221 protein-coding genes, 1 tRNA gene, 2 pseudogenes and 1 riboswitch (2 of these 225 running past the window's edge) are annotated in these 221,676 nt (G+C 67.8%); of the genes and pseudogenes, 101 read left to right on the plus strand and 123 right to left on the minus strand.

Annotation, left to right across the window (positions count from 1 at the left end; all coding sequences use genetic code 11):
- The 5 genes in view from araD1 to R4823_RS27135 are tightly spaced (at most 21 nt apart) and all read left to right on the plus strand, a layout consistent with a single transcriptional unit that may run on beyond the window.
- On the plus strand, positions 1-274 hold the end of the coding sequence (araD1, locus tag R4823_RS27115; RefSeq protein ID WP_338616825.1) for an AraD1 family protein. 716 nt of this gene lie to the left of the window's left edge; the window shows 274 of its 990 coding nt (coding positions 717-990); the start codon falls outside the window, past its left edge; its stop codon occupies positions 272-274.
- Between the two features lie 7 nt (positions 275-281).
- On the plus strand, positions 282-1,724 hold the full coding sequence (locus tag R4823_RS27120; RefSeq protein WP_338616827.1) for an aldehyde dehydrogenase family protein: 1,443 nt from the start codon (positions 282-284) through the stop codon (positions 1,722-1,724).
- A gap of 21 nt (positions 1,725-1,745) precedes the next feature.
- Positions 1,746-2,726: a tripartite tricarboxylate transporter substrate binding protein gene (locus R4823_RS27125; protein ID WP_338616828.1), complete on the plus strand. Its 981-nt coding sequence runs from the start codon at positions 1,746-1,748 to the stop codon at positions 2,724-2,726.
- Positions 2,727-4,175 (plus strand): sulfatase-like hydrolase/transferase, encoded by a 1,449-nt coding sequence (locus tag R4823_RS27130; protein WP_338616829.1) that lies wholly within the window; start codon positions 2,727-2,729, stop codon positions 4,173-4,175. It begins immediately after the preceding gene.
- On the plus strand, positions 4,165-5,013 hold the full coding sequence (locus R4823_RS27135; protein ID WP_254914528.1) for a cytochrome b561 domain-containing protein: 849 nt from the start codon (positions 4,165-4,167) through the stop codon (positions 5,011-5,013). The genes R4823_RS27130 and R4823_RS27135 overlap by 11 nt, the downstream gene beginning before the upstream one ends.
- Here R4823_RS27135 and R4823_RS27140 read toward each other — a convergent pair.
- A complete protein-coding gene (locus R4823_RS27140; RefSeq protein WP_338616832.1) occupies positions 5,010-5,954 on the minus strand; it encodes a VOC family protein in 945 nt (314 codons plus the stop codon). The genes R4823_RS27135 and R4823_RS27140 overlap by 4 nt on opposite strands.
- Positions 5,951-6,823, minus strand: coding sequence for an alpha/beta hydrolase (locus R4823_RS27145; protein ID WP_338616834.1), 873 nt, complete (start codon positions 6,821-6,823; stop codon positions 5,951-5,953). Before R4823_RS27145 ends, R4823_RS27140 begins: the two co-directional genes overlap by 4 nt.
- 221 nt (positions 6,824-7,044) lie before the next feature.
- On the opposite strand from R4823_RS27145, the gene R4823_RS27150 reads away from it, so the two are divergent.
- On the plus strand, positions 7,045-8,163 hold the full coding sequence (locus R4823_RS27150) for an NAD(P)/FAD-dependent oxidoreductase (RefSeq protein WP_338616836.1): 1,119 nt from the start codon (positions 7,045-7,047) through the stop codon (positions 8,161-8,163).
- Between the two features lie 60 nt (positions 8,164-8,223).
- Positions 8,224-9,627 carry an MFS transporter gene (locus R4823_RS27155; protein ID WP_087836563.1) on the plus strand — a complete coding sequence of 468 codons (1,404 nt, stop codon included), beginning with the start codon at positions 8,224-8,226 and terminating at the stop codon, positions 9,625-9,627.
- 6 nt (positions 9,628-9,633) lie between these two features.
- Here the strand turns inward: R4823_RS27155 and R4823_RS27160 are convergent, their stop codons facing one another.
- The 15 genes from R4823_RS27160 to R4823_RS27230 form a co-directional block, all read right to left on the minus strand.
- On the minus strand, positions 9,634-10,128 hold the full coding sequence (locus R4823_RS27160; protein ID WP_087836564.1) for a MarR family winged helix-turn-helix transcriptional regulator: 495 nt from the start codon (positions 10,126-10,128) through the stop codon (positions 9,634-9,636).
- Between the two features lie 62 nt (positions 10,129-10,190).
- Positions 10,191-11,072 (minus strand): alpha/beta hydrolase, encoded by an 882-nt coding sequence (locus tag R4823_RS27165; RefSeq protein ID WP_087836565.1) that lies wholly within the window; start codon positions 11,070-11,072, stop codon positions 10,191-10,193.
- Entirely contained in the window at positions 11,053-11,832 is a 780-nt protein-coding gene (locus R4823_RS27170) for an FCD domain-containing protein (RefSeq protein WP_087836566.1), read from the minus strand. The genes R4823_RS27165 and R4823_RS27170 overlap by 20 nt, the downstream gene beginning before the upstream one ends.
- A 45-nt stretch (positions 11,833-11,877) precedes the next feature.
- Positions 11,878-12,654, minus strand: a complete 777-nt coding sequence (locus R4823_RS27175) for an Asp/Glu racemase (RefSeq protein WP_338616840.1) — start codon at positions 12,652-12,654, stop codon at positions 11,878-11,880.
- A gap of 4 nt (positions 12,655-12,658) precedes the next feature.
- Positions 12,659-13,687, minus strand: a complete 1,029-nt coding sequence (locus tag R4823_RS27180; RefSeq protein ID WP_087836568.1) for a carbon-nitrogen hydrolase family protein — start codon at positions 13,685-13,687, stop codon at positions 12,659-12,661.
- Between the two features lie 20 nt (positions 13,688-13,707).
- Complete coding sequence (locus R4823_RS27185) at positions 13,708-14,406, minus strand: ABC transporter ATP-binding protein (protein ID WP_132980686.1); 699 nt, start codon at positions 14,404-14,406, stop codon at positions 13,708-13,710.
- Entirely contained in the window at positions 14,400-15,167 is a 768-nt protein-coding gene (locus tag R4823_RS27190) for an ABC transporter ATP-binding protein (protein ID WP_243724696.1), read from the minus strand. Before R4823_RS27190 ends, R4823_RS27185 begins: the two co-directional genes overlap by 7 nt.
- Entirely contained in the window at positions 15,160-16,176 is a 1,017-nt protein-coding gene (locus R4823_RS27195; protein WP_132980685.1) for a branched-chain amino acid ABC transporter permease, read from the minus strand. The genes R4823_RS27190 and R4823_RS27195 overlap by 8 nt, the downstream gene beginning before the upstream one ends.
- A 5-nt stretch (positions 16,177-16,181) precedes the next feature.
- On the minus strand, positions 16,182-17,087 hold the full coding sequence (locus R4823_RS27200) for a branched-chain amino acid ABC transporter permease (RefSeq protein ID WP_087836572.1): 906 nt from the start codon (positions 17,085-17,087) through the stop codon (positions 16,182-16,184).
- Between the two features lie 2 nt (positions 17,088-17,089).
- The gene (locus R4823_RS27205) at positions 17,090-18,256 is read right to left on the minus strand and encodes an ABC transporter substrate-binding protein (protein ID WP_338616844.1); all 1,167 of its coding nucleotides are present in this window, start codon (positions 18,254-18,256) and stop codon (positions 17,090-17,092) included.
- Between the two features lie 64 nt (positions 18,257-18,320).
- A complete protein-coding gene (locus tag R4823_RS27210; protein WP_338616845.1) occupies positions 18,321-19,232 on the minus strand; it encodes a fumarylacetoacetate hydrolase family protein in 912 nt (303 codons plus the stop codon).
- 89 nt (positions 19,233-19,321) lie between these two features.
- Positions 19,322-20,455: a cupin domain-containing protein gene (locus R4823_RS27215; RefSeq protein ID WP_338616846.1), complete on the minus strand. Its 1,134-nt coding sequence runs from the start codon at positions 20,453-20,455 to the stop codon at positions 19,322-19,324.
- 106 nt (positions 20,456-20,561) lie between these two features.
- On the minus strand, positions 20,562-21,533 hold the full coding sequence (locus tag R4823_RS27220) for a tripartite tricarboxylate transporter substrate binding protein (RefSeq protein WP_338616847.1): 972 nt from the start codon (positions 21,531-21,533) through the stop codon (positions 20,562-20,564).
- Positions 21,534-21,567: 34 nt separating this feature from the next.
- Complete coding sequence (locus R4823_RS27225; RefSeq protein ID WP_338616849.1) at positions 21,568-22,032, minus strand: porin; 465 nt, start codon at positions 22,030-22,032, stop codon at positions 21,568-21,570.
- Positions 22,029-22,661, minus strand: a complete 633-nt coding sequence (locus R4823_RS27230) for a porin (protein WP_338616850.1) — start codon at positions 22,659-22,661, stop codon at positions 22,029-22,031. The genes R4823_RS27225 and R4823_RS27230 overlap by 4 nt, the downstream gene beginning before the upstream one ends.
- Before the next feature lie 175 nt (positions 22,662-22,836).
- Here R4823_RS27230 and R4823_RS27235 point away from each other — a divergent pair, with 175 nt between their 5' ends.
- Positions 22,837-24,183 (plus strand): sulfatase-like hydrolase/transferase, encoded by a 1,347-nt coding sequence (locus R4823_RS27235; RefSeq protein ID WP_338616851.1) that lies wholly within the window; start codon positions 22,837-22,839, stop codon positions 24,181-24,183.
- Between the two features lie 21 nt (positions 24,184-24,204).
- Entirely contained in the window at positions 24,205-25,170 is a 966-nt protein-coding gene (locus R4823_RS27240) for a tripartite tricarboxylate transporter substrate binding protein (protein ID WP_338616853.1), read from the plus strand.
- A gap of 13 nt (positions 25,171-25,183) precedes the next feature.
- On the opposite strand, the gene R4823_RS27245 is transcribed toward R4823_RS27240, so the two are convergent.
- Genes R4823_RS27245 through R4823_RS27275 form a run of 7 tightly spaced genes read right to left on the minus strand, consistent with a single transcriptional unit; the run spans position 25,184 to position 31,804 of the window.
- Complete coding sequence (locus R4823_RS27245) at positions 25,184-25,666, minus strand: aromatic-ring-hydroxylating dioxygenase subunit beta (protein ID WP_338616855.1); 483 nt, start codon at positions 25,664-25,666, stop codon at positions 25,184-25,186.
- Positions 25,667-25,718: 52 nt separating this feature from the next.
- Positions 25,719-27,029, minus strand: coding sequence for a Rieske 2Fe-2S domain-containing protein (locus tag R4823_RS27250; protein WP_338616856.1), 1,311 nt, complete (start codon positions 27,027-27,029; stop codon positions 25,719-25,721).
- Positions 27,026-27,544, minus strand: a complete 519-nt coding sequence (locus R4823_RS27255; protein WP_338616858.1) for a 4-vinyl reductase — start codon at positions 27,542-27,544, stop codon at positions 27,026-27,028. Before R4823_RS27255 ends, R4823_RS27250 begins: the two co-directional genes overlap by 4 nt.
- 7 nt (positions 27,545-27,551) lie before the next feature.
- Positions 27,552-28,754: a dienelactone hydrolase family protein gene (locus R4823_RS27260; RefSeq protein ID WP_338616860.1), complete on the minus strand. Its 1,203-nt coding sequence runs from the start codon at positions 28,752-28,754 to the stop codon at positions 27,552-27,554.
- A 4-nt stretch (positions 28,755-28,758) separates the two neighbouring features.
- Entirely contained in the window at positions 28,759-29,055 is a 297-nt protein-coding gene (locus R4823_RS27265) for a hypothetical protein (RefSeq protein ID WP_338616861.1), read from the minus strand.
- The gene (locus R4823_RS27270; protein ID WP_338616862.1) at positions 29,052-30,194 is read right to left on the minus strand and encodes a thiolase family protein; all 1,143 of its coding nucleotides are present in this window, start codon (positions 30,192-30,194) and stop codon (positions 29,052-29,054) included. Before R4823_RS27270 ends, R4823_RS27265 begins: the two co-directional genes overlap by 4 nt.
- Positions 30,191-31,804 (minus strand): ATP-dependent acyl-CoA ligase, encoded by a 1,614-nt coding sequence (locus R4823_RS27275; protein WP_338616864.1) that lies wholly within the window; start codon positions 31,802-31,804, stop codon positions 30,191-30,193. Before R4823_RS27275 ends, R4823_RS27270 begins: the two co-directional genes overlap by 4 nt.
- 119 nt (positions 31,805-31,923) lie before the next feature.
- On the opposite strand from R4823_RS27275, the gene R4823_RS27280 reads away from it, so the two are divergent.
- The 5 genes from R4823_RS27280 (at position 31,924) to R4823_RS27300 (ending at position 36,255) form a co-directional block, all read left to right on the plus strand.
- A complete protein-coding gene (locus tag R4823_RS27280; protein WP_338616865.1) occupies positions 31,924-32,571 on the plus strand; it encodes an SDR family NAD(P)-dependent oxidoreductase in 648 nt (215 codons plus the stop codon).
- Between the two features lie 152 nt (positions 32,572-32,723).
- Entirely contained in the window at positions 32,724-33,374 is a 651-nt protein-coding gene (locus R4823_RS27285) for a GntR family transcriptional regulator (RefSeq protein ID WP_338616866.1), read from the plus strand.
- A gap of 218 nt (positions 33,375-33,592) precedes the next feature.
- A complete protein-coding gene (locus R4823_RS27290) occupies positions 33,593-34,597 on the plus strand; it encodes a tripartite tricarboxylate transporter substrate binding protein (RefSeq protein WP_338616867.1) in 1,005 nt (334 codons plus the stop codon).
- A gap of 32 nt (positions 34,598-34,629) precedes the next feature.
- Positions 34,630-35,400, plus strand: coding sequence for an SDR family oxidoreductase (locus R4823_RS27295; protein WP_243724693.1), 771 nt, complete (start codon positions 34,630-34,632; stop codon positions 35,398-35,400).
- Positions 35,401-35,409: 9 nt separating this feature from the next.
- Positions 35,410-36,255, plus strand: coding sequence for an EamA family transporter (locus R4823_RS27300; RefSeq protein ID WP_087836600.1), 846 nt, complete (start codon positions 35,410-35,412; stop codon positions 36,253-36,255).
- Between the two features lie 4 nt (positions 36,256-36,259).
- Here the strand turns inward: R4823_RS27300 and R4823_RS27305 are convergent, their stop codons facing one another.
- On the minus strand, positions 36,260-36,913 hold the full coding sequence (locus R4823_RS27305; RefSeq protein WP_243724692.1) for an alpha/beta fold hydrolase: 654 nt from the start codon (positions 36,911-36,913) through the stop codon (positions 36,260-36,262).
- A gap of 116 nt (positions 36,914-37,029) precedes the next feature.
- Here R4823_RS27305 and R4823_RS27310 point away from each other — a divergent pair, with 116 nt between their 5' ends.
- Together R4823_RS27310 and R4823_RS27315 are read left to right on the plus strand one after the other, a co-directional pair.
- A complete protein-coding gene (locus R4823_RS27310; RefSeq protein ID WP_132980665.1) occupies positions 37,030-38,565 on the plus strand; it encodes a YifB family Mg chelatase-like AAA ATPase in 1,536 nt (511 codons plus the stop codon).
- Positions 38,566-38,735: 170 nt separating this feature from the next.
- Positions 38,736-39,863 (plus strand): GGDEF domain-containing protein, encoded by a 1,128-nt coding sequence (locus tag R4823_RS27315; RefSeq protein WP_338616869.1) that lies wholly within the window; start codon positions 38,736-38,738, stop codon positions 39,861-39,863.
- A gap of 14 nt (positions 39,864-39,877) precedes the next feature.
- On the opposite strand, the gene R4823_RS27320 is transcribed toward R4823_RS27315, so the two are convergent.
- Positions 39,878-41,566 (minus strand): GGDEF domain-containing protein, encoded by a 1,689-nt coding sequence (locus R4823_RS27320; protein ID WP_243724699.1) that lies wholly within the window; start codon positions 41,564-41,566, stop codon positions 39,878-39,880.
- Between the two features lie 271 nt (positions 41,567-41,837).
- On the opposite strand from R4823_RS27320, the gene R4823_RS27325 reads away from it, so the two are divergent.
- The 3 genes from R4823_RS27325 (at position 41,838) to kdgD (ending at position 44,176) form a co-directional block, all read left to right on the plus strand.
- On the plus strand, positions 41,838-42,335 hold the full coding sequence (locus tag R4823_RS27325) for a DinB family protein (RefSeq protein ID WP_087836604.1): 498 nt from the start codon (positions 41,838-41,840) through the stop codon (positions 42,333-42,335).
- 80 nt (positions 42,336-42,415) lie between these two features.
- Positions 42,416-43,153 carry a FadR/GntR family transcriptional regulator gene (locus R4823_RS27330; RefSeq protein WP_087836605.1) on the plus strand — a complete coding sequence of 246 codons (738 nt, stop codon included), beginning with the start codon at positions 42,416-42,418 and terminating at the stop codon, positions 43,151-43,153.
- A gap of 111 nt (positions 43,154-43,264) precedes the next feature.
- Positions 43,265-44,176 (plus strand): 5-dehydro-4-deoxyglucarate dehydratase, encoded by a 912-nt coding sequence (gene kdgD / locus R4823_RS27335; protein WP_338616870.1) that lies wholly within the window; start codon positions 43,265-43,267, stop codon positions 44,174-44,176.
- A 4-nt stretch (positions 44,177-44,180) separates the two neighbouring features.
- Here the strand turns inward: kdgD and R4823_RS27340 are convergent, their stop codons facing one another.
- The 3 genes from R4823_RS27340 to R4823_RS27350 all read right to left on the minus strand — a co-directional run bounded on the left by R4823_RS27340 (position 44,181) and on the right by R4823_RS27350 (position 47,645).
- Complete coding sequence (locus tag R4823_RS27340; protein ID WP_338616871.1) at positions 44,181-45,569, minus strand: APC family permease; 1,389 nt, start codon at positions 45,567-45,569, stop codon at positions 44,181-44,183.
- A gap of 94 nt (positions 45,570-45,663) precedes the next feature.
- Positions 45,664-46,647 (minus strand): tripartite tricarboxylate transporter substrate binding protein, encoded by a 984-nt coding sequence (locus tag R4823_RS27345; protein WP_243724690.1) that lies wholly within the window; start codon positions 46,645-46,647, stop codon positions 45,664-45,666.
- Positions 46,648-46,688: 41 nt separating this feature from the next.
- On the minus strand, positions 46,689-47,645 hold the full coding sequence (locus R4823_RS27350) for a 3-keto-5-aminohexanoate cleavage protein (protein WP_087836608.1): 957 nt from the start codon (positions 47,643-47,645) through the stop codon (positions 46,689-46,691).
- A gap of 180 nt (positions 47,646-47,825) precedes the next feature.
- Here R4823_RS27350 and R4823_RS27355 point away from each other — a divergent pair, with 180 nt between their 5' ends.
- Entirely contained in the window at positions 47,826-48,350 is a 525-nt protein-coding gene (locus R4823_RS27355) for a MarR family winged helix-turn-helix transcriptional regulator (RefSeq protein ID WP_087836609.1), read from the plus strand.
- 167 nt (positions 48,351-48,517) lie between these two features.
- A complete protein-coding gene (locus R4823_RS27360; protein ID WP_087836610.1) occupies positions 48,518-49,423 on the plus strand; it encodes an AEC family transporter in 906 nt (301 codons plus the stop codon).
- Between the two features lie 9 nt (positions 49,424-49,432).
- On the opposite strand, the gene R4823_RS27365 is transcribed toward R4823_RS27360, so the two are convergent.
- Positions 49,433-50,398 (minus strand): helix-turn-helix domain-containing protein, encoded by a 966-nt coding sequence (locus R4823_RS27365; protein WP_338616873.1) that lies wholly within the window; start codon positions 50,396-50,398, stop codon positions 49,433-49,435.
- A gap of 247 nt (positions 50,399-50,645) precedes the next feature.
- On the opposite strand from R4823_RS27365, the gene R4823_RS27370 reads away from it, so the two are divergent.
- The 5 genes from R4823_RS27370 to R4823_RS27390 all read left to right on the plus strand — a co-directional run bounded on the left by R4823_RS27370 (position 50,646) and on the right by R4823_RS27390 (position 54,764).
- Positions 50,646-51,179, plus strand: coding sequence for a 2,4'-dihydroxyacetophenone dioxygenase family protein (locus R4823_RS27370; RefSeq protein WP_087836612.1), 534 nt, complete (start codon positions 50,646-50,648; stop codon positions 51,177-51,179).
- Positions 51,180-51,223: 44 nt separating this feature from the next.
- A complete protein-coding gene (locus tag R4823_RS27375; protein ID WP_338616874.1) occupies positions 51,224-52,435 on the plus strand; it encodes an amino acid ABC transporter substrate-binding protein in 1,212 nt (403 codons plus the stop codon).
- Entirely contained in the window at positions 52,432-53,457 is a 1,026-nt protein-coding gene (locus R4823_RS27380) for an acetamidase/formamidase family protein (RefSeq protein WP_338616876.1), read from the plus strand. The genes R4823_RS27375 and R4823_RS27380 overlap by 4 nt, the downstream gene beginning before the upstream one ends.
- Before the next feature lie 31 nt (positions 53,458-53,488).
- Entirely contained in the window at positions 53,489-54,250 is a 762-nt protein-coding gene (locus tag R4823_RS27385) for an SDR family NAD(P)-dependent oxidoreductase (RefSeq protein ID WP_279819512.1), read from the plus strand.
- Between the two features lie 70 nt (positions 54,251-54,320).
- Positions 54,321-54,764 carry a hypothetical protein gene (locus R4823_RS27390; RefSeq protein WP_132980657.1) on the plus strand — a complete coding sequence of 148 codons (444 nt, stop codon included), beginning with the start codon at positions 54,321-54,323 and terminating at the stop codon, positions 54,762-54,764.
- 42 nt (positions 54,765-54,806) lie between these two features.
- Here the strand turns inward: R4823_RS27390 and R4823_RS27395 are convergent, their stop codons facing one another.
- Positions 54,807-55,820, minus strand: coding sequence for a LysR family transcriptional regulator (locus tag R4823_RS27395; protein WP_338616877.1), 1,014 nt, complete (start codon positions 55,818-55,820; stop codon positions 54,807-54,809).
- A gap of 149 nt (positions 55,821-55,969) precedes the next feature.
- On the opposite strand from R4823_RS27395, the gene R4823_RS27400 reads away from it, so the two are divergent.
- From R4823_RS27400 to R4823_RS27435, 8 genes are all read left to right on the plus strand, one after another.
- A complete protein-coding gene (locus R4823_RS27400; RefSeq protein WP_338616879.1) occupies positions 55,970-56,485 on the plus strand; it encodes a DUF4863 family protein in 516 nt (171 codons plus the stop codon).
- Between the two features lie 108 nt (positions 56,486-56,593).
- Positions 56,594-57,721 carry an ABC transporter substrate-binding protein gene (locus R4823_RS27405; RefSeq protein ID WP_338616880.1) on the plus strand — a complete coding sequence of 376 codons (1,128 nt, stop codon included), beginning with the start codon at positions 56,594-56,596 and terminating at the stop codon, positions 57,719-57,721.
- 20 nt (positions 57,722-57,741) lie between these two features.
- Complete coding sequence (locus tag R4823_RS27410; protein WP_132980655.1) at positions 57,742-58,320, plus strand: NAD(P)H-dependent oxidoreductase; 579 nt, start codon at positions 57,742-57,744, stop codon at positions 58,318-58,320.
- Positions 58,317-59,231 carry a branched-chain amino acid ABC transporter permease gene (locus R4823_RS27415; protein WP_338616881.1) on the plus strand — a complete coding sequence of 305 codons (915 nt, stop codon included), beginning with the start codon at positions 58,317-58,319 and terminating at the stop codon, positions 59,229-59,231. The genes R4823_RS27410 and R4823_RS27415 overlap by 4 nt, the downstream gene beginning before the upstream one ends.
- Positions 59,232-59,233: 2 nt before the next feature.
- A complete protein-coding gene (locus R4823_RS27420) occupies positions 59,234-60,184 on the plus strand; it encodes a branched-chain amino acid ABC transporter permease (protein ID WP_338616882.1) in 951 nt (316 codons plus the stop codon).
- A complete protein-coding gene (locus R4823_RS27425; RefSeq protein WP_338616884.1) occupies positions 60,177-60,935 on the plus strand; it encodes an ABC transporter ATP-binding protein in 759 nt (252 codons plus the stop codon). Before R4823_RS27420 ends, R4823_RS27425 begins: the two co-directional genes overlap by 8 nt.
- 37 nt (positions 60,936-60,972) lie before the next feature.
- A complete protein-coding gene (locus R4823_RS27430; protein WP_338616886.1) occupies positions 60,973-61,683 on the plus strand; it encodes an ABC transporter ATP-binding protein in 711 nt (236 codons plus the stop codon).
- 35 nt (positions 61,684-61,718) lie between these two features.
- Entirely contained in the window at positions 61,719-62,369 is a 651-nt protein-coding gene (locus R4823_RS27435) for a flavin reductase family protein (protein WP_130356124.1), read from the plus strand.
- A gap of 19 nt (positions 62,370-62,388) precedes the next feature.
- Here the strand turns inward: R4823_RS27435 and R4823_RS27440 are convergent, their stop codons facing one another.
- The 12 genes from R4823_RS27440 to R4823_RS27495 all read right to left on the minus strand — a co-directional run bounded on the left by R4823_RS27440 (position 62,389) and on the right by R4823_RS27495 (position 71,948).
- Positions 62,389-63,177 carry a sulfite exporter TauE/SafE family protein gene (locus R4823_RS27440; protein ID WP_338616888.1) on the minus strand — a complete coding sequence of 263 codons (789 nt, stop codon included), beginning with the start codon at positions 63,175-63,177 and terminating at the stop codon, positions 62,389-62,391.
- A gap of 25 nt (positions 63,178-63,202) precedes the next feature.
- Positions 63,203-63,463, minus strand: a complete 261-nt coding sequence (locus R4823_RS27445; protein WP_130356125.1) for a hypothetical protein — start codon at positions 63,461-63,463, stop codon at positions 63,203-63,205.
- Positions 63,460-63,642, minus strand: a complete 183-nt coding sequence (locus tag R4823_RS27450) for a FixH family protein (RefSeq protein WP_130356126.1) — start codon at positions 63,640-63,642, stop codon at positions 63,460-63,462. The genes R4823_RS27445 and R4823_RS27450 overlap by 4 nt, the downstream gene beginning before the upstream one ends.
- 21 nt (positions 63,643-63,663) lie before the next feature.
- Positions 63,664-65,097, minus strand: coding sequence for a cytochrome c oxidase accessory protein CcoG (gene ccoG / locus R4823_RS27455; RefSeq protein ID WP_279816857.1), 1,434 nt, complete (start codon positions 65,095-65,097; stop codon positions 63,664-63,666).
- Positions 65,094-66,023 carry a cytochrome-c oxidase, cbb3-type subunit III gene (ccoP, locus tag R4823_RS27460; protein WP_130356128.1) on the minus strand — a complete coding sequence of 310 codons (930 nt, stop codon included), beginning with the start codon at positions 66,021-66,023 and terminating at the stop codon, positions 65,094-65,096. Before ccoP ends, ccoG begins: the two co-directional genes overlap by 4 nt.
- Positions 66,020-66,196 (minus strand): CcoQ/FixQ family Cbb3-type cytochrome c oxidase assembly chaperone, encoded by a 177-nt coding sequence (locus R4823_RS27465; protein WP_087836548.1) that lies wholly within the window; start codon positions 66,194-66,196, stop codon positions 66,020-66,022. Before R4823_RS27465 ends, ccoP begins: the two co-directional genes overlap by 4 nt.
- Before the next feature lie 5 nt (positions 66,197-66,201).
- Complete coding sequence (gene ccoO / locus R4823_RS27470; protein ID WP_279816862.1) at positions 66,202-66,837, minus strand: cytochrome-c oxidase, cbb3-type subunit II; 636 nt, start codon at positions 66,835-66,837, stop codon at positions 66,202-66,204.
- A gap of 13 nt (positions 66,838-66,850) precedes the next feature.
- Entirely contained in the window at positions 66,851-68,320 is a 1,470-nt protein-coding gene (gene ccoN, locus R4823_RS27475) for a cytochrome-c oxidase, cbb3-type subunit I (protein WP_279816863.1), read from the minus strand.
- Positions 68,321-68,391: 71 nt separating this feature from the next.
- Positions 68,392-68,586, minus strand: coding sequence for a cbb3-type cytochrome oxidase assembly protein CcoS (gene ccoS / locus R4823_RS27480; protein ID WP_176400611.1), 195 nt, complete (start codon positions 68,584-68,586; stop codon positions 68,392-68,394).
- Entirely contained in the window at positions 68,586-71,084 is a 2,499-nt protein-coding gene (locus tag R4823_RS27485; RefSeq protein WP_338616890.1) for a heavy metal translocating P-type ATPase, read from the minus strand. Before R4823_RS27485 ends, ccoS begins: the two co-directional genes overlap by 1 nt.
- A gap of 50 nt (positions 71,085-71,134) precedes the next feature.
- Positions 71,135-71,392, minus strand: a complete 258-nt coding sequence (locus R4823_RS27490; protein WP_087836538.1) for a YkgJ family cysteine cluster protein — start codon at positions 71,390-71,392, stop codon at positions 71,135-71,137.
- A 4-nt stretch (positions 71,393-71,396) separates the two neighbouring features.
- The gene (locus R4823_RS27495; RefSeq protein WP_338616891.1) at positions 71,397-71,948 is read right to left on the minus strand and encodes a hypothetical protein; all 552 of its coding nucleotides are present in this window, start codon (positions 71,946-71,948) and stop codon (positions 71,397-71,399) included.
- A 162-nt stretch (positions 71,949-72,110) separates the two neighbouring features.
- Here R4823_RS27495 and R4823_RS27500 point away from each other — a divergent pair, with 162 nt between their 5' ends.
- The 4 genes from R4823_RS27500 to R4823_RS27515 all read left to right on the plus strand — a co-directional run bounded on the left by R4823_RS27500 (position 72,111) and on the right by R4823_RS27515 (position 76,786).
- Positions 72,111-72,938: a lysophospholipase gene (locus tag R4823_RS27500; RefSeq protein WP_338616892.1), complete on the plus strand. Its 828-nt coding sequence runs from the start codon at positions 72,111-72,113 to the stop codon at positions 72,936-72,938.
- A gap of 273 nt (positions 72,939-73,211) precedes the next feature.
- Positions 73,212-73,625: a nucleoside diphosphate kinase regulator gene (gene rnk, locus R4823_RS27505; RefSeq protein ID WP_087836536.1), complete on the plus strand. Its 414-nt coding sequence runs from the start codon at positions 73,212-73,214 to the stop codon at positions 73,623-73,625.
- A gap of 70 nt (positions 73,626-73,695) precedes the next feature.
- A riboswitch (cobalamin riboswitch) is annotated at positions 73,696-73,937 on the plus strand.
- Positions 73,938-74,016: 79 nt separating this feature from the next.
- Complete coding sequence (locus tag R4823_RS27510; RefSeq protein WP_338616894.1) at positions 74,017-75,867, plus strand: TonB-dependent receptor; 1,851 nt, start codon at positions 74,017-74,019, stop codon at positions 75,865-75,867.
- 22 nt (positions 75,868-75,889) lie between these two features.
- Positions 75,890-76,786, plus strand: coding sequence for a cobalamin-binding protein (locus R4823_RS27515; RefSeq protein WP_338616895.1), 897 nt, complete (start codon positions 75,890-75,892; stop codon positions 76,784-76,786).
- 59 nt (positions 76,787-76,845) lie between these two features.
- On the opposite strand, the gene R4823_RS27520 is transcribed toward R4823_RS27515, so the two are convergent.
- Positions 76,846-76,921, minus strand: a tRNA-Arg gene (locus R4823_RS27520).
- 252 nt (positions 76,922-77,173) lie between these two features.
- Here R4823_RS27520 and R4823_RS27525 point away from each other — a divergent pair.
- The 3 genes and pseudogenes from R4823_RS27525 to R4823_RS27535 all read left to right on the plus strand — a co-directional run.
- On the plus strand, positions 77,174-78,073 hold the full coding sequence (locus R4823_RS27525; RefSeq protein ID WP_338616896.1) for a c-type cytochrome: 900 nt from the start codon (positions 77,174-77,176) through the stop codon (positions 78,071-78,073).
- Positions 78,074-78,194: 121 nt separating this feature from the next.
- Positions 78,195-78,491, plus strand: a pseudogene (locus R4823_RS27530) (type II toxin-antitoxin system RelE/ParE family toxin); the annotation flags it as partial.
- A pseudogene (locus R4823_RS27535) lies at positions 78,492-78,689 on the plus strand (helix-turn-helix domain-containing protein); the annotation flags it as partial.
- A 1-nt stretch (position 78,690) separates the two neighbouring features.
- Here the strand turns inward: R4823_RS27535 and R4823_RS27540 are convergent.
- Entirely contained in the window at positions 78,691-79,920 is a 1,230-nt protein-coding gene (locus R4823_RS27540) for a CaiB/BaiF CoA-transferase family protein (RefSeq protein ID WP_338616897.1), read from the minus strand.
- A gap of 262 nt (positions 79,921-80,182) precedes the next feature.
- Here R4823_RS27540 and R4823_RS27545 point away from each other — a divergent pair, with 262 nt between their 5' ends.
- Together R4823_RS27545 and R4823_RS27550 are read left to right on the plus strand one after the other, a co-directional pair.
- Positions 80,183-81,160, plus strand: a complete 978-nt coding sequence (locus tag R4823_RS27545) for a tripartite tricarboxylate transporter substrate binding protein (protein ID WP_087840307.1) — start codon at positions 80,183-80,185, stop codon at positions 81,158-81,160.
- A gap of 172 nt (positions 81,161-81,332) precedes the next feature.
- On the plus strand, positions 81,333-82,307 hold the full coding sequence (locus tag R4823_RS27550) for a tripartite tricarboxylate transporter substrate binding protein (RefSeq protein WP_087840308.1): 975 nt from the start codon (positions 81,333-81,335) through the stop codon (positions 82,305-82,307).
- Positions 82,308-82,342: 35 nt separating this feature from the next.
- Here R4823_RS27550 and R4823_RS27555 read toward each other — a convergent pair whose 3' ends face one another.
- Positions 82,343-83,116, minus strand: a complete 774-nt coding sequence (locus tag R4823_RS27555; protein ID WP_087840309.1) for a GntR family transcriptional regulator — start codon at positions 83,114-83,116, stop codon at positions 82,343-82,345.
- Between the two features lie 116 nt (positions 83,117-83,232).
- Between R4823_RS27555 and R4823_RS27560 the strand changes: the two genes are divergently transcribed.
- Positions 83,233-83,700 carry a YbaK/EbsC family protein gene (locus R4823_RS27560; RefSeq protein WP_087840310.1) on the plus strand — a complete coding sequence of 156 codons (468 nt, stop codon included), beginning with the start codon at positions 83,233-83,235 and terminating at the stop codon, positions 83,698-83,700.
- 25 nt (positions 83,701-83,725) lie between these two features.
- Here the strand turns inward: R4823_RS27560 and R4823_RS27565 are convergent, their stop codons facing one another.
- From R4823_RS27565 to R4823_RS27625, 13 genes are all read right to left on the minus strand, one after another.
- Positions 83,726-84,499, minus strand: a complete 774-nt coding sequence (locus R4823_RS27565; RefSeq protein WP_165963235.1) for a GntR family transcriptional regulator — start codon at positions 84,497-84,499, stop codon at positions 83,726-83,728.
- A gap of 98 nt (positions 84,500-84,597) precedes the next feature.
- Positions 84,598-84,993: a RidA family protein gene (locus tag R4823_RS27570; protein ID WP_279816889.1), complete on the minus strand. Its 396-nt coding sequence runs from the start codon at positions 84,991-84,993 to the stop codon at positions 84,598-84,600.
- Entirely contained in the window at positions 84,986-85,849 is an 864-nt protein-coding gene (locus tag R4823_RS27575; RefSeq protein ID WP_087840313.1) for an alpha/beta hydrolase, read from the minus strand. The genes R4823_RS27570 and R4823_RS27575 overlap by 8 nt, the downstream gene beginning before the upstream one ends.
- A 54-nt stretch (positions 85,850-85,903) precedes the next feature.
- Positions 85,904-87,043 carry a hypothetical protein gene (locus tag R4823_RS27580; RefSeq protein WP_338616899.1) on the minus strand — a complete coding sequence of 380 codons (1,140 nt, stop codon included), beginning with the start codon at positions 87,041-87,043 and terminating at the stop codon, positions 85,904-85,906.
- Entirely contained in the window at positions 87,043-87,804 is a 762-nt protein-coding gene (locus tag R4823_RS27585) for a dienelactone hydrolase family protein (protein ID WP_338616901.1), read from the minus strand. Before R4823_RS27585 ends, R4823_RS27580 begins: the two co-directional genes overlap by 1 nt.
- An 11-nt stretch (positions 87,805-87,815) precedes the next feature.
- Entirely contained in the window at positions 87,816-90,002 is a 2,187-nt protein-coding gene (locus R4823_RS27590; protein ID WP_338616903.1) for a hydantoinase B/oxoprolinase family protein, read from the minus strand.
- Positions 90,003-90,018: 16 nt separating this feature from the next.
- On the minus strand, positions 90,019-92,112 hold the full coding sequence (locus tag R4823_RS27595) for a hydantoinase/oxoprolinase family protein (protein WP_338616905.1): 2,094 nt from the start codon (positions 92,110-92,112) through the stop codon (positions 90,019-90,021).
- A gap of 189 nt (positions 92,113-92,301) precedes the next feature.
- Positions 92,302-94,326, minus strand: a complete 2,025-nt coding sequence (locus tag R4823_RS27600; protein ID WP_132980258.1) for a UvrD-helicase domain-containing protein — start codon at positions 94,324-94,326, stop codon at positions 92,302-92,304.
- Between the two features lie 199 nt (positions 94,327-94,525).
- Positions 94,526-96,736 carry a primosomal protein N' gene (locus R4823_RS27605; protein ID WP_243724605.1) on the minus strand — a complete coding sequence of 737 codons (2,211 nt, stop codon included), beginning with the start codon at positions 96,734-96,736 and terminating at the stop codon, positions 94,526-94,528.
- Positions 96,737-97,140: 404 nt separating this feature from the next.
- Complete coding sequence (gene hemE, locus R4823_RS27610) at positions 97,141-98,214, minus strand: uroporphyrinogen decarboxylase (RefSeq protein WP_087840320.1); 1,074 nt, start codon at positions 98,212-98,214, stop codon at positions 97,141-97,143.
- Positions 98,215-98,267: 53 nt separating this feature from the next.
- A complete protein-coding gene (mdtI, locus tag R4823_RS27615) occupies positions 98,268-98,600 on the minus strand; it encodes a multidrug/spermidine efflux SMR transporter subunit MdtI (protein ID WP_087840321.1) in 333 nt (110 codons plus the stop codon).
- Between the two features lie 9 nt (positions 98,601-98,609).
- Complete coding sequence (locus tag R4823_RS27620; RefSeq protein ID WP_132980125.1) at positions 98,610-98,975, minus strand: SMR family transporter; 366 nt, start codon at positions 98,973-98,975, stop codon at positions 98,610-98,612.
- 36 nt (positions 98,976-99,011) lie between these two features.
- On the minus strand, positions 99,012-99,167 hold the full coding sequence (locus tag R4823_RS27625; protein WP_165963236.1) for a hypothetical protein: 156 nt from the start codon (positions 99,165-99,167) through the stop codon (positions 99,012-99,014).
- 396 nt (positions 99,168-99,563) lie between these two features.
- Here R4823_RS27625 and R4823_RS27630 point away from each other — a divergent pair, with 396 nt between their 5' ends.
- Positions 99,564-100,463 (plus strand): LysR family transcriptional regulator, encoded by a 900-nt coding sequence (locus tag R4823_RS27630; RefSeq protein ID WP_132980126.1) that lies wholly within the window; start codon positions 99,564-99,566, stop codon positions 100,461-100,463.
- Positions 100,464-100,480: 17 nt separating this feature from the next.
- Here the strand turns inward: R4823_RS27630 and R4823_RS27635 are convergent, their stop codons facing one another.
- The 3 genes from R4823_RS27635 to R4823_RS27645 form a co-directional block, all read right to left on the minus strand.
- Positions 100,481-101,461 carry a tripartite tricarboxylate transporter substrate binding protein gene (locus R4823_RS27635; protein WP_132980127.1) on the minus strand — a complete coding sequence of 327 codons (981 nt, stop codon included), beginning with the start codon at positions 101,459-101,461 and terminating at the stop codon, positions 100,481-100,483.
- Between the two features lie 166 nt (positions 101,462-101,627).
- Positions 101,628-102,371, minus strand: coding sequence for an IclR family transcriptional regulator C-terminal domain-containing protein (locus R4823_RS27640; protein WP_132980128.1), 744 nt, complete (start codon positions 102,369-102,371; stop codon positions 101,628-101,630).
- Positions 102,372-102,407: 36 nt separating this feature from the next.
- Positions 102,408-103,373 carry a VOC family protein gene (locus tag R4823_RS27645; RefSeq protein WP_087840328.1) on the minus strand — a complete coding sequence of 322 codons (966 nt, stop codon included), beginning with the start codon at positions 103,371-103,373 and terminating at the stop codon, positions 102,408-102,410.
- A 124-nt stretch (positions 103,374-103,497) separates the two neighbouring features.
- Here R4823_RS27645 and R4823_RS27650 point away from each other — a divergent pair, with 124 nt between their 5' ends.
- From R4823_RS27650 to R4823_RS27685, 8 genes are read left to right on the plus strand one after another with little or no spacing between them, the layout of a single operon-like run.
- On the plus strand, positions 103,498-104,343 hold the full coding sequence (locus R4823_RS27650) for an alpha/beta hydrolase (RefSeq protein WP_087840330.1): 846 nt from the start codon (positions 103,498-103,500) through the stop codon (positions 104,341-104,343).
- Between the two features lie 11 nt (positions 104,344-104,354).
- A complete protein-coding gene (locus R4823_RS27655; protein WP_087840331.1) occupies positions 104,355-104,795 on the plus strand; it encodes a lipocalin-like domain-containing protein in 441 nt (146 codons plus the stop codon).
- 10 nt (positions 104,796-104,805) lie between these two features.
- Positions 104,806-106,053, plus strand: a complete 1,248-nt coding sequence (locus tag R4823_RS27660) for an aromatic ring-hydroxylating dioxygenase subunit alpha (RefSeq protein WP_087840332.1) — start codon at positions 104,806-104,808, stop codon at positions 106,051-106,053.
- A gap of 11 nt (positions 106,054-106,064) precedes the next feature.
- Complete coding sequence (locus tag R4823_RS27665) at positions 106,065-106,571, plus strand: aromatic-ring-hydroxylating dioxygenase subunit beta (protein WP_087840334.1); 507 nt, start codon at positions 106,065-106,067, stop codon at positions 106,569-106,571.
- A gap of 2 nt (positions 106,572-106,573) precedes the next feature.
- Complete coding sequence (locus tag R4823_RS27670) at positions 106,574-107,749, plus strand: sterol carrier protein (protein WP_087840335.1); 1,176 nt, start codon at positions 106,574-106,576, stop codon at positions 107,747-107,749.
- A gap of 8 nt (positions 107,750-107,757) precedes the next feature.
- Complete coding sequence (locus tag R4823_RS27675) at positions 107,758-108,141, plus strand: OB-fold domain-containing protein (protein ID WP_087840337.1); 384 nt, start codon at positions 107,758-107,760, stop codon at positions 108,139-108,141.
- A 26-nt stretch (positions 108,142-108,167) separates the two neighbouring features.
- On the plus strand, positions 108,168-109,415 hold the full coding sequence (locus R4823_RS27680) for a CoA transferase (RefSeq protein ID WP_087840479.1): 1,248 nt from the start codon (positions 108,168-108,170) through the stop codon (positions 109,413-109,415).
- 22 nt (positions 109,416-109,437) lie between these two features.
- Positions 109,438-109,782 (plus strand): non-heme iron oxygenase ferredoxin subunit, encoded by a 345-nt coding sequence (locus R4823_RS27685; RefSeq protein WP_165963237.1) that lies wholly within the window; start codon positions 109,438-109,440, stop codon positions 109,780-109,782.
- Positions 109,783-109,789: 7 nt separating this feature from the next.
- On the opposite strand, the gene R4823_RS27690 is transcribed toward R4823_RS27685, so the two are convergent.
- The 4 genes from R4823_RS27690 to R4823_RS27705 all read right to left on the minus strand — a co-directional run bounded on the left by R4823_RS27690 (position 109,790) and on the right by R4823_RS27705 (position 114,311).
- Positions 109,790-110,518 carry a hypothetical protein gene (locus R4823_RS27690; protein ID WP_140416889.1) on the minus strand — a complete coding sequence of 243 codons (729 nt, stop codon included), beginning with the start codon at positions 110,516-110,518 and terminating at the stop codon, positions 109,790-109,792.
- Between the two features lie 128 nt (positions 110,519-110,646).
- On the minus strand, positions 110,647-112,920 hold the full coding sequence (locus R4823_RS27695; protein ID WP_087840343.1) for a penicillin acylase family protein: 2,274 nt from the start codon (positions 112,918-112,920) through the stop codon (positions 110,647-110,649).
- A complete protein-coding gene (locus R4823_RS27700) occupies positions 112,917-113,297 on the minus strand; it encodes a RidA family protein (protein WP_087840344.1) in 381 nt (126 codons plus the stop codon). Before R4823_RS27700 ends, R4823_RS27695 begins: the two co-directional genes overlap by 4 nt.
- A 30-nt stretch (positions 113,298-113,327) precedes the next feature.
- Positions 113,328-114,311: a tripartite tricarboxylate transporter substrate binding protein gene (locus tag R4823_RS27705; RefSeq protein ID WP_132980132.1), complete on the minus strand. Its 984-nt coding sequence runs from the start codon at positions 114,309-114,311 to the stop codon at positions 113,328-113,330.
- A gap of 56 nt (positions 114,312-114,367) precedes the next feature.
- Here R4823_RS27705 and R4823_RS27710 point away from each other — a divergent pair, with 56 nt between their 5' ends.
- Together R4823_RS27710 and R4823_RS27715 are read left to right on the plus strand one after the other, a co-directional pair.
- Entirely contained in the window at positions 114,368-115,426 is a 1,059-nt protein-coding gene (locus tag R4823_RS27710) for an AraC family transcriptional regulator (RefSeq protein ID WP_087840346.1), read from the plus strand.
- Positions 115,427-115,532: 106 nt separating this feature from the next.
- Positions 115,533-115,850 (plus strand): hypothetical protein, encoded by a 318-nt coding sequence (locus tag R4823_RS27715; protein WP_132980134.1) that lies wholly within the window; start codon positions 115,533-115,535, stop codon positions 115,848-115,850.
- Positions 115,851-115,872: 22 nt separating this feature from the next.
- Here R4823_RS27715 and R4823_RS27720 read toward each other — a convergent pair whose 3' ends face one another.
- The 3 genes from R4823_RS27720 to R4823_RS27730 all read right to left on the minus strand — a co-directional run bounded on the left by R4823_RS27720 (position 115,873) and on the right by R4823_RS27730 (position 119,190).
- Entirely contained in the window at positions 115,873-116,853 is a 981-nt protein-coding gene (locus R4823_RS27720) for a fumarylacetoacetate hydrolase family protein (protein WP_087840349.1), read from the minus strand.
- Between the two features lie 61 nt (positions 116,854-116,914).
- On the minus strand, positions 116,915-118,219 hold the full coding sequence (gene hmgA, locus R4823_RS27725) for a homogentisate 1,2-dioxygenase (protein ID WP_087840350.1): 1,305 nt from the start codon (positions 118,217-118,219) through the stop codon (positions 116,915-116,917).
- A 17-nt stretch (positions 118,220-118,236) separates the two neighbouring features.
- Positions 118,237-119,190, minus strand: coding sequence for a tripartite tricarboxylate transporter substrate binding protein (locus R4823_RS27730; RefSeq protein WP_087840351.1), 954 nt, complete (start codon positions 119,188-119,190; stop codon positions 118,237-118,239).
- A gap of 127 nt (positions 119,191-119,317) precedes the next feature.
- Between R4823_RS27730 and R4823_RS27735 the strand changes: the two genes are divergently transcribed.
- Positions 119,318-120,100 (plus strand): IclR family transcriptional regulator, encoded by a 783-nt coding sequence (locus R4823_RS27735; RefSeq protein WP_087840353.1) that lies wholly within the window; start codon positions 119,318-119,320, stop codon positions 120,098-120,100.
- A gap of 18 nt (positions 120,101-120,118) precedes the next feature.
- On the opposite strand, the gene R4823_RS27740 is transcribed toward R4823_RS27735, so the two are convergent.
- Together R4823_RS27740 and R4823_RS27745 are read right to left on the minus strand one after the other, a co-directional pair.
- Complete coding sequence (locus R4823_RS27740) at positions 120,119-121,219, minus strand: mechanosensitive ion channel domain-containing protein (protein WP_087840354.1); 1,101 nt, start codon at positions 121,217-121,219, stop codon at positions 120,119-120,121.
- A gap of 91 nt (positions 121,220-121,310) precedes the next feature.
- Positions 121,311-122,552 (minus strand): MFS transporter, encoded by a 1,242-nt coding sequence (locus tag R4823_RS27745; protein ID WP_087840355.1) that lies wholly within the window; start codon positions 122,550-122,552, stop codon positions 121,311-121,313.
- Positions 122,553-122,640: 88 nt separating this feature from the next.
- On the opposite strand from R4823_RS27745, the gene R4823_RS27750 reads away from it, so the two are divergent.
- Positions 122,641-123,237, plus strand: a complete 597-nt coding sequence (locus tag R4823_RS27750; RefSeq protein ID WP_132980137.1) for a TetR/AcrR family transcriptional regulator — start codon at positions 122,641-122,643, stop codon at positions 123,235-123,237.
- Between the two features lie 144 nt (positions 123,238-123,381).
- On the opposite strand, the gene R4823_RS27755 is transcribed toward R4823_RS27750, so the two are convergent.
- The 13 genes from R4823_RS27755 to R4823_RS27815 form a co-directional block, all read right to left on the minus strand.
- Positions 123,382-123,804 (minus strand): F0F1 ATP synthase subunit epsilon, encoded by a 423-nt coding sequence (locus R4823_RS27755; protein WP_338616917.1) that lies wholly within the window; start codon positions 123,802-123,804, stop codon positions 123,382-123,384.
- A 143-nt stretch (positions 123,805-123,947) separates the two neighbouring features.
- Positions 123,948-125,366 (minus strand): F0F1 ATP synthase subunit beta, encoded by a 1,419-nt coding sequence (atpD, locus tag R4823_RS27760; protein WP_087840363.1) that lies wholly within the window; start codon positions 125,364-125,366, stop codon positions 123,948-123,950.
- Between the two features lie 42 nt (positions 125,367-125,408).
- Positions 125,409-126,287 (minus strand): F0F1 ATP synthase subunit gamma, encoded by an 879-nt coding sequence (atpG, locus tag R4823_RS27765; RefSeq protein WP_087840365.1) that lies wholly within the window; start codon positions 126,285-126,287, stop codon positions 125,409-125,411.
- 59 nt (positions 126,288-126,346) lie between these two features.
- Positions 126,347-127,888, minus strand: coding sequence for a F0F1 ATP synthase subunit alpha (gene atpA, locus R4823_RS27770; RefSeq protein WP_279816946.1), 1,542 nt, complete (start codon positions 127,886-127,888; stop codon positions 126,347-126,349).
- A 53-nt stretch (positions 127,889-127,941) separates the two neighbouring features.
- Positions 127,942-128,481, minus strand: a complete 540-nt coding sequence (locus tag R4823_RS27775; protein ID WP_087840369.1) for a F0F1 ATP synthase subunit delta — start codon at positions 128,479-128,481, stop codon at positions 127,942-127,944.
- Positions 128,482-128,571: 90 nt separating this feature from the next.
- Positions 128,572-129,042: a F0F1 ATP synthase subunit B gene (locus R4823_RS27780; RefSeq protein ID WP_087840371.1), complete on the minus strand. Its 471-nt coding sequence runs from the start codon at positions 129,040-129,042 to the stop codon at positions 128,572-128,574.
- A gap of 82 nt (positions 129,043-129,124) precedes the next feature.
- On the minus strand, positions 129,125-129,367 hold the full coding sequence (gene atpE, locus R4823_RS27785; RefSeq protein ID WP_087782618.1) for a F0F1 ATP synthase subunit C: 243 nt from the start codon (positions 129,365-129,367) through the stop codon (positions 129,125-129,127).
- Positions 129,368-129,491: 124 nt separating this feature from the next.
- Complete coding sequence (gene atpB / locus R4823_RS27790) at positions 129,492-130,358, minus strand: F0F1 ATP synthase subunit A (RefSeq protein WP_087840373.1); 867 nt, start codon at positions 130,356-130,358, stop codon at positions 129,492-129,494.
- Between the two features lie 78 nt (positions 130,359-130,436).
- A complete protein-coding gene (locus tag R4823_RS27795) occupies positions 130,437-131,036 on the minus strand; it encodes an ATP synthase subunit I (protein ID WP_132980139.1) in 600 nt (199 codons plus the stop codon).
- 161 nt (positions 131,037-131,197) lie between these two features.
- Complete coding sequence (locus R4823_RS27800; protein WP_132980140.1) at positions 131,198-131,959, minus strand: class II aldolase/adducin family protein; 762 nt, start codon at positions 131,957-131,959, stop codon at positions 131,198-131,200.
- A gap of 43 nt (positions 131,960-132,002) precedes the next feature.
- A complete protein-coding gene (locus R4823_RS27805; protein ID WP_165963238.1) occupies positions 132,003-132,977 on the minus strand; it encodes a tripartite tricarboxylate transporter substrate binding protein in 975 nt (324 codons plus the stop codon).
- A 43-nt stretch (positions 132,978-133,020) separates the two neighbouring features.
- Complete coding sequence (locus R4823_RS27810; protein WP_165963239.1) at positions 133,021-133,584, minus strand: cupin domain-containing protein; 564 nt, start codon at positions 133,582-133,584, stop codon at positions 133,021-133,023.
- A 122-nt stretch (positions 133,585-133,706) separates the two neighbouring features.
- Positions 133,707-134,654 carry a LysR family transcriptional regulator gene (locus tag R4823_RS27815; protein ID WP_130356200.1) on the minus strand — a complete coding sequence of 316 codons (948 nt, stop codon included), beginning with the start codon at positions 134,652-134,654 and terminating at the stop codon, positions 133,707-133,709.
- On the opposite strand from R4823_RS27815, the gene R4823_RS27820 reads away from it, so the two are divergent.
- From R4823_RS27820 to R4823_RS27835, 4 genes are all read left to right on the plus strand, one after another.
- Positions 134,653-135,732, plus strand: a complete 1,080-nt coding sequence (locus R4823_RS27820) for an alpha/beta hydrolase (protein WP_165963240.1) — start codon at positions 134,653-134,655, stop codon at positions 135,730-135,732. The two genes, R4823_RS27815 and R4823_RS27820, sit on opposite strands and share 2 nt — an antisense overlap.
- Before the next feature lie 67 nt (positions 135,733-135,799).
- Entirely contained in the window at positions 135,800-136,711 is a 912-nt protein-coding gene (locus R4823_RS27825) for a LysR family transcriptional regulator (RefSeq protein WP_132980143.1), read from the plus strand.
- A 240-nt stretch (positions 136,712-136,951) separates the two neighbouring features.
- Positions 136,952-137,926, plus strand: coding sequence for a tripartite tricarboxylate transporter substrate binding protein (locus R4823_RS27830; RefSeq protein WP_279816968.1), 975 nt, complete (start codon positions 136,952-136,954; stop codon positions 137,924-137,926).
- A 31-nt stretch (positions 137,927-137,957) separates the two neighbouring features.
- The gene (locus R4823_RS27835) at positions 137,958-138,950 is read left to right on the plus strand and encodes a 4,5-dihydroxyphthalate decarboxylase (protein ID WP_087840384.1); all 993 of its coding nucleotides are present in this window, start codon (positions 137,958-137,960) and stop codon (positions 138,948-138,950) included.
- 45 nt (positions 138,951-138,995) lie between these two features.
- Here R4823_RS27835 and R4823_RS27840 read toward each other — a convergent pair whose 3' ends face one another.
- Positions 138,996-140,045, minus strand: coding sequence for an NADP(H)-dependent aldo-keto reductase (locus tag R4823_RS27840; protein ID WP_087840386.1), 1,050 nt, complete (start codon positions 140,043-140,045; stop codon positions 138,996-138,998).
- A 126-nt stretch (positions 140,046-140,171) separates the two neighbouring features.
- On the opposite strand from R4823_RS27840, the gene R4823_RS27845 reads away from it, so the two are divergent.
- Positions 140,172-140,513: a DUF202 domain-containing protein gene (locus tag R4823_RS27845; RefSeq protein ID WP_087840387.1), complete on the plus strand. Its 342-nt coding sequence runs from the start codon at positions 140,172-140,174 to the stop codon at positions 140,511-140,513.
- A complete protein-coding gene (locus R4823_RS27850) occupies positions 140,510-140,818 on the plus strand; it encodes a DUF202 domain-containing protein (protein ID WP_087840388.1) in 309 nt (102 codons plus the stop codon). The genes R4823_RS27845 and R4823_RS27850 overlap by 4 nt, the downstream gene beginning before the upstream one ends.
- Before the next feature lies 1 nt (position 140,819).
- Here R4823_RS27850 and R4823_RS27855 read toward each other — a convergent pair whose 3' ends face one another.
- Positions 140,820-141,464 carry an isochorismatase family cysteine hydrolase gene (locus R4823_RS27855; protein WP_087840389.1) on the minus strand — a complete coding sequence of 215 codons (645 nt, stop codon included), beginning with the start codon at positions 141,462-141,464 and terminating at the stop codon, positions 140,820-140,822.
- Positions 141,465-141,563: 99 nt separating this feature from the next.
- Between R4823_RS27855 and R4823_RS27860 the strand changes: the two genes are divergently transcribed.
- Entirely contained in the window at positions 141,564-142,058 is a 495-nt protein-coding gene (locus R4823_RS27860) for a MarR family winged helix-turn-helix transcriptional regulator (protein ID WP_087840391.1), read from the plus strand.
- A gap of 12 nt (positions 142,059-142,070) precedes the next feature.
- Here the strand turns inward: R4823_RS27860 and R4823_RS27865 are convergent, their stop codons facing one another.
- The 4 genes from R4823_RS27865 to R4823_RS27880 all read right to left on the minus strand — a co-directional run bounded on the left by R4823_RS27865 (position 142,071) and on the right by R4823_RS27880 (position 146,997).
- Positions 142,071-143,048 (minus strand): tripartite tricarboxylate transporter substrate binding protein, encoded by a 978-nt coding sequence (locus R4823_RS27865; RefSeq protein ID WP_165963242.1) that lies wholly within the window; start codon positions 143,046-143,048, stop codon positions 142,071-142,073.
- Between the two features lie 20 nt (positions 143,049-143,068).
- A complete protein-coding gene (locus R4823_RS27870; protein ID WP_132980146.1) occupies positions 143,069-144,415 on the minus strand; it encodes a Rieske 2Fe-2S domain-containing protein in 1,347 nt (448 codons plus the stop codon).
- Positions 144,416-144,583: 168 nt separating this feature from the next.
- Complete coding sequence (locus R4823_RS27875) at positions 144,584-145,693, minus strand: zinc-binding dehydrogenase (RefSeq protein WP_132980147.1); 1,110 nt, start codon at positions 145,691-145,693, stop codon at positions 144,584-144,586.
- A 5-nt stretch (positions 145,694-145,698) separates the two neighbouring features.
- Positions 145,699-146,997 carry a Rieske 2Fe-2S domain-containing protein gene (locus R4823_RS27880; protein ID WP_087840399.1) on the minus strand — a complete coding sequence of 433 codons (1,299 nt, stop codon included), beginning with the start codon at positions 146,995-146,997 and terminating at the stop codon, positions 145,699-145,701.
- Positions 146,998-147,140: 143 nt separating this feature from the next.
- On the opposite strand from R4823_RS27880, the gene R4823_RS27885 reads away from it, so the two are divergent.
- The 3 genes from R4823_RS27885 (at position 147,141) to R4823_RS27895 (ending at position 150,135) form a co-directional block, all read left to right on the plus strand.
- On the plus strand, positions 147,141-148,118 hold the full coding sequence (locus R4823_RS27885) for a tripartite tricarboxylate transporter substrate binding protein (protein WP_087840401.1): 978 nt from the start codon (positions 147,141-147,143) through the stop codon (positions 148,116-148,118).
- Between the two features lie 189 nt (positions 148,119-148,307).
- Positions 148,308-149,087 (plus strand): IclR family transcriptional regulator, encoded by a 780-nt coding sequence (locus tag R4823_RS27890; protein ID WP_087840482.1) that lies wholly within the window; start codon positions 148,308-148,310, stop codon positions 149,085-149,087.
- A gap of 13 nt (positions 149,088-149,100) precedes the next feature.
- Positions 149,101-150,135, plus strand: coding sequence for a GTP-binding protein (locus R4823_RS27895; RefSeq protein WP_132980148.1), 1,035 nt, complete (start codon positions 149,101-149,103; stop codon positions 150,133-150,135).
- 20 nt (positions 150,136-150,155) lie between these two features.
- Here the strand turns inward: R4823_RS27895 and R4823_RS27900 are convergent, their stop codons facing one another.
- The 7 genes from R4823_RS27900 to R4823_RS27930 form a co-directional block, all read right to left on the minus strand.
- Entirely contained in the window at positions 150,156-151,016 is an 861-nt protein-coding gene (locus tag R4823_RS27900; RefSeq protein WP_254914648.1) for a ParB/RepB/Spo0J family partition protein, read from the minus strand.
- 98 nt (positions 151,017-151,114) lie between these two features.
- A complete protein-coding gene (locus R4823_RS27905) occupies positions 151,115-151,984 on the minus strand; it encodes an AAA family ATPase (RefSeq protein WP_279816985.1) in 870 nt (289 codons plus the stop codon).
- Positions 151,985-152,041: 57 nt separating this feature from the next.
- Complete coding sequence (gene rsmG, locus R4823_RS27910) at positions 152,042-152,728, minus strand: 16S rRNA (guanine(527)-N(7))-methyltransferase RsmG (RefSeq protein WP_087840407.1); 687 nt, start codon at positions 152,726-152,728, stop codon at positions 152,042-152,044.
- Positions 152,729-152,912: 184 nt separating this feature from the next.
- On the minus strand, positions 152,913-154,853 hold the full coding sequence (gene mnmG / locus R4823_RS27915) for a tRNA uridine-5-carboxymethylaminomethyl(34) synthesis enzyme MnmG (protein ID WP_338616922.1): 1,941 nt from the start codon (positions 154,851-154,853) through the stop codon (positions 152,913-152,915).
- A 655-nt stretch (positions 154,854-155,508) separates the two neighbouring features.
- Positions 155,509-156,042, minus strand: coding sequence for a hypothetical protein (locus tag R4823_RS27920; protein WP_338616923.1), 534 nt, complete (start codon positions 156,040-156,042; stop codon positions 155,509-155,511).
- Positions 156,043-156,219: 177 nt separating this feature from the next.
- A complete protein-coding gene (locus tag R4823_RS27925; RefSeq protein WP_087840412.1) occupies positions 156,220-156,690 on the minus strand; it encodes a fasciclin domain-containing protein in 471 nt (156 codons plus the stop codon).
- 225 nt (positions 156,691-156,915) lie between these two features.
- Complete coding sequence (locus tag R4823_RS27930) at positions 156,916-158,781, minus strand: phosphoenolpyruvate carboxykinase (GTP) (RefSeq protein ID WP_087840414.1); 1,866 nt, start codon at positions 158,779-158,781, stop codon at positions 156,916-156,918.
- 202 nt (positions 158,782-158,983) lie between these two features.
- On the opposite strand from R4823_RS27930, the gene R4823_RS27935 reads away from it, so the two are divergent.
- On the plus strand, positions 158,984-159,970 hold the full coding sequence (locus R4823_RS27935; RefSeq protein WP_087840416.1) for a D-2-hydroxyacid dehydrogenase family protein: 987 nt from the start codon (positions 158,984-158,986) through the stop codon (positions 159,968-159,970).
- Positions 159,971-160,301: 331 nt separating this feature from the next.
- On the opposite strand, the gene R4823_RS27940 is transcribed toward R4823_RS27935, so the two are convergent.
- Together R4823_RS27940 and R4823_RS27945 are read right to left on the minus strand one after the other, a co-directional pair.
- Entirely contained in the window at positions 160,302-160,508 is a 207-nt protein-coding gene (locus R4823_RS27940; RefSeq protein ID WP_087840420.1) for a cold-shock protein, read from the minus strand.
- A gap of 240 nt (positions 160,509-160,748) precedes the next feature.
- A complete protein-coding gene (locus tag R4823_RS27945) occupies positions 160,749-161,786 on the minus strand; it encodes an AbrB family transcriptional regulator (RefSeq protein ID WP_087840421.1) in 1,038 nt (345 codons plus the stop codon).
- 96 nt (positions 161,787-161,882) lie between these two features.
- Here R4823_RS27945 and R4823_RS27950 point away from each other — a divergent pair, with 96 nt between their 5' ends.
- On the plus strand, positions 161,883-163,049 hold the full coding sequence (locus R4823_RS27950) for a methionine aminotransferase (RefSeq protein ID WP_132980152.1): 1,167 nt from the start codon (positions 161,883-161,885) through the stop codon (positions 163,047-163,049).
- A 38-nt stretch (positions 163,050-163,087) separates the two neighbouring features.
- Here R4823_RS27950 and R4823_RS27955 read toward each other — a convergent pair whose 3' ends face one another.
- The 5 genes from R4823_RS27955 to R4823_RS27975 all read right to left on the minus strand — a co-directional run bounded on the left by R4823_RS27955 (position 163,088) and on the right by R4823_RS27975 (position 168,306).
- Positions 163,088-164,623 carry a tripartite tricarboxylate transporter permease gene (locus R4823_RS27955; RefSeq protein ID WP_087840423.1) on the minus strand — a complete coding sequence of 512 codons (1,536 nt, stop codon included), beginning with the start codon at positions 164,621-164,623 and terminating at the stop codon, positions 163,088-163,090.
- A complete protein-coding gene (locus R4823_RS27960) occupies positions 164,620-165,057 on the minus strand; it encodes a tripartite tricarboxylate transporter TctB family protein (protein ID WP_087840488.1) in 438 nt (145 codons plus the stop codon). The genes R4823_RS27955 and R4823_RS27960 overlap by 4 nt, the downstream gene beginning before the upstream one ends.
- A 17-nt stretch (positions 165,058-165,074) precedes the next feature.
- Positions 165,075-166,070: a tripartite tricarboxylate transporter substrate binding protein gene (locus R4823_RS27965; RefSeq protein WP_087840425.1), complete on the minus strand. Its 996-nt coding sequence runs from the start codon at positions 166,068-166,070 to the stop codon at positions 165,075-165,077.
- A gap of 119 nt (positions 166,071-166,189) precedes the next feature.
- The gene (locus R4823_RS27970; protein WP_338619234.1) at positions 166,190-167,563 is read right to left on the minus strand and encodes a sensor histidine kinase N-terminal domain-containing protein; all 1,374 of its coding nucleotides are present in this window, start codon (positions 167,561-167,563) and stop codon (positions 166,190-166,192) included.
- A 74-nt stretch (positions 167,564-167,637) separates the two neighbouring features.
- Positions 167,638-168,306 carry a response regulator gene (locus R4823_RS27975; protein ID WP_132980153.1) on the minus strand — a complete coding sequence of 223 codons (669 nt, stop codon included), beginning with the start codon at positions 168,304-168,306 and terminating at the stop codon, positions 167,638-167,640.
- A gap of 433 nt (positions 168,307-168,739) precedes the next feature.
- Here R4823_RS27975 and R4823_RS27980 point away from each other — a divergent pair, with 433 nt between their 5' ends.
- Positions 168,740-169,576 carry an NAD-dependent protein deacetylase gene (locus R4823_RS27980; protein ID WP_087840429.1) on the plus strand — a complete coding sequence of 279 codons (837 nt, stop codon included), beginning with the start codon at positions 168,740-168,742 and terminating at the stop codon, positions 169,574-169,576.
- 13 nt (positions 169,577-169,589) lie between these two features.
- On the opposite strand, the gene alr is transcribed toward R4823_RS27980, so the two are convergent.
- Both alr and R4823_RS27990 read right to left on the minus strand, forming a co-directional pair.
- Positions 169,590-170,657, minus strand: a complete 1,068-nt coding sequence (gene alr, locus R4823_RS27985; RefSeq protein ID WP_338616924.1) for an alanine racemase — start codon at positions 170,655-170,657, stop codon at positions 169,590-169,592.
- Entirely contained in the window at positions 170,654-171,958 is a 1,305-nt protein-coding gene (locus tag R4823_RS27990; RefSeq protein WP_338616925.1) for a D-amino acid dehydrogenase, read from the minus strand. The genes alr and R4823_RS27990 overlap by 4 nt, the downstream gene beginning before the upstream one ends.
- Before the next feature lie 132 nt (positions 171,959-172,090).
- Here R4823_RS27990 and R4823_RS27995 point away from each other — a divergent pair, with 132 nt between their 5' ends.
- Positions 172,091-172,558, plus strand: coding sequence for a winged helix-turn-helix transcriptional regulator (locus R4823_RS27995; RefSeq protein ID WP_087840433.1), 468 nt, complete (start codon positions 172,091-172,093; stop codon positions 172,556-172,558).
- Positions 172,559-172,569: 11 nt separating this feature from the next.
- Here the strand turns inward: R4823_RS27995 and R4823_RS28000 are convergent, their stop codons facing one another.
- Positions 172,570-173,505: a LysR family transcriptional regulator gene (locus R4823_RS28000; protein WP_087840435.1), complete on the minus strand. Its 936-nt coding sequence runs from the start codon at positions 173,503-173,505 to the stop codon at positions 172,570-172,572.
- Positions 173,506-173,622: 117 nt separating this feature from the next.
- Here R4823_RS28000 and R4823_RS28005 point away from each other — a divergent pair, with 117 nt between their 5' ends.
- Entirely contained in the window at positions 173,623-175,131 is a 1,509-nt protein-coding gene (locus R4823_RS28005; protein ID WP_338616927.1) for a CoA-acylating methylmalonate-semialdehyde dehydrogenase, read from the plus strand.
- Between the two features lie 95 nt (positions 175,132-175,226).
- Here R4823_RS28005 and R4823_RS28010 read toward each other — a convergent pair whose 3' ends face one another.
- Genes R4823_RS28010 through leuC form a run of 3 tightly spaced genes read right to left on the minus strand, consistent with a single transcriptional unit; the run spans position 175,227 to position 178,254 of the window.
- A complete protein-coding gene (locus R4823_RS28010) occupies positions 175,227-176,126 on the minus strand; it encodes a LysR substrate-binding domain-containing protein (protein WP_132980156.1) in 900 nt (299 codons plus the stop codon).
- 60 nt (positions 176,127-176,186) lie between these two features.
- Positions 176,187-176,843, minus strand: a complete 657-nt coding sequence (leuD, locus tag R4823_RS28015) for a 3-isopropylmalate dehydratase small subunit (RefSeq protein WP_338616928.1) — start codon at positions 176,841-176,843, stop codon at positions 176,187-176,189.
- A 10-nt stretch (positions 176,844-176,853) separates the two neighbouring features.
- The gene (gene leuC / locus R4823_RS28020) at positions 176,854-178,254 is read right to left on the minus strand and encodes a 3-isopropylmalate dehydratase large subunit (protein ID WP_279817144.1); all 1,401 of its coding nucleotides are present in this window, start codon (positions 178,252-178,254) and stop codon (positions 176,854-176,856) included.
- Between the two features lie 193 nt (positions 178,255-178,447).
- Here leuC and R4823_RS28025 point away from each other — a divergent pair, with 193 nt between their 5' ends.
- Entirely contained in the window at positions 178,448-180,376 is a 1,929-nt protein-coding gene (locus R4823_RS28025; protein ID WP_087840440.1) for an aconitase family protein, read from the plus strand.
- Between the two features lie 10 nt (positions 180,377-180,386).
- Here the strand turns inward: R4823_RS28025 and R4823_RS28030 are convergent, their stop codons facing one another.
- The 3 genes from R4823_RS28030 to R4823_RS28040 form a co-directional block, all read right to left on the minus strand.
- The gene (locus R4823_RS28030; protein WP_338616930.1) at positions 180,387-180,653 is read right to left on the minus strand and encodes a pentapeptide MXKDX repeat protein; all 267 of its coding nucleotides are present in this window, start codon (positions 180,651-180,653) and stop codon (positions 180,387-180,389) included.
- 65 nt (positions 180,654-180,718) lie between these two features.
- Complete coding sequence (locus tag R4823_RS28035) at positions 180,719-181,504, minus strand: molybdopterin-dependent oxidoreductase (protein ID WP_338616932.1); 786 nt, start codon at positions 181,502-181,504, stop codon at positions 180,719-180,721.
- A gap of 9 nt (positions 181,505-181,513) precedes the next feature.
- Positions 181,514-182,143, minus strand: coding sequence for a cytochrome b/b6 domain-containing protein (locus R4823_RS28040; protein WP_279817013.1), 630 nt, complete (start codon positions 182,141-182,143; stop codon positions 181,514-181,516).
- A 139-nt stretch (positions 182,144-182,282) separates the two neighbouring features.
- Here R4823_RS28040 and R4823_RS28045 point away from each other — a divergent pair, with 139 nt between their 5' ends.
- The 7 genes from R4823_RS28045 (at position 182,283) to nudC (ending at position 188,216) form a co-directional block, all read left to right on the plus strand.
- The gene (locus R4823_RS28045) at positions 182,283-183,011 is read left to right on the plus strand and encodes a response regulator transcription factor (RefSeq protein ID WP_338616934.1); all 729 of its coding nucleotides are present in this window, start codon (positions 182,283-182,285) and stop codon (positions 183,009-183,011) included.
- Positions 183,008-184,471 (plus strand): HAMP domain-containing sensor histidine kinase, encoded by a 1,464-nt coding sequence (locus tag R4823_RS28050; protein ID WP_338616935.1) that lies wholly within the window; start codon positions 183,008-183,010, stop codon positions 184,469-184,471. Before R4823_RS28045 ends, R4823_RS28050 begins: the two co-directional genes overlap by 4 nt.
- A gap of 80 nt (positions 184,472-184,551) precedes the next feature.
- The gene (locus R4823_RS28055; protein ID WP_087840449.1) at positions 184,552-184,911 is read left to right on the plus strand and encodes a LysR family transcriptional regulator; all 360 of its coding nucleotides are present in this window, start codon (positions 184,552-184,554) and stop codon (positions 184,909-184,911) included.
- Positions 184,912-184,982: 71 nt separating this feature from the next.
- Positions 184,983-185,660, plus strand: coding sequence for a molybdate ABC transporter permease subunit (gene modB / locus R4823_RS28060; protein ID WP_338616938.1), 678 nt, complete (start codon positions 184,983-184,985; stop codon positions 185,658-185,660).
- A 9-nt stretch (positions 185,661-185,669) separates the two neighbouring features.
- Complete coding sequence (gene modA, locus R4823_RS28065) at positions 185,670-186,419, plus strand: molybdate ABC transporter substrate-binding protein (RefSeq protein ID WP_338616939.1); 750 nt, start codon at positions 185,670-185,672, stop codon at positions 186,417-186,419.
- Positions 186,416-187,198: an ATP-binding cassette domain-containing protein gene (locus R4823_RS28070; protein WP_338616940.1), complete on the plus strand. Its 783-nt coding sequence runs from the start codon at positions 186,416-186,418 to the stop codon at positions 187,196-187,198. Before modA ends, R4823_RS28070 begins: the two co-directional genes overlap by 4 nt.
- A 70-nt stretch (positions 187,199-187,268) precedes the next feature.
- Positions 187,269-188,216 (plus strand): NAD(+) diphosphatase, encoded by a 948-nt coding sequence (gene nudC / locus R4823_RS28075; protein WP_087840453.1) that lies wholly within the window; start codon positions 187,269-187,271, stop codon positions 188,214-188,216.
- A 114-nt stretch (positions 188,217-188,330) separates the two neighbouring features.
- Here nudC and R4823_RS28080 read toward each other — a convergent pair whose 3' ends face one another.
- Both R4823_RS28080 and R4823_RS28085 read right to left on the minus strand, forming a co-directional pair.
- Complete coding sequence (locus tag R4823_RS28080) at positions 188,331-188,717, minus strand: tripartite tricarboxylate transporter substrate-binding protein (protein ID WP_279817024.1); 387 nt, start codon at positions 188,715-188,717, stop codon at positions 188,331-188,333.
- Positions 188,714-189,985, minus strand: coding sequence for an amidohydrolase family protein (locus R4823_RS28085; protein WP_338616941.1), 1,272 nt, complete (start codon positions 189,983-189,985; stop codon positions 188,714-188,716). Before R4823_RS28085 ends, R4823_RS28080 begins: the two co-directional genes overlap by 4 nt.
- 174 nt (positions 189,986-190,159) lie before the next feature.
- Between R4823_RS28085 and R4823_RS28090 the strand changes: the two genes are divergently transcribed.
- The gene (locus tag R4823_RS28090) at positions 190,160-191,080 is read left to right on the plus strand and encodes a LysR family transcriptional regulator (RefSeq protein WP_087840458.1); all 921 of its coding nucleotides are present in this window, start codon (positions 190,160-190,162) and stop codon (positions 191,078-191,080) included.
- On the opposite strand, the gene R4823_RS28095 is transcribed toward R4823_RS28090, so the two are convergent.
- The 3 genes from R4823_RS28095 to R4823_RS28105 form a co-directional block, all read right to left on the minus strand.
- Complete coding sequence (locus R4823_RS28095; RefSeq protein ID WP_338616942.1) at positions 191,077-191,754, minus strand: sensor histidine kinase; 678 nt, start codon at positions 191,752-191,754, stop codon at positions 191,077-191,079. The genes R4823_RS28090 and R4823_RS28095 overlap by 4 nt on opposite strands.
- Positions 191,755-192,043: 289 nt before the next feature.
- Positions 192,044-193,555 (minus strand): helix-turn-helix transcriptional regulator, encoded by a 1,512-nt coding sequence (locus tag R4823_RS28100; protein WP_338616943.1) that lies wholly within the window; start codon positions 193,553-193,555, stop codon positions 192,044-192,046.
- 55 nt (positions 193,556-193,610) lie between these two features.
- Positions 193,611-194,576, minus strand: a complete 966-nt coding sequence (locus R4823_RS28105) for a LysR family transcriptional regulator (protein ID WP_338616945.1) — start codon at positions 194,574-194,576, stop codon at positions 193,611-193,613.
- Between the two features lie 129 nt (positions 194,577-194,705).
- Here R4823_RS28105 and R4823_RS28110 point away from each other — a divergent pair, with 129 nt between their 5' ends.
- The 6 genes from R4823_RS28110 to R4823_RS28135 all read left to right on the plus strand — a co-directional run bounded on the left by R4823_RS28110 (position 194,706) and on the right by R4823_RS28135 (position 202,915).
- On the plus strand, positions 194,706-196,799 hold the full coding sequence (locus R4823_RS28110) for a hydantoinase/oxoprolinase family protein (RefSeq protein ID WP_087840464.1): 2,094 nt from the start codon (positions 194,706-194,708) through the stop codon (positions 196,797-196,799).
- Complete coding sequence (locus tag R4823_RS28115; RefSeq protein ID WP_338616946.1) at positions 196,799-198,550, plus strand: hydantoinase B/oxoprolinase family protein; 1,752 nt, start codon at positions 196,799-196,801, stop codon at positions 198,548-198,550. Before R4823_RS28110 ends, R4823_RS28115 begins: the two co-directional genes overlap by 1 nt.
- Positions 198,540-198,920, plus strand: coding sequence for a hypothetical protein (locus tag R4823_RS28120; RefSeq protein WP_087840468.1), 381 nt, complete (start codon positions 198,540-198,542; stop codon positions 198,918-198,920). The genes R4823_RS28115 and R4823_RS28120 overlap by 11 nt, the downstream gene beginning before the upstream one ends.
- Positions 198,917-199,966 carry a GTP-binding protein gene (locus R4823_RS28125; RefSeq protein ID WP_279817034.1) on the plus strand — a complete coding sequence of 350 codons (1,050 nt, stop codon included), beginning with the start codon at positions 198,917-198,919 and terminating at the stop codon, positions 199,964-199,966. Before R4823_RS28120 ends, R4823_RS28125 begins: the two co-directional genes overlap by 4 nt.
- A gap of 32 nt (positions 199,967-199,998) precedes the next feature.
- On the plus strand, positions 199,999-200,964 hold the full coding sequence (locus R4823_RS28130; RefSeq protein WP_338616947.1) for a tripartite tricarboxylate transporter substrate binding protein: 966 nt from the start codon (positions 199,999-200,001) through the stop codon (positions 200,962-200,964).
- 808 nt (positions 200,965-201,772) lie between these two features.
- Positions 201,773-202,915, plus strand: a complete 1,143-nt coding sequence (locus tag R4823_RS28135; protein WP_132980181.1) for a hypothetical protein — start codon at positions 201,773-201,775, stop codon at positions 202,913-202,915.
- 28 nt (positions 202,916-202,943) lie between these two features.
- Here the strand turns inward: R4823_RS28135 and R4823_RS28140 are convergent, their stop codons facing one another.
- Positions 202,944-203,885, minus strand: coding sequence for a LysR family transcriptional regulator (locus R4823_RS28140; protein WP_338616949.1), 942 nt, complete (start codon positions 203,883-203,885; stop codon positions 202,944-202,946).
- 98 nt (positions 203,886-203,983) lie between these two features.
- Between R4823_RS28140 and R4823_RS28145 the strand changes: the two genes are divergently transcribed.
- The 7 genes from R4823_RS28145 (at position 203,984) to R4823_RS28175 (ending at position 211,657) form a co-directional block, all read left to right on the plus strand.
- On the plus strand, positions 203,984-205,201 hold the full coding sequence (locus tag R4823_RS28145; protein WP_132980182.1) for an MFS transporter: 1,218 nt from the start codon (positions 203,984-203,986) through the stop codon (positions 205,199-205,201).
- Positions 205,202-205,331: 130 nt separating this feature from the next.
- Positions 205,332-205,844: a MarR family transcriptional regulator gene (locus tag R4823_RS28150; protein WP_087839084.1), complete on the plus strand. Its 513-nt coding sequence runs from the start codon at positions 205,332-205,334 to the stop codon at positions 205,842-205,844.
- A gap of 55 nt (positions 205,845-205,899) precedes the next feature.
- On the plus strand, positions 205,900-206,829 hold the full coding sequence (locus tag R4823_RS28155) for a branched-chain amino acid transaminase (RefSeq protein WP_338616952.1): 930 nt from the start codon (positions 205,900-205,902) through the stop codon (positions 206,827-206,829).
- Positions 206,830-206,834: 5 nt separating this feature from the next.
- The gene (locus R4823_RS28160) at positions 206,835-208,424 is read left to right on the plus strand and encodes a gamma-glutamyltransferase family protein (protein ID WP_338616953.1); all 1,590 of its coding nucleotides are present in this window, start codon (positions 206,835-206,837) and stop codon (positions 208,422-208,424) included.
- Positions 208,425-208,478: 54 nt separating this feature from the next.
- Positions 208,479-209,621, plus strand: a complete 1,143-nt coding sequence (locus tag R4823_RS28165) for a Xaa-Pro peptidase family protein (protein ID WP_132980185.1) — start codon at positions 208,479-208,481, stop codon at positions 209,619-209,621.
- A gap of 29 nt (positions 209,622-209,650) precedes the next feature.
- On the plus strand, positions 209,651-210,637 hold the full coding sequence (locus R4823_RS28170) for a hypothetical protein (protein ID WP_338616954.1): 987 nt from the start codon (positions 209,651-209,653) through the stop codon (positions 210,635-210,637).
- A 42-nt stretch (positions 210,638-210,679) separates the two neighbouring features.
- Positions 210,680-211,657, plus strand: coding sequence for a tripartite tricarboxylate transporter substrate binding protein (locus tag R4823_RS28175; RefSeq protein WP_087839079.1), 978 nt, complete (start codon positions 210,680-210,682; stop codon positions 211,655-211,657).
- Positions 211,658-211,696: 39 nt separating this feature from the next.
- Here R4823_RS28175 and R4823_RS28180 read toward each other — a convergent pair whose 3' ends face one another.
- Positions 211,697-212,239, minus strand: a complete 543-nt coding sequence (locus tag R4823_RS28180) for a MarR family winged helix-turn-helix transcriptional regulator (protein ID WP_087839078.1) — start codon at positions 212,237-212,239, stop codon at positions 211,697-211,699.
- 187 nt (positions 212,240-212,426) lie between these two features.
- Between R4823_RS28180 and R4823_RS28185 the strand changes: the two genes are divergently transcribed.
- Genes R4823_RS28185 through R4823_RS28195 form a run of 3 tightly spaced genes read left to right on the plus strand, consistent with a single transcriptional unit; the run spans position 212,427 to position 215,354 of the window.
- A complete protein-coding gene (locus R4823_RS28185) occupies positions 212,427-213,557 on the plus strand; it encodes a Rieske 2Fe-2S domain-containing protein (RefSeq protein ID WP_338616955.1) in 1,131 nt (376 codons plus the stop codon).
- Positions 213,558-213,565: 8 nt separating this feature from the next.
- Positions 213,566-214,345, plus strand: coding sequence for an SDR family oxidoreductase (locus tag R4823_RS28190; protein ID WP_087839076.1), 780 nt, complete (start codon positions 213,566-213,568; stop codon positions 214,343-214,345).
- 34 nt (positions 214,346-214,379) lie between these two features.
- Complete coding sequence (locus tag R4823_RS28195) at positions 214,380-215,354, plus strand: tripartite tricarboxylate transporter substrate binding protein (RefSeq protein WP_176400750.1); 975 nt, start codon at positions 214,380-214,382, stop codon at positions 215,352-215,354.
- Between the two features lie 10 nt (positions 215,355-215,364).
- On the opposite strand, the gene R4823_RS28200 is transcribed toward R4823_RS28195, so the two are convergent.
- Both R4823_RS28200 and R4823_RS28205 read right to left on the minus strand, forming a co-directional pair.
- Positions 215,365-216,333 carry a hypothetical protein gene (locus R4823_RS28200; RefSeq protein ID WP_338616957.1) on the minus strand — a complete coding sequence of 323 codons (969 nt, stop codon included), beginning with the start codon at positions 216,331-216,333 and terminating at the stop codon, positions 215,365-215,367.
- 26 nt (positions 216,334-216,359) lie between these two features.
- Positions 216,360-217,352, minus strand: a complete 993-nt coding sequence (locus R4823_RS28205; RefSeq protein WP_176400749.1) for a tripartite tricarboxylate transporter substrate binding protein — start codon at positions 217,350-217,352, stop codon at positions 216,360-216,362.
- A gap of 290 nt (positions 217,353-217,642) precedes the next feature.
- Here R4823_RS28205 and R4823_RS28210 point away from each other — a divergent pair, with 290 nt between their 5' ends.
- Together R4823_RS28210 and R4823_RS28215 are read left to right on the plus strand one after the other, a co-directional pair.
- Complete coding sequence (locus R4823_RS28210; RefSeq protein ID WP_087839072.1) at positions 217,643-218,626, plus strand: tripartite tricarboxylate transporter substrate binding protein; 984 nt, start codon at positions 217,643-217,645, stop codon at positions 218,624-218,626.
- A gap of 22 nt (positions 218,627-218,648) precedes the next feature.
- Positions 218,649-219,875, plus strand: coding sequence for an FAD-dependent monooxygenase (locus R4823_RS28215; protein WP_087839071.1), 1,227 nt, complete (start codon positions 218,649-218,651; stop codon positions 219,873-219,875).
- A gap of 12 nt (positions 219,876-219,887) precedes the next feature.
- Here the strand turns inward: R4823_RS28215 and R4823_RS28220 are convergent, their stop codons facing one another.
- On the minus strand, positions 219,888-220,652 hold the full coding sequence (locus R4823_RS28220) for an IclR family transcriptional regulator C-terminal domain-containing protein (RefSeq protein ID WP_087839070.1): 765 nt from the start codon (positions 220,650-220,652) through the stop codon (positions 219,888-219,890).
- A 127-nt stretch (positions 220,653-220,779) separates the two neighbouring features.
- Between R4823_RS28220 and R4823_RS28225 the strand changes: the two genes are divergently transcribed.
- Positions 220,780-221,256 (plus strand): MaoC family dehydratase, encoded by a 477-nt coding sequence (locus tag R4823_RS28225; protein WP_087839069.1) that lies wholly within the window; start codon positions 220,780-220,782, stop codon positions 221,254-221,256.
- 9 nt (positions 221,257-221,265) lie between these two features.
- Positions 221,266-221,676 carry the 5' portion of a MaoC family dehydratase gene (locus R4823_RS28230; protein WP_087839068.1) on the plus strand. 39 nt of this gene lie beyond the right edge of the window, so only the first 411 of its 450 coding nucleotides appear in the window; its start codon is at positions 221,266-221,268; its stop codon lies beyond the right edge, outside the window.

Genomic DNA, 221,676 nt, shown 5'->3' on the forward strand with positions numbered 1-221,676 from the left:
GGTCTTGTGGGAGAAGCCCTTCGTCACCGGCGAGGCCAACATGAGCCACACCCTGGCCAACCTGGAACACCACCATTTCAAGTATTCGCAGTTCCGCCGCCCCGGCGACGTGCACGTGCACTACTTCGGCACGGCCACGCTGAGCTTCTCCGACCAGGTCCGCACCGTGAACGGCGACCGCTTCGAGATCTCGCTGGACGGCTTCGGCCGCCCCCTGCGCAACGCCGTCCGCTTCGCACCCGTCCAGGCCGTGATCGGCGTCACGGCACTGTAGAACCGACATGAACACACCGGAATACCATCTTTACATTGCCGGCGAGTGGGTGCCGGGCGTATCCGCCCGCCCTAACGTCAACCCCTCGGACACGAGCGACGTGATCGGCCTGTACGCCCAGGCCGACGCCGAACTGGCCCGCCGCGCCATCGCCGCGGCGGCACGGGCCCGGCCGGCCTGGGCCGCCTCCACGCCCCAGCAGCGTTTCGACGTGCTGGACGCGGTCGGCAACGAGCTGCTGGCGCGCAAGGAAGAGATCGGCCGCATGCTGTCGCGCGAGGAAGGCAAGACCCTGCCCGAGGGCATGGGCGAGGTCGCGCGCGCCGCCATGATCTTCAAGTTCTTCGCCGGCGAGGCCCTGCGTACGCCCGGCGACCTGCTGCCGTCGGTCCGCCCCAATGTCGGCGTGGAAGTGTTCCGCCAGCCGGTGGGCACGGTCGGCCTGATCACGCCATGGAACTTCCCCATTGCCATCCCGGCGTGGAAGATCGCGCCGGCGCTGGCCTACGGCAACACCGTGGTCTTCAAGCCCGCCGAGCTGGTGCCGGGTTCGGCCTGGCTGCTGGCCGAGATCCTGTCGCGCACCGCGCTGCCCAAGGGCGCGTTCAACCTCGTCATGGGCGCCGGCTCGGCGGTCGGCCAGGCCTTCGTCGATTCCCCCGAGGTTCAGGCCATCAGTTTCACCGGTTCGGTGGCCACCGGCCGCCGCATCATCGCTGGCGCCACCGCGCGCGGCGCCAAGGTGCAATGCGAGATGGGCGGCAAGAACCCGCTGGTGGTGCTGGACGACGCCAACCTGGAGCAGGCCGTGGAAACCGCGGTGCAGGGCTCGTATTTTTCCACCGGCCAGCGGTGCACGGCATCGAGCAAGCTGATCGTGGCCGCCGGCATCCATGACCGCTTCGTACAGGCGATGCGGGAGCGCATGGCCAGGCTGAACGTCGGCCACGCGCTGCGTGCCGGCGTAGACATCGGGCCGGTGGTGGACGAGCGCCAGCTCGCGCAGAACCTGTCCTACCTCGACATCGCCCGGCGCGAGGGCGCGCAGGCCATCATCGGCGGCGAGACGCTGGAGCGCGACACCGTCGGCTATTTCCAGGCGCCCGCGCTGGTAACAGGCACCGAGCCCGGCATGCGCATCAACCGCGAGGAAGTCTTCGGCCCCGTCGCCAGCGTGTTGCGCGCCCGCGACTACGACGAGGCCCTGCACCTGGCCAACGACACCGAGTTCGGCCTGGCGTCCGGCATCTGCACGACCTCGCTGAAGTACGCCACGCATTTCCGGCAGCACGCCCAGGCGGGCATGGTAATGGTGAACCTGCCCACGGCCGGCGTCGACTACCACGTTCCCTTCGGCGGCACCAAGGCTTCGTCCTACGGCCCGCGCGAGCAAGGCCGCCACGCGGCCGAGTTCTACACCACGGTCAAGACCGCCTACATCGCAAGCTGAAAAACCATCCAGGAGACGAACATGCACTTTCCCACCCGCCGCGGGCTGGCCCTGGCCGCCGCCTGCACGCTGCTTGCCCCGCCCGCCGCGCAGGCCCAGGGCAACTTTCCCAGCCAGCCGGTCAGGATCATCGTCGGCTCGGAAGCCGGCAGCGCGCCGGACGTACTGGCCCGTGTGCTGGGCAAGGAACTGTCCGCGGGGCTGGGGCAGGCCGTCATCGTCGAGAACCGCGCCGGCGCCACCGGCACCATAGGCGCCAACGCGGTGGCCTCGGCCGCGCCCGACGGCTACACCCTGCTGATGGGCACGGTGTCCAACATCGCGCTGGCCCCGTCCTTCTACCCCATCAAGTACAAGCCCACCGAGAGCTTCACTCCCATCAGCATGGTCGCCTCGGTGCCGCTGGTGCTGGTGGCATCCCCGGCCACCGGCATCGCCAGCGTCGAGCAACTGCGCACCAAGCTGAAACAGGCGGCCAAGGGCTCGTACAGCTATTCCTCGCCCGGCGTAGGCGGTCCCCAGCACCTGGCCGGCGTGCTGCTGGGCAAGCAGATGGGCACGGAACTACTGCACGTTCCGTACAAGAGCGGCGGCGCGGCGCTGACCGCGGTGGCGGGCGGCGAGACCCAGATCGGCTTCGCCGGCATCGCCGCTGCAATCGGCCTGGTGCAAGCCAGGCGCGTGACGCCCCTGTTCGTGACCGCCGACAAGCGCTTCCCGCAGTTCCCCGACGTGCCGTCCGCGCCGGAGGCCGGACTGCCCGAGCTGGACGTGGACAACTGGCACGCGCTGTTCGCGCCGGCCGGCCTGCCCGCTCCCGTGCGCGCCACGCTGGAAGCGGCGGTGAACAAGGCCCTACAGTCTCCCGAAGTGAAGAAGCAGTTCGAAGCGCTGGGCGCCGCGCCCACGGGCAGCACCGGCAAGGAACTGGCCGAAAAAGTCACCGCGGAAACCGCGCGCTGGATGAAAATCGTCGACGACAACGGCATCAAGGCACAGTAGATGAAACCCTCCAACCTGCTGATCATCATGGACGACGAGCACAACAAGAAAGTGCTCGGCTACAACGGCCATCCCATGGTCCGCACCCCCAACCTGGACCGGCTGGCGGCGCGCAGCACCTCGTTCGAGGCCGCCTATTCCAGCTCGCCCATCTGCGTGCCGGCACGGGCGGCCTTCGCCACCGGCCGCCACGTGCACGAGACGGGCTACTGGGACAACGCCATCGCCTACGACGGACGCGTCCCCAGCTGGGCCCACGCGCTGCGCGACGCCGGGCGGCTGGCGGTGTCCATCGGCAAGCTGCACTACACCGGCGACGACATCGACGGCGGCTTCACCGAGCAGATTATCCCCATGCACATCGAGGCCGGGGTCGGCGACCTGTACGGCCTGATACGCGACCCGCTGCCCATCCGCCACCAGTCGGCCGACCTGGCCAAGAGCATCGGCCCCGGCGAAAGCAGCTACACCCGCTACGACCGCGACATCACCGACAAGACGGTCGAGTGGCTGCATGCCCGCGGCCGCCAGCGCCAGGACCAGCCGTGGGCGCTGTTCACCTCCTACATCGCCCCCCATTCGCCGCTGATCGCTCCACCCGAGTTCTACGCGATGTACGACCCCAAGGCCATCCCCCTGCCCAAGCGGGCATCGGGCCCGCTACATCCGTGGATACAGGCCTGGAACGACTGCTACCGTTTCGACTCGCACTTCGAAAGCGACGAGCAGCGGCGCATCGCCATCGCCTCGTACTTCGGACTGTGCTCGTTCCTGGACCACAACGTCGGACGCGTCCTGCATGCGCTGGAGACCAGCGGGCTGGCGCAGGACACCCGCGTCATCTTCCTGTCCGACCACGGCGACAACCTGGGCTCGCGCTCGCTGTGGGGCAAGTCGACCATGTACGAGGAATCCGCCGGCATCCCCATGCTGGCCAGCGGCCCCGGCTTCGCGGCCGGCCGCAAGGTGCGCACGCCGGTCTCGCACGTGGACATGTATCCCACCGTCATGCAGGCGGCCGGCCTGGAGTGCCCCACGGGGCTGCCCGGCAAGTCGCTGCTGGAGATCGCCGCCGGGCCGGACGACGGCCAGCGCACCATCCTGAGCGAGTACCACGCGGCCGGATCGGTCAGCGCCGCCTACATGCTACGCCGCGGCCATCACAAATATATTCACTACACCGGCTACGCGCCCGAGCTGTTCGACCTGCAGCAGGACCCCGAGGAATTGCACGACCTGGCGGGCAAGCCCGAGAGCACGCCGCTGCTGGCCGGATTCGAGGCGCACCTGCGCGCCCTGCTGGATCCCGAGGCGGTGGACCGGCAGGCCAAGCGGGGCCAGGCCGCGCTGATCGCCCAGCATGGCGGCGCCGAGCGCATCCTCAAGCGGGGCGGCAGCAGCTACACCCCCATCCCGGGCGAAGAGGTCAAGCTGCTCAATGAACAATGACCCGCTCGGACGCGGCCCGCTGCTGCCCGGCCCCGGCGTGCTGGCCGGCGCCGGCGCGGCGATTCTGGTGGCGCTGGCCGTGCTGGCCTGGGTAGCCGGCGCCGACGCGCTGGCATGGCTGCAACAGTCGATGGTGGACGGCCGGCCGCACCGCATCGACATGGCCCAGGCCTGGCATGCGCGCGCGATGGTGCTGGCCTGGGCGGTCATGATCCCGCTGGGCATCCTCGCGGCGCGTTTCTTCAAGGTCATGCCACGGCAGGCGTGGCCGGCGGCGCTGGACAACAAGTGTTGGTGGCACGCGCACCTCGCGCTCCAGATCGGGGGGGTGCTGGCGACCACGGGGGCGGTGGCGCTGGTCTGGCAAACGTCGGGGTCGGACACGGGGCTGGCCCGCGTGCATCGCGCCTCGGCCTGGGCGACCTGTGCGCTGGCCGCGTTGCAGGTGCTGGGCGGCATGCTGCGCGGTTCGAAGGGAAATCCGGACGAACCGGGCGACCATTACGACATGACCGGCCGGCGCGTCGTGTTCGAGGCTGCGCACAAGCTGGCGGGCTATCTGGCGCTGGCCGTGGCGGCCGTGGCGATCGTTACCGGACTGCTGTACGTCAACGCGCCGCGCTGGATGCCGGTGCTGATCGGCGCCTGGAGCCTGGCATGGGCCGGCGCGTTCGCGTGGCTGCAATGCCGCGGCTGGTGCATCGATACCTACCAGGCGATCTGGGGCGCCGACCCGCGCCACCCCGGCAATCGCCGGCCGCCCATCGGGCCGGGCATCCGGCAACTGCGCGCTTCCGGCGTGCGCTCGAGCCAGGTCGGAACACCACCCGCCGCCTAGGCCGCGCTCAACGCATCTTCCAGCCTGGCCAGGTCGGCCTCGCCGGCCTGGGCGAACTCCACCAGGAAGCCATCGGGATCGACGGCCGTCAGGCTGCGCGCCGCTGGCGCGCCCGTCAGGCATCCCAGCGACCGCAGCCGCCCGGCGGCCGCGTCCAGGTCCGTGGCGCCAGCTACGTCGAAGCTGTAGTGGTGCATGCCGGCCACGTCGCCCTGGATGATCGCCAACTGATAGGCGGTCGGGTGCCCCGAGGCGCGCAGCAGGATGCCGCGTTCAGATCGCGCCACCATCTCCAGCCCCGCCACTTCGGTATAGAACGCCTCCATGGGCGCCAGCGACGTCGTCGTCAGCACGACGTGCGACAGCCGCAAGGGTTGCATGACCGCGCCGGGCACGGGCCGGCGATCTGGCTCGGCGCTCCAGCGCCGGTCGGTCGCGGGCGCCTCGCTGCCCGGCTTCCAGGTCGATGTGATCAATTCGACGTCGCCGTGCAGAACGGCGCGCCAGTCCTTGATGGTGTCGGCGTAGAACTCGTTGGTGTTGCCGTCGGGGTCCTTCAGGTAGACGCTGTGGGCGATCTGGTGGTCGAGCGTGCGCGGCACCGCGATGCCGGCGGCGCGCGCGCGCTCGTAGGCGCGCACCAGCTCGGCTTCGGTGTCCATCTCCCAGGCGATGTGGTTCAGTTTGATCGCCCGCGCCGTGCCCTTGGCGATCTGCGTGTGGCCGTCGCGGCCCTGGCGGGCCTCGCTCGTGCGCTCCATCATGCCGACGTCGTGAGGCGTATGGCCGGTGCCCATGAAGGCGGCGCGCAGCCCGCTTTCGGTGAACTCCAGGTTCAGGCCGCAGACGTCGCGATAGAAGTCGATGGACCGCTGCAGATCGGCCACGACGAGGTTCACGTGCCCCAGGCGGCGGGGTTGGAAGATGGCTCCCTGGTTCATTGTGGTTTTCCTGTGGTGAGGGTCGAAAGTAGAAGGCCGGCCGCGCGCGACCATTCGCTGGCCGGGTCGGCGCAGGCTTCGTGCGAGGTGAAGTGGTCGCCAGGCAGCACCTGCCAGCTCACGCGGGCGCCGGTCTGCGCGGCCAGCGCGCGCGCGAACGCCTGGTTCTGTTCGCGGGTGCGCGCAAAATCGTGTTCGCCCCAGGCCAGGTGGAAGGGCACCGCGTTGCCCGCCACATGCCGCGCGGGGCTCCAGGCGTCCAGGCCGCCGCCCAGCGCTTCCCGCATCCTGCGATCGGCCTCGGCCGCGGGCCGTTGCAGGAAATCCAGGTCCAGCGGCGCGCTGGAAGGCAGGCAGGCCTTGACCACGTCGCCAGGCAGCCCGGCGTCGCGGCACAGGTCCGGACGCAAGGCCAGCACCGCCGCAAGATGCCCGCCGGCCGAATGCCCGCCTACCGCGATCCGGCCCGGGTCGCCGCCCAGCGCGGCACAGTGCTGGTGGACCCAGCGCAGCGCGGCCACGCAGTCGTCCACGATCTCGCTCATGCCCACGGACGGGGCCAGCCGGTACGAAGCGGAGACGAACACGGCCGGCATGGCCAGCACCGGCGGCGCCAGGTAGCCCATCCATTCCTTGTAGCCGTTCATCCAGGCGCCGCCATGGAAATACAGCAGCACCGGCAGCGGACCCGGCGGCGCATCGGGCAGGTAGACGTCGACCTTCTGCCAGTAGTCGCCGCCATAGGGCTGGTCGGCCAGGACGCGATGCCGGCCCATGGCGTCGGCGGTCGCCGCCAGCGCGCGGCGGGCATAGTCGGCCGCGCCGGCGTGCAGCATGGGAGGTAATGCCGGAAGATCGTCGAATGCCATGGATGCTCCGCAGACAGGCCGGACGATGCCGGCCGCGATGGGGACAAGGTAGCTCACGCAGCTTATATATGCAACTACATTTAAATTGAAGATTACTTCCACACCAAATCTACTTGGTGTTTATCCTAGTCATAAAATCATTTAAATGTAATTGCATATATAAAGCAAAGAGTCTAACTTAGCCGACATGGCGAGAACCGCTCGCCCCCAGGAGTCAGCAGATGGCAAGGCGTCACGCAGAAATCTCCGGAGCCGGCTTCGCCGGCCTGACCGCGGCGGCCGCGCTGGCGCAGCGCGGCTGGTCGGTGCGCGTGCATGAGCGGGCGGGCAGCCTGCGCACCGCGGGCGCCGGCATCTTCATCTTCGAGAACGGCCTGAAGGTGCTGCGCGCCATCGGCGCCTACGACGAAGCCGTGGCGGGCGGGCACCAGGCGCCGGCGCGCGAGACCCGCGACGCCCGGGGCAGGCTGCTGGCGCGTCTGAACACCAGCCAGGACGGCAGGGTCTACACCGTGGTGCGGCAGCAGTTGCTGGAAGCGGTGGCCCAGGCGGCGCGGCGCGCCGGCGCCGAGATCGTCATGAATTCCGAGGTGGTGTCGGCCACGCCGCGCGGCGAACTGACGCTGGCCAGCGGCGAGCGCGCCACCGCCGACCTCATCGTGGCGGCCGATGGCGTGAATTCGCGCATCCGCGATGCGCTGGGCCTGCTCAAGTCGCGCGTCACCATGGGCGACGGCGCGATCCGCGTGCTGATGCCCCGGCGCGGCGACGCCGTCGATTCCGCCGACGAGATCGTCGAGCACTGGTCCGGCAAGCGCCGGCTGCTGTACGTGCCCTGCGGCAAGCCATGGCTGTACCTGGCGTTGACGACGCTGCTGGACGACACCGCCGGCCAAGCCCTGCCGCTGGATGCGCGCACCTGGGGCGCCTCGTTCCCCCACCTGCGGCCCTTGCTCGAACGCATCGGCACGCTGGGACGCTGGGATCCGTTCGAGACCATCCACCTGCGCACGTGGTCGTCGGGCCGGGTGGCGGTGGTGGGCGACGCCGCCCATGCGCAGGCCCCCAACCTGGGCCAGGGCGGCGGCTGCGCCATGATGAACGCGCTGGGCCTGGCCGTGGCGGTGGACCAGGACCCCGACCTGGGCAGCGCGCTGCGGCGCTGGGAGGCGCGCGAACGGCCGCTGACCGAACACACGCAGCGCGTCTCGCGCCTCTACGGCGCGGTGGGCAGGTGGCCGGAACGGCTGCGGTCGTTCACGTTCAACCTGGCCGGCCGCTCGCACTGGCTGCTGGAGCAGCGCATGCGCACCGCCCACCACTCCCCCACCGGAACCTGAGACCCGGCCCCGCGCCGCCTGCCTTCCTGCCATTCACGATCAACCCGACGGGGGATACTCATGGGTGTTTCCGATCTTTCCCTGGGCGCCGAGGCCGACGGCCGGCGCGCGCCGCTCCTGACCAGCGGCACCATCATCGCGCGCATCGAACGCCTGACCGCGAGCGGCATGCAGATACGCGCCCGGCTGCTGGTGGGCATGGCCACCTTCTTCGACGGCTTCGACGCCATCGCGATCGCCACCACGCTGCCGCTGCTGATCAGGCAATGGGGCCTGAGTTCCACGCAGATCGGCCTGCTGATCGCGGCGGCGGCGGTCGGCCAACTGATCGGCACCTTCCTCTTTCCCCTGTACGCACAGCGCCACGGCCGGGTGCGCGCCATCGCCTACAGCTCGGGCATCATCGGCATCACCAGCATCGCCTGCGGCTTCGCGCCTTCGTTCGAGATCTTCCTGCTGCTGCGGGTGATACAAGGCATAGGCCTGGGCGGCGAACTGCCGGTGGCCGCCACCTACATCAACGAGATCACGCGCGCCGGCAACCGCGGCCGCTTCGTCTTGCTGTACGAGATCATCTACCCCATCGGCCTGCTGGCCTCGGCCGCCCTGGGCGCGTGGCTGGTGCCGCGCCACGGCTGGGAGATCATGTACTACCTCGGCGGCGTGCCTGTCGTCCTGATGTTCCTGCTGCCGCGCGTGATTCCCGAGTCGCCCCGCTGGCTGGCCGAGAAGGGCCGGCTGGCCGATGCCGATACCGCGCTGGCGCGCTTCGAGTCCAGCGCGCGCGTGGCGTTGGCCGAGCCGCAGGACGCGCACCGCTACGACGCCATGCTCGCGTCGCATCCCCGCCGCACGGTGCGCGACCTGTTCAGCCGGGCCTACCTGAGCCGCAACGTCGTCGTGGCGCTGCTATGGTCCTCGTGCGGCTTCATCCAGTATGGCCTGTCGACCTGGCTGCCCACCATCTACCAGACGGTGTACAAGGTGCCGCTGCAACAGGCGTTGAACCTGTCGCTGGGCGCATCCGCACTGGGCGTGGCGGGCTCTTTGGTGGCGGCGCTGACCGTGGACAGGTTCGGCCGCAAGCCCGTCATCGTCGCCGCCTTCCTGCTGTGCGCCATCACGCTGGGCCTGGCCGGCGCGCTGTCCGGGCAGAGCATCTATGTCGTGGCGACGCTGTGCTCGCTGGCCTGGGGCTTCCTGGCCTGCGGTTTCATCATTTCCTACGTCTACACGCCCGAGATGTATCCCACCAGCATCCGCGCGCTGGGATGCGGACTGGGCGGGACCTGGGTGAAGCTCTCGGCCATGATCGCGCCCATGATCGTGGCCGCGCTGATGGCCAAGGGCAGCATGGACCTGGCGTTCTACGTGCTGGGCGCGGTGCCGCTGCTGACGGCGCTGGCGGTGGCCTGGCTGGGTATCGAGACGCGCGGCAAGGTGCTCGAGCAGTTGCACGCCTGACGGCGGTCAGGCCTGCTCGCCGTCGTCCTGCTCCAGCTTCTGCACCTGCTCGAACAACCGGCCCAGCAGGCCATGCAGCTGCCGCTGCTCGGCCGGGTCCAGCACCGAGGTCGTGGCTTCGACGATCTTGCGCGCCTGCGGATCGAGCGCGTCATACACCGCCACGCCCACCGCCGTGAGCTTGACCTCGACCACCCGGCCGCTGGCGGCGCTGCGGCTGCGCGAGGCGAAGCCGCGCTGCTGGAGCTGGTCGACGATGCGGCTGACCACCGATTGCTCGATGACGGTGCCCTTGCAGATCTCGCTGATCGAGGCCACGTCCACCCAGCGCAGGAACTGCATCACGCGGAATTGCTGGATGGTCAGGTCGGTGGGCCGCAGGGCCTTCATCAGGCGCGCGTTCAGCCCGTTCATGAGCCGGCTCAGGGCGTGCGGCAGGTAGCCTTCGGCCTGGGCCGGCGTGGCGAGCGGCGAACGGGACGAAGGGGAGGACTGGTTCATGGTGGCTCGGGCCCGGAAGCGGCTGATTATATAAGCGCCCCCCGCGCCACGGAACCCTGGGGTCAGGTGCCGCGCCCGATCATCTCCAGCGTCGCGCGCGTAAGCGGGCTGTCCGCCTTCGCCAGCTCGCACAACAGGTTGAAGTGGTTGCAGTGGGCCGCCTCCACCCGCGTGACCTCCACCCCGGCTTCGCGGCACGCGTCCTCGTAGGCGGCGGTCTGGTGCTTGAAGCCGTCGGTCTCCAGCCCGCCCACCGCGGTGACCACCGGCAGCCCGCGGCGCGGCAGCGAGAACATCGGGCTCAGGCGCTCGGCCTGGTCGGGATACAGCCGCAGCCATTCATTGACGTTGATGTCGCACAGCGGCCGCAGGTCGAACAGGCCGCTCAGCGCCAGCACGCCCTTGATCACGTCGTCGGGCACGCGGTATTTGTCCTGCCAGCCGGTGGCGGCCAGCATGCCGGCCAGGTGCCCGCCCGCCGAGCTGCCGCCCACGTAAATGCGATCGCGGTCCAGTCCGTAGCGGTCGGCATGATGGTAGATCCAGGCCACGGCCGAACGCACCTCGCGCACCGTCTCGGCCAGCGTGCCCTCGGGCAGCAGCGTGTATTCGACCGGCACCACGGCCACGCCGGCGGCGTTGAACACGGGCGCCATGATGGGTGCGTCTTCCTTGGTCTGCGAACGCCAGTAGCCGCCATGGATGAACACGAACACGGGCGCCGGCCGGTGCGCCGCAGCCGGCAGGAAGATGTCCAGGCGTTCGGCCGCGCCCATGCCATAGTGCAGGTCGCATACCGCGGCGCAGCGGTCGCGCGCCGCCTCGGCCAGCTCGGCGTACTCGCGCACGCAGGCGTCGAAGTCGGGCACCGAGGCGCGGGCGTTGTACTGCACGGCGCGCTGCGCCAGGTCGGCGAACAGCAGGTCAGGCTTCCTGGGAGTCATGCGAGGCGATGTCCTTGAAGGGAGTGAAGCGTTCGATCAGCGCCACCGTCTTGCGGTAGTGCTCGGCCAGCAGCGCGACGGCGCGCTTGCTGTCGCGCGCCAGCGCGGCATCCATCAGGTCCTGGTGCTCGCGGCCGACGTCGCGGCCCACGTCGCCCCATCCGGAGCGGCCGCGCAGCGTGGGGCGCCGGTAGCGTTCGGTTTGCGTGTACATCTGCAGCGACAGCTCCATCAACCAGCGCGAGCCACAGGCCGCGATCAGCGCGCGGTGGAAATCCAGGTGGCGCTGTTCCAGCATCTCGCTGGCCTCGTCGTCGGGCGCCGGCATGTCGTGGACCCGCCGGGCAGCCAGATTGAGCGCGTGGTAGGCCGCCACCAGGCGGGTTTCCCAGACATCGTCGCCGTTCTTGAGCGACCGGCGCATGGCCTCGCAGTCGATCAGGATGCGGGTCTCGGCCGCGTCCCACATTTCCTCGCGCGAGAACGGGGCGACCCGGAAGCCGCGCGAGGCGGTCGATACGACCATGCGTTCGCTCTGCAGGCGGTTCAGCGCCTCGCGGATGGGCGAGAAGCTGATGCCGTAGCGCTGTTTCAGGAACTCCAGGCGCAGGGATTGCCCAGGCTCGATGTCCCCCGAGATGAGATCGCGCCGCAGCGAGCGGTAGACCTGCTCGGCCAGGGTGATCTCCTCGACCTCGCCGTCCGGCGCATCGTAAGGCACGCCGGACTCCTGCCGGGCCGCCTTCACTCGTGGTTTCAACTCGCTTCTCCTGGGCAAGGCCCGCCCCGCGCGGGGGCGGCGGATTCAGAACTTCCCAGATAATAATTCGCCGCAGCCGGGCACGCTCGTGGACAGTCCCAGTTTGCGCATCATCTGCCACGAAGTGGCCACCGCCGCCGAGACCGTGGGGATGCCCGATTCGTCCTGCACCTTCTGGATCGAGGGCAGCGATTGCATCTGCACGCAGGCCGACAGCACCAGGGCGTCGATGTTGCCCCGGTCCAGGCGCTTGTAGATCTCGACCAGGCGCGCCGGGTCCTGGGCCGCCACCTGCAGGTTGTCCGGGATCTCCAGCGCGACGTAGTCCTTGACCTCGATGCCCTCGCTTTCGATGTATTCCACGACCAGCTTCGTGAGCGGCTTCATGTAGGGGCAGACCACCGATACGCGTTTCGCGCCCATGGCGTGCAGGCCGTCGACCAGCGCGCCGGCGCTGGTCACCACCGGCGCCGGCGCGCCGTTCTCTTCGGTGCGGCGGGTCAGGCGCTCCTCGGACACGCGGTGGTAGCCCTTGCCCATGCTCATGATGGCCACCAGGCAGGCGTAGCCCAGCACGTCCACGCGCGCGTCCGACAGCTCGATCGCGCAGCGGTCGCTGTCGCGGTCCATGACCTCCAGCTCTTCCTTGGTCACTTTCTTCATGCGCATGCGGCTGGAATGGAAGGTGAAGCGTTCGGGCGCCACGGCTTCGCGGGCGCGGAACATGGCGGGAATCTCGGTTTCCATCGTGGTGTTGGACGACGGAACGATCTGGCCGATCTTGATGGGCGCGCCGGCGGCGCGGGTCGGAATGGCGGTCATGGGGTCAGGCCTCGGGGGAAGTCGGGGATGGCGGCGCGGCGTCGACGGACTGGTCCGGCAGCGGATCGGGATCGTCCAGGAACTGCGCGGGCTGCTGGGTGCGCCGGTTCACGCGCAGGTCGAATACGTCGAAACGGTTGTAGTGGCCGATGATGTCGTGCATCTGGCGCGGCTGGATGCAGCGCGACAGGTCCACGTCGGCGTAGACGATGCCTTCGCGGTCGATCAGCGGTTCGCCGATGACGCGGCCGTCCGGGCCCAGGATGCCGGAGAACGCGCTGTTCGAGCGGCGCAGGAGGTCGCGCGTGTGCGGATGGGAGGCCGCCATGGCCTCGACGATCTCTTCCGAGATGGTGGAGCACGACACCACCGTGTAGACCTTGCCTTCGAAGCTGTGGGCGGCCGCGCGCACGCGTATGGCCTCGGCCATGTCGTAGTCGGCCGGCGCCACCGGCAGCGAGATGTAGCTGGCCACGTGCACCAGTTCGCCTTGCGCCAGCAGCGAGAAACGCGCCAGCGTGTTGGTGTTCTCGCCGCAGGCCAGCGCGCCCAGCCGGCCGATGGCCGTGTCGTGCACGCGCAGGGAGGAGCCGTCGCCATTGGCCCAGGTCAGCTTCTCGGCCCAGGTCGGCACCAGCTTGCGGTGGCGGCCCAGCAGCTTGCCGTCGGGGCCGATGGTGACCAGCGTGTTGTAGATCGTGCCCAGGCCGTGCGCGGCCCGCTCGTTCACGCCCACCACCACGTGCACCTTGCATGCCTGCGCGGCGGCGGCGATGCGCCGGATCTCGGGACCGGGGATCTCGATGGCGCTGCGGCACAGCTTCTCGAACCACGGGCTGCCCTCGATGGGCGTCATGATCCAGTTCCAGTATGGATAGCCTGCCACGAACACCTCGGGAAAGGCCACCAGCGAGGCGCCGTTGCCGGCGGCCTCCTCGATCAGCGCGCACACCTTTTCCACGGTGGCGTCGGTGTCCAGGAAGACCGGAGCGGCCTGCACGGCCGCGGCCTTGAAACGGGGGAGATTCAACATGATGTTCCTTGCGTCCTCGATCAGAGTCCCAGATAGCGCTGGGCCAGTTCAGGCTGGCCCGACAGTTCGTCCGGCGTGCCCGCCCATACCACCCGCCCCTTCTCGACGATATGGTGGCGGTCGACCAGCGTGCGCATCTCGGCCAGGTTCTTGTCTATCACCACGATGGTCAGCCCTTCGCGCTTGAGCACGTCCAGGCAGCGCCAGATCTCCTGGCGAATGATGGGCGCCAGCCCCTCGGTGGCCTCGTCCAGCACCAGCAGCAGCGGGTTGGTCATCAGCGCGCGGCCGATGGCCAGCATCTGCTGCTCGCCGCCCGACAGCGTGCGCGACGACTGGCGGCGCCGCTCGCCCAGCCGGGGAAAGAGCTGGTAGATGCGAGGCAGGTCCCAGCCCGAGGCGCCGCGGCCGGCGCGGCGCGTGGCCACCAGGTTTTCCTCCACCGTGAGCGAGCCGAACACCCGCCGCCCCTCGGGCACCAGGCCCACGCCCAGCCGCGCCACCGTGTGCGGCGCCTGGTTGGCGAGGTCCCGGCCCTGTATGGCGACGCGGCCGGCACGCGCGGGCAGCATGCCCATCAGCGTGCGCACGGTGGTGGTCTTGCCCATGCCGTTGCGGCCGATCAGGGACACGACCTCGCCCTGCCTGGCCTCGAACGACAGGCCGAACAGCACCTCGCTCGATCCGTATCCCGCCCGGATGCCGTCCACGCTCAGCATGCCGCGTCTCCCAGATAGGCGCTGCGCACCTCGGGATGCTGGCGCACCTCGTCGCAGCTGCCGGTGAATATGAGCTTGCCGTAGACCAGCACGCTGATGCGGTCGGCCAGGGCGAACACCGCGTCCATGTCGTGCTCCACCAGCAGGATGCCATAACGCTCGCGCATGCCGGCCAGCAGCCGCGTCATCCGCGCCGATTCCTCGGGCCCCATGCCGGCCATGGGCTCGTCCAGCAGCAGCAGGCGCGGCTCGCGCGCCAGCGCCACCGCCAGTTCCAGCTGGCGCCGCTCGCCATGGGCCATGTCGGCCGCCGGCACGTCGGCACGGTCGGCCAGCCCCACCCGCTCCAGCCACGATTGCGCGCGCTCGGCCAGCCTGGCATCGCGCCGGGGATCGGACCAGATCGAAAAGATCGTGCGCGGCCCCACGGTCAGCGACAGCATGACGTTCTCGATGGCCGTGTACTCCAGGCACAGCTGGGTGATCTGGAACGACCGCCCCAGGCCGCGCCGCGCCCGCTCGTAGGCCGGCATCGCCGTCACGTCGCGCCCGACCAGGTGGATCCGGCCCGCGTCGGGCCGGATCTCGCCGCAGATCTGCGTGATCAGCGTGGACTTGCCCGCGCCGTTGGGACCGATCAGCGCGTGGATCTCGCCCGCGCGCACGGTCAGGTCCACGTTCTGCGTGGCCGCCACCGCGCCGAAGGACTTGCGCAGGCCGCGCACGTCCAGCAGGACTTCTTCCATGACCGCGCTATCCATGGCGCTTCCCTAGCCAGTGGCCGAATAGCCCATGCTTGCCGGCCAGCACCACCAGCACCAGGATGGGTCCCATGATGAACATCCAGTGCTCGGTCCAGGCGGACAGCGCCTGCTCCAGGCCCAGGAACACCCCGGCGCCCGCGATAGGCCCCAGCAGCGTGCCCACGCCGCCCAGGATGACGATGGCCATCAATTCGCCCGACTTGGTCCACGCCGCCATGTCGGGCGTGACCAGCTCGGCGTAGTTGGCCCACAGGATGCCGGCCATGCCGGTGCCCACGGCCGAGATCACGAAGGCGCTGAGCCGGTACGGCATGGGCGCCACGCCCAGGTTGACCGCGCGCCGCTCGCTCTGGCGCAGCGCCTGCAGCACCATGCCGTAGCGCGAGTTGACCAGCTTCACGCAGAAGACGGTCCACAGCGCCAGCACGGCCAGGCTGAAGTAATAGAAGCTGACCGGGTCCGCCAGGTCGATGCCCGGCAGCCGGCTGCGCTGCGACATCATCAGGCCGTCGTCGCCGCCGTACACCTGCAGCGACACCAGGATGAAATACATCATCTGCCCGAAGGCCAGCGTGATCATGATGAACTGCACCCCGCTGGTCCGCAGCGCCAGGTAGCCCACCACCCAGCCCAGCAGCGCGCAGCATGCCAGCGCGATGGGCCAGACGACCAGCGCCTGCGTGCTGCCGGCCCAGCCGAACAGCGGCCCGGCCTCTACCGCATGGAAGGTGATGATGGCCACCACGTAGCCGCCCAGGCCGAAGAACATGGCGTGGCCGAAACTGATCAGCGCGCCGTAGCCCAGCACCAGGTCCAGGCTGACCGCCGCCAGCCCGTAGATGACGAAACGCGTCATCGCGTTGATCAGATAGGGCGTATCGGTGGCGTGCGAAGCCACCGGCACGAGGGCCAGCAGCAACAGGCCCACCCAGCCGAACACGGCCCGGCGATTCCATTGCGTGAACAGGCCCGCCGTGCCGCGCCCGGGTACCGCGATTCCACTCATCCGGTTCATCCCAGGAGTCCCTTCGGTCGGAAGATAAGCACCAGCGCCATCAGCACGTAGACACTGGCCGACACCAGCCCGGCCGCCAGCATGTCGGCCACCTCGGGCGACAGCATCGCGCCCAGCAGTTGCGGGAAATAGGCGCGGCCCAGGCTGTCCACCATGCCGACCAGCAGCGCACCGGCCATCGCCCCGCGCACCGATCCCACGCCACCGATCACGATGACCACGAAGGTGGTGATCAGCACGCGCTCGCCCATGCCGATTTCCACCGCCAGCAGCGGCGCCGCCATCACCCCGGCCAGGCCGCACAACAGCGCACCCAGCCCGAATACCACGCTGTAGAGCTTCTGGATGTCGATGCCCAGCGCGTCCACCATCTCGCGGTCGTCGGCTCCGGCGCGCACCAGCATGCCCACGCGCGTCCGGTTGATCAGGAACCACAGCCCCAGCGCCACCAGCGCGCCCACCACGATGAAGGCCAGGCGCATCAGCGGGTAGCGGAAGCCCGGCGCCAGCGGCACCGTGCCGTCCAGGAAGGCGGGGATCTCGACCATGGGCGGCTGGCGCCCGAAGATCATGCTGACCGCCTCGTTGGTGAACAGGATCAGCCCGAAGGTCGCCAGCACCTGGTACAGGTGGTCGCGTTTGTACAGGCGCCGGATCACCGCGAACTCCACCAGCAGCCCGTACAGCGCGGCGCCGGCCAGGGCGGCCACCACGCCGGCGGCGAACGAGTTGGTGTGCCCGAGCGCGAACGCGCCGCAATAGGCTCCGACCATGTAGAACGACCCGTGGGTCAGGTTGATGACCCCCATGATGCCGAAGATCAGGGTCAGGCCCGACGCCAGCATGAAGAGCATGGCGCCGAACTGCAGGCCGTTCAACAGTTGTTCGAAGAGCAGGGCCATGGTCAGAGCTTGCACTGGCCGGCGTAGGCGTCCTGGTCGTCGCTGACTACCTTGCGCACGACCTTCGGCACGAACTCGTTGCCGCTGCGTTCGATCCGCATCAAGTAGTAGTCCTGGATGGGATGCTGGTTGTGGTTGAAGCGGAACTTGCCCCGCAGCGACTGGAAGTCCGCCTTGAGCAGCGCGGCGCGGAAGGCATCGCCCTTGGACAGGTCGCCATTGACCGCCTTGAGCGCCGAGCCGATCAGCAGCGCCGTGTCATAGGCCTGCATGCCGTAGTCGGTGGGCTTGCGGCCGTAGGTCTCGGTAAAGGCTTTCACGAAGGCGCGGCTTTGCGGATTGTCCATCTCGGTCGACCACATCCCCACGGTATAGAAGCCTTCGGCCGAGGCGCCCGAGGCCGCCAGCATGCGGCCATCCATCGAGAAGGCCGGCATCAGCATCGGCACGGTCTTGTTCAGGCCCGAGTTGGCGTATTGCTTGGCGAAATTGATGCCCGCGCCGCCCGGGTGGAACTGGTAGACCGCATCCGGCGCCAGCGACCGCACGCGCGCCATTTCCACCGAGAAGTCCGACTGGTCGAGCTTGGTATAGATCTCGGCCACCACTTCGCCCTTGTAGGTGCGCTTGAAACCGGCCAGCGCGTCGCGGCCCGCCTGGTAGTTGGGCGCCAGCAGCACCACGCGCTTGTAGCCCAGCTCGTTCGCGGCATGGCCACCCGCCGAGTGATAGGCATCGTTCTGGTACGAGGCGACAAAATAGTTCTTGTCGCACTTCTCGCCGGCAAAGGTCGAAGGGCCGGGGTTCAGGCTCACGTAATAGGCGCCGTCGCGCAGCACGCCCGGCGCCACGGCCGCCAGCACGTTCGAGAAATTCACGCCGGTGAACAGCTTGATGCCCGATTGCAGCATGCGGTCCGCGGCCTGCTTGGCATTGGCCGGCTTCAAGGCGTCGTCCTCGACCACCAGCTCCACCGGCACGCCGCCCAGCTTGCCGCCGCCCTGCTTGATCGCCAGGTTGAAGCCATCGCGCTCGTCCTCGCCGATGTAGCCGGCGGGCGTCGACAGCGTGGTGATGAAGCCGATCTTCACCGGCGCCTGGGCTTGCGCCGCGCCGGCACCCGCGAGAAGGAGCGCGCACAGTCCGCCCCGGATCATGTTCCTGACCATTGTTGTTCCCTATGGATGTACTGCAACAGCTGGAATGAACCCGCGCGGGCGCGGGGCTTGGACCCTAGACGGCCACCACCGGATGGCGCAGCGAGCCGATCTTCTCGACGTGGGCCTCGACCACGTCGCCCGGCCACAGCCACTCCTGCGGCGTGCGGCCGGCGCCCACGCCCTCGGGCGTGCCGGTGGCGATGATGTCGCCCGCCTCCATGGTCATGGCGGCGCTGATGTCGGCGATCAGGTGCGGCACCTTGAACAGCATGTGGCGGGTGTTCGAGCTTTGCTTGGTCACGCCGTTGACGGTCAGCGACAGGTCCAGCACGTGCGGATCGGGGATTTCATCGGCGGTCACGATGCAGGGGCCGAAGGGACCGTAGGTGTCCTGGCCCTTGGAATAGATCCACTGCCCGGCGCGGCGGCAGTCGCGCGCGCTGATGTCGATCATCACGCTGTAGCCGAACACGTAGTCCAGCGCGTCGGCCTCGGCCACTCGGTGCGTGCGCCGCCCCATGATCACCGCCAGCTCCACCTCCCAATCGAGCTGCTGGGTGATGTTGCCGTTGTGCTCGATGGCTTCGCCCGGACCGATCACGCTGGTGGGCGGCTTCGAGAAGATGACCGGCTTGGTGGGCAGGTCCTTCGAGGTGTCCAGCGTGCGGCTGGACTCTTCCACGTGCTCGACATAGTTCAGACCGATGCCGAAGATGTTCTTGCGCGGCCGCGGGATGGGCGCCAGCAGGCGGGCGTTCCCGGCCGGGATCGCCGTGCCCACCGGCCACTTGCCTTCGTGGGCCTTCAACAGCTCGGTGGCCGACCGTACCGCGTCCGGACCGAGGTCGATGAAGGCCAGCATGTCGTCGGGCAGCGGCACGCCGGCCACGGCCCCCAGACGGGCCAGGTCCACCACGCGGTCGCCCACCACCGCCCCCAGGCGGGCTTGTTCGGCAACGGTGGTGCGGTAGGTCACAAGACGCATTTCTGTTCTCCATAGGGTCGCGCGAGGCGACAAGAATCCCGCCGCGGGCCGGACCCGCGGTGTATGACAAGCATCGAATCAGGTGGGGACTAGCCGATCAGCGGTTGGTGGCCATCGTTTTCCGCCAGCGCTTCCTCGCGGTAGAGCTTGAGCGCATGCATGACCGGCAGGTCGTTGAAGCAGAACAGGCAGGCGTCGTCGCTGTCCGACGCGTTGGCGTGCTCGTGGAAAGCCCAGGACGGCACGCAGAAAATGTCGCGCTCCTGCCAGTCGTAGCGGCGGCCGTTGATGATGGAATAGCCCTTGCCCTTGGCCACCTGGTAGAGGAAGCTGCCCGTGTGCCGGTGGGCCTTGGTCTTTTCGCCGGGCCGCAGCATCTGCATGCTGGCGCCCATGGTCGCCATGACCGGACCACCGGTGGCGGGGTTGGTGTAGTTCATCAGCACGCCGTCGTACGGGCTGCCGTCGGTGGTCGCGGCGTAGCGCCGCAAGGCCTCGTAAGTCGGTTCCCACTCGTACTTGAACAGCGGCGAATACGGCTTGCTCCAGGTCTCGCCATAGGGCCGCAGCGCCACGCCGCCCCAGGCGGCGGTGGAATCGTCCACCGGATGGGTCACCGCCTGGTTCAGGTCGGGATGGACGGCGTAGAAGCCGGCTTCCAGCGCATTGACCAGCGGGATGTCCAGGCCGTCCTGCCAGATGCAGGGCGTGCCGTCTTCGCTCACGCCGTGCTCGTGCCAGGTGCCGTTGGGCGTGAGCACGAAATCGTTCGCGCCCAGCGTCATCTTGTGGCCGTCGACGATGGTGTAGGCGCCCCGCCCTTCCATGATGAAGCGCAGCGCGCTGGAGGAATGGCAATGGGCGGAGGCGACTTCGCCCGGGTGCATGACCTGCAGGCCCGAATACAGCCAGCCCACGGCCGCCGACACCTCGCGCCGGCCGGGGTTGTTCAGGTAGATGACGCGGCGGCCGGCCTGCTCCGGCGTGACCAGGTCCACCGAGCGCAGTACGTGCTCGCGCAGGTCGCGGTAGCGCCAGACCACCGGCACCGATTCCGACTTGGGTTGCCACGGCTCGATCTTGTTGGCCACGGTCCACAGCGCGCCGGTCTCGTACTTGGCGAGTTCCTCGTAGTACGCGACCAGCTCGGGCGTATCACCCACGTTGGCCCTGCCGATTACCTCTTCCCGATACGCATCGTGTCGCGCCATGGCGGACTCCATTTTTTATAAAAGATTTTACCTTTTCGAAATACTACCCTCCTTCCTCTATCTCTCACAAGAGATAGGTCATTAGGGTTTACCTGGAGAAGCACCCGATCCAGCGCCGTCATTCGACCGATGCTCCCGACTCGATGATGATGGGCCGAAAGCGGTCGATCTCCGTCTTGACGAATTGACCGAAGTCTTCGCGGGACATGTGGAAGCGGTCGTAGCCCTGCTCGGTGAACTTCGACAGCACACCGGGGTCGTCCATGGCCTTGTTGAAGGCGTTCGCCAGTTTCGCCACGACGGCAGGCGGCGTACCCCGTTTCACCTCGACCCCCACCCAGATATCCATCACGACACCGGGCTGGCCCAGCTCCGCCATGGTCGGAACATCGGGAAAGAACGGGCTGCGCTTGTCGGCGGCGATCCCTAGCGGAACGACCTTGCTGGCACGATACAGGTTCAGCACTGTCGGGACGGCATCGAAATTGATGTCCACTTCATTGCTCAAGACCGCCATCGTTGCTGCCGGAGCGCCTTTGTATGGGATATGGGTCAGGCGTGCGCGCGGATTGTTTCTGGAAAGCAGGTGTCCCAGGATGTGCGGACCCGTGCCGGGTCCCATCGACGCATAGTTGACATCGGTACTGCCCGCCAGGGCGCTGCGCAGTGTCTGCTCCGAACGGATCTTCCCTGCAGGGTTGCCATACAGCACGAGGGGCGCCTTGAGCAAGGCCGCCACAGGTTCGAAGTCGGTCGCCGGGTTGTACGAAATGTTCTTATAGAGCGTGGGATTGATCGCCAGCGCTCCCATTTCTCCGGCAAACACGGTATATCCATCCGCCGGCGACTGCTTGATCGCCGACGCGGCGATCTGGGCGCCGCCGCCCGGCCTGTTGTCCACGATGACCGGTTGGCCAAGTTCCCTGGCCAGGCCTGGCCCGATCGAGCGGATGATCGTATCGACCACGCCTCCGGGCGGAAAGGGGATCACCACCCGTATGGGCTTGGAAGGAAAGTCGCTCGCGGCCGCGTTGGCCGAAAGGACTAGCGCGCATGCTGCAAGCAGGGATTTCGGAAGCAGTGCTTTCATGATGTGACTCGAAGACGGATGGAGGACGAAGACACTAGAACTTGTGGCGCAGGCCCAGCGCGAGCGCCGACTGCGAATGGCTGCCGGAAACGGGTACCGTGAACAGGACGGCCTTGTTGTCGCCCGAGTTGCGTTGATGAAGCGCAAGGATGTAGACGTCGGTACGCTTGGAAAGGTAGTAGTTGACCGCTCCCATCACCATGTTGCGGTTCATCCCATCAGTTCTCTCGTGCGTATAGCCGACTGTCCCGACGAGGCCGCTGGCGAGCGGAAACGTACCGGCCACATGGTAGTTCCGTAATTTCTGCGAAGCGCCTTGCGCGACGAAGTTCGTCTGGGTGTACAAGCCCATGAGCTTGACGCCACCGAGGTCGTAGCTGACTCCCAGCCCGACGTTCAGGACATGATCGGTCGCGAACTGGATGGCTCCGCCACCGGGCGCCACCGTGGCGGCCTCCAGGAACCGGCTGATCCCGAGCGCGGAGTACGGAGCGATCACGCGGTTATTGACTCGCGTAAACGCCGCCCCAACGAAAGGGCGCCCTCCTTGTACTTGGCTTCGCCGCTGAAGGCGCGACGCGTGGTGACATCGCCGGCGGCTTCGCCGAATGCCGTCATCAAGGCGGCTGACAGCGGTCCACGCTTGAAGCTGTACTTGACCGAGTTGTCGAGCCGTTCTCCCGCGACGCGATCCAGACCACCTGTAGCCCAGCCGAGGCCACCGACGCCATAAGGGGTGGCGTAAAACTCGGAAAGGCTGAACATGGCATCGTACTGGCGGCCCAGCGACAGCGTGTGGGTTCCATTACCCAGGCCGACATAGGACTGCCGGCCGAACAGGATACCTCCCTGTCCCGACATGCCGGTATCGATCCCGAAACCCGCCTCCAGCACAAAGTTTGCTTTCAGTCCGTTGCCCAGATCTTCGACTCCCCTGAAGCCGAGCCTATTGGGCATCTGGTCTCCCGCGGTCAGGGCCAATTGCGATTTACCCCCGACGTCATCGATATAGCGAACCGAGGCGTCGACCACGCCGTACATCTCGACCTGTCCCCACGCGGCGGCCGGAGCCACCAGGGTGGGAACCAACGCGGCAACCGCCGCCTGCGCGTTCTTCTTCAGGTCCATCGCCTTCCCTTTTCAATATTTAGTATTCTGTATACTAAATATCAATTTAGAACAGAAATATAGGGGTAAGCCCGGACTTGCACCACCACAAACGATATACTGTATATTGAATACTTTTATGTCAAAACGAGACCGGAAGCGTGGCCACGGCCACATGCCGGCGGGAGCGAGCGACATGGGTTCAGCGGACGGCCAGCGTCCCAACTTCGTCTACATCCTTGCAGACGATCTAGGTTATGCCGACCTGGGTTGTACGGGCGCCGTCGATGCGCAGGGAAGTCCGGTCGACGTCTCCCCTCGCCTGGATGGACTGGCCCGGGAAGGCATCCGGTTCACGCGGGGGTACGCAAACTCTCCCGTGTGCTCTCCTACGCGGCTGGCACTGATTACCGGCCGCTGGCAGTATCGGCTTCGGGCCGGAGCCGAAGAGCCGCTGACCGCCGGAGCATCCGGAGACAAGATCTTCGGGCTTCCGCCTTCGCATCCGACTCTACCCTCCCTGTTGGGCGGGGCAGGCTATCGCACGGCGCTCGTGGGCAAGTGGCACCTCGGCTATCCGCCGCAGTTCGGGCCGCGGCTTTCGGGTTACGGCGAGTTCTACGGCTTTCATGCGGGAGGCTCCGGCTACTTCTCGCATTGCGACTCGCGAGGCAAGGCCGATCTATGGCTGAATGAAGAGCCGCTCAGTGAAGAAGGCTACCTGACCGATCTGCTGAGCAAACGCGCCGTCTCCTTCATCCAGCGGCAGACCCCCGCGCAGCCGTTCCTGCTCAGCCTGCATTACAGCGCGCCCCACTGGCCCTGGCTGTCCCGCGACGACGAGAGCGAATCCCGGCGCATCGGCCGCAATCTGAAGCATACGGACGGCGGATCGCTGCAAACCTACCAGCGGATGATCTCGCACATGGACGAAGGCATAGGCTGGGTGCTGGATGCGCTCGACCGTCAGGGGCTGGCAGACAACACGCTGGTCGTCTTCACCTCGGACAACGGGGGAGAACGCTTCTCCAATAACTGGCCTCTGACAGGACGTAAGATGGACCTGCTCGAGGGCGGGATCCGCGTGCCATTGATCGCCAGATGGCCCGCCCGCTGGGCGGGCGGAAAGGTGTGCGACCTGCCGAACCAGACGATGGACTGGACCGCGACCATGCTGGACGCCGCCCGGGTGCCGCCCCACTCCGGCTTTCCGCTCGACGGCGTCAGCCTGCTGCCGGCACTGTCCGCCTCCCCTTCTCCGGCCCCGTTCAACCGCGACCTGTTCTGGCGCATGAAGCACCGGGAACAAGCCGCGACGGTCCGGGGCAAATGGAAATACCTCCGCGTGGACGGCCACGAGTACTTATTCGACCTGGAAGCCGACCCCGCAGAACGCGCGAACATGGCATCGCGAGAGCCCGGGTATCTCGCGGACTTGCGCCACGCCTGGAATGTCTGGAACGAGGCCATCCCCCCCATTCCCGACGATGCCGGTGTCTCGCTGGTATTCGGCCCCGGCGACCTGCCTGTCGCCACCTTCTGACCCCCTTGTTTTCGAGCCGCCATGAAACGCATCCTGCCCCTGCTTCTGCTCCCCGCCTGCCTCTGGTCGCCGTCCTCCCATGCGGGCGGGTATCCGGACAGATACATCAAGATCCTGATCCCGTTCACGGCGGGCGGCGCGGTGGACAACATCGTGCGCGCGATGAGTCCCGAGCTGTCGGCCGACCTCGGCCAACCCATCGTGGTGGAAAACAAGCCGGGCGGCGGCGCGCAGGTTGCGGCGACTGCGCTCCTGCAGGCGCCGGCGGACGGGTATACGCTGCTTGCCGCGCCTGGCGGCGTCTTTGCCCTGAATCCCCATCTCTACAAGCAACTGGCCTACGATCCCCGCGCCGACTTCGAGGGTATCGCCACGTTGACGACGGCCCCCATGGTGATGTTCTCCAATCCCAAGGGCCGCATACCGCACATATCCGCCTTCAGGACGGCGCTGGCCAACGGCGACTTCATCAAATACGCATCGCCCGGGCAGGGCACCGCCCCGCATCTGTTCGGCCACATGATTGGCGCCGCCTTTCCGAAAGCGAATCTGCTGCACGTCCCGTACCGCGGCGCGCCCCAGGCGATCCAGGCTGTACTGAGCCAAGAAGTGGACCTCATGTTCGACGCCGTGCCGACCGTAGTCGGGCTCGTCCGCAACGGCCAGGTTCGGCCGCTGGCCATCGCGGCCGAGCATCGCCACCCGCTGTTTCCCGAGACACCCACCCTGCGGGAACTGGGAATGCCGCAGATCTCGATGGATTTCTGGGTAGGCGTGGTGGCGCGCAAGGGAACACCCGCAGCCGTCGTCGATCGCTTGCACGCGGCTTTCCAGAAAGCGCTGGACACCCCGGCCATCGCTCGCATGCTGCAAGACCGCGGCTATACCAGGCTGACGATGTCACCCCGGGAGTTCGACGGCCTGATCCGTTCCGAACTCGAGAAATACGGCCCCATCGTCAAGGCCACCGGCGCCACGATCGACTGAGGCCGGCAGGCCGCTACGGGAAGAGCTGAATCGCAGGCAGCGGCGCGTCGCCATTGAGCAGATCGACGCGCTTCAATCGTATCCTGAACGTGTCCTCGTGCGGCACCAGTTCATGCCTGGCGACGGCGGCATAGGTCCATTGCTCGTCGCCTCGGGCTTCGCAGTAGATCATCGGTGTGCGCATGCGGTACATCCGGCCATCGGCCCCCTCCAGTCTCGGGAGCTGCAAGACGTGCAGGCATCGGCTGGCGGGCTGCTGCGAATAGGCTCGCGGCTGCTGCAGGCGGTCTATGCGCAGCTTCAGGAGCAGGCGATCCTCGTACGTAATCGAGGCATGGTCGACCGGATCCTGCTGATCGCAGCCCAGCGGTATCCAATAGACGCCGTCTGAGGTAAACAAGTCCTGCCATTGATCCAGGCGCTTCTCGTCGAGCAGCCGTGCTTCCTCGTAGATGAATTCCGCAAGAGCCTCGCGCGTGGCATTTGATACGTTCATGGGGGTTCGCCGTCGAAAAAGGAAATGAGCGGATTCCGCCGTGTCCGGCCGGTCAGTCCGTAGCCATCAGGGCGCTCCAGGCCCGATAGAAATTGCGCATGGGCAGCTCGCTGTTGCCGCTGGCCTCCGCCGGCAACTCCCGTTCCTCGCCATGATGCTCGCGATGCAGGCTCACCCAAGGGTTGCCGCGGTGGACCAACGCCCGCTGCATGGTTTCGAATACGTGGATGTCGTCGTGCGCCACGATCGAGGCAGGCGAGAAGACCAACCGGTTGTACGTCAACGTACGGCGCAGCAGTTCGGGCGGTGCCCCCACGGGCTCCAGCGCGAAGATCTCCACCAGCGTGCGGCCGACGTCCAGCGGCCGCACGATCCGCAAGGTCTGCGGCGAGCTCTTGAGCGCCAGCGTGGGAAACAGCACGGAGTTCTGTGGCGTGAACGCCAGCACGGCCTTCGTCCGCGCCTCGCCGAGTGCCGCCTGCAGCGATTCCTCATACCCCGGGACTGGCGCGTAGCCGGAATGAATGCTTCCCCGGATCCCCAGGATGCAGTGGCCATGGGCATGCACCCGCGCCCCGGCGTCTCGGTAGAAATCATGGCCCGAGCCGAAAGGCAACAACTGGGCCAATTCGGTTGGAAGAGGTGTTTCGTCCGGCCAGCCTTGGGCGGCATCGCGCGCCGTCTGCCAGGCCGACTCGTGGGTCGATATCGGGTGGACGGCGTCGACGACATTCTCGATGTACATCTTCCAGTTGCATGCAATCACGCTGCGCAGGCTGCCCCCCGCGATCCGAAGCTCGCCCTGCGGCGAGCGGTCGGCCAGATTGTCCAGCACGGAAAGCATGTCGCCGAAATATTCGCGGAATGGCAGCCCCTCCGGCGCAGCGCGCGCGAAGACGAAGCCGCGGTAGGTTTCGCTGGCGAGCCGTTCCAGGCCTTGTGCCGCTTCCGTCTGGAGAAGACGGCTTCCTTCGTAGCCCGCACGCAGCGGAATGCCAAGCGTCGAACCGTCGAGACGGTAGGTCCAGGCGTGATACGGACACCGCAGCAGCTTCCCTGCATTGCCCGAGGGCTGCGAGACGATCATTGCCCCCTTGTGGGCGCAGCGATTGGGCAGTACCTGGATCTGCCCATCCGGCTGCCGGATCATGATCACCGGAAGCCGCGCGATCCAGGTGGTGATGAAGTCGCCGGGATTCGGCACCTGGCTCGCATGTCCCACGTAGACCCAGCCGCGCGCGAACAGACGCTCGCATTCCAGGTCGAACACCTGCGGGTCGAGGTAGACATCCCGATGCACGCGGTCGCCGTCGAATAGCTGGTCGGCAGCCGGCGCCTGGCGGTAAGGAACGGAGTGATTCATCGCAAGTGATCCTGGGTGGTGACGGGTGCCGGCGTGGCGATGAAGCGGCATGCGGCGTGCCGCCCCATGGCGGCGCACTCCACCTCCTCCACGGCGGCGGGGGCGCCCAGCACGGCGGAGGCCATGGCCTGGAAGACGCCGGCGATAGGCGCGCATACGGGATGGAGGGCAGCGCCATATCCCTGGGCGAAGGGGCTGTTGACCACCGTCAGTTCCACGGATGACGCCTGATGTTCGATCCGCCAGGCGCCCCAGCCCAGATCGGCGGAGGCCTCTTGCATGAAACCGGACAATTCCGCGGCTGGCATGTGGCTGATGTATGCCTGCACGCTCCTGCCGCCATGGCGGGCGGCGGAGGCAGCCATCATCCTCAGCACCCGGAGGCGGGTCAGCTCGTCCAGCTCATGCAGCATGCCCATCAGCACGTCGGGCCGCATGAGCAGGTAGCGCCGGTCCTGGTCGCGGATTTCCCCGGCCACGACATCGAACGTCAGGCGAGAGCGCAGCGTACCCATGGGCTTCCTACCAGGTAGCGATCAATCGGTTGCTTGCCAGGCCGTTGTCCAGGATCTTCTCGGCGGCCTCCGCGCCCAGCACCGGCAACCCCGCCGGGTCGATGAGGCCGACCTGGGCCAGCACGCTCGCCTGGTCCCAGTAGATATGCTCGTGGCAGATCTTGTTGCCCCGGAACTTCACCACGCCGATGAGACCGAACTTGACGAACTTGCCAGTGGGCGCGACCCCGGGCAGCAGCCACTCGATCGCCCGGTCATGGGTGAAGCTCATGATCACTTCGTCGACGATCTGGTTGACCCCGACCGTGCGGGACACGCTGATCTGCTTCATGTCCGCAGGATTGCAGGGAATGAAATACTCGCTGTAGAAGCGATGCAGGTCCGCATAACCTACCCCGCCCGTCATCGTGGGAATGTGGTTGACGTAGGGCGACGGCACCATGGTGGCCATGGTCTTACCGGCGTCCCGCGTCGTGAATTCGAAATCCAGATGCGCCTCCCACAGCGCCTCCAGATCGTAGCGGGGGCCGATGTGCGATTTCAGGAACACGATGGTCCTGTCGTATGCGTTGGATGCGGAGACGGCCTCGAAGTGATCTCCGCCCTGCCGCGCGAACGCGTGATGGCACTCGGGATACAGATGCACCCGTACGGCCGGCGAAGCCCTGCCCGCCTCGACCAGCACGCGCTGGGCGGCGGGAGGACAATACGTATCCTGTCCGGCCACATGCAGCAACGCCTTCTTCCCTGGCGGCAAGGCCTGGCCGATTACCTGCTCCAGCCCGACCCCGTAGTAGGAAGCCGCAACGCGCACCTCGGTATGCAGCAGCGCGAGATAGGCGATGCGTCCGCCCAGACAATAGCCGACGGCGCCGACGTCGCCCTCGCACGCATAGCGGGCCTTCAGGAAGGCTATGCTGCGGCGCAGATCGTCCATGGCCTCGTCGTCGGAAAACCGATCGAGGAGGCCCAAGGCCTGCTCCATGGCGCCGGGCGCCCGCGGCTCCAGCCGGATGCCCGGCCGCTGGCGCCAGAACAGGTCGGGTGCGAAGGCGACGTATCCCTCTTGCGCAAACTCATCGCACACGGACTGGATGTTGTCATTGACTCCGAATATCTCCTGAAGGACCAGGAGGAGCGGGCCGCGTTGCTCCTCGGGAAGCGACAAGTACCCGCCGAAGCGGTCCGATACATCGATGAACGATCCCATGCTGTCACCTTTCGATATGCGCCAAACCCGTTGCGGACAGAAGGACCTTGACCGTCTCGCCGGGAGCGGGAGCAAAGCGGGATACGGCCAGAAAATTGAGGTCCTGCCGCTCCGCCCGGAGTTCGACAAGATAGGGGTAAGGCCATTCGGCCGGACGTCTGTGCGCTTCGGTGTAGCCACACACCTGGGCTTCCAGCAGCGTGCGCGCGTCGAAAGCGCCATGGCCGCACCGGGCGCACAGGCGCCGCCGTGGAAACGTCGCGCGATGACAGTGCGCGCATTCGTAGTAAGTGAAGCTCATTGCGCCCTCTCGAGAATGGCGGCATTGGCACACATACCGTACCGGTACTCGACCATGCCGTAGCCCGACACCAGGGCACGGTCTGCCTTGGACAGCTGGCGCTCGCCGGCACGCCCCAGGAGCTGCAGCGCCGCTTCGGTGAGACCATGCAGGCCGCCGGCCGCGCCGGCCTGGCCGGCGGATAGCTGCCCCCCCGATGTATTCAGTGGAAACCGGCCGGCCAGCACTCTGTCGTTCAGGAACGATCGCAGTTCGCCCGGCGCGACGATGCCCAGATCTTCCAACTGCACGAGCGCCATGACGGGGTAGTCGTCATAGACGGAGACAAGGTCCAGCTCCTCCCGCCGCACGCCGGCGTTCGCGAACAGGCGGTCGGAAATGGCCCTGAGCCCCGTCGTCAGGCCATCCCCCGATTGGTCGTCGAAGTTGTAGTTGCAGTCGATCGCCTTGATCCGGATCGCCGGCGATCCGGCCGGAAGCGCGGAAACGTGGCTGAGGAGTATCGCATTGGCTCCCGCCACGACCGGAACGCAGTCATAGATGCACAGGGGATCGGCGACGCGGGGAGCGGCCAGGTAGTCCTCCAGGGACAACGGGCTGCGGTACACCGCATTCGGATTGGCCGACGCCCAGTTGCGCTGGCCGACCGCCAGCGCGCCATAGTCCGCCCGCTCCAGCCCATGCTTGCGCATGTGGCGCTGCGTCAGCAGGGCGAAAAGCGTGTTGGGGTTGGCGATGCCCAGCGGGGCCAGGTACTGGCGCGTCGTGCCGTTGTAGTTGGCCGCCAGTTCCTTGAAATCGTCGGGGCCGAACACGTCGCCCGCCAGCAGGGCAATATGTCGGGCGTGCCCGCATTCGATCGCGGCGATGGCGTGCCTGAGCATGTTGACGCCCGAGGCGCCGCCATGGCCGTCGTCGAGCGACCAGCGGATGTTCAGGCCCAGGCGCCAGGCCATGTCGATGCAACGGTCGGGTTTGAGCGTGAAGGACGCAACGCCCAGGCCGTCCACATCCCTGGCTTCCAGTCCGCCAGCTTCGAGCAGGGCCTCGAAGGCGCCCGCCAGCAGTTCTTCCGTGGTGGCCGTCGTGCGGCGCACATAGGGAAGCTCCGACGCGGCATGCAGTCGCGCGCTGTTCATCGCTTCACCGCATGGCCTGATGCAGCGAGGTCCCACGTATCGGCCGTGACACCTTCCTGGCGCAGCTTGTACTTCTGCACCTTGCCGTTCTCGGTCTTGGGCAGGTCGTCGACGAAGCGCACGAATCGCGGGACCGCGAAATGCGGCATGCGCGACTCGCACCATCTGACGACGTCCAGGCCGGCAATCCCATGCCCTGCCCTCGGCACGATCGCGCACATGACCTCGTCCTCGGCCAGTTCCGATGGCACGGCATATACCGCGACGTGCTCGACCCCTGGCATGAGCCCGACCACCTGCTCGACCTCGTAGGACGAGATGTTCTCGCCTCGCCGCCGGATGCTGTCCTTCAGCCTGTCGAGGAACTTGAAATACCCCGCCTCGTCCCGGACCACCCGGTCACCGGTGTGCAGCCAGAGGTTGCGCCAAGCCTCGATCGTCTTGTCCGGCATGCCGAAGTAGCCCAGGGCGAAAGCGAATGGCTCGCGCGCCCGGAGCACCAGCTCGCCCGGCGTGCCGTGGGGCACTTCGTTGTCCTGCTCGTCCACGACCCTGGCCTCGAAACCGTCGATGACCTTGCCCATCCATCCCGGCTTGCGGTCTTCCAAGCTGCTGCCGATGACGAAATTCGATTCCGTGGAGCCGAAGCCGTCAATCATCCGAATGCCGGTTCTCGGCTCGAATTCCTGGAAGTACTTTTCCGGCACGCCCGGCGCCAGGGCGACACGCACCCGATGCTGGCGCTCGGACGCATCGGCAGGCCGGGAAAGCAACATGGGCACCATCGCGCCCAGCAGGTACGTCACCGTGGCATCGCTTTCGATCAGGTGCCGGTAGAAGCGCGAGACCGAAAAGCGCTCGCCTATCACCATCCGTCCCCCCGATACCAGTGCCTGGTAGAACGTGTTCAGGGCATTGACGTGGAACAGCGGCAGGCAGGTGTAGAGCACGTCATCCTCGCGGATGCCGATGTTCGCGATCGAGTAGTGACCCCACCAGTAGAGCTGCGCATGCGAACACATCACCCCCTTCGACGGCCCGGAGGTGCCGGACGTATACATGACCAGCGCAGGCTCGGACGCCTCGCCCGGATCGCCTTCCGACAGCGGTGCGGACTTCTTTTCCAGAAGCTGCGCATTCTTCAGCTGTGCGGAGGATGCCGGCGGCGCATCCACGAACCAGATGCGGGCAAGGCCGTTGATGGTGCCGGCGTCGCACTCCAGCGCGCTCATGAGATGAGGCATCTGCCCGGACTCGGTGATCAGCGCCCGGGATGCCGAGTTCTGCAGGTAGTAGGCGAGCTGGTGGCCCTTGGAGGCCGTATTGACGGGCACCAGGAACAGGCCGAGCTGCGCGCAGGCCGTGAAAGCCTCCAGGAACTCCAGCCGGTTGCCAAGCTGGATGGCAACCCGGTCCCCCTTGCGCAGGCCCGCCTCGGCCAGCGTGGCCGCCAGCCTGCCGGAAGTTTCCAGCAGCGCCTCGGCACTGAGCTCCCGGCCGCCGCCCGATACCAGGATCCGCCCCGGGGCGCGGCGGGCGCGCTCGCGCAGCAAATGGATGATGTGCCGCTGGAACGGAGCCGGGACAAGGGGAAACGAGGAAGTCGTCATGGTTACGCCGAAAGCTGCTAATTTGAAAATACAGTATATAGTATACTGTATTGAAATTGGAAGCCTTGAATCGGACCGCAAGCCTGGCCGACTTGGCGACAACCTCGACGGAGATGGGCGTGCGGCAAACGACGGGAATTGCGCTGGAAGAACTGACGGTCCTGGTGACGGGAAGCCAGCGGGGATTGGGGCTGGCGCTCGTCCATGAACTGTCGGCGCGGGGGACCCGTGTCTACGCGGGGCACCGCTCGGCCGGCGTGCCGGCCGAACTAGACCTGCCAGGCGTTACGCCGGTATTCATGGAGCTGGGCGCAACGCCCCTGCCCCGCCTGCCGGACGTCGACTATGTCGTGAACAATGCCGGCATCAACCGGAATACCCCGCTCGACTCTCCCCAGGCCACGCAGGCACTGGACGAAGAGCTGCGCACCAACGTCCTCGGCACGCTAAACCTAATCCATCACTACCTGCCCCGGCTGGCCGGGCGCCCGGCCGCCGGCTTCGTGAACGTCATCAGCGCCCTGGCGATCGCTCCCAACTACTTCTGCGCCACTTACAGCGCCTCGAAGGCGGCCCTGCATTCGTTATGCGTATCGCTGCGCCAGGTTGCCGGCGACAAGGGTTTCCATGTGTTGAACGTCTATCCCACGGCAATCGACACACGCCTGACCGACGGCCTGACCATCCCGAAACTCGCCCCGGCCGAGGTGGCACGCGCCATCGTCGATGCATGGTCGGCGGGAGACTGCGAGCTATTCTTCCAATAGGCGCGCAACGGCCGGGCAGCTAGGCAGCCGCGCCGGAAAGCACGGGGCGTTCATGTACACTCCGGCATACGGGCCCTCCGGCTGTTACCCCGAGACACATGCAGATGAAGCGAGCTCTTCCCGGCTCGCAGGGATTCGTTACGTACAGATAAATGGTCGTCAAGATAAAAATCAAAGATGTCGTCTATGCCGACATCAAGCAGAAGATCCTGTCCGGCGCCTATTCCCCGGACGACCGGATCGTCGACCTGGACGTCGCCGCGACGATGAACGTCTCGCGCATGCCGGTGCGCGAGGCGCTGCTGCAACTGCAGACCGAAGGCTATCTGAACGTCACCACGCGGGGCTTTGCCTTGCGGCAGTTCTCCATGCAGGAGATCAAGGACATCTTCGACATCCGGATGCTCCTCGAGCCCCATGCCGCCAAGTTGGCGGTCCAACAGGTCACTCCCGAGTTCATCCGGACGTTGCGGGCGGACCTGGACGCCGCCAAGCGCGCGCTTGCCGACGACGACACACCCGCGATGATGAAGGCCAACCGAGCCTTCCGTTCCAGTTGGCTGGCGGTGGTTCCCAATGAGCGGCTCGTAGCTACCATCAATCATTTGCAGGACCATGCGGAGACCGTCCGGCTTGCGACGCTGAGGTCCAGACAGGCCAAGGAAGCCTCGTACGAACGGAATCTCCAGTTGCTCGAGGCGTTCGAACAGAAGGACGCCGCCCTGGCCAGGCGCATTGCCAGGCAGAACCTGGTTGACTCGTTCGCGTTCTACAAGGAACTTTCCGAGTCGCGCTCCGCCTGACTCGAGGCTCGCGCAGAGCCTCCCTCCCGTAGCACGGGTTTCCATCCATGCCAACGGCACAACAGCGATCAACTGTTCCTGCATGAACAGCACATTTCCCCGCTTGCGGCCTGCCTAGAATACTGGGGCCCTCCACGGCGTACGCGGCTCCGGCAGGTCAGCAGACCCGGCCCGACGCCTGTGGAATCCCCAACAAGACAGACATCATGGAGACGCTGATGACCCTGAACAATCGCGTTCGGCTGCTCGGCATCGCACTTTCCCTGGGCGCCGCCCCCGCTGCGTTGGCGCAGGCCTATCCCAGCAAGCCGATCAAGTTCATCACGGCCTCGACCGGCAGCCCCCAGGACGTGGTGGGCCGCATCTTCGCCCAGAAGATCACCGAAACCACATCGCATCCGGTGGTGGTCGAGAGCCGCGCCGGGGCGGGGGCGCTGATCTCGATCCAGGCGACGGCCAAGGCGCCGGCCGATGGCTACAACGTCCTGGTCAGCTCCACCGCTTTCGCGGTCACTCCTTATCTCAGCAGCCACATCGCGACGCATCCGCACACCTTCCGCAAGCTGCCCTACGACCCGCGAAAGGACTTCGAACCGATACGGCCGATCCTGAATACCGCGTTCTTCGTCGTGGTCGGCGCGAACAGCCCCTACAAGACGCTGGGGGACATCATCCGGGCCGCCAGGGAGCAACCCGGCCGGGTGACCTATGGATCGTGGTTCGTGGGCAGTCCCGGACACCTGGGCGGACTGCGGCTGCAATCGCTGAAAGGCATCGAGATGCTGCACGTGCCGTTCAAGGACATGGGCCAGTTGATGGCCGCCGTCACCGCCGGGGAAGTCGGGTGGACGCTGGGCAGCGACGCCAGCGCTGGACCGTTGGAGAAGGCGGGCAAGCTGCGCTATCTCGCGATCGCCGCGCCCACGCGCTCGCCCATCCATCCGCAGGTGCCTTCGGTGGACGAAAGCCCGGACACGAAGGGGTACGACGTGCAGGCCTGGGTCGGCCTGTTCGCGCCGCCCGGCACGCCCGAGGCGATCAAGCAGCGCATCAGCGACGACGTCGCCGCCGTCCTGAAGTCGCCGCAGATCGTCGAACGCTACCGGCTGCTGGGCTACGAGAACCCGGACCTCGATCCCGGGCAGTTCGCCGCCCGCATCCAGCGCGACACGGACGCCTGGGGCGCCGTCATCAAGCAGGCCGGCCTGCGGCTGGACGACTGACCGCCACGCGCAACCAGAAGAGGAAGCTTTTCATGCAATCGAAGCCAAGGCCGGGAACGATGGATCGATACCGGGTGCAAGGCCAGCTTGCCGTCGTGACCGGCGGCGCCCACGGCATCGGCCTCGCATGCGCCGGACTGCTGCGCGAAGCGGGAGCCCGAGTGGTGATCGTCGACCGCGACGGCCCCGCCGCCCGGGCCGCCGCGCAGGCGCTGGGCGACGGCGACGCCCGGGAACTGGATGTCCAGGATGCGGGCGGTATCGGCCCCGTGTTCGCTTCCATCCGCGCGCATCACGGCCCCATCGGCATCCTGATCAACAACGCCGGCATCTCGATCCGCAAGGGCGCCCTGGAACTGGAGCTGGAGATGTGGAGGCAGGTCCTGGACGTCAACGTGACCGGCGCCTTCCTGTGCGCGCGGGAAGCGGTGCGCAACATGGGCGCGGCGGGTGGCTGCATCGTCAACACCGCATCCATCATGGGGCTGTCCGGCGGAAGCCTGTATCCCAACGCGGCCTACCATACCGCCAAGGGCGCGGTGGTCAACATGACGCGGTCGCTGGCGATCGAGTGGGCGCCGCGCCGGATTCGGGTCAACGCCGTGGCGCCGACCTGGACCCGCACCTCGTTCATCGGCGAACTCTCGGCCGACGTCCGTACGCGCATCGATGCCCTGACTCCGCTGGGAAGGCTGGCCGAACCCGAGGACGTGGCCGAGGCCATGCTGTTCCTGGCCAGCCCCGCCGCCTCGATGATCACGGGGCACATCCTTCCGGTGGACGGCGGCTACCTCGCCCAGTAGATTCCGTCCATGCCTCCCGTTGCCATTGCCTGCGCCATCCTCGCCCCGCTGATCTGGGGCGCCCAACTCGTCGTCATCAAGATCGGCCTCGCGGCGTTCCCGCCGCTGTTCTTCGTGTCGCTGCGCTTCGCCATCCTCTCGGCCATCCTGCTTCCCTTCGTGCCCCGGCCACGGCGCGACCAGGTGTGGCCTGTCATCCTGATCTCCATCTTCATGGGCGGCCTGAACTTCTCGCTGATCTTCATGGGACTGGGGCAAGGTCAGGCCAGCCTGGCCGGCGTGGCCATCCAGCTGGCGACGCCGTTCACGGTGCTGCTGGCCTGGCCGCTGCTGGGCGAACGTCCGCCGCTGCGCGTCCTGCTGGGCGTGGCCATCGCGTTCGGGGGCGTGGCCCTGGCCACCGTCGATCCCGGCGCGCAGGTCGCGCTGCTGCCCACGCTCATGTTCGTCGGCGCGGCCTTCGGCCTGGCCATGGGCGGCGTGCTGACGAAGCGCTACGGCCCCTTCGATCCGTTCATGCTGGTCGCCTGGATGTCCACCCTCGCACTGCCGCAGATTTTCGTCATGTCGCTGGCGATGGAAACCGGCCAGATCGACGCGCTGCGATCCGCCCCCGGCTCGGCCTGGCTGGCGCTGGCCTACACCGTGCTCCTGGGAGGCATCGCCGGCTTCGGACTCTGGTTCTGGCTGATCGGCCGCTATTCGATGGCGCGGGTCGCGCCGTATGGCCTGCTGCAGACGGCATTCGCCGTCATCACCGCCACCCTCTTCCTGGACGAACCGCTGACCGTCACGCTGGTGGGCGGCATGTTCCTCTGCATCGCGGGGGTGGCCATCACGCAGCGCCGCACCTGACCGCTCAGCCAGCCAGGTGCGCCATCACCAGCGAACGCAGCACCGGCAGCCGCCCCGAGAAGAAATGGTCGGCGCCCGGCACCACGACCACCGGCTGCATGCGAGGCCGCGCCCAGTCGAATACCAGCGGCAAAGGAACACGGTCGTCCAGTTCGCCGTGGACCACCATCGCATCCGGAACGTCCGCGGGCGGATCGTAGCGGCGCCTTCCCGGGATGTCGCCAGCCGGCATCCCGGCCAGGCACACGCGCCAGGCCGGATCGCCGCGATCGGCCAAGGCCCGCGCCACCCGGGCCTGCACGAACGCGCCGAAGGAAAACCCGACCAGCGCCAGCCGCGTGCCGGGACGAGCGTCGCGCAGCGCGTGGCATAGCGCCAGCACGTCGTCGGTCTCGCCCTCGCCTTCGCCATGCGGACCGGTACTGTGTCCCACGCCACGGAAATTGGGCCGGGCGACCAGCCAGCCCGCGTCGCACAGCGCCCGCGCCAGGAACTGGGGAATCTTGTGCCGGGCGTTCCCGCCCTGCAGCGGATGAGGATGAGTGACAACCGCGAGACCGGTCACGGCGCCGCCGGGCAGGTCGAACACGACCTCCAGGTCTCCCGCCGGACCGTCCAGCAACGCGCTGCCGCTCTGGGTCAGATCGAGTGGTTTCATGGTGGGAATCATACGCGGTCATGGCGGGTGGCTTCGCTGGGACACCTTTGTCCCGCCCGGCCGCCGGGCGCGCCGCGTTTGGACGGATACTGCGGCTTTCCTTTCCCCCTGCCGCCATGACTCTTGCCGTCCTTGCCAGCTGCGCCCTGACCGGCATCGACGCGCCGCCGGTGCGCGTCGAGGTCCACCTGGCGCCGGGCCTGCCTTCCTTCACCATGGTCGGCCTGGCCGATACCGAGGTGCGCGAAAGCCGCGAGCGCGTGCGTGCCGCGCTGCTCAGTTCCGGCTTCGACTTCCCGGCGGGCCGGCTGACCGTCAACCTGGCGCCCGCCGACCTGCCCAAGGAATCCGGGCGCTTCGACCTGCCCATCGCGGTGGGCGTGCTGCTGGCATCCGGGCAGATCGCCATGCCCTCGCTGGCCGGCCGCGTTCGCGCGCGGGACGCCGTCCCGCCGCTGGCCCGGCTGGTGCTGGCCGGCGAACTGTCGCTGACCGGCGCGCTGGTGCCCGTCGCGGGTGCCCTGGCCATTGCCCTGTCGTTGTCGCGGCGCCAGCCGGGCGCCGAACTGCTGCTGCCCGCCGGCAGCGCCGGACAGGCGGCGCGGGTGCCGGGACTGCGGGTCTACGGCGCCGCCACGCTGCGCGATGTCGTGGCGCACCTGGAGGAAAAACAGGTGCTGACCGCCACGGCCGGCCACGCCGATGCCGCCGCCGGCCTGCCGCCCTGCCTGTCCGACGTCAAGGGCCAGTACGGCGCACGCCGGGCCCTGGAGGTCGCGGCGGCCGGCGGCCACAACCTGCTGATGCTGGGGCCGCCGGGTTCGGGCAAGAGCATGCTCGCGCAGCGCCTGCCCGGCCTGCTCCCTCCGCTGCGGCATGACGACGCGCTGGAAGCCGCCGCCATCGCCAGTCTTGCGCCCGGCCCCGCGCCCCCCTTCGGCCTGCGGCCGTTCCGCGCGCCGCACCATTCGGTATCGGGTGCCGCGCTGGTGGGCGGAGGCACTCGGCCCCGGCCCGGGGAAATCACCTTCGCCCACCTGGGCGTGCTGTTCCTGGACGAACTGCCCGAGTTCGGCCGGCACGTGCTCGATACCCTGCGCGAACCGCTGGAAACCGGCCGCGTCTCCATCGCACGCGCCCAGCACCGCACCGACTATCCGGCGCGCTTCCAGCTGGTGGCCGCGATGAACCCCTGCCGGTGCGGCTGGCACGGCAGCAACGTGAAGGCCTGCGCCTGCACGCCCGACCAGGTGGCCGCCTACCGGGCACGGCTGTCCGGCCCGCTGCTCGATCGCATCGATCTCCAGGTCGAGGTCCCCGCCGCCGGCGACGACTGGGCCGACCTGCCTCCCGGCGAACCCACCGCCGCCGTGCGCCAGCGAGTCGAGACCGCCCTGGACCTGCAGCATCGCCGGCAGGGCTGCGCCAACGCGGCCCTCGCACCGGGGCAGGTCGACGCCTACTGCCGTCCCGATGCCGCCGCCCGAGCCTTGTGGAAACAGGCCATGAAGCAGTTCGCGTGGTCGGCGCGCACGGCGCACCGGGTATTGAAGGTGGCGCGGACGGTGGCAGACCTGGCGGGCGCGGCCGAGATCGGCAGCCCGCACATGGCCGAGGCGGTGCAGTTCCGACGGCCATTGAGGGAACGATAGGCACGGCCACGCCGGGTCCATCAACAATCGACCATTCCGTATCGACCATCCTCCTCGATGGCCCCTACAATCACGGTCGCTCAAACATGCGCCCGGGTTGCTCATCCCCCTATGACCGCCTGTCCTTCTGCCCGACGAGATCCGATACGCCCCACCCCGACCGGTGCGGCATGAGCGTTGAATTCGTCATCGGGGTGCTGAATACCTCCATGTCGGCGATCTTCGGCGCAAGCTTGCTGGCCCTTTGGTACTACCAGCGCGAACTGGGCTATATCGCCATCCTCGTAGGCTCGTACGCGGTAAGAATCCTGTCCTTCGGCAGCCTGTATGCCGCCTTCGCGCTGGACATGCTGGCACTGCGCATGGCGGCCAATACGCTGATCCTGATAGCAACGATGCTGCTGTCCATCGCGATTTCCAAGCGGCTGCGGATCCGGCCGCACTACGGCAGCCTGACGGCCATGACGGCGATATCGCTGGTGGGCAGAGGCTTCTTTCTGCTGGTACAGGACAACCTGCCGATGCGGGCCGCCATCATCAACCTGGGGCTGGCCTCGATCTGCTTCGTGATGCTGGCCGACCTGGCCACGCGCCGCCAGCGGACACCGGTCGAACAACTGCTGTTCGCCCAGATCGTCATCGCGCTCCTGAGCTTCGCCGTACGGCCCCTGACCTTCCTGATTTCCTGGATCGGCCCCGCGCAGTCCGAAGCCGTCTACTGGATCGTGGTGTCGATCTCCGACACGCTGATCTGCTCGACACTGGCGGCAGCCATTTTCGCGGTCATCGCCGTCGACGTGATGGACCGGTTCAAGGCCGAAGCCCAGATCGACATGCTGTCCGGCCTGTTCAACCGCCGCGGCTTCGAATCGCGCGCCATGCCCCTGCTGGCTCGACAGACCGGCAGCGCGCCCGCCGCCCTCATCCTGACCGACCTGGATCACTTCAAGGCCATCAACGACCGCTTCGGGCACCTGGACGGCGACAAGGTCATCCGGGCCTTTTCCGACATCCTGAAGGACAAGGCGCCGCGCGACGCCGTCGTGGGACGCATAGGCGGCGAGGAATTCGCGGTCCTGCTGCCGCCGGGACTGGCCGCTGCGGCCCACGCCATGGCCGATACCGCCCGGTCCGCGTTCAAGGCCGCGGCACCTGGCATCTTCGCGCACGCCTGCCACCCCACCGCGAGCTTCGGGATCGCCGTCGCTCGTGCGGGCGACAACCTCCTGGCCCTGATGGAGCGTGCCGACCGCTCCCTGTACCAGGCGAAGAACGACGGGCGGGACTGCATTCGATAGGCGCGGCGCCTTCGCTATGCAAGCGTCGCTCGTTCGCCCCGAAGAGTTCCGGACGCGGCTATTGACCTGACGGCAGTCCGGGTTCGATTACGCCCCGCGCTCTTGGCTTCGTAAAGCAGCTTGTCGGCCCGTTCATAGAGCTTCACGAAGCCTTCATCGTCCAAGGCTCTCGCCACGCCCATGCTGGCGGTAACGGGTCGTCCGAGCCCCGGAACCCTATCGGCAACGATTGCGGGGATCGCCTGTCGCCGCCGCTCGGCCTCGATACCGGCATCCTCGCCACGCAGGAAAAGCACGAACTCTTCGCCGCCAAGGCGATAGGCCACAACGTCCGGACCGGCCTCGATGGCGCTGGCCACGGCCTTGAGCACCGCGTCTCCGACCGCATGCCCGTTCAAGTCATTGATCGCCTTGAAATGATCGAGATCGATGACGGCCAGCGTGTCGAAGCCTTCGACTCGAAGCCGCGCGAACTGTCTTTCGATCGCCCGCCGGTTGAACAATCCCGTCAAGGGGTCGGTTTCGGAAAGCCGTTCAAGCAGATAGGCTTCGGTGCGCGCACGATCCCGCTCTCGCTTCATCGTCATGAAGCGGTCCGCCACGCCAAGCGTCGTGAAGAGGACTTCACACAGGCAACCCGCGTAGAACATGAGCATGGCGTCAGCGCTGTGGAACCAGGGCGTCACCCCCGTCACCAGGCGGGTCAGCCCGACGAACACCATGGGCGTGTATCCGACTGTCTGGAACTTCGCGGCACGGCTTCCACGGCGCAGCGCGTCGATCATCGACAGGATGAAAACGATAAGGATCGGCGCGAACGCCGCCGTGTAGGCACTCGATTGCACGGGCCGCGCAACGAACGGGAACGCCGCGTGCAATGCACTCAGGAATATTGCCCACACCGCGCAATACGGCAGCATGCGCCGAAGAACGGGATGCATCAGTCCGGACTCGATGAAGCTGTAGGTGAACATCGTGCCGGAAGCGACGGTTGCTCCGAAGATCACCGTCGTCATCCAGCTCAGCGTCATCGCGGGCGGATCGAACAGCACGACCGAGATGTTCGACGAGACCAGCAGGGTCATCAGCAGCGACAGCGTGAGCGCCGAATGCCAGAGCACGAACGGTTTGCGCAGTACCTGATAGAACGCCGCATTGAAGATCAGCGGCATGACGAGCATGCCCGCAAGCGCGGAAACGATGACCAGGAGCCGCGAGGCACCGGCGCCGTCGCCCGCGGCATCCTCGGACGCCAGATAGGCTTTCTCCAGCGTCATCCGGTGGCTGGGCAGGTCAATGGCGACGACGATCTGCTTCGTCACGCGCGTTACCTCGGGCAGGGAAGCCTTGAAGTACCCGCCGACCATCGAACTGGACAGGGCGGCGGCGGGAATGGTGCTTTGCCGGACCGTACCGTCCTGGTCGATCGCAAGCAGATGCACCGCCTCGAGTGCGCTGCGCCGCGAGAGAAAATACCGGGGAAGGGGGCCGTCCGGGCCAAGATCGAAACGAAGCAGCGCCCGCTCCGCATCGATGGAAAATTCTCGATCGGCACAGGACCATCGCTCGTCCGACCTGGCCATCGCGACGAGGTCATCCGACAATCCGCCGGATGCCCAGCAAGCGCTGCGAATGTCGGCGAAATCGGCCGCGATGGCCGGCACTGCGCCAAGGTACGCCAGTATCGCCATGAGCAGCGACACCGCCAAGACACACTTTCGAAAGCGACCCCACGCCATAACGCCTCGACAGCGCAACAAGATTTCGATGCAGTCAAGCGCGTCCGATATCAGCTTGGCAGAGCAGTCGCCCGATAGGCCGGAAGCAGGGCGGCAGGGCGCTGGGCTGCTAAACGCGGCAGTTTAGCAAACTGCCCGCGCCAGAATGGGCCCGAATCGCCAGGGGAAATAGGGCTAGTTCGCGGTTTCACCTTGATATCCTGCCGTCAGTCAGGAACGTCAAGGAACTCGCGACATGCTCACGACAGAAACGGCCACCATGCTGGCGAACTACGGCAACTGGGCGGACCAGGTACTTTTCAAAGCGATGCGGGCACTGCCCGAAGGCGCGGTCACGCAACGCCGCCAGACGCTGTTCGGATCGATGATCGGGACGTTGAACCACAACTACCAGGTGGACCTGATCTGGCGCGCCCACCTGCTGGGGGAAAAACACGGCTTCTCGACCCGCCGCGATCTGCTGCATCCCGACCTGGACACCCTCGTGGTGGAGCAGTTGAAGGTCAACCAGTGGTACATCGACTGGGCCGCCAGCCAGACCCCGGACAGCCTGGGCGAGCGGTTGAAGTTCAATTTCGTATCGGGACAGGCGGCCGAGATGGCCCGGGGCGGAATGTTCCTGCACATCGTCAACCACAAGACGTACCACCGCGGCTGGGTCTGTGAGATGTTCTTCGATGCCGGCGTCAATCCTCCGGAAACCGATCTGTCGGTCTACCTGACCGAAGGGTGAGCAAACCGGTAGTACCATGCACGCTTGCCGGCCGCCCGCCGCGTCCGGTCCTCAATCCGTGCAGGGAAGATCCACAGCGCATGCGTTCCATAGGCCGCACACGAAGTCTGTCCGAAGAACTCGTGCAGCTCATGTCCGAGAAAATCCACGGCAAGATGTGGAAGCCCGGCGACAAGCTGCCGACGGAAGCCGAGATCATGCAGGAGTACGGCGTCAGCCGCACGGTGGTGCGCGAGGCCATCTCGCGCCTGCAGGCGGCGCGCATGGTCGAGACCCGGCACGGCATCGGCACCTTCCTGCTGGAACCGCCGGTGGCGCCGCTGCGGCTCGATACCAAGGATGCGGTCACGGTGCTGGACGTGATGGCGGTGCTTGAACTGCGCATCACGGTCGAGACCGAGGCCGCCCGCCTGGCCGCGCAGCGGCGCACTGAACAGGACCTGGCGGAGCTGCGGCGCACGCTGGCGGCGTTCGAGGCGCAGATCGAGCCGGGCGGCGACACCGTCACGGCGGACCTGGCCTTCCACCAGCAGGTGGCCATCGCCACCGGCAACCGCTACTTCCACGAGATCCTGGCGCAGATGGGCGCCACCATCATTCCCCGGACGCGCGTCGATACCGCCGAACTGGCGCGCGACGACCGGCGGGCCTACCTGACGCGCGTGCATCGCGAACACCTGGCGATCTACGAAGCCATCGCCCGCCAGGACGGGGACGCCGCGCACGCCGCGATGCGCGCCCATCTGGCCCGGAGCCGGGAAAAGCTGCGGCAGGCCTATGCCGCCGGCCAGGGCGACGAGGCGGCGGCCACCATCTAACGTCCCACGCGGGCGGCAAACCGCGTCGCCGCATCATTGCCTTCTCCCAATTTAAGTTGTACGATGACTGACGACATATCACTTGTCCCCCTTTCACTACCGGATTCCGTCATGACCCCTCAAGAGCTGAAGGCCACGATTTCCCAGGGATTGCTCTCTTTTCCCGTCACCGATTTCGACCGGAACGGCGATTTCGCGCCCAAGGGCTACGCCGCCCGGCTGGAATGGCTGGCCCCCTACGGGGCCAGCGCGCTGTTCGCGGCGGGCGGCACGGGCGAGTTCTTTTCGCTGACGCCGGCCGATTATTCGGCGGTGGTGAAGACGGCGGTGGACGTGTGCGAGAAGCGCGTTCCCATCCTGGCGGGCGCCGGCGGCCCCACCCGCACGGCCATCGCCTATGCGCAGGAAGCGCAGCGCCTGGGCGCCAAGGGCGTCCTCCTGATGCCCCATTACCTGACCGAGGCTAGCGAAGCCGGCATCGAGGCCCACGTGGAAGAGGTCTGCAAGTCGCTGGACATAGGCGTGATCTTCTACAACCGCGCCAACTCGCGGCTGGGGCCGGCGGCGCTGTCGCGCCTGGCGGACCGCTGCCCCAACCTGATCGGCTTCAAGGACGGCATGGGCGACATCGAGGCCATGGTGCGCGTGCGCCGCGGCCTGGGCGACCGCTTCGCCTACCTGGGCGGGCTGCCGACCGCGGAAGTCTACGCGGCGGCCTACAAGGCACTGGGCGTGCCCGTGTATTCGTCGGCCGTCTTCAACTTCATTCCCAAGACCGCGATGGCGTTCTACCAGGCCGTGGCCAAGGACGACGCGCAGACCATCGGCCGCCTGCTGGACGAGTTCTTCCTGCCCTACCTGGAAATCCGCAACCGCCGCGCCGGCTACGCGGTCAGCATCGTCAAGGCCGGTGCCCGCCTGGTCGGCCACGACGCGGGCCCGGTCCGCGCGCCGCTGACCGACCTGGACCAGGACGAGATGCAGCGCCTGGCAGCGCTGATCGAGAAGGTGGGCGGGCAGTAGGCGGTCAGCCCAGGCTTTCCGGATCCAGGCGCGCCGCTTCCCTGCGCCGCGCCAGGTAGGTCACGCCCCACATCACCACGCCCAGCGCCAGCAGCCATCCCGCCACCTCGTACTGGATGGGATCGCGGCCGGTGAAGGGCGTGACCATGAACAGGCACACCACCGCTCCCAGCACGGCCAGCGGCGTCCAGGTGCGGAAATGCGGATGCCCGACGCGGTCGCCGCGCAGCAGCAGCACCGCGACGTTGACGAACGCGAACACGCCCAGCAGCAGCAGGGCCGTGGTGCCGCCCAGCGCGCGGATGGCCTCGGAGTCGCTGGCCGCGGACACCAGCACGATCAACCCCACCGCCAGCACGGTGGTGAACAGGATGGCGGTCCACGGCGTCTGCGTGCGCGCGTGCACGTGCGAAAGAAAGGAAGGCAGCACGCCCTGGCGCGACATGCCGTACAACAGGCGGCTGGCCATCATCATGTTGATCAGCGCCGAGTTGGCGACCGCGAACATGGAGATGACGGGCATGATCACTTCCATAGGCAGGCCGGGCGCGGCGCGCTTGACCACCAGCACCAGCGGCGTAGAGCTGGAGGCCAGCTCGCCCACGGGTATCAACGCCACGGCGCAGATGGACACCAGCACGTAGATGGTGGCCGTCAGCCCCAGCCCGGTCAACAGCACCTTGGGGAAGATGCGGTTGGGGTCGTGGGTTTCCTCGGCCATGTTGACCGAGTCCTCGAAGCCCACCATGGCGTAGAAGGCCAGCGCGGTGGCCGAGGTGATGGCCAGGAAGACACTCTTGTCCTCGGGCGTATCGAAGGCCACCACGCGCGAGAAGTCGGCCTGCCCGCCCGCGATCGCATAGAAACCCAGCAGTATCACCAGCAGCAGGCCGCTCAGTTCGACCAGGGTCAGCACCACGTTGGTCTTGACGCTTTCGGACACGCCGCGCAGGTTGACGCACATGACCAGCAGCATGAAACCCACCGCGCCCAGCGTGGTCAGCGTGGGACTGGCGTCGATGCCCAGGGACACGAACAGGTTGGCGGCGAAGGCCTGCGAAGCGGTCGAGGCCGAGGTCAGGCCCGAGCACATCACGGTGAAGCAGATGATGAAGGTCAGGAAGTGCAGGCCGAAGGCCTTGTGTACGTACAGCGCGGCGCCCGCCGCGCGGGGATACTTCGTGACGAGTTCGAGATACGAGAAGGCGGTAAGCAGCGCGATCAGGAAGGCGGCCAGGAAGGGCGCCCAGGCCGCCCCGCCCACTTCGCCGGCCACCTGGCCGGTCAGGGCATAGACGCCGGTGCCCAGGATGTCCCCCACGATGAACAGTAGCAACAACTTGGGCCCCATCACGCGTTTCAGGGGAGTGCCGCCCTCTTGCGCTGCCGCCATCGTGAGCCTCTTCGCGGGTATGCCGATGGATCGATTCTAGTGGGCACGCATTCCGTGCGTGTGTTGCTCATGCAACCGAATGTCTCGGCCCGGCTCAATCTACCCTGGCGTTGGACCGCCGCACCGCATCTCCCCAGGCTTGCAGTTCCGCTTCTACGTGGGTGCGGAATTCGGCGGGAGACCCACCGGCCGCCTCGACCGCGCGCTCATTCAGCGTCTGCCGAATCTCCGGCGTGGCCAGGGCACGGTTCACCGCTGCGTTCAGGCGATCGACGATGGCGACCGAGGTGCCGGCGGGCGCCCACAGGCCGTCCCAGGCCATGACGCTGAAGTCCGCGACTCCGCTCTCGGCCAGGGTGGGAAGCTCCGGTACCTGGGGCGAACGCACCGGACTGCTGACGGCCAGGCCGCGCAACCGGCCGTTCCTGACCATGGGCAGGGGAATGGGCATGACATCGATCATCAGCGATATTTGTCCGCCCATCAGGTCCTTGAGCGATGCCGCGTTGCCGTTGTACGGCACGTGCACCATCCTGATGCCCGCCTTGGCCGCCAGCATCTCGGCGGCCAAGTGCGACGTGGTGCCATTGCCGCCCGAGCCGTAGACATACTTGCCGGGGTTGTCCTTCAGGAGACGGAGCAGCTCGGGCATGGTGGTGGCGGGGAAATCGGAGCGCACCACGACGATCAGGGGCAGTTTGGTGAATTGCGCGATGGCGGCGAAATCCTTGACCGGATCAAAGCCCGTAGCGGCGCCGTAGAGGGACTTGTTGATAGCGTGGGTGCCGTTGGTGCCATACAGCAAGGTATAGCCGTCGGCTGCCGCACGCGCCACGTACTGCGCGCCGATATTGCCGCCCGCGCCCGGCCGGTTCTCTACCACGACCGTCTGCCCCAGCTCCTTCTGTAGCATGGTTCCCAGCAGGCGCCCCTGCACGTCGCCGCCACTACCGGCCGGGAATGGAACCACGAGATGAATGGGTTTGGCGGGATAAGCTTCCTGCGACAGTGCGAGGCCCGGCGCCGACAGCGCGCACGCCAGGCCGGCGACGGACAGGCTGGACAACATGGTTTTCATGGGATGCCTCCTGGGAGGCGGCCGCCTTGGCCGCCGACTGTTCATGGCTTGGCGGGCAGCCCGACGAGCGCCCGGTATTGGTTGGCGGAAGCCGGCGTGCGGCCCAGCAGTCCCGCGATGTCGCGAGCCATGCCGAACATCTCCAGATTGCTCTTTAGCCGCTCGTCGCGATGCGGGTGTTTCCACGGCGTGTCCTCGGTGCCGACACGGATGTGCAGTCCCATCATCGTGGCCAGCGTGGTCATGTAGAGCGACGCGCGCCCCGCGGCACATACGGTGATGACGCTATCCGGGTCGATCTTGCGGATCTGGTCAACCATCAGGAACAGATGTCGGCTCATGTCCTGCGCGTCGCTTACCCAGGTGCCGGAAATGAGCGTCCTGCCCACGTCGAAGGGCAAGCCGTACAGCACGATCCAGTTGTACGGCTTCTTCAGAATGCCCGTGTCGATCAGCTTGCGCTTGGCCAGCTCGATCTCGCCCGAACTATGAATGGCGATTTCCGGTTTGACGCCATGTTCCTCCAAGGCCTGGACGGCGGGAATCATGAAGGCATCCGGATGTCCCGAGGCGCATGGCGCGACCTCGGCCAACCCCGCGCGGGCCGGACTGACGCATACGTCGAAGGATTCGCCGTTCAGGATGTTCAGATTGGGGACGAAGTCGGTGCCAAAGCGCCGACGCAGCGGATCGAGCACGAGCGAGTAGGCTTCGACCGGTGGAATGTCCCGATCCAACCGCCGGCCCCGCTCGTCCACCACCCACGTAAAGTCCAGATGCACGCCGCAGGCGCCGGCCTCGATGACGTCGGACGCGGCATCGACATAGTGCTGGATGGACGAATGGCCCGCCCCCTCGTCCAGGCGCGCCGCCACCGCGGTGTTGATGGCGATCGTGGCGGGAATATCCCACCGAGGCTGGACACTGGCGTCCGCAACAAAGCGGTACTCCTCCATCTCCCGGCGCGCGGCCTCCCACAACGGCAAACGTTCCTGCATGACAGCCTCCGATCCGTGTCGTGAATTAATTCGTTCTAGATCGAATTAATTCACGACACGGATCAAAAGACAAGGCCCCTAGGGAAAATACCGCCTGTTTCGACAACGGCGTTTTTCATTGCGCCGGGTTTGCAGGCATCATTGCGGCAGACGCCGGCAGCCGGCCAGGAAACCGTTTGCATGAAACCAGCTAGTACGAAGAAGACCGGGACCCGATCGACATCCACGAAGCGCAGAGCCCCCCCGGGACACGAGCATTTCGATGAGCGCGACCGCACGATCGCCTGGGTCATCCGCACACTGCACCGCCTGTACACCGCCAAGGCCCAGGACATCTTGGACGAGGACAAGATCACCATCGCCCACTGGTATTACCTGCGCGTCCTGGCCACGCATGGCCAGCTCACCCAGCTCGAACTGAGCCGCCGCGTGGGCATCGCCTCGAACACCGCCGTACCCGCGCTGGAGAACATGGAAAGAATGGGCCTGGTCACCCGGGCCCGCGACCCCGACGACCGCCGCAAGCACCAGGTCGAATTGACCGAACGGGGCCGGGCACTGGTCGACAAGCTGCTGCCGCGCATGGTCGACATGCTGGAAGAGTCGATCACCGGCGCCACCGTCGACGAGGTCCGGACGTTCTGGAAGGTGCTGCTCCTGGTCGAAGGCAACCTTCGCGACGAGGCCGACGGCGGCTTCGATTGACGCCGGGTGCGGATCCGGAGTTTCGCGCTATCCTTGCGGGGACCCGCGGCCGGCCCCGGCCTCCGCTCTGTTACACCCTTTGCCCGCCGCCCCGTGCCCCCACGCGCCGCAATGCACCGATCCCCGCCGTCATTTCCCGCCATCCCGCTCCCGCAAGGAGCCGCCTGATGGGCGTCTTCCACATCTATTTCTCCATCCTCAGCCTGCTGGCCCCGCTCATGGTGGTCATCGGCGTCGGCACCACCTGGGGGAAGCTGGGACACGCATTCCCCGCCCAGTTCGTCACGGTGCTGGCCACTACCGTCACCACGCCGGCGCTGGTGTTCAACACCCTGGTCACGACCCAGCTCAGCAACGAGATCATGGCCACGGTGGCCGGCGCCACGGTGCTGGCGCTGGGGCTGTGCATGGGCGTCTCGGCGCTGGCGCTCAAGCTGTGCAAGCTGCCGGTGCGCAAGCTGCTCCAGACCACGTCCTTCCCGAACGCCGGCAACCTGGGGCTGCCCATCACGCACCTGGCTTTCGGCGACGCCGGACTGTCGACCTCGATCGCGTTCTTCGCCGTGTGCTCGTTCATCCAGCACACCGTGGGCGTGCGCACGCTGCCCAGCGCGGACGGCATGCCGGCGGCCTGGAAAAGCCCCATCCTGATCGCCTCGGTGCTGGCCGTGGCCTGCCGGGTCTTCAGCTACACGCCGCCGCAGTGGATCATGGAGTCGGCCCAGCTGCTGGGCAGCATGACGGTGCCGCTGATGCTGCTGGGGCTGGGCCACGCCCTGGCGCTGATTCCCGCGGCCGGCCTGAAGCTGGGCGGCATCGTTGGCGCCATCCGGCTCGTGGCGGGCCTGGCCACGGGCGCGGCGGCGGCATGGCTGGTGGGGCTGCCGGCCGACATGATCGGCAACGTGGCCCTGCAGATGGGCATGCCCTGCGCGGTGGTCAGCTATATGTACGCGCGCCGCTATACCGACATGGGCGACACCGCGGCGGGCGCGGTACTGATTTCGACCGTGGTGTTCCTGATCCTGGCGCCTTTCCTGCTATGGCTGCTGGGGTCGCCCGTGGCGGGCTGAACCCGGCGTTCAGGCTTGCCCGGCGCGCCGGTGCTGCATGGGCGTCATGCCGTAGCGGCCACGGAAGGCGCGCGAGAAATGCGCCTGGCTGGCGAAGCCCCAGCGATAGGCGATGTCGCCGATGGACAGCTTGCGGCTGCCCTCGTCCGCCAGTTCCTGGTGCGCGCGTTCGAGCCGCTTGTCCCAGATCCATTGGCTGACGCTGCGGTCCCGGTGTGCGAACAGGCGGTGCAATTGCCGCACGGACAGGCCCAGGGCGCGCGCCACCTTTTCTGCATCCAGCGCGGGATCGTTCAGGTGTTCGGCGATGAAGGCCTCGGCGCGCAGCAGCCGCCATGCGGCCATGTCGTTCAGTTCCCGCGCCGCGCCGGGATCGACCGCCGCGCGCAGCAGGTGCCGGGCCTGGTCGGCCACGCCCGGCACGGCGTCGGCGCGCGGCCGCTCGACGAAATCCACCGCCATGGTGCGCAGCGTGTTGGCCAGCAGCCGGCCGGTGCGCAGCCGGTTGTCCACCTGGATGGGCGCCGCGGGCCGCATCTCGCGCCGGCCCCGGAACAGGCGGTCGGCCTCGACCTCGACGATGATCTGGCGCATGTCGCCGGTAAAGCCGTACAGGTAGGGAATCGCGTTGGAATAGACGATGACGTCGCCGGCGCGCACGGTGTAGCACTGGCCCGACTGGAACAGGAAGGCGTCGCCTTCGAGCAGGATGCAGGCGAAGATCGAATCCTTGGGATGGGTCTTGAGCAGCGAGCGCGTCCGTTCGATGACGTGCTGGTTGCCCCGGATCTCGGTGAAGGCGACGTCGTCCGCGTCGAACACGCGGCCCTGGGCACGCAGGCCGTGCGGGTCGTAGGTCAAACAGGTCAGGCCGATCAGTTGCGAGGCGTTGTACGACTCCCAGAATGCCAGCCGCTGGGAAGACGGCACCTGGTCGGTCGATGCCTGCGCGCGAGGGGACAGGGTCGTGCTCATGGTCGTGCCCGTGGGAGGACCGCCCGGCGACGGGGCGGATGGCGTCCAACATGGCGGCGGCGCCGCGGCTTATGGCGATGCTAGCACGGGCCGCCCGGCCCTCCGGCCCGGGTTGACCGTAGGGTACGGACCGCGCCCGTGGCCGCGGCCATGTCGCGCCCAGTCAAATTCGCCGTCCCGCCGGGTCAAGCGGCCGGACGGCGCGCTCGCTACATTGACACGATCCATCGAAGACCAGGAGGCCCCCATGCTCAAGACCGCCGGCAACGAGTTCTGGCGCGACATCGCACCCATCGCCGACGTGTTCAAGCCCGATGCCAAGCCCGAGGTGCACATCGGCAACGCGCCCACCGACGACAGGAAGTGGTATGTCCCCTTCACCGACACGGTGGCCTCGCGGCCGCTGTGGATCTCGCCTTCCGAGAACCGCTGGTGCGACATCCTGCGCGCCGATGCCGCCGGGCTGGTCAACCGCCACTACCATCCGCACGAGGTGTTCGCCTACACGATCTCGGGCAAGTGGGGGTACCTGGAGCACGACTGGATCGCCACCGCGGGCGACTTCGTCTACGAGACGCCGGGCGAAGGCCACACGCTGGTGGCCTTCGAGCACGAGCAGCCGATGAAGGTCTTCTTCATCGTGAAGGGGCCGCTGATCTGGCTGGACGAGAAGGGCCAGTCCACCGGCCATTTCGACGTGCACGACTACATCGCGATGTGCCGCGCGCACTACGAGAAGATCGGGCTGGGCGCCGCCTACGTGGATACCTTGTTCCGCTGAAACAGGCCCTGCGGGGCCCGATAACGACAACCAGGAGACGACACATGCAACGCAGGCGATTCGCGACCTTGCTCGCGGCGGCGGCCGCCACCGCGCTGGCGGCGCCGGCACTGGGCCAGTCCAAGGCCCCGGCCGAGATCCGCATCGGCTACGCCATTTCCAAGACCGGCGCCTACGCCGGCGGGGCCAGCACCACGGTGCTGCCCAACTACCAGATGTGGGCGGCTGACGTGCAGCAGGCCGGCGGCATCGAGATCGGCGGCAAGCGCGTGCCGGTCAGGTTCTTCGAGTACGACGACCGCAGCAATTCCGAAGAGGCCGTGCGCGCGGTGGAACGGCTCATCAACCAGGACAAGGTGGACTTCATCCTGCCGCCCTGGGGCACAGCCATGAACCTGGCGGTGGCTCCCATCCTGCACAAGCACAACTACCCCCACCTCGCCACCACGATGATCTCGGACCATATTCCGCAATTGCGCGAACGCTGGTCCAATCTGTTCTTCTTCACGCTTACCTCCACGGACTACGCCAACGGCGTGGTGGACGTGCTGACGCGGCTGCGCGAGGAAGGCAAGATCAAGGGCAAGGTCGCCATCGTCAACGTGGCCGACCAGTTCGGCCTGGAGCTGTCCAAGGCCGCGCGCGAGGGCCTGAAGAAGGCGAAGTTCGACATCGTCTACGACCAGAGCTACCCCCTGGGTTCGCAGGAGTTGCAGACCATCCTGAACGAGGTGCGCCGGCGCGAGCCGGAGGCCTTCCTGGCCTTCAGCTATCCACCCGACACCATGGCGCTGAACGACCAGGCCAAGGTCGTGGGCTTCAACCCCAAGGTGTTCTACACCGCGATCGGCACGGTGTTCCCGATGTTCAAGAACCGCTTCGGCGCCAATGCCGACGGCGTCATGGGCCTGGGCGGCGTCAGCGCCGAACTGCCCGTCACCCGCGACTACCGCGAGCGGCACCTTGCCATGTTCAAGCAGGAGGCGGACTACAACGGCAGCGCCGTCACCTACGCCACCCTGCAGATCCTGCAGCAGGCCATCACACGCGCGGGCTCCATCGACCGCAAGGCCGTGTCCGAGCAGATCCGCACCGGCAGCTTCGAGACCGTGCTGGGCCCCGTCAAGCTGACCAACCGCCTGTGGGCCGAGGCGTCCAGCGTGGGGCAATGGCAAGGCGGCGTGTTCCAGCCCATCTCGCCCAAGACCGCCATCGGCGTCAAGCCCGCCGTCTTTCCCAAGCCCGAATGGAAATGACGGCCGGGAACATGGTGGCCGATCATGTGCTGCGCTGCGGTCCCGGCACGGTGGTGTGGGGCTTCCTGGGGCCGGACGTGCCGCCCGCGCTGCGCATACGTCCGGGCGACACGGTACGCATCGACACGGTGAACGCCGTGGGCGTGCCGCTGCCGCCCGACGAGGCGCTGGCCTTCTTCACCCATCATGGCCTGCCCCTGGAGGGGCCGGTGGCCGAGATGCTGGAGATCATGCGCACCGTGCCCAAGGACGTCGGCCCGCACATCCTGACCGGCCCGGTCAGCGTGGAAGGCGCCGAGCCTGGCGACGTGCTGGCGGTGGAGATCCTGGCCGTGGCGCCGCGCGAGCCCGCGTACGGCGTCAACTTCGCCCGCCCCGGCGCGGGCGCGCTGCCGGGACTCCTGAAGGAACCGCGGCTCAAGCTGATGCGCCATGACGTGGCGGGCGGCGTCGCCCGCTTCGACGAACGCATCGCCATCCCGCTGGCACCGTTCATGGGCACCATGGGCGTGGCGCCCACCCGCAAGGTGTCCTCGATCCCGCCCGGCCCCTTCGGCGGCAATCTGGACCTGAAGGATCTGCGGCCGGGGGCGGTGCTGTACCTGCCCGTGCAGGTCGCGGGCGCGGATTTCTTCGTCGGCGACGGGCACGCGGCGCAGGGCCACGGCGAGGTCAACCTGACCGGGCTCGAGACCTCGATGACCGGCGTCTTCCGCTTCGCGCTGCACAAGGCCCGCGGCCTGCGCTGGCCCATGGCCGAGACCGACGAGCACTACATCGCCATGGGGCTGGACGAAGACCTGGACGCCGCCGCCGAGCTGGCTGTCTTACAGGCGGTGGCGGTACTGCGGCATTTCGGTGAATTGCCCGATGCCGATGCCTACGCGCTGGCCAGCCTGGCCGTGGATTTCGAAATCACCCAGCTGGTCGACGGCGTCAAGGGCGTCCACGGCCGCATCCCCAAGCGGCTGCTGGCCGCCTGCCCGCGCGCAACGGGCTGCCGGTGGGGCCCGCTGCCCTGAACGCCTTCCTCCTTTTCACCGGACACGACTCATGAACATGAAAGACCAGGTCTGCATCGTCACCGGCGGTGCCGGCAGCCTCGGGCTGCACAGCGCGCTGGCCATGCTGGAACAGGGTGCGCGCGTCCTGCTGGTGGACCTGCACGCCGACGCGCTGGACGCCGCCCGCGCCCAGGCGGCCGGCCACGGCGATCGGGTGGCGACCTTCGCCGGCGACGTCACCGACCCGGGGCAGGCCCGCGCCTACGTCGACGACGCGCTGCGGCGTTGGGGGCGGCTGGACGTGCTGGTCTGCAATGCCGGCATCAACGGCGCCATCCGGCCCATCGCCGACTACCCCGACGACGTGTTCGACGCGGTCATGGCCGTCAACGTCAAGGGCACCTTTCTGGCTTGCAAGCATGCCCTGCCCCGCATGGCCGACGGCGGCAGCATCGTCATCGTCTCCAGCGTCATGGGCGTGACGGCCGACCCCGGCGTGTGCGCCTACGCCACCTCCAAGCACGCGCTGATCGGCCTGATGCGCGTGGCCGCCAAGGAAGCCGCCGGCCGCGGCATACGCGTCAACGTCGTCGCTCCCGGCCCCATCGCCAACGACTTCCAGGCGGACATCGAACGCCGGCTGGGCGAGGTGCTGGGCCTGGACGCCACCCGGATGCTGGACGAGGCCATTCCGCTGGGCCGCCACGCGCGTGTCGAGGAAATCGCGCAGACGGTGCTGTTCCTGGCTTCGCCGCAAGGCAGCTTTTCCACCGGCAGCGTCTTCATGGCCGACGGCGGCATGCACGTCTGATGCGGTGTTTGCCTCAAGTCCCGGGTAGCGGGGCCGTTAATCCGGCCATGCTCCATCCGAACCCGATGCCATGCCGCCCGTAACTCCCATTTCCGCTTCGTTGTCGATCTCGCACCTGAGGCTGTCGGGCGACATGAATGGTCAGGCGAACGCCCCTGCGGCCGATGCCTCGGCCGTCCTGCGGGGCCTGGGCGCGCCGGCCGGCGAAAAGGCGAAGGCCAAGGCCAAGGCCGCCGAGGCGGACAGCGGCGACAGCAGCGATTCCTTCGCGGTGAAGGCGCTGAAGAAGCGCATCAAGGAGCTGCAGAAGCAACTGGCGCAGGCCCAGGCGGAAATGGAGCGCGTGCGCGCCAGTTCGATGTCGGCCGAAGCCAAGGCTCGGGCCATGGCCTCCGCGCAGTCACGCATCAACAGCCTGGCCGGCGCGCTGCAGACGGCGATGTCCGAGCTGGCCAAGGAACTCGAGCGGTCCGGCTCCGGCGCCGCCGGCTCGCTGGTGGATACGCGGGCCTGAAGCCTAGGGCCTGCTCCCGCTGAAAGGAGGCCCGCACAGGCCCTAACAGCGGTCGGCGCCCCGGCCGGCCGCCTCCACCGACGTCAGCGCGGCGCCGACGGCGCCCTGCCCGTTCCCCGCTGGCGGCAGACCGCCGGCCGGCCCCGGCCATGGCGTCCTGTCGCGCATGGCCGGATCGGCCCTGAGCAGTTCGGCGATGAACTCGATGACGACGCGCGTGCGCAGCGGCAGGTTGCGGCGCGACGGATAGACGATGTAGAGCGGCAGGCGCGCGGGCGGAAACTCCGGCAGCAACGAGACCAGCCGCCCCGAGTGCAGGTCGTCCGCCACCATCAGGTGCGACAGGATGGCGATGCCGTTGCCGCCCAGCACGGCCTGGTGCACGGCCGAGGCATTGTTCGCGCGCAGGCGACACGGCACGTTCACCGAGAACTGCCCCTCGGCGGCCTCGAACCACCAGGTATCGTCCTTGCCCCAGCGGCTGTAGACCACGCATTCGTGATGGCGCAGGTCCTGGGGAGACCGTAGCGCGGGCCGGCCGGCCAGGTAGGACGGCGCGGCCACCAGGAAGGCCGAGGTCATGCCCACCCGCCGCGAAATCAGCGAACTGTCGTCGATGGGCCCCAGGCGCACCTCGAGGTCCAGGCCATCCTCGATCAGGTTGCTGGTGCTGTCGCGCACCACCATGTCCAGGCTCAGGTTGGGATGGCTGTCGAGCAGGCCGCGCACGTGGTTGCAGATGTGCAGGGCCAGCGGCGCGGGCAGGCTGAGCCGGACCTTGCCGGTGGGCCGGGCCTGGTCCGGACTGGCGGACACGCTCAGGCTCTCGGCGGCCTCGACCAGGCTGCGGGCGGCGGGCAGCAGGTTGCGCCCTTCCTCGGTCAGCACCACGCCGGTCGTGCTGCGCTGGACCAGCCGCATGCCGACGTGTTCTTCCAGCGCGCGCACCTGCCGGGAAACGGCGGGCTGGGTGACGCCGCGTTCGTTGGCGACCACCGAGAACGAGCCGGTTTCCGCGACGCGCAGGAAAGCGAGGAGCGAGGAAATCAGGTCCATGGCGAGCTTTCCAGGATACGCCTGCGGCGGGCCGCGCTTCCATACTTTTTCTACGAACGATTATACGGTCGGCGCTCCTAGTGCCGCGGGTCGATAGTGCCTAGCATTCGCTCGACATGAAGGTGGACCCACACGTACAGGTAGCATCGATGAACACGCAATCGGAATTGCCCACCGGCCCCAGCAAGGCCGAGATGATGCAGGCGGTCAGGGAACTGCTGGACTTCATCGGCGGCCGCCCGCTCGGCCCCGAGCTGGAAGCGGCCTTGAACGAGCGCTACGGCGCGCACACCGAAGGCTATGCCCGCCTGCTGGCGCTGCTACGCCGCGGCATAGGCGAAGGCTGGTCCTGCTATGCGGAGATAGACGGTCCGGACTACCGGCGAGGGCGGATCGCGCATGCCTCGCCCGACACGGATGGATTCACGGTGGAAAGCGGCTGCCTGCGCAACGTGCCGGGCCACTACCACCGGCACCCGCTGGGCGAGATCAACATGATCGGCCCGGTGGACGAGACCGGCCGCTTCTGCGGCGCCGGCGCGGGCTGGAAGGTCTTTCCCCCCGACAGCTCGCACTTCCCGACCGTTACGGGCGGCATGGTCACCATGCTGTTCTTCCTGCCCGACGGCCAGATCGAATACAGGAACCCGCCTTCGGCGCCCTGAGCGGCGCTTCTCCTGCAGCACCCCGGTTCCCATCTCAACCTTCCACATCCAGGGGTATCCATCATGCACGTCAAATGGCTCGCATTGCCGCTCGCAATGCTATTGGGAATGTCCGCCCAGGCCGCGGACAAGGTGAAGATAGGTTTCATCAGCACGCTGTCGGGACCGCTGGCCGCGCTGGGGACGGAAATCCGCGACGGGTTCCGGCTCGGCCTGGACGAGACCGGCAACCGGATCGGCGGCCTGCCCGTCGAGGTGGTGGAAGGCGACGACCAGGCCAACCCCGGCGTCGGCAAGCAACTGGCAGACAAGTTCATCAAGCGCGACAAGGTCGATTTCATGACCGGCGTGGTGTATTCGAACGTGATGATGGCGGTGGGCGCGCCGACCTTCGCGGCCCGGACGTTCTACATCAGCGCCGCGGCAGGGCCCGCCTCGCTGGCCGGCGCGCAGTGCAACCCGTACTTCTTCGGGCTGGCCTGGCAGAACGACGGCCAGAGCGAGGCCATGGGCCGCCACATGAGCGACAAGGGCTACCGGCGCGTGGTCATCATGGCGCCCAACTACACGGGCGGCAAGGAAAACCTGGAAGGCTTCAAGCGCACCTTCAAGGGCAGCGTGGCCGACGAGATCTACGTCAAGCTGGGCGAACTGGACTTCGCGTCCGAGATCGCCAGGATCCGCGCCCAGAAACCGGATGCGCTGTTCTTCTTCCTGCCCGGCGGCATGGGCATCAACTTCATCAAGCAGTTCCAGGCCGCGGGGCTGGCGCGCGAGGTGCCTTACTTCGTGCCGGGCTATTCCGCCGACGAGGACACCATCCAGGCGCTGGGCGAGGCGATGGTCGGCCTGCAGAACTCGTCGCACTGGGCCTGGGACCTGGACAACGCCGCCAACCGCAACTTCGTCGCGCGCTTCCAGCAGCGCTACGGCCGGCTGCCGTCGATGTACGCCTTCCAGGGCTACGACGTGGTGCGCCTCTTGGACCGCGCGGTGGCCGACGTGAAGGGAAAGATCGAGGACAAGCGCGCGCTGCACGACGCCATCGCCGCGGCCCGGTTCGAGTCCGTGCGGGGCGCCTTCAAATTCAACACCAACCAGTTCCCGATCAACGACTTCTATCTGCGCATGGTGCAGAAGGACGAGTCCGGCCGCGTCACCAACAAGACGATCGGCAAGATCATGACGGCGCATACCGACAGCTATGCCGGCGCCTGCAAGATGAAGAACCCCTGACAGAATCACGAGGATCAATCATGGCAGCTCCCAAGATACTTGCTTTCGCCGGCAGCTCGCGCGGCGCGTCGCTGAACAAGCTGCTGCTGGCGGTGGCGGCCGACGGCGCCCGCGCGGCCGGCGCCGAGGTCACGCAGATCGACCTGCGCGACTATCCCATGCCGATCTACGACGGCGACGACGAGATGCAGTCCGGCGTGCCCGACAACGCGCTGGTCCTGCGCGGCCTGATCGCCGAGCACGACGCCCTGCTGGTCGCCACGCCCGAGTACAACGGATCGGTCACCGCCCTGCTCAAGAACGCGCTGGACTGGTGCTCGCGCCCGATCAACGGCGAGGACGGCCTGCTGCCCTACCGGGGCAAGATGGTCGCGCTGCTGGCGGCCTCGATGAGCCCGTTCGGCGGCATCCGCGCGGTTACCCACACGCGCGGCATCTTCAACAAGATGGGCGCGATCGTGCTGCCCGACGAAGTGCTGCTGCCGCAGGCCCAGCATGCCTTCGACGCCGGCGGCAACCTGCTGAACGAAACCGCGCGCCAGCTTGCCCGTCAACTGGGGGCGGCGCTGGCCGCGAAGGCGGGGCGAGGCGGCTCATGAGCGCGGTCATCGAGTCCGCGCTGAACGGCATCCAGTTCGGCCTGATGCTGTTCCTGCTGGCCGCCGGCCTGACGCTGGTGTTCGGCATCATGGACATGATCAACCTGGCCCACGGTTCGCTGTACATGTTCGGCGCCTACCTGACCGCCGCGCTGGTCGAGCCCACCGGGTCGTTCCTGCTGGCGATGCTGGTGGCGATGCTGGCCACGGCGGCCATCGGCATGCTGCTGGAGATGACCGTGCTGCGCACGCTGTACCAGCGCGATCACCTGTCGCAGGTGCTGGCGACGTTCGCGCTGATCCTGATCGGCAACGAAGTCGTGCGCATGATCTGGGGCCCGCAGCCGCGCCGGCTGGCGCTGCCCGAACTGTTCTCGGGCCCGGTCGACCTGGGGGCCGGCATCCAGTATCCGTCCTATCGCCTGCTGGTGATAGGCGTGGGCCTGGCGGTGGCCCTGCTGCTGTACCTGGTGGTGGCGCGCACGCGCGTCGGCATGTGGGTGCGGGCGGGTGCCTCCAACCGCGAGATGGCGACCGTCATGGGCGTGGACATCAAGCGCCTGTTCACGCTGGTGTTCGGCCTGGGCGCGCTGCTGTGCGCCGTGGCCGGCGCGTTGCTGGGGCCGCTGCTGTCGGTCCAGGTGGGCATGGGCGAGAGCATCCTGATCCTGGCTTTCGTGGTGGTCGTGATCGGCGGCATCGGTTCGATCCGCGGCGCGCTGGCCGGCTCGCTCATGGTGGGCATGGTCGATACCGTCGGCCGCACGCTGGTGCCCGACGCGCTGGGCACGGTGTTCTCGCCATCGGTGGCCTCGAACCTGGGGCCGACGCTGGCCTCGATCCTGATCTACGTCCTGATGGCGGCCGTGCTGTTCTGGAAGCCGCAGGGCCTGTTTCCTGCACGAGGGTAGACATGGCACCACTGGACCAAATCCTGGGCCGCCGTACCGGCGCCGTCCTGCTGGCGCTGGCCGTGGCCTTTCCGCTGGGCGCCGACTGGCTGGGCCAGGGCTTCTACGTCGACCTGGCCGCGCGCATCATGATCTTCGCGCTGGCGGCATCCAGCCTGAACCTGGTCATGGGCTTCGGCGGCATGGTCTGTTTCGGCCACGCGGCATTCCTGGGCATAGGCGCCTACACGGTGGCCATCCTGATGGACGCCGGCGTGGACGCGGCCTGGATCGCCTGGCCCGCGGCGACGGCTGTGGCCGCGCTGGCGGCCTGGCTGATCGGCGTGATCAGCCTGCGCACGCGCGGGGTGTACTTCATCATGATCACCCTGGCCTTCGCGCAGATGCTGTACTACGTGTTCGTTTCGCTGAACGCCTACGGCGGCGACGACGGCATGCCGCTGGCGGCCCGCTCGGCCCTGCCCTTCGGCCTGGACGCCTCGTCCGACCTGACCTTCTACTACGTCGTGCTGGCCATCCTGGCCCTGGCCATGTGGCTGATGCAGCGCCTGGTCAACGCCCGCTTCGGCCGCGCCTTGCAGGCCATCCGCGAGAACGAGACGCGCATGGAGGCCATCGGCTATCCGGTGTTCCGCATCAAGCTCGCGGCCTTCGTCATCGCCGGCGGCGCGGCCGGCCTGGCGGGCGCGCTGATCGCGAACCAGGCCGGCATGGTCAGCCCCGGCCTGATGTACTGGACCCAGTCGGGCTCGCTGATGATCATGGTCATCCTGGGCGGGGTGGGCTATCTGTACGGCGGCGTCGTGGGCGCCGCGCTGCTGCTGGTGGCGGAAGAATACCTGTCGGGCCTGACGCTGTACTGGCAGTTGCCGCTGGGCATCCTGCTGCTGGCCGCCGTGCTGTACGCCCGCAACGGCGCCTTGAGCCTGACCACGAGGTGGCGCCATGGCTGATTCCTGCAAGCTGCAAGTCTCCGGACTGGTCAAGCGGTTCGGCGGGCTGACCGCCACCGACCAGGCCTGTTTCGAGGTCAGGACCGGCGAGATGCACGCCCTGATCGGCCCCAACGGCGCGGGCAAGACCACGCTGATCCACCAGATCTCGGGCGCGCTGCGGCCGGACGCGGGCCGGATCTCGATGGACGGCGCCGATATCACCCAACTGCCCATGCACCGGCGCGTGCGCCTGGGGCTGGCGCGCTCGTACCAGATCACCAGCGTGTTCAAGGCCTTCAGCGTCCTGGACAACGTGGCGCTGGCGGTGCAGGCCCGCACGGGCGGGGCCGCCGGCTGCTGGCGCCCGGCGCGGCGCGAGGCGGACGTGTATGCGCAGGCCCGGCACGCGCTGGACCGGGTCGGCCTGGCCGCCCGCGTGGACGCCCCGACCCACAGCCTGTCCCATGGCGAGCAGCGCAAGCTGGAGGTGGCCCTGGCGCTGGCCACGTCCCCCAGCCTGCTGCTGCTGGACGAACCCATGGCGGGGATGGGGCCCGAGGAATCCGAGGCGATGGTGGAACTGCTGCTGGGCCTGCGCGGCGAGGTCACCATGCTGCTGGTCGAGCACGACATGCACGCCGTGTTCCGCCTGGCCGACCGCCTCTCGGTCCTGGTCTACGGACGCGTGATCGCCACCGGATCGCCCGAGGCGATCCGCCGCAACGCCGACGTGTGCCGGGCCTACCTGGGCGACGAGGCCAACGTATGAGTGGCATGACGAACCGCATGGAAAATGGAGAAGCGCCATGGAACCGGTACTGGAAGTGAAGGGCTTGCAGGCCGCCTATGGCAGCAGCCAGGTCCTGTTCGACGTCTCGCTGGACATCGGGGCGGGCGCGATGCGCACCCTGCTGGGCCGCAACGGCATGGGCAAGACCACCACGGTGCGGACGCTGCTGGGCCTGACGCCGTCGCGCGGCGGCGAGGTGCGTTTTCTCGGCCAGCGCATCGAGCGCCTGTCGCCGCACCGCATCGGCCGCCTGGGCATCGCGGTCGTCCCGGAGGGCCGGCAGATCTTCCCCAACCTGAGCGTGCGCGAGAACCTGACGGCCTTCGCCGCCAACCGCAGCCGCCAGGCCGAGCCCTGGACGCTGGACCGGATCTACGCCCTGTTTCCGCGCCTGCGCGAACGCGAGCGGAACATGGGCAACCAGTTGTCGGGCGGCGAGCAGCAGATGCTGGCCATCGGCCGCGCCTTGATGACCAACCCGCACCTGCTGATCCTGGACGAAGCCACCGAGGGCCTGGCGCCACTGATCCGGCAGGAGATCTGGGACTGCCTGGCCGCGCTGCGGCGCGCCGGGCAGACGCTGCTGGTGATCGACAAATACGTCGAGCGCCTGATCGGCATCGCGGATCGGCACACTATCATCGAACGCGGACGCGTGGCGTGGGAAGGCAGCTCGGGGGAACTCGGCGCCGACCCGGCCATCTGGCAGCGCTACGTGGGTCTCTGACCCCGCGCTTCGCACATGGCACCTGGAGCAATCGCATGAAACACGTATCGATGGCCGGACTGAGCGAGATGCAGCGCTACTGGCTGATCACCGGCAGCGTCGGGCCCCGCCCCATCGCGCTGGTCACCAGCCTGGATGCGGACGGCCTGTGCAACGCCGCGCCGTTCAGCGCGTTCAACTACATGGGCGAGGATCCGCCGCTGTTCGCCATCGCCGTGGTCGCCTATGGGCAGGAAAGCCACCGGCCGGGCGAGGCCAAGGACACGCTGCGCAACATCCGCGAGCACGAGGAGTTCGTGGTGAACATGGTGGACGAGTCCATCGTCGACCAGGCGGTGCAGTGCGGCAGCGATTTTCCCGCGCACGTCTCGGAGGCCGAGGCGGTGGGCTTCACGCTGGCGCCCTGTACCGCCGTGCGGGTGCCGCGCATCGCCGAGGCGCCGATCTCGTGGGAATGCCGGCTGTTCCGTATCCTGGACATCTCGACCCAGCGGGCCATCGTTTTCGGCGAGATCCTGGCGATGAACTTCCGCGACGACCTGCTGGACGAAAAGGCGCTGCGCGTGGACGTCGGGCGCTTCGCCCCGGTGGGCAGGCTGGGCGGGCCGAACTACTGCCTGACGGGCGAGCGGCGCCGCATCCCGGTGCCGACCTACATGCCGGCCACGGGGCAGCCCCGGGAATGATGCCGGCGCGCGGCCCGCGCTACCAGACGACGCAGAAACCCTGTTCCAGCAGCGCCGACGGCAGGGTGGCGGCGCGCACCAGTCCCACCGCGCCGAAGGCCGCGACCACCACGCCGCCGGCGACGCGCCAGGCCGGCCGCCGCGCGCGGCGGCGCAGCCAGCCGGCGGCGCCGGACAGCGCCACCAGGTTGGGCAACGTGCCCAGGCCGAAGACCGCCATCGTCAGCGCGCCGGCCGCGGCGCTGCCCGCCACCAGCGCCACCGCCAGTACGCCCAGCGACATGCCGCAGGGCATCCAGCCCCATGCAAGGCCGGTCAGGAAACGCTCCAGCAGCGGCCGGCCGGCGATGCGCGCGCGCACGTGGCGGCTGGGGGGCGAGCGGACGATGGCCGCCACCGCGCCGGTCCAGCCGCGCACCAGCGCGGCCCGCCACGCACCGGCCGCCGGGCCGCCCGCCGCCGCGCGGGGCCAGCCCGCGCGCGCCACCAGGGCCAGGCCGTAGACGCACAGCAGCGCCGCCCCGAAGGCCAGCGCGCCGCGCTGAAGCGGCAGCCAGTCCCGGCTCCAGATGTTGCCCCCCAGGCCACCCGCCACCGCGCCCAGCAGCGCATACGAGGCGATGCGCCCGGCATGCATGACCAGGGCCTCCAATCCCAGCCGCCACGGCGCCGCGCGCCGCAGCACCGCCAGGCGTTCGCCGTGCCGGTGCTCGACCGCCATCACCAGTCCGCCGCACATGGCGGCGCAGTGCACGCCGCCCAGCAGGCCGAGCAGGAGCACGCTGGCCAGCGCCGGCCAGCCGCTCACGCCACGCCCCCACGGCCGATCCGCGTCATGGCAGGTCGTCCACGTCGTTGCCGTCCGGACCCGCGCCGCCACCCGCCAGGTACAGCGTGATGGCGCTGGATACCCCGGCGATCGCCCACAGAAGGAAGAAGGCCGCGGTATAGAACGCCTGGCGCGACATCTCGACCGGGCGCCCGACGATGGTCAGGCCGCGCGGATCGAGCAGGGTGAAGACGACCAGCGCGGCGCCGGCGCTGGCCAGGAAGGCCGGCCACAGCACCCACATGCCGACGCGCCGCCATTTCATGGCGCGCGCTCCACCACCAGCCCGCGCTTGACCACCTTATCGACGACCGGGGGATCGTCATGCGCGACCGCCAGCACGATGGTCACGATGCAGCCCAGCATCGCCACGGCCGGCCCCGCCATCAACAGCCAGGGCCAGGGTTCCTTCCACCAGGGTCCGGCATCTTTCTGTTCCTGCATCCCGCACCTCGCTTTGTCCATTCAAGGAACGATGAAACTCGACGTCTCGCGCAGCCCGTCCGCATCGCGGCCGTCGCGCACGATGAACTCGATCCGGTGCGTGCCCGATCGCGCCCCGTCCACGGGCAGCGACACCCGCACCGGCCACAGGCGGTTCGAGGCCGGCGCCAGTTCAATGTCGGTGCCGCCGTCGGCCCCCTGCACGCGCAGTTGCGGCAGGCCCTGCACGTCCAGCCGCACGCGCATGGCGCGCTCGGTCGCGTTCATGAGCTGCAGCTGGTAGACGTTCTCGATCATGCCGCCCTCGACCTCGCGCGCCAGCACCGAACGGTCGCGTATCACGTCCACGCGCAGCGGCTGCCGCGCCGCCAGGAGGCCGACGAACACCGCCGCCAGCGCCAGCCAGATCGCGCCGTACACCAGCACGCGCGGGCGCAGCACGCGGCGCCGCGCCTGTCTGGCATCCAGCCGCAGCTCGATGGCGCGTTCGGACGCATAGCGGATCAGGCCGCGCGGATACTGCATCTTGTCCATGACCTGGTCGCAGGCGTCGATACAGGCGCCGCAGCCTATGCACTCGTATTGCAGGCCATCGCGGATGTCGATGCCGGTTGGGCACACCTGCACGCAGATGCTGCAATTGACGCAATCGCCCAGGCCCGCCTCGCGTGGATCTATCCTGCGCGACCGGCTGCCCCGCGGGTCGCCCCGCACCGAGTCGTAGGTGACCACGTAGGTGTCGGAGTCCACCATCACGCTCTGGAACCGCGCGTAGGGGCACATGTATTTGCAGACCTGTTCTCGCATGAAGCCTGCGTTGCCCCAGGTGGCGAAGCTGTAGAACACCAGCCAGAACCATTGCCAGGGGCCCAGTGCACCCTGCCACGCCAGGCCCGCCAGCTCGCGGATGGGGCTGAAATAGCCGATGAAGGTGAACCCGGTCCAGGTCGCCACCGCCAGCCACAACGCGTGCTTGGCGCCCTTGCGCCCGAGCTTGCGCCAGGACCACGGCGCCGCGTCCAGCCGGATGCGCGCGAACCGGTCGCCTTCGGTCAGGCGCTCGATCCACATGAAGATCTCGGTGTAGACCGTCTGCGGGCACGCATAGCCGCAGAACAGCCGGCCCGCCACCGCGGTGAACAGGAACAGCGCCAGCGCGCTCAGGATCAGCAGCAGCGTCAGGTAGATGATGTCCTGCGGCCACAACACCATCCCGAACAGGTAGAACTTGCGCGCGCCCAGGTCGAACAGCACGGCCTGCCTGCCGTTCCAGGTCAGCCACGGCAGGCCGTAGAACACCGCCTGCGTCAGGAACACCAGCGCCACGCGCCAGTGCGCGAAGACGCCGCTGACCGAACGCGGATAGATCTTGCGCCGGACCTCGTACAGCGCCTGCTCCGAACCTTCCTCGTCGCCGCCGGCGGCCGGGCAGGCGCGCTCGCGCGGGGAACTCATTTCGCCTCTTCGGCGGGCCGGGTCAGGCCCCAGACGTAGGCGGTCAGCAAGCGGATCTGCTGCGGCGTGAACACGTCCTCGTGTGCCGGCATCTGGTTGTTGCGGCCCTTGGTGATGGTCTCGGCGATGACGGCGGCCGAGCTGCCGTACAGCCAGACCTTGTCGGTCAGGTTGGGCGCGCCCAGCAGCGGGTTGCCCTTGCCCTCGACGCCGTGGCAGGCCGCGCAGTTCGCGCGGAAATCGGCCCGGCCGCGAGCGGCCTTGATGGGGTCGGCGGCCAGGCCCGACAGCGAGCGCACGTACTGGGTCACGTCGCCCACCGCGCGCGAGTCCAGTTGTTCGCCGAACGGGGGCATGATGCCGTGCCGCCCCTTCGCGATGGATTCGCGGATGATGTCGGGCGAAGAACCGTACAGCCAGTCGCCGTCGGCCAGATTGGGAAAGCCCTTGCTGCCGCGCGCATCCGACCCATGGCACTGCGCGCAGTTGTTCAGGAACAGCCGCTGCCCGATCTCCCGCGCCTGGGCATCGTCGGCGATGGCCGGGATCTCCATGTCCTCGAAGCGCGCGTACAACGGCTGGACCTGTTCGCGCAACTGGTCCTGCTGCGCGGCCAGCGCGCCCGTGCTGGACCAGCCCAGCCAGCCCTGGACCTTGCCCAGGCCGGGATACAGGACCAGGTAGCCCAGCGCGAAGACACAGGACAGCAGATACATCCACATCCACCAGCGCGGCAGCGGATTGTTCAGCTCGCGCAGATCGCCGTCCCAGACATGGCCGGTATCGTCGACCTGGCCGCCTGGGGCGGCCTTGGAGGATTTCAGGAAGGCCCGCTGCGAGAACAGCAGCCAGACGCACCAGACGATGCCCGCCAGCGCGATCGCGCCGATGTAATAGCCCCAGAAGTCGGTAGTGAAATCGCTCATTGCCCGGCATCCTTGCCTTGCGCCGCGACGGCGCTTTCGTCGGGGAGCGCGAACGGCAGCATGGCCGATTCGCGGTTGGCCTCGACGCGGGCGCGCGACCACGCCCACGCCACGATGGCCAGGAAGGTCGACAGCGCCAGCGCCGTCGCGATCGATGTCATCCAAGCGATCATGTCCATCACCGCCCCTGCTTCTTCATCGCCAGCCCCAGGCCCTGGAGGTAGGCCACCAGGGCATCCTCTTCGGTCTTGCCGGCCAGCTCACCGGCCGCCGCCGCGATCTGTTCGTCGGTATAGGGCACGCCCAGCGTGCGCAGCGCGCGCATGCCCGCCTCGACCTGGTCGCTCGCGACCGGCGTCTGGCGCAGCCATGGATAGGCCGGCATGTTGGACTCGGGCACGACGTCGCGCGGATTGTTCAGGTGGACGCGGTGCCAGTCGTCGCTGTAGCGGCCGCCCACGCGCGCCAGGTCGGGCCCGGTGCGCTTGGAGCCCCAGAGGAAGGGCCGGTCGTACACGCCTTCGCCCGCCTCGGAGTAATGGCCGTAGCGCTGCACCTCGGCCGCCAGCGTGCGGACCTGCTGCGAATGGCAGCCCACGCAGCCTTCGCGGATGTAGACGTCCCGGCCGGCCAGGCGCAGGGCGGTATAGGGCTCCACGCCCTGGACGGGGGTAGTGGTGGAGTGCTGGAAGAACAGGGGCACGATCTGCACCAGTCCCGCGATGCTGACCACCGCGATGGTGGCCAGGATCAGCCAGCCCACGTTCTTTTCCAGCGTCTCGTGGCTGAAGAAGGGAGCGCGCTTCGATTTCATAACGATGCGCTCCTCAGGCCAGCCGCGGCTGGGCCGCCGCGGACACCGGGACCGGCGCCGGCACCGGCGCGTCGAACGGCCGCCGGCCGCGCGCCGTCATGACGAAGTTCCACGCCATCAGCAGCATGCCGCCCAGGAAGCACACCCCGCCCAGCAGGCGCACGAGGTAGAACGGATACGTGGCCTTGACCGATTCGACGAAGGTGTAGGTCAGGGTGCCGTCGGGTTCCACGGCGCGCCACATCAGGCCCTGCATGACGCCGGCGATCCACATCGCGGCGATATAGAGCACCACGCCCAGCGTGGCGATCCAGAAATGGAGTTCTATCATCCTGGTGCTGTACATCTGCTTCTGCCCGAACAGACGCGGGAACAAGTAATAAAGCGAGCCGATCGTGATCATCGCGACCCAGCCCAGCGCGCCGGAATGCACGTGGCCGATGGTCCAGTCCGTGTAGTGCGACAGCGAGTTGACGGTCTTGATGGACATCATCGAGCCCTCGAACGTGGACATGCCGTAGAACGACAGCGCCACCACGAGGAACTTCAGGATGGGATCGGTGCGCAGCTTGTGCCAGGCGCCCGACAGGGTCATGATGCCGTTCAGCATGCCGCCCCACGACGGCGCCAGCAGGATCAGCGAGAACACCATGCCCAGCGATTGCGCCCAGTCGGGCAGCGCCGTGTATTGCAGGTGGTGCGGGCCGGCCCACATATAGGTGAAGCTCAGCGCCCAGAAGTGGACGATGGACAGGCGGTACGAATAGATGGGGCGCTCGGCCTGCTTGGGCACGAAGTAGTACATCATGCCCAGAAAGCTGGTGGTCAGGAAGAAGCCCACCGCATTGTGCCCGTACCACCACTGCACCATCGCGTCCTGCACGCCTGCGTAGGCCGAGTACGACTTCCACATCGTGGCCGGCCATTCCAGGTTGTTGACGATGTGCAGCAGCGCGATCGTCAGGATGTAGGCGCCGAAGAACCAGTTCGCCACGTAGATGTGGCGGGTCCTGCGTTTGACGATGGTGCCGAAGAACACGACGGCGTAGGCCACCCATACCAGCGTGATCAGGATGTCGATGGGCCACTCGAGTTCGGCGTATTCCTTGCTGCTGGTGTAGCCCATCGGCAGCGTGATCGCCGCCGCGACGATGACGGCCTGCCAGCCCCAGAAGGTGAAGGCCGCCAGCGGCGCCGAGAACAGCCGCGCCTGACAGGTACGCTGCACCACGTAGTACGAGGTGGCGAACAGCGCGCTGCCGCCGAACGCGAAGATGACCGCGTTGGTGTGCAGCGGCCGCAGCCGCCCGTAGGTCAGCCACGGCACGTCGAAGTTCAGCGCCGGCCAGATCAATTGCGCGGCAAGCAGCACGCCCACCGCCATGCCCACGATCCCCCACACGACCGTCATGACGGCGAATTGGCGGACGATCTTGTAGTTGAATGTTTCGCCTGAAAGCGCGCCGCTAGCGCTGTCGCCCATGGCTGGTTCCCCTGATTCTGAATTCCCGCGCCCATCATGCGCATGTACAGGGGAACCCGCCTTGATGCAGATCAAGCCTCGCGAGAGGAGCGCGCGGACGGCGGCATTTCATCCACACCGGACGGCCTGTCGTCGTCCATCAGGATGGCGTAGTCGGCGCCTTCCATGTCTTCGAACTGGCCGTCCTGCACCGCCCACCACAGCACGACGACCACCGCCAGCACCAGCATCAGGCTGAGCGGAACCAGGAGATAGAGCGTTTCCATCAGCGGCGCAGCCTCCATGCGTTGCCCACTACCAGCAGCGAGGACAGCGACATGCCCAGCGCCGCCATCCACGCGGTGATCCAGCCCGACGCGGCCAGCGGGATGAAAGACAGGTTGTAGGCCAGGGCCCAGCCCAGGTTCTGGCGCATCACGCGACGCGCACGGCGCGCGGTGCGCAAGGCGTGCGCCACGCCCAGAATGCCGTGGCCGTTCAGGATCACGTCGGCGCTGGCGCGGGCCAGCGGGGTGCCGGCCGCGACGGCCATGGACACCTGGGCCAGGCCGAGCTGCGGCGCATCGTTGATGCCGTCGCCCACCGCCAGCACCACCGCGCCACCGGCCTGCAGGCGGGCGACGTAGTCCTTCTTGCCCTCGGGGCTGACGCCGCCCGCGTGGCTGCCGATGCCGAACTCGGTGGCCCAGGCCGCGACCGTGCGCGCATCGTCCCCCGACACCAGATGCACGCGTTTGCCCATGGCTTGCAGCGCCCGCACCATCTCGTGGCTGCCCTCGCGCGGCGCATCCCGCAGCACGAAGCGCGCGAGCGGCCCGGCATTGCCGGCCAGCCAGACCTGCGTGGCGATGGCGCCGGGCGCCGCATCCCGGCCATCGGCCACCGGCGGCAACGGCGCCGTGTCGCGCGCACCCGCCGCGAAACATTGGCTGCCCAGGCGTATCGCAACCCCGCCGAAGCAGGCTTGCACACCCTGCCCCGGCACATGGCGGACGTCCTGGACGTCCGGCGCGGGCAGGCCCGCCTCGCGCGCCGCCGCGATCAGCGCCAGGCCCGCCGGGTGCGTGCTGCCTTCCTCCATGGCCGCCGCCAGCGCCAGGCACTGTCCCGCGCCCAACGCGCCGAATATCTCCACGCTGGCCACCGTGAACCGGCCCTGGGTCAGCGTCCCGGTCTTGTCCAGCACCACGTCGGTGACCTGCGCCAGCGTTTCCAGCGCATGCCCCTTCACCACCAGCACGCCCTTGCGGGCCAGGGCCGCCGTGGCGGCCGCCAGCGCGGCCGGCGTCGCCAACGACAGCGCGCAGGGGCAGCTGACCACCAGCACCGCGATCATGACGGGCAGCGCACGCGAGGGATCGATCCACCACCAGACCGCGCCGGTGGCCAGTGCCAGCGCGATCAGGGCCAGCACGAATACCACCGCGATGCGGTCGGCCAGCACGGCGATGCGCGGCTTTTCCTCCAGCGCCCGATCCAGGGCCTGGGTGATCCGCGCCAGCCGGGTCTCGACGCCGGCCTGCTCGACCCGCATCCATACCGGACTGCCGCTGTTGTGGCTGCCGGCGACCAGGCCATCGCCCACCGCCTTGGCGATGGGCCGGCTTTCCCCGGTCAGCATGGCCTCGTCGACCTGCGTGGCGCCTTCCAGCACCCGACCGTCGGCCGGCACGGCCTCGCCCGGGCCGATGCGCAGCACGTCGCCGGGGCGCACCTGTTGCAGGGCGATGATGTCGGCCTCGCGGCTGGCCGGATAGTTCCGCAGCCGCACGCAGGTGGCGGGCAATTGCGCGGCCAGCGCGCGGCCGCCGTCCTGCGCCTCGTGGCGCACCACCAGTTCCAGATAGCGCGCCGCCAGCAGCAGGGCCACGAACATTGTGACCGAATCGAAATAGACCTCGCCCCGGTTGGCCACCGTGGCGGCCACGCTGGCGCCGAAGGCGGCCAGGATGCCGATCACCACCGGCAGGTCCATGCCCGGCCAGCCGTGGCGCAACCCGCGCCAGGCGCCCCGCATCAGCGGCCAGGCGCTGTACGCCACCACCGGCAGGGTCAACGCCAGGCTGGCCCAGCGCAGCAACTGCCACTGGTCGGGGGCGATCGAGGCCTCGTGCCGGTACAGCGGCCACGCATACATCATGACCTGCATCATGCACAGCAGCGCCACCGCCATGCGCAGCAGCAGGCCGCGCTTCTCGCGGCGCAGGCCGTCGTTCGCGGCGCCCGGCTGGAAAGGCACGGCGCGGTAGCCGATGGCGGCGAACGCGTCCAGGACGCGGCCCAGCCCGGTCTGCGCCGTCTTCCAGCGCACCCGCGCCCGGCCGGTGGCATGGTTGACGTGCGCCGCCACCACCCCGGGCTGGCGCTCCAGGTGCTGCTCGCACAGCCAGACGCAGGCGGCGCAGCGCAGGCCGTCTATCGTCAGCCAGGCCTCGGCCGTGCCGGCGTCCACGGCGCGCACGTACAGCGACTCGATGTCGGCCCGCCCGAACGCCGCGCGCAGGCCGGCCTGCCCCTCGGCATCGTCCAGCGGCCGGCCCAGGCCGCTGCGGAAACGGTAGAAGCTCTCCAGGCCCGCGCCGTGGATGGTCTGCGCGGCCGCCAGGCAGCCGGCGCAGCAGAACCAGCGCGGGGCGCCGGCAAGGGACGCGCGCAAACCGCCGCCCGCGGGCTGGCCGCAGTGATAGCAGTCCGCGGCGGGGGCGCCGGCGTCCGGCGCGCCCGGGGTGGCGCAAGGCAGCGAAGTCGTGTTCACGCCGCGCATTCTGGCCGCAAGACCGGCCGCGCGCGTTGATCCAGGTCAAGCGGAAGGGTTCAGGCGGGCCGGGTCAGGTCTTCCAGGCGGCCCAGCCAGCGCATGGCATGCTCCCGGCCGTCCCCGCACATGTCGGGCGCGGGCATGAGCGAGGCACAGACGGCGGGGCGCCCGGGCCGGCCGAACAGTCTGCAGCGCTCGTGTTCGTCCAGCTGGACGCAGCGCACGCCGGCCGGCTTGCCGCCGGGCATGCCCGGGATCGGCGTGGTGATGGACGGCGCCGTGCAACAGGCGCCGCAGCCGGGGCGGCACTCCATGCCGTCAATCCGCCCGTACCGACTGCACGAAGGTCTGGGCCGAATCGCGGTCCAGTTCGTCCTCCCGGCCCAGGGCCACGACCTCGATCAACTGGTTGCCCAGCAGGTAGACCCGGCCCAGCAGCCAGGACGGCGTGTTCGCCACGACGCCATGCACCTCCAGTTCCACCGCCCGGCCGAGTTTGCGCGTGTCGGCCGGCGCCTGCCGCAGCGTGATGTCCTTGCGGTAGGTCAGCGTGCCGCGCAGATTGGCCAGCAACACCTGTTCGAAGGCGTCCGCGACCTTGGCCAGTTCAGCCGGATCGGCCAGGATGGCCTCCGGCAGCGTCACCCGGCCGACGGCGAAGATGGAGGTGTCCACCGGCGCGATGTCGAAGGCCAGCGGCAGCGTATGGCCGGCGATGTCGACGTCGCGCTGGTCCGGCTTGGGACGGGCGGGGAAGGTGACGCGTATCGCGCCGTCGGCCGCCGGCATCTCGCGCCAGTTGTACTTGGGCGAGCAGGCGGCCAGCAGGGCCAGGAGCAGGACGAGGCAGGCGCGGATGGGTGAAGACATGGGCATTCCAGCGGCAGTGTGCGGCATCGTCGCCCGCCAGTCCGCGACAAAACGGTACAAGCTGTTACACGAGCCAGCCGGCCCGCTGGAAGTGGCTGAGCGACAATCCGCCTTTGAATCCATACACGATCGATACGGGACAACGAATTGTCGCTGATTTCCATGACGACCGCTCCGGACGGCACGCAGCTCGCGGCGTACCGCTGGGACGTGCCGCCCCGCCCGGAAGGCTACCGGCCGGCCTACCTGCTGCACGGCCTGGGAGAGCACGCCGGTCGCTACGAAGGACTGGTGCGCTGGTTCGCCGCCCGCGGCTGGTCGCTGGCGGCGCACGACCACCGGGGCCACGGTCGTTCCGGCGGCAAGCGGGGCGCCCTGCGCGCCAGCGACGACCTGGTGGTGGATGCCGAACACCGGCTGGCCGAATACGCGCGCGAAACAGGCGCGCCGCCGCTGCTGATCGGCCATAGCCTGGGCGGCCTGGTAGCCGCGCGCGTGGCGCTGCGCGGCAACGTGCCGCTGGCCGGCCTGGTGCTGTCCTCGCCGGCCTTCAGCGTGGAACTGTCCGCCCGCCAGCGCTGGATGCTGGACATGCTGGGCGGCGTCGCCCCCGACCTGCGGGTGGGCACCGGCCTGAAGATCTCCCGGCTGTCGCACGAGCAGGCCGTGATCGACGCCTATGCCAACGATCCGCTGGTGCACGACCGTATCAGCGCGCGGCTGATGCGCTTCATCGCCGAGGCCGGCGCGCAGTCGATCGCCGAGGCCTCCACCCTGAAACCGCGCACGCTGCTGATGGTGGCCGGAGACGATGCCATCGTCTCGCCCTCGGGCAGCCGGCGCTTCGCCGACTCGGGCGCGCCCGGCAAGCTGGCGCTGCGCTGGTACCACCAGGCCTACCACGAGGTCCTGAACGAATCTCAGGCGCTGGCCGCCCCGGTCTATGCCGACATGGAGACCTGGCTGGCCACGCTGGCCGACCCGGTTTGAACCGGCCGGCCAGAATGGGCTATCCTAGTCTCATGGAATCCATCCGGCGTGCCCTGTCGGCACCCGCCTCCTCGCTCCGATCCCGGTCGACGCGCGCCGTTGCGCGTCGCGCGTCGTCGCGCCCGTCCATCCTGTTTCCGCTCATCCCGGCCTTCCACTCCTGAGCCCGGCGATCCCCCTCCCCTCTACCGCTTTCTCGCAATCGATCGCCGGGCTTCCCGAACAAACGTCTTGAACGCCGTTTTCCCGGCACCGTTTCTTCAGGAGACAGGCATGCAAACCAGCAGCCCCCCTTACATTACCGTCAGCGAACTCGACTACGTTCGCCTTACCAGCCTTCTCGGCGACCGCGAGCCCGCGGCCGGCACGGCGCAGGCAGTCCTGGCCGAGGCCCTGGACCAGGCGGATCAGGCCGAGCCGCGCGAGATCCCCGCCGACATCGTCACCATGCATACCCGCGTGGAAGTCGAGGACGAAAGCGGCGTGCGGCTGATCACCCTGTGCTATCCCAAGGAAGCCGATGCCGCCAAGGGCATGGTGTCGGTGTTCTCGCCCATGGGCGCGGCCCTGCTGGGCGCGCGGGTGCCCGGGAAGATCGGCTGGACCCCTCCCGACGGCGAACCGCGCCAGATGCGCGTCGTTCGCATCGACTACCAGCCCGAAGCCAACGGCGACTACACCGCCTGATCCCCTCCTGCCACGCGGCGGCCGGACAACATCCCCGCCCCGTTTCCCGACTTCCGCCACCAGGCCGTGCTAGAGTAGCCGCCGAGTCGGTGCTTCACAGTTAAACGGGAAACAGGAGGGCCCCTTCGGGACCTAACCTGTGCTGCCCCCGCAACGGTAAGCATCCCGTCCCGCGTGGCCACGCCGCGCGCGACACGCCGCATCGAACCCACTGTGCCACGTCCCGCCGCATCCTCCGGCGCCGGCGCGCATGGGAAGGGGATGCGGCCACGGATGCCAGCCCGGATACCGGCCGGCTCGAAGGTCCCCAGGACCGAAAGGGGGAAGCGCAACGCTTCCCGATTCGCAAGCCGACGTGCGGGGATGCGCGTCACCGAAACCGCAGGTATCCATGTCATCCAGTTCCACCTCCTGGCGCCTGGCCGGCGCCACCGGCGCGCTGCTTTGCGCCGCCAACGTGCAGGCCCAGGCTCCTGCCGCCACCACCCTAGATCCGGTCACCGTCACGGCCTCGCGCGTCGAGCAGCCCCTGTCGCGCGCGCTGGGCGATGTCACCGTCATCGACGCCGAGACCATCCAGCGCGCCGGGCAGACCAGCCTGGCCGAGCTGCTGCAGCGCGAACACGCCATCGACATCGGCACCAACGGCGGCCCGCAGACCACGACCAGCGTCTTCATCCGCGGCGCCAACAGCCGCCATACCCTGGTACTGATCGATGGCCTGCGCGTGGGATCGGCCACCTCCGGCACCATGAGCCTGAACGGCATCGACCCGGCCAGCGTCGAACGCATCGAGATCCTGCGCGGCGCGGCCAGCAGCATCCATGGCGCGGACGCCATCGGCGGCGTCATCAACATCATCACCAAGCGCCAGGCCGACCGGCCGCTGGCCATCAGCGGATCGGTGGGCGCGGGCAGCCACGACACCTACAAGGCCCAGGTCAACCTGGACGGCGCGCAGGGCATGTGGACCTACGGCCTGCAGTACGGCAAATCCAAAAGCCGCGGCTTCAACGCCACCCTGCCCGGCAGCTTCGCCTACTACGGCGACCGCGACGGCTACGAGCAGGAAAACGCCGCCGCCCGCCTGGGCCTGGCCTGGACCGCCGGCCACCGCGTCGAGGCCAGCGTCTACAACTCCCGCGTCAACGGCCAGTACGACAACAACGGCATCGCCTACGACTCGCGCGCCGTCACGCGCGTGCAGGCCTACTCGCTGTCCAGCGTGGACCGCATCACCGACGCCTGGACCAGCACGCTGCGCTTCGGGCGCACCGTGGACGACTACCGCGACTACGCCAGCGCCACGGCCCCGCGGGCGCAGGCGCGCACGCGCCAGGACCTGTTCACCTGGCAGAACGACCTGGCGCTGGCCGCCGGGCAGAACCTGTCGCTGATCGCCGAGCACCTGCGCGAAGACGTGCTGAGCACCTCGCTGACCGGCAACTTCCCGACCCGGCGCCGGACCAACTCGGTGGCCGCGATCTACCGCGGCGACTTCGATCGGCACCACGTCCAGCTGAACCTGCGCTACGACAACAACTCCCAGTACGGCGGCAACACCTCTGGCGCGGTGTCATACGCCTACGACTTCGCGCCCGGATGGCAGGCCACGGCCGGCGCCGGCACCGGCTTCCGCTCCCCCACCTACAGCGACCTGTACGGCTTCGGCGGCAACCCCGACCTGAAGGCCGAGAAGTCGCGCAACGTCGAAGCGGGCCTGCGCTATCGCCAGGGCGGCACCACGGCCTCGATCACGGCCTTCCGCAACCGCGTCTCGAACCTGATCGTCTGGGTCGACGATGGCACCGGCAACTGGACCGGCAGCAACGCCAACGTCGACAAGGCCATCCTGAAGGGCGTGAACGTCAGCGTCGCCCAGCAGCTGGGCGCGACCACGCTGCGCGCCAGCGCCGACTGGCAGGACCCGCGCGACGCCCGGACCGGCGAACAACTGGCCCGGCGCGCCCGCGGCAGCCTGAAGCTGGCGGCCGACCACCGCCTGGGCCCCTGGCTGCTGGGCGCCGAGTGGCTGGCGACCACCCCGCGCGTGGACTACGCTGGCGCAGTGGGACGCCTGGGCGGCTACAGCCTGATGAACCTGATGGCGTCCTACGACATCAATCGCAACACGCAGGTGCAGGTACGCTGGAACAATGCGTTCAACAAGCACTATGAGCTGGCGGGCGGCTATGCGACCCCGGGTTCGACGGTCTTCGTCAACCTCAGCTATCGCCCCTGAGCGACGCCGCCCATGGGCGGCCGTGGCCGTGGCCGTGGCCGTGGCGCTGGCCCTGGCCCCGACGGCCGCGCTGGCCCAGGCCATCCACGCGCGCGACGACGCGGGCCGCGACATCACCCTGCCCGCGCCCGTGCGGCGGGTGGTGTCGCTGGCGCCCCATGCCACCGAGCTGCTGTACGCGGCCGGCGCGGGCTCGGCCATCGTGGGCGTGGACCGCTACAGCAACTACCCGCCCGAGGCCGCGAAGCTGCCCCGCGTGGGCGACGGACTGCACCCGAACGCCGAGCGCATCGTGGCGCTGGCGCCCGACCTGGTCGTGCTGTGGGCCTACGGCGACGGGCCGGCGCACGCCGGGCTGCCCGAATCCCTGCTGGCGCGGCTGGGCATCCGGCTTTACTACAGCAATCCCCGCAAGCTGGCAGACATTCCCGACGCGATCGAACGATTGGGCGAACTGACGGGCACCCGGACCACGGCCCGGGCCCATGCGGCGGACCTGCGGCGGCGCCTGGCCGCCCTGGCCGCGCGCCATGCGGGCCAACGGCCCGTGCGCGTGTTCTACCAGGTGGGTTCCCAGCCCATGTACACCGTGAACGATCGCGGCATCATCGGCGATGCCCTGCGAACCTGCGGCGCCGTCAACGTCTTCGGCGGCCTGCCCGCCGCCGCGCCCATGGTGGGCACGGAAGGGGTCCTGAAGGAGAATCCGCAGGCCATCATCGTGGGCCAGGCCGGCCCGGGCGCCGATGCCGCGCTGGCGGCCTGGAAGGCCTTCGGGCCGGCGCTGGCCGCGGCGCCGGACAACCTGTGGGCCATCGACCCCGATGCCATGCACCGGCCCACGCCGCGCATGATCGACGCCACGGAGCGCCTGTGCGGGATGATCGATGCCGCACGGCGGCGGGCGGCCGGACGATAAGCAGTACGGGGAGGAATGACGTGGCAGCGGCTGGCGGCTGCACGGGGGAAGGCGGGAAATGGCGCGCCCGGCTGGGATCGAACCAGCAACCCCTGCCTTCGGAGAGCAGTACTCTATCCATTGAGCTACGGGCGCGTAGCCGCCAATTGTACCCTGCCTGGAAGATTTCGTCTTTTGCCCCGCGCGCGGCCCCCAAAAACACCGATTGAGCCGAGCGGCGGGCCTGCCGCTATAATCAGGCGTTTATGTGCGGGAAAGCAGCCGGCCGGGAGGAGAAAGGCGGCAGCCCATCCGGCGCAATACAAGTATCAAAGCAAGCAGTCAGCAAAATCCCATAAACCGTCACGTGTCGGGCGTGCCCGGCCCATAGACTTGCAGGACTTGGCAATGAGCAACGCGCAGCATAATCACGAAGAAGCCCATGAATCGCCGATCAGGACGCCCCGCCAGCTGATCACGGTGGTCATACTGGCTTTCCTCGTCCCCATCATCACCATCCTGCTGCTCGTGAACTTCGTCGCCAGCGGCAACAAGTCCAACGCGGGCTCCGACGCGCAGACGCCCGAGGCCATCGAGGCCCGCATCAAGCCGGTGGCCGGCTTCGAACTGCGCGACGCCAACGCCCCGCGCGTGTTCCAGACCGGCGAAGCAGTCTACAAGGCGGTCTGCGCCACCTGTCACGCCGCCGGCGTGGCCGGCGCGCCCAAGTTCGGCGACAGCGGCTCGTGGGCCAAGTACCTCTCCACCGGCTTCGACGCCATGCTGCAGGTCGCCCTGCACGGCAAGGGCGCCATGCCGGCCAAGGGCGGCAACCCCGACCTGGACGATTTCGAGGTCGCGCGCGCGGTGGTCTACATGGCCAACAACAGCGGCGCCAACTTCAAGGAGCCGGCCGAACCCGCGCCCGCCGCCCCGGCTGCCACCGCGGAAGCTCCGGCTACCGCACCCGCCGCGCCTGCTGCCCCTGCCGCCGCGGCGCCGGCCGCGCCCGCGCCCCAGGCCGCCGCGCCTGCCCCGCAAGCCGCGGCACCCGCGGCCGCTTCCACCGCCGACGGCAAGAAGCTGTACGACTCCACCTGTTTCGCCTGCCACGGCGCCGGCATCGCCGGCGCGCCCAAGTTCGGCGACAAGGCCGCCTGGGCGAAGTACATCGCCACCGGCGTGGATACGATGGTATCGGTTGCCATGCAAGGCAAGGGCGCGATGCCCCCGAAGGGCGGCGCCGCGAACGCGACCGAGGCCGACATCCGCGCGGCGGTGCAATACATGGTCGACGCGGCCAAGTAAGCCACCTCGTCCGTTTCGATCTGAAAAAACCCGGCCCACCGAAAGGGGGCTGGGTTTTTTATTCAGGCCGCGCCGCCGCATAGCGGCGCATTTTTGTCCTACGTCCCTCCTCTCCAGCCCGATACCTTGCTGGCCTGCGCCCGGATCAAGCGAGAAGCTGCCTGACGCCAGCCTCTGCGGAGCAGTCAAGGAAATGGAAAGCGGCTTGATCGACGCAGACTTGGGTGGCTTTCTCTACAAGAAACGGGTGGCCCGCCTTGGCAGCGGCAAGAGCGGCGGCTACCGCACACTGTTGTCAGCTCGCCTGGGTAGACGCTATGTGTTCCTGCACGGCTTTCCCAAGAGCGACAAGGCGGACATCACGCAGGGCGAAAAAAAGGCGCTGCAATTCGTCGGCAAGGTGTTTCTGGAACTGTCCCCCGTGCGCGAGTTCGAAGCCGCCGACATCAAACACCTGCGGGAAGCCCTGAAGTTCAGTCAGCCAGTGTTCGCGCTCCACCTGCACACTACCGCCTCGACGGTGCGCAAGTGGGAGCAGGGAGAAACCCGACCTGCCGGTCCGGCGCTCAAGCTGCTCAACATCATCGCCGACAAGGGCTTGCAGGCGATCCTCTGATCTACGCGGCGGGCGGCACGAGGCGCTGGATGGCTTCGTCGCTCAGGCCCAGGTAGTCACGCAGCACGGCTTCCGTGTCCTGCCCCAGCAGCGGCGGCGCGTGGCGGTACTGCACCGGCGTGTCGGACAGGCGCAGCGGGCTGGCGACAGACGGCGCCGTGCCCGCCAGCGGATGCGGCAGGTCCAGGCGCAGGCCGCGAGCCCGGACCTGGGGATCGTCGAAAGCCTGGTCGATGGAGTTGATGGGACCGCAAGGCACGCCCACGGCTTCGAGTCGCTGCAGCCAGTAGTCGCGCGGCTTCTTTTCCATGATCCCGGCCAGGATGGGCACGAGCCGGTCGCGGTTGATGACGCGGTTGCTGTTGATGCTGTAGTCGGGATGATCGGCCAGTTGCGGCGCCTCGAGCACGCCGCAATAGGCGCGGAACTGACCGTCGTTGCCCACGGCGACGATCAGGTGGCCGTCGGACGCCGCGAACACCTGATAGGGCACGATGTTCTGGTGGGCGTTGCCGGCCCGCCGGGGCGCGACGCCCGAGGTCAGGTAGTTCAGGGCCTGGTTGCCCAGCATGGCCACCACGGTGTCCAGCAGCGCGACGTCCAGGTGCTGTCCCAGGCCGCTGCGCTGGCGTTCCTGCAGCGCGGCCAGGATGCCCACCGTGGCGTACATGCCGGTCAGGATGTCGGCCACGGCCACGCCGGCCTTCTGCGGGCCGGCTCCCGGCAGGCCGTCGCGCTCGCCGGTGATGCTCATGAAGCCGCCCAATCCCTGGATCATGAAGTCGTAGCCGGGGCGGCTGGCGTACGGGCCGGTCTGGCCGAACCCGGTGACCGAGCAATAGATCAGGCGCGGATTCACTTCCTTCATCGAGGCGTAGTCCAGTCCGTACTTCGCCAGCCCGCCGACCTTGAAGTTTTCGATCAGGATGTCGCTTTGCGCGGCCAGCTCGCGCACCAGCCGCGCGCCTTCGGGCGTGGCGATGTCCAGCGCGACCGAGCGCTTGTTGCGGTTGACGCTGAGATAGTAGGCGGCCTCGGCCGTGTCCCGGCCCTGGCTGTCCTTCAGGAACGGCGGCCCCCAGCTGCGCGTGTCGTCGCCCGATCCCGGCCGCTCGATCTTGATCACCTCGGCGCCCAGGTCGGCCAGGTTCTGGGTACACCAGGGTCCGGCCAGGACGCGAGTCAGGTCGAGAACACGGATGCCGGCCAGGGGGGAAGTGCGTGCTGTCATGCTTTGCTCGAATTCGCGTGAAGGAAGAACAAAACCGCGGGACCGGCCGATGCCGGGCAATCCGTAAGCTTACCCCACGGGCCCGGCGGCTCCCCGAGAATCACCGGCCCGGCCGCCGACGCCCCACGCCTGGCGCGCGCGTCCCGTCACAAGTCGTGAAGCCCCCATTCATGTCCGGTGATTACCGGCACCGGCGGGGTGCCCGTATGCTGGCCCGATGCCGGGGACGTCCGATTCCCCGGACAACCAGAACGGAGGAGCCATGCATCGCCACCCGCTCATGCCGGCCGCGTGGATCGCGGCCGCGTTCGCCTGTGTCCTGCCGCCGCTGGCCTCGGCCCAGGACATTCCAAGAAAGTCGATCACCATGGTCGTCGGCTTCGCACCCGGGGGCGGCGCCGACACCGCGGCCCGCCTGATCGCCAGGAAGCTGGCGGACAACCTGGGCCGTCCGGTCGTGGTCGAGAACAAGGCCGGCGCGGGCGGCAACATCGCCCACGACCTGGTCGCGCGGGCCGAACCCGACGGCTCCACCATCCTGCTCGGTTCGATCGGTCCGCTGGCCATCGCGCCCCACCTGATGAAGCTGCCCTACGACCCGGTCAAGGACCTGGCGCCCATCACCATGGGCGTCAACTTCCCGAACGTGCTGGTGGCCTACGCCGGCCTGGGCGTCAAGACGCTGAACGACTACATCGAGATGGCCAGGAAGCATCCCGAGAAGATGAGCTACGCCTCGACCGGCGCCGGCTCCGCCTCGCACCTGGCGGGCGAACTGCTCAACCAGCGCGCCGGCGTGAACGTCGTCCACGTGCCCTACAAGGGCGGGGCGCCGGCCATGGTGGACCTGCTGTCGGGACGAGTCGCCTCGTACTACTCCACGCCGTCTTCGGCCCAGCCCCATATCGAGACCGGCAAGGTGGTCGCCATCGCCACGACGGGCTTGAAGCGCCCGGCCTTCATGCCCGACGTGCCGACCATCGCCGAGTCCGGCATTCCCGGCTTCAATGCCACCAACTGGTACGCCTTCGTCGCGCCGGGCAGGACGCCCGCCGGCATACTCGACCGCTGGAACGAGGAAATCGTGAAGGTGCTGAAGGATCCCGACGTGTCGGCCCAGTTGATCAAGCACGGACTGACGCCCGATCCGATGAGCCGCGAAGAACTCGCCAGGTTCATCGCCGACGAGTCGGCCACCTGGGGCGCGATCATCAAAGAGCGCCACATCACCGCGCAGTAGTCCTTTCCTCCCGCGCCGGCGGCCCCTCGCCTGCGCGGCACTCCCCGCTTGCCGTCGGCCCGCGCTCGGCTCATAATAGCTAGTAGTATAGTTTACTATCACATTGAACCGAGCGACCGGGCAGGCACCCGGACGCCCGCGCGTCCAGCGACGACGCATCGAGGAGACAAGCTTGAAACCCAGTCTATCGTGTGGCCTGGTTGCGGCGAGCCTGGCGCTTGCCGGCATCCAGGCCGCTTATGCCGACGACTTCCCCACGCGCCCCATCCGCCTCGTCACGCCCTACCCGGCCGGCCTGACGCCGGACGTCGCCACCCGCATCATGGCCGAGAAACTGGGCAAGCTGTGGGGCAAGCCCATCGTCATCGAGGCCAAGCCGGGCGCCAACGGCTTCCTGGCGCTGGGCGCCGCCAAGCAGGCCGCGCCCGACGGCTACACCCTGCTGGTCGTGGGCGACGCGCACATGACCACCAATCCCAAGCTGCTGGCCTCGGTCCCCTACGACCCGCAGAAGGACTACACGCCGGTGTCGCTGTTCTTCCGTGCGCCCTTCCTGTTCTACACGTCCGCCTCGGCGCCCTATGCATCGATGCGCGACCTGATCGAGGCGGCCCGCAAGGATCCGAAGAAAATCACCTACGGTACGCCCTACGTCGGCAGTCCCGCCCATTTCGGCGGTGCCATCCTGGCCCAGGCCACGCGCACCGAGATGATGCCGGTCCACTACAAGGAAGGCGCGCAGATCTACACGGCGGTCGCCAACGGCGACATCAGCTTCAGCGTGGCCACCATCGGCTCGGGGCTGCCGCTGGTCAAGGCCGGCAAGCTGAAGATGCTGGCCACCGCCTCGCCGCAGCGCCTGGCCGACTATCCGCAGGTTCCCACCGTCAAGGAATCCGGCGGTCCCGACCTGGCCATCGAGACCTGGGTGGGCCTGGTGGCGCCGGCGGGCACGCCCCCGGCCGTGGTGCAGAAGCTCAACGCCGGCATCGCGCAGGTGCTGAAGGATCCGGAACTGATCGAGAAGTTCGCGGCGCTGGGGATCGAGCCCCAGGGCAGCACGCCGGCCGAGCTGTCCACGCGCGTGCGCGACGAACTGGCCGAGGTGGAGACACGCATCAAGCGGCTGGGCATCAGCATCGAATAGCCGGACGCGAGCGGCCGGCACGCCAGGCGCCGGCGCTATTTCAGCCGCATGTGTACCCGCACGAAGTCGCTGCGGAACAGGCCCTGGGATTCGTACACCAGGACTTCGTCCTTGTCGAACACCGAGCGGGTGACCACCATGATGGCGGTGTTCACCGGCACGTCCAGCAACTGGGCCACCTCGAAGTCGGCGTTGCTGGCCTGGATGGTCTGCTCGGCCCGGCCGATGCGGTCGCCCGCGTGATTCTGTATCAGCTGCATGGGCACGGGCGAGTTGAACGCCCGCTTGCCGATGGCGCGAAAGATCGTGCGCTCGACGTACGAATCGCCGACGAAGTACGGGATCTGGTTGTGCTTCTGCAGGCGGCGCAGGTGCTGGTAGCCGTCGGACGACAGCGAGCCGCCGTGGTGGTTGATCGATTGGGGCCGCATGACAGTGCTGCTCTCCAGCCATTCGATCTGGATGTCGGGCACGTGGTTGACCAGCGTATCCCAGCTGGTCGGGATATCATAGAACACCCCGCTTTGCGGGCGGCGCAGGACGAAGGTGCCACGGCCGCGGTAACGGCCGATCAGGCCTTCGGACTCCAGGAAGCCGATGGCATGGCGGATGGTGGCGCGCGCCACGCCTTCTTCGCGGGCCAGTTCGTCCAGCGACGGGATCTGCTGGTCCACCGCCCACTCGCCCGTCTCGATGCGCTTCCTGAAGGACATGACCAGCTTGACGTAGATAGGCGTCCCCACCTGGGCCAGGTTCGCGATGGCGGTCGACGGTGTCGTGCGGGTGGCGCGGGGCGGAGGCAAAGTCATGAGGCGCGATGTGCTGGTTGACTAGCCTTTCATTTTATCAGTGGCCTGTCCCGCCATCGGCGGCGCGGACGGTAGGCTATAGTCGGTGCTCTTTCCGCAACACGCGCCGTCTTCGCATGAGCCTCGAATCCGTCCGCCATTTCCTGGCCACCCACGCACCCGACATCGCCATCATCGAACTCGAGCACAGCACCGCCACCGTCGAACTGGCCGCGCAGCACCATGGCGTCGCGCCTGGCCAGATCGCCAAGACGCTGTCGCTGCGGGCGGGCGACCGCGAGGTGCTGGTCGTGACACGCGGCGACGCCAGGCTGGACAACAAGAAGGCCAAGGCCGTGTTCGGCGGCCGCGTGAAAATGCTGCCGGCCGACGAAGTGGTGGCCGTGACCGGACACCCGGTGGGAGGCGTCTGCCCGTTCGGCCTGGCCACGCCGCTGCCCGTGTATTGCGATGTCTCGCTGCGGGCCTACGATGAAGTGCTGCCCGCCGCCGGTTCCACGCACAGCGCGGTGCGCATCGCGCCCCGGCGCCTGGCCGAGCTGGTCGGCGCGCAATGGGTGGATGTCAGCCAGGAAGCGGCCTGAGGCGCGTCTACGGCCTGAGGCGCGTCTATTTCAGGTCGGTGTGGATCTCGACGAAATCGCCGCGGAAGATGCCCAGCGATTCATAGACCAGGACGCCGTCGCGATCCAGCACCGACCGCGTCACCTGGATGACCGGCGCGCCCGAAGTCAGGTCGAGCAGGCGGGCGGTGTCCAGGTCGGCCACGCTGGCGCGCACGGTCTGCTCGGCATGGCCGACGCCGCCCGGCAGGCGAGCGTCCAGGATCTTCAGCGGGATGGGCTTGGCCAGCACGTCGGCGCCGAAGGCGGCGTAGACATTCTTTTCGATGTAGGTATGGCCGATGCCGTAGGGAATGTGGTGGCGCAGCAGGCGCCGCTTGAGGGCCTGATAAGACTCGCCCAGCGCGGCGCCGGCGTGCACCGAGGCGGGCGGCTGCGCGCATTCGTGGCTTTCCAGCCACTCGACCTCGATGTCGGGCTGCGGCCCGGTAAGCTCGTCCCAGTTCATCGGGATGCGATACCAGATGTTGGACTGGGGACGCGCCGTGACGAAGGTGCCGCGGCCGCGGAAGCGGCCGATCAGCCCCTCGGCCTCGAGCATGCCCAGCGCATGCCGCACCGTGACCCGGCCCACGTCGAATTCCTCCATCAGCTCGTCCAGCGACGGAATGCACTCGTTCAGCGGCCAGACGCCGTTCTCGATGCGCTGGCGGAACAGCGCGAAGAGCTGCGCGTACATCGGCAGCCCGCCGCGCGGGCCGGTGTTGCCGGCACGCGCGGAAGTATCGGAAGCGTCGGTCGTGCGTCGTGCGGATGCCATGGAGCGAATCACCTGCGGCGGATGGCCAGTCTCGCGCCCCGGGGCGCAAACGCATATTGTGCCGGGGCGCGGCGGGCGCTGGCAATCGAGCCGGCCGGTCACGGCGCCAGCGCGATCACGTCCAGCGCGTAGTGGGCGTTGCCGCCGGGCGCGCCGTTGGCATCCGCGATGCCCACGGCGATGCGGGCGGGCGGATCCTGCGGAAAGAACTCCATCCATGCCTGGTGGAAGGCCTTGCGCTTGTCCAGGTCGTGCAGATAGAGCGTGACCTTCACCACGTGCCTGAGCGTCGCGCCGGACGCCGCCAGCACCGCCTGGACGTTGCGCAGCGCCTGGCAGGCCTGTTCGTAGGGATCGTCGGGCATGCGGTCGGTGGCCGGGTCGCGGCCGCGTATGGCCGACAGGAACAGGAAGCCTCCGGCCCGCACGCCGGGCACCATGCCCGGCATGCGATCGGGCGCGTCCGGCGACTGCGGCATGCTCGCCCTATCCATGCAGGAACTCCCGGATGATGGCGGCGGCGCGGTCCGGCGCGTCGGTCTGCACCTGGTGGCCGGCTCCGGGCACCCATTCGATGCGCGCGTCGGGCAGCATCTCGGCCAGCGCGCGGCCGGTGGCGGGCACGGCGAAGGTATCTTCCTCGCCCCACAGGATCAGGGTGGGAATGCGGCGCGTCAGCGCGGGCAGCGCTTCCTGCCATTGGGTCTGCAGCTTGAGCACCGGGTCGTTGCGCACGAAGTCTATGCCCTGCGCCATGCGCTGGAAGGCCTCGAACGCGCCGGGCCGCGTGGCGGCGCGCTGGCGATCGTCGATGAGCGCGTCGGTGATGCGCGACTTGTCGATGATAAGGGCCTCCAGCAGGCGCTTCATGCCCGCGCGCGAACCGTCATAGCCCATCAGCGCATGCATGGCCTCGTTCGGCGCCTGCTTGATGCCCATGGAGCCGGCAATGGTGAGCGAAGACACGATGACGAGTTTTTCGACCCGGTCCGGATGCAGCATGGCGTAGTACACGCCCGACCACGCGCCCTGCGAATTGCCCAGCACCGAGAACTTGTCCAGGCACAGCGCGTCGACGAAATCGGCGGTATGGGCTGCGCGGCTGATCAGCCCGTAGGGCGTGGGCGCCTGGGTATCGGTCAATCCGAAGCCGCCGATGGAATCGGGCGCGACCACGCGAAAGTCCTTGCCCAGCAGCGGCAGCACGAGCCCCATGCCCGATGCGCCGGACGAACCCGCGCCGCCGCCGTGCAACGCCACCAGCGTGGGTCCCTGGTCGCCGGCTTCCGCGTAGTGCGTGCGCACGCCGTTGGCCAGTACCCAGCGTGAACGAATTGCCGTGTCATTCATGATCGATGTCTCCAGTCGAAGAGGTGGACCCCGCCGGTCGCGGGGTCCGCTTGCTCAGTTGCCGTGCCGCGGCAGCAGGCCGCGGTCGTGGTAGGCCTGCACGTAGCGCAGTCCCAGGGTGCCGGCGAAATTGCGGATCAACAGCGGATGCACGCCCCACTCGTACAAGGTCGCGAGATCGCGTTCGCGCAGGGCGCGCCGTTCCTCGTCGTCCAGCGCATGGCCATCGAAGGCGTGCTCGGCACCGGCCTTGAGCGCTTCCTGCAGCGCCGGCTCCTTGTCGAAGCGGAACAGGTAGCGCTCCAGCGCGTGCCTGTCGCGGCGCGCCCCGGCGGCCTGCGCAGGCAGGGTTTCACCCGCCTGCCCCGGAGGCAGCAGCAGTTCGGTCACGCCTATCCCGGTCACCCAGGCCTGCACCGGCTCGTAGGCCGCCACGCGCGCGCCCGTGGCCCGGGCCGCGCCGGCGGCCAGCAGCCAGTTGCGGATCTCGGCCGCGCCGTTGCCGGCGCTGCGCACCACCTCGGCCGCGTTCCAGCCGGCGATCTCGTCGAACCGGCCGGCGGCGAAGCCTTCCAGGAAGCGTCGGTCGAAGTCGCGGTTGATGTGTCCGGTCTCGGGCATGCCGACCCAGTGGCTCAGGCCGCCGGTGCCCAGCACCGCCACGCGCGGCGCCAGGTCCTGCGCGCGCAGCGCGTCGCCCAGCGCGCGGCCGAAGGCCAGGCAGCGGTCCAGGCGCGGCAGCGGTTCGATGGTGCAGTTCACGTACACCGGCAGCACCGGCGCGTCCCAGCCGGCCAGCAGCAATTGCAGCGGACACGAGAAGCTGTGGTCCAGCGGCAGGCCGCGCGCGCCGGCCGCGTCGAAGCCGGCGGCCACCATGCCCGCGTGCACCGCTTCGCCCAGGCCCGCCACGCCGGTGTAGTCCCGCCTGGGTACGCCGAACTCCCCATGCCCCGGGAAGGCCGCGCCGGTACCGATGGCGAACACCGGCAGCGCTGCCTGGTCGAAGGTCAGGAAATGGTCGGTGGCGACGACCACGAGCACGTCCGGGCGCGCCTCCTTGAGCGAGACGGACAGGGCCGAGAAGGCCTGGAACACCCGGTCGGCGCGCGCCAGGTCGTCCGGGTCGCCCTTGGGCGCGCGCATCATGGCGCCGGTGTGGGCCGTGGCGGCGGCCCAGACGATCTCGCCCATCAGCTATCCCCGGCGTCCAGATGACGATGCAGGAAGCCCACGAAGCGCTCGTAGGTCAGCGCGGCGGCCTCGGGCGAATAGCGCTCCAGCGTGCTGTCCATGTACGCATGGCGCGCGCCGGGATAGACATGGAAATCGATGGGCGCGGGCGCCCGCGCTTCCAGCGCTTCCTTCAACGCCAGGGTCTGGTCCATGGGAATGGCTTCGTCGGCCTCGCCGAAGTGCAATTGCATGGGCGCCTGGATGCGCGGCGCCAGGGCGATGCGCGAACGGTCCCGGCCGTCGGGCGAATAGGCGGCCGGCACCACCGGCAGCGCGTACAGCACCACCGAGCAGGCCAGGTCGCGCGTGCCGGCCGCCCAGGCCAGCACCGTGCCGCCGCCCAGGCAGTAGCCCAGGGCGCCGACGCACCCCACCCGGGGCTGCGCGCGCAGCCACTCCAGCGCCGCCTGGCAATCGGGCACCACGACCTCGTCGCGCGCGGCGATGAAAGCCTTGCTGCGCCGCTCCTCGGCGGTGGTGTAGTCCTGCGGCGGGCGGCCGCCGATGCGGCTGTACGGATCCACGGTCAGGACGATGAAGCCCTCGGCCGCCAGGCGCCGCGTTTCCTCCTGGCGATGCTCGGTCACCCCCAGGTTCTCGGGCGCGCAGACCACCGCGCCCAGCACGTCGTCGCCGTCGGGCTCGGCCAGGTAGCCCCGCACCTGGTCGGCGCCGCTGGGAAAGGTCACCCAGCGGCCATGGCTGCTTCGCTTGCTCATGGATGCCTCCTTCAGGCCGCGACCTGGATGTCGAACAGGGATGCCTCGCCCTTGCGGCGCACCTCGACGTCGAGCAGCGTGGCGCAATGCGGGCAGGCGTGCTGGACGACCTCGAGGTCGTGGTGGATGCGCACGCGCGGGCCCAGGTCCTCGGGGGTGGCCAGGTGCTGGCGCGCGTAGTCCTTCCAGTTTTCCGCCGCCGGCGCGACGGCGGTGTCGCAGCTGTTGCAGACCAGGTAGGGCGTGCCCGACGCGCGCACGATGCGCGCCACGTCGCCGACGATGGCCACGGGTTCGGCCTGCGCCGTCTGCGGGCGCCCGGCCAGCGTCTTGCCGGCGGGCCATGCCAGCCTGCGCTGGCGGATCGCGGCGCGCGCGGCGGCGGTGGCGGCTTCGTCCAGGGCGCCGCCCTTCGTCACCACGCCGAAGATGCGTTCGGCCACCTGGGCCGAGAAGGCCCCGGCCGCGACATCGGCGGCCACGCTGCCGGCCGGCCGCCCCAGCGGATCGCCCCAGCCGCCGCCGGCGGTGGGATTGCACTCGTACACGTCATCCTTGCCGAACTCGAACTCGGGCGGCTTGGCGTTGAACTCGACCTCCTCGCCCTGCAGCCCGTCCATGCGGTCGGGGAACACGCCGTCGGCCAGCAACTGGCGGATGTTGCTGTGGCGCAGGAAGCGGCGATGATTGCAGCCGCTGGGATAGCCGCCGAACAGGCCACGCGAGGTGGGCGACTGGTAGCCGTGGCAGGCCACCAGCGATTCGACCTCGTCCACGCCGTGCAGCACGAAGGCCGCCCCGGCGGCCTGGCCGCCCACGTTGCGGCCGGCCCCCGAGCTGTCGGTGATGATGCGGCGATACATGTACAGCACCGGCAGCTTCAGTTCCGTGGTCTCGACGTTGGGCGCGCGGCCCGCGGTGATGTTGCGCTGGCCCGAGACGCTCACGCCGTCGCGGTGCGCATAGGCGCCGCCGCCCGACAGCATCACTTCCAGGATGGGCGCGGTGGCCGGTTCGCCGTACTGGTTGCGGCCGTGGATGTGGAACAGGTCCGGTCCGCTGGCCGGCGACGACTGCGCCTCGGCCAGGTAGTCCGGATGCGTGGCCATCAGCTTGGAGATGACCTCGGTGGTGGTGACCTCGACCAGCCACATCGCGCCCAGCGGTCCCTGGCTGCACGGCGCGGGGAACTTGCACGAGACGATGGAACCTTCGGTGGACAGCACCTCCAGCGGCCGCAGGAGGCCCTCGTTCCACGGCAGGTCGTAGGCGATGACCGGCAGGATGCCGGCGTAGACCCCGGCCAGGAGGCCCGTGCGCGTCGCGTTGACGAAGCCCGGCGCCTGCGGGTCGGACCCGGTGTAGTCGAACACGATGCGGTCGCCCTGCTTGCGCAGTTCGACGTGGATCTTGTAGATCTTGTTGTCGAAACCGTCGTGGTCCAGGAAGGCCTGGGCGCGGAACACGCCGTCGGGCAGCTCCTTCAGGCGCTTGCGCATCTTGGTCTCGGACAGGCTCATCATGCCGTCCATGACCGTCAGCACCGTGTCCACGCCGTACTTGGCGATGGTGTCGAGCAGGCTCTTCACGCCGATGTTGTTGGCCGCCATCAGCCCCTTCAGGTCCAGGCTGATGTTGGTGGGCAGGCGCGACATGCCGGTGATGAAATTCAACACGTCGCTGCGCAGCTCGCCGCGATCGATGATCTTGACCGGCGGGATCAGCATGCCTTCCTGGCGGATGTCCTTGGCCATGGAGGCGAAGCTGCCCGGCACCATGCCGCCCACGTCCAGCTGGTGGGCGCAGGCTCCGGTCCAGCCGATGCGCTTGCCGTCGACGAAGATGGGCGCCAGCACGCCCACGTCCGGGCAGTGCAGCGCGCCCTTGTGCGGGTGGTTGACGATGAACATGTCGCCCGGATTGATGCCGACGGTGTCCTCGCAATCCTCGATCACGTGCTTGACCATCAGCGACAGCGAGGCCGCGTGGAAGGTCACCGTCTTGCCCATGGTGACCACTTCGCCGAAGGCGCGGTAGAGGCCGGTGTTGAAATCGGTCGCCTCGTTCACCAGCGCCGATCCCGACACCGAGGCCAGCGTGGCCGCCTGTTCGTCGGTGATCGACAGCAGCCGGTGGCGGATCACCTCGAAGGTGATCGGGTCGACCTCCTTGGCCGTGTATTCGTAGACCTGATGCATGCTCGTCTCGATAGCGTTATTGGTTGCGCGCGATGGAAATCACGAAGTTGCCGTAGGGCTCCATTTCGACCGACTGGTCCGGGCCGACGACGATGGTGGTGTCGGGCCGCTCGATGATGCAGGGGCCCGCGATGGCACGGCCGGGGCCCACGTCCTCGCTGCGGTAGATGTAGGCGCGGATGAAGCCGTGGCCGTAGAAATAGACCTGCCGGTCGGACACCGGCCGGTTCGAACGGCCGGCGCCGTCGACCTGGCGCGCTGCCGGCTTGATGACCGGGGACGTGCCCTCGACCCGCACCACGGTGAACTCCACGCCCGAGCTGCGCAGCGCGGTGTTCTTGCCGTAGATGCGCTCGTACTGCGCCTCGAAGGCATCCACCAGCGCATCCACGTCGGCGGCCTGGAGCTGGCCGGCCGGCACCTCGACGCCGATCTCGTGTACCTGCTGGCGGAAACGCATGCCGATGTAGCGGTGGATGGTGACGTCGTCGCCCAGCGCCTCGCGCGCGCGGGCCTCGATCTGGCCGAAGCCCTCGTTCAGGGCCGCGATGTCGATGTGCTCGGATGCCCGCTTGAAACGCGCCGGCGCGTGCTGGCCCACCGCCAGCGAGAACGAGCGGTGGCGGTCGCCCGTGACCGTGCCGTAGGCCGAATGCGCCGGCCCGGTGTTGGGTACGACCACCTTGCCGATGCCGGCCACCTCGGCGTACTGGTGCGCATGCGTGGCGCCCGCGCCGCCGTAGGCCATCAGCACGAAGTCGCGCGGATCGTAGCCCGCGCGCAGCGTGACCCGGCGCAGCAGGTCCGCCATCTGGTTGTTGGCGACCTCGCGGATGCCCGCGGCGGCCTCTTCCACGCTCATGCCCAGCGGCTCGGCCACGTACTTGCGCACGGCCTGGCGCGCGGCCTCGACGTCCAGCGCCATGCGACCGCCCAGGAAGTAGCGCGGATCGATGATGCCCAGCACCACGTCGGCGTCGGTGATGGTCGGCTCGACCCCGCCGCGGCCGTAGCACGCCGGCCCCGGCGTGGAGCCCGCGCTTTCCGGGCCCACCGTCAGGTGGCCGTCGCGCACGCGGGCGATCGAGCCCCCGCCCGCACCGATGGCCGTGACCTTGATCGACGGCAGCGCCACGTGGAATCGGCCCACTTCGCGCACCGTTTCCAGCAACGGCTGGCCATCCACGATCAGGCCCACGTCGAAGCTGGTGCCGCCCATGTCGGCCGTCAGCACGTTGCGATAGCCCAGCAGGTCGCCCAGCTTCTGCGAGGCCAGCACGCCGCCGGCCGGGCCCGAGGTCAGCAGGTTGGCCGCCTGGAACGCCGCCTCGGCCGCGGGCAGCACGCCGCCACCCGACTCCATGATGGAGATCGGTCCCTGGAAGCCGAAGCGCCGGATCGCCCCTTCCAGCCCGTTGATGTAGCGATGGATGACCGGGCCGAGGTAGGCGTTGATCGACGTGGTCGACGTGCGCTCGTATTCGCCGATGATGGGCACCAACAGCGAGGACGTCGTCACGAACAGCCCCGGCGCCTCTTCTTCCACCAGTTCGGCCAGGCGCCGCTCGTGCGCCGGATTGCGGAACGACCACAGCAGGCTGATGGCGATGGCCTCGACGCCCGCGTCGCGCAGCTCGCGTATGGCCTGGCGCGCCGCCGCCTCGTCCAGCGGCACGATGACCTCGCCCTTGTAGTCCACGCGCTCGACCACGCCCTTGATCAGGTCCTGCGGCACGATGGGCTCGGGCACGCGACGCTTGGAGAAGTGCGAGATCTCGTGCGTGGGCATGCCGATCCAGCCGCCCATGGCGCGCTGGATGCGCAGCGTGTCCTCGAAGCCGCGGGTGGTCAGCAGCCCCGTCTTCGCGCCCTTGCGTTCGATGAACGCGTTGGTCGCGGCGGTGGTGCCGTGCGAGAAGTATTTCAGTTCGGCCACCAGCCGATCGGCCGGGATGCCCAGTTCCTCGGCCGCCAGTTTCATGGCGTCCAGCACGCCGCGCGTGCGGTCGTCGGGCGTCGTCAGCGCCTTGAAGATGCGCACGTCGCCGTCGTCGGACAGAAGAACGAGGTCGGTGAACGTCCCTCCGATATCCGTACCTATGTAAGACACGAGTCTTTCCTCCAGATGCCGCCCCAGCGGGCGATCGTTCCCCGGCACACGGCCGCCGCGCGGCCGCGTCCGAATCTGGCGCTATTAGAACCCGAAAAACATTCTATGTATAGAACTATAGAATGTTAAAAGACTAGGTAATTACCCTTTTAGGGCGGCAAGCTGGCGCCGCTCGACGCCCTCGCCGGCTCAGCCTTTCTTCAGCAGCGACTTCAGCCGGTCCAGCCTTTCCTTGGCGCTGAGCCCGGGCGTGGCATCGGCCACTTCGTCGGTCTCGAGCCCCATTTCCTTGATGAAGCGCGAAGGTTCGCGCGCGATGTCCTCGCGGCCGCGCTTGCGCTTCTTGCACCAGGTGACGGTCAGCGTGCGGCGCGCGCGCGTGATGCCGACATACATCAGCCGGCGCTCTTCCTGCACCCGCGCTTCCAGCGATTCGGCCGCCTTGGCGGGGTCGCCTTCCTCGTCGTCCTTGCCCAGGTGGGGCAGCAGCCCTTCCTCGGTGCCGACCAGGAACACATGTGGATACTCCAGGCCCTTGGAAGCATGCAGCGTGGACATGCGCACCAGGTCGGGGTCCTCGTCGTCGCTTTTCTCGAGCATGGTGATGAGCGCGATGTGCTGGACCAGGTCCATCAGGCTCATCTTGTCTTCCTCGGCCTTGCGCTTGAGCCAGCCCAGGAGGTCCAGCACCGTCTGCCAGCGGTTCTGTGCGCCGCGCTCGTCGAAGTGGTCGTACAGGTAACGCTCGTACTGGATGGCGCGCACCAGGTCGTCCAGGATCTCGGAGGCCGTCTCGCCCGACGGGGCGGCATCGCCCTTGGCGGCGCCGGCGCGCCACTGCATGCGGTTGATGAACTCGCAGAACTCGCGCAGCGGGCCGAGCTGGCGCGGTTGCAGGCGCTGCTCCAGGCCGGTCTCGAACACGGCGGCGAACAGCGGGATCTCGCGTTCGCCCGCGTAGGTGCCCAGCACTTCCAGGGTCGACTGGCCCACGCCGCGCTTGGGCGTGGTGATGGCGCGGATGAAGGCCGGATCGTCCTCGTCGTTGGCGATCAGGCGCAGGTAGGCCATGATGTCGCGCACCTCGGCCTTGTCGAAGAAGCTCTGCCCGCCCGAGACCATGTACGGGATCTTCAGGTTGCGCAGGGCCTGCTCGAATATGCGCGCCTGGTGGTTGCTGCGGTAGAGGATGGCGAAGTCGCGCCAGTCGGCCTTCAGCTCGAAACGCGCGGCGGAGATGCGCATGGCCACGGATTCGGCCTCGGCCTCTTCATCGTCCATGGGAATGACGCCGATCGGATCGCCCACGCCCAGGTCCGACCACAGCTTCTTGTCGAACAGCTTGGGGTTGTGCCCGATGACGTTGTTGGCCGCCGCCAGGATGCGCTGCATGGAACGGTAGTTCTGCTCGAGCTTGATGACGCGCAGGTTGGGATAGTCGGTGGTGAGCTTGGCCAGGTTCTCGATGGTCGCGCCCCGCCACGCATAAATGGCCTGGTCGTCGTCGCCCACCGCGGTCAGCATCGCGCGCGGTCCGGTCAGCAACTGCACCAGCCGGTACTGGCAGGCGTTGGTGTCCTGGTACTCGTCCACCAGCAGGTAGCGGATGCGCGACTGCCAGCGCTCGCGCGCCTCGGCGTCGGATTCCAGCAGCCGGGCCGGCAGGCGGATCAGGTCGTCGAAATCGACGGACTGGTAGGAACGCAGGGTGGCGTTGTAGCTGCGGTAGACGCGCGCGGCATCGCGCTCGCTCTCGGTGGTGGCCAGGCGCTCGGCCTGGTCGGGCTCGACCAGCGCGTTCTTCCAGAGCGAGATGGCGGTCTGCACGGCACGGATCAGGCCCTTGTCGGTGGTGGCGACCAGTTCCTGCACGATGCCCATGGCGTCGTCCGCCGCCAGGATGGAGAACTGCGGCTTGAGCCCCACCTGCTTGGCTTCCTCGCGCAGCATCTTCACGCCCAGCGAGTGGAAGGTACTGATGGTCAGGCCCTTGATGGCATTGGGCGGCGCGACCGACCCGACCCGCTCGGCCATCTCGCGCGCGGCCTTGTTGGTGAAGGTGAGCGCGGCCACGTTGCGCGCCGAATAGCCGCAGTCGCGCAGCAGGTAGGCGATCTTCTGCGTGATGACGCGGGTCTTGCCGCTGCCGGCCCCGGCCAGCACCAGGCAGGGGCCGTCCAGGTAGCGGACGGCCTCGCGCTGCGCCGGGTTCATGCCGGCGTCGAGCGGGGGCAGCGCGGCCGATGCGCGTCCGTCGGGCTTGTTCAGCCGCGAGTCGGCGCGGTCCATGGCACGGGTCGCGGCGGAAGAGGAAGAGGCAGTCATACGCTAGCTTGGAAATCGATGGCGCGCGGCGGACGGCCGCGCGGACGGTACTCGGGGGCGGACATGGACGGCGGCCAGGGATCGCGCATCAGATCTCCAGCGGATCGACCTCGAGGTGCCAGCGCACCCGGGCGGCCGCCGCCAGGCCGGGCAGCACGCCGGCCCACGCGCGCAGGAAACCCTGCAATGCGGGACGGCTGTCGCTTTCCACCAGCAACTGGGCGCGTTCGACATTGGCCACGCGAACCACGCGCAGCGGTACAGGATCATAGAGCGTAATGCGCGACATATCCGCGGCCTGGGACGAATCGGTCCCATCGCCCCCCTCCGTCCAGGCCCGGGCCTGCGCCAGGAAGGCCTGGGCTTGCGCCAGTTCGCGCGCCTCGGCGGTCAGCAGGGCCTGGTAGGCGAAGGGCGGCAATCCCGCCGATTCCCGTTCGCGCAGCGCGTAGCGCGCGAAGCCCGCGTAATCGTGGCGCACCAGGGCCTGGTACAGCGGCTGCTCGGGATAGCCGGTCTGGATGTAGACCTCGGCGGGCGTGCCGGCGCGGCCGGCGCGGCCCGCCACCTGCATCAGTTGCGCGAACAGGCGCTCGGGCGCGCGGAAGTCGTGCGAGAACAGCATGGCGTCGGCATTGAGCACGCCGACGAAGCCCAGGTTCTGGAAGTCGTGCCCCTTGGCCACCATCTGCGTGCCGACCAGAATGTCGATGTCGCCCGCATGCATGCGGGCGAACAGCTCCTGGGCGCTGCCCTTGCGGCGCGTGCTGTCGGCGTCGATGCGCGCGATGCGCGCGCCGGGGAACAGCTCGCCCAGGTGTTCCTCCAGCCGCTGCGTGCCGCGGCCCATGGGCTGCAGGTCCTGGTTGCCGCAATCCGGGCAGGCCATCGGCACCCGCTGCTGCCAGCCGCAATGATGGCAGCGCAGCTCGTGGCGTCCCGGACCGCCCGGCACGCGCGGCGGCTGGCGGTGCAGCACCATGTAGGCCGAACAGCGCGGGCAGCCGCTGACCCAGCCGCATGCGTCGCAATGCAGGACGGGCGCATAGCCGCGCCGGTTCAGGAAGATCAGCGATTGCTCGCCTTTCTCCAGCCGCTGCGCCACGGCTTGCAGCAACGGCGGCGCCAGGCCCTGCTGGAGTTTCACGTTGCGGGTGTCGAGCAGCCGGATGCGCGGCGGTTCGGCCGCCAGGGCCCGCTGCGGCAGGGACAGCAGCAGGTAGCGGCCCGTCTGGGCGTGGTGCCAGGTCTCCAGCGATGGCGTGGCCGACCCCAGGATCACCGGCACGCCGCGGTCGCGGGCGCGCCAGATCGCCAGGTCGCGGGCGGAATAGCGCAGCCCTTCCTGCTGCTTGTAGGAAGGGTCGTGTTCTTCGTCGACCACGATCAGGCCCAGATCGGGCAATGGCGTGAACAGCGACAGCCGCGTTCCCAGCAGCACGCGGGCCTGTCCCCGCACCGCCCGCAGCCAGGCCTCCAGCCGCTCGCCGTCGGCCAGCCCGCTGTGCAGCACGGCCACCCCGCCCGGCCCGGCGATGGCCTCCAGGCGCCGGCGGAAGACCTGTTCCAGCTGCGGCGTCAGGTTGATCTCGGGCACCAGCAGCATCACCTGCCTGCCTTCGCGCAGGACGCGTTCGGCCACGCGCAGGTAGACCTCGGTCTTGCCACTGCCGGTCACGCCATGCAGCAGGACGGGCTTGAAGCCCGACAGGCCCGACAAGGCGTCCACCGCCTCCTGTTGAGCGGCGTTCAGGGCAGGCGGGGAAACCGGCGGCGCGCTGGGCGTTGCTTCCGGGCTGTCAGTCGTAGAAACGCTAAGGTCGGAAGTAAGCGCCCGCTCTTCATCCTCTGCCTGGCTCTTCTTGCGCCGCGTCCGCTTGGGCTTGGCCGCCCGCGCAGCCTTGGCGTCCAGCCGCGCCACCGGCCCGCCACCGGCCCGCAGCCCCTGGTAGGCCGCCGGCTTGCGCAGCGGCCCGGGCAGCGCGGGCAACATGACCTCGCCTAGCGGCCGCTGGTAATAGTCGGCCGCAAAAGCCGCCAACTTCAGCCAATCTTCGGGAAATGGCGGCAGATCGTCCAGCATCTGCACCACGTCCTTGACCTGCTCGACCGCAATCGCCGGCGCCGCGGGGATCTCGATCACGATACCTACCATCTCGCGGCGGCCGAAGGAAACGATCACGCGCTGCCCCACGCGCGCACCGGCCGGCGCTCGGTAGTCGAACAGCCCCGCCAGCGGCACGTCCAGCGCCACGCGTACCCAGGTCGTCCCTTCCTGCCCGCATGACGGCGAGACCAGAGATAGAGGGACGGACGGGGATGTGGACAACTGGTGAACTCCGCTTGAAGACTGCGGCATCCTGGCCGCGGGAACTTAAAGTAAAACCTCTGAATCTTTGCTAACCCCGCCGCTCGACAGGGAATTTTTAATCGGGCCGGAAGCTGTGGATAACTTTGGGGACAACCGGCGCACAATTAAGGTAATAGGACGTAGACGGAAAGTGCTTGCTTTGGGATCTAATGATACAGATCCACAAAAATCCATAAAAATCAAATGCTTACAGCCTACAACCGTGGCCCCGTCGAGCTTGCAAGATACGTTCCCGACAAAAGCCCGAATGTGCATAAGTTGAATCCGGGCTCTGGGCAATACGGGTTAGCACTGCCATTCGCCCCGCTCGGGGACTCGTCCACAAGGAGCGTCTAGGCGCCGGCGCGCTGCCTGCGGCTGTGCTGATGAACGGCCTCCACCAGCACGTCGACCGCCTCGGGCGGCGTGAACTGCGAGATGCCATGTCCCAGGTTGAAGACATGGCCCGGTCCCGGGCCGTAGCTGTCCAGCGTGCGCGCCACTTCGGCCCGGATGCGGTCCGGTCCGCCGAACAAGGTCATCGGGTCCAGGTTCCCCTGCAAGGCGACGCGATCCCCTACCGCGGCCCGCGCCTTGCCCAGGTTGACGGTCCAGTCCAGGCCGACCGCATCGCAGCCGGACGCGGCGATCTCTTCCAGCCACAGCCCTCCGCCCTTGGTGAACACGATGGCCGGCACCTGCCGGCCTTCATGCTGGCGGACCAGCCCGGCCAGGACCTGCCTGGTATAGGCCAGCGAGAACTCCTGGAACAGCCCGTCGGCCAGTACGCCCCCCCAGCTGTCGAAGATCATGACCGCCTGCGCGCCCGCCTCGATCTGGGCGTTCAGATAAACCGCGACCGCCTGGGCGTTCACCGCCAGGATCCGATGCATGAGGTCGGGCCGGCTGTACATCATGGTCTTGACCGTGCGGTAATCGCTGGACCCGGCGCCTTCCACCATGTAACAGGCCAGGGTCCACGGACTGCCGGAAAAGCCGATCAACGGCACGCGGCCGTGCAAATCCCGCCGGATCTGCCTGACGGCGGCGAACACATAATCCAGCTCGGCCATGTCGGGTACGGCCAGGTTGGCCACGTCGGCCTCGGTGCGCAGCGGACGCGCGAAGCGCGGTCCCTCGCCCGCGGCGAAGTCCAGGCCCAGTCCCATGGCGTCGGGCACGGTCAGGATGTCGGAAAACAGGATGGCCGCGTCCAGCGGAAAGCGCGCCAGCGGCTGGAGCGTGACTTCGGTCGCGTAGTCGGGGTTCTTGGCCAGCCCCAGGAAGGAACCGGCGCGCGCCCGGGTGGCGTTGTACTCGGGCAGGTAGCGGCCGGCCTGCCGCATCAGCCAGACCGGCGTGTATTCGGTTTCCTGGCGCGCGAGAGCCCGCAAAAAGACGTCATTCTGGAGTTTGGGCTCGGACACGGCAGACCTCGGCAAAGAGAAGCCTGGGATTTTACCTGGGTGGCGCTCGGGGCCTAGGCGAACTTCATCAGCAGCAGCCCCGCCACCAGCAGCCCCATGCCGGCCCAGCCGGCGGGCCGGATGTGCTGGCCGAACAGGGCCCGCCCGGCCAGCGCGGTCGCCAGGATGCCCAGCGCCCCCCAGGCGGCGTAGGCCACCGACAGCTCGATGCCCTGCACCGCCACGTACAGGCAGGCGAAGGCGCCGAAGACCAGGGCGATGGACAGCGCCCCGTACCGCTTGCGGGTGAAGCCCCGCGACAGTTTCAGGAAGATGTTGGCCGCCACTTCCAGGGCGGCCGCGATCAGCAGCATGGCCCCGTGGAACCAGGTGAAGGAATCCAGCATGACACCCCCTTACCGCGAGGCGGCAAGCGCGGGGACGGCGTCCTCGTCCGGGGCGGGCGTCATGCCACGCTTGATCAGAAGGATGCCGCCCAGCACGGCGGCAATGCCGGCCGCCTTGGCGGGGCCGATGCTTTCACCGAACCAGGCCAGGCTGACCAGCGTGATCGCCACCAGCCCCACGCCTTCCCAGACCGCGTAGGCCAGGCCCACCGGCACGCGTGTCACGGCCAGCGACAACGCGTAGTACGACGCGCCCAGCAGGACGAACATCGCCGCCAGGCCGCCCAGGTGTCCGTGGACGCTGCTCCATTTCATGAAGCTGGTGCCCGCCACCTCGGCAGCGATGGCGATGGCAAGAAAAAACCAATGTCGCATGATGCGCTCCTCGTTTTCATGGTTGTTGCGGAATTGTTACCTTGCGAGCAACAATATTCCGGCCATGATGACGAAGGGCAACAGCACCTTGGCGGCAGCCACCAGAACCTCGGCCGGGCGGAACGCGAACGCGGGGTCCGGCATCGCCGGCGGGATCGGGTGATGGATTCGGGTGGTAATGGGCGTATTCATGATGCGCTTCCTTTGAGTGACGAGCGCGAGCAGCCATGCGGCTGGCGCGGCAGTCGTGGTAATGGCGAGGTCGGGGTGCGGCCGCCGGAGGCAACGATGGAGTGCGCGGCGGCGCGGGCGTCCGGACGACGCTAACGATCCGGTGCGGGCAGGACCGAGGAAGCGCGGAAGACACGGGCAGGATGACTGCGGGATGCCGGCCGCACGCCATGCGCGGCGTGGGCGGGAATTCCGGAATATCCTGCGGCGAACGTGGCAGGGCGCCTTGCGATCGGTCCGCGAAACAGCGGGCAGAACATGGGGTCGCTCCCTATGAAAAAGGATACTTATTGCGTATTCCAGTATAGGGCGTCATTGCTTCGATGCCTTGACCATATTGTTATCTATACTTGAACAATGGACCGCCTGACTCCCATACGCGCCTTCCTGGCCGTGGCCGACACCGGCAGCTTCACCGGCGCCGCGCGCAAGCTCGGCGTCTCGCGCTCGGCCATCACCGGCCACATCCAGGAACTCGAACGGCACCTGGGCACCCAATTGCTCAATCGCACCACGCGGCGCGTCTGGCTGACCCGCGAAGGCCGGCGCTACGCCGAGCGGGCGGGCATGCTGCTGGAAGGGCTGGCCGAGCTGGATGCGGAAATCCAGACGCGCAGCGGCCGCGCCGAAGGCCACCTGCACGTGGAAATGGCCGAATCGGTGGCCAACGCGCGCGTCATCCCGCGCCTGCCGGAATTCGTCCAGGCCTATCCGGACATCTCGCTGCGCATCTCGCTCAACGAAGGCGTGGTCGACCCCACCGTCTCGGGCGCCGACATCGGCCTGCGCGTGGGCCCGCTGCGCGATTCGCCGCTGCGCTTCAAGCTGCTGGGCCGGGGCAACTACATCATGGCGGCCAGCCCCGCCTACCTGAAGCTCTATCACGCGCCGCGGCATCCGGATGAACTTCGCCGGCACCGGCTGATCGAGTTCTGGGATCCGGACACCGGCCGCCCCTACGACTGGCAACTGGTCAAGGGCAAGCAGACCGTCAGCGTGGCCGCCGAGGGCCGCCTGATCGTGGACAACACGCGCGCGGGCCTGACCTGCGCGCTGGCGGGGCTGGGCATCTACGAAGACCTGGACTTCCTGCTGGCGCAATCGCTGGCGGAGAAGCGCCTGGTGCAGGTACTGCCCGACTGGAAGCGCCCAGGGCCGCCCATCGCGGTGCTATACACGGCGCGTCGCCCGGTGCCGCCGCACATCAAGGCCTTCGTGGATTTCCTGGTGTCGGTGTTCGGGCCGGGACGCGGCTGAAGCGCCCGCACGACGGATCACTCCGGCACCAGGCCGATCTTCTGGGCTACCGCCTGCCATTGGACAAGATCGCTGCGCACCGTGGCGCCGAACTCCGTCGGCCCCTCGGGCAGCACCTCGAAGCCGGACGCCACTAGGCCGGAGCGCACACCCGGCTTGTCCAGCGCGCGCCGGATCGAGGCCGCCAGCTTGTCGATCACGGCTGGCGGCGTCCCGGCGGTGGTCATGACTCCGCCCCAGATGGTGGCCGAATAGGTGGGAAAGCCCGACTCCTGCACCGTCGGCACGTCCTTGAGCAGGGACAGGCGCCGGCTTTCGGCGGTAGCGATCACGCGCACCCGTCCGCTCTGGATGAACGGCAGCGCCGAGATGATGGACGCGAACATGATCTGCACCTGACCCGCGATGAGGTCCGTGAGCGCCTGGCTGGCGCCCTTGTAGGGAACGTGGACCATCCGGATGCCGGAGACCTGCTTGAACAGCTCGGCCGCCATGTGGTGGGGTGTGCCGCTGCCCGGCGACGCATAGTTGAGGCGGTCGGGATGCTCGTCCGCGTAGGCCACGAGCTCGCGCATGTTCTTCACCGGCAAGGCGTTGTTGACCACGATGACGATGGGCTGGTTGGCGATGCGCATGACGGGGGCCAGGTCGCGGGCGACGTCGAAGGGGATGCTGCGCAGCACGAACGGATTGATGGTCAGCGTGTTCGTGGCCAGCAGCAGCGTATGGCCGTCCGGCGCGGCCTTGGCCACGAGGTCGGCGCCGATGTTGCCGCCGGCCCCCGGCTTGTTGTCGACGACGATCGGCTGGCCGAGGATGTCCGCCAGCGGCTGTGCGATGTCGCGCGCCAGCACGTCGTTGCCCCCGCCCGCCGTGAACGGCACGACGAAGCGCATCTGCCGGGTGGGATACGCATTGCCCTGCGCCCGGGCACCGCCCGGCATTCCCCATGCCAGCGCGGGCAGCGCGGCCAGGAGGGCACGCCTGTTGTGGTTCATAGCTGTCTCCTCTCGGACGGGACGTTCGTTTTATAGTCCCAATATACGAAATATACTGACACTAAAATCAAATTTTTCCTATTTATTTTTTCGTATTCTGGGATTTTTACGAAACAAGAGACGAAAAACGCCGCCACCCTGGATGCGGGCGGGCCCGCCCGAGAGGTCAGTCCGCCCCGGTCCGGGGGTCCGCGATCTGGCGTATGCCGGCTTTCAGGGATTGCAGCAGGCCGTCCTTGTCCAGCACCTCGTACCGCTCGGTGCGGAACACCATGACGAGGCCGGCGGGCATGTTCAGGGGATCCTGTTCGATGGGGGCCGCCACGCCCACGTTGCCCTGGTCGAGTTCGCTGAAGGACACCGCGTGGCCCGCCCGCTTGACGGCGGCCAGCAAGGCCCGAAACGCTTCCCACGACTCGCCCAGGCCGGCCTGGGCGATGGCCTGCGCGTGTGCGCCATAGAGTCGCTTCTGGCGGGCCGGCGGCAGGCAGGCCAGCAACACCTTGGAGCCCGCGCCTCGGAACAGCGGCATCTCCCGGCCCCGGCCGTAACTCATGACGAGTTCCTGGTCGCCGCTTTCGCGATGCGTGACCACGACCCGGTCCTCGTAGAAGACCGTCAGCAGCACGTCGCATTCGTACCGCTTGCGCAGGGCCTGCATGACCGGCAGGCTGGCCATCAGGACCGGATCCCGCTGCCGGATGCAGTAGTCGAGCTGGATGATGCGCGGCCCCAGCGCATACCCGCCCGCCGCGCGCGTCAGGAAGCCCGCGTCGCACAGTTCCTTCACGTAGCGGTACGCGGTGCCGCGGCTGTAGCCGAGGGTCGACATGATCTCCTCCGCGGTCAGGACGGCATGTTCCGACGAGAAAGCGTCGAAAACGGCGAGCATACGTTTGAGACTGGACATGTCCGCGGATCCGGGGCGGTGGGGGATTGCGGAATGCTACCGCATGCCATCGGCGGCCAGCTGATGATGGCCGGGCAGCACCTGCACCGGCGCGCGCTGCCCCTGGGCCGCCGCGGCCAGGCGCAGGTCCAGCGCCAGCGCGCGCTTGTCGGCGGGCAGCCACTGGCGCTCGTGTCCCCACAGGCTGGCCCCGTGCGTGAGTTCGCACGGTTGCCAGTCCGGATCCACGCTGCGCCCGCCCCAGCCGTATTCGATCATCAGCGGAGACGGCGTGCGGACGTAGAACGAAGTCATGAAGTCGTTGATGTGCCGGCCGAGCGTCACCGCCACGCGGTCCTGCTCGCACGAGGCGATGTCGTAGCCCTGCCCCACGTCGTCCAGTGAACACAGCTCCACCATCAGGTGGTGGATGCCGTCGGTGTCGGCCTCGATCAGCGCCAGGCTGTGATGACGTGAATTCAGGTGGAAGAAGTAGGCCTTGAAGGGCTCGCGCATGTAGTCGCTCAGGCGGAATCCCAGCAGGTCGCGATAAAACGGCACCAATGCGTCGACATGGCGCGCGTTCAACACCACGTGCCCCAGGCCCAGGGGGCCGGTGCGAAAACCCGATATCGCGCGGCCCGGGCGGAACGGTTCACCGCCCCGGGCGGCGCCGTGGAAGACCTCCAGCCGATTGCCCGCGGGGTCGGACAGGGACAGCAGCCCCGTAACCTCCCTGCGCCGCGCCAGCGCTTCCGGTGCACGGACGAACGGCACCCGCGCGTGCTCCAGCCGGGCGCCCAACGCGTCCAGCGCCCCGGCATTGGCGACTTCCCAGCCGAAGAAATGCGGCTGGGCGGCGTCCGCGTCGAGCAGCAGGCGCTGGCGCCAGTCGTCCATGCGCAGCGCCAGGGTGTGTCGGCTCCTGTCGCCGATCTGCATGCCCAGCAGCCGTTGAGCGAAATCTTCCCACTCCGCCAGCCGGGAAGTGCCCAGGCCCACGTATCCCAAAGATTGCAGCATTGCGCCGCTCCGTATCTTTAAAATCCCATAATACGTGAAAAACAAATCAATAAATCGGAAATTTTTTGCTCAAATTAACATCTGTACTGTATATTGAGAAAAAATACGAAACCAGGAGCAACCGATGGAGACACCTTCCGCCCCGGACGCGCGGCCGCCTGAAGTCGGCAGCAGCCTGCCGACCTGCGGCTTCAAGACCAACTATCACGACGCCGGCAACGGGCCTGGCGTCCTGCTGATACACGGATCGGGCCCCGGCGTGACGGCCTGGGCCAACTGGCGCCTGACCATCCCCGTCCTGGCCCGGCAGGCGCGCGTCGTCGCCCCCGACATGGTCGGCTTCGGCTATACGGAATCGCCGCCCGGGGTCCGCTACCACTGGTCCACCTGGGTGGACCAGCTCACCGCGCTGCTGGACGCGCTGCAGCTGGAACGGGTCTCGGTGGTGGGCAACTCGTTCGGCGGCGCACTGGCGCTCAAGCTGGCCGCCCGGCATCCCGGCCGCGTCGACCGCCTGGTGCTGATGGGACCGGTGGGCCTGCGGTTTCCCATCACCGACGGACTGGAGAAGGTGTGGGGGTATCAACCCTCGCCCGCCGCGATGCGCGAACTGCTGGACGTCTTCGTCCACGATCCGTCCTTCATCGACGACGAGCTGGCGGCCATGCGCTACCGGGCCAGCATCCGCGACGACGTGCAGGCCCGGTTCGGCAGCATGTTCCCGCCTCCCCGGCAGCGGATCCTGGACGACATGGCCACGGACGAGGCCGTCCTGCGCACCATCCCGCACGAGACGCTCATCGTCCACGGGCGCGGCGACAAGGTGATCCCGATCGAGGCCTCGCGCCGACTGGCCCAGGCCATGCCGCGCGCGCGCCTGGCCGAGATCGACCGCTGCGGCCACTGGGTGCAGATCGAACAGCCGGCGGCGTTCACCGCGCTGGTCGGGGAATTCCTGGCGCCACGCTGAAAGGAGACACCATGCGCAAACAGGATCTGCTGGGCCGCTGGACCCTCAGACAATGGACGCAGGCCTATGACGACGGCCGCGTGACCCACCCCATGGGGCAGGCGCCCCGGGGCTTCATCCAATATGACGACGACCGCATGTTCTGCATGATCGAGCGGGCGGACCGCCGGGCTTTCGCCACCGGCGGGCAGTGGAACGCCAGCGCCGAGGAAAAGGCGCGGGCCTACGAGAGCTTCATGAGTTATGCCGGCACCTACGAACTGGCCGGGGACGAAGTCCGGCAGCACGTCGACATGAGCCTGTTCCCGAACTGGGAGGGCGGCGTGCAGCGCCGCAAGGCGGCGATCGTCGACGGCCTGCTGCACCTGTCCGCGCGGCTGGAGGACGGCACGCCCGAGGCCCGCACCGCCAGCCTGGTGTGGGAACGCGCCAGCCGCGCCATCACTTCCTGAGGGATGCTTCATGAAAGACATTGCCAGCCTGATCCGCGACGCCTCGGTCCACAGCAGCCTGTACGCCGACCCGGCCATCTTCGACCGAGAGATGGAGACCATCTTCGGCCAGGGATGGGTCTATGTCGGCCACGCCTCCGAGATTCCGCGGCGGGGCGACTATGTACGGCGCACCATGGGACTCGAACCCGTGCTGTTGATCCGCGGCGCCGACGGCATCCACGTCGTGGCCAACCGCTGCGCCCATCGCGGCAACCTGCTCTGCCAGCCCGAGCGCGGCAACCGCCGCACGCTGGCCTGCCAGTACCACGGCTGGATCTTCTCGCCCGACGGCGCGCTGCTCGACATGCCGCTGTCCAGTATCGAGCCGGACGAATCGCTGCACCTGAAGCGCGCGCGCGTCGACAGCTACAACGGCTTCGTCTTCGCGACCTTCAACCCTTCGCCCATCCCCCTGCTGGAGCATCTCGGCCACGCCGCGCGCGCGCTGGACCGGCAGGTGAACCTGTCGCCCGAAGGCGAGATCGAACTGCGCGGCCCGTGGATCAAGCACCTGTTCCGCGCCAACTGGAAGATGCTGTCCGAAAACGAGGCCGACGGCTATCACGTGGGCTTCGTGCACGACTCCTTCACCAAAAGCGTGGGTACCCCCGGCAAGTACGGCAACATCCTGTCCGGCGAAGAGGACCGCATCACGGCGGTGGTCCGCTACCTGGGCAACGGCCACACCGAGCTCGACTACGGCCCGACCTACGACCGGCCCATGACCTGGCTGGGCGTGGACGAGACGCGCTATCCGGACTACACGCGCGACATGGTCGGCCGGCACGGCGAATCGGCCGCGCGGGAAATCATGCGGGCCGGGCCGCCCCACACCTTCATCTTCCCCAACCTGTTCCTGGCCGAAACCTGTCTGGTCATGATCCAGCCCCTGGGCGTGGGCGAGACCGTCAACTGGCACACCCCGCTCTACCTGAAGGGCGCGCCCGAGGAACTGAACCGACGCATCATGCGCCAGGGCGAAGTCGCGTTGGGGCCGTCATCGTTCCTGACGGCCGACGACGCCATCATCGCGGAACGCCAGTGGCGCGCGCTGAAAGGTTCGCCGGCCTGGCTGGACCTGAGCCGCGGCCAGTCCCGCGAAACGACAACCGACGGCGGCGTAGTGGTGTCCCACTACACCGACGAGACTCCCAACCGGGGCTTCTGGCGATGCTACCGGGACACCATGGCGCAAACCGCCCAGCCCACGCTCTAGAAGGACATGCCATGCAGACCCCCTTGTTGCCGATCGACGAACACCGGATGCTGGAGCGCTTCGTCCACGAGGAAGCCCGGTTAGCGGACGAATCGCGCTTCGACGAATGGGAGGCGCTCTGGGACGAGAACGTCCGCTACTGGGTGCCCGTCGTCATCGACGGCGAGGAGCCGGATCCGGACCGCGACGTCTCCATCATCAACGACAACCGCTCCCGGCTGGCGACCCGCCTGCGGCAACTGCGCACCGGCACCCGGCACAGCCAGGCGCCGCGCTCCATCCTGCGCAGGATGCTGTCCAACCTGACGGCCGACAAGGACGGGAACGGCGACTATCGCGTCGCGGCCAACTTCGCCATCTACGAGTACCAGGTGCAGTCAGTCAACCAGTTGAACGTCTGGCCGGGCCGAGTCGAATATGGTCTGCGGCAGGTCGACGGCCAGCTCAGGATGTTCCTGAAGAAGGTATCCCTGGTCCACGCTTCGGGCCCGCTGCCCAGCCTTTCCTTCCTGGTCTGACCATGGCCCGCGCTCCGCTCTCGGCCATCATCGGCCTGGGCTTCAGCCCCCTTTCGCGCGAACCCGTCGGTTCCGTGCGCGCCCTGGCCGCCGCAGCCGTGCGGGCCGCCATGGCCGACGCCGGCGTCGGCCCCGACCTGGTGGACGGTCTGCTGCTCAATCCCAGCGCCCTTGCCGATCCCGGGGTCCTTCCGCCCAAAGTGCAGGACGACATGGGTCTGCGCACGCTGGGAATGCTGACCACCATCGAAGCCAAGGGCTCATCCGTCCTCCAGATGGTGCAATACGCCACGGCCGCCATCCGCGCCGGCATGGCGTCGGTGGTCGCCTGCGTGTTCGCCGATGCGCCCATCGGCCCGGCGCGCGGCGGCGGCGCCTCCTTCAGCAACGAAGGCTCGCTGACCGGCATCGCGGGTTGGGACGCATCGTACGGCCTGTTCGGTCCGGTCGGGTCCTACGCGCTGGCCGCAAGCCGGTACATGGCCCTGCATGGCGCCGGCCCGGATCACCTGGGTGCCTACGTCCTGGCCTGCCGCCAGTGGGCTGCAGGCAATCCGCTCGCCTTCCAGCGCGCGCCGCTCACGCTGGCCCAATACCATGCCTCGCGCATGATCGTCGAACCCTTCCACGTGCTGGACTGCGCCTACCCGGTCAACGGCGCAGCGGCCGTCATCGTGGCCGGCACCGACCGCGCCGCCGACGCCGGCCGGCGGCCCGTGTACGTCCACGGCATGGGCCAGGGCCACGCCAGCGCCGACACGCCGCAGGGGCCGCACGACCTGGCCACCGCCGGACAGCTCGCCGGCCGCAAGGCCTATGCGATGGCGGGCGTCGGGCCGAAGGACGTCTCGATGTGCCAGTTCTACGATGCGTTCTCGTACTGTGCCCTGGCCGCGCTCGAGGACTACGGACTGTGCGGCCGGGGCGAGGCCGCCGGCATGGTGCAGGACGGCGCGACCGCGCCCGGCGGCGCGCTGCCGGTCAACACCGGCGGCGGCCAGTTGGCGAGCTACTACCTGCAAGGCATGACCCCGCTCAGCGAGGCCGTCATCCAGTGCCGCGGCGACGGCGGCGAGCGGCAGTGCGCGGCCAACGATATCGTTCTGGTCAACGGCTCGGGCGGCCGGCTGGAGTATCACGCCGCGCTGATACTGAGCCCTCATCGCTTGCTCGCCTAGGACCCGCCATGCTGCTTGCTTCCGATCACTTCGAACGCCGCTTCCTCGACTTCGTCGCCAAGCGCGAGCTGCGCGTACCGCGCCTGCGCGCCAGCGGCGAGATCCTGGGCTACGCATCGCACGGCTACGGGGCGAACCCGGACGACATCGAATGGATACCCGCCAGCGGCAAGGCGACGCTCCATGCCTATGCCGTCTACCGGCAGCAGTACCACCCGGACTTTCCGCCTCCCTACAACGTGGCGCAGGTCGCGCTCGTCGAAGGCCCACGCCTGGTCAGCCGGATCGTCGCGGACGACGGCATCGCCATCGCGATCGGCATGCCGCTGCGCGCGCGCTTCGACCCGGCCGGAAGCCTGGTGTTCGTCCCCGACTCTCTCCCAGCGGCATGACCGCCCCTTTTCCGGAACCCCTGCTCATGACCGAGCCTGCATCCCACGCCTGCCCGCCTCCTACTCCCCCTACCGGCGCGCTGGACGGCGTGCGCATCCTGGACCTGAGCCGAGTGCTGGGCGGCCCCTACTGCACGATGATCCTGGGCGACCACGGCGCGGAGATCATCAAGGTGGAACCGCCGCAGGGCGACGACACGCGCGGCTGGGGCCCGCCCTTCGCCGGCACGGACGCCGAACGCGGGGACGCCAGCTATTTCATCGGCGTCAACCGCAACAAACGGTCGATGGTGCTGGACCTGTCGCGCGAATCGGGGCGGGCCGTGCTGCTGCGCCTGCTGGAGGAAGCCGACGTCCTGGTCGAGAACTTCAAGCCCGGCACCATGGAAGCATGGGGCCTGGGCTATGAACGGGATCTCGCTCCGCGCTTTCCGCGCCTGATCCATTGCAGGGTGTCCGGCTTCGGCGGCCATGGCCCCCTGGGCAACCTGCCGGGCTACGACGCGGTGCTGCAGGCCATGAGCGGATTGATGAGCGTGAACGGCACGCCCGAGACCGGCCCGCTGCGTATAGGCACGCCCATCGTCGACCTCGCCACCGGCCTCTACGCGACGATAGGCATCCTGATGGCCTTGCACGAACGCCGCCGCTCGGGCCTGGGCCAGTACGTGGACATGGCGCTGTACGACTGCGCCATGTCGCTGCTCCATCCCCACGCGGCCAACTATTTCCTGGACGGCAGCCGCCCGCGCCTGACGGGCAACACGCATCCGAACGTCACGCCCTGCGACAAATTCGCCACCCGCAGCGGCGAGATCTTCGTGGTCATCGGCACCGACCGGCAATTCCGCCGCCTGGTGGAGCTGCTGGGCATCCCGAACCTCGCAGCCGACCCGCGGTTCGCCACCAACAGCGACCGGTCGCGCAACCGTGCCGCGCTCTACCCCCTGCTTGCCGAGGCCTTGTCCCAGCATGACGGCGTGGCTTTGAGCCGGACGCTGCTGGCCGAGGGCCTGCCCATCGGCCCCGTCATGAGCATGGACGAAGCCCTGGGCGCGGACCACACGCACGCCCGCTCCATGGTCTACGAACACCACGGCTACAAGGGCCTGGGCACGCCCATCAAGCTGTCGCGCACGCCCGGCGGCCTGCGCCGAACGCCTCCCAGGCTGGCCGAACATGCGCGGGATATCCTGCGCGAAGCCGGCTTCACGGACGCCGACATGGACGAATTGGAACACATCGGGGCGACGGCGCCCCGGCGCGCGCGCTGAACCCTTTTCCCTGGAGCATCGCATGACCTTACCGGACGACTGGCGCGAGGCCTGTCTTTCCAACGATCTTCCCGAAGCCGGCACGCTGGCCGTGACCCTGGACGGGCAGGTCTTCTGCCTGTACCGGGTCGAAGGCGCTACCTACGCCACCGCCGACCGTTGCAGCCACGGCCGCGGTAGCCTGTCCGAAGGCGTCCTGGAAGCGCACACCATCGAATGCCCGTTCCATCAGGGCTGCTTCGATATCCGCACCGGCGCTCCCACGGCGCTGCCCTGCAACCGGCCCGTCAAGACCTACGCGACCCGCGAGACCGACGGCATCGTCTGGGTGAACACCCGTCCGCGCGACATGGCCGGCCAGCACTAGCACCGCTTCACCGCGCCGGCGGCTGGCATGGCGCCGCACGGTGCCTGCGGCGGTACGGATCCGCCGCGATCTCGTGCTTGCGCATCAACTGCCAGAACGCGCGGCGGTTCTTGTGTGCCGCGCGGGCCGCCTGCGAGATGTTGCCGTGGTAGCGCAGCAGCATGTCGGAAATGTAGTGGCGCTCGAACTCCGTCACGATCCTGGCCTTGGCGGACTGGAACGGTTCGCGCGACACGAGGCCGGAATTGCCGTCCCGGCATCCGTATTCGGCTTCATGCTCGTCTTCCGGCTCGGCCTCGGCCTGTGGCGCGTCGCTCGATGCGCAGGCCTCCTGGGGCTTGCCCGGCCCCGCGAGCAATACCAGGCGTGTCTTGAATTCTTCCCCGCACATCGGGTAGCGCATGAAATCGTCCAGCCCGAGCGACAGCAAATCCTGCAGCCCGGCGGCGCTCATTTCGCGCGCGAGCGCCAGGACGGGCGTCTGCAACGCCTCGCCGGCCACGGCCATCGCGGTGCGTGTCCATCCCAGAGTGGACAGGGTGACCGGCAGCAGGCAGACGTCGTAGCGCTTGAGCGCCAGCGCCTGGCGCCGCAGCGCGTCTGCCGATGGCGCGTCCAGCTGCACGCCATGCAATGCGATGCGTTCGCGCGCATCCTTCCAATCTTCCATCAGTTCGCGCATCCAGCCCGCATGCTCGGGCACCATCAATACGCCGCAATCGATCATTCCCCTCATGTCACTGCCCTCAGGTTGTCCGAGCCGCCAGACTAGGGGCGCGTGGCGAAGGCCTCAATCAGAGAAACCAACAAGCGCGATTTTGCGTATCCAGTTATCACGAGGACGGTCGTTAATGACCGGCCGGACTACTCCGCCAGGCGCAGGCTCTCGACCGTCGCGGCCGCGATCTGCAGGTCGGTGAAGGGCGCATCGACCAGTTGCTTGCGCGAAAACAAACCGACCTGGTCGTCATGATGGGGCGAGGCGGCGTCGGCCGACTGCCCATTGGCCGCCATCACCTTGGCCACGAGCTTGCCGCTCGTCCAGGTCACCGCATGCATGTAGGCCGTTCCCGCGACGATGTCGCCGTAGCCTTCGGCACCGAGCGGCGCGCCTTCCAGCGCATTCAGTATCCCCTGATCTCCCGATCCGCCATGGAGCGGAACGCGGCCGGCGGCGGTGGGGCGCGCCAGCATCCGTCCCCATGCTTCGTCGCCCTTCAGGCCATGGGTGCCGAGGTCGGCAATGGTGGCGGCCAGCGCGGCGCGCACGGCGGCCTGGACCGGCGCGCAGCCGGAAAGCGTGCGCACGCGCAGCGGGTGGGCCGGATCGTACGGCTGGGCGTACAGGTTCTCGACGGCGGCGAGCCGGGGCCAGAGCTCGGCGAACAGCAAGGCGCCACGGCTGTCGGCATTGTTGCGGCGGTCCCAGCGCGACAGTACGCCGCAGGCCGTGGCAGCCCCGCCCGTGGCCGAGACGCACGCGTCCTGGATACCGTCCATGAGGGTTTCGGCTGCGTAGTTGCGGTTGCCGAAGACCACGTCCACGGCCTTGTCCACCGTCACCTTGCCCGCTGCCAGCATCTCGGCCACCAGCCGGTGGGACATCCTGGTCCGGGCATTGGGCTCGGCATCCGGGCTGCCGAACAGGATCGAGTAGCGATCGTGCCGCTCGCCATGGATGGACAGGCTGTAGCTGTCGTTGGCGTTGTAGGCGACCCCGCGCGTGGCCAGGGCGGGAATCCGGTCCGCCGGCGCCAGCCGGGGGCGGCCCTGTTCGTCGCGCAGCAGGCATGCGCCGCGTGATCCGTCCAGCGCGGCGGGCACGCGGCCCGATGGCGTGGCCTCGACGGCACAGGCGGCCAGGCCGGCATCGTCGATGTCCAGGATGGGCCCCGCTTCGATGAACAAGGCATTGCCCGCGCTGTCGCCCGCCACGAGGTGGGCGGCGATGCCGCGTTGTCCGGCCACGGCACGCTGGAAGTCGGCCACGTCACGCGCCTTCGCGGCGTCCAGCATCTGGTCCAGGCCCCTCGCGTCGCCCGCGGCGGCATCGGTGACGGCGTACCAGCCGGCCGGCCTGCCGGGCGCGGCGGGCAACCGGTACAGCGGGCCCAGCGCGGTGTACGGCACCGCGTAGGCTTGGGTGCGCGTGGATCCGTCAGCCTGGCGGACCCCGATTTCCACCACGCGCCGCTCGATGGCGCGGGACACGCCGTCGACCACATAGGCGGGAGTCGCGCCGGCGCGCAGGTCGAGCCGCAGCGGCAGTCCGTAGGTCACCGTGGACGGCGCCTCGATGCTCCATGCGACGGAATCGTTGAAGCCCGACAGCGGCAGCGGCACGCCCAGGAAATCCGCCCCCATGACGTCCAGCTCACCGGGAATGGTCAGGTGCATCTGGTGCATCAACAGCCAGTGGTCCTGCCAGTACGTATGGGGATTGGCCACCACGATGGCGGCGCCCGTACCGGTGGCATCGGCGCCATAGGCCCAGGTATTGCTGGCCATGCCCAGGCGGGGCGGAGCAGGCGCCGCGGCGGCCCGCTCCGGCTGGTCCAGGTCGTCCCACAGCGAAGCCGACGCGAAGGGCGCCGCCAGAAAGGTCCGGTTCAAGGTGCCGATCTGCATGACGGCGCGCAGCACGTCGGTGGCGGCCATCGTCGGCGGACGCAACCCGCCGCACGCGGCCGGCGCCGCGTGGTCGCGGACGTAGCGGTTGAAGCCCGCGGCATAGCCCTCGGCCAGCGCGCGGGCCTGCGGCGACAGCGCCTTCCACGCCGCGTCCACGTCGTCCGCCGACAACTGCATGCGGTAGAAAAGGTCGCTGTCCAGGTTGGGCAGCGGCAAGAAGCCGACCAGCGCCTTGCCATCCGGGCCGAAGTGGGCCGACCGCTCGCCGCGCAGGGTGATGATGCGATCGGCCAGCGCGCATAGCTGGTCGCGCGCTACGGCATAGCCGTAGCCATACCCCAGCCCGCCGTGGTCGCTCGCTCTGACGTGCGGCACGCCGTACGTCGTCCAGCGCACGTGCGCGTCGAAACGCGCCGCCGGTTGCGACGGCGGCGGATCGTCGCCGCCTCCGCATCCGGCGACCAGGCATGCCGCCACCCCGGCCCGCACCCACCGTGCCGGGGTCATGGCCGCCTTTCCTGCTTGCGGGCGATGACCTGCATCTCGACGTGCGCCCCGGGATAGGCGATGCCGGCGATCATGGCCGTGCCCGTGGGCTTGCAGGGCAGATGGTCGGCCAGCACACCGATGACCGGCTGCACGTGCTCCATGGCATCGATGATCAGCGTGTAATTGACGATGTCCTCGAGCCGCGCGCCCGCCGCCTTCAGATAGGAAGCGATGTTGCGCAGCATCAGGCGCGTCTGTTCCTCGACCGTCGGCGCCAGCTTCTGCGCGGTGTAGTCCATGCCTATGGTGCCCGACACGAAGACCCAGTCGTGGTCGAACATGGCGCGGCTATAGGGTGCGCGCGGGAAAGGCAGGGGAAAGTCCGCGATCTGCATGGTGGCTTGCTCCGTGGATGCCGTGATTGTTCAGTCGAGCTTGAAGCCCAGCTTGCGAATGATGGGACCGTAGCGGTCCAGGTCGGTCGAGATCTGCCGGCGCAAGGTCTCGGGATCGTTGCGCGGGGCCGGCTCGAAGCCGAACGCCAGCAGCTTGTCGACCACGTCGGGCTGCCTGACCGCCCACTCCACCGCGCCGGCCACGCGCTGCGCGATGCCGGCCGGCAGGCCCGAGGGTCCGACGATGGCGAACCAGACCGACATATCGATGCCCTTGAATCCCAGTTCATCCAGGGTGGGCACATCGGGCAGTCCCGAGAAGCGCCGCGCCGAACTCACCGCAAGGAAACGCGCGCGCCCGGATTTCACGAACTGCGCGTAGGGCGCGATCCCGTCGAAGGCCGCGTCGACGGTGCCCGCCATCAGCGCCTGAGCCACTTCCGCGCTGCCCTTGAACGGCACGCGCCGGGCCTGCGTGCCGGCCGCGTCGTTGAACGTGTCCACCAGGATCTGCGAGACGATGGCCGCGGCGCCGATGTTCAGGCCGGCGCCGCCCGACTTGCCTCGCTCGACCAGGTCCGCCACGCTGGCCGGGTCCTTGGGCTGGCTGCGCGCCACCACCGCGTTGGGACCGACCACGGCCAGCGAGATCGGCGTGAAATCCTTCTTCGGATCGTAGGGAAGCTTTTCGTACAGCGCCGGATTGAGCACGAAGGTCTGGTCGATGGACCACAGCAGCGTGTAGCCGTCGGGCGGCGCGCGCAGCACTTCCTGCACGCCGATCAGCGTATTGCCGCCCGCCTTGTTCTCGACGATGATGGGCTGCCCCAGCCGTTCCTGCACCTTGAGCGCGATCAGGCGCGCCGCGACGTCCGCGCCGCCGCCGGCCACGAAGGGCACCACCAGCCGCACCGGACGGACCGGCCAATCGGCCGCCGCGGCGGCCGATGCCGCCAGTGCGCACCCCAGCGCGAAGCAGGCCCGCAGCAGGCGGCTGACATGCCGGACGTTCATCATTACACTCCGTCGGAAAGTTGCAGTGATGCTAACGTTCCGGCTCGAGGCCATGTATGCAGATCGAATCGCAAACTGTGCCGATCCCCATCGCGGGGCCGGTGATGCGGGAAGACGACCTCAACGCCATCCTGGCCCCCTCGGCGCCGGAGCCGGCCGGCCTGACCCTGACCGATATCCTGAGCGAATCGCGCCGCAACGTTCCCTGGCCCAGCGGCGGCCACGTCACGCGGCTGCATACGCTGCCGTGGGAAGGCGCCAGCGCCCGGTATTTCGACTTCAGCCTGAACGACCGCCTGCGGGTGCGGCTGGACCCCGACCGGGAGCTGCTGCTGACCTTCTTCCTGGAGGGCCATGTCAGCGGACACGTCGGCGACGAACACGGCCCCGAACTCGACTTCCGCCTGAACCGCATGCTGCTGCGCACGCCCAATCGCAACGGCGGCTACCTCATCGACATCCCCGGGGCCCGCACCCACCGCTTCGTGCAGTTCCGGCTACGCCGCGACCTCTTGCCGCGCTGGCTCAAGGCCCTGGGCGTGCGCCTCCCCGCCGCCCAGCTCGACGAGATGGTCGACCGCGACGATGGCCGCATCCTGTGCAACGCCGCCATCACGCCGCAATTGCAGGGCTGCCTGGAACGCATACGCGGCGAACGCAGCGACCAGCCCGCCTTCGCGCCCCTCTTCCACGCGCGCGCCACCGAGCTGCTGCTGTGCGCGCTGCAAGGATTCGACGACCTGCTGCGCCCTGCCCGCTCGCCCGGCGCCGATGCCGCCGCCGTCCTGGCACGATTGCGCGAAACCATCGCCGAGGCGCCGGCCCATCCATGGACGATCACGGAACTGGCGCGCCGCGTCGGCTGCACGAGCGCGCGCCTGCAGCAGCACGTGCGCGATGCCACCGGCCTTTCGGTCTACAACCTGCTGGTCGCCCAGCGGCTGGAGCTTGCCGCCACGCTGCTGCGCGAGACCCGCCTGGGGGTGCAGGCGATCGCGGCCGAAGCGGGCTGGCAATGCCACTCGCGCTTCGCGGCCGTGTTCCGGGCGCACTACGGCAGCACGCCGCGGGCTTACCGGCTGCGCCACCGCAACTCGGCGACCAGGCTTTCATAGCCGCCCGCCGGCTCATATCCTGCTACAAATTCGTTGTTACTTGGCCGGTCCTGGACCCGATTCTGCGGCAAACTGCATGACCAGCAGTCTGGAGTTGGAGTCCAGCATGACCAAGCCAAGCCTACGTTCCACCGCATCGCTGATCCTCGTGACCACCGCCCTGTCATGGGGGCTTCCGGTGCGCGCCGACGATCTGCGCGAATCCGGCGGCCGCGAGAGTTCCATCGATACGTCGTCCCGCTCCTATGGCGGCAACGGCCTGCGCCTGGGCTCGCGCACGCCGGCGTCCATGGGCCTGGGGGGCAGCGGCCTGCATGCCTCGCTGGATGCGTCGGCCGCGAGCGGCCCGCAGGCCGAGGCCGGCAAGGCCGCCACGCCGCAACCGGCCGCCGGCACCCGCTTGAAGAAGAAGGACGGGCGCTGACCGGCGCCCGCCCGCGGCAGGACTAGACCCGCGGCGCGACGCGCTGCTCGATCGCGCCGAAGACGCTGTTGCCGGAGCGGTCGAAGTGCTCGATGCGCACCATGTCGCCGAATTTCAGGAACGGGGTCCGGGCCGCACCGTGCCGGATGGTCTCCAGCGCGCGGCGTTCACCCAGGCACCCCACGCCCACGGATTCATCCTCGTTCGATACCGTACCCAGGCCCACCAGCGTTCCCGCCTCGAAGGCACGCGTCTGCGCCACGTGGGCGATCAGGTCCCCATAGTGGAAGGCGACGTCGATGCCGGTCTCGATGCTGCCCAGCTCCTCGCCGCGCACCCAGCATTTCATGGTGCCCGACACCAGGCCACCCTGCCATAGCTCGCCCAGCTCGTCCGGCGTCACCGCGATGGGGCCCAGGCTGGACGCGGGCTTGCCGACCAGGAAGCCGAAGGTGCGCTTGAGTTCGCCGGGAATGATGGCGCGCAGCGATATGTCGTTGAGCAGCACGAACAAGCGGATGTGCTCGCACGCGCGTCCGGCGTCCACGCCCAGCGGCACGTCGCCGGTAATGGCGGCGATCTCGGCCTCGAAATCGATGCCGTCGTCTTCCGAAGGCAGGCGCACGTCCTCGTTCCAGGCCATGAAACCGTGCGAGATACCCTGGTACATCAACGGCTTCTGGAAGAAATCGTCGGGCACCGATTCCCCGCGCGCCTGCCGATTGCGCTGGATGTGGCTGGGATACGCCGCGCCGTCCAGGTACTGGTAGGCGCGCGGCAGCGGCGCGGCCAGCGTGCCCAGGTCCAGCGCGAAGGCGCCGGCGGCGCGGCCGGCGTTCAGGTCGTCGTACAGGGCCTGCAGGCGTGGGCGGGCGCGCTCCCAGTCGTCCAGCGCCGATTGCAGCGTGGGCGCGATGCCGGCCGCGCTCACCGCCGTGGCGAGATCGCGGCTGACCACGAGCAATGCGCCGTCGCGCCCCGCGCGTTGCGATGCCAATTTCATTCCAGCTTCTCCAAGAGTGCGGCGCGCGGCCCCTTGCCGGCGCCAAGATGATGAACAGGCCCTAGGCGGGATTGCCGGACTGGAACCCGCGCCAGACCTCGTCATAGTCCGGTTGCAGGTTGGGCGCGGCCAGCGCCTGCGCCGTCGGGCGGAACACGTGGCGGCTCTCGAACATGAAAGCCATGGTGTCTTCCAGACGACGCGGCGCCAGCGCTTCCGTGCTGGCCCGTTCGAAGGTGGCGGCATCGGGGCCGTGCGGCAGCATGCAGTTGTGCAGGCTGATCCCGCCCGGCACGAAGCCCTCGGCCTTGGCATCGTAGACGCCGCGTACCAGTCCCATCAGCTCGCTCATCACGTTGCGGTGGAACCAGGGTGGGCGAAAGGTGTCCTCCATGACCAGCCAGCGCGGCGGAAAGATCACGAAGTCGCAATTGGCGGTGCCGCCGATTTCCGACGGCGAGGTCAGCACGGTATTGATGGACGGATCGGGATGGTCGAAAGTGATGCTGCCCACGGCCATGAAATGCGCCAGGTCGTACTTGTAGGGCGCCAGGTTGCCGTGCCAGGCCACCACGTCCAGCGGCGACGACGCGCGCTCCAGCTCCCAGAAGCCGCCCAGGAACTTGCGCAGGATGCGCACCGGCCCCGTCGCGGGTTCGCAGGCGGCGACCGGCGCCAGAAAGTCGCGCGGATTGGCCAGGCCGTTGGAACCCAGGGGCCCCAGTTCGGGCAGCCTGAACGGCGCGCCGTAGTTCTCGCACAGGTAGCCGCGCGCGGCGCCGTCGGGCACGTCGATGCGGCAATGCACGCCGCGCGGCAGCAGCAGGATCTCGCCGGGCGCCACCCGCAGGCGGCCCATTTCGGTATGGACGTCGAGCGCACCCGACTGCGGAACCACCAGCATTTCGCCATCGGCGTTCATCAGGTAGCGGTCGCGCATGGACGCATTGGCGCGATAGACGTGGACGGCGGTGCCGCTCTGGGTCTCGGCGCTGCCGTTGCCCGCCACGGTCACGATGCCGTCGACGAAGTCCGTGCCGGGCGCCGGCTCCGGCCAGGCGTTCCACCGCAGCCGGTTGGCCGGCGCGGCCACCTCGGTGAAGGGAGCGGTCAGCCAGCACGGATGCGCTACCGCATGGGCCTTGCCGTGCGCGGCGGAGGGCCGCAGCCGGTAGGTCCAGGTACGCAGGTTCACGGCGCGCGGCGCCGTGAAAGCCGTGCCCGAGATCAGTTCCGCGTACAGGCCATGCGCCACCCGTTGCGGCGAGTTGCGGCCCACGGGCAGCACGCCCGGGCTGGCCTCGGTCGCGAACTCATTGCCGAATCCGCTCTGGTACTGCGGCTCCGCCGCGGCTGCCCTGTCCATCCTTGCCTGCTCCCTGTTCAATTCGCGGCGATGTTCGCTTGCTGGACGACCTTCTTCCAGCGCGTGATTTCCGACTCGATCATGGTCCGCATCTGGGCCGGGCTGCTGCCGCTGGGCTCGCTGCCTATGTCGTTGACGGCCTTGCGGAACGCGGGGTCCAGCAGCATGGCCGCCAGCGCGGCGTGCAGCCGGTCGACGACGGGTCCGGGGGTCCTGGCCGGCGCCGCGATGCCCAGCCACGAATACACCTGGAACCCCGGCACGGTGTCGGCCGCGACGGGCACGCCAGGCAGCAACGGCCACGGCTTGGAGCTGGTGATGGCCAGCGCGCGCATCGTGCCCGCCTTGAGCTGCGGCGCGGCCACCGTGGCGGTATCCACCAGCACATCCACGTCGCCGGCCAGCACGGCTTGCACGGGCGCCGCGCCGCCGCGATACGGCACGTGCAGCATCTGCACGCCCGCCGTGGCGGCCAGCAATTCGCCGGTCAGGTGCTGGGTCGAGCCCACGCCCACCGAGGAGAAAGACACCGTGCCCGGCTTGGCGCGTGCCGTCCCCAGCAGGTCGGCCAGCGTGCGCGCCGGGTTGTCGGCCTTGACGCTGACCACGAACGGAAACGCGGTCACGGTGGAAATCGGCTGGAAATCCGCGACCGGATCGTAGGGCAGCGACTTGTTCACCGCGGCCGAAACCGTATGGCCGCCGGTCAGCATTACCAGCGTGTAGCCGTCGGGTTCGGCCTTGGCCACGTAGCTGGACGCGACCACGCCGCCGGCGCCGCTCTTGATTTCCACCACCACCGGCTGGCCCAGCGCCGCCTGCAGGTGGCGAGCCACCAGCCGCGACACGGTGTCGGCATTGCCGCCCGCGCCGAAGCCGTGAATGAGTTGTATGGGCCGCTCCGGATAGGCCGCGCCCGCCGCGCCGGCCAATGCGGCCGCGCAAACCGCGCCGATGATCCGTCCGTACATGATGGGGTCTCCTCCTTGTTCTTGCAGTGCTTTCCGTTGGCCGGAAAATCCCGGTTGCACCGTGAAGGGCAATATATGATTGGCCAGATCGGCGGGTACCCGCATTTCCACTGAATGGACACGACTTATGGCCAGCGGCAGCACCACGGCGGAACCCGGCGGCATCGAACGCGCAGTGCAGTTGTTGAAGCTGCTGGCCACGGCCGGCAAGCGGGGCCGGGCCCTCACGCAACTGGCCGAAGCCACGGCCCTGCCGCATTCCACCGTGCATCGCTTGCTGCGCCGCCTCATGCACGAGCGCCTGGTCGTCCAGAAGGAATCCGACAAGTGGTACGCGCTGGGCCCGCTGGCCTTCGAGCTGGGACTCGCCGCCATGGCCGCCTACGACCTGCGCGAGCATTGCCGCGCCAGCCTGTCCAGGCTGGCCGAAGAAGTCGGCGACACGGTCTATCTGTCGGTGCGCAGCGGCAGCGAATCCGTGTGCGAGGCGCGGCATGAAGGACCGTCGCCGATCCGGGTCAACACCCTGTCCATAGGCAGCCGCCGGCCGCTGGGGCTGGGCGCGGGCGGACTGGCCATCCTGGCTTTCCTGCCCGACGCCGAGCGCGAGGACATCATCGCCACCGATGGCCGCCGCATCTGCGAGGAAGGCCGCTTGACCGAGGCCGACCTGCGTGCCGCCATCGACGCGTGCCGGCGCCAGGGCCACTCGCTGATCCGCAACCGCGTCACCCTGGGCGTCACCGCGGCCGGCGTGCCCATACGCGACACGCTCGGCCGGCCCATCGCCGCCATCAGCGTGGCCGCCATCGACGACCGCATGCGGGAAGAACGCGTGGCCTCGCTGGCCCGCAGCCTGCACGAGCACGCGCGGGAAATCGAAGGCTCGCTGCGGGGCCGGCCGGCCTGAAACCGGGCGAGCCGGGCGTCAGACCGGCACCACGCGCGGGGGCGGCGGATCCGTGGTTTCGCCCTCGACGTTCGCGCGTATGCGCGGCAAACCCTCCGCATGATGCGCGGCGATGAAGGCGATCAGGCCTTCGCGCACCAGGCAGCGCAGCTCGAACGCATTGCCCGAGTTGGCGGCGCTGACCAGGAAGCGGACCTGCATGGCGCGATCACTGGTATCGGTGACCTGCACCGCCGCCACCCGCGTATCCCACAGCGGCGAAGCCTTGCACAGCCGCTCGAACTCCTTGCGTATCGGCTCCAGCGGCACCGAGAAATCCAGCCACAGGAACACCGTGCCCAGCAGCGACGCGGTACGGTGTGTCCAGTTCTCGAAGGGATTCTCGATGAACCATTGCAGGGGCACGATCATGCGCCGCTCGTCCCAGATGCGCACCACGACGAAAGTGCCGGTGATCTCCTCGACCCGGCCCCATTCGCCATTGACGATCAGCACGTCGTCGATGCGTATCGGCTGGGTGAAGGCGATCTGCAGGCCGGCAATGAAATTGCCCAGCACCGGCCGCGCCGCGATACCGGCGACCAGGCCGGCCACCCCGGCCGAGGCCAGCAGGCTCGCGCCCAACTGGCGCGCGCCCGGCAGCGTCAGCAGCACGAACGAGAGCCCCAGCAGCAACACGATGGCGTGGGCGCTGCGGGCCAGCACGCGGGTCTGCGTCAGCTTGCGGCGCGCGAGCAGGTTGTCGGCCACGTCATAGGGATTGAGGCGAATGGCCGTGTCGCTCAGCGACTTGATGCAGCTGTTGGCCAGCCAGGTCACGCATACGATCAGCATGACGGTGACGACGTAGGAAATGCCTCGGGTATAGGGCATGTCCTCCGGAGTCCCGGTCAGCACCACCCGCAGCGCCAGCAGCGCCGCCACGAACTGGCTGGCGGTGCACGCACCGACCACCATCGCGTGAAGATAGGGACGCGGCGCGGTGATGCGCCGCAGGATCAGGAAGCCTATCCGGTGGATGACCAGCGCGACGGCGACGGCCAGCACCATCGCGACCGTCAGCACGAACCAGGGGCGCAGCGCTTCGGGCAGGAAGTCCAGGGGTAGGGATGCCAGCATGGAGGCCTCTTCTTGGTCGAGTCGGGCGCCATGCCAGCAAGTAGTGTGCCGTGCGTCGCTTCTCGGCACGCAGCGAATGCGTGCCGATTTTTCATGCCCTTGCGCGCGCAGGCTGCGCCTTCCCTGTACCCAGCCAGGCCAGCGCCGCCAGCAGCAGGACGGCCGCGCCGAACTCGCGCGAGGTGGAGACGATGTCTCCGCGCAGCGCCACGTCGTAGCCGGCCAGGATGGCGGGTACGCCCATGGCCAGATACGACACCACGAACAGGACCGACAGCACGCCCGCGCGGCCGGTGGGCGGCAGCGGCGCGATCACGTTGCGCAGTGCGCCCTGGAAACCCGTGCCGAAGCCCATGCCGGCGATCGCGGTGCCCACCATGAACAGCGCCACCGAATGCAGCGACAGCGCGGCCAGCACGAGGGCCATGCCGGCCATCAGGGCCAGCGCGCCCAGGCGCGACAGGAAGCGGGCGGAGCGATCGCGCAGCAGGACCACCGCGACGACGCCGCCACCGGCCATGATGAACAGGGCCAGCCCACCCAGCAGGCTGGATCCCGAACCCACCAGGCTGCGCAACAGCGTGGGCCCGAGCGACGCATAGAAGCCGCCCAGGCCCCACACGGCCACCACGGCGGGCGCCGCCAGCAGCAGCGGCATCCGCACTTCCGGCGGCAGCGCGAAACTGGGCTTGAGCGAGGCCCAGGCGCCCGGCCGCCGCCGCGCGGTCTCGGCAATGAAGTAGACGCCCACGCCCTGCAGCACGAAGATCACGCCCAAGACCACATAGACGAGATGCGTGGGGGCGGGCAGGTACTGCACCATCAGCCCGGCGACGATGCCCCCCGTACCCGTGCCCAGCATGGGCGCCAGCGCATTGGCCAATGCGCCGCGCGTCTTGTCGATGTCCAGCATGCCGGCGCCCACGGCCGCGATGGCGGCACCGGCCGAGAGCCCCTGGACGATGCGGCCCGCCAGCAGGTCGGACAGCCCGCCGGCGGTGGCGAAGACCACCATGGCCGCGGCCTGCGCGACGGCGGCGGCCATGAGCACGGGCCGCCGGCCGATGTGGTCCGACAGGCGTCCCGCCACCAGCAGCGCCGCCAGCACGGCCAGGGCGTAGCTGCCGAACACCACGGTCAGCATGGTGGTGGAGAAGCCCCATTGCTGCTGATAGATCGCGTATAGCGGGGTCGGCGCCGCCGACCCCGCCAGGAACGCCAATGTGATCGATGCCAGCAGATGGAAACTGAAGCGCGGCGACAGGCGCCCGGCAACCTGGGGGCAGGCGGAAACAGGGGCGGGGACGGCCTTGGCGGGGGAAGCGCAGGTCATGGGGCGGGATCCGGGGAACATTAAACAGACAGGTCTGTCTGATTTGCTTGAAGTGTACAGACCTGTCTGGTAATGTCAAGACATGACCATGAATACGACAAAAAGCCCCGAAGCGCGCCGTTCCGCGCGTCAACGCCTGCTCGACGCCGCGGACGAGCTGTTCTATGAAGGGAGCATCCACACGGTCGGCATCGACCGGGTCATCGAGCGCGCCGGCGTGGCCAAGGCCTCGCTGTACGACACCTTCGGCAGCAAGGAGGCCCTGATCCAGGCCTACCTGCTGGCCCGCCACGAGGCGCGCAAGCTGCGTATCGCCGACCGCCTGGCCACCTATGCCGGCCCGCGCGAGCGCCTGTTGGGCGTCTTCGACATCATGCGGGAAGCCGCGTCGGGCCCCCGCTTCCGGGGCTGTCCGTTCAGCCGCGCGGCCGCCGAAGCGGCGCCCAGCGCCGGCATCCGGGAAGCCTGTGACACCGCTCGAAGCTGGCTGCGCGACCTGTTTGTCAGCCTGGCCCGCGAAGCCGGCGCAGCCGATCCCGAAGCGCTGGCCTGTCAGTTGATGCTGCTTTACGACGGCGCCACGGTCTCGAGCCACGTCGACGCGAACGTCAAAGCGGCCGACGCCGCCCGCGCCACCGCCGAACAACTGCTGAACGCCGCCCTGCCCGCCAACGCCCGCCCATAAAAAAATCGCGGTGCCCTCAGGACACCGCGACTCACATCCAACACCACACCCTGGCCTAGACCCAGGATGCGGCGGATCCGGCTTCGCCGGTCCACCCGCATCGCCCCCTTGCGGGGCGCGCGTCAGCGCGCAGGGGGGACCCGTTTAACTCCGGCCACCCCGCAGCTTGCGGATGGCGGCCAGCTGCGCCGCCAGCATCGCCAGTTCGGCCTCGACCACGGCCACTTCGGCCTTGTCCTTGGCATTGCGCAGCGCTTCTTCCGCCGCCTTGCGCGCCTGCTCGGCCTTGGCCTCGTCCAGGTCGTGGCTGCGGATGGCCGTATCGGCCAGCACCGTCACGGTACCCGGCTGGATCTCGAGCAGACCGCCGGCCACGAAGATGTGCTCTTCCTCGCCGTTGTCCGCGCGCGAGATCTTCACCGTACCCGGACGGATACGCGAGATCAGCGGCGTGTGCCCGGGCAGTATGCCCAGCTCGCCCGACTCGCCAGGCAGCGCAACGAAGTTCGCCTCACCGGCGAAGATCGACGCCTCAGCACTGACGACATCCACATGAATAGTTGCCATACTCAATTCTCCTGTGCTGCGCTTCGCGCAGCCCCAGCACCCCAACCCAAGACACCCCGACCAGACCCAGGGTGCCGCGGATCCGGCTCCGCCGGTCCGCCAGCACCGCCCCCTGGGGGGCGCCCGTCAGGGCGTAGGGGGGGTCACAACTTCTTGGCTTTCTCGAACGCTTCGTCGATCGTGCCGACCATGTAGAATGCCTGCTCGGGCAGCGCGTCGCACTCGCCTTCGACGATCATCTTGAAGCCACGGATGGTTTCCTTCAGCGGCACGTACTTGCCGGGCGAACCCGTGAACACTTCGGCCACGTGGAAGGGCTGCGACAGGAAGCGCTGGATCTTGCGGGCGCGGCCCACGGCCTGCTTGTCTTCCGGCGACAGTTCGTCCATGCCCAGGATCGCGATGATGTCGCGCAGTTCCTTGTAGCGCTGCAGCGTCTGCTGCACGCCACGGGCGACGGCGTAGTGCTCTTCGCCCACGATCTGCGGGTCGAGCTGGCGGCTGGTGGAGTCGAGCGGGTCGACGGCGGGGTAGATACCCAGCGCGGCGATGTCACGCGACAGCACGACGGTCGAGTCCAGGTGCAGGAAGGTCGTGGCGGGCGACGGGTCGGTCAAGTCATCCGCAGGCACGTACACGGCCTGGATCGACGTGATCGAGCCGGTCTTGGTCGAGGTGATGCGCTCTTGCAGCTTGCCCATTTCCTCGGCCAGCGTCGGCTGGTAGCCCACGGCGGAGGGCATGCGGCCCAGCAGCGCGGACACTTCGGTACCGGCCAGCGTGTAGCGGTAGATGTTGTCGACGAAGAACAGGATGTCGCGGCCTTCGTCGCGGAACTTCTCGGCCATCGTCAGGCCCGACAGCGCCACGCGCAGACGGTTGCCCGGGGGCTCGTTCATCTGGCCGAACACCATCGCCACCTTGGACTCTTCGATCTTGTCCAGGTTGATGACGCCCGCTTCCGCCATTTCGTGGTAGAAGTCGTTGCCTTCGCGAGTCCGCTCGCCCACGCCCGCGAACACCGACAGGCCGCTGTGCTGCTTGGCGATGTTGTTGATGAGCTCGAGCATGTTCACGGTCTTGCCCACGCCGGCGCCGCCGAACAGGCCGACCTTGCCGCCCTTGGCGAACGGGCACACCAGGTCGATAACCTTGATGCCGGTCTCGAGCAGTTCCACGGAGGGCGACAGCTCGTCGAACTTGGGCGCGTCCTGGTGGATGGCGCGGCGCTCTTCCGACTTGATCGGGCCGGCTTCGTCGATGGGACGACCCAGCACGTCCATGATGCGGCCCAGCGTGCCGGTGCCCACGGGCACCGAGATGGGCGCGCCGCTGGCGGCCACGGCCATGCCGCGGCGCAGGCCGTCGGACGAGCCCATGGCGATGGTACGGACGACGCCGTCACCGAGCTGCTGCTGCACTTCGAACGTCAGGCCCTTCTCGGCAAAAGCCGAGCTCTCGTCGGCCAGCGTAAGGGCCTCGTAGATCTTGGGCATGCTGTCGCGGGGGAACTGGATGTCCACCACGGCACCGATGCACTGAACGATGGTTCCGTTGCTCATATCGATTCCTCGATTCCTGATTCTTTAAGGCGTCGCGCCGGCTTACACCGCCGCCGCACCGCCCACGATTTCCGAAATTTCCTTGGTGATGGCCGCCTGGCGGGTCTTGTTGTAGACCAGCTGCAGATCGCCGATCACCTTCTTGGCGTTGTCCGATGCAGCCTTCATGGCCACCATCCGGGCGGACTGCTCGGACGCCATGTTTTCGGCAACGGCTTGGTACACCAGCGCTTCGACGTAGCGCAGCAGGAGTTCATCGACGACCGACTTGGCATCGGGTTCGTAGATGTAGTCCCACGAGTAGGCCTTCTTCTCTTCCTCGGTCTGCGCGAAACGCTCGGCCGACAGCGGCAGCAACTGCTCGATCACGGGCTCCTGCTTCATCGTGTTGATGAAGCGGTTGTACGCGAGGTACACCACGTCGACCTTGCCTTCGGCATACGCGTCCAGCTGAACCTTGATCGCGCCGATCAGGCGTTCGAGGTTGGGCGCGTCGCCCAGTTGCACCGCCTGGGACACGACGTTGGCATCCAGACGGGTCAGGAAGCCCAGACCCTTGTTGCCAATGGCCGTGGTCTGGACCTTGATGCCCTTCGCTTCCGAGTCCTTCAGGCGATTGAGCACCGCGCGCAGGATGTTGGTGTTCAGCGCGCCGCACAGGCCCTTGTCGGTCGTGACCACGATCAAGCCGGCGGCCTTGATGTCGTCGCGCTTGGCCAGGTAGGCGTGTTCGTAGTCGGGATTGGCTTGCGCCATGTGCGCGGCAATGTTGCGCACCTTGTCGGCATACGGACGGGCCGTGCGCATCCGGTCCTGCGCCTTGCGCATCTTGGACGCGGCGACCATTTCCATCGCCTTGGTGATCTTGCGCGTGTTTTGCACGCTCTTGATCTTGGTTCGGATTTCCTTGATTCCGGGCATCTATCTTCCCCTGTCAGTGTTCACAGAGAGGCGCCGAGCGGCGCCCCGTGTACCCTGCTTCAGAAGGCTCCGTTCTTCTTGAAATCCTTCACTGCTTCGTGCAGCGCGGCTTCGTCGTCCTTGGACAGTTCCTTGGTGTCCTCGATACGGCCGACCAGCGCGTCGTACTTGGACTTCAGGTATTCCTTCAGCGCCTTTTCGAACGCCAGGACGTCCTTGACCTCGACGTCGTCGATGTAGCCGTTGTTGGCGGCGAACAGCGAGACGGCCAGTTCCCAGACCTGCAGCGGCTGGTACTGGGGCTGCTTGAGCAGTTCCACCACGCGGCGGCCGCGCTCGAGCTGGCGACGGGTCGATTCGTCCAGGTCGGAAGCGAACTGCGCGAAGGCAGCCAGTTCACGGTACTGGGCCAGGTCGGTACGGATACCGCCGGACAGCTTCTTGATGACCTTGGTCTGGGCGGCGCCACCCACGCGCGACACCGAGATACCGGCGTTGATGGCGGGGCGGATACCGGCGTTGAACAGGTCCGATTCCAGGAAGATCTGGCCGTCGGTGATCGAGATCACGTTGGTCGGAACGAAGGCGGACACGTCGCCGGCCTGCGTTTCGATGATGGGCAGCGCGGTCAGCGAACCGGTCTTGCCCTTCACGGCGCCGTCGGTGAACTTCTCGACGTACTCTTCGTTGACGCGAGCGGCACGTTCCAGCAGGCGCGAGTGCAGGTAGAACACGTCGCCGGGGTAGGCTTCGCGGCCGGGCGGGCGGCGCAGCAGCAGCGAGACCTGGCGATAGGCCCAGGCTTGCTTGGTCAGGTCGTCATAGATGATCAGGGCGTCTTCGCCGCGATCACGGAAGTATTCGCCCATCGTGCAGCCGGAGTAGGCGGCGATGTACTGCATCGCGGCCGATTCCGAGGCCGAGGCGGCCACGACGATGGTGTACTCCAGCGCGCCGTGCTCTTCGAGCTTGCGGACCACGTTGTTGATGGTCGAGGCCTTCTGGCCGATCGCCACGTACACGCAGGTCAGGCCCTTGCCCTTCTGGCTGATGATGGTATCGACGGCGACGGCGGTCTTGCCGGTCTGGCGGTCGCCGATGATCAGCTCGCGCTGACCGCGGCCGATGGGCACCATGGCGTCGATGGCCTTCAGGCCGGTCTGCACCGGCTGCGACACCGACTTGCGCGCGATCACGCCCGGGGCGACCTTCTCGATCACGTCGGTGGCCTTGGCGTTGACCGGACCCTTGCCGTCGATCGGCTGGCCCAGCGCGTCGACCACGCGGCCCTTCAGTTCCGGACCGACCGGCACTTCCAGGATGCGGCCGGTCGACTTGACCGTATCGCCTTCCGAGATGTGGGTGTAGTCGCCGAGAATCACGGCGCCGACGGAGTCGCGCTCGAGGTTGAGCGCCATGCCGAAGGTGTTGTTGGGAAACTCGAGCATTTCGCCCTGCATCACGTCCGACAGGCCGTGGATGCGGGTGATACCGTCGGTCACGGACACGACCGTGCCTTGGGTACGGATGTCAGCAGAGTTGCTCAGGCCTTCGATGCGGCTCTTGAGCAATTCGCTGATCTCAGACGGATTGAGTTGCATGGTTGACTCCTGGAATCCTTTCTCTCGGTGCCGATGTGTGCGCAGCGACCGAACTATGCGACGAGCGCGTCGCGCATGCGATCAAGCTGCGCACGCACGGAGGTATCGAGCACCTGATCCCCGACGGCCACTCGCACGCCGCCGATCAGCGAAGCGTCGACCCGGACGGTGGGCTTGATCTTCACGCCGAATTTCTTTTCCAGCCCGGCGACCAGGTCGGCAACCTGGGCATCGGTCAACGCGAAGGCGCTGGCGATATCGGCATCGGCGCTACCTTCGTGGCGGTTCTTGAGCCACAGGAATTGCGATGCGATCTCGGGCAGCAGCAGCAGACGGCCGTTTTCGACCAACAGCGTCACGAAATTGCGCGCGGCGGACGAAAGCGGCGTCTTCAGCGTGGCCGTGAACAATTCGACTCGCTGTGCGTTGTCGAGCTTGGGATCGGCGATGGCGCTGCGCACCTCGGGGTGCGCGGCCGCCTGCGCCATTTCGGCGACAAGCTCGGCCCAGGCGGCAAGGCCTGCGCTATCTGCACGGGCGACGCCGAACAGCGCTTCAGCGTATGGCCGGGCGATGGTGGACAGTTCAGCCATGGTGGCTCTCGATGCCTGATACGGTTGGCGAGGTGATTCGCAAACGCGTGAGCGGCACGCGTTGCTCGTGCCACCCGCGCGGGTTCTTCATTACAACTGCGCCTTCAGCTGGCCGAGCAGCTCGGCATGCACCTGGGCGTTGACTTCGCGCTTGAGGATTTCCTCGGCGCCCTTCACGGCCAGTTGCGCCACGGCGTCGCGCAAACCTTCACGGGCGCGCTGGGCTTCCTGCTGCGCTTCCTGGCGGGCTTGCTCGAGAATGCGGGCGCGTTCGGCCTCGGCGTCCTTGCGGGCTTGCTCGATCAAGGCAGCGGCCTGCTTCTCGGCCTGAGCCAGGCGAGCCTGGTTCTCGGACTTGGCAGCGGCTTCGATCTGACCGATGCGGGCCTCGGCCTGCACCAGTTCTGCCTTGCCTTTCTCGGCCGAGGCAAGGCCTTCGGCGATCTTCAGACGGCGCTCTTCGATGGACTTCATCAGAGGCGGCCACACGAACTTCATCGTGAACCACGCCAGAATGAAGAACACGAGCATCTGGAAGACGAGTGTCGCGTTCAGATTCACGGTGTTTCCTTATTCGGAAAAGAACATCATCCGTGACGGGGGCTGTGGCCGCGTCACGGAGCGGTCATGTCGAATAGAGGTCTTAGCCGACGAACGGGTTCGCGAAGGCGAACAGCATGGCGATACCCACGCCGATCAGGAAGGCCGCGTCGATCAGGCCGGCCAGCAGGAACAGCTTGGTTTGCAGGGGGTTCATCAGCTCGGGCTGGCGAGCCGAAGCTTCGATGTACTTGCCACCGACGATCGCGATTCCCAGGCAAGCGCCGATGGCACCCAGACCGATGATCAGACCGCAAGCGAGAGCGACGAGAGCGACGTTGGTCATGACAACTCCTTGATATGAATCGTAAAACGACTAGTTATGTTGATAATTGAACGACGGATACTGCAAACCTGCTACGGATCGCGGCAGTACCGACCGCGCCCGGTATTCCCAAGAACCCTCGAGATCAGTGGCCTTCGTGGGCCTGGCCGATGTACACCAGGGTCAGCATCATGAAGATGAAAGCCTGGAGCACGACGATCAGGATGTGGAAGATGGCCCAGACCGATCCGGCAAGGATGTGGCCGACACCCAGCGCCACGCTGGTAGCGTTCAGGCCGGCCCACGCGCCGCCCAGCATGGCGATCAGCATGAAGATCAGTTCGCCGGCGAACATGTTGCCGAACAGCCGCATGCCCAGCGAAACCATCTTGGCGGCGTATTCGATGATGTTCAGCAGGAAATTGAAGGGGGCCAGCAGCAGCGCGCCGATGCCATGGGCATGGAAAGGCGCGGTGAACAGTTCCTTGACGAAACCGCCGGGCGACTTGATCTTGATGCCGTAGTAGAACATCAGCAGCAGCACGCCCATGGACATGCCGATAGGCGCGTTCAGGTCGGCCGTGGGCACGATGCGGTGGTAGTGGATGACGTCGTCCAGCCCGACCAGGCTGAACAGGTAATGGGGCAGGTCGACCGGCAGCAGGTCGAGGGCGTTCATGAAGACGATCCACATGAACACGGTCAGCGCCAGCGGCGCGACGAACAGGCGGGACTTGGCGTTGTGGACGATGCCCTTGGCTTCCTCGTCCACCCACTCGACCAGGATCTCGACGAAGGCCTGCATCTTGCCCGGCACGCCGGCGGTGGCGCGGCGGGCGCCCAGCCACATCAGGAACACGACCACGAGGCCCATGGAGATGGACCAGAAAAGCGTGTCGTAGTTGACGACCGAGAAGTCGGCGATGAGGGACTGCTTGTGTCCGGTGTTGTTCAGGTGTCCCAGGTGATGGACGATGTACTCGGACGCGGTCGGCGCTGTGGTGGAAGCCATATCGGGGGTTTCTATCCTACGACCTGATTTTGAAATTCTCGCGATGCCGGCCGGGGTTTCCCGCACGCGCCGCCATCTTCAATCCATTTTCTTGCCGAAAGCCAGTACCAGCCACTGGCTTTTGAGCGCACACACCAAGCCCGCCAGGAAGGCGGGCCACACGAGCCATTCACGACCGAACTTCGCCGCTGCGACGATGAACACGACAGCGACGGCGATCTTGAAGAACTCGCCGAAGAAAAACATTGCGGGGTTTGCTCCCCCCGGCTTCTGCACACTCAGAATCAGCCTGAATGCGAACAAGGCGTTGGGAATGACGTATGCCGCGGCACCGGCCAGCGCCGACAGCCCTGCGGCGCTCCCTGACACCACATAGGCCAGCACGGCGACCACGATGCTGACAGCAACCTGAACAATTATCGCATGCAGCAAGTCCCGCACGGCCTGCCGACGCAATATCGTCCGTTCTGCCTCGGTAAGCCGAAGCGGTTCTACCTGTTCATTGGAACGCAGACGCTCGGCGTCGCGGGCTTCCCAACCCCATGGATCGGGTTCGCCGGCCTCCCTGTGGTCGCGCGCGCTGGATGTCTCCTGCTGCGCAGTCCCCTTGGCTCCGCTTTTGCTGGCCGCTTTTCCGTATGCATCTGAAGGGCGCGGATCGTCTTCGACCGTCTTCATCGGACGACTTGCACCTTTTCAAGACCTGCTTTCCGACAAACCATACGAGTATAGCGGGTTTACCCGAAAGGTTCAAACTTGCCTTGATCCAGGGCACCGCGGATCCCGCTTCGCCGGTCCGCCAGGCCGCCCCCTGGGGCGCCCGTAAGGGCTTAGGGGGTCTACAACCGATACGAATCGTCGCGGCGGTCCAACAGGCGCAGCAGGGCGGGCCATTCGAGCAGGCCGAAGGGGCGGCGGGTGGTGGGTTTGTAGAGGTGGTTGGTCAGCTCGACCACGGCCGGGGCGGGCAGGTGCAGCGGGGCGTTGCAGGCCATGGCCATCGCCTGGGCCTGGCAGGCGCGTTCCAGCCAGTACATGGCGGTGAAGGCCTCGGCGATGGACGGTCCGACGGTCAGGAGGCCGTGGTTGCGCAGGATCATCGCCTGGCTGTCGCCCAGGTCGGCGACCAGGCGCTGCTGTTCGCCCAGGTCCACCACCACGCCCTCGTACTCGTGCATGGCCACCTTGCCGAAGAACATCGCGGTCTGGGACAGCGGCAGGAGGCCGCATTCCAGCGCCGAGACGGCCATGCCGGCGGGCGTGTGGGTATGGATCACGCAATCGACCTCGGGCCGGGCGCGGTGCACGGCCGAATGGATCACGAAGCCGGCATGGTTCACGCCGTAGTCCTGGCCGCCGTCGTCCACCACGTTGCCGTCCAGGTCGATCTTGATCAGGCTGGATGCCGTGATCTCCTCGTAGGCCATGCCATAGGGATTGATCAGGAAATGCCCGTGCGCGCCCGGCACGCGGGCCGAGATGTGGTTGTAGATCAGGTCGTCCATCCTGAAGTGCGCCACCAGCCGGTAGCACGCGGCCAGGTCCACCCGCGTCGCCCATTCGGCCTCGTCCATGCCGGCACGTCCCGCCGCCTTCGCCATATCCGCTCCATCCTGGTGAAAAATCCCCTGCGCGCGCAGAGGGTCAATCGATGCCGGCGCGGCGGATGACGCCGCCCCACTTGTCGATATCGGCGGCGATGATCCGCCCCATCTCCGCCGGCGTGGTGGGCCAGGCCTGGATGCCCAGCGCGTCGAACCGGCCCGCGGTCTCGGGCAGCGCCAGCACCGCCGCGATCTCCTTGTTCAGGCGCTCGATCACCGCGGGCGGCGTGCCCGCCGGCGCCTCCACGCCCTGCCAGCCGTCGGCCTCGAAGCCGGGCACGACCTCGGCGATGGCCGGCGTGTCGGGCAGCGCCGGCAGGCGCTTCTTGCCGGTCGTGCCCAGCGGGATCACCGTCCCGGCCTTGACCTGCTCGATCGCGGTGGTGGTGGGCTGGAAGATCAGCGGCACCTGCCCGCCGATCACGTCGACCAGCGCGCCGCTCTTGTAGGGCACGTGCGTCAGCCGCACCCCCGCCAGCGAGGTCATCAGTTCCATGATGACGTGGCCGGCGCCGCCCACGCCCATCGAGGCGTAGTTGATGGACGCCGGCCTGGCGCGCGCCGCCGCGATCAGGTCGGCCAGCGTGCGCTGCGGGAAATCCTTGTTGGCGATGAGCACGTAGGGCACGGCCGCGACGATGCTGACCGGCGCGAAATCCTTGACCGGTTCGTAGGGCAGTTTCTTGTAGATGAACTGGTTCATGGTCACGATGGAATTGACCATGAAGAAAATGGTGTGGCCGTCGGGCGCGGCCTTGGCCACGGCCTCGGCGCCCAGCATGCCGCCCGCGCCCGCGCGGTTGTCCACCACGAAGGGCTGGCCCATGCGCTCGGCCAGCTTGCCCGACAGGTAGCGCGCCACGATGTCGGGCGAACTGCCGGCCGGGAACGGCACGATGACGCGCACCGGCTTGGACGGATAGCTTTCCGCCGCGCCGGCGGCCATCGAGGCACAGGCCAGCAGGACGGCGGCAGGCCAGGTCGCGGCCGCAACGAACAGCGCTTTCTTTTTCATGATCGTCTCCCCTCTCCGCCGCGCGGCGGACATGGCGGCGATGTCAGAGGACGGAGCCTTCCACGTCCTCGGGCATCTTGAAATTGGGCAGCCGCTTCAGGTTGCCTTGCTCGTCCACCGCCAGGCCCGACTCGGCCGCCGCCCGGCTCAGCACCTCGTCGTGCCAGGTGACCGAACCGCCGCCGGTATGGCCGCCCACCAGCGCGAGCATGGTCAGTTCGCGCTCGCCGTAGTTGCGAAAGCCGCGCATCACGCCGGTCGGCACCGAGATCACGTCCAGCGGCTGCAGCACCAGCTCTTCCTTGTCGTCGCCGATCAGCACGTGCACGGGACCGGAGATGGGGATGAATACCTCGGCGGTCTTGTGCGCGTGCAGGCCCGCGCCGCCGCCGGGCGGCACGACGATGTAGGAGATGGTGAAGCCGTGGTCCTCGGTGATGGGCGGCTGCATGTCGGCGTTCTCGACCACGCCGCGGCCGATCACCTTGAGATTCTTCTTGCGCCCTTCGGGCAGCAGCGAATCGACGAACGCCAGGCTGAAAGGCTTGAGCTCGGAGAAGCGCGCGACTCGCGTGCGGGCAATGGTTTCTAACAATGGGCTGGCCATGGATGCTCCTTCACGGTCGTGGCCGGAAGGCCGCGATGCACACATCATGGCCGCGCCCGCGGCGGCGATAAATTATCGATTTGCTATGCCCGCCATGCCGGCGCGGCATGGCGAGATCCGGTTCAGCCGCGCGGCCGCCTGCGGCCCACGGCCCGGGCGCCCTGCCATTGCCCTTGTTCGACTTGCGCCATGATCAGCTCGCGCACCATGGGCAGCACTTCGCTGGCCACGCGCGACAACGGGCGCGAGACCGGCCAGGCCAGGCTGCGCTGCAGCCATAGCCCGGCGATGGGCACCGCCGCCAGGCCGGACTCGAGCGCGACGCTGGAGGGCAGGTAGACGGTGTAGCCCATGCCGCGGCGCACCAGTTGCGCGGCCAGCGCGAACGCGCCGACTTCCGCCTCGATGCGCAGCGGCACGCGCTGGCGCGCGGCCAGCGCCTCGATCTCGTTGCGTATGCCGGCGCGCGACACGCCCGTCAGGATCAGCGGCAGGCCGCGCAACTGGCGCACCGGGATCTCGCTGCGCGCGAGCAGCGGGTCCCCCGCGCGCCCCACCAGGCACAGGCGGTCCTCGAACAGGGGCTCGACCGCCAGCATGTGCGCCGGCGGCGGGGCCGGCGTGGCGCCGCTCAGCAGCGCGATGTCGACCGCGTTGTCGCGCAGCATGTCGTGCATGGCCGGGCTGAAGGCCTGCACGATGTGCGGCTGCGCATCGGGAAAGCGCTGCTTGATCGCGATCGTGAGCGCGGCGCCGATCACGGTCACGTAGTTGGGCGTCATGCCGATGATGACCGGGCCGGACGGCGGCCCCTGCGTGTCGTGCACGTCGCTCTTGAGCTGGTCGAAGCTGCGCAGCAGGTATTGCGCGCGGTCCAGCAGGCGGCGTCCCTCGGGCGTAAGCGTGGCGCCGCGCAGGTGGCGCTCGAACAGCCGCACGCCCAGTTCGTCCTCCAGCATGCGTATGCGCCGGCTCAGGGCCGGCTGGGCGATGAAGAGCTGCTGCGCCGCCTTGGAGAAATTCTCGTGCGCGGCGACGGTCACGAAGTACTTCAGTTGACGAATGTCCATGGCCCCGCCGTTCCCCCCTGTCGTGCGCCATACCCTGGCGGCATGGCCCCTGGACCGCGGAAATATGGCGCGGCCGAGCAAGACCGGCCCTATCATAGCCACGCTGCCCACCCCCGTCACCGCCGCCTTGCCCATGAAGCCCGACGACGCCCTGCTTGCTCGGCTGGACCCCGACATCGCGCCCCGCGTGCTGCGCCTGGTCGAGGCCGAGACCACGCCCTCGCACCTGCTGGAGCCGGCCCAGGTACGCGCCGCCTTCCTGCGCGCGCGCCAGCCGCTGCGGCGCCCACCGGTGCCGCTGGACATCGAGGACGCCGGCATCGCCGTCGACGGGGCGCCGCTGGCGCTGCGCCTGTACCGCCCGCGCCGGCCGCGGCCGTCCGCCCTGCTTTACCTGCACGGCGGCGCCTTCACCAACGGCGACCTCGACAGCCACGACGCCACCTGCTGCCTGCTGGCGATGGAAGCCGGCGTGATGGTGGCCAGCGTCGACTATCGCGTGCTGCCCGAGCATCGCTTCCCCGCCGCGTTCAATGACACCGTGGGCGCGCTGCGATGGCTGCACGAACGGGCCGCGGCGCTGGGCGCCGACCCCGCGCGCCTGGCCGTGGGCGGCGACAGCTCCGGCGCGAACCTGGCCCTGGCGGCGGCGCTGGAGACGCGCGGCCAGGTCCCGCTGCGGGCCATGTGGCTGGCCTACCCCATCATCGGCATTGATTTCGACACCCCCTCATACCGCGAGAACGCCAACGCCCCGCTGCTGACCCGCGCCCGCTGCCGGCGGATCCTGCGCGACTACCTGGGGCGCGAACCGGGCCCGGGCGACAGCCGGGTGGCGCCGCTGCTGGCGCCGGACTTCGCCGGCCTGCCGCCGGCGGTGGCGGTGGCCGCCGAACTGGACCCGCTGCGCAGCGACGCCGAGATCCTGGCCGACCGCCTGCGGGAAGCCGGCGCGGCCTGCGAACTGGTGCGCGCGGCCGGCATGCCGCACGGGTTCCTGCGCTGGGTGGCCGACAGCGCCGCGAGCCGGCGCATCGCCGTCCGGAGCGCGCAGGCGCTGGCCGCGCTGCTGGCCTGACGCGGGCGGCCCTTCCGGGGCGCCGGTACCGATAAAATCGGACATACCGCAGCCCGGGACCACCGCCTTGGAACTTCGCCAGATCCAGTACTTCATCTGCCTTTTCGAGGAAGGCACCGTCACGGGCGCGGCGCGCCGGGTGAACGTCGTGCAGCCGGCCCTGAGCGCGCAGATCGTCAAGCTGGAAGAGGAACTGGGCCAGAAGCTGTTCATCCGCAGCGCGCGGGGCATGGAGCCTACCGAGGCGGGGCGGCGCATGTACCAGCTGTACCTGCCCATCCTGCGGGACCTGTCGCAGGCGCGCGAGCAGATGACGCTGCGCAGCGGCGAAGTCGGCGGCGAGGTGGTGGTCGGCATGATCTCGTCGCTGGCCGAGAGCGTGCTGAGCGAGGCGCTGACCGATTTCGCCCGCGCCTATCCCAAGGTGAACGTTACCGTCACCAACGGACCGCTGCTCGACTGGGTGGCGTCCGGCAAGATCGACGCCGCGATCGTGGACAAGCCGCGCCGGCCATTCTCGCTCAACGTCGAACCCATCATCGACGACGAACTCGTGCTGGTCGGCCCCGACGACGGCACGATACCCGCGTCCCTGCCGCTGTCGGCCGCGGCCGCCCTGCCGCTGCTGTTCACCCCGCGCGAGCACAACCTGCGCGAAATCCTGGAAGACTACGCGCGCCAGGAAAACGTGGTGTTCAAGCCCGTGTTCGAGATCTATTCGATGACCGCACTGCTGAGCCTGGCCGAGGACGCGGCCCTCTACGCCATCCTGCCCCGCACCGTGGTGCGCCGCCATGCGCGCCGCTCGCCGCTGCGCGTACGCACCATCGAGTCGCCCGCCATGGCGCGGCAGATCATCTGCGTCACGCATCCGCGCCGGCCGTTGACCACCGCCTCCGCGCTGTTCCTGGACGTGCTGCGCACGCACATACGCGGGCTGACGGACGGCGCCCCGCCTGCCGCCGATACCGATCGATGATGGCTGCGATCAGTATTAATCATGGCCCGCAACCGGTTCCCGCCGCCCTTCCCGACTTAGAATTTCCGCAGCGCCGCGAGCCGCCCCGGCGGGGCCGCTAGCAACACCCGGCGCCTCCAGGACGCGCCGGGCGTGGTGACCCACGCGCCGGCGCGCACATTCCCCATCCCGCAAGCGACCGTTCCGGCGTGGCATGGGGATCGGTACGAATCATTGAAAAAGCACAAGATGGAGAACTGCATGAAAACCTCGGCACGCGCCCTGTTCGCCGCCCTGGCGGTGGCCGCGGCCGCCGCTTCGCCCCTGGCGATGGCGGACAACTACCCCTCCAAGCCCGTGCGCGTCATCGTGCCCGTGACCGCCGGCGGCGGCGTGGACACGGCCGCGCGCCTGATCGCCACGCACCTGCGCGCCGAGCTGGGCCAGACCTTCGTGGTCGAGAACAAGCCCGGGGCCGGCGGCAACATCGGGCTGGACCTGCTGGCCAAGGCGGCGGCCGACGGCTACACGCTGGCCATCATTCCCAACACGATGACCATCAACCACACGTTGATGAACAAGCTGCCCTTCGACACGCTCAAGAGCTTCGCGCCGGTGGTGCAGATCGGCACCACGCCGGCGGTGCTGGGCGCGCGCGCCGATCTCGCGCCCAAGTCGCTCAAGGACCTCGTGGCCTACGCCAAGGGCAACCCGGGCAAGCTGTCCTACGCCGGCTGCGACACCGGCTCGGCGCTGCACCTGGCCGGCGAGATGTTCAAGCAGCAGGCCGACGTGGACATCACGCACGTGCCGTACAAGGGCTGCTCGGACTCGGTGCCCAACGTGCTGGGTGGGCAGGTGGACCTGATCTTCATCACGCTGACCAACATCGCGGGCTACCTCAAGGACGGCCGCATGCGCGTCTACGCCGTCGCGGCGGACCAGCGCACGCCCTATGCACCCGACCTGCCCACCGGCGCCGAACAAGGCTTCCCCGGTTTCAACATCGACATCTGGTATGGCATGCTGGCCCCCGCGGGCACGCCGCGCGAGATCGTCGCCAGGCTGAATTCGGCCGTGAACGCCATCCTGAAGAAGCCCGAAGTGCAATCGACGCTGGCCACCAGCTACCTGACGCCGGTGGGCGGCACGCCCGAACAGTTCGGGCAGAAGATCCGTTCCGACATCGACCGCTACGGCGCCGTCATCCGGAAGGCCAACATCCGCATCGAATGACCGTCCAACTTTCTCTTTATCGAGGCCGCTTATGTCCAAACTGAGACTTTCCCTGGGCTGCTGGGACTACGACCGCACCCGCGCGCTGATGGACGGTACCGTCGTTCCCGACGGCATCGACCTGAACTACCTGAACATGCCGGTCGAGGAAACCTTCTTCCGCATGCTGCGGCATCGCGAGTTCGACGTGGCCGAGATGTCGCTGTCGTCCTACACCGTGTCGCTGTTCAAGCCCGAGCGGCCCTTCATCGCGATCCCGATCTTCCCCTCGCGCTTCTTCCGCCACTCGTGCATCTACGTGAACGCGGATGCGGGCATCCGCGAGCCCAAGGACCTGATCGGCAAGCGCATCGGCACGCCCGAGTACCAGATGACCGCGCCGGTGTGGATTCGCGGCATCCTGGACGAACACTACGGCGTGCCCGTCGACAGCGTAACCTACGTCACCGGCGGCGAAGAAGAGCCCGGCCGTCCCGAGAAGCTCAAGATCGACCTGCCCCCCAACATCAAGGTCGAGCAGATCGGCCCCACGCAGACCCTGTCGCAGATGCTGCTGGACGGCGAGATCGACGCCCTGCACACCGCGCGCATGCCGTCCACCTTCCTGACCGGCAAGGGCAAGGTCACGCGGCTGTTCCCCGATTTCGAAGCGGTCGAGCGCGAGTACTTCCGCAACACGGGGATCTTCCCCATCATGCATACGCTGGTCATCCGCCGCGAAATCTACGAGGCCAACCGCTGGGTCGCGCAGTCGCTGTACAAGGCCTTCGTGCAGGCGCAGCAGGTGGCCTACCAGAACCTGCGCGAGACCGCCGCGCTCAAGATCATGCATCCCTGGCTGCTGGGCAACATGGAAGCCGTGATCAAGGAAATGGGCGAAGACTTCTGGGCCTACGGCTTCGAGAACAACCGCAAGACGCTGGAGACCTTCCTGCGCTACCACCACCAGGGTGGGCTGTCGAAGAAGCTGCTGACGCCGGAAGACCTGTTCGCGCCGGAGACCTTCGAGGCGTTCAAGATCTGAACGCCGTAGCCGGGCAGGCCGCGCGCACGCGGCCTGCCCGCCGGCTCAGGGGCAGGGATTGGGCTGGCTGCGATGGATGCGCTCGATGCCCTCCAGCACCTCGGGGGCAAGCGTGACCTGCGCGCTGGCGATGTTCTCCTGCAGTTGCGCCATGGTGGTCGCGCCGATCAGGTTGCTGGCCACGAACGGCCTGCTGTTCACCCAGGCCAGCGCCATCTGCGCCGGCACGAGGCCATGGTCGCGCGCGAGCTCCACGTACTGGCGCGCGGCCGATTCGGCCTGGGGCCCGTCATAGCGGGTGAAGCGCGAGAACAGCGTCAGGCGCGCGCCCTCGGGCCGCGCGCCGCCCAGGTACTTGCCCGACAGCACGCCCATGCCCAGCGGCGAATAGGCCAGCAAGCTGACCTGCTCGAACTGCGTGAACTCGGACAGGCCGATTTCGTACACGCGGTTGAGCAGGCTGTAGGGATTCTGGATGGACGCGATGCGCGGCAGGCCGCGCGTCTCGGACAGTTTCAGGAACTGCGCCACGCCCCACGGCGTTTCATTCGAGACGCCGATGTGCCGCACCTTACCCTCGCGCACGAAGTCCTGCAGCACCGACAGCGTTTCCTCGATGGGCACGGTGTAGTCGTCCTTCACCCAGGGATAGGCGAGCTGGCCGAAGGTGGCCGTGGTGCGGTCAGGCCAGTGCAGCTGGTAGAGATCGAGGTAGTCCGTCTGCAGGCGCTTGAGGCTGTCGTGCAGCGCGGCAGTCAGGTTCTTGCGGTCCAGGAAGGGCTTGCCGTCGCGGATGTGGCCGGGACGCTTGGCATCGCGCAAGGGGCCGGCGACCTTGCTGGTCAGCACGATGTCCTGGCGGCGGCCGGTGCGGGCCAGCCAGGTGCCGATGTAGGCCTCGGTGCGGCCCTGGGTCTCGGCCTTGGGCGGCACCGGATACATCTCGGCGGCATCCACCAGGTTCACGCCCTGCGCCAGCGCGTAATCCAGTTGCTCGTGGGCCTCGGCTTCGCTGTTCTGCTCCCCCCAGGTCATGGTTCCCAGCCCGATCACGCTGACTTCGAGATCGGTGCGTCCCAGTTTGCGGTATTCCACGTCTGTGCTCCGGTTGCGGGTTGTTCGGTCCAAGGTTACTGCATGGCCGCTGTCGACTGCATGAAAGCCCTGCGCGACAGCCTAAAATAGCGGCACCCGAACCAAACCCCGCAGGAGAGCCCCCGCATGCAAGAGGATGACGGCCGCGAACCCGACTATCGCTTCACGCTGGCCAACGAACGCACCTTCCTCGCCTGGATACGCACCGCGCTTGCCGTGCTGGCCGGCGCCATCCTGCTGCACCAGTTCGGCGGCGTGGTCCAGCCGCATTGGCCGCTGCTGGCGCTGAGCGTGGCGATGACCGTCGCCGGCCTGGTCTTCTGCTGCGGCGCCTATTTCCAGTGGAAGGCCAACCAGCAGGCCATGCGGCATTCGCGGCCCCTGCCGCGTTCGACCTTGATTCCGCTGGCCGCGGGCGTGACCCTGCTGGTCGCCGTGGTGGCCGGCCTGTTCGTGCTATTCCGATGAGTTCGCAGCTCGACCCGGGGCTGCAACCCCAGCGCACCGCGTTGTCCTGGGGCCGGACCGGCCTGTCGATGACGGCCGTTGCGCTGCTGGTGCTGCGCGCGGGCGTGCAGGAACACCAGCCGATGTTCCTGATCGTGGGCGCGCTGGACATGCTGTGCGCCATCCTGTTCTTCGCGACCGCGTCATGGCGCCGGTCGGCCCTGGCCCTGGACAAGATCCACGCCGCCTCGTCGGCGTGGATGGCTGGCATCACCGCGTTGGTGGCCATCACGAGCCTGGCCGGGACCTGGCTCGTGCTGAGCTAGTTCAGCCCCTGCCCTTGGCCACCAGCGACCTGAACTCGTCCACGTTCATCACGTGCGCGGTCGAGAACGCGAGGATGGTCAGCGTCGCCTTGTGCACCTCGGCCGCGCTCATCGCGCCCCAGCCCACGTCGGGATAGTCGAAGGTGCCGGTGGCATCGGCCAGGAACGCCACCTTGTAGTTGTGGAACATCGCGTCGCGCGCCGTGGCGTGGCAGCAGTTCTCGGTGGTGGTGCCCGAGATCACGACGTTCCGTATACCCCATTCGCGCAGGATGATGTCCAGGTCGGTGCCGTAGAAACCGCTGTAGCGGTGCTTTTTGATGACATGCTCGCCCGGGGCCGGAGCGAGTTCGGGATAGATGTCGGCGCCCTTGGTGCCGTCCACCAGGGACGAGTGGTCGGCGATGGGCCCGTACAGGTCGCGAAACAGCCCCATGTCGCAGCCGTCGTCACGATGCACGTGCGCGGTATAGAGCACCCGTATCCCCTGCTCGCGGCAAAAGCGCAGGGTCTCGGCCAGCTTGCCGACCATGTCCCTGGCCTGCCGGGACTGGAGCTTGGCGCCGTCGGCGACGAAGTCGTTCTGCATGTCCACCACGACCATGGCGGTCTGGCGGGGATCGATGCGGTCGAAGCGGTAGGGCATGGCTGTCTCCTTTGATCATCGACGAGCGGTGACACACTGCATAATATATCCACCTCCGCCGTGCGCCCGGCTACCATCGCCGCAGCGCCTCAATCGACCATGCCGAAGAAGACTCCGCCCGACCCGACCGTCCCGCTCGAGCACCGCATCGCCTATCAGGCGCTGATGATCGCGACACGCATCTCGCAGTTCCTGGCCCCCATGTGGGAAGAAAAGTACGGCCTGACGACCATCACGTGGCGCGTAATGGCAGTGGTCGGACGCTTCGGCCCACTGTCGGCCAAGGAAGTAGCTGAACATACGAGCACGGACGCTTTCTTCGTCTCGCGCGCCATCGTGCAGCTGACCAGGCAGGGCTATATGACCAAGGGCGTCGATCCGCGCGATCGCCGGCGTTCCGTGCTGCAGTTGACCGAGGCAGGCGAGCGGGCGCGCATGGACGTGGAGCGCGTGATGAGCGCACTGGAACATGACGTGCTGGGTGCGATGGGCCAGGGAGAAGAGCGCCACATCCGGGAGACGCTGAGCAAGCTGGCGGCCACGGCTTCGGATCGGCTGAAGTCTCCCCGGACCTGGAAAGACTTCGCCGATTGACCTTACCGCAGGTCAGGAAGCCGACTGTATGCCGGCCTTACGGATGATCGTGCCCCAGCGCGCATATTCCTTGTCCATGTAGCTTTGCAGATCGTCCGGCGTCGAGCCTACGATGTCCAGGCCCATGTCGTGGAAGCGCGTGGCGATGTCGGGCTTGGCCAGGATCTCCTTGACCGTGGCCGAGAGCTTGTCTCGCACCGACTTGGACGTGCCCGCTGGGGCCAGCAAGGCGAACCACGGACCCGCCACGATCTCGGGATAGCCTTTTTCCGCGAAGGTCGGAACCTCGGGCAGCACCGAACTGCGTCGAGGCGAGGCCACTGCAACGGCAGCCAACTGGCCCGTCCGGACTCGCTCACCCACATTCACGGTGTCCGCGATCATCAGATCGACGCGGCCCTGCATGACATCGGTCAATATGGGAGGAAAACCGTTGTAGGGCACATGCGTTAGCGAAATGCCCAGCGCCTGGTCCAGCAGCGCGCCGGTGACGTGGCCCGTGGTGCCCACGCCCTGGGTGGCGTAAGTCAGCGGCGCGCCGCCCGACCGAGCCCGCTGCAGGAAAGCCTCGAACGTCGGCAGTCCTGCCTTGGGCGAGGCCACCAGCACGTTGGGCGCATCGACAACCCGCGACACCGGAGCAAACGCATGCTGCGCATCGTAGGGCAGCTTGGACATGATGAACGGGTTGATCACCAGCGGTCCCTGGGCCGTAAGCAGCAGCGTGTAGCCATCCGCCGCGCTCTTGGCCACGAGATCCGTGCCGATGGTGCCACCGGCGCCTGCCTTGTTTTCCACCACGAACTGTTGGTGATAGCGGGCCGAAAGCTCGGCCGCCAGCGTGCGGGCGACGACGTCGATCGATCCTCCAGCCAGGAAAGGCACAATCACCCGGACGGAACGAGTGGGCCAGGAAGCTCCCTGCGCGAAAACCCCATGCGGGAACAGGCTGGTGGCGCCGAGGGCGGCTGCCAGGGCGAGATGTCTCATGATATTTGTCATCGTAAGCCTCATTTCATCTTCTCCCGGGTCCCCTGGACTGGCGGCAACTGCGCCAGCGCCGCTGCTTCGTCGAAAGTTCGGGTTCGGTTCAGCGTGATGGCGATGGCACGGATGCGGTATTGCGAGGCAGCGAGCGCTTCCGGTGGCATCCGCCCTTCCTCGAGTGCCTGGGCGGCATTGATCAGCCTGCGCCGGGTCTGGGCGATGGCGGTATCGGACGTCCCGAGGTGCTCGATGCTGCGGTCCGCGATTTCGCCCTGGCTTTCCTGCACGGCGATGTCCTGCAATTGGGCGCTGGGGATGCCGGTAAAGGATTCGGCGCGCTGCTTGCCGCGATCGATCAGATAGTCGTTCTCCTTGTTGCCTATCGATTCATAGGTGCCCGGCACGCGGCGCGAATAATCCAGATCGCCGGTGTCGTACTCCTCGATTTCCTCCTGTTCCAGCGGCCGCTCCGGCTGGTAGCGGATCCTGTACCACCAGCAGTTCCGGTCGTCGATCGGGACGAAGAAATTGGCCCGGCACACGCTTCCCGGCGCGGTCGGGACCAGCACGCCGACCGGCATCAGCCACTGCGTGACGCGCCAGTAGTAGGTATCGTCGTCGCCGTCTCGGCGCGCGGAAATGGACATGCCGTAAGGGGTATCCGCACAGAAGAACCGCGGAGCGCCATCGGCGTCGGAGAAGCGCTGAAAGTCCCCCACGCCGAACACGTCCTTGGACATGAGGTTCATCTGGTGCAGAAAGGTCAGATGAGACGTATCCAGGCTGCCTTCCAGCGCCTGCATGAAGTTGCAACGCATCAGCCGCTTCGACGCGTAAACGTGGCTTTTCGGCAGCGACATGAATTCGATGTCGGGCGCGGCGGGGGCCTGGCCAGGGCCCAGATAGGCCCAGACGATGCCACCGGATTCATGCACGGGGTATGCCCGCGCGCGCACCTTGGCCTTCATCGGGCTGGTCGAAGGTTCGCTGGGCATGTCGACGCAGGCGCCGTCCACGCCAAACTTCCAACCGTGGTAGACGCAGCGTAATCCACCCTGTTCATTGCGGCCGAAGAACAGGTCGACCGAGCGATGCGGGCAGCGCGCGTCCAGCAGTCCGACCCTGCCCTCCGAGTCGCGAAACGCCACCAGGCGGTGGCCGAGCAGGCCGACACGCACTGGCGGGCAGTCCGGCTCGGCGATTTCTTCCGACAACAATGCCGGTATCCAGAATCGACCAATGAGATTTCCCATGGGCGCGCCGTTCTCCACCCGGGTAAGCATGCGATTCATTTCGGGGCTGAGCATCGATCCTCCTGTCTCCTGTTCCATGACTGCGCTCCGCCCTCGCGGATGGTCGCGGCCCTGCACTGATCAAATACTAGCGAATCGCTAGCATTTGATCAGTATAGGATTCGCATGGCCGGGTGTCAAGAAGGAGAAAACGGCAACAGCCATGGCCCTCTGGCGCGGCGCGACCGCGTCAAAGGGCCATGGCTGCCCGATAAGAAAGGACCGGAAACGACCGGCCGGGTAGGTTCAGCTCCAGGGATCGATGGTCATGTGGATGGCCCCCTGCACGCCCTGGCCCGCCAGGCTGCGCAGCGCGAGGTCGGTATCCTCGAGCCCGAAGGCATGCGTGCTCATCTTCTTCACCCCATGGCGATCGCCCGCGATCAGTTGCAGCGCCAGCTCGACCGATTCGTAGCTGTGGCCGCGCATGCCCTTGACGGTCAGGAAGCGCGCGATGATGCGATCGCTGTCGAATTCGGGAATGCGGCGGCGCTTCTGCCCGCCCAGGATGACCCGTCCGCGCTTGCGCGCAAGCTGGACCGCGGTGACGACCGAATCGGTGCCGCCCGCGGCGCAGTCGATGACCAGGTCCGCCATCAGGCCACCGGTCAGGTCGGCGACGGTCTCGAGCAGGTCCTGCGACTCGATGTCGATGGTGTGGTGCGCGCCCAGTTCGCGCGCCAGTGCCAGGCGGCGCGCATCCGTCTCGTTCGAGAGCCCGGTGATGATGATGCGTTCGGCCCCCGCTTCGCGCGCGGCCACGACGCATGCCAGGCCCTGTTGGCCGGGCCCTTGTATCACCACGGTCTGGCCCGGCCCCGCGCCGCCTTGCAGGTAGGTCCATTCGATGCCGTTGGCCAGGGGCAGCGCCAGCGCCGCATGGCGGGGCGAGACGCCGGCGGGCACGCGATGGAACACCGTGTTCAGGTGCAGGAACTGGTACTGGCTGAACCCGCCCCACAGCCCCGGTTCCACCGACAGCCCGGTGGCGCCGTAGCGCAGTCCGCCCAGGCGCCAGTCGGTGGCGTCGCACAGCCGGAATTCGCCGCTGCGGCAGAACTCGCAATGGCCGCAGGGCAGGTATTCCTCCAGCGCGACCAGGTCGCCTTCCTTCACTCCCCACTTGGCGCGCGCCACGTCGCCCAGTTCGGCCACGTGGCCCACGGTCTCGTGGCCGAGCACGAGCGGGCCGCGGCTGGCCGGCAGTTGCTGGTAGTAGGGCCAGTCGCTGCCGCACACGCCGGTGACGGCGACCTTGAGCAGGCCGCTGGTGGCGGAGGTGGCCGGCGCGGCCAGTTCGCGCAGTTCGGTCCTGCCGGCCTCGACGGCGACCGCGGCTCGTACGTTAAGCGCCATGGCCGCTACACCGACGCGTGCGGCCGGCCGGGCTGCGCCGTGAGCGCCTCGGCGGCGGCATCCTTGAAGTGCTGGTCGCGCGGCAGGATCACCGCGGCCGAGCGGACGTGGTGCGCCGACGGATGCGTCCCCGGAGGCGCCGCGCCTTCCTCGGCCAGCGCCTTCACGGCCTTCATCAACGCGCGGCGCATCTTGACGATGCCGTTGTCGGTGGACGTCAGGTGCTCCTTGGTACGGTCCTGGATCGGGCCCATGCTTTCCTGCAGCGACGCATCCTGCATGCCGATGCCTTCGATGCCGCTGAACGTTCTGCCCGCCTTCTGGGCCTCGCGGTCCATCAGGTAGTCGTTGTCCTTGTTCTGCAGCGGGCGGAACGTGCCCGGCACGTAGCGCACGTGGATGCCCTTGCCGTCTTCCATCGCCTGCACCTCGGCCTCGGTCAGCGCGCGGCCGGCATGGTAGTCGAAGCTCCACGCCCAGCAATTCTCGTCGTCGATCGGAACCCAGAAGTGCCCGTGCACGGGATGATCGCCGCGCGGAGGAACCATGGTGAAGCAGGGCATCAGCCACGGGGTGATGCGCCAGTAGTACGAATCGTCGTCGGCGTTGCGGCGCACGCCCACCAGCAGGCCGGTATCGGTGTCGACCACTTCGAACACCGGGCGCAGGTCCTTGAGGTTGTACTGGTTGCCCGCCGCGCCCTTGAACAGCGGATCGGACTTGAGGCTGTCGCGATGCAGCCACGAGACGTGGCTGGAATCGATGCCGCCCTCCAGCGCCTGCAGCCAGTTGTTTTCCTGGATGCGCTTGGACACGAAGCGCTGCTCGGCGGGCACCATCGCGAACTCGTACTCGGGCAGCGGTGGCTGGTGCTCGGGCGGGCCCATGTAGGTCCACAGGATGCCGCCGCGCTCGACCAGCGGATACGAGGTGAGCTTGATACGGCTGCGAAAACCGCTGTCTTCCGCTTCGGACGGCACGTCCAGGCATTGGCCGTCGGCGGCGTATTTCCAGCCATGGTACGGACAGCGGATGCCGCCGCCCTGGCCCTTCTCGTCGTAGCGGCCGAACCAAAGCGACACGCCGCGATGCGCACAGAACTCGTCGATGAGGCCGATGTTGTCTTCCTCGTCGCGTATGGCCAGCAGCCGCTCGGACAGCAGCTTGACGCGCACCGGCTCGCAGCCGGGCCCGGGCAGCTCGCGGCTCAGCATCACCGGCAGCCAGTAGCGGCGGAACAGCTCGCCCAGGGGCGTTCCCGGCCCCGTCTGGGTAAGCAGGTCGTTCTGTTCCTTCTTCAACATCTTGAGTCCCCTCGCTTGATATACGTTCCGTATAAAGGAACACTGTTCCTTGATAGGAAACAAAGTTATCATTCGCTCGATCCCGATGTCAATGCGGCCCGTGCCGCGGCGACCATCGGAACTTCAAGAAAGGAGACACGCCGATGACGATTCATCGCCATTTCCTCGCGCGCCTTCTGTGCGCGAGCCTTGCAGCCGGCGCCCTTGCGGCGCCTGCCTGTGCGCAGGATCCGTGGCCCAACCGGCCGGTCAAGATCGTGGTGCCCTACGCGCCCGGCGGCAGCGCCGACACGCTGGGCCGGCTGATCGCGCGCCATCTTGCCGAGACGTTCAAGCAGAGCTTCGTGGTGGACAACCGCGGCGGCGCGGGCGGCGTCATCGGTTCGCAAATGGTCGCGCGCGCCGAGCCCGACGGCTACACGCTGGTGGTGTCGGGCATCGGCTCGCACGTCGTCGCCCCGTTGACCAACGCGACCAGCTTCGACCCGATCAAGGACTTCACACACATCGCGCTGCTGGGCGGACCGCCCACCGTGCTGGCGGTCAACGTGGCGCAGCCCATCAAGGACGTGCCCGGCTTCATCAAACAGGTCAAGTCCATGCCCCAGGGCCTGAGCTGGGCCTCGCCCGGGCAGGGCACGCATGGCGCCCTGATCGGCGAAGCCTTCCGCCAGATCACCAAGCTGAACCTGGTGCACATCAGCTACAAGGGCGCGGGTCCGGCCGTGGCCGACGTCGCGGCCAACCAGGTACCGGCCGCCTTCATCACGCTCAGCACCGCCGCCGGCAACATCAAGGCCGGCAAGCTGCGCCCGCTGGCCGTGACCTCGGCGCAGCGCGTGGCCGACTTCCCCGATATCCCGACCTTCAAGGAACTGGGCTATCCGCAGCTGACCGGCACCACCTGGTTCTCGCTGTCGGGCCCCGCCGGCATGGCGCCCGAGCTGGTCACCAAGCTCAACCTCGCGGTGCGCAAGGCCCTGCAATCGTCGGAAGGGCAGGCCGAACTGCGGGCCCAGAACATGGAAACCTTCGACTGGGATGCGCCCACGTTCAACGATTTCGTGAAGAAGGAAATCGTGCACTGGAAACAATATATAGAGCCCCCCCCTACGCGCTGACGCGCGCAAGGAAAGCCCACCCCCTACGCCCTTCGGGCGCCCCCTCAAGGGGGCGAAACCGGCGGACTGGCAAAGCCAGATCCGCGGTTTCCTGGGACCGGTGGGACTTTCCTGGTTTGTCGCTTCCGTGCTTTGCTGGCTGCCAGCACTTGTTATAAAGGTGGGTTGACACAAACATTGTCCATCATCATGCAAGACACTCAGGACGGAGGCGAAGGGCGGCTGTCCTCGGTCGCTTCGGCCATTCGTGTGCTCAAGGCGTTTTCCGAGACGGAAGTCGAGATCGGGATCAGCACGCTTGCCAAGCGGCTGGGGCTGGCCAAGAGCACGGTGCACCGGCTGGCCAGCACGCTGACGGCCGAGGGGCTGTTGGAGCAGAATCCGGAGAACGGCCGGTATCGGCTGGGGCTGGGGCTGTTCGCGCTGGGCGCGCTGGTGCGGCGACGCATGGATATTTCGACGCAGGCCCTGCCCTACCTGCACGAGTTGCGCGAGATCACCGGCGAGACCGTGCATCTGGCCACGCTCGAGCAGAGCAACATCATCTATCTCTTCAACCTCGAAAGCCATCAGGCGATCCGCATGCGTTCGTACGTGGGCGCGCGCAAGCCCGCCTTTTGCACCAGCGAGGGCCGTGCCCTGCTGGCCTTCCAGAGCGCCGAGGTACTGGCGCGCGTGGTCAAGGACGGCCTGGCGCCGCGCACGCCGAACACACAGACCGATCCTGCCCTGTTGCGCGGCACGCTGGAACAGGTGCGCCGCGACGGCTATGCGCAGGACGACGAGGAAAGCGAGGTCGGCATGCGGGGCCTTGCGGCGCCGGTGCGCGACCACACCGGGCAGGTCATCGCCGCGATCGGCATCGCCGGTCCCACCCAGCGACTGACCAAGAAAGCGATGCGCGGGTTCGTCGCGCCCGTGCTCCAGGCCGCCGACGGCGTGTCGGCGCGGCTGGGCTACCAATCATGAGCTGAGTTCGTCCATGGCTGCCTCGTCCCCCATCCCCGTCTATCTGCTGACTGGCTTCCTGGGCAGCGGCAAGACGACGCTGCTTTCGGCCTGGCTGGAACAACCGGGCCTGCAAGGCGCGGCGGTGATCGTCAACGAGCTGGGCGAGGTCGGGCTCGACGGCGCCTTGCTGGGTGTGACCGAACAGGCCTCGCTGGTATCGGGTTCGTGCGTGTGCTGCACGGGCCTGCCGGGCCTGGAACAGGCGCTGGAGGACTTGTTCTGGGCACGGCTGCAACGCCGCATGCCGGCGTTTCCCGCCGTGGCGATCGAGACCACGGGCATGGCCGATCCCGCGCCCATTCTCCAGGCCTTGCACGATCACCCGCTGCTGCGCGAACGCTATCGCCTGCGGGCCGTCGTGACGGTAGCGGGCGCGCCGGCCGGCGCGGCATTGCTCGATCGCCATCCGGAAGCGCGGGCGCAGGTACGCGCGGCGCAGGCGCTGATCATGACCAAGACATCGGATGCGCCGGAGGAATCGACGCAAGCGCTGGCCGGTCGCCTGGCGGCCTTGAATCCCGCGGCGCCCGTGCTGGTCTCCAACCAGGCCGACCTGTCATGGGAGCACGTATGTCAGGCCGTCGCGCCCCGGGCCGCGCAGGCAGGCGATGACGCGGATCGACAGTCGGCGACCGGCGTGGCGCACGACCCTCATGATCCCGCGCATGCCCACGAACACGATGATGAACACGCTCATCATCATCATGACGCGCAGGCGTATTTTCTTCCGTTGCCCGAGGCCATCGCGCGCGATGCGCTGCTGGTCCGTCTGCACGCGCTGGCCGATGCGCTGGGTGACGACCTGCTGCGCCTCAAGGGCATCGTGATGCTGGCCGACGGCCAGCGGCGAGTGGTGCAGTTCGCGCCCGACGACAGGCGCTTCGACGTGCGCCCCCTGCCCGTGGCGGCCGATGCCGCCACGCCCACGGCCGGCTTGACCGTCATCGCCGCGCATGCGAGTGTCGCGCGCATCGCGGCAGCCTTCTTCGGAGGCGCGTCGGCATAGCGGACGCGCGCCGCCGCCGTTCAGCTGTTTTCCAGCACGTCCGCCAGGCCCTGCTTTTCCAGCAGCGACGACAGGTGTTCCCAGCCGTGGAAATCGATGATGATCTGGCCGCGTTCCTTCGCGCCGATCTTGAACGCCACCTGCGTGCCCAGGCGATCGGACAGCGCTTCTTCCAGGCGCAGCACGTCGCGTGACTTGGCCGCGGGCTTGCGGCTGGACTTCTGCGCGGCTTCCTGCAGTGTCTGAGCGACGAGCTTTTCGGCCTCGCGCACCGACAGCCGCTTGGCCACGATCTGCGTGGCGAGCTGGATCTGCGTGGCGGCATCCACCGCCAGCAGCGCGCGCGCATGGCCCATGTCGAGGTCGCCGGCCAACAGCATGGTCTGCACCGGAGCGGCCAGGTTCAACAGGCGCAGCAGGTTGCTCGTGGCCGAACGCGAGCGGCCAATGGCCTGGGCCGCCTGCTCGTGCGTCATGCCGAATTCGCCGATCAATCGCTGCACGCCCTGCGCTTCTTCCAGCGGGTTCAGGTCTTCGCGCTGGATGTTCTCGATCAGCGCCATGACCGCGGCGTTCTCGTCGCTGACCTCGCGCACCAGCACCGGTACCTCGGTCAGGCCGGCCAGTTGTGCGGCACGGAAGCGGCGTTCGCCGGCGATGATCTCGTAGCGGCCGCCTTCGATCGCGCGGACCAGGATGGGCTGCATCACCCCCTGGGTGCGTATCGATTCGGCCAGTTCGCCCAGCGCGCCTTCATCCATGCGCGAGCGCGGCTGGTAGCGGCCGGCCTGCATGCTGGACACCGGCAGCGTATTGGGCGGGCCTTCCTTCTGTTCCGGCTGGGCCGTGGACTTGGTGCCCAACGTGCTGACCGCCGGCATGTCGGCGCCCAGCAGCGCGTCCAGTCCGCGTCCGAGTCCTTTGGGTTTCTTCACACCCTTAGATCCTGCTTTCATTTCCATGATGTGCTTCCCCAAAGCTATAGCGTCTTCATACGCTCTATCATTTCCGCCCCGAAGGCCACGTAGGCCTGCGCCCCCTTGGACGCGGGGTCGAAAACCACGCCCGGCAGGCCATAGCTGGGCGCCTCGGCCAGCCTGACGTTGCGCGGGATGATGCTCTTGAATACCTTGTCGCCGAAGTGGCTCTCGAGCTGCGCCGACACCTGCTGCTGCAAGGTCACGCGCGGATCGAACATCACGCGCAGGAGGCCGATCACGCGCAGGTCGGGATTCAGGTTGGCGTGGACCCGTTTGATGGTGTTGACGAGATCCGACAGCCCTTCCAGCGCGAAGTACTCGCACTGCATGGGAATGATCACGCCATGCGCGGCGGCCAGGCCGTTGAGCGTCAGCAGCGACAAGGTGGGCGGGCAGTCGATCAGCACGAAGTCATAGCGGTCGGCCACGGCGGCGATGGCATGCTTGAGCTGCCGCTCGCGCTCTTCGAGCTCCACCAGGTCGATCTCGGCGCCCGCCAGTTCGCGGTTGGAGGGCAGGACGTCATAGCCGCTCTCGGATGCCTTCGCGGCCTCGGCGATGCTGGCTTCGCCGATCAGGACCTCGTAGAGCGTGGCCTGCAGCTCGCGCTTGTCGATGCCGCTGCCCATGGTGGCGTTGCCCTGCGGATCGAGATCGACCAGCAGCACGCGCTGCTCCTGGGCCACCAGGGCCGCCGCCAGATTGACCGCGGTGGTGGTCTTGCCGACCCCGCCCTTCTGGTTCGCGATGCAGAAGATGCGGGCGGTGCGCTTGGCGGCCAGCGGCTCGGCGCCGCTGATCGCCTCCAGCTCGCCGGCTTCTTCTCCGGACGGTGCCGCCTCGTTGACCATGCTGGAATTGGAAGACATCGAATACAACCTGATTATGGGTGAATCTGACGCGCCGGTGGCCGGCGCCGCGTTCTGCTAACCCTCGTTTGCCCCGCCCTCGACGCGGTCCATCCAGACCAGGCAGCGGCGGGCGGACAATCTTGGCACATAAAGCGTCGTGACGCCTTCCACCTGCCATGCTCCCTGGTCCTTCAGCGCCTGCATCTCGTCTTCGGGCGGATGGCCCTTCATGGCGGCCAACCGTCCCCCAGGCTTGACGTGGCGCCCGGCCAGCGCGGCGAAATCGTGCAGCGACGCGAACGCACGCGAGACGACGATGTCGCACTCGGCGGGTTCCAGCTCCTCGACCCGGGCGTGCGTCGCCTCCAGGTTGGACAGCCGCAGCACCCCGGCCACGTGCTTGATGAACGCGGTCTTCTTTTCCACCGCGTCCACGCAGCGCACCTGCCACTCCGGACGGCAGATGGCCAGGACCACGCCGGGCAATCCTCCGCCCGAGCCCACATCCAGGATGCTGGCCGGCTGGCCCGCAAGCCGCTGGGCCAGCTCCGGCACCACCGCCAGGCTGTCCGTTATGTGATGCAAAAGCATCTGCTCCGGCTCTCGTATGGCCGTGAGGTTGTAGGTGCGATTCCAGCGCAGCATCTGCGCCAGGTAGTTCAGCAGCAGGTCGATGCGCGCGTGATCGAGCGGCAGGCGCAACGCCGCGCAGTCCGACTCGAGCTGGGCGGCGAATACCGCGCCATTGAAAGGTTCCTGCATCGGGATCGGTTTCCGGGACATGTTCATGGGACGACCCTCCGGCGGCCGGGAGCTCCCCTTGCCGGGGAAGCGGACGCGCTTCCCCGCAAGCCGCGCATCGATGCCGACGAGCCTCCCGTCTCGTCGTGGCGCGGCTTTTCTCCCAGGAGAAGGCGTATGGTTGTCGAATGGCCGTGGGACACGCTCATGCCGCCCGGTTGGCGTCGGCGGCGGAATCGGCATCCAGCCGTCCGTATTGCCGGCGCTTCAGGTGTATCAGCAGGAGCGAGATGGCGGCAGGCGTAATGCCCGAGATACGGGCAGCCTGGCCGATGGTTTGCGGCCGATGAGTCTTGAGCTTCTGGCGGACTTCGAAGGACAGGCTGCGTACCGAGTCGTAGTCGATGTCGTCGGGTATACGCTGGTTCTCGTGCCCGGCCTGCTTGTCGATCTCGTTCTGCTGGCGCGCGATGTAGCCCGCGTATTTGACCTGGATCTCGACCTGTTCGGCAACGATCTGGTCGGTTACGCCCGGACCCGCCAGCAATTCCTCGTCCGCGTTCTTCGCTTGCATAAGCGCATCATAGGAAACGTTGGGGCGCTTGAGCAAGTCGAATAGTGTGTACTCACGCTCGATCGCCTTGCCCAATAGCGGCTCGGCCGCGTGGGCCGGGAAAATCCGGGGATTGATCCACGTGGAACGCAGGCGCTCGACCTCGCTCGCCACCGCGTCCCGCTTGCGGTTGAAAGCATCCCACCGCACATCGTCCACCAGTCCGAGCCGGCGGCCGGTTTCCGTCAGGCGCCAATCGGCGTTGTCCTCGCGCAGGCTCAGGCGATATTCGGCTCGCGACGTAAACATGCGATAGGGCTCGGTCACCCCGCGCGTCACCAGGTCGTCGGCCAGCACGCCCAAGTAGGCCTGGTCGCGGCGCGGCACCCAGGCTTCCTCGCCCTTCACCTTCAGGGCGGCATTGATGCCCGCCAGCAGTCCTTGCGCGGCTGCTTCCTCGTAGCCTGTCGTGCCGTTGATCTGTCCGGCGAAGAACAGCCCCGATATGGCGCGGGTCTCCAGCGACGTTTTCAGTCCACGTGGATCGAAATAGTCATACTCGATGGCGTAGCCGGGCCGCAGGATATGGGCATTTTCCAGCCCGGGCAGCGAATGGATCAGGTCCAGCTGCACATCGAAAGGCAGGCTGGTCGACACCCCGTTCGGGTAGAACTCGTGGGTCGTCAGCCCTTCCGGTTCCAGGAAAACCTGGTGCGAGGCCTTGTCGGCGAAGCGGTGGATCTTGTCTTCGATCGACGGGCAATAGCGCGGCCCCACCCCTTCGATAACGCCTGTGTACATGGGCGAACGGTCCAGGCCGCCGCGAATGATCTCGTGCGTGCGCGCATTCGTGTGCGTGATCCAGCACGGCAGTTGGCGCGGATGCATGGAGGCATCGCCCAGATAGGAGAACACCGGTACCGGATCCAGGTCGCCGGGCTGCTCCTCCAGCACGCTGAAGTCGATGGAACGGCCGTCGATACGGGGCGGCGTACCGGTCTTCAGGCGGCCTTGTCCCAGCTTGAGTTCCTGCAGGCGTTTGCCCAGCGAAATGGCGGGCGGATCACCCGCCCGGCCTGCCGAGTAGTTTTGCAGTCCCACGTGAACCAACCCATTCAGGAAGGTGCCAGCGGTCAACACCACCGCCCGCGCACGGAAGCGCAGGCCGATCTGGGTGACCGCGCCAACTACCTTATCCCCTTCCAGCATCAAGTCATCGACTGCCTGCTGAAACAGCCAGAGATTGGGCTGATTTTCCAGGCGATGGCGGATGGCTTTACGGTAGAGCACACGGTCCGCCTGGGCCCGCGTGGCCCGCACCGCAGGCCCTTTGGACGCATTCAGGATGCGGAATTGGATCCCTGCTTCGTCGGTAGCCAGGGCCATGGCCCCGCCCAGCGCATCGACTTCCTTTACCAGATGGCCCTTGCCTATCCCGCCTATGGAGGGGTTGCAGGACATCTGCCCCAGGGTCTCGATGTTATGCGTGAGCAGCAGCGTCTTGCAGCCAGCGCGTGCGGCCGCCAAGGCGGCCTCCGTACCGGCATGGCCGCCGCCTACAACAATTACATCAAATTCGGTTGGATACAGCATGGTGGGATCCGCAAAAAGCCAAGCTTGGCCTGGCGACCTGGCAGCCTTCGTGGCCAGGGAGATGTCCGGGTCTGGAGAGAAAACGCCACGGTAACTTGGGATTATAGGATTCCCGCCCTGCCAACGCGAGCATTACCCTGGACAAGCCGCTCCATAGTGTTTCACGTGAAACACTGGCTACGAGGCAAGCCGTTCATGACGTACATTGTGGCAGCGCGGCGTGGCAACTGATGTGAAGTTATGGCGAGCGGGATGCTCGCGATGAACAGCTCGACGGATTGGGTGTGAACCCACCCGAGCAGCGTGCCGATGTTCCACGTGAAACATTGCAGCGGTTGCTTGTGCATTCTTTGGCTCGGGGGAATACGGCGCCGGCGGAAAACAGCAGTGGTACGGGTAGGTCGTTGCCTGCGACCGCGCCGATATTGCAGGCTGCCCGGCTGTCGATGTTTCTCCAATCCCAGGCCGATACCGATGTATCTCCCTACCCTCCTCGGGAAAAGTCCTATGCGGATCTAGCCACGCGTGCTGTCATGGCTACAAGGAGGCAATACGTGACAGGGCAAAACTGAGGGAATCGCAGCGATGCTGACCCAATGCCGCTAGCGATTGGGACTTCTTTTCCGGCGGCAGTACACCACGTGAATCCTTCCTCTCATTCTTCCCTGCCGGTGCCGGTGCCGTCGCCGCTGTCCGTCTCTTCACGCATGGCCCGAGCGATCAACACATCCAGCATCTCGAACAAACCCGCTATCCGCTCGGGCGAGTACCCACTCAAGAGCCGATCATTGCGCTGGCGAGCCAGGCGCCGCAAGGTCACGGCCACCTCCATTCCCCGCGGGCTCAGCCTCAGTTCGGCCTGCCGGCTATCCCGTTCAGAGACTCCCCTTTCAATCTGCCCCTGACGGGTCAGGACCCCGATGGCCCGGCTGATCTGTGCCGCATCGACCATGGCGATGTAGGCCAGCTTGCGTATCGAGGCAGGCTGGGTCGTGGCAAGCAGCGTGACCACCTGCCACTCCACCTGAGAAAACCCGAACTGCATGCGAGCCTGCAGCTGGGAGGCGCGCGAAAGCGACTTGCTGAGCGCAGCGACCTTGGGCGCGAGCAGGCCGTCCTGCCGGTGAATTTCCATGTCGTCGACGGACGCGGCGGCTTCTTCTTCCTCGGGCGAGGGCTGGATAGTCATGGGTGGCAGCCTGCGGCAAGGCGCTTGTTATGGAAGAGGCGCCATTATCCTCGCAAGGACTATCCATGCACAAATACAAGACAAGTCATGCTATTTGCCACGATATGCAATCATTTACAAGATTCAATCATGTATCTTAATAGCACGACGAATCCGGCCAACGGCCACTACACGGAATCAGGGAAGCAAGACGGCATCCAGCACATTGATATAGCCGTTGTCGACCTCGACGTCCGGCTCCAGCACCTCCGCGTCCGACAACAGCAGGCGGCGATCCTTGCGATGGACCGTCAAGGTCTTGCCGCCTTCGGTCTTGATCTGCGTGCCTTCCTTGGCATCCTTCAGGCGGACCTTGCCGGCCACCATGTGCAGCTTGACCATTTGCACCAGCGTATCCTTGTTCCGCAACGCCTCGCGCTGCGCGGAGGGCAGCTTGGCAAAGGCTTCGTCGGACGGCGCGAACACGGTATAGGGCTGCCCTTTCAAGGTCTGCTCCAATCCCGCCTCGCGTACCGCGTTGATCCACGAACTGAACATCCCGGCCGTCTGGGCCGTATCGATGATGTTGCGCGCCAAGGCACCCGCCGGGCTCATCAAGCCCAGGGCCAAGGCCATGGCGATCAATCTAAGGGTGTACCTGATAGGCATGCGCTTCTCCCGAGCGACGAGTTTCTCCTTGGGACATGGCCGGTCTACGAGCCGTTTTCGATGATCCCCCGCCGCGCTGTAACCAGGGCCGTCGCTTCGCAAGGGACCGCAACAGGAAGCGGAAAGATCATGAAAAATGGCCCCCACGCTTCCGCGTAGCGGCAAGCGTGGGGGCCATTTTCATCGCCGGCCGGGGCGCTCGCGCGCCACGCGGCAAGCGCCGGATCAGCCTTGCAGGCGCTTGCTCAGGCGCTCCTTGACTTCCACCAGTTCGTTCGGCAGCCCATGCTTGAGCAGTTCGAACAATTCATCATGCAGGCGCAATTCCTCCTTCCACGCTTGCGTGTCGATGGCGGTGATGCGATCGAACTGTTCGCGGGTGAAGTTCAGGCCGTCCCAGGTCAGATCGCCGTAGGAAGGCGTCACGCCGAACACGTGGTCCACGCCCTGTGCCTTGCCATCGATGCGCTCGAGCATCCACTTCAGCACGCGCATGTTCTCGCCGAAGCCGGGCCAGACGAATTTGCCGTTCTCGTCCGTACGGAACCAGTTGACGCAGAAGATGGCAGGCAGGCGTACGCCGGCCGATTCGAGCTTGGCACCCAGCTGCAGCCAGTGGCTGAAGTAATCGCTCATGTTGTAGCCGCAGAACGGCAGCATGGCGAAGGGGTCGCGGCGCACCACGCCCTGCTTGCCGGTGGCGGCGGCGGTGGTTTCCGAACCCATGGTGGCGGCCATGTACACGCCTTCGACCCAGTTGCGGGCCTCGGTCACCAGCGGCACCGTGGTGGAGCGGCGGCCGCCGAACACGAAGGCGTCGATGGTCACGCCTGCGGGGTTGTCCCACTCGGAGTCGATGGCCGGGTTCTGGTCGGCGGCGACGGTGAAGCGGGCATTCGGATGCGCCGCCTTGCGGCCCGTGGTCTTGCCGATCTCCGGGGTCCAGTCCTGGCCCTGCCAGTCGATGCAGTGGGCAGGCGGCTCGCTCATGCCTTCCCACCAGATGTCGCCGTCGTCGGTCAGCGCGACATTGGTGAAGATGACGTTCTCGCGCAGCGTCGCCATGCAGTTGAAGTTGGTCTTCTCGTTCGTGCCCGGCGCGACGCCGAAGTAGCCGGCTTCGGGGTTGATGGCGCGCAGCTTGCCATCGGGACCGGGCTTGATCCAGGCGATGTCGTCGCCGATGGTGGTGACCTTCCAGCCCGGCAGCGACGCCGGGGGGATCAGCATCGCGAAGTTGGTCTTGCCGCAGGCCGAGGGGAAGGCCGCGCCGACGTGCATCTTCTTGCCCTCGGGCGAGGTGACGCCCAGGATGAGCATGTGCTCGGCCAGCCAGCCCTGGTCGCGCCCCATCTTGGAGGCGATGCGCAGTGCCAGGCACTTCTTGCCCAGCAGCGCGTTGCCGCCGTAGCCCGAACCGAAGGACCAGATCTCGCGGGTCTCGGGATAGTGCACGATGTACTTGGTTTCGTTGCAGGGCCAGGCCACGTCGGCCTCGCCCTGGGCAAGCGGCTTGCCCACGGTATGGACGCAGGGCACGAACACGCCGTCGGTGCCCAGCACGTCATAGACCTTGCGGCCCATGCGGGTCATGATGCGCATGTTGGCCACGACGTAGGGCGAGTCGGACAGTTCGACGCCGATCTGCGCGATGGGCGAGCCCAGCGGCCCCATCGAGAACGGAATGACGTACATGGTGCGGCCGCGCATGGAGCCGGCGAACAGCCCGTCCAGCGTGGCGCGCATTTCCGCCGGATCCACCCAGTTGTTGGTGGGACCGGCATCTTCCTTGCGCTCGGAACAGATGAAGGTGCGGTCTTCGACACGGGCGACGTCGGACGGATCGGACCAGGCCAGATAGGAATTGGGACGCTTGGCGGGGTTCAAGCGGCGCAGCGTGCCGGCCTGGACCATCTGTTCGCACAGGCGGTCGTATTCTTCCTGCGAACCGTCGCACCATTCGATGCGATCGGGCTGCGCCAGCGCCGCGACTTCGGCCACCCAGGCCTTCAATCGTTCGTGACGTACCCAGTCAGGAGCATCCACCGCCGAAAGTTGTTTGGGAACCGATGTTTTGGGCACGGCGTTCATTGGTGACATTCTCCTCGACGCTGGGGCGCCTGATCATGATGTAAATAATGAGCCGGGCATCGATTGGCCCGGCTGGACTTTAACTTAATATACCCCACCCCTTTCCACCAAAAGTTTCCAGGAAGAAAGGGTCCGTTACCGTTGGCAGCTATCGCTCACAAGACCAATTGGACTACCATCGCGACTGATCGAAGGAAAGCCCATGCGCATAACGATTCTGGACGACTATCAAGACGCGGTACGCAAGCTGGACTGCTTCAGTCTGCTCGATGGCCACGAAGTCAAGGTCTACAACAACACGGTCAAGGGGCTGGGCCAATTGGCCGTCCGGCTGCGCGACACGGAAACACTGGTATTGATCCGTGAACGTACGCCCATCACCCGTGCCCTGCTGGACAAACTGCCTCAGTTGAAGCTGATTTCCCAGACGGGGCGCGTCGGGTCGCACATCGACGTGGAAGCCTGCGCCGAGCGCGGGATCGCCGTCGCCCAGGGAATCGGCTCGCCTGTCGCACCGGCAGAACTGACGTGGGCGCTCATTATGAGCGCGATGAGGCGAATTCCTCAATATGCGGCAAACCTCAAGCATGGGGCTTGGCAGCAATCCGGCATGAAAGCGTCGTCGATGCCGGCCAATTTCGGCCTGGGCCGGACCTTGCACGGAGGCCGATTGGGCCTGTTCGGCTACGGCAAGATCGGCAAGATCGTCGCCGGCTACGGCAAGGCCTTCGGCATGAAGGTCACGGTATGGGGCCGGGAATCGACCCTGGAGCGGGCGCGGGCCGATGGCCTGGAAACGGCGGACAGCAAGGAAGCGCTGTTCGAAGGCAGCGACGTGCTGTGCATGCTGCTGAAACTGAGCGAGGAAACCCGCGGCATCGTCACGCTGGCCGACCTGCAGCGCATGGGGCCCGAGGCGCTGTTCGTGAACACCTCGCGGGCGGAGCTGGTGGAACCCGACGCGCTGGTCCTGGCCCTGAACCGGGGCCGGCCGGGGCTGGCAGCCATCGACGTCTTCGAAAGCGAACCCATCCTGCAGGGACATCCGCTGCTACGGATGGAGAACGTCATCTGCACGCCGCATATCGGTTTCGTGGAGATCAACAGCTACAACCTGTATTTCAAGGTTGCGTTCGAGAACATATTGGCTTGGGCGGCGGGGAAACCCGCTAATCTGGTCACCCCGTAGGAAAGCCCACCCCTGCCCGCTTGCGCGGGCCAGGAAAGCCCACCCCCTACCCGCTTGCGCGGGCCCCCTCAAGGGGGCGGCGCTGGCGGACCGGCAAAGCCGGATCCGCGGCGCCCTGGATCAAAGCAAGCATGCGGTGCTCCGCACCGAGACAACCCGACCAGACCCAGGATGCGGTGGATCCGGCTCCGCCGGTCCACCCGCATCGCCCCCTGGGGGGCGCCCGAAGGGCGTAGGGGGGATCAAATACTTTAGAAAAAATAAGCCCACCCCGCTGGGGAGCGGGATGGGTAAGCGGGGCGGCGCGGCCGCCCCGCGCATGAGCGGCTGATTACAGCGGCTTGATGTCGGAAGCCTGGGGACCCTTGGGGCCGTCCTTGACTTCGTACTCGACTTCCTGCCCTTCGGCCAGGCTGCGGTAGCCGCGGCCGACGATGGCGGAAAAGTGAGCGAACACATCGGGACCACCGGCATCCGGCGTGATGAAGCCGAAACCCTTGTCCGCGTTAAACCATTTGACCTTGCCCTTCTGTGCCATGTTCGGCGTCCTCTAATCAATAAACAATGCAATGGAACCAAGAACGCCGACACGAACTGATATGCGGTAATGGCGGACATCCGCAAATGGCAGACGGGACTTGCGTGCTGCTTGAATTCAACTGCGAATGGCAGCATACCCGCGTGTACTTTGCGAATCAATAACATTTAGCAGGCATATCGCAAATGCGATGTACACGCCACGCAACAGGCTCGAACGGCCCGGGAACGGACGCCGAAATCAGTCGCGCAACGCCGGAAAACGCATGAGCAAACCACGGTAGAGCGGCGGCGTGATCAGCAGCACGAAGGCCAGCCGGAACACCTGGAATGCCGTCACCAGCGGCACCCCCAATTGCAGCACCTTGGCGGTGATGCACATCTCGGCGATGCCGCCGGGCGCCAGCCCGAGAATCAGGGTGGGCAGCGCGATGCCGCTGGGTGGGGCCAGGAGCAGGCTCAGGCCTACCGAAAGCACGATCACGACCAGGGTATAGGCCAGGATCAATCCCATGAAGCGCGGGGCGGTACGGAAGAAATCGGGGGTATAGCGGTCGCCCAGCGACCACCCTATGAGCAGTTGCGCGGCGTTCAGCATGAACGTGGGCATTGCCGACAGGGCCATGTCGTTGGCCGTCAGCAGGATGGTGACCGCCATGGGTCCCAGCACCCAGGCATTGGGTACGTGAAGCCGCTGGGCCAGCAGCGCACCGCCGGCGCCCAGCGCGAACATCGCCGCCAGTCCGGCGGGATCCACCGCGGTCATGGCGGGCGCGAACAGACCGCTGCCGGTCACGCCCGACATGCGGAAAGCCAGCGGCACCAGGACGACGACCAGCAGGATGCGCAGGCTGTGCGCCGACGCGACCAGCGCCACCTTGCCGCCGTAGCGGTCGGACAGGTTGGCCATTTCCGCCGCGCCGCCTATGGTGGAAGAAAAATAGGCCGTGCTGAATTCCACGCCGCCGGCACGCTGCAGGAACCATGCGCCGGCCAACCCCGCGGCGACCGAGAATACGGCTCCCAGCAGCAGCGGCAGCAGATTGCTCGCGATCTCGTCGACCACCATGGGCGTGAAATACAGGCCCAGGCCCACGCCTATCACCCATTGTCCGGCGTAGCGCAGCTCGGTGCGGCTCCGGGACCGCACTCCGGCGATCTTGGTCGCCGCCGTGGCGATCAGCGCGCCCAGCATCCAGGGCAGCGGAGTGTGAAGCGCGACCGCTATCAGCGAGCCGCAAAGCGCGATGGCGAAACCTAGCAGTAGACGGGCAGGCATGGGGAAGGAAGCAAGGCGGGCGTGGCCGCCGATGGACGCGTGGAGGTAGACTGCTTCGATGAAGACGAATGGTACATCCAAGGCCCAAGCAAGCTGATGATTAATTCCAAACTGCCGGACGTCGGCGTCACCATCTTTACGGTCATGAGCCGGCTGGCAACGGAAACCCGCGCCATCAACCTGGGCCAGGGCTTTCCCGATTTCGATCCCGACGCGGGCCTGCTGGCGCAGGTCGACGCCGCCATGGCCGCGGGCCACAACCAGTACGCCCCCATGCCGGGAATCCCGGCGCTGCGCGCCGCCATCGCCGCCAAGACGCGGGCGCTGTACGGCGCGGCCTACGATCCCGAAACGGAAATCACCGTCACCAGCGGTGCCACCCAGGCCCTGATGACCGCCATCCTGGCGGTGGCCGGCGCGGGCGACGAGGTCATCGTGCTGGAGCCCAACTACGACTCCTACGTGCCGGCCATACGCCTGGCGGGGGCCGTACCGGTGGCGGTGCAGTTGCTCGCGCCCACGCCCGAGGTCCCCGGCTACCGGCCTGACTGGGACGCGGTCCGGCGCGCCATCACGCCGCGCACCCGCGCCCTCGTGATCAATTTCCCGCACAACCCCACCGGCGCCGTGCTGGACGAGAGCGACCTGGACGAGCTGGAGCGCATCCTGGCCGACACGGGCGTCGTGCTGATCTCGGACGAGGTCTACGAGCACATCGTGTTCGACGGCCGCCGGCATGCGTCCATCGCGCGCCGGCCGGCGCTGGCGGCCCGCAGCTTCCTGGTCTCGTCGTTCGGCAAGACCTTCCACACCACCGGCTGGAAGATAGGCTATTGCTGCGCGCCCGCCGCCCTGTCCGCGGAATTCCGCAAGATCCACCAGTTCATGGTGTTCGCGGTCTCGACCCCCATGCAGTACGCGCTGTCCACGTTCCTGGAAGACCCCCGGCATTACCTCGAGCTGCCCGCCTTCTACCAGGCCAAGCGCGATCGCCTGGAAGCGGGCCTGAAGCAGACGCGCTTTCGCACCCTGCCCTGCCCGGGCACTTATTTCCTGCTGGCCGACTACAGCGCGATATCGGACGCGCCCGAAAGCGAATTCGCGCGCTGGCTGACCACCGAGCACGGCGTGGCGGTCATCCCCATCGCGGCCTTCCATGCCGATCCGGACGCGCCGGCCTCGAACCGGCAACTGGTGCGCTTCTGCTTCGCCAAGAAGGACAGCACGCTGGACGCGGCGCTGGAGCGCCTCAAGCGGGTCTGAAGCGGCATGCGGGCGCAAGGCCCGCATGCTCGGGCCGCCTAGGCCGACGCGGCGGGTTCGGTTGCGCCCGCGCGGCGCCGCGCCAGCATGCGCATGGTGACCGGCACGACCAGCACGGCCGCCGCGCACAGCCACAGGCCGATGCTGACGGGGCTTTCCCACAGGATGGCCGTGTCGCCGTTGGTGATGGAAAGCGCCCGGCGCAGGTTCTGCTCCATCATGTTGCCCAGCACCAGTCCCAGTATGAGCGGGGCCATCGGCACCGACATCTTGCGCAGCAGATAGCCCACCACGCCCAGCGCCACCATCATCACGAGGTCGAAGGTGGTCGCGTGCACCGAGTACACGCCGATCGCGCTCACGGTCACGATGAACGGCACCAGCGCCCAGGTCGGCACCGACAGCATGCGCGCGAACACGCCCACCATGGGGATGTTCATCGCCAACAGCATGACGTTGCCGATGAACAGCGACGCGATCAGGCCCCAGACGATCTCGGGACGCTGCTCGAACAGCGCGGGCCCGGGCGTGATGTTGTAGAGCGCCAGCACGCCCATCATCACCGCCGTGGTGCCCGATCCCGGCACGCCCAGCGTCAGCATGGGCACGAACGAACCCGTGGCCGACGCGTTGTTGGCCGCCTCGGGCGATGCCAGGCCGCGGATGTCGCCCTTGCCGAAATGCGCGCCTTCCGGATCGGACTGCTCGACCAGGCGCTTCTCGGTCGAGTAGGCCATGGCCGAGGCCACGGTGGCGCCCGCGCCCGGCAGCACGCCCACCACGAAGCCGATCAGCGAGCCGCGCACCGTGCCCCACCAGGTCATCGCCAGTTCCCGCATGTTGAACAGCGTGCGCCCGGTCGGCTTGACCGCGACGTTGCCCGTGACCGACTGTTCCAGCAGCAACAGCATCTCGCTGACGGAGAACAGGCCGATCACCACCACCACGAACTGGATGCCGTCGCTCAGGTGCAGCGAATCGAAGGTATAGCGATAGATGCCCGAGTTCTCGTCTATGCCCACCGTGGACAGGGCCAGGCCCACCGCTGCCGCCAGCAGCGCCTTGACGGGTTGCTCGCCCATCAGGCCGGCTAGGCAGCAGAAGGCGAACACCATCAGCGCGAAGTACTCCGCCGGCCCGAAGGCCAGCGCCCACCGGGCCAGCAGCGGAGCCGCAATGGCGATGCCGATGGTGGCCACGGCCGATCCGACGAAGGAGCTCCAGGCCGAGATCGACAGGGCCACGCCGGCCTTGCCCTGGCGGGCCATGGGGTAGCCGTCCAGCGCCGTCATGATGGCCGAGGCCTCGCCCGGCACGTTGATCAGGATGGAACTGATGCGCCCGCCGTATTCGCAGCCGATATAGACCGCAGCCAGCAGGATCAGCGAGCTTTCCGGCGGCAGTTGCATCGCGAAGGCCAGCGGCATCAGGATGGCCACGCCGTTGATGGGCCCCAGGCCGGGCAGCACGCCCACGATGGTGCCGATGAAGGAGCCGATGGCCGCGATGAGCAGGTTGAGCGGCGTCAGCGCGACCGAGAAACCGGTGGCCAGGTGGCCGAAGATATCGTTCACAGCAGGCCTCCCAGCAGGCCGGTGGGCAGCACCACGTCCAGCACCTTGTCGAACAGCAGGAACACGGCCACGCCCAGGGCCAGCCCGGTGATGCCCGTCTTGAGCCACGATCCGCCGAACGCGCGGCCCACCGGCAGGCTCATGAGGAAGGTGGCCAGGACGATGCCCAGCCACTGGAACAGGAAGGCGTAGGCGGCCAGCGCCACCGACACGGCGACGACGCGTCCCTTGACGCCGGCCGCCACCGGTTCGACCGGATTGCCACCCCGGGCGGCCAGCCACAGGCCGCACAGGCCGATGACCAGCGACAGCAGCATGGGAAAGGCGCGCGGACCCACCGGCTCGTAGGCGAAAGGCGCCTCGAGCCCGTAGCCCTGCCACACCATCACGGCGGCGAACACCAGCGCCGCCGTTCCCAGCAGCCGGTCGTTCAACACGACACGGCCGCCGCTCATTTGCGCACCAGTCCGAACTCGTCGGCCAGCTTGCGGTACTCGGCAACCTGCTGCTTGATGTAGCCGTCCAGGTCCTTGCCGGTCTTGTTGAAGGGGAACAGGCCGCGTTCCTCGCGCAACTTCGCGAATTCGGGCGTGGCCATCATCTTGTCGAAGGTGCTCACCCACCACTGGTAGTCGGCGTCGGCGACCTTCGGCCCCACGTAGAAACCGCGGATGATGGGCCACTGGATGTCGAAGCCCTGCTCCTTGGCGGTGGGCACGTCGGCCAGCCGGCCCGGCAGGCGCTGCTCCGAGAACACGGCCAGGATGCGGATGGGCACGCCGGCATCCAGCACGGACGCGACTTCGCCGGCATCGCCCGAATACACCTGCACGTGGCCGCCCTGCAAGGCGGTCAGGGTCTCGCCACCGCCTTCGAAGGCCACGAAGCGCATGGTCTTGTAATCGATGCCGGCGGCGCGCGCAGTCAGCGCGGCCTTCATCCAGTCCTGGCTGCCGATGGTGCCGCCGGCGCCGAACACCACCTTGGTGGGATCGGCCTTGATGGCGGCCATCAGGCTCTTGAGATCCTTCCAGGGGGCGTCCTTGCGCACCACGACCGCGCCGTAGTCGGTGCCGATGCCGGCCACCCAGCGCACGTCGGATTCGGTATAGCGCCCGAACTTGCCCTGGGCGATGTTCAGCAGCGAGCCTCCCGAGAAGGCCACGATGGTGCCGGCCTCGGCGGGCCGCTGGGCGATGATGGTGTTATAGGCCACCGCGCCGATGCCGCCCGGCATGTATACGGACCGCATCGCGGCGTTCAGGTACTTGCCTTCCTGCAAGCCGCTCTGGGCGATCTTGCAGGTCAGGTCGAAACCGCCCCCCGGCTTGGCCGGGGCGATGCACTCGGGCCGTTCGGGAGCGGCAGCGGCCGGTTGCGCGGCCAGTCCCGCCAATGCCATGGCCGCGGCACACGCCGCCGCCCGCAGTCGGACTGTGGGTTTCATCGGTCACCTCCTTGTCGTTGTTGTCGATGTCGCGGCTGGGCCGCACCGAGGCGACTGTACGAACGCGTCGCTTTCAACCGGCTTTCAATTCCCCCTCTTTTCGTGCTGCGAAGCAGCATTCAGGCCCCGGGGAAAACCAGGGCAGCACGCAGGCCGGGACCCGGTTCCCGGTTTTCCAATACCAGCCGCCCCTTGTGCAGGCCGGCGATCCGCTGGGCGATGGCCAGCCCCAGCCCGGCTCCGGGCTTGCCCTTGCCCGACTCGCCCCGGCGGAAGCGCACCCCGGCCCGCTCGATGTCGGATACCGGCATGCCCGGACCGCTGTCCTCCACCTTCAGCACGATCTGCCCTGGCTCGCGCAGCAGCGTCAAGGTCACCATGCCCCCCTCCGGGCTGTAGCGGATGGCGTTGTCCAGCAGATTGAGCACGGCCTCGCGCAGCAGGACCGGGGAACCGGCCATCCACAAAGCATCCCCGGGCGCCTCGATTCCGTAGTCCAGGCGCTTGGCGCGCGCGGCCGGCAACAGGCTGCGCACGCATTCCCCGGCCAGTTCGGCCAGATCGGTCTGCACGAAAGGCAGCCCTCCCTCGGCCAGCGAAGCATCATGTACGCGGGCCAGCGCCAGCATCTGGTTCGCCATGCGTATGGAGCGGTCCACGCCGGCATGCATGGCCTGCAAGACCTGGCGGACCGCCTGCGGATCGGTCTCGCGCAGCGCGAAATCCACCTGGGTCTTGAGCACGGTCAGCGGCGTGCGCAACTGGTGCGAGGCATCGTCCAGGAACTGGCGCTGCGCGCGGGCCTGGGCATCGTGCCGCGCGATGTGCCGGTTGATCGCGGACACCAGCGGCTGGACTTCGGCCGGCACCTGGCTGTCGTCCACCGGCCGCAGGTCGTCCGGGTCGCGCGCATCGATCTCCTCGCTCAGGCGCACCAGCGGGCGCAACGCGATGATCACCCCGCCTGTCAGCAGGATTGCGCTCAACAGGATCTGCAGCGTGTCGCGCTCGATCGCGCGCATCAGCACGGTTCGCGTGAAGCCCGCCCGCGATTCGATGCTTTCCGCGACCTGGATGACCACCCGCTGGCGTTCCTTGGCGCCGTACAGGGGCGGATCCAGCCGCCGCGCCAGCACGCCCACGCGCACGGGTTCGCCGAAATATTCGGCGTTGAAGAATTCCGCCCGCCCCGATACCAGCGGATGCTCGGGCATGGGAAGCGCCGGGTTGCCGATCTCGGTCAGGTTGTCCTCGGTGGACACCCGGAAATACACGTTGCCGCTGGCGGTCAGCTCGAAGAATTGCAGCAGCCGGTAGGGCAGTTCCACCGCCAACCCGCCGCTTTCCGTCGATATGTTCAGGTCTATGGCCCGCAGGGCTCCTGCCAGCGAACGGTCGTAGGCCGCATTGGCCAGGTCGTCCAGCAACCGGACGGACAGCCACAGGCCACCGCTTGCCACCACGGCCAGGACGGGAAGCAGCCACCACAGCAGGGTCGACTTGAGGCTGCGCCGCCGTGGCCGCCGCGCCGGGCCATGCGAGATGCCGTCCTTGGACGAAGGCGCCGTCACGCGGGCTCCAGGCTGTACCCCAGTCCGCGCAAGGTCACGATGTGTACGCCGGTATCGCCCAGGCGCTTGCGCAGGCGGTGGACGATGACTTCGATGGCATCCAGCCCGACGTCGTGGTCGTCGTCGAATACCCGGTCCAGGATCTGCTGTTTGGTCATGGGTTCGCCGCTGCGCTGGATCAGGGCCCGCAGCACCGCATGTTCCCGCGGCGACAGAGCCAATGGCTGGTTGTCGAGCAGGAACTTCTGGGCGGCCAGGTCGAAAACCAGCGGTCCGCAGGACAGGCGGGGGTGTTCCCTGCCCCGGCTGCGCCGTATCAGCGCGAGCAGCCTGGCTTCCAGTTCGGCCACGTTGAAGGGCTTGGGCAGGAAATCGTCCGCGCCTTCATGCAGGGTGGTCACGCGTTCCGTCAGTGAATCACGCGCGGTCAATATCAGGACGGGAGTGCGGTCGTCGCGGGCACGCAGCCTGGCCAGCAATGTGCGGCCATCCAGGCCCGGCAGTCCCAGGTCCAGGACGACGGCGTCGAAGTCCTCTACCTGCAGGCGCTTTTCGGCGACCACCCCATCGTCGGCCCATTCCACGACGAAGCCGGCATGTCTGGCCAGCGTGCCTGACAGCCACCGGGCCAGTTCGGGTTCGTCCTCGACCAACAGGATGCGCATGGCGTATCGGGTGCTCCGTACTTACTTATAGGAATGAGACGCCTGGATGCTAGGTGTTCGCCCTGTTGGGGTCAACCGCGTCCGCGCAGCGGCGCCCCGGGCCGCTTGCGGCCCCTCGTCGCGGTAGGAAAAAAGATGTTTGAGCTTTTATCCCAAAACTATCTATCCAATTCGTAGTAAGTAATAGGAGCCTGTGGATAACTTCGCGCGTACGAAAAAACCTTTTCGATTCAACGGCTTGCCTAATTTTTAGGCATGTGGATAAGCTTGTCCACAGGGTGTACCCGAAAATTGGACAAGTTTTTCGGCGGGCGGCGAAAGCGAAGTTATCCACAAAGGGTCAACATCGTGTGCACACCCCCGCTCCCCAGAGCTTATCCACAGGCCCTGGAATGGCCGCATCGGGTATCCTGGTCGCCTGCCTGGAGCCGTTATGGATGTATCCGCCTCTTCTTCCGCCCTGGCCGCGTTCGTGGGCCGCTACGAACGCCTGTTCGTCCTGACCGGCGCCGGATGCAGCACGGATTCGGGCATCCCGGACTATCGCGACGCCGATGGCCAATGGAAACGCACGCCGCCCATCGACTTCCAGGTATTCATGCGCGACGGACTGGCCCGGGCGCGCTACTGGGCGCGCAGCATGATCGGGTGGCGGCGCTTCGGGAAAGCCGGGCCCAACGACACCCATCGCGCGCTGGCCCGGCTGGAGGCCGGTGGAAGCGTGCGGCTGCTGGTCACCCAGAATGTGGATGGCCTGCATCAGGCGGCGGGCAGCCGCGAGGTGGTGGATCTGCATGGCAGGCTGGACGAGGTCCGGTGCATGCATTGCGCGCACCGCGAACCGCGCGCCGTGTTCCAGCAGCGCCTGGAAGCGGTGAATCCCGCCTGGGTCGCGCTGGACGCGGCCGATGCGCCCGATGGCGACGCGGACCTGGAGGCGGTGGATTTCTCCCGTTTCGCCGTGCCCTCCTGCCCGGCCTGCGGCGGCATCCTGAAGCCGGACGTCGTCTTCTTCGGCGAACAGGTGCCCGCGCCGCGCGTGGCGACGGTGCTGCGCGCGCTGGACGAGGCCGACGCCATCCTGGTGGTGGGCTCGTCGCTGATGGTGCATTCCGGCTACCGCTACGTGCGGGCCGGCGCGCAGGCCGGCCTGCCGGTCGCCGCGGTCAACCTGGGGCGCACGCGCGCCGACGACCTGCTGACCCTGAAAGTGGAGCAGTCCTGTGCCCAGGCGCTGGCCTTCCTGCTGGAGGACCGGGCGGCGGCATGAGGCCGCGCCAGGCTCAGCCCGAGTAGTCCAGCGGTACCCGTTTCACGTTGCACAGCAGCTCGTAGGCCACGGTGCCGGCCGCCCGGGCCACGACATTCACGTCCACCTGCCTGCCCCACAGTTCGACCCGGCTGCCCACGCCGGCGCCGGCCAGGTGGGTGATGTCCACCGTCAGCATGTCCATGGAGATCCGGCCGACCAGGCGGCTGGGCCGGCCATCGACCGATACCGGCGTGCCGGATGGAGCCGATCGCGGGTAGCCGTCGGCATAGCCCACGGCCACCAGGCCCACGCGCATGGGGCGGTCCGCGACGTAGCGGCCGCCGTAGCCGATGGCATCGCCCGGCTGCACGCCGCGAACCGCGAAAATGCGGCTCTCGAGCGTCATGACCGGGATCAGTCCGTGGCCGGCGCCGGGCATGGGATCGGCGCCGTACAGCAGGATGCCCGGCCGCGACCAGTCGCCGCGCGCCGCGGGCCAGCCCAGCACGCCGGCGGAATTGCTCAGGCTGCGGTCGCCGGGCAGCCCGCCCGTCAGCGCCTTGAAGGCTGCAATCTGCCGGGTGGTGGCGGTCTGGTCCGGTTCATCCGCACGCGCCAGATGCGTCATGAGGGTGATGTCCGCGACCTTGCCGCTGGCCGACAGGCGCGCATGGGCATCGGCCAGTTCGGCCTGCGTCGAAAAACCGGCCCGGCGCATGCCGGTGTCGGCCTTGAGCCATGCGTGCAGGCCGCGCAGGTCCGGTTGATATTCGATCATGCGTACCTGATGCTCGTGATGCACCACCATCCAGAGACCATGCCGGTTCGCCAGCCGGAGTTCGTCGGCATCGAAGGCGCCTTCCAGCACCAGGATGGGCCGGATGATGCCCGCCGCCCGCAGCGCCAGGGCTTCATCGGTGAAGGCCACCGCGAACCCGTCGGCCATATCGGCCAGCGCCCGCGCGCAGGGGATGGCGCCGTGGCCGTAGGCATTGGCCTTGAGCACCGCCAGTGCCCGGCCCCCGTGCAGGCGCCGTGCCAGCGCGTAGTTGTGTCGCAGCGCATCCAGGTCGATGCGTGCGCGCGCGGGACGAGTCATGGCCGGGCCGCCAGCGGTTGCTGCCGGGCGATGCGCGCGCCGCGGACGCGGCCGGCGTAGCGGTCGATGGCCAGCCCGTCCAGGCTAATCTCCGGCCGCCGGCCGCTCAGCTGGTCGGCGATGAGGCGGCCCGATCCGCAGGCCATGGTCCAGCCCAGCGTGCCGTGTCCCGTATTGAGGTACAGGTTGGGGTAGCGCGTGGCGCCCACGATGGGCGTGCTGTCGGGCGTCATGGGACGCAGCCCGGTCCAGAAGGTCGCCCGCGCCAGGTCGCCGCCGGGGAACAGGTCGTTCACCACGTGCTCGAGCGTGGCCCGCCGCCGCGGGTCCAGGCGCAGGTCGTAGCCGCCCAGCTCGGCCATGCCCCCGACACGGATGCGATGGTCGAAGCGGGTGATGGCGATCTTGTAGGTCTCGTCCAGCACCGTGGATTGCGGCGCACGGGAAGGATCGACCAGCGGCACCGTCAGCGAATAGCCCTTGACCGGATAGACCGGCAGGTCCAGGCCCAGCGGTTCGAGCATGCCGCGCGAGTAGCTGCCCAGGGCCAGCACGTAGCGGTCGGCCGTCAGGATCCGGCCACCCGCGCGCACGCCGGCGATGCGGCCGCCCTCGACCACGAGCCCGTCCACCGCCTGCCCGTAGCGGAAATCCACGCCCAGCGTGCGGGCGATGTCGGCCAGCGCCCGCGTGAACAGATGGCAGTCGCCGGTCTCGTCCTTGGGCAGGCGCAGGCCGCCCGCCAGCTTGCCGGCGGATACGGCCAGGCCGGGTTCGACGCGGGCCAGTTCGTCCCGGCCCAGCAGCTCGAACGGCACGCCGCATTGTTCCAGCACCGCGATGTCGCGGCCGGCGGCGTCGAGCTGGGCCTGGGTGCGAAAGAGCTGCAGCGTGCCGCCGGTGCGCTGTTCGTACTGGATGCCGGTTTCCGCGCGCAGCTGTTGCAGGCAGCTGCGGCTGTACTCGGCCACCCGCATCATGCGCTCCTTGTTGACCGCGTAGCGTTCGGCCGAGCAGTTGCGCAGCATTTGCGCCATCCAGCGTAGCTGGAACAGGCTGCCGTCCAGGCGGATGGCAAGCGGGGCATGCCGCTGGAACATCCACTTGATCGCCTTCAGCGGGATGCCCGGCGCGGCCCAGGGCGTGGAGTAGCCCGGCGAGACCTGGCCGGCGTTGGCGTAGCTGGTTTCCTGCGCGGGACCGCCCTGTCGATCCAGCACGGTGACTTCCAGTCCCGCGCGGGTCAGGTAATAGGCACTGGCGACCCCGATCACGCCGCCACCGAGAACGAGCACCTTCATGGAAAAATTCTCGCGTCGTATATGTATTCAGCTAGTATAGGAACGATAATCCAGTGAATTTCACTGAAATTCACTTCTTGGACAATGAATTCAACCGGAAGGTCCCCGTCCAAACCGGGGGGACGAAGTGACATGCACGAGCTCGATCGCACCGACAGGAAAATCCTCGACATCCTCCAGCGCGAGGGCCGCATTTCCATGACCGAGCTGGCCGATCGCGTCGGCCTGTCGGCCTCGCCCTGCTCGGAACGGGTACGGCGCATGGAGCGCGAGAAGGTCATCACCGGCTATCACGCGCACCTGTCGCCCACCGCGCTGGGCAAGTCGCTGCTGGTCTTCGTCGAAATCAAGCTGGCCTCGAAATCGGGCGAGATCTTCGACAAGGTCCGCATGGAATTGCTGCACGTGCCCGACGTGCTGGAGTGCCATCTGGTGTCGGGCAATTTCGACTATCTGGTCAAGGCGCGCCTGGGCGGCATGCGCGAGTACCGCCGGCTGCTGGGGGACATCCTGAAGAAGCTGCCGGTGGCGGCCGAGTCGCACAGCTACGTGGTGATGGAAGAGGTCAAGGAAAGCCTGGCCCTGCCCATGGACCGCTAGGTATTCTGGTTCTACCGGTCCGGCAAGGGAAAGCCCTGCGCCAGCGACTCGCGCAGGTATTCGACGAAGCATTGCACCGCGCGCGGCACGCGCGGCGCCCAGGGGCGCAGCGCATACAGCTGGTTGCCGAAGAAGCCTTGCACGCGCCAGCCCGGCAGTACCGGCCTGAGCCGGCGCATGGCGGGTGCCGCGCTGAAATCGGGCAAGAGGCCGATGCCCAGTCCGTCCAGCACCGCGTCGCGCAGCACCTCGCTGTTGTTGGCCTTCAAGGGGCCCTGCACGGGCACCGACATCGTCTCGCCCCGCGCATCGTCGGCCGCGACGAAGGTCCAGGTATCGGCGCCCGGCCCGAGGTACAGCACGCAATCGTGGTCCGCCAGGTCGCGCGGGTGCCGGGGCGCCCCGCGCCGTCGCAGATAGGCGGGGCTGGCGACCAGCAGCGAGCGTGTCTCGCACAGCGGCCAGGCAACATAGCTTTCGGGTGCGGCGGCCGTGTGGCGGATGGCCAGGTCGTAGCCTTCCTGCGCCAGGTTGACGAAGCGGTCGGTCAGGTCGAGGTGGATGCGCACCTGGGGATAGTCGCGGAAGAACGCCGCCAGCCGCGGCGCGACGTGTTGCCTGCCCAGCGCCACCGGCGCGGTGACGCGCACCGTGCCGCGCGGCGTGCCGGACAGGTCCTTTACCGCCGTGAAACCGGCGTCGATGCGCTCGAACGCCGGCGCGGCGTCGGCCACCAGTTCCCGGCCGGCGTCGGTCAGCACGACCGAGCGCGTCGTGCGCTGGACCAGCGGCACGCCGGCCGCGCGCTCCAGCGCGACTATGCGCATGCTGACCGAAGCCTTGGACAGGCCCAGGCGCCGGGCCGCCTGGGTGAAGCTGCGGGTCTCGGCCAGCACGGTCAGCAGGTGGATGTCGGCCACCCAGGGCCCGATGATATCGGCAGCCATGTTTTTCCGTTCAGATTGTTCAATTTATTGAACACTTTAATCGTCTTCGGCCGGCTTATCCAATCGACCGGGCCGACCTAGACTGGAGGTCTTGCTCTTCTTCTCAGGATGACCGCCATGTCCGCTTCCATCGTCCATTGGGTGGACGGCCGCAAGATGCCTTCGCAGGGATCGCGCGTCGCCGACGTCTTCAATCCCGCCACCGGCGCCGTCTCCGGCCAGGTGGCGCTGGCCGGCGCCACCGACGTCGATGCCGCCGTCGCCAGCGCCCGCCGCGCCTTTCCCGCCTGGGCCGACGTGCCGCCCATCCGCCGGGCGCGCGTGATGTTCCGCTTCCTCGAACTCTTGAACCGCCACAAGGACGAACTGGCCCGCGCGATCACCGCCGAGCACGGCAAGGTGTTCACCGACGCGCAGGGCGAAGTCGCGCGCGGCATCGACATCGTCGAGTTCGCCTGCGGCATTCCGCAACTGCTCAAGACGCAGTTCACCGACCAGGTTTCCACCGGCATGGACAACTGGACCCTGCGCCAGCCGCTGGGCGTGGTGGCGGGCATCACGCCGTTCAACTTCCCGGTAATGGTGCCGATGTGGATGTTCCCCGTGGCCATCGCGGCGGGCAACTGCTTCGTGCTCAAGCCCAGTCCCATCGACCCCACCCCTTCGCTGATGATGGCCGAGCTGCTCAAGGAAGCCGGCCTGCCGGACGGCGTGTTCAACGTCGTGCAGGGCGACAAGGAAGCGGTGGATGCCCTGCTGGCCCACCCCGACGTGGCCGCGGTGTCCTTCGTCGGCTCCACACCCATCGCGCAGAGCATCTACGAGACCGGCGCGCGCAACGGCAAGCGCGTGCAGGCGCTGGGCGGCGCGAAGAACCACATGGTGGTCATGCCCGACGCCGACCTGGACCAGGCCGTGGACGCGCTGGTCGGCGCGGGCTACGGCTCGGCGGGCGAGCGCTGCATGGCCATCTCGGTGGCGGTGCTGGTGGGCGAGGTGGCCGACCGCATCGTGCCGCGCCTGGTCGAGCGCGCGCATGCGCTGAAGGTCAAGAACGGCATGGAGCTCGACGCCGAGATGGGCCCCATCGTGCATGCCGGCGCGCACCACCGCATCAGCGACTACATCGGCCTGGGCGTGGAAGAAGGCGCGAAGCTGCTGGTGGACGGCCGCCGCTTCGATCCGGCGTCGGCAGGCGCGGGTTGCGAGCGCGGCTTCTGGATGGGCGGCACGCTGTTCGACCATGTCACACCCGAGATGCGCATCTATCGCGAGGAAATCTTCGGCCCCGTGCTGTCCTGCGTGCGCGTGCCCGACTTCGCCTCGGCGGTCGAGCTGATCAACGCGCACGAATTCGGCAACGGCGTGAGCTGCTTCACCAGCGACGGCAACGTGGCGCGCGAATTCGGCCGCCGCATCCAGGTCGGCATGGTGGGCATCAACGTGCCCATTCCGGTGCCCATGGCCTGGCACGGCTTCGGCGGCTGGAAGCGTTCGCTGTTCGGCGACATGCATGCGTACGGCGAGGAAGGCGTGCGCTTCTACACCAAGCAGAAGAGCATCATGCAGCGGTGGCCGAGCAGCATCGAGAAGGGCGCGGAGTTCGCCATGCCCATTGCCAAGTAGAGGATCCCCCCTACGCGCTTCGCGCGCCCCCCAGGGGGCGATGCGGGTGGACCGGCAAAGCCGGATCCACCGCATCCTGGGTCTGCGTAGGGGGGTTACCTATTCATCAGGAAGTTGACTAATGCGGCGGCGGGGGCTGAGAGGCCCTCGCGCTGCCGGAAGACCACGAAGAGTTCGCGCGCGGCCCAGGGTTCGTCGATGGGGATCAGCGCGAGGTCCAGCGTGCCCACGTACAGTTCGCCGCTGTGCTGCGGCACCACCGCCACGCCCAGGCCGACGTGGACCATGCGGCACAGGGCATCCAGGCTGCTGACGCTGATCTTGACGTGCAGCGTGGCGCCCAGATGTCCGGCTTCCTTGACCAGCAATTGCGTCAGCGACGTCCCCTGCCCCATGCCGACGATGTTCTCGTCCATGAAGTCGCGCAGGCGCACCACGGGCGCCTTGGCCAGGCGATGGCGGCGCGGCACGGCCAGCACCAGGCGGTCGCTGCGGTAGGGCAGGTGCTCGAGCCGCTCTATGCCCGGGACCTTGTTCGAGAAGCCCAGGTCGAAATCGCTTTCGGTCAGGCTGCGCAGCACCTGGCTGCTGGTCTGCTCGTCGATCTGGATGTCCACGTCGGGGAACACGCGCTTGAAGGCGGCGATGTCCTCGGGCAGGAACTGCACGATGGACGACATGTTGCCGACGATGCGTATCGTGCCCTTGGCGCCGGTGGCGTACTGGGACAGCTCGGCTTCCATGCGTTCGATATCGGCCAGCACTTCGCGCGCGTGGCGGTACACGGCCTCGCCTATCGGAGTGACCGAAATGCCGCGTGATTCGCGGTGGATGACCGGCTGCCCGATCACGCCTTCGATCTCGGCGATGCGGCGGCTGACGGCCGAAGGCGCGATGGCCTCGCGCTCGGCCGCGCGCGCGATGTTGCGTTCCTGGCAGACGGCGACGAACAGGCGCAGCGAGGTCAGGTCGAGTTTACGGACGAGATTGCTCATGGTCTTGCCTTCCTGTCGCTGCGCCGATTGTGGCACGGCGGGCGACAGGGGGCAACGCGCTCAGGCGCTCCGGCGCGCGGGCGACAGCCAGGGGTACGCGCGCAGGTGCGCGTCCTCGAAGGCGCGGATCTGGTCGGCCTTGCGCAGCGTCAGGCCGATGTCGTCCAGGCCGTTCAGCAGGCAGTACTTGCGAAAGGGCGCGATGTCGAAGGCGAACGACGGCGTGCCGTTCGGACCGGACACGGTTTGCGCCTCGAGGTCCACCAGCAGTTGAACCGGCCTTTCCCGCGTCGCCAGCGCGAACAGCACGTCCACTTCGTCCTCGCGCAGCACGACGGGCAGGAGACCGTTCTGCATCGCGTTGTTGTAGAAGATGTCGCCGAAGCTGGGCGCGATCACGGCGCGAAAGCCATATTGCTGCAAGGCCCACGGCGCGTGTTCGCGCGACGAACCGCAGCCGAAGTTGGCGCGGGCCAGCAGGATGGTCGCGCCCTGGTAGCGCGCCTCGTTCAGCACGAAGTCCGGATTCAGCGGACGGCCGCTGCAATCCTGGCCGGGCTCGCCCTGGTCCAGGTAGCGCCATTCGTCGAACAGATTGGGACCGAAGCCGGTGCGCCGGATGGACTTCAGGAACTGCTTGGGAATGATGGCGTCGGTGTCGACGTTGGCGCGGTCGAGCGGCGCGACGAGCCCTTGCAGACGATCGAATTTTTCCATGATGGACTCCTTACAGGGCGCGCACGTCGACGAAGCGGCCGGCGATGGCCGCGGCGGCCGCCATCGCGGGGCTGACGAGGTGCGTGCGTCCGCCGGCGCCCTGCCGGCCTTCGAAATTGCGGTTGGAGGTCGAGGCGCAGCGCTCCCCCGGCGAAAGCCGGTCGGCGTTCATCGCCATGCACATGGAACAGCCGGACTCGCGCCATTCGAAGCCGGCGTCGATGAAGACGCGGTCCAGGCCTTCCTGTTCCGCCTGCGCCTTCACCAGTCCGGAACCCGGCACCACCATCGCGAGCCGGATGTTCGGCGCCTTGCTGCGGCCCTTGACCACGGCGGCGGCGGCGCGCAGGTCCTCGATGCGCGAGTTGGTGCACGAACCGATGAACACCTTGTCCAGGGGAATGTCGGCGATGGGCGTATTGGCCGCCAGTCCCATGTAGGCCAGCGCCTTGCGCATCCCTTCGCGCCGGACCGGATCGGCTTCGGCGTCGGGGTCCGGTACCCTGCCATCCACGGCCACGACCATCTCGGGAGAAGTGCCCCAGGTCACCTGCGGCACGATGGACGCCGCATCGATCTCCACCACCGTGTCGAACACCGCGTCCTCGTCCGAACGCAGCGTGCGCCACCAGGCCACGGCCTGGTCCCACTGCGCGCCCGACGGCGCGAACGGCCGGCCGCGCAGGTAGTCGATGGTGGTGTCGTCCACCGCGATCATGCCGGCCCGCGCGCCGGCCTCGATGGACATGTTGCAGATGGTCATGCGGCCTTCCATGGACAGCGCGCGTATGGTCGAGCCCGCGTATTCGATGGCGTGGCCGGTGGCGCCCGCGGCGCCTATCCTGCCGATCAGCGCCAGCACGATGTCCTTGGCCACCACGCCGGGCTGCAGCATGCCTTCCACGCGCACCAGCATGGATTTCATCTTGCGCGCAATCAGCGTCTGCGTCGCCAGCACGTGCTCGACTTCCGAGGTGCCGATGCCGTGCGCCAGACAGGCGAAGGCCCCGTGCGTGCTGGTGTGGGAATCCCCGCACACCACCGTCATGCCGGGCAGCGTCGCGCCCTGCTCGGGACCGACCACGTGCTCGATGCCCTGGCGGCGGTCCTGCATGCCGAAGAAGGTCAGGCCGAAGGTGCGGGCGTTGTCCTCCAGCGCGCCTACCTGCGCGCGCGAGAACGGATCGTCGATACCCTGGCTGCGGTCGGTGGTGGGAACGTTGTGGTCGGCGATCGCCAGACAGGAATCGGCGCGCCACGGCGCGCGGCCGGCCAGCCGCAGGCCCTCGAAGGCCTGCGGGCTCGACACCTCATTGATCAGGTGCCGGTCGATGTACAAGAGGCAGGTGCCGTCGGGTTCGGCGGCGAAGGCGTGCGTGTCCCAGAGTTTGTCGTAGAGCGTGCGCGGCATGCGGTGTAGCCTTTTCATCATGAACCGCTTCATTCTAGGAGTGGCGCGTTGTTCGAGAGATGATGAATCGAGATGGCTGCCGTCGCGGCGGAAACCGGTTTGCAACGATTTCGCCGATGGAGATGCCAGCCATGCCCATTTGATGCTTCATGAGCGTTCCGAACCTCTCTACAGTGCGGAAAAGGAGTCGTTCATGCAAGACAGCATCCGTTTCGAGGGCCGCGTGCTTTACCTGTCGCGCGATCCGTCCTGTATCCGCCGCCAGCTGGCCGGCGAATCCGTTTCGCTCGCCCAGGCCGGACCGCTGCGCGACGACGTGTCGACCGACGAGATCACGCCGGTCACGACCATGCTGGTGTACGACGAGCGCCTGGGCCGCTATCCCTACGTGGGGTTGAAGGCCGGCGACGAGCTGCCCATAGGCGAGGACGCCGTGCGCCGGGGCGGCTTCGGGATCACGGTAGCGGGCAAGCGCTACGGCAAGGGTTCGTCGCGCGAGCACAGCCCGCTGGCCGAGCTGTCGGCCGGCATACGGCTGATCGTGGCCGAGAGTTTCGAGCGCATCTATCAGCAGAACTGCGACAACATCGGCATCCTGACCACGACGGACTTCGACGTGCTGCGCCGGATCGAGGCCGGCGAGTCCATTCCCATCGAACTGTTCCTGAAGGGCCGCGACGCGCTGACCCAGGCCATCATCCGCAGCGGCGGACTGATGGCCTACAGCCGGCAGGCGCTGCGGGCCGACACGGCTTCCACGCCACGCGCCCCGGGCAAGGGGCTGACGCTGGTCGAGAAGATCATCCACCGGCACCTGCACCCGGACACCGTGGACGCCGGACGCGGCAGCGGCGTGTTCATCCGCGCCGACTGGCGCTTCAGCCACGACTATTTCACCGGCATGAGCGCGCACCTGATGCACCTAGCCTACGGCAAGCCGGCGCCGCTGCGCGATCCGGACCGCATCGTGGCCTTCCACGACCATCTGGTCCTGGCGCCGCAAAGCGTGCCGCACGTCAAGGGTGGCCTCCTGCCGCGCGTGGCGACCCTGGTGCAGGGACACCATGATTTCATCGACGATTATCCGGTGCGCCACTACGGCCAGTTGCCCGACGGCAGCGGGTCGGAGGGCATCTGCCATGCGTTGATGGCCGAGCGCCACGCGCTGCCGGGCGAGGTCGTGGCCGGCACCGATTCGCATACGCCGCATGCCGGCGCGCTGGGCTGCCTGGCGTTCGGCGTGGGCTCGACCGACATGGCCAACAGCTGGGCCACCGGCTACGTTCGCTGCAAGGTGCCGGAGACCCTGCGCGTGGAGGTCTCGGGCACACTGGCGCCCGGCGTCACGGCCAAGGATATCGTGCTGGTGCTGCTGCGGTCCGAGGCCGTGCGCAACGGCGAGGCCATCGGCGCGGTGTTCGAATACGGCGGCGAGGCGGTGCGCGCCATGTCGGTGGACGAGCGCGCCACGCTGACCAACATGGTGGCCGAGCTGGGCGGGTTCACCGGCATCGTCGAGCCCGACGAACGTACCGTGGCCTTCCTGAAGGAACGGCGCGGCATCGACTTCGCGCTGGAGGACTGGATGGCCAGCGATGCGGACGCCGCCTACCGCCGCGTGATCCACATCGACGGCGCGGACGTGCGGCCCATGGCGGCCCGCCCGGGCGATCCTGGCAACGGCGTGGCCATCGCCGAGCTGGACGGCGACGTGGCGGTCGATATTGCCTACGGCGGCTCCTGTACCGGCGGCAAGCGCGCCGATTTCGACGCCTACCACGAGGTCCTGAAATGGGGCCTGGACCAGGGGCTGCGCATCGCGCCGCACACCCGCTTCTACCTGCAGTTCGGCACGATGGAGGTCAAGCGCTATTGCGAGCAGCGCGGCTACCTGGACGTTTTCGAGCGTGCCGGCGTGGAACTGGTGATGCCGGGCTGCGGCTCGTGCGCTAATTGCGGGCCGGGCCAGTCGACTTCGGCCTCGCAGGTCACGATCAGCGCGATCAACCGCAATTTCCCGGGCCGCTCGGGGCCCGGGAGCGTATGGCTGGCCAGTCCATATTCGGTGGCCGCCAGCGCGCTGGCGGGCCGGATCGTGGACTATGGACAGCTGCGGAGATAGACGCCGAACCCTATTTCTTCATGCCGTCCTTCGACATGGTGTCCTTCTTCATGTCGTCCTTCTTCATGCCGTCGTGCTTCATCTTGTCGCCGGCCATGGCATCTTTCTTCATGTCGTCCTTTTTCATCGCGTCCTTGGCGGGCGCGGTTTGGGACATGGCGTCCTTGCCCATGCCGTCCTTGGCCATGTTGTCCTTGCCCATGCTATCGGCGGCGTGGGCCGTGACGGCGGCCAGGGCCATGCTCAGGGAAAGAACGAGAGGGGTCAGTTTCTTCATGCGTCGCTCCTTGAAGCGTGGGTCGAAAGAGGGCGCGGGGAATCCGCGCCGTATGGAACCTCGGCTCAGCTGCCGCCGAACCAGTTGTATCCCTGGTCTTCCCAGTACCCGCCCGGATAGGCGTTGGTGACGAAAATCGCCTGGACGTGCTTGGGATTCTTGTAGCCAAGCTTGGTCGGCATGCGCAGCTTCATGGGGAAACCGTATTCGCGTGGCAGCGTGCGCCCGTCGTAGCTCAACGTGAGCAGCGTCTGCGGATGCAGGGCCGTCGCCATGTCGATGCTGGTGTAGTAGTCGTCCGCGCACTTGAAGCCCACGTATCGGGCGCCGGTGTCGGCGCCGATGCGGGCCAGGAAGTCCGAGAAGCGCACGCCGCCCCAGCGGCCGATGGCGCTCCAGCCCTCCACGCAGATGTGCCGGGTGATCTGCTCGGCCTGGGGCAGGGCCCGCAAGTCGGCCAGGCGCCATGGCCGGCGGTCGGCCACGCGGCCGGCAATCTCGAGCCGGTAGTCCGCCTCGTTCACCTCGGGGGCGTCTTCCACGCCGTAATAGGCGTTGAAGGGAAAGGGGCGCGTGATCATGGACGCGGGATAGGTCGGCGCCAGGGCGTCCGGATCGAAAAGCCAGCCCTGCACCTTGTCGTTGAAACGGGAAACGGCCGACAGCGCCTGCTCGACACCGGCCTGGCCGGTGATCTCGCAGCCCGACAGCAGGGCCAGCCCGCCCAGGGACAGCGTGCGGGTCAGGAAGGCCCGCCGCTCGGGCCGTTCGATCCGAGGGGTCAGCAGCCGCCGGGCTTCGCGCAACGCCAGGTCGGCATCGGAGGCGGACAGGCGGGAACGTTTTTCCATGGCCGTCCCCTACCTGCCCAGTACCATGGCGCGCAGGGTGCGCGGCACCAGCGCCACCATGGCCAGGTGCACGACCACGAATCCCACCAACGCGGCCATCGCGGCGAAATGCACGCGGCGCGCCATCTCGTAGCCGCCCATCAACTCGCGCAGCATGCCGAACTGCACCGATTTCCACAGCACCAGGCCCGACACGACCAGCAGCGCGACATCGACCATGACGAACAGGTAGGCCAGGCGCTGTACCTGGTTGTACCGGCGCGGATCGTCGTGGGCCAGGCGGCCGCGCAGCGCCGCCGCCAGGTCGCGCAGCACGCCGCGGGGCGAAAGCGGCAGGAAGCGACGGAACAGGCGCCCGGTCGCCAGGTTCAGCGCGAGATAGGCCGCGCCGTTGCCGGCCAGCAGCCACATGGCCGCAAAATGCCATTGCAATGCGCCGGCCAGCCATCCGCCCAGGGTGACCGCCTCCGGGAACGTGAAGCCGAACAGCGGCGAGGCGTTGTAGATGCGCCATCCGCTCGCCACCATGACCAGCACGGCCAGCGCATTCAGGGCATGCGACATGCGCACCCACGCGGGATGGACCGGGGGCAGGCGGGAAGCGGGGGGGTGAATCGCCGGGACGGCCGTCGGGGACATGCGGGCTCTCCGTTCGAGGTTTGCCGCATTGTTGGCCCCCCGCCATACCGGAGTCCTCACGCAAACTTAAAATAAATGTGATGATTTCCCGCGCCGGGATTGGCGAGAATGCGGTCTACGGTTTTCTACAGGCAGGCTCATGGAACGGGTCAAGCGCGTCCTGATCGTCGAGGATGATGCCCATATCGCCGAACTGTTGCGCATGCACCTGCGCGACGAGGGCTATGCCGTCGAGCATGCGGCCGACGGCGAGCAGGGCATGCGCATGCTGGAGGGCGGGGCCTGGGATGCGCTGGTCCTGGACCTGATGCTGCCTGGCGTGGACGGACTGGAAATCTGCCGCCGGGCCCGGGCCATGGCACGCTACACCCCCATCATCATCACCAGTGCGCGTTCCAGCGAAGTCCATCGTATCGTCGGACTGGAACTGGGCGCCGACGACTACCTCGCCAAGCCCTTCTCCATGCTGGAGCTGGTGGCGCGCGTCAAGGCGCTGCTGCGCCGCGTGGACGCCCTGGCGCGCCATGCGCGCATCGAGGCGGGGTTGCTGTCGTTGCACGGCGTGGACCTGGATCCGCTGGCCCGCACGGCCCGGCTGAACGGCAGGGCCATCGACCTGACCCCGCGCGAGTTCGACCTGCTGGCCTTCTTCGTGCGGCATCCGGACAAGGTGTACTCGCGCATGGACCTGCTGGACGAAGTGTGGGGCTACCAGCACGACGGCTACGAACACACGGTCAATACGCACATCAACCGCCTGCGCACCAAGATCGAGGACGACCCGTCCGAGCCGCGGCGCATCCTGACGGTATGGGGCCGAGGCTACAAGTTCGCCTCGGGCGCGCGGGACGAGGCCGCGGCGCCATGAAACGCCTGTCGCTCACGCAGCGCCTGTCCCTGGTGTTCGCCGTGCTGCTGCTGGCCTGCAGCGGGATCTCGCTGCTGTTCCAGATCCAGGCCACGGCGCGCCACGAACAGGAGGTCGTGCAGCAGTTGTCCAGCGGGCTGGCGGCGCACATCGCCGGTACCGCGCAGTTGATGGACGCGGGCGGCTGGAAGCCGGATGCCGTGCGCGACCTGTTCGACAAGCTGATGGCGGTGAATCCCGCCGTCGAGCTCTACCTGCTCGATCCCGACGGACGCATCGTCGGCCATGCGGCCCCGCCCGGCCGCCTTGTGCGCGATCACATCGACCTGGCACCGGTGCGCCGCCTGATGGCCGGCGCCGAATTGCCCATACTCGGCGACGACCCCCGGAGCACGGACGCGCGCAAGGTGTTCAACGCCGCCCCGGTGCGCGTCGACGGCAAGGAAGCCGGCTACGTCTACGTCATCCTGCAGGGCGAGACGCACGATGCGCTGGCCGCCGGGCTCGCCCGCCATTCGGTGTGGCGCATGACGGGCCTGGCCATGGGACTGGTCGCGCTGCTGGGACTGATCATGGGCCTCGTTGCCTTCCGCCTCATTACCCGCCCCTTGCGCGCACTGGCCGATACCGTGCGCGACTTCGACGCCGCCAGCGACGTGCCCGTGGTGGCGCCGGAGCCGGCGCCCGACGACGGCCGGCGCGACGAGATCGCCACGCTGCGCGCCGCCTTCGCGCAGATGAGCCGGCGCATCGCCGAGCAGTGGCGCGAACTGACCCGCCAGGACCAGCAGCGGCGGGAACTGGTCGCCAACATCTCGCACGACCTGCGCACCCCCCTGACCTCGCTGCACGGCTACCTGGAAACCCTGCGCGTGAAGGACGGTCTGTTGTCCCGGGGCGAGCGCCATCGCTACCTGGACATCGCGCTGGACCAGAGCCGCAAGGTCGGCGTGCTGGCGCAGGCGCTGTTCGAGCTGGCGCGCCTGGAGTCGGGCCTGGTCCAGCCCGAGCGGGAAACCTTCGCCCTGCCCGACCTGGTGCAGGACGTCGTGCAGAAGTTCGAGCTGGCGGCCGAGGCGCGCGGCCAGCGCTTGCAGACCGAGATCCCGCCGGCATTGCCGCAGGTGCATGCCGACATCGCGATGATCGAGCGCGTGCTGACCAACCTGCTGGACAACGCCATCCGCCACAATCCACCCGGCACGCAGATCACCGTGGGGCTGGCGGCGGCCGGCAACGGCGTGCGGGTGGACGTCCGTGATACCGGAGCGGGTATCCCCGCGGCGCTGCGGCCCCGCCTGTTCAAGCGGATCCCGGCCTGGGGCCGCAAAGCGCAGGACAGCGGCGGGCTGGGGCTCATGATCGTCCAGCGCATGCTCGCGCTGCATGGCAGCGACATCCGCCTGGTCGAAGACGGCGGACCCGGGACCGTGTTCCGGTTCAGGCTGGGAGTCGACTGAACGGCCGATAGGGCCGGGCGGCCCGCAGGCATCCCTATCCGCCTACAATCGGCGGCATCACCGATGCTTCCCCTCGTGCCATGGATACCTCCACCAAGCCCCGGTTCCAGTTCCGGCTGCGGGTCTACCGCGACGCTTCCATCGCGATCGGACCGGGCAAGATTGCGCTGCTGGAAGCCATTCTCGAGGCGGGCTCCATCACCGCCGCCGCCCAGCAGATGGGCATGTCGTATCGCCGAGCCTGGCTGCTGGTGGACGAGTTGAACCGGTCCCTGCGCGAGCCCGCGGTCGAGAGCGCCGCCGGCGGGGCGCGCGGCGGCGGCACGGTCGTGACCGACGCGGGCCGCGAACTCATACGGCGCTACCGTTCGATCGAGGCCACCGCCCGCTCGGCCGCGGCCGAGGACATCGCCGCCATGGCAAGCATGCTCGTCGACTGACGCGAGTCCGGGCCCCGCCCGGCATTCGCTCGCGCTACCGTCCAGCCAGGATTCGCTGTATTCTTCGGAATATGACGAATGCGCTGCTGGATTCCTTCGACGCTTTTCCGCTGATCCTGTCCCTGAAGGTCGCGACCCTGGCCACCGTGCTGGCCCTGGTCGCGGGCGTGGGCCTGGGCTGGCTGTTCGCGCGCAAGCCGTTTCCGGGCAGTTCGATGGCCGAGGCCGTGTTCATGCTGCCGCTGGTGCTGCCGCCCACGGTCATCGGCTACGCCATCCTGCTGGCGGCGGGCCGGCGCAGCCCCCTGGGCCGCTGGATCTACGAGCACTTCGACTACACCATCATCTTCAGCTGGCACGGCGCGGTCGTGGCCTCGGCCATCGTCGCCCTGCCGCTGGTCCTGAAGTCGGCCAGCGCCGCATTCGGCGGCATCGACCGTACCCTGGAAGCCGCCGCCAGCACGCTGGGCCAGTCGCGCTGGTCGGTGTTCGTGCGCGTGACCCTGCCGCTGGCCTGGCCGGGCATCCTGGCCGGCACCCTGCTGGCTTTCGCGCGCGCCATGGGCGAGTTCGGCGCCTCGCTGATGGTGGCGGGCTCGATTCCCCAACGCACGCAAACGCTTTCCATGGCCATCTACGACGCCACGCAGGCGGGGCAGGACGACCTGGCCCTGCTGCTGGTGCTCATCACCTCGGCCATTTCCATCGCCATCCTGGTGGCCTGCAACCGCTATCTGTCGCTACGCTGAAGGAACCCCATGTCCCGCATCCGCCATGCCGCCCTGTTGCTTGCCTTCGCCCTGCCGTTTCAGGCTTGCGCCCAGGAGATCACCGTATCGGCCGCGGCCAGCCTGACCAACGCCTTCAAGGACCTCGGCAAGCAATTCGAGCAACGGCATCCCGGCACCACGGTGCGGCTCAACTTCGCGGCCTCGGGCACGCTGCTCCAGCAGATGAGCCAGGGCGCGCCGGTGGACGTGTTCGCCAGCGCCGACCAGGCCACGATGGACAAGGCCGTGGCGCAGAACCTGATCGACGTGCCGACGCGGCGCGATTTCGCCGCCAACAGCCTGGTGCTGGTCACGCCCGCGCAGGGCGGTCCTGCCATCGCCTCGCTGCAGGACCTGGCCGGCGCGCCGGTCAAGCGCATCGCCGTCGGCAAGCTCGCCACGGTGCCGGTGGGCAACTACACCAGGCAGGCGCTGGACCGCGCCGGCCTGTGGACCGCGCTCGAACCCAAGTTCATCCAGGCCGACAGCGTGCGCCAGGTGCTGGACTACGTGAGCCGGGGCGAGGTGGACGCCGGCTTCGTCTACCGCACCGACGCGGCCATCATGCAGGACAAGGTCAGGATCACGCTGACCGCCGGCGGCCATACCCCGGTCACCTATCCCGTGGCCGTGCTGTCCGGCAGCAAGCATCAGGCGCAGGCCAAGGCCTTCGTCGACTTCCTGGTGTCCGCCCCCGGCCAGCAGGTGCTGGGCCGCTACGGATTCGGCAAGCCGTGATCGATGTCGACATCGCGCTGACGGTGCGCGACGGCAGCCGGCGCTTCGACCTGGCGGCTCGCTTCGCCTCCGATGCGCCCTTCGTCGCGCTGTACGGGCCGTCGGGCTCGGGCAAGTCGCTGACCCTGCAGGCGGTGGCCGGACTGCTGCGGCCCGGAGCCGGCCACATCCGGCTGGACGGCCGGACCCTGTTCGACGCCGCGCAAGGCATCGACGTCGCGCCGCCCGCGCGCGGTATCGGCTACCTGTTCCAGCATTACGCGCTGTTCCCGCATCTGTCGGTGCGCCAGAACATCGCCTTCGGCCTGACCTCGTGGCGCCGTCGTCGCCTGTCGCCCGAGGACGGGCGGCGCGTGCAGGCCCTGATCGACCGCTTCGGGCTGACCGCCATGGCCGGCAGCCGGCCCGGCGTGCTGTCGGGCGGCCAGCAACAACGCGTGGCGCTGGCGCGGGCCCTGGCCTGCCAGCCCCGCGCCCTGTTGCTGGACGAACCCTTCGCCGCGTTGAATCCCATGCTGCGCGGCGAACTGCGCAAGGAGCTGGCCGAGGTAGCGCGGCAGTGGGGCATCCCCGTGCTGATGATCACGCATGATATCGACGACGTGCTGGAGCTGGCCGATGTCGCCTTTCTTTACCAGGACGGGCAGGTCACGCGCAAAGTGAACCTGCGCAGCGGACAAAGCCGCGATTTCGTCCGCCGCGCACTGGGTGACGACGCGCCGGCCGAGACGCCGATGCGCCAGCGCCTGCGCACGCTGCTGAACCCGGGCGCGTCCTGAACGCACGGCGTTAGAATCGTCGATCAGACGACTCTGCGGTGGCACGCTGCGCGCGGCCGCCCGCCATTCCATGCCACCCTTCGACCGTTCCGCCGCCGTGGGCTTCGGCCTCAATCCGCTCGACCGCATGTCCGAGGCGCGCGCCGACGGCGAGTTCGTCCGGGCGCGCCGGCACGATGCGGCGGCCCGGTTCATGGTTTTCGTCGGCGACGTGCCCCTGCTGGATGCGAGCGGCGCCGCGCCTTCCCCCCTGTTCACCGCCGAGGCCTGGATAGGCCTGGGACCCGCGCGGCAGGAGATCTTCCTGGGGCAGGACGAGCAGGGCCGCCCGCTGTTCGCCGTGGCCCTGGACGGCGGGCTGGCCGAGGCGGCCGCCTCCCGGTCCGGGCTGGAACTGCTGGACCTGCGCAGCATCGCCATGCGCGGCCTGTTCCCGCCCGACGTGCTGGGCGAACTGGGCGGCGCCAAGGCCATCCTGAGCTGGCACGACCGGCATCGCTATTGCGCCAACTGCGGCGAGCCCAGCCGCGTGGCCTGCGCGGGCTGGCGCCGCGACTGTCCGGCCTGCGGCGCCCAGCACTTTCCGCGCGTGGACCCGGTGGTGATCATGCTGGCGGTGGACGGCGACCGCTGCCTGCTGGGCCGCCAGCCGCGCTTCGCGGCGGGCATGTACTCGGCCCTGGCGGGTTTCCTGGAGCCGGGCGAGACCATCGAGGACGCCGTGCGGCGCGAGATCCGAGAGGAAGCGGGCATCGCCTGCGCCGAGGTGGCCTACTTCGCGTCGCAGCCCTGGCCCTTCCCGTCGTCGCTGATGATAGGCTGCTTCGCCCGCGCGCAAGGCACCGGCATCGTGATCGACCGCAACGAGCTGGAAGACGCGCGCTGGTTCACCCGCGAGGAAGTCCGCCAGATGCTGGACGGCACGCATCCCGAGGGGCTGTCCGCGCCCAGGCCCTACGCCATCGCCCATCACCTGGTGCGGGCCTTCGTTGAAGGGACCGGTCCCGCGCTGGGTTGAGCGCAGGCCGGGCGGCCTGGGAGCCTGGGGCGCGCGGGGGGACGATCCCCGGAAGCGGGGGGCCGGAGCCGGACCGGCGGATTAGGACTTCCCTCCATATAGTTTCAAAATTGTTTACATCGGAACAAGTTTATGGACGAGCGTGAAGTCGCCGGCCGGGTCGAAGGGCAGCGACTTGTACAGCCCCGGCGCCGCCGAATGGCCCGAGGCCATGAAGAACAGCGTGTAGCCGTCGGGCGGGGCCTTGGCCACGAAGTTCGCGCCCAGCGTGCCGCCCGCGCCGGGCTTGCCCTCGACGTAGGCGGTCTGGCCCAGGCGTTCGGTCAGTTGCTGCGCCAGCAGGCGCGCCTGGATGTCCACCGCGCCGCCGGCGGTGAAACCGTGGATCAGGCGGACGGGCTTGGCGGGCCAGGCATCCTGGGCCAGCGCGCGGGCGCCGGGCAGGGTGGCGGCGGCCCCGGCCAGCGTGGCCAGGTCGCGGATGAATCGGCGGCGTGTCATACCAGGAACCTCCCGGGTTGGGGTCCGCGCTCGACCGGCACGCTCTTGAACGAGCCTTCCTGGAAGAGGCGCAGGCGGGACGCCAGCAGTTCGTCCGTCAGGCGGGCGAGGCGGCCGGCGTCGAAGACGAGGCGGCCGTCGCGCTTGACGAAGCGGCCCGCCACCATGACGTTCTCGATGTCCGAGGTTTCCGCGTACATGACGACGATGTGCGCGGGATTGCCGCCGGCATGGGCGGGAAAGATGTTCATGCCGCGCGTGTCGATCATGATCAGGTCGGCCTGCTTGCCCGGCGCCAGCGAGCCGGTCTTGCCGTCCAGGCCGAAGGCCTTGGCCCCGCCCATGGTGGCCCAGTAGATGGCGTCGCGCGTCAGCGTGGAGTGCTGCGTGCTGGCCGGCCACTTGCCTTCGGCGTGCAGGCTGCGGTTGTCCAGTTCGCGCTGGTGCAGGAAGGCATGGCGCATGACCCACAGCATGGAACTGTTGAAATAGGGATCGCAGTCCGTTCCCAGCGAGGGCGTGGCGCCGTGCTTGACCAGGCGTCCCAGCATGGCCGGCTGCTCGTAGTTCAGCATTTCGGTCAGGTTGGTGGCGGTGATGGTGCAGCCGGCGTCCAGCACGATCTTCAGTTCGGTGTCGTCGAAGCAGTTGCCGTGGCCGATGTTGTGGTCCGGGCCCAGGATGGCCATGGCCAGCGTGACGAGCCCGTCGTCGGTGGCCAGCCGGCCGGTGCGCAGGCGATGGATCTCGTCGCGCGGGAAAGGCTGCTTGTAGTAGGGGACGGCGCCCTCGCGCTCGGGCGGCTTGACCGTGCCGCGCGCGAACACGGCGCGTATGCCCGATTCCTCCAGCGCGTCGATGGCGGCGTCGGTTATCTCGGCGTCGCGCAGGATGTGGCACCAGTCGACGATGGTGGTGGTGCCGTTGCGCAACTGGTTCAGCGCGCCCAGCAGGTTGCCCAGGTAGACGTCGCGAGCGGTGTAGTAGGTGGCCAGTTTCTTGTGCAGGTTGGCATGGTAGTCGCGGCTGCCGACCCAGTCGGCGCCGATGCCGCGCAGCTGGAATTCCCAGGTATGGATATGGGCGTTGACCATGCCCGGCATGACGATGCGGTGCGTGCCGTCCACCACCTCGTCGGCGGCCGCGTTCAGGCCGGGGCCGATGGCGGCGATCCTGTCGCCTTCGATGAGGATGTCGGCCTGGGCGAAGTCGCCCACGGCGGGATCCATGGAAAGAATGGAAGCGTTCCTGATCAGCGTGCGGCTCATGTGTCCCCTCGGATGCGATGGCGGAGATCCCCGGGGCCCGGGCCACCAGGCCGTGGGCCGCCGGGTGGGCGGAGGCAGGACGCGCGCGACTGCGTGTGGAAGCCATGTTGACATTTTCCACATCGGCGATAAACATCGTCAGATCAAAAAATTGCTTTCCAATCCGGAAAAAATATGGACCGGTTCGTGGCGATGTCGGTGTTCCGCAAGGTCGTCGAGCACGAAAGCTTCACGCTGGCCGCGCGCCAGCTGGGCATGTCGGTCGGATCGGTCAGCAAGTACCTGACGTGGCTGGAGCTGCACCTGGGCACCTCGCTGGTGGCCCGCACCACGCGCCGCCTGAACGTGACGGAGGCGGGCCGCAGCTACTACGCGCAGTGCGCGCGGCTGCTGGATGACCTGGAGGAAGTCGAGCGTTCGGCCGCGTCGATGCAGACCATGCCGCGCGGCGTGTTGAAGGTGCGCGCGCCGGTTTCGCTGGACTACGCGGGCTTCGGCGTCATGATGGGCGAGTTCCTGCGGCAGTTTCCCGCCGTCAAGGTCGAGATGACGCTGAACGACCGCTTCGTCGACCTGGACGACGAAGGCTACGACGTTGCGCTGGCCCTGGGCAGCAACCAGAAATACGTCAACCACCCCACGCATGCCACCCGCGCCATCGCCCGCATGACGCGCACCGTGGCGGCCTCGCCCGGCTACCTGTCGGGGCGCGAGGCGCCCGCTGCGCCGCAGGACCTGAAGCGGCACGACTGCCTGATCTACGACCGGGGGCCGGCGCCGGACGAATGGCATTTCTCGGATGGCCGCACCGAGCGCATGGTGCATGTGGGCGGCAGCCTGCGCAGCAACAACAGCCAGGTGCTCAAGGATGCGCTGCTGGGCGGCTCGGGCCTGGCCATGCTGCCGACCTTCATGATCGCGCAGGCGCTGGACGAAGGGCGGCTGGTACCGGTGCTGCCCGGCTGGACGCCGGCGTCGCGCACCCTGTACGTGATCCACCCGCGGCCGCGGCATTCGTCGCTGAAGATACGCGAGTTCGTCGAATTCGTGTCGGCGTGCTTCGAGCGGGATCCGCGCTGGCGGCTGGCGTCCTAGCGCGCCAGTCCGATGACCGCGATGATCCGCCCGAAGGCCACGGACCGGTCGATGGTCAGCGAGCCGCCGTGCTGTTCGCAGATGCGCCCGGCCAGCCGCAGCCCGAAGCCGGCATCGGCCGGCAGCTCGAATTCCGGAGGAAAGCCCACGCCTTCGTCCTCGACGATCACGGTGACCAAGCCGGGGCCGTACTCCACGTCGAGATGGACGTTGCCGGCGCCGTACTTGACGGCATTGGTCGCCAGCTCGATCAGGACCGAGCCGAGCGACATCGCGGCTTCCCCATCCAGCGGAACCGCGCCGTTGGAGACGATGGCCAGCATGCGGTCCGAGCGGGGATCGATCAGCGCCGATTGCAGGTGCCGGGCCAGGTCGGCCAGGTAGGTGGCGGCGTCGGGCGCCGCCTCGGGCTCGTGCCGGTAGGCATGGTCGTGCAGCCGCACCAGGCTTTCGATGCGGCTGACCGCGATACCAAGCTCGCGGCGCACGTCCTCGTTGTCGGACCGCCTGGCCTGGACCTGCAGGGCGCTGGAAAGAAGATGCAGGCCGTTGCGCATGCGATGGTGCAGCTCGCGCAGCCGCAATTCGTGGGTGGTGCTGGTGTCCTCGGAGGACGGAGTGGAGACCGGATCGGCTGGCGGGGCGTCGTGTTGCGGAACGCGCTTGCTTGTCATGTAGGCTGCTGGTGGACCGGGTGCGAAGGTCCCGGTTGGAATGGGACGGCGGCCGCTGGGTCCGGGACCGGGACCGGGGACCACCGCTGCGTCATTTCTCGTTCAGGTCGCCACGCAGCTTGTCTTTGGCTTCGCCGATGCGATCCTTGTCCATGCGAACTCCTCATCGATGGTAAGGGTGCCGTCCGTTGCCGGACTGGGGGAGGAACAGACTGTAGCGTTGAGCCGGGACAGCGGCTAGATGAGTCCGTACCAGCGGCGATAGTATTTCTGTCCCGAAGACGGCGGCCTAGCGGGGACGCGCGTGCCGCCTTCCCTTGGCCGGCGCTTCGTATCCGGTGACGCCGCGCTGGCGCGCCCAGACGATGGCGTCGCTGCGGCGATGCACGCCGATCTTGCTGTACAGCATCGCGATGTGGTTGCGCACCGTATTGGGCGACACCCGCATCGCCGCTGCGATCTGCTCGTTGTTCTCGCCCTGGCACATGCGTCCCAGGACTTCGTGCTCGCGCGGCGTCAGCTCCGACAGCGCCGCAGTGCTGGCAAGCGTGTCCTGCGGACGCCGAATCTGGGCCAGCTTCTCGATGACGGTGCGGCTGAACCACGAGGCGTCCTGCATGACCGCGTCGATGGCCGCGACCAGCTCTTCCTCGCCGCGCTTGCGGTCGGTGATGTCCTGGATCGCCACGAGCACGCAGGCCTGGCCATTGATGGTGGCGGTCTCGGCCGACAGCAGGCAGTCCAGCACGTCCCCCCCGCGCGTGCGCAAGGCGACTTCGGCGTTGCGCACGCTGCCGGTGATATCCAGGTCGTCCTTCAGCTTGCGATGGACGGCGGCGTCGGCCCACAGATGCAGATCGGCTGGCGTCTTGGCCAGGACGTCCGGAGCCTCGTGGCCGGTGGCGGCGATGAAGGCCTCGTTCACGGCCATCAGCGCGAAGTCGCCGCGATCGCACACCGCCATCGGCACGGGAGCCAGCATGAAGGCCTTCGAGAAGCGTTCCTCGGTCTGGCGCAGGGCGTCCTCGGCGCGACGGCGGGGCTCCAGGTCGATGAAGGTGAAGAGCATGCAGGGGTCCTCGCAGACCTCGAGGGGCTGGCCGGCCACGATCACCAGCTTGGTGCCGCCGTCCTTCAGGCGCAGCGTGGCTTCCATCTGGGGGATGGTGCGTCCCTGTTGGAGCAGGCGTATCGCCTCGTCGCGCCGCGCCGCTTCGTTGAGCACGTCGAGTTCATACATGGAACGACCCAGGACTTCTTCCCGGTCATATCCGGTCATGTCCAGGAAACCCTGGTTGACCTTGATGTAGCGCAGATCGGTCAGGCCACAGATGATGGCGGGCGCCGGGTTCGTGCTGAAGGCGCGCTCGAAGCGTTCCTCCGCGCCGTACCGGTCCGTCGCGTCCTGGATCACGAGCACCAGGGCCTCGGGTTCCTCGGACGCGCCGGTCAGGACCAGGCCGCGTACCTGGTGAATGCGGCGGAATGACTCGTCGGCGGGCCGGGTCACTTCGACCACGACGTCCGTGAAGCTTTCGCCTGCGAGGACCCGCATGATGGGATACTGGGCGGGAGCCAGGACATGGTTGTTGCGGTACTTCAGCGTATGGGCGGCAACGTAGTCCTGGGCCGTGCGGCCCAGGGCGGCCAGGTTTCCCGCGCCATGGATGGCCAGCGCCGTTTCGTTCGCCCAGACGACCGAACCGTCGGGATCGAGAAGCACGACGCCCTCGGCCAGCCCCGAAATGATCTGCTGCAGCAGGCGCCGGTCGGCGCGTGGCTTGTCGGTGCTCTTGCTCATCCCGGTGCCCCTGTGAGTTGCGTGGCGACTATCGCCGGATGACGCGGTGGGGGCTTCATCTGGAGTCGGACCTGGCGCGATGGTGCCGGGCAGTGTATCCCATCGCCCTGCCGGGCGGACTGAGGTCGCCGCCCCATTGCGCGACGATGTCCTGCAACATCGCTGAAACCGCCTGGCAGGCCGGGGTCATCACGCCCGATTTGGGCAAGGCCAGCGTGACGTAGCGGCGCAGGTCCGGATTGACCAGGCGGGTGGCCTGCAGCGACCCCTGGCGCAGTTCGTGCATGATCGAATAAGGCCCGAGGACGGCATATACCGACTGGGTGGCGGCCAGTTCCTTCTGCGCGGTCAGCGAGTCGGCCTCGATCACCGCCTGCAGCGCGAAGCCCTTGCTGCGGGCGGTCTCGTCCAGGATCGCGCGCCAGTGGGCGGGCCGCCGGGGCAGCACCAGGGGCAGGTCCTGCAGGCGCGCGAAATCGACGGAGGGCGCCCGCGTGAGCGTATCGCCGGGGCGCGCCACGAGATAGGTGTGGCCGGTGGCCAGCAGCCGTTCCTCGGCGCTGGCCGGCTTGTGGAAGCGGAACAGGATGGCCATGTCGACCAGGCCCGCGTCCAGCAGCGCATCGAGTTCCCCGCCCTGCCCCTCGCGCACGTTCAGGCGGATCAGGGGGTATTGCTCGCGCACGCGGCCGAACAGCGTGGTCAGGAGCGGATGGGCGGCCGAAGGCAGGATGCCCAGGCGGACCTCGCCCATGGGCACCGTGGACGTGGAGCGGATCTCGCGGAACAGCTGGTCGGTGTCGGCCAGCCAGGTGCGCACGCGGGCGATGATGTGCTCGCCCAGTTCGGTCAGGACCACGCCGCGGCCCGTGCGGCGGAACAGCCTGCCGCCGCACTCGCGTTCCAGGTTGCCGATCTGGCGGCTGACGTGCGATTGCACGGTCATGCGCGCGGCCGCCACCTTGGTGAAGCTGCCGCTTTCGGCCACTTCGACGAACAGTTTCAGATCGGCATGGTTCATGGGATGTCGCCTGCGTGAAGACATCTCTATTTTGGCATGTCTGAAATCTCGGATACCAGTCTAGGAAGATATCTGCGCGCTTCCTACACTGCCAGCCATCACGACATCGCGCGCATCGCGCCCACCACCATGACCGCACCCAATCTGGCGCCCGCACCGGCGCCCCTGCGCATCGCCGTCGACATCGGCGGCACGTTCACCGACATGGCCGCGTTCGACGAAAGCGCCGGCACCCTGCATTTCGGCAAGGCCTTGTCCACGCACGGCCGGCTGGTCGAGGGCATCCAGCACACGCTGGACGGCGCCGGCATCGACCTGCGCAACGGCTATCTCTTCCTGCATGGCTCGACCATCGCGATCAATACGCTGCTCGAACGCAACGGCGCGAAGACGGCGCTGCTGATCACCGAGGGATTCCGCGACATCTACGAGATCGGCCGCGTCAACCGTCCCGATGCCTACAACCTGTTCTTCTCCAAGCACACGCCGCTGGTCAAGCGTTCGCTGCGCTATGAAGTCGCCGAGCGGCTGCGCGCGGACGGCAGCGTCCACAAGCCGCTGGACGAGGCGCGGGTGCGCGAGGTCGCGCGCGAGCTCAAGGCGCAGGGCGTGGAGGCGGCGGCGGTGCTGTTGCTGCATTCCTATCGCCAGCCCGACCACGAGAAACGCGTGAAGGAAATCCTGCTCGAGGAACTGCCGCACGCCTTCGTGACCGCCTCGCACGAACTGTCGCAGGAATACCGCGAGTTCGAACGCGTGTCGACCGCCGTCGCCAACGCCTATGTGGGTCCGCGCGTGTCGGCCTACCTGGGCCAGTTGGAGACGCACCTGGGCGAGCGCGGCTTCGGCGGCGACTTCTATGCGGTCCAGTCCACCGGCGGCCTGTTCCCGCTGGAACATGCGCGGCGCGAATGCGTCCGCATGCTGGAATCGGGTCCGGCCGCGGGCGTCATCGGCGCCCAGGCGATCTGCGCGCAGCTCGGGCTGCCCGACGCCATCGCCTTCGACATGGGCGGCACCACGGCCAAGGCCGGCGTGATCAGCGAAGGGCGGCCGCTCACCACGGGCAGCGCGCTGATCGGCGGCTACGAAAAGGCCCTGCCGATCCAGATCCCCATGATGGACATTTTCGAGGTCGGCACCGGCGGCGGCAGCATCGCGCGCGTCGAGCTGGGCAATGCGCTGCGGGTGGGGCCGCGGAGCGCCGGCTCCATGCCGGGCCCGGTCTGCTATGGCCGTGGCGGCACCGAGCCCACCGTGACCGATGCCAACCTGGTCCTGGGCCGCCTGGATGCCGGGCACTTCCTGGGCGGCGAGATGCCGCTGGACCTGGAAGGCGCGCGCGCCGCCATGCACGAGCGCATCGCCGCGCCGCTGGGCCTGGAGACGGTCGAGGCCGCGGACGGCATCCTGCGCATCGCGGTGACGGCGATGTCGCACGCCGTCAAGGCCGTCACCACCGAACGCGGCCTGGACGCCGGCAGCTTCACCATGGTGGTCTACGGCGGCGCGGGGCCGCTGCATGCCTCGGCCATCGCGCGCGAGCTCGGCATCCGCCGCGTGCTCATTCCCTACGCGCCGGGCTACTTCTCGGCCTACGGCATGCTGTTCAGCGACCTGCGCTACGACTACGTGCGCTCGGTGTTCCGCCACCTGGACGATCTCTCGTTCGACGAGATCGAGTCGCTGTACGCGTCCATGGAAGAAGAAGGGCGCGCGGCCGTCGCGGCCTCGGCGGTGCGGCCGGACGATATCGTCATCGAGCGCTCGGCCGACATGCGCTACGTCGGCCAGGAGCACGCGGTCACCGTCGACCTGCCCCGCGTGTATTTCGAACGCCAGGACCGCGATGCGATCAAGCGCCATTTCGACGACGTCCACGCCATCCGCTACGGCACCAGCGCGCCGGCCGAGCCGGCCGACATCGTCAGCCTGCGCGTGACCGTGCTGGGCGTGATGCGCAAGCCGCCGCGCCACGCGGTGCGGGCCGGTGGACAGACGCCGCCCGAGGACGCGTTGCGCGCCACCAAGCCGGTGTACTTCCGCTCGCACGGCCAGGTGCCGACGCCGGTGTACCGCCGCGACGCCCTGCTGGCCGGCAACCGTATCCCGGGGCCGGCCCTGATCGAAGAACACGCCTCCACGACCGTCGTCCAGCCGGGCGACGAATTGACCGTGGACGACTGCGGCAACCTGCATGTGGCCATCGGGAGCGAACGTTGATGAACGCGCGAGAAACGAACCAGCCCACCGTCGATCCGGTCACGGTGGAGATCATCCGCAACGGCCTCCTGGCCGTCACGGAGGAAATGAAGACCAACCTGATGAGGACCGCCTACAACCTCATCATCTACGAGGCGCTGGATTTCACCGTGGGCCTGTTCACGCCCGAGGGCGACACGGTGTCCATCGGCCTGGGCCTGCCCATGTTCATCCGCGGGATGTCCGAGACCGTCAAGGCCAAGATCCGCCACTTCGGGCTGGAGAACATCCATCCCGGCGACATCCTGGTCACCAACGACGCCTATGTCACCGGTAGCCACCTGAACCATTTCACCTTCACCATGCCGGTGTTCCACGAAGGCCGCATCGTCGCCTTCACCTGCTGCATGGCGCACTGGCTGGACGTGGGCGGCACGCTGGGCCAGGTCACGACCGACATCTTCTCCGAAGGGATACAGATTCCCATCGTCAAGTACCGCCGCGCGGGCGTGGTCAACCAGGACCTGGTCGACATCATCGCGATGAACGTGCGCCTGCCCGAGCGCGCGCTGGGCGACCTGCGCGCGCAGATCACCGCCATCACCACCGGCGAGCGGCGCTTCCTGGAGCTGGTCCAGCGCTACGGCGCCGACGCCGTGCACGGCTCGATCGCGCAGATCATGGACCAGTCCGAGGCGGTGGCGCGGCAGAACACGCTCAGCATTCCCGACGGCGTCTACGAGGCCGAGTCCTACATGGACGACGACGGCGTGGACGTGGGACGGCGCATTCCCATCCGCGTCAAGGTGATCAAGCAGGGCGACGAGATGACCATCGACCTGTCGGACGTGAGCCGGCAGGTGCGCGGCTTCTACAACTCCGGCTTCACCACCGGCATCGCCTGCGCGCAGGTGGCGTTCAAGTGCCTGACCACGCCCACCGACTATCCGGTCAACGACGGCAACTTCCGTCCGCTGAAGGTCGTCATGCCCATGGGCACCGTCATCAGCGCCGAACGCCCGTTCCCGATGCGGGTCTGGATGACCTTTCCCATGACCGTCATCGACACCATCTTCAAGGCGCTGGCGCCGGCCATACCCGACCGCGCCATCGCCGGCCACCATGCCGACCTGGTGTTCCCCAACATCCACGGCATCTCGCCCGAGGACGGCCGCCTGTTCATCGTCGGCATCGGCCCGCTGGGCGGCGGCTGGGGCGCGAAGTCGCGCGAGGACGGCGTGTCGGTCACGGTGTGCATCAACGACGGCGATACCCACAACAGTCCCACCGAGCAGCTCGAGGCCAAGTATCCGGTCCTGGTCGAACGCTACGCCATCCGCACCGACAGCGGCGGCGCGGGCACCTATCGCGGCGGGCTGGGCGCGGAGATGGTGGTGCAGGCGCTGTCCCCCTTCGCGGTGACCACGCGCATCGACCGCATGCATTGCAAGCCCTGGGGGCTGGAGGGCGGCCACGAGGCCGCGGGCAACGGCATCGCCATCCGCCGCAAGGGCGAATGGGACGACGGCATGCCCAACGCCAAGATCTTCAACGTGCGGCTGGAGCGCGGCGATGCCTACAAGATGCTGTCGGGCGGAGGAGGCGGCTTCGGCGATCCGCGCGGGCGCGATCCCGAGACCGTGGCCGAGGACGTGCGCGAAGGCTATGTCAGCGCACAGGCGGCGCGCGATGTCTATGGCGTGGCGGTGACCGCGGAAGGCGCGGTGGACCAGGCCGCCACCGAGGCGCTGCGGGGCCGCCGTGCCGCCTGATGCCGCCGCCCGCGCCGCCGCGCTGCTGCGCCTGTGGAACGACGTGGCGCTGCAGCACGTGTCCATGGGCGGTGCCTGCGCGTGCGGCATGGGTGGCGTGACGCTGCGACTGCAGGATTTCGAGCGCGACATCCTGGACTATTTGCGCGACGAGGCCGGGCGCCTGGGCGAGGCCGAGGCCCATGCCCTGCTCGAACGCCACGCCCCGGCCGGGCAGGAGGGTGGCGTGGCGGCGGTGCTGGCGGCGCTGGCCGATCCCGGCAACGATGCCGCGGCCGCCGGCGCCGCATGGCTGCTGGGCCGCCTGGATCGCACCCTGAGTTCTTTCGCGCGCCTGCACGGCGGCGCGCGTTCCGGAGCCTTGCCATGACGGAGACGGACGACCGCATACCGGTCACGGTGCTGACCGGCTTCCTGGGCAGCGGGAAGACCACGCTGCTGAACCGCCTGCTGGCGCGGCCCGCGCTGCGCGACACGGCGGTCATCATCAACGAGTTCGGCGAGGTCGGACTGGACCACCATCTGCTGGAGCAGAGCGCCGAGGACATGGTGCTGCTGGCCAACGGCTGCATCTGCTGCACCATACGCGGCGACCTGGTCGAGGCCTTCGACCGGCTGGACCGGCGGCTGGCGGGCCAGGCCGCGCCGCTGCGGCGGGTGGTGATCGAGACCACCGGGCTGGCCGACCCCGCGCCCATCCTGCACACGCTGATGAGCGAGCCGGAGGTTGCGCGCCGTTATCGGCTGGACCACGTGGCCGCGACCGTCGATGCCTGCAACGGCATCGATACGCTGGACCGGCAGGAGGAAGCCGTGAAGCAGGCGGCGGTGGCCGACCTGCTGGTGCTGACCAAGACCGATCTCGCGTCCGCCGCGCAGTCCGAGGCCCTGCTGCACCGGCTGCGGGCGATCAACCCCGGGGCCGAGCTGGTACGCGCCGGCAAGGACGACGGCGACTGGCTGGCGGCGCCCGACGGCCGTCCGCGTGACGTGCGGCGCTGGCTGCGTGCCGAGGCGCACGAGGCACATGGCGACGCGCACGGACACCCCGCCCATCATGGGCACGGACATGAACACCATCACCATCACGACCGCACCCGCCACGGCGACCGCATCCGCTCGTACGTGGTGACCCGCGACGAACCCGTGTCATGGGCCGGCGTGCAGCGCTGGCTGGCCATGCTGGCCACGCTGCGCGGCCCCGACCTGCTGCGTGTGAAAGGCATCCTCAACGTGGTCGAGCATCCCGGCACGCCGGTGGTCATCCACGGCGTGCAGCACGTGTTCCACCCCCATTCCTTCCTGCCCGCCTGGCCCGACGACGACCATCGCACCCGCATCGTGTTCATCACCCGCGACGTCGAACGCGACCTGGTCGACGACACGCTCAGGATCTTCGAGCGCCGACAACCCTAGCCCCGCCCCATCACAACGACAAGGAGACCGACGTGAAGCCTTTCATCCGATATCTCGCGGGCCTGCTGGCCTGCGCCGCCACCATGGCCGCCAGCGCGCAGGCCTATCCCCAGCGGCCCGTCCGCGTCATCGTGCCCTACCCGCCGGGCGGCACGGTGGACGCGGTGGCGCGCGTGTTCGCCGACAGCCTGGGCCAGCAGCTGGGCCAGACCTTCGTCGTCGAGAACCGCGCCGGCGCCAGCGGATCCATAGGCAGCGAAGCCGTGGCGCGCGCCCCGGCCGACGGCTATACCCTGCTGGTCAACGCCTCCACCTTCGCGGCGGGCCCGTGGCTGCTCAAGTCGCTGCCCTACGACATCCACAAGGACTTCACGCCCATCACCAACCTGGGCGAGGTGCCGCTGCTGGTTACCGCCAACCCCGGCGTGCCAGCCAAAGACCTCAAGTCGTTCATCGCGCTGGCCCACCAGGCGCCCGGCAAATACTTCTTCGGCGCCTCCGCCGCCGGTTCGGCCAGCCACCTGGCCGAAGCCGCCATCAGCTACGAGGCCAAGGCCGACATCCCCGTCGTGCTGTACAAGGGCACCGGGCCGGCGCTGACCGACCTAATGGGCGGCCACATCAGCGCCGTCATCGACGCCGTGCCGTCATCGCTGCCGCCGGTCAAGGCCGGCCGCACCAAGGCCCTGGCCGTTACCAGCGCCCAGCGCCTGCCGTCGCTGCCCGACGTGCCCACCGTGGCCGAATCGGGCCTGCAGGGATTCGAGATGGTGTCCTGGTACGGCCTGTGGGGGCCGGCGGGCCTGCCCGCCGACGTGGTGGCCAGGCTGCACGACGCCGTGCGCAAGGCCATCGACTCGCCGCGGGTCAAGCAGACGCTGAGCGAACAGGCATTTGTCGGCAAGGGCTCGTCGCCCCCGGCGTTCGCGGACTATGTCCGCGCCGAAAGCGCCAAGTACGGCAGACTGGTCAAGGCGGCGAACATCACGGTCGAGTGAGCGCGGGGGCGGTGGCGAACCGACTGGAGTGCTAGCCCCCGAATCAACGCATTTTCAATTACAGACGTGGGGGAGGTCCGAGGGTTCACCAATGTGAGCACCTATTTAGGGTTTTTCTTGTTTCGTTATTTAAAAGCATCGCTTATTTTCGTTATTCACCAATCAGAGAATATTGCGGGAGGAAACATGAAACGCGTGCTCACAGCTGCAGCATCGCTTGCGCTGCAACCCTCGTTCATGCCGCGGATCCCTGGCAGAACGCAGACATGGTCGGCCGCGACCTAAATGTGCCTTTGCTTGGTTCGATCGGCCACGTCGGTCTTTGGAGTGGCGCAGTTGGTTACGTGATTGAGATGTTGGATGAAGCGACACCGCTTCAACAGAATACGCTCGCAAACTTCAAGTCGAGGACGTCCTATTGGGGGGCGAGTTATTACTCCTCGCTAATGAGCCGACCGAATGTTCAGGTGTGCAACAACATTGCCTATTGCGACAACCTCATTTCGTATGCGCCGGACTATGCGCTCCAGTGGCAGGCAAGCCTCTGGTGGGCCGCTGGAGCTACATACACGACAACGGTGTTTTATACCCATCCACAACCTGGAGGCTGGTACACCCCAGAATCACCCCCTTGGGGTCCCCCGGCCCAGCCGGTCTATAAGGGGCCGACGATGGGTCAGTTCCGATGCGATACCTTCGTGCGAGAGGTGTGGAGAACCGGCAATACGGTCCCCGTTGCTTCTTTCCCCGGCACGCAGTTGCCCAACACGATGTTTTACGCGTTTAGCATTCGGTAAGGGAGGCCGAGATGACATTCAACATGCGCAATATTGCACTTGCGATCGTCCTTTCCGGCTTGTCCCAGGCTCTTGCCGCACAAGACCTTTTGGCTAGCCCGGCTGAGACCTATTTGGGCTCTGTAAACGAGGCGGCCAAGAGTCAGAGCATCGGTGATCTGGATATCGCGACGCGTGCTTTGATCGAGAACCAACGCGTGAGTACTCAGGCTAAGTTCGACACACTCTGGAAGGCTTATCAGATGTATCGCACAGTGCCGACACTCGCGGCTTATACCGTAAGTGCCATCGGGTTTCTCAAGCCAGTTGACCAACTGCAGGCGCTGAAGGACGAGTTTACGCGGAAGGACACGCCGAGCAAGAACCGCGTACAGTTGGTCCAGGCCATCGCTGGCATCTATCGTGCGCCCTCGGCCGGTCCTGCTCTTACTGACGCTGATCAGATCCGGAATAGCGATGTCCTACTTTTTCTCCAACATGCAGCGGCTGACCAGGATAGCGACGTTGCCCGCGCAGCGGTGCTGGCTTATTCGCGCGCAGTTCCCGGGCCGCGCGCGGCGGCTTTGATCCATCAGGCGAACCAGCGGGGCGCCTTGGGCGCGGAGCATTTCATGCGGGAATCCATCATCCAGATTCCCGCGTTGCCTGCTGCCGACCAGGATGCGACCATAGATTCCATTCTCGTACTCGGCGGGCTTCGCGCAAATGGACCGGAAGCCGTCACGCTGACGCGTCTTCTGGGCGCCTACCTGAAGTCCGAAAAGTTCACCGAGTCCATCGGCGCAGGCAGCCGGCAGAAGCTCGATGCGTTTCTCTTGGCGCAGGAGCCCGGCCGCACGCCAGGATGGGCCTCCGGAGGATTCCCCTACGTGGACTACAACAATTGGCTGGAGGCCCGGGGGCGCCTGGCTGGCGTATCGGATAGCGCCATGCCGGATTTCATGCTCGGCCAGTTGCTTGGATCGTCTTCCGGCGGAGAGCAGGTCGCTGCGGTCATGGCGGCGCAGTTCGGTCCTACGATTGCTTCGAAGGCCACGGAGCCCCAGCGCAAGCAACTGTTGCAACGATTGTCCAACACCGGGCAGGTCTCGCTTCTGCCCGGGGTGGGGCAACATGACTTGCATGCGCGAGCGGTTCAGATGCTGGCGCGATAGCAAGGCATGAAAGGCGCGGCTGCCAGGATTAGGAAGGTAACGCCGGCGCCACGCCCGCCATGGTCGGCATGGTGGCGCGCATCATGTCGATGAAGGCGCGCAGCTTGGCCGGGTAGTAGCGGGCGTACGGATAGATCAGGTAGACCGGCAGCGAGGCGGCGCGCCATTGGGGCGCGACATGGCGCAGCCGGCCTTGCCGCAGGTCGTCGGCCACCACCCAGGCCGACGCGATGCCGGCGCCCACGCCGTCCAGCATGGCGGCGCGCAGCGCATACAGGCTGTCGGTGCTCATGCGCGGGCGGATGGGGAAGCGGTGGCCGAGGCCATCGGCGCCGCGCGTCAGCACCACCTCGTTCCGGTAGTACATGTTCAGCGCCACCCAGGGCAGTGTTTCCAGGGCCGCGACCTCGTCCGGCGGCGCGCCGCCCGGCAGCAGGGACGGGGCGGCCACGACGATGCGGGGCACCTCGGCCAGCAGGATGGCGACCACGTCCGGGTCGTTCACCGCGCCCACCTGGATCGCGCAGTCCAGCCCTTCGGCGATGAAGTCGGCGTGGCGGTCCTGCAGCAGCCATTCGACCGAGGCCTCGGGATAGCGGCGCAGGTAGTCGGTCAGCGGCGCGATCATCTGGTCCTGGCCGAAGGCATGCGGCACCAGCACGCGCAGGGTGCCGCGCGGCTCGTCGTGGGCGCCGCGCAGGTCGGCCTCCATGGCGTCCCAGGTCGCGCCCAGTTCCTTCGCATGGGCGTAGCAGCGTTCGCCGTCGCTGGTCAGCGTCATGCCGTGGGTGGAGCGTTGCAGCAGGCGCAGTCCCAGCAGGCGTTCCAGCGTCTGCAGCCTGCGGCTGACCGTGGGCTGGGTGGTGCCCAGTTGCACGGCGGCTGCGGACAGGCTCCCGGCTTCGACGATGCGAACGAAGGTCTGCATCAGTTCGATGCGATCGATGGACGGGGAGGCGCCGGTTTTCATGCGTCAAGCGTATAACGAATCTGCGCCCACAGGGGCTACACGACGTAACTACCGCCATGCACAATCCCGTCCACACTTTTGTTTACGGGTTTACGAGCATGCCATCCATACAAATCGCGCATGGTGCGTCCCTATCTGCCGCACCCGCCACGCGGTTGACCACCTCGCTGGTCGGCCTGCTGGCCGCCGGGGCGGGGCTGAGCGTCGCTTCCATCTACTACAGCCAGCCCATGCTGGGGTTGCTGGGCCAGGACCTGGGGGCCGGTGAAGGCACGGTGGGCCTGGTGCCCACCCTGACCCAGCTGGGCTACGCGGCCGGCATCCTGCTGCTGGCGCCGCTGGGCGACCGCTACGACCGCCGCCGCATCATCGTCGGCAAGTCGGCGGTGCTGGCGCTGGCCCTGTTGCTGAGCGGCCTGGCGCCGGGCGTGGGCTGGCTGCTGGCCGCCAGCCTGGCGGTGGGACTGGCGGCCACGCTGGCCCAGGACATCGTGCCGGCGGCCGCGACGCTGGCGCCGGATGCGCAGCGCGGGAAGGCCGTCGGCACCGTCATGACCGGCCTGCTGCTGGGCATCCTGTTGTCGCGCGTGATCAGCGGCTTCGTGGCCGAATACTGGAACTGGCGCGCCATGTTCGTGGTGGCCGCGGTGTCCATCGCCGGCGTGGGCGTGGTGGCGGCGCGCGGCCTGCCGCGCTTCGCGCCCACCGCGCAGCTGGGATACGGCGCGCTGCTGGCTTCCATGGCGCAGTTGTGGCGCCGCCACGGCGCGTTGCGCCGTGCGGTCTACGCGCAGGGGCTGCTGGCGGTGGGCTTCAGCGCCTTCTGGTGCACGCTGGCCGTGATGCTGCACGACCGCTTCCACCTGGGCAGCACGGCCGCCGGCGCCTTCGGCCTGGCCGGCGCGGCGGGCGCCCTGGCCGCGCCCTTCGCGGGCCGGCTGGCCGATCGCCGCGGCTCCGACGGCGTGGCCCGCATCGCCACCATCATCGCGGCCGTCTCGTTCGCCAGCCTGGCGCTGACCGAGGTGCTGCCGGCACAGGCGCAGCTCGCCTTGCTGGTGGCCAGCGCCATCGGCTTCGACTTCGGCGTGCAGGCCTCGCTGGTTGCCAGCCAGACCCAGGTCTACGGCCTGGAGCCCGCGGCGCGCAGCCGCCTGAACGCCCTGCTGGTGGCCGGGATGTTCATCGGCATGGCCGCCGGCGCGGGGCTGGGCAGCCTGGTGTGGGCGCATGCGGGCTGGCTGGGCGTGGTGGGGCTGGCCACCGCGACGGCGCTGGGGGCGTTGGGGGTGAGGATGGCGCGCGTGGGGGGCTAGCAGGAGCGGGAGGCTGTGGGCCTCCCGTTTTTCATGCGATATCAAATGAAAATATCCTTGTAAAAGAACTTGCATATGCAAGTTTATTTGTGAGTAAATAGGCCATCGCAACCATCACGGTTCCTTCGCCATGGCCTCCAGCTCGACGCGTTCCTCCCGCCGCAAGCCGGTCGATCCGGTCGATGACGAGCCGGATGCCTTCTCGGACCAGCGCAGCGAAAAGAAGACGGCCTACCTGCTGCGGCAGGTGTCCGAACGGCTGGCCATCAGCCTGACCGAGGCGCTGCGCCCCTTCAACCAGACCGCCAGCGTCTACCGGGTGTTGATCGCGCTTACCCGCCGCGACCATGCCCGCATGCGCGACCTGATCGAGCTGACGCTGATCGAGTCCTCCACGCTCAGCCGCACCATCGGCCGGATGGAGGCGCAGGAGCTGGTCACCGTCGAGCAGGACGATGACGACGGCCGCGCGGTCATCGTTTCGATCACCCAGGCCGGGCGCGACCTGCTCGACGCGATGCTGCCGGCGGTGTCGGCGCAGTACGAGTGGTCGGTGCACGACGTGCCGCCGGCGGACCTGGAGATCCTGCGCACCACGCTGCAGCGCATGCTGCGCAACCTGAAGATTTCTCCCATCAAGTAAGCGGCAATCCCTTCAAGCAGTTCTTGCAGTCGGCCTTTCCTGGAAGGAGGCGGTCATGGAAGAGCAGGGTTCACCCATCTGGATCGATGGCAAGCTGGTGGATTGGGCGGATGCGTCCGTCCATTTCGTCAGCAACAGTTTCCAGTATGGGTTCGGGGTCTTCGAAGGCATACGCGCCTATGACGGCGAGCAGGGCACGTCCATATTCCGGCTCGACGCCCACATCGACCGATTGTTCAAGTCGGCCAAGATCATCGGGCTGGACATTCCCTACACCCGGGAAACCATCGTCGAGGCCTGCCGCGAAACCGTCGCGGCCAGCGGCCACTCGCAGTGCTATCTGCGGCCGGTGGCCTACATCGGCTACGGCGGCATGGGGCTGAACTACACGGGGTGCAAGGTCAGCGTGGGCATCGCGGTCTGGTTCTGGGGCGAATACCTGGGCCAGGGTAAGCTGGAGCAGGGCACACGGGTCAAGACTTCGTCCTATACGCGGCATCACATCAATTCGAACATGTCCAAGGCCAAGGCCTGCGGCAACTACATGCTGTTCCAGATGGCACGCACCGATGCGCTGCGCGGCGGCTACGACGAGGCGCTGCTGCTGGACGCCGAGGGGCACGTGGCCGAGGGCTCGGTCGAGAACGTCTTCATCGTGCGCGACGGGCAACTGATCACGCCGCCGCTGACCTATATCCTGGACGGCATCACCCGCGACTCCATCATCCAGCTCGCGCGTGGCGCGGGCCTGGTGGTGCGCGAGGAGTTCTTCACCCGCGACGCCATGTACATCGCCGACGAGGCTTTCTTCGTGGGCACCGGGGCCGAGGTCACGCCGGTGGTGGCGCTGGACGACCGGCCCATCGGCCAGGGCGTGCCCGGGCCGGTGACGCGGCGGCTGCAGTCGCTGTATTTCGATGCCGTGCGCGGACGCGACGAACGCTACGTGCATTGGGTGACCCCGGTGTCCCGCGTTCCCGCCTGAGCGCCATGGATCTCGACTACGCATTGCCCTATCCGTCGCAGCGTTCGCCGGTGCTGGCGCGCAACGTGGTGTGCGCCTCGCAGCCGCTGGCGGCGCAGGCCGGGCTGCGCATGCTGCTGCAAGGCGGCAACGCCGTCGATGCGGCGGTCGCGGCCGCCATCGCGTCCACGGTGGTCGAGCCCACCGCCAACGGCGTGGGCAGCGATGCCTTCGCGATTGTCTGGGACGGCGCGAGCCTGCACGGCCTGAACGCCAGCGGGCGCGCGCCGGCCGCCTGGGATGCGGCGCGTTTCGCCGGGCGCGAGACCATGCCGCGCCGTGGCTGGGACAGCGTCACGGTGCCGGGCGCGGTGTCATCGTGGGTAGCGCTGAGCCGGCGCTTCGGCGCGCTGCCTTTCGAGCGCTTGTTCGAACCGGCCGTGGACTACGCCCGGCGGGGGTTCGCGGTCAGTCCGCTGATCGCCGCGCTGTGGCATCGCATCGCGCCCAACTATGCCGACCAGCCGGGCTTTGCCGATGCCTTCCTGCCCGGGGGGCGTGCACCGGCTGCCGGCGAGACCTTTCGCAATGCGCCGCTGGCCGGCACGCTGGAAGCCATCGCCGCCACCGGCGGCGAGGCCTTCTACCGGGGCGCGCTGGCCGAGGCCCTGGTCGCGCATGCCGCGCGCCATGGCGGCGCGATGACGCGGGACGACCTGGCGGCGCACGAGGCGCACTGGTGCGGCACGCTGTCGCAGCGCATCGGCAACGTCGACGTGCACGAGATTCCGCCCAATACGCAGGGCATCGCCACGCTGATCGCGCTGGGCATCCTGGCGCGCCACGACCTGCGGCGACACGCGGTCGACAGCGTCGAGGCCATGCACCTGCAGATCGAGGCGATGAAGCTGGCGTTCGCCGACGTCGAGGCCTTCGTCGGCGATCCGGCCGGTATGCAGGTCGACCCGAAGTCCCTGCTGGCGGATGACTATCTGGATGCGCGCGCGGCGCTGATCGATCCGGCGCGCGCCGGCGATTTCGGCGCGGGCGCGCCGCGCCAGGGCGGCACGGTTTATCTGGCCGCCGCCGACGCGGCGGGCATGATGGTCTCGTTCATCCAGTCCAACTACGAGGGCTTCGGTTCGGGCGTGGTCGTGCCCGGCACCGGCATCAGCCTGCAGAACCGCGGCATGGGCTTCTCGCTGCGGCCCGGGCATCCCAACCTGGTGGGGTCGCGGCGGCTGCCGCTGCACACCATCATCCCCGGCTTCGCGATGCGCGCGGGCCAGCCCGCGATGAGCTTCGGCGTGATGGGGGGGCCGATGCAGGCGCAAGGGCATCTGCAACTGGCCGTGCGCACGCAGCTGTACGGCCAGAACCCGCAGGCCGCGTCCGACGCGCCGCGCTGGCAGGTGGTGTCGGGACGCAAGGTGCTGGTCGAGGCCGGTATGCCGGAATCCAGCGTGGCGGGCCTGCTGGCGCTTGGCCACGAAGTGCGGCAGGAATCGCCGCAGGCGGCCTTCGCGTTCGGCGGCGCGCAATTGATCCTGCGCGGCAGCGACGGCTACGTGGCGGGATCGGACCATCGCAAGGACGGCGCGGCCGTCGGCTTTTGACTACCGCGTCGCACGCTTCCAAGGGACGCGGCGCGGCGACAGGAGGAGCGAACAGTGAGCGTGCCACGGCAGGAGTTCGAAGCGAGGATGGCCCGCGCGCGGGCGGAAATGGCGCGCGCCGGCATGGACGGGCTGGTGGTTACCGACCCCGTGGGTTTCTATTACTTCACCGGCGAGAAGGCCAGCCCCGGCCGCCCGGCGGCCTTCGTGCTGCCGGCCGAGGGCGAACCGGCCCTGGTGAACTGGAGCGGTCCGGACATGTTCGCGCGCCTGTATCGCCGGCCGGGCCATCCCTGCGTGGCCGACCGGCGCATCTACCCCGAGATGCCGTTCGACCGTGAGCCGGCCACCGACTGGGGACTGCGCGACATCCTGGCCGAACGCGGGCTGCACGCCGCGCGGCTGGGCATCGAGCTGGGCAACGAACCCCGGCTGGGCCTGGGGCTGGCGGACCTCGACCGCCTGCGCGGCGAATTGCCCGGCATACGCTGGGTCGATTCCTCGCCGGTGATCTGGGCCTGCCGCATGATCAAGTCCGAATGGGAGATCGAGCAGCTGCGACAGGCATGCGCGATCGGATCGCGGGCCTGGGCGCAATGCCTGGGATCCTTGAACGAGGGCGTGACGCAGCGCGCGGTCCAGCAGCGCATCATGGCCCTGTACGCCGAACTGGGCGCGGACCTGGATTCCGGGCCGCCGGTCGCGCTGGGCGCCACGGGACCCGGCGGCGCCTTCCGGCGCGGGGACATTCTTTACCTGGACGGCGGCTGCAGCGTGAACGGCTACAAGATGGACATCACGCGGCGCGCGGTGTTCGGCGCGCCCAGCGCGCGCCAGCAGGGCGAGCATGACGGCATGTGGGAAATCCTTTTCCAGGTGATGGAGAAGATCCGGCCCGGCGTCACGACCGCGTCGGTGTTCGAGTACTCGCAGTCGCTGCTGGCCCGGACCGGCTGGACCAACTATTCGGACCACCCCGCCAAGCGCATCGGCCACGGCATCGGGCTGGTCAACGAGCCGCCCTACATCAACGCGTTCGATGCGCACGTGTTCCAGGAAGGCATGAGCATCACGCCGGAACCCAAGATCGAGACGCAGGAAGGGCTGCTGAACGCCGAAGAGCACGTGATCGTGCGCGCGCGGGGGTGCGAGATCATCTCGGGCTCCCTGGACTGGCGGCTGCACGTCATTTCCTAGCGAACCCACAGGCTTCGATGGAGACCGACATGCCCGCCGCCATACGACCGCTCCTGCTGTCCGCCGCCGACGTCGCGCGCTGTGCGCCGCCGCTGGCCGATGTCATCCGTGTCGTCGAGGACACCTACCGCCGCGACGCGGCAGGCGAGGTCGAGGTGCCGGCCAAGGTCGCGCTGCATCCGCACGGGCCGTCCAGCTTCCTGCACGCCATGCCCGCCTGGGTGGCGGGGCAGCAGGCGCTGGGCATGAAGTGGGTGTCGTTCTTTCCGGGCAATGCCCGGCATGGCGCGCCGGACTCCAGCGCGCTGATCGTGCTGAACGATCCGGTCACCGGCGTGCCGGTGGCCATCATGGAAGGGATGTGGATCACCTACGCCCGCACCGGCGCCTGCGCCGCGCTGGCGGCCAGGTATTGCGCGAACCCGGCGCCGCGCCGCGTCGGCCTGGTGGGCTGCGGCGGCCTGGGCGAGTGGTCCCTGCGCTGCCTGGCGGCGCTGTTTCCCTCGATCGCGGAAGTGTTCGTGGCTTCGCAGCGCCCCGCCTCGCGGGCGGACTTCTGCGCGCGCATGGCGGGCCGGGGGCCGTGGACGCTGACGCCGGTGGACGAGATCCGGCAGGCCGTGCAGGACATGGACATCGTGGTGTCTTCCGTACCCAAGCTCCAGACGCACCCCATCGCGGCCGAGTGGTGGTCGCCGGGCACGGTGCTGATCCCGCTCGACATCACGGGCTCGTGGGACGACGCCACTTATGAACGGGCCGACCGCGTGGTGTGCGACCACCGGGACAACCTGGCGCGCGCCTTCGAGCGCTACCGGCCGGGGCTGGCCATCGACGATGCCCGCGGCATCGGCATGCAGGACATCGTGAGCGGCCGCGCCCCGGGACGGGCCGCCGCGACGGATCGGGTCATGGCTTTCATGACCGGCATAGGCAGCATAGACGTGGCGCTGGCGTGGGACATCTACCGGCGCGCCGACAAGCAGAACCGGGGACAGCGCTTCGACCTGGCCTAGGTTCCGGCCGGCCAGGGTTTCCTTACGTTCATGGGAGTTCTTATGAGCAAGCCATGCAGTGGATGCCGTGTGGTCCTGGCCATCGCCAGCCTGTCGTTCGCCGCCGCCGCCTTCTCCGCCTATCCCGAGCGGCCGGTCAAGATCGTCCTGCCCTATCCGCCCGGCGGCGGCGGAGACCTGGTGCTGCGCAACCTGCAGCAGGCCCTGGAGAAGCAGCTCGGGCAGCCCGTCATCATCGACTACAAGGCCGGCGCGGCGGGCAACATCGGCACGCTGGACGTGGTCAACGCCGCGCCCGATGGCTATACGCTGCTGATGGGGCCGACGAACAACTTCGTCATCAACCAGTTCCTGTTCCCCAAGATGGGCTTCGATCCGCTGGCGGCGCTGACGCCGGTCAGCCTGCTGGTCGAGCAGCCCTATCTGGTCACGATCACGGGCGCATTGCCGGCCCGCGACTACGCCGGTTTCGCCGACTATGCCAAGGCCCACCCGGGCAAGCTGAACTACGGATCGCCAGGCGCGGGTACCGTGCCGCACGTGTCCGCGCTGATGCTGTCCGATCAGTTGGACGCGCGCATGGTCCACGTACCCTACAAGGGTTCGCAGCCCGGGGTGCAGGCGCTGGTCGCCAATGACGTGCAATTGCTGATCGCCAGCTACGGCATCGTCGCCGGGCAGATCGCGGCGGGGCGCATCCGCGCCGTGGCGGTGGCCGCCGACCAGCGGCTGCCGGCCCTGCCGCAGGTGCCGACCACGGCCGAGGTCGGCCTGCCGCCGGGCGTCATCCTGGCCAACTGGTGGGGCATCGCGGCGCCGCGCGGCACCGATCCGGCCATCGTCGAGCGGCTGGCCGGCGCCTTTCGCGCGGCGGTGGGGGATCCGGACGTGCAGCGCAAGTTCGTTGAGCAGGGCACGCTGCCGGTGGCGAATTCGCCTGCGCAGTTCGCCGACCGCATGCGGAACGAGGCCAGGGCCTGGAAGGACATCATCGCCCGGACGGGCGTGACGATAGAGTGACCGCCATGCGATGACCCGGGGCGGGGCCATCGCGGCGCGTCAGCCGGCCGGGTCCGGATCGCGCGGCGCGCGCCGCCGTCCGCGTGGCCTGGGCTGGTAGTACAGGGTGGCCACGCCCAGCATCTTGGACAGCAGCCGCAGCAGCTGCTGTCTTTCCTTGGCCGTCAGCGGCTGGACGATTTCGTCCTGGATGTCCTCGAGCATGGGGCCCAGCTGTTCGAGCAGCGCCAGGCCTTCGGCCGAGGCCTCGACGCGCTGGCGCCGGCCGTCGGGCCGGCGCACGATCAGCGAGCGTTGCTCCAGCCGGGCGGCCACCTGTCCGGTGGTCGAGGTATCGAGTCCCACGATGTCGCCCAGTTCGGCCTGATCCACGCCAGGCCGGATCGAGATCGTCTTGAGCACGACGTACTGGATGGGCGTGAGGTTGAAGCGCCGGGTGATGGGCGCGAAGGCCAGCGTGGTCTTCTGCTTGGCGCGCCGGATCAGGTGCCCCGGCATGCTGTACATGACCAGCAGCGGATCGGGCTCGTCGCGCGTAGAGCCGGCCTGGGCCGGCAGTTCGTGGTCGGGTTCGGGCTGCATGGAATCTCCTCGGCGGCAACGTTACCACACCGGTCGGATGAGTTGGCCTGATTATATGTGTGCTTATATGTACACAAATAAAAAAATGATTTAAAAACAATGCATTGTATTTTATAAGCATCGATATTTGACATGATATTTCCATCTTCTTATAGTGTCCGCATGCTTGGAACCCAAGGGGATGGAAATGAGTGGCACCGTGGTCAAGGAACTGGTCCAGCTGATTCCGGAGGGCTTGCCTTCCGGGCTGCGCAATTACTGGTATCCGATCCTGCAATCGGAAGAGTTGCCCGCCGACAAGCCGGTGGGCCTGAAGGTGCTGGGCGAAAAACTTGCCGCGTGGCGCGGCGCCGACGGCCGGCCGAACGTCGTGCGCGACCGTTGCCCGCATCGCAGCATCCGCCTGTCGGTCGGCCGCGTCATGGATGGAGACCTGCAGTGCCTGATGCACGGGCTGCGCTTCGATGGCGAAGGCCGCTGCACGCTCATCCCCTGGGAGACCGCGCACACTCCCCACCACGACCGGCTGGCCGTGCCCGCGTATCCGGCGCGGGAACTGGGAGGCTATATCTGGGCCTACCTGGGCGACCCGGTCCGCTTTCCGCCGCCGCCGCTCGAGACCCAGGTTCCCGAGGAACTGCTCAAGCCCGATGAGTTCATCTGCTTCCGGCTGCCCACCTCCACCTGGAACGCCAACTGGCTGCTGGCCATCGACGGCAGCGACGGTTTCCACGCCGTCGTGCTGCACACCGATTCGCAGGCCGTGCACCGCGCCGAGCGCAAGCCGGGCAGTAACGAGGTGCCGCTGGAAGACCGCCGCATCAAGATCATCCGTACCTCGCACGGTGTGCGCGGCGTGTCGGTCGACCTGGAAGGCAAGCCGATCAATCACGGCCACTTCACGGTCGACGTCAAGGGCCAGCGTTTCTGCCTGCCCTGTCTGACCACCAATCCCATCGTGCCGGCGCCGGGCGCCGCGCCCTACGCGTCGCGGCTGTGGCAATTCCCGCAGGACGCCCAGCACACGACGGTGGTCCGCTTCCTGTCCTGGCACGCCCGGACCGAGGCCGAACGCGCCGCCGCCACGCGCCTGTTCAACGAGGTGGCGCTGCCGCGGCTGGAGCTCGTCAATACCGAGGATGCCTTCGCCGCCGAGGCGCAAGGCGACCTGATCGAGGCGCGCTCGCGCGAATACCTGCTGGCCCCCGACGAAGACGTGATCAAGGTGCGCCGCTTGCTGCGCACCGCCTTCGTGTCGCAGGCCGAGCACGGCGAACGCATCGACAACCCGGCCGGTTCGCTGGCCTATCCCGTCTAGGAGTCAGCATGGGCCACCGGCTCGAAGGCAAGACGGCATTGATTACCGGCGGCGCGGGCGGCATCGGCCAGGCCATAGCCTCGCTGTTCGCGGACGAAGGCGCGCGCGTGCTCCTGGTGGATCGCGACGCCGACGCGCTCGCGGCGGGCGTGGCCCGCCTGGGGCGGGACCGCATCGCCACCGCGACGTGCGACATCGCCGATGAGGCCCGGGTGGCGCGCCTGGGCGACGCCATCCGCGCGCACGGCGACGCGCTCGACATCCTGGTCAACAATGCCGCCACGCGCGAATACCATCGCCTGGCCGATGCCGACGCCGCATCCTGGCAGCGCATCCTGGCCGTCAACGTGATCGGCGCCGGCCTGGTCACCGCGCTCGCCCTGCCCTGGCTGCGCAGGTCGGGGCGCGGCGCGGTGGTCAACGTCGCCTCCACCTTCGGCATCTGCGGCCGGGCCGGCATGGGCCAGTACGACGTCACCAAGGCGGCGATGGTCGCGGCCACCCGCGTGCTGGCCATCGAGGAAGCCCGGTACGGCGTACGCGCGAACGCCGTGTGCCCGGGATCGGTGCTGACCGGATTCACGCTGGGCCGCGCGGCCGCGCGCGGCCTGTCCGAGGCCGAATTGAAGGACCGCGGCTTCGTGCCCGCGCCCATCGCCCGCTGGGGCGAACCGGCCGAGATCGCGGCGCCGGTGTTGTGGCTGGCTTCCGACGAAGCCTCGTTCATCACGGGTGCCGTGCTGCCCGTGGACGGCGGGGTGTCGGCCAGCGGTACGCGCGTCGCCTAGCGCGGCGTTTCCACTCTCGTTCAGGATGTTCCGTATGAAGACCCTTGCCGCACTCCTGCTGTCCTGCGCCGCCTGCCTGCCGATGGCGGCCGCCCATGCGGCCGACGCCGACTATCCGTCGCGGCCCATCACCATCGTCGTTCCCTTCCCGCCCGGCGGCAGCCCGGACATGCTGGCCCGCGTGATCGGCGACAAGCTGGGCCAGCGCCTGGGCCAGACCGTCGTGGTCGAGAACCGCCCCGGCGCGAGCGGCACCATAGGCGCCGCGCACGTTGCCCGCGCGGCGCCCGACGGCCATACGCTGATGATGACGCCCAATACCTTCGTGCTGTCGCCGCTGGTGCTGCCCAAGGGGGTCGTGACCTTCGACGTGCAGGCCGACTTCGCGCCGGTGATACTGCCGGCCAAGACGCTGATGGTGCTGGCGGCGCATCCGCGCCTGGGCGTGAAGAACCTGCCCGAGCTGGTCACCTATGCCAAGGCCCATCCCGGCCTGACCTACACCGGTTCGGCCAATGGCTCGCCGCAGCACGTGGCCGGCGAAATGCTCAAGCAGATGGCCGGCATCGACATGTCCTTCGTGTCGTACAAGGGGCTGGCCCCGGCGCTGAACGACACGCTGGGGGGGCACGTCGACCTGATCTTCGTGCCCTACGGCAACGTCGCCCAGCACGTGAAGGCCGGCGCGCTGACCGTGCTGGGCGGCCTGGACGAGGAACGGCTGGCCTCGGCGCCCGAGGTCGTGCCGCTGCGCGAGCAAGGCTATCCGCGCATGGTGGTGGGGGTGTGGACGGGGCTGTTCGCGCCGCGCGGCACGCCGGCTCCCGTCGTCGACAGGCTCAACCGCGAGATCAACGCGATCCTGGCCCTGCCCGACGTCAAACAGCGGCTGGAAGGCGCCAGCCAGATCCTGGTCGGCGGGCCGCCGGCAACGCTGGCCAAGGTGGTCAAGCGAGACCTGGACACCTACGCGCCCATCGTCCGCAGCGCCGGCATCACGGCGGACTGAGGCGCCGGCCTCAGGTCTGCAGCATCGAGGGCCAGAACATCTCTTCCGGCTCGTACTTGCGCGGCGTCAGGCCCTGCCTGTGGGCGTAGGCCAGCATGCGGTCCACTTCGTGGCGGGTCCTGGCGAAGCCCCACGGGTAGATGTCGGGCCCCGCCGCGCGGCGTTCCTCTTCCCACAGCGCGCGATACCACAGCGAGGTGGTGTGGATGCGCGCCCATTCCTCCTGCTTGCGGTAGCAGGCCTGCTTGGATGCTTCCCAGGCGTCGTACAGGCTTTGCGCCACCCACGGATGGGCTTCGAGAATGCTGGTGCGCACCAGCAGCGTGTGCATGATGGGAAAGCAGCGCGTGCGGGCGAAATAGGCGCGTTCCTCGGCGCCGTGGTCGGGGAACAGGAAATCGATGTCGGGATGGACGTTCGGCGCCCACACCTCGGTGGTGATGCCCGCGTCGATCGCGTTCGAGGCCAGCAGGTCGTACTGCGAGGACCCGGCCGGCGCGATCTCCATCTTCAGCCACGGCGGTGGCGTCCAGTCCGGCAGCCGCACCGGTTGCCAGGCCACCCAGGTGATGGACGACAGGTCGACGCCGTAGTCTTCTTCCAGGATGCCCTTGGCCCACAGCGCGGCGCTGGTGGCCCAGGTCTGCACGCCCACGCGGCGGCCGTTCAGGTCGGAAGGCTGGGTGACGCCGCTGCGCCGGTTGATGTAGATGTACGAGTGCCGGAACATGCGCTTGACGAAGATCGGCAGCGCGGTGAAGCCCAGGCTGCGGCGCGGCAGGTCGGCGATGTAGGTGCCGGTGAAGAACTCCGCGACGTCGAACAGGCCGCGCGCGCTTTGCGACTGGCGGCTGACGTCGTCGTCGTTGACGGTGATGTCGAGTTCGATGCCCCGCGGACGCACGGTGCCGTCGATCAGGGCCTGGGCGCGGTCGTAGGGACCGCAGGTCATGCTGAGTTTCAAGGGAGGCGCGGACAACGGTTGCTCCTTGCGGCGAGGCGCGATCAGTTGGCGCGGATCTTCAGGTCGGCGGTCAGTCGGCGATAACGCTCGTCGTCCTCGCGCATCTGCCGGCTCAAGGCCTCCGGCGCGCCGCCTTCGGGCTGGTAGCCGAGCTGGTCGAGCCGGGCGCGCATCGCCGGCTCCTTCAGCACGGCATTGATTTCCTGGTTGAGCCGGGCAATGACGGGCGCCGGCGTGCCCAGCGGCGCCAGGATGCCGAACCATGCGGTGGCCTGTACGTCGCGATAGCCGAGCTCGGCCATCGCCGGCACGTCGGGCATCTGCGGCGAGCGCCGGGGCGAGGACGTGGCCAGGGCGCGCAGCATGCCGTCGCGGAAGTACTGGGTGTTGCCCGAGGTGGGCATCCAGGCCATGTTGACCTGTCCGCCCAGCAGCGCCGTCACCATCTTGGCCACGCCGCCGTACGGGACGCTGGTCAGTTCCAGCCCGGACTCCTTGCGGAACTGCTCGCCCATCACGTTCATCGGCGAGCCGTTGTCGCCGCCGGAGTAGGCGAAGCCGGGATCTTTCTTCGCCACGGCGATGAAATCCTTCACCGTCCTGATGCCGTGGCTGTCGGCGAACTTGCCGTTGACCGCCATGACCATCATGGTCGAGACCGGCATCACCACCGGCGCCAGTTCCTTCGTGACGTCGACCGTGGCGGCGTTCTGCGCCAGCACGTAGGGCGCGATGACCAGCGTGTTGGGCATCAGGAACAGCGTGTAGCCGTCGGGCGCGGACCGCGCCGCCTGGCGCGCCGCGATCATGCCGGAGGCGCCGGGCCGGTTCTCGACGATGACGCTCTGCCCCAGGCGGGGCTGCAGGCGCTCGGCCAGGACGCGGGCGAAGGTATCGACGCCGGCGCCGGGGCCCGACGAGACGATCAAGGTCAAGGGCCGGCTGGGCCAGGCCTCGCCCTGGGCGTGGGCCGCCCAGGGCAGCAGACAGGCCGCGGTGGCGGCGGCGAGGGCAAGACGGCGAAGGCAACGCATGAGAGGGCCCCTGAACGATGTGCGGACCGTTGGGGCCCATGTCATGAAAACGTGGAGCGACTATATCAATACGGAAATATCAAATCAATATAATTTATAAGACGATGATTTTTAAGGAATTAATAATAAGTACAGTTATACGTATACTTAAATGGAATCGGACTCGGGCCCACCCGCCGGTGGACGACCGGGCGCCACCGCCATTTCTTGACACGGTTTCTTCCTTTGCCGCACTATGGTCGATAAGCGGTCATTAATAACCGCTAAGCGGATAACAAAGGAGACCATCGATGAAATGCTTTTTCCGCGGGACCTGGGCGCTCGCCCTGGCCCTGCTGCTACCCGCCGCGCCCCAGCCCGCAGCGGCCGCCCAGCAGGACTATCCGAACCGGCCGATACGCCTGCTGGTCGGCTTCGGTCCGGGCGGCCCCACCGACCTGACCTTCCGCAAGCTGGCCGAACTGGCGGCGCGCCATCTCGGCCAGCCCATCATCGTCGAGAACAAGCCGGGCGTCGGCGCCACGCTGGCCGCCTCCACCATGGCCAGGCAGGACAAGCCCGACGGCTATACCATCGCCTCGGCCACGGCCGGCATGTTCCGCGTCCCGTACATGCAGAAGGTGGACTGGGACCCGATCCGCGACTTCACCTGGATCGCGGGGCTGGGCGGCTATACCTTCGTGCTGGCGGTGAAGGCGGATTCCCCGTACCGGACGGCGGCCGACCTGGTGCGGTACGCCAAGGCCAATCCGGGCAAAGTGTCGGTGGCGACCGCCGGCGCGGGCACCAGCATGCATCTGCTGACCGAGGCCTTCGCCGCCGCTGCCGGCGTCGAGCTGACCCACGTCGGCTACAAGAGCAGCAGCGAAGCCGCCGTCAGCCTGCTGGGCGGCCAGACGGTGGCGGCGGTGGACGCGGTGGGCAGCCTGCTGCCGCACGTGCAGTCGGGCGCGCTGCGGCTGCTGATGTCGTTCGACGCGGAGCCGACGCCGCTGCTGTCGGACCTGCCTACCGCCCGCAGCCTGGGCTACGACATCGCCAATTCCGCGCCCTATGGATTGATCGGGCCCAAGGGCATGCCGCCGGACGTGGTGCAGAAACTGGCGGCCGCCTTCAAGGCGGCGGTGGACGACCCGGAGTACGCCAAGCTGCTGGAGAAGCTCGGGCAGACCTACTGGTTCAGTCCGCCCGCCGACTATGGCAAGTTCGCCGCCAGCTACTACGTCTCGGAACGCAAGCTGGTCGAGCATGCCAAGCTGATGCGCCAGCCCTGACCGCGCCAGGAGGAATGGCACCATGAAGATCGTGATCGCGGGCGCGGGCATAGGCGGGTTGACCGCCGCGCTCAGCCTGCATGCCGCGGGCATCTCCGACGTGACGGTGCTGGAGGCCGCCCGGCGGATCCAGCAATTGGGCGTGGGCATCAACCTGCCGCCGCACGCCGTGCGCGAGCTGGACGAGCTGGGACTGGGCGAGCGGCTGGCGTCCTTCGGCATCCCCACGTCCGAGCTGGCCTACGTGGACAGCGGCGGCCGGCTGATCAACGCCGAGGCGCGGGGCCTCGCGGCCGGCTACCGGTGGCCGCAGTATTCGGTGCACCGGGGCAAGCTCCAGGAGCTGCTGCTGGCCGCGGTGATCGAGCGCCTGGGCCCGGAGGCGGTCATGGCCGGGCAGCGCGTGCAGGACGTGGCCCAGGAGGCCGGAGGCGTGCGGGTGACGGCGTCGCCTGCCGCCGGCGGCACGGCTGTCTTCGAGGCCGACGTGCTGGTGGGCGCCGACGGCATACGCTCGGCCGTGCGCGCCGCGCTGCATGGGCACGGATCGCCGCTGGCCACCAACGGCTGGACCATGTTTCGCGGCGCGGCGCCGGGGCCGGCCTTCCGCGGTGGACGCTCGATGGTGATCGTGGGCGACGAGCATCTGCGCTGCGTGGTCTATCCCATCGGCCCGGGCGTGCTGAACTGGCTGATCGTGCGGCCCACCGAGCCGGGCGCCGCGGGCGAACTCGGCAACTGGAACCGCCCCATCGCTCCCGAGGCGGTGGCCGCCCACGTCGCCCACTGGGACTTCGACTGGCTGGACATCCCGGCGCTGGTGCGCCGGACGGACGCGGCCTACGAGTATCCGATGGCGGACATCGATCCCTTGCCGCGCTGGACGGCCGGGCGGGCCACGCTGCTGGGCGACGCGGCCCATGCCATGTATCCCTTCGGTTCCAATGGCGCATCGCAGGCCATCATCGACGCGCGGGTCCTGGCCTACCACCTGGCCATGCAGCCCGGTCCGGACGCCGCGCTGTCGGCCTACGAACAGGCGCGCCGCGAGGCCGTGGCCGCCGTGCAGCGGGCCAACCGCAGTATGGCGGGCGATGTGATGAAGCGGGTCAGCACCCTGGCGCGCGCCAGCGACCATGCCTCGGCGGCGGCCGAACTGGAGCGGGTGGAGCAGTCGTACCGCCAACTGGCGGGTTTCGACGTCGCGACGCTGAACGAACGGCCGTCGTGGAGCGTGGCGCGGACCTGAGCCCGCGTCGCCCTACATCGTGGCCGCCCGGATCTGCGAGGCGGCCTGCCGCAACTCGGCCAGGTACAGCTTCAGGGCTTCTTCCTGCGTGACCTGCCCGGTCGGCAGGCTGACGTTGATCGCGGCGATGGTGTTGCCGTCCTGGTCGCGCACCGGCACGGCCAGGCCGCAGATGGCCTCGTCCAGTTCCCCGTCTATCCAGACGTAGCCCTGCTTGCGCGCCGCCAGGATGCGCTCGCGCAGCGTGTCGGGATCGACCACGGTGGCGCCGGTCAGCCGCTTGAACGTGGCGGTTCGCAGATACTGTTCCAGCGCGTCGTCTGGAAGGCCGGCCAGCAGGATGCGCCCCATCGACACCGCGTGCGCGGGCAGGCGGCTGCCCAGCGACGGGCTCATGGTCAGGATGCGCTTGGAGTGCTGGCGCTGGATGTAGACGATGTGTTCGCCATCGAGCACCGACAGCGCGCACGATTGCTTGATGCGCCCGCACAGTTCTTCCAGGCTGAGCTGGGCCTGGCGCCAGTAGGGCAGGCTGTTCAGGTAGGACAGGCCCAGGCGCAGCACGCGCGGCGTCAACCAGTAGCGCTTGCCGTCGGTCTGCACGAAGCCGAGCTCGATCAGGGTCAGCAGGAAACGCCGCACCGCGGTGCGCGGCAGGTCCACTTCTTCGGCGATTTCCGCCAGGTTTTTCCGATGCGCGCCGTGGCCCATGGCCTCGATCACGGCCAGGCCGCGGGCGAAGGTGCGGACGAACGATTCGCTTTCTGGGGTCGCCATGGGTCCTCCACGGCCTTGACAGCGCAGGCCGGAATCCAAATAATGGTCATAGAGCGGATACTTATATCCGCTAAGCGGTCATTCTAGCAGATCCAGGCCGCAGGTCAACACCTCTCAATGGACTTCCATGGCAACCGAGACAAGCTTCGAGACCGATTTCTGGAAAGACGAGCAATTGCGCAAGACCTGGGACGACATCGTCCCCGGCGAACCGCGCAAGACCCTGCCCTACACGCTGACGCTGGAAGCGATCCAGAAATACTGCCGCGTGGTCGGCGACATGCACCCGCTCTACTTCGACGAGGAGTATGCGCGCAACAGCCCCTACAAGGGCCTGATCGCCCCCCCGGCCATCCACATCCTGCTGATGTTCGCGTGCACGCCCACCGACGACTGGATGCGCAGCCCCGGCACCGTCAACGCCGGCCAGTCGTGGAGCTACAACCAGCCGGCGCGGCCCGGCGACGTCATCCGGCTCGAGGCGCGCGCGCTGGACAAGTTCATCCGGAAGAACCGCCTGTTCGTCGTGCACGACAACGTGTTCTTCAACCAGCGCGACGAAGTCATCTGTTCCGGCCGCGGCTGGACCATCCGCCCCTTCTGAAGGTCAATCATGAGCAACGCATTCGACACCCTGAAGCCCGGCCTGACCATCGAGGGCACGCCTTTCTCCCCTACCCGCGAAACCATCCGCGATTTCTGCGAGGCCTCGCTGGACTACAACCCGCTGCACTGGGACGACGAATACATGAAGGGTGATTTCGGCCGCACCAACTTCGGCGGAATCATCATGCACGGCATGAACAACTTCGGCGTCATCACGAAGATGCTGACCGACTGGCTCTATCCGCTGGGCGGCATGCAGCGCCGGCTCGAGACGCGCTGGAAGATTCCCGTCAAGCCGGGCGACACCATCACGCCCACCGCCAAGGTGTCGGCCGTGCAGGCCACGAAGAAAAGCCGCTGGGCCACGCTGGAGGTGCAGGTGGCGAACCAGCGCGGCGAGATCGTCGCCGCGGGCGAG

Source organism: Pigmentiphaga sp. CHJ604, from assembly GCF_036972535.1.
Taxonomy (GTDB): Bacteria; Pseudomonadota; Gammaproteobacteria; order Burkholderiales; family Burkholderiaceae_B; genus Pigmentiphaga; species Pigmentiphaga daeguensis.

Bases quoted from the DNA above. Each gene is read 5' to 3' on its own strand.
- R4823_RS27995 (WP_087840433.1), top strand. From the start codon at position 172,091: ATGCACGAGCTCGATCGCACCGACAGGAAAATCCTCGACATCCTCCAG.
- R4823_RS27425 (WP_338616884.1), top strand. From the start codon at position 60,177: ATGGCTGATTCCTGCAAGCTGCAAGTCTCCGGACTGGTCAAGCGGTTC.
- R4823_RS27675 (WP_087840337.1), top strand. From the start codon at position 107,758: ATGCTGCTTGCTTCCGATCACTTCGAACGCCGCTTCCTCGACTTCGTC.
- R4823_RS27730 (WP_087840351.1), bottom strand. From the start codon at position 119,190: ATGTACGGACGGATCATCGGCGCGGTTTGCGCGGCCGCATTGGCCGGC.
- R4823_RS27895 (WP_132980148.1), top strand. From the start codon at position 149,101: ATGGCTGCCTCGTCCCCCATCCCCGTCTATCTGCTGACTGGCTTCCTG.
- R4823_RS27275 (WP_338616864.1), bottom strand. From the start codon at position 31,804: ATGACGACTTCCTCGTTTCCCCTTGTCCCGGCTCCGTTCCAGCGGCAC.
- R4823_RS27575 (WP_087840313.1), bottom strand. From the start codon at position 85,849: ATGAATGACACGGCAATTCGTTCACGCTGGGTACTGGCCAACGGCGTG.
- atpB (WP_087840373.1), bottom strand. From the start codon at position 130,358: ATGGCTTCCACCACAGCGCCGACCGCGTCCGAGTACATCGTCCATCAC.
- R4823_RS28000 (WP_087840435.1), bottom strand. From the start codon at position 173,505: ATGGCTGCCGATATCATCGGGCCCTGGGTGGCCGACATCCACCTGCTG.
- R4823_RS28055 (WP_087840449.1), top strand. From the start codon at position 184,552: ATGGATACCTCCACCAAGCCCCGGTTCCAGTTCCGGCTGCGGGTCTAC.
- R4823_RS27430 (WP_338616886.1), top strand. From the start codon at position 60,973: ATGGAACCGGTACTGGAAGTGAAGGGCTTGCAGGCCGCCTATGGCAGC.
- R4823_RS27370 (WP_087836612.1), top strand. From the start codon at position 50,646: ATGCTCAAGACCGCCGGCAACGAGTTCTGGCGCGACATCGCACCCATC.
- R4823_RS27685 (WP_165963237.1), top strand. From the start codon at position 109,438: ATGACCTTACCGGACGACTGGCGCGAGGCCTGTCTTTCCAACGATCTT.
- R4823_RS27715 (WP_132980134.1), top strand. From the start codon at position 115,533: ATGACCAAGCCAAGCCTACGTTCCACCGCATCGCTGATCCTCGTGACC.
- R4823_RS27510 (WP_338616894.1), top strand. From the start codon at position 74,017: ATGTCATCCAGTTCCACCTCCTGGCGCCTGGCCGGCGCCACCGGCGCG.
- atpD (WP_087840363.1), bottom strand. From the start codon at position 125,366: ATGAGCAACGGAACCATCGTTCAGTGCATCGGTGCCGTGGTGGACATC.
- leuD (WP_338616928.1), bottom strand. From the start codon at position 176,843: ATGGAAAAATTCGATCGTCTGCAAGGGCTCGTCGCGCCGCTCGACCGC.
- R4823_RS28115 (WP_338616946.1), top strand. From the start codon at position 196,799: ATGAACGCGCGAGAAACGAACCAGCCCACCGTCGATCCGGTCACGGTG.
- rsmG (WP_087840407.1), bottom strand. From the start codon at position 152,728: ATGCAGGAACCTTTCAATGGCGCGGTATTCGCCGCCCAGCTCGAGTCG.
- R4823_RS28100 (WP_338616943.1), bottom strand. From the start codon at position 193,555: ATGAGCAAGAGCACCGACAAGCCACGCGCCGACCGGCGCCTGCTGCAG.
- R4823_RS27500 (WP_338616892.1), top strand. From the start codon at position 72,111: ATGACGACCGCTCCGGACGGCACGCAGCTCGCGGCGTACCGCTGGGAC.
- R4823_RS27145 (WP_338616834.1), bottom strand. From the start codon at position 6,823: ATGGCATTCGACGATCTTCCGGCATTACCTCCCATGCTGCACGCCGGC.
- R4823_RS27250 (WP_338616856.1), bottom strand. From the start codon at position 27,029: ATGAATCACTCCGTTCCTTACCGCCAGGCGCCGGCTGCCGACCAGCTA.
- ccoS (WP_176400611.1), bottom strand. From the start codon at position 68,586: ATGGAAACGCTCTATCTCCTGGTTCCGCTCAGCCTGATGCTGGTGCTG.
- R4823_RS27260 (WP_338616860.1), bottom strand. From the start codon at position 28,754: ATGGGATCGTTCATCGATGTATCGGACCGCTTCGGCGGGTACTTGTCG.
- R4823_RS27155 (WP_087836563.1), top strand. From the start codon at position 8,224: ATGGGTGTTTCCGATCTTTCCCTGGGCGCCGAGGCCGACGGCCGGCGC.
- R4823_RS27270 (WP_338616862.1), bottom strand. From the start codon at position 30,194: ATGAACAGCGCGCGACTGCATGCCGCGTCGGAGCTTCCCTATGTGCGC.
- R4823_RS27900 (WP_254914648.1), bottom strand. From the start codon at position 151,016: ATGCCGGCGGTCAGCACGTTGGGCACCAAGTCCACGGCCCAGCCGGAA.
- R4823_RS27125 (WP_338616828.1), top strand. From the start codon at position 1,746: ATGCACTTTCCCACCCGCCGCGGGCTGGCCCTGGCCGCCGCCTGCACG.
- R4823_RS27305 (WP_243724692.1), bottom strand. From the start codon at position 36,913: ATGAAACCACTCGATCTGACCCAGAGCGGCAGCGCGTTGCTGGACGGT.
- R4823_RS27660 (WP_087840332.1), top strand. From the start codon at position 104,806: ATGAAAGACATTGCCAGCCTGATCCGCGACGCCTCGGTCCACAGCAGC.
- R4823_RS27810 (WP_165963239.1), bottom strand. From the start codon at position 133,584: ATGGCCAGCCCATTGTTAGAAACCATTGCCCGCACGCGAGTCGCGCGC.
- R4823_RS27565 (WP_165963235.1), bottom strand. From the start codon at position 84,499: ATGGCATCCGCACGACGCACGACCGACGCTTCCGATACTTCCGCGCGT.
- R4823_RS28170 (WP_338616954.1), top strand. From the start codon at position 209,651: ATGCCCGCCGCCATACGACCGCTCCTGCTGTCCGCCGCCGACGTCGCG.
- R4823_RS27700 (WP_087840344.1), bottom strand. From the start codon at position 113,297: ATGCAGATCGCGGACTTTCCCCTGCCTTTCCCGCGCGCACCCTATAGC.
- R4823_RS27625 (WP_165963236.1), bottom strand. From the start codon at position 99,167: ATGAATACGCCCATTACCACCCGAATCCATCACCCGATCCCGCCGGCG.
- alr (WP_338616924.1), bottom strand. From the start codon at position 170,657: ATGACTCGTCCCGCGCGCGCACGCATCGACCTGGATGCGCTGCGACAC.
- R4823_RS27885 (WP_087840401.1), top strand. From the start codon at position 147,141: ATGACGATTCATCGCCATTTCCTCGCGCGCCTTCTGTGCGCGAGCCTT.
- R4823_RS27165 (WP_087836565.1), bottom strand. From the start codon at position 11,072: ATGACTCCCAGGAAGCCTGACCTGCTGTTCGCCGACCTGGCGCAGCGC.
- R4823_RS27290 (WP_338616867.1), top strand. From the start codon at position 33,593: ATGACCCTGAACAATCGCGTTCGGCTGCTCGGCATCGCACTTTCCCTG.
- R4823_RS28050 (WP_338616935.1), top strand. From the start codon at position 183,008: ATGAAACGCCTGTCGCTCACGCAGCGCCTGTCCCTGGTGTTCGCCGTG.
- R4823_RS27195 (WP_132980685.1), bottom strand. From the start codon at position 16,176: ATGAGTGGAATCGCGGTACCCGGGCGCGGCACGGCGGGCCTGTTCACG.
- leuC (WP_279817144.1), bottom strand. From the start codon at position 178,254: ATGCCGCGCACGCTCTACGACAAACTCTGGGACACGCACGCCTTCGCC.
- R4823_RS27905 (WP_279816985.1), bottom strand. From the start codon at position 151,984: ATGTCTTCCAATTCCAGCATGGTCAACGAGGCGGCACCGTCCGGAGAA.
- R4823_RS27740 (WP_087840354.1), bottom strand. From the start codon at position 121,219: ATGCTGGCATCCCTACCCCTGGACTTCCTGCCCGAAGCGCTGCGCCCC.
- R4823_RS27360 (WP_087836610.1), top strand. From the start codon at position 48,518: ATGGGCGTCTTCCACATCTATTTCTCCATCCTCAGCCTGCTGGCCCCG.
- R4823_RS28215 (WP_087839071.1), top strand. From the start codon at position 218,649: ATGAAGATCGTGATCGCGGGCGCGGGCATAGGCGGGTTGACCGCCGCG.
- R4823_RS28190 (WP_087839076.1), top strand. From the start codon at position 213,566: ATGGGCCACCGGCTCGAAGGCAAGACGGCATTGATTACCGGCGGCGCG.
- R4823_RS27310 (WP_132980665.1), top strand. From the start codon at position 37,030: ATGACTCTTGCCGTCCTTGCCAGCTGCGCCCTGACCGGCATCGACGCG.
- R4823_RS27655 (WP_087840331.1), top strand. From the start codon at position 104,355: ATGCGCAAACAGGATCTGCTGGGCCGCTGGACCCTCAGACAATGGACG.
- nudC (WP_087840453.1), top strand. From the start codon at position 187,269: ATGCCACCCTTCGACCGTTCCGCCGCCGTGGGCTTCGGCCTCAATCCG.
- ccoN (WP_279816863.1), bottom strand. From the start codon at position 68,320: ATGGGCGACAGCGCTAGCGGCGCGCTTTCAGGCGAAACATTCAACTAC.
- R4823_RS28180 (WP_087839078.1), bottom strand. From the start codon at position 212,239: ATGCAGCCCGAACCCGACCACGAACTGCCGGCCCAGGCCGGCTCTACG.
- R4823_RS27395 (WP_338616877.1), bottom strand. From the start codon at position 55,820: ATGGACCTGATTTCCTCGCTCCTCGCTTTCCTGCGCGTCGCGGAAACC.
- R4823_RS27220 (WP_338616847.1), bottom strand. From the start codon at position 21,533: ATGAAAGCACTGCTTCCGAAATCCCTGCTTGCAGCATGCGCGCTAGTC.
- R4823_RS27130 (WP_338616829.1), top strand. From the start codon at position 2,727: ATGAAACCCTCCAACCTGCTGATCATCATGGACGACGAGCACAACAAG.
- R4823_RS28205 (WP_176400749.1), bottom strand. From the start codon at position 217,352: ATGCGTTGCCTTCGCCGTCTTGCCCTCGCCGCCGCCACCGCGGCCTGT.
- R4823_RS28175 (WP_087839079.1), top strand. From the start codon at position 210,680: ATGAGCAAGCCATGCAGTGGATGCCGTGTGGTCCTGGCCATCGCCAGC.
- R4823_RS28035 (WP_338616932.1), bottom strand. From the start codon at position 181,504: ATGGAAAAACGTTCCCGCCTGTCCGCCTCCGATGCCGACCTGGCGTTG.
- R4823_RS27940 (WP_087840420.1), bottom strand. From the start codon at position 160,508: ATGGCACAGAAGGGCAAGGTCAAATGGTTTAACGCGGACAAGGGTTTC.
- R4823_RS27365 (WP_338616873.1), bottom strand. From the start codon at position 50,398: ATGAGCACGACCCTGTCCCCTCGCGCGCAGGCATCGACCGACCAGGTG.
- R4823_RS28030 (WP_338616930.1), bottom strand. From the start codon at position 180,653: ATGAAGAAACTGACCCCTCTCGTTCTTTCCCTGAGCATGGCCCTGGCC.
- R4823_RS27245 (WP_338616855.1), bottom strand. From the start codon at position 25,666: ATGAACGTATCAAATGCCACGCGCGAGGCTCTTGCGGAATTCATCTAC.
- R4823_RS27415 (WP_338616881.1), top strand. From the start codon at position 58,317: ATGAGCGCGGTCATCGAGTCCGCGCTGAACGGCATCCAGTTCGGCCTG.
- R4823_RS28195 (WP_176400750.1), top strand. From the start codon at position 214,380: ATGAAGACCCTTGCCGCACTCCTGCTGTCCTGCGCCGCCTGCCTGCCG.
- R4823_RS27490 (WP_087836538.1), bottom strand. From the start codon at position 71,392: ATGGAGTGCCGCCCCGGCTGCGGCGCCTGTTGCACGGCGCCGTCCATC.
- R4823_RS27835 (WP_087840384.1), top strand. From the start codon at position 137,958: ATGTCCAAACTGAGACTTTCCCTGGGCTGCTGGGACTACGACCGCACC.
- R4823_RS27735 (WP_087840353.1), top strand. From the start codon at position 119,318: ATGGCCAGCGGCAGCACCACGGCGGAACCCGGCGGCATCGAACGCGCA.
- R4823_RS27355 (WP_087836609.1), top strand. From the start codon at position 47,826: ATGAAACCAGCTAGTACGAAGAAGACCGGGACCCGATCGACATCCACG.
- R4823_RS27185 (WP_132980686.1), bottom strand. From the start codon at position 14,406: ATGCTGAGCGTGGACGGCATCCGGGCGGGATACGGATCGAGCGAGGTG.
- R4823_RS28125 (WP_279817034.1), top strand. From the start codon at position 198,917: ATGACGGAGACGGACGACCGCATACCGGTCACGGTGCTGACCGGCTTC.
- R4823_RS27650 (WP_087840330.1), top strand. From the start codon at position 103,498: ATGGAGACACCTTCCGCCCCGGACGCGCGGCCGCCTGAAGTCGGCAGC.
- R4823_RS27175 (WP_338616840.1), bottom strand. From the start codon at position 12,654: ATGACCGCCATTCCGACCCGCGCCGCCGGCGCGCCCATCAAGATCGGC.
- R4823_RS27435 (WP_130356124.1), top strand. From the start codon at position 61,719: ATGAAACACGTATCGATGGCCGGACTGAGCGAGATGCAGCGCTACTGG.
- R4823_RS27855 (WP_087840389.1), bottom strand. From the start codon at position 141,464: ATGCCCTACCGCTTCGACCGCATCGATCCCCGCCAGACCGCCATGGTC.
- R4823_RS27620 (WP_132980125.1), bottom strand. From the start codon at position 98,975: ATGCGACATTGGTTTTTTCTTGCCATCGCCATCGCTGCCGAGGTGGCG.
- R4823_RS27805 (WP_165963238.1), bottom strand. From the start codon at position 132,977: ATGAAAAAGAAAGCGCTGTTCGTTGCGGCCGCGACCTGGCCTGCCGCC.
- ccoO (WP_279816862.1), bottom strand. From the start codon at position 66,837: ATGAAATCGAAGCGCGCTCCCTTCTTCAGCCACGAGACGCTGGAAAAG.
- R4823_RS27295 (WP_243724693.1), top strand. From the start codon at position 34,630: ATGCAATCGAAGCCAAGGCCGGGAACGATGGATCGATACCGGGTGCAA.
- R4823_RS27205 (WP_338616844.1), bottom strand. From the start codon at position 18,256: ATGGTCAGGAACATGATCCGGGGCGGACTGTGCGCGCTCCTTCTCGCG.
- R4823_RS27705 (WP_132980132.1), bottom strand. From the start codon at position 114,311: ATGAACGTCCGGCATGTCAGCCGCCTGCTGCGGGCCTGCTTCGCGCTG.
- R4823_RS27950 (WP_132980152.1), top strand. From the start codon at position 161,883: ATGATTAATTCCAAACTGCCGGACGTCGGCGTCACCATCTTTACGGTC.
- mnmG (WP_338616922.1), bottom strand. From the start codon at position 154,853: ATGCTGTATCCAACCGAATTTGATGTAATTGTTGTAGGCGGCGGCCAT.
- R4823_RS27945 (WP_087840421.1), bottom strand. From the start codon at position 161,786: ATGCCTGCCCGTCTACTGCTAGGTTTCGCCATCGCGCTTTGCGGCTCG.
- R4823_RS27200 (WP_087836572.1), bottom strand. From the start codon at position 17,087: ATGGCCCTGCTCTTCGAACAACTGTTGAACGGCCTGCAGTTCGGCGCC.
- R4823_RS27560 (WP_087840310.1), top strand. From the start codon at position 83,233: ATGAGCCTCGAATCCGTCCGCCATTTCCTGGCCACCCACGCACCCGAC.
- R4823_RS28110 (WP_087840464.1), top strand. From the start codon at position 194,706: ATGACCGCACCCAATCTGGCGCCCGCACCGGCGCCCCTGCGCATCGCC.
- R4823_RS27325 (WP_087836604.1), top strand. From the start codon at position 41,838: ATGCTCACGACAGAAACGGCCACCATGCTGGCGAACTACGGCAACTGG.
- ccoP (WP_130356128.1), bottom strand. From the start codon at position 66,023: ATGAGCGATTTCACTACCGACTTCTGGGGCTATTACATCGGCGCGATC.
- R4823_RS28145 (WP_132980182.1), top strand. From the start codon at position 203,984: ATGCCATCCATACAAATCGCGCATGGTGCGTCCCTATCTGCCGCACCC.
- R4823_RS27890 (WP_087840482.1), top strand. From the start codon at position 148,308: ATGCAAGACACTCAGGACGGAGGCGAAGGGCGGCTGTCCTCGGTCGCT.
- R4823_RS28025 (WP_087840440.1), top strand. From the start codon at position 178,448: ATGCAAGACAGCATCCGTTTCGAGGGCCGCGTGCTTTACCTGTCGCGC.
- R4823_RS27410 (WP_132980655.1), top strand. From the start codon at position 57,742: ATGGCAGCTCCCAAGATACTTGCTTTCGCCGGCAGCTCGCGCGGCGCG.
- R4823_RS27160 (WP_087836564.1), bottom strand. From the start codon at position 10,128: ATGAACCAGTCCTCCCCTTCGTCCCGTTCGCCGCTCGCCACGCCGGCC.
- R4823_RS27830 (WP_279816968.1), top strand. From the start codon at position 136,952: ATGAAAACCTCGGCACGCGCCCTGTTCGCCGCCCTGGCGGTGGCCGCG.
- R4823_RS27665 (WP_087840334.1), top strand. From the start codon at position 106,065: ATGCAGACCCCCTTGTTGCCGATCGACGAACACCGGATGCTGGAGCGC.
- R4823_RS28090 (WP_087840458.1), top strand. From the start codon at position 190,160: ATGGACCGGTTCGTGGCGATGTCGGTGTTCCGCAAGGTCGTCGAGCAC.
- R4823_RS28140 (WP_338616949.1), bottom strand. From the start codon at position 203,885: ATGAAAACCGGCGCCTCCCCGTCCATCGATCGCATCGAACTGATGCAG.
- R4823_RS27965 (WP_087840425.1), bottom strand. From the start codon at position 166,070: ATGAAACCCACAGTCCGACTGCGGGCGGCGGCGTGTGCCGCGGCCATG.
- R4823_RS27545 (WP_087840307.1), top strand. From the start codon at position 80,183: ATGCATCGCCACCCGCTCATGCCGGCCGCGTGGATCGCGGCCGCGTTC.
- R4823_RS27315 (WP_338616869.1), top strand. From the start codon at position 38,736: ATGAGCGTTGAATTCGTCATCGGGGTGCTGAATACCTCCATGTCGGCG.
- R4823_RS27285 (WP_338616866.1), top strand. From the start codon at position 32,724: ATGGTCGTCAAGATAAAAATCAAAGATGTCGTCTATGCCGACATCAAG.
- R4823_RS27980 (WP_087840429.1), top strand. From the start codon at position 168,740: ATGGATGTATCCGCCTCTTCTTCCGCCCTGGCCGCGTTCGTGGGCCGC.
- R4823_RS27720 (WP_087840349.1), bottom strand. From the start codon at position 116,853: ATGAAATTGGCATCGCAACGCGCGGGGCGCGACGGCGCATTGCTCGTG.
- R4823_RS27670 (WP_087840335.1), top strand. From the start codon at position 106,574: ATGGCCCGCGCTCCGCTCTCGGCCATCATCGGCCTGGGCTTCAGCCCC.
- R4823_RS28220 (WP_087839070.1), bottom strand. From the start codon at position 220,652: ATGGCGACCCCAGAAAGCGAATCGTTCGTCCGCACCTTCGCCCGCGGC.
- R4823_RS27795 (WP_132980139.1), bottom strand. From the start codon at position 131,036: ATGAAGACGGTCGAAGACGATCCGCGCCCTTCAGATGCATACGGAAAA.
- R4823_RS27975 (WP_132980153.1), bottom strand. From the start codon at position 168,306: ATGCGCATCCTGTTGGTCGAGGACGAACCCGAACTGGCCCGGTGGCTG.
- modB (WP_338616938.1), top strand. From the start codon at position 184,983: ATGACGAATGCGCTGCTGGATTCCTTCGACGCTTTTCCGCTGATCCTG.
- R4823_RS27140 (WP_338616832.1), bottom strand. From the start codon at position 5,954: ATGAACCAGGGAGCCATCTTCCAACCCCGCCGCCTGGGGCACGTGAAC.
- R4823_RS27420 (WP_338616882.1), top strand. From the start codon at position 59,234: ATGGCACCACTGGACCAAATCCTGGGCCGCCGTACCGGCGCCGTCCTG.
- R4823_RS27880 (WP_087840399.1), bottom strand. From the start codon at position 146,997: ATGTTGAAGAAGGAACAGAACGACCTGCTTACCCAGACGGGGCCGGGA.
- R4823_RS27580 (WP_338616899.1), bottom strand. From the start codon at position 87,043: ATGGGCGAGATCGTCTGGGCCGCCGCCACGGCCCACACCGGCGCCATG.
- R4823_RS27190 (WP_243724696.1), bottom strand. From the start codon at position 15,167: ATGGATAGCGCGGTCATGGAAGAAGTCCTGCTGGACGTGCGCGGCCTG.
- R4823_RS27230 (WP_338616850.1), bottom strand. From the start codon at position 22,661: ATGGACCTGAAGAAGAACGCGCAGGCGGCGGTTGCCGCGTTGGTTCCC.
- ccoG (WP_279816857.1), bottom strand. From the start codon at position 65,097: ATGAGTTCCCCGCGCGAGCGCGCCTGCCCGGCCGCCGGCGGCGACGAG.
- R4823_RS27775 (WP_087840369.1), bottom strand. From the start codon at position 128,481: ATGGCTGAACTGTCCACCATCGCCCGGCCATACGCTGAAGCGCTGTTC.
- modA (WP_338616939.1), top strand. From the start codon at position 185,670: ATGTCCCGCATCCGCCATGCCGCCCTGTTGCTTGCCTTCGCCCTGCCG.
- R4823_RS27300 (WP_087836600.1), top strand. From the start codon at position 35,410: ATGCCTCCCGTTGCCATTGCCTGCGCCATCCTCGCCCCGCTGATCTGG.
- R4823_RS27235 (WP_338616851.1), top strand. From the start codon at position 22,837: ATGGGTTCAGCGGACGGCCAGCGTCCCAACTTCGTCTACATCCTTGCA.
- R4823_RS27690 (WP_140416889.1), bottom strand. From the start codon at position 110,518: ATGAGGGGAATGATCGATTGCGGCGTATTGATGGTGCCCGAGCATGCG.
- R4823_RS28150 (WP_087839084.1), top strand. From the start codon at position 205,332: ATGGCCTCCAGCTCGACGCGTTCCTCCCGCCGCAAGCCGGTCGATCCG.
- R4823_RS28005 (WP_338616927.1), top strand. From the start codon at position 173,623: ATGTCCGCTTCCATCGTCCATTGGGTGGACGGCCGCAAGATGCCTTCG.
- mdtI (WP_087840321.1), bottom strand. From the start codon at position 98,600: ATGCTGGATTCCTTCACCTGGTTCCACGGGGCCATGCTGCTGATCGCG.
- R4823_RS27450 (WP_130356126.1), bottom strand. From the start codon at position 63,642: ATGCAGGAACAGAAAGATGCCGGACCCTGGTGGAAGGAACCCTGGCCC.
- rnk (WP_087836536.1), top strand. From the start codon at position 73,212: ATGCAAACCAGCAGCCCCCCTTACATTACCGTCAGCGAACTCGACTAC.
- R4823_RS27345 (WP_243724690.1), bottom strand. From the start codon at position 46,647: ATGAAAACCATGTTGTCCAGCCTGTCCGTCGCCGGCCTGGCGTGCGCG.
- R4823_RS27375 (WP_338616874.1), top strand. From the start codon at position 51,224: ATGCAACGCAGGCGATTCGCGACCTTGCTCGCGGCGGCGGCCGCCACC.
- R4823_RS27330 (WP_087836605.1), top strand. From the start codon at position 42,416: ATGCGTTCCATAGGCCGCACACGAAGTCTGTCCGAAGAACTCGTGCAG.
- R4823_RS27640 (WP_132980128.1), bottom strand. From the start codon at position 102,371: ATGTCCAGTCTCAAACGTATGCTCGCCGTTTTCGACGCTTTCTCGTCG.
- R4823_RS27215 (WP_338616846.1), bottom strand. From the start codon at position 20,455: ATGGAGTCCGCCATGGCGCGACACGATGCGTATCGGGAAGAGGTAATC.
- R4823_RS27815 (WP_130356200.1), bottom strand. From the start codon at position 134,654: ATGGACATTCGTCAACTGAAGTACTTCGTGACCGTCGCCGCGCACGAG.
- R4823_RS28040 (WP_279817013.1), bottom strand. From the start codon at position 182,143: ATGTCCCCGACGGCCGTCCCGGCGATTCACCCCCCCGCTTCCCGCCTG.
- R4823_RS27540 (WP_338616897.1), bottom strand. From the start codon at position 79,920: ATGACAGCACGCACTTCCCCCCTGGCCGGCATCCGTGTTCTCGACCTG.
- R4823_RS27920 (WP_338616923.1), bottom strand. From the start codon at position 156,042: ATGACTATCCAGCCCTCGCCCGAGGAAGAAGAAGCCGCCGCGTCCGTC.
- R4823_RS28160 (WP_338616953.1), top strand. From the start codon at position 206,835: ATGGATCTCGACTACGCATTGCCCTATCCGTCGCAGCGTTCGCCGGTG.
- R4823_RS27745 (WP_087840355.1), bottom strand. From the start codon at position 122,552: ATGACCTGCGCTTCCCCCGCCAAGGCCGTCCCCGCCCCTGTTTCCGCC.
- R4823_RS28095 (WP_338616942.1), bottom strand. From the start codon at position 191,754: ATGACAAGCAAGCGCGTTCCGCAACACGACGCCCCGCCAGCCGATCCG.
- R4823_RS27755 (WP_338616917.1), bottom strand. From the start codon at position 123,804: ATGGCAACTATTCATGTGGATGTCGTCAGTGCTGAGGCGTCGATCTTC.
- R4823_RS27120 (WP_338616827.1), top strand. From the start codon at position 282: ATGAACACACCGGAATACCATCTTTACATTGCCGGCGAGTGGGTGCCG.
- R4823_RS27555 (WP_087840309.1), bottom strand. From the start codon at position 83,116: ATGACTTTGCCTCCGCCCCGCGCCACCCGCACGACACCGTCGACCGCC.
- R4823_RS28010 (WP_132980156.1), bottom strand. From the start codon at position 176,126: ATGAGCAATCTCGTCCGTAAACTCGACCTGACCTCGCTGCGCCTGTTC.
- R4823_RS27750 (WP_132980137.1), top strand. From the start codon at position 122,641: ATGAATACGACAAAAAGCCCCGAAGCGCGCCGTTCCGCGCGTCAACGC.
- R4823_RS27860 (WP_087840391.1), top strand. From the start codon at position 141,564: ATGCCGAAGAAGACTCCGCCCGACCCGACCGTCCCGCTCGAGCACCGC.
- R4823_RS27135 (WP_254914528.1), top strand. From the start codon at position 4,165: ATGAACAATGACCCGCTCGGACGCGGCCCGCTGCTGCCCGGCCCCGGC.
- R4823_RS27590 (WP_338616903.1), bottom strand. From the start codon at position 90,002: ATGCATCAGGTCTACGAATACACGGCCAAGGAGGTCGACCCGATCACC.
- R4823_RS27925 (WP_087840412.1), bottom strand. From the start codon at position 156,690: ATGCCTATCAGGTACACCCTTAGATTGATCGCCATGGCCTTGGCCCTG.
- R4823_RS27240 (WP_338616853.1), top strand. From the start codon at position 24,205: ATGAAACGCATCCTGCCCCTGCTTCTGCTCCCCGCCTGCCTCTGGTCG.
- R4823_RS27210 (WP_338616845.1), bottom strand. From the start codon at position 19,232: ATGCGTCTTGTGACCTACCGCACCACCGTTGCCGAACAAGCCCGCCTG.
- R4823_RS27990 (WP_338616925.1), bottom strand. From the start codon at position 171,958: ATGAAGGTGCTCGTTCTCGGTGGCGGCGTGATCGGGGTCGCCAGTGCC.
- atpG (WP_087840365.1), bottom strand. From the start codon at position 126,287: ATGCCCGGAATCAAGGAAATCCGAACCAAGATCAAGAGCGTGCAAAAC.
- R4823_RS27340 (WP_338616871.1), bottom strand. From the start codon at position 45,569: ATGGCGGCAGCGCAAGAGGGCGGCACTCCCCTGAAACGCGTGATGGGG.
- R4823_RS27465 (WP_087836548.1), bottom strand. From the start codon at position 66,196: ATGATCGCTTGGATGACATCGATCGCGACGGCGCTGGCGCTGTCGACC.
- R4823_RS27585 (WP_338616901.1), bottom strand. From the start codon at position 87,804: ATGAGCAAGCGAAGCAGCCATGGCCGCTGGGTGACCTTTCCCAGCGGC.
- R4823_RS28045 (WP_338616934.1), top strand. From the start codon at position 182,283: ATGGAACGGGTCAAGCGCGTCCTGATCGTCGAGGATGATGCCCATATC.
- R4823_RS27875 (WP_132980147.1), bottom strand. From the start codon at position 145,693: ATGGCGCTTAACGTACGAGCCGCGGTCGCCGTCGAGGCCGGCAGGACC.
- R4823_RS27850 (WP_087840388.1), top strand. From the start codon at position 140,510: ATGAGTTCGCAGCTCGACCCGGGGCTGCAACCCCAGCGCACCGCGTTG.
- R4823_RS27930 (WP_087840414.1), bottom strand. From the start codon at position 158,781: ATGAACGCCGTGCCCAAAACATCGGTTCCCAAACAACTTTCGGCGGTG.
- hmgA (WP_087840350.1), bottom strand. From the start codon at position 118,219: ATGGACAGGGCAGCCGCGGCGGAGCCGCAGTACCAGAGCGGATTCGGC.
- R4823_RS27680 (WP_087840479.1), top strand. From the start codon at position 108,168: ATGACCGAGCCTGCATCCCACGCCTGCCCGCCTCCTACTCCCCCTACC.
- R4823_RS28225 (WP_087839069.1), top strand. From the start codon at position 220,780: ATGGCAACCGAGACAAGCTTCGAGACCGATTTCTGGAAAGACGAGCAA.
- R4823_RS27405 (WP_338616880.1), top strand. From the start codon at position 56,594: ATGTCCGCCCAGGCCGCGGACAAGGTGAAGATAGGTTTCATCAGCACG.
- R4823_RS27635 (WP_132980127.1), bottom strand. From the start codon at position 101,461: ATGAACCACAACAGGCGTGCCCTCCTGGCCGCGCTGCCCGCGCTGGCA.
- R4823_RS27570 (WP_279816889.1), bottom strand. From the start codon at position 84,993: ATGGATAGGGCGAGCATGCCGCAGTCGCCGGACGCGCCCGATCGCATG.
- atpA (WP_279816946.1), bottom strand. From the start codon at position 127,888: ATGCAACTCAATCCGTCTGAGATCAGCGAATTGCTCAAGAGCCGCATC.
- R4823_RS27400 (WP_338616879.1), top strand. From the start codon at position 55,970: ATGAACACGCAATCGGAATTGCCCACCGGCCCCAGCAAGGCCGAGATG.
- R4823_RS27935 (WP_087840416.1), top strand. From the start codon at position 158,984: ATGCGCATAACGATTCTGGACGACTATCAAGACGCGGTACGCAAGCTG.
- R4823_RS28105 (WP_338616945.1), bottom strand. From the start codon at position 194,576: ATGAACCATGCCGATCTGAAACTGTTCGTCGAAGTGGCCGAAAGCGGC.
- R4823_RS27485 (WP_338616890.1), bottom strand. From the start codon at position 71,084: ATGCGCGGCGTGAACACGACTTCGCTGCCTTGCGCCACCCCGGGCGCG.
- R4823_RS28185 (WP_338616955.1), top strand. From the start codon at position 212,427: ATGAGTGGCACCGTGGTCAAGGAACTGGTCCAGCTGATTCCGGAGGGC.
- R4823_RS27350 (WP_087836608.1), bottom strand. From the start codon at position 47,645: ATGCAGGAACGTTTGCCGTTGTGGGAGGCCGCGCGCCGGGAGATGGAG.
- R4823_RS27820 (WP_165963240.1), top strand. From the start codon at position 134,653: ATGGCCCCGCCGTTCCCCCCTGTCGTGCGCCATACCCTGGCGGCATGG.
- R4823_RS27525 (WP_338616896.1), top strand. From the start codon at position 77,174: ATGAGCAACGCGCAGCATAATCACGAAGAAGCCCATGAATCGCCGATC.
- R4823_RS27150 (WP_338616836.1), top strand. From the start codon at position 7,045: ATGGCAAGGCGTCACGCAGAAATCTCCGGAGCCGGCTTCGCCGGCCTG.
- R4823_RS28135 (WP_132980181.1), top strand. From the start codon at position 201,773: ATGACATTCAACATGCGCAATATTGCACTTGCGATCGTCCTTTCCGGC.
- R4823_RS28080 (WP_279817024.1), bottom strand. From the start codon at position 188,717: ATGACACGCCGCCGATTCATCCGCGACCTGGCCACGCTGGCCGGGGCC.
- R4823_RS27495 (WP_338616891.1), bottom strand. From the start codon at position 71,948: ATGTCTTCACCCATCCGCGCCTGCCTCGTCCTGCTCCTGGCCCTGCTG.
- R4823_RS27630 (WP_132980126.1), top strand. From the start codon at position 99,564: ATGGACCGCCTGACTCCCATACGCGCCTTCCTGGCCGTGGCCGACACC.
- R4823_RS27180 (WP_087836568.1), bottom strand. From the start codon at position 13,687: ATGTTGAATCTCCCCCGTTTCAAGGCCGCGGCCGTGCAGGCCGCTCCG.
- R4823_RS27800 (WP_132980140.1), bottom strand. From the start codon at position 131,959: ATGGCGAAGGCGGCGGGACGTGCCGGCATGGACGAGGCCGAATGGGCG.
- kdgD (WP_338616870.1), top strand. From the start codon at position 43,265: ATGACCCCTCAAGAGCTGAAGGCCACGATTTCCCAGGGATTGCTCTCT.
- R4823_RS28085 (WP_338616941.1), bottom strand. From the start codon at position 189,985: ATGAGCCGCACGCTGATCAGGAACGCTTCCATTCTTTCCATGGATCCC.
- R4823_RS27845 (WP_087840387.1), top strand. From the start codon at position 140,172: ATGCAAGAGGATGACGGCCGCGAACCCGACTATCGCTTCACGCTGGCC.
- R4823_RS28155 (WP_338616952.1), top strand. From the start codon at position 205,900: ATGGAAGAGCAGGGTTCACCCATCTGGATCGATGGCAAGCTGGTGGAT.
- R4823_RS27380 (WP_338616876.1), top strand. From the start codon at position 52,432: ATGACGGCCGGGAACATGGTGGCCGATCATGTGCTGCGCTGCGGTCCC.
- R4823_RS27445 (WP_130356125.1), bottom strand. From the start codon at position 63,463: ATGAAATGGCGGCGCGTCGGCATGTGGGTGCTGTGGCCGGCCTTCCTG.
- R4823_RS27255 (WP_338616858.1), bottom strand. From the start codon at position 27,544: ATGGGTACGCTGCGCTCTCGCCTGACGTTCGATGTCGTGGCCGGGGAA.
- R4823_RS27695 (WP_087840343.1), bottom strand. From the start codon at position 112,920: ATGACCCCGGCACGGTGGGTGCGGGCCGGGGTGGCGGCATGCCTGGTC.
- atpE (WP_087782618.1), bottom strand. From the start codon at position 129,367: ATGACCAACGTCGCTCTCGTCGCTCTCGCTTGCGGTCTGATCATCGGT.
- R4823_RS27385 (WP_279819512.1), top strand. From the start codon at position 53,489: ATGAACATGAAAGACCAGGTCTGCATCGTCACCGGCGGTGCCGGCAGC.
- R4823_RS27600 (WP_132980258.1), bottom strand. From the start codon at position 94,326: ATGAACCCGGCGCAGCGCGAGGCCGTCCGCTACCTGGACGGCCCCTGC.
- R4823_RS27265 (WP_338616861.1), bottom strand. From the start codon at position 29,055: ATGAGCTTCACTTACTACGAATGCGCGCACTGTCATCGCGCGACGTTT.
- R4823_RS27710 (WP_087840346.1), top strand. From the start codon at position 114,368: ATGCAGATCGAATCGCAAACTGTGCCGATCCCCATCGCGGGGCCGGTG.
- R4823_RS27645 (WP_087840328.1), bottom strand. From the start codon at position 103,373: ATGCTGCAATCTTTGGGATACGTGGGCCTGGGCACTTCCCGGCTGGCG.
- R4823_RS27390 (WP_132980657.1), top strand. From the start codon at position 54,321: ATGCCGCCCGTAACTCCCATTTCCGCTTCGTTGTCGATCTCGCACCTG.
- R4823_RS28210 (WP_087839072.1), top strand. From the start codon at position 217,643: ATGAAATGCTTTTTCCGCGGGACCTGGGCGCTCGCCCTGGCCCTGCTG.
- R4823_RS27865 (WP_165963242.1), bottom strand. From the start codon at position 143,048: ATGAGACATCTCGCCCTGGCAGCCGCCCTCGGCGCCACCAGCCTGTTC.